The 227832-nt window shown below is 59.8% G+C and carries 205 protein-coding genes and 2 riboswitches (2 of these 207 only partly in view); of the genes, 122 read left to right on the top strand and 83 right to left on the bottom strand.

Translation table 11 applies throughout. The features are described from left to right. Positions 1-371, top strand: the 3' end of a protein-coding gene (locus FGF54_RS13195) for a precorrin-3B C(17)-methyltransferase (protein WP_142779901.1). It extends 391 nt beyond the left edge of the window; only the last 371 of its 762 coding nucleotides appear in the window; the start codon falls outside the window, past its left edge; its stop codon occupies positions 369-371. Here FGF54_RS13195 and FGF54_RS13190 read toward each other — a convergent pair. Then, entirely contained in the window at positions 338-1120 is a 783-nt protein-coding gene (locus FGF54_RS13190) for a cobalt-precorrin-6A reductase (RefSeq protein ID WP_142779900.1), read from the bottom strand. The genes FGF54_RS13195 and FGF54_RS13190 overlap by 34 nt on opposite strands. On the opposite strand from FGF54_RS13190, the gene cbiE reads away from it, so the two are divergent. From cbiE to cobM, 3 genes are read left to right on the top strand one after another with little or no spacing between them, the layout of a single operon-like run. Next, positions 1119-2378, top strand: a complete 1260-nt coding sequence (gene cbiE / locus FGF54_RS13185; protein WP_142779899.1) for a precorrin-6y C5,15-methyltransferase (decarboxylating) subunit CbiE — start codon at positions 1119-1121, stop codon at positions 2376-2378. The two genes, FGF54_RS13190 and cbiE, sit on opposite strands and share 2 nt — an antisense overlap. Then, on the top strand, positions 2372-2791 hold the full coding sequence (locus FGF54_RS13180) for a cobalamin biosynthesis protein (protein WP_168208095.1): 420 nt from the start codon (positions 2372-2374) through the stop codon (positions 2789-2791). Before cbiE ends, FGF54_RS13180 begins: the two co-directional genes overlap by 7 nt. After that, entirely contained in the window at positions 2788-3546 is a 759-nt protein-coding gene (gene cobM, locus FGF54_RS13175; protein ID WP_142779897.1) for a precorrin-4 C(11)-methyltransferase, read from the top strand. The genes FGF54_RS13180 and cobM overlap by 4 nt, the downstream gene beginning before the upstream one ends. Here cobM and FGF54_RS13170 read toward each other — a convergent pair. Then, entirely contained in the window at positions 3516-4646 is a 1131-nt protein-coding gene (locus tag FGF54_RS13170) for a cobalt-precorrin-5B (C(1))-methyltransferase (RefSeq protein ID WP_168208094.1), read from the bottom strand. The two genes, cobM and FGF54_RS13170, sit on opposite strands and share 31 nt — an antisense overlap. A gap of 58 nt (positions 4647-4704) precedes the next feature. On the opposite strand from FGF54_RS13170, the gene cobA reads away from it, so the two are divergent. The 3 genes from cobA to FGF54_RS13155 all read left to right on the top strand — a co-directional run bounded on the left by cobA (position 4705) and on the right by FGF54_RS13155 (position 8279). Continuing rightward, positions 4705-5493 (top strand): uroporphyrinogen-III C-methyltransferase, encoded by a 789-nt coding sequence (gene cobA / locus FGF54_RS13165; RefSeq protein ID WP_142779896.1) that lies wholly within the window; start codon positions 4705-4707, stop codon positions 5491-5493. Next, positions 5490-6806 carry a cobyrinate a,c-diamide synthase gene (locus FGF54_RS13160; protein WP_142779895.1) on the top strand — a complete coding sequence of 439 codons (1317 nt, stop codon included), beginning with the start codon at positions 5490-5492 and terminating at the stop codon, positions 6804-6806. Before cobA ends, FGF54_RS13160 begins: the two co-directional genes overlap by 4 nt. Before the next feature lie 222 nt (positions 6807-7028). After that, positions 7029-8279, top strand: a complete 1251-nt coding sequence (locus FGF54_RS13155; protein ID WP_142779894.1) for a cytochrome-c peroxidase — start codon at positions 7029-7031, stop codon at positions 8277-8279. On the opposite strand, the gene leuB is transcribed toward FGF54_RS13155, so the two are convergent. The 3 genes from leuB to FGF54_RS13140 form a co-directional block, all read right to left on the bottom strand. Then, positions 8260-9372, bottom strand: a complete 1113-nt coding sequence (gene leuB, locus FGF54_RS13150) for a 3-isopropylmalate dehydrogenase (protein ID WP_142779893.1) — start codon at positions 9370-9372, stop codon at positions 8260-8262. The genes FGF54_RS13155 and leuB overlap by 20 nt on opposite strands. A 222-nt stretch (positions 9373-9594) precedes the next feature. Next, the gene (gene leuD / locus FGF54_RS13145; protein ID WP_003520255.1) at positions 9595-10200 is read right to left on the bottom strand and encodes a 3-isopropylmalate dehydratase small subunit; all 606 of its coding nucleotides are present in this window, start codon (positions 10198-10200) and stop codon (positions 9595-9597) included. A 166-nt stretch (positions 10201-10366) separates the two neighbouring features. Continuing rightward, positions 10367-10597 carry a hypothetical protein gene (locus tag FGF54_RS13140; protein WP_020809819.1) on the bottom strand — a complete coding sequence of 77 codons (231 nt, stop codon included), beginning with the start codon at positions 10595-10597 and terminating at the stop codon, positions 10367-10369. Between the two features lie 110 nt (positions 10598-10707). On the opposite strand from FGF54_RS13140, the gene FGF54_RS13135 reads away from it, so the two are divergent. Both FGF54_RS13135 and FGF54_RS13130 read left to right on the top strand, forming a co-directional pair. Then, positions 10708-11619 carry a CoA ester lyase gene (locus tag FGF54_RS13135; RefSeq protein ID WP_168208093.1) on the top strand — a complete coding sequence of 304 codons (912 nt, stop codon included), beginning with the start codon at positions 10708-10710 and terminating at the stop codon, positions 11617-11619. Then, complete coding sequence (locus FGF54_RS13130) at positions 11616-11822, top strand: DUF1737 domain-containing protein (protein ID WP_003505258.1); 207 nt, start codon at positions 11616-11618, stop codon at positions 11820-11822. Before FGF54_RS13135 ends, FGF54_RS13130 begins: the two co-directional genes overlap by 4 nt. Positions 11823-11841: 19 nt before the next feature. Here FGF54_RS13130 and FGF54_RS13125 read toward each other — a convergent pair whose 3' ends face one another. Next, on the bottom strand, positions 11842-12282 hold the full coding sequence (locus FGF54_RS13125; protein ID WP_003520258.1) for a metallopeptidase family protein: 441 nt from the start codon (positions 12280-12282) through the stop codon (positions 11842-11844). Between the two features lie 330 nt (positions 12283-12612). On the opposite strand from FGF54_RS13125, the gene rplU reads away from it, so the two are divergent. The 14 genes from rplU to FGF54_RS13055 all read left to right on the top strand — a co-directional run bounded on the left by rplU (position 12613) and on the right by FGF54_RS13055 (position 24797). Further along, on the top strand, positions 12613-12927 hold the full coding sequence (gene rplU / locus FGF54_RS13120; RefSeq protein WP_003492690.1) for a 50S ribosomal protein L21: 315 nt from the start codon (positions 12613-12615) through the stop codon (positions 12925-12927). A 40-nt stretch (positions 12928-12967) separates the two neighbouring features. Beyond that, on the top strand, positions 12968-13237 hold the full coding sequence (gene rpmA / locus FGF54_RS13115) for a 50S ribosomal protein L27 (RefSeq protein WP_003492686.1): 270 nt from the start codon (positions 12968-12970) through the stop codon (positions 13235-13237). A gap of 131 nt (positions 13238-13368) precedes the next feature. Next, positions 13369-14001: a GNAT family N-acetyltransferase gene (locus FGF54_RS13110; protein ID WP_003505256.1), complete on the top strand. Its 633-nt coding sequence runs from the start codon at positions 13369-13371 to the stop codon at positions 13999-14001. Next, positions 13998-14591 (top strand): GNAT family N-acetyltransferase, encoded by a 594-nt coding sequence (locus tag FGF54_RS13105; protein ID WP_142779891.1) that lies wholly within the window; start codon positions 13998-14000, stop codon positions 14589-14591. The genes FGF54_RS13110 and FGF54_RS13105 overlap by 4 nt, the downstream gene beginning before the upstream one ends. A 168-nt stretch (positions 14592-14759) precedes the next feature. Next, a complete protein-coding gene (gene obgE, locus FGF54_RS13100) occupies positions 14760-15830 on the top strand; it encodes a GTPase ObgE (protein WP_035265258.1) in 1071 nt (356 codons plus the stop codon). Continuing rightward, the gene (proB, locus tag FGF54_RS13095) at positions 15827-16996 is read left to right on the top strand and encodes a glutamate 5-kinase (protein ID WP_142779890.1); all 1170 of its coding nucleotides are present in this window, start codon (positions 15827-15829) and stop codon (positions 16994-16996) included. The genes obgE and proB overlap by 4 nt, the downstream gene beginning before the upstream one ends. Next, positions 16989-18275 carry a glutamate-5-semialdehyde dehydrogenase gene (locus FGF54_RS13090; protein WP_168208092.1) on the top strand — a complete coding sequence of 429 codons (1287 nt, stop codon included), beginning with the start codon at positions 16989-16991 and terminating at the stop codon, positions 18273-18275. The genes proB and FGF54_RS13090 overlap by 8 nt, the downstream gene beginning before the upstream one ends. 42 nt (positions 18276-18317) lie before the next feature. Beyond that, positions 18318-18902: a nicotinate-nucleotide adenylyltransferase gene (locus FGF54_RS13085; protein WP_052025747.1), complete on the top strand. Its 585-nt coding sequence runs from the start codon at positions 18318-18320 to the stop codon at positions 18900-18902. A 113-nt stretch (positions 18903-19015) separates the two neighbouring features. Beyond that, positions 19016-19459 carry a ribosome silencing factor gene (gene rsfS / locus FGF54_RS13080; RefSeq protein WP_035236703.1) on the top strand — a complete coding sequence of 148 codons (444 nt, stop codon included), beginning with the start codon at positions 19016-19018 and terminating at the stop codon, positions 19457-19459. 159 nt (positions 19460-19618) lie between these two features. Further along, positions 19619-20101 carry a 23S rRNA (pseudouridine(1915)-N(3))-methyltransferase RlmH gene (gene rlmH, locus FGF54_RS13075; protein WP_035265250.1) on the top strand — a complete coding sequence of 161 codons (483 nt, stop codon included), beginning with the start codon at positions 19619-19621 and terminating at the stop codon, positions 20099-20101. Between the two features lie 159 nt (positions 20102-20260). Continuing rightward, positions 20261-21658 carry a murein hydrolase activator EnvC gene (locus FGF54_RS13070; protein WP_142779889.1) on the top strand — a complete coding sequence of 466 codons (1398 nt, stop codon included), beginning with the start codon at positions 20261-20263 and terminating at the stop codon, positions 21656-21658. Beyond that, positions 21648-22976 carry a S41 family peptidase gene (locus FGF54_RS13065; RefSeq protein ID WP_035265249.1) on the top strand — a complete coding sequence of 443 codons (1329 nt, stop codon included), beginning with the start codon at positions 21648-21650 and terminating at the stop codon, positions 22974-22976. Before FGF54_RS13070 ends, FGF54_RS13065 begins: the two co-directional genes overlap by 11 nt. 62 nt (positions 22977-23038) lie before the next feature. After that, positions 23039-24238 (top strand): divergent polysaccharide deacetylase family protein, encoded by a 1200-nt coding sequence (locus FGF54_RS13060; RefSeq protein WP_142779888.1) that lies wholly within the window; start codon positions 23039-23041, stop codon positions 24236-24238. A gap of 46 nt (positions 24239-24284) precedes the next feature. After that, complete coding sequence (locus FGF54_RS13055) at positions 24285-24797, top strand: RNA pyrophosphohydrolase (RefSeq protein ID WP_020811992.1); 513 nt, start codon at positions 24285-24287, stop codon at positions 24795-24797. A gap of 42 nt (positions 24798-24839) precedes the next feature. Here FGF54_RS13055 and bfr read toward each other — a convergent pair whose 3' ends face one another. The 4 genes from bfr to FGF54_RS13035 form a co-directional block, all read right to left on the bottom strand. Continuing rightward, positions 24840-25325, bottom strand: coding sequence for a bacterioferritin (bfr, locus tag FGF54_RS13050; RefSeq protein ID WP_003520274.1), 486 nt, complete (start codon positions 25323-25325; stop codon positions 24840-24842). Then, the gene (locus FGF54_RS13045; protein WP_003505234.1) at positions 25291-25602 is read right to left on the bottom strand and encodes a bacterioferritin-associated ferredoxin; all 312 of its coding nucleotides are present in this window, start codon (positions 25600-25602) and stop codon (positions 25291-25293) included. The genes bfr and FGF54_RS13045 overlap by 35 nt, the downstream gene beginning before the upstream one ends. Before the next feature lie 266 nt (positions 25603-25868). Next, complete coding sequence (gene phbB / locus FGF54_RS13040; protein WP_142779887.1) at positions 25869-26594, bottom strand: acetoacetyl-CoA reductase; 726 nt, start codon at positions 26592-26594, stop codon at positions 25869-25871. A gap of 171 nt (positions 26595-26765) precedes the next feature. After that, the gene (locus FGF54_RS13035; protein ID WP_142779886.1) at positions 26766-27947 is read right to left on the bottom strand and encodes an acetyl-CoA C-acetyltransferase; all 1182 of its coding nucleotides are present in this window, start codon (positions 27945-27947) and stop codon (positions 26766-26768) included. A gap of 243 nt (positions 27948-28190) precedes the next feature. Here FGF54_RS13035 and phaR point away from each other — a divergent pair, with 243 nt between their 5' ends. Then, positions 28191-28766: a polyhydroxyalkanoate synthesis repressor PhaR gene (gene phaR, locus FGF54_RS13030; protein ID WP_003520279.1), complete on the top strand. Its 576-nt coding sequence runs from the start codon at positions 28191-28193 to the stop codon at positions 28764-28766. A gap of 56 nt (positions 28767-28822) precedes the next feature. Here phaR and FGF54_RS13025 read toward each other — a convergent pair whose 3' ends face one another. Next, the gene (locus FGF54_RS13025) at positions 28823-30199 is read right to left on the bottom strand and encodes an MFS transporter (protein WP_142779885.1); all 1377 of its coding nucleotides are present in this window, start codon (positions 30197-30199) and stop codon (positions 28823-28825) included. A 105-nt stretch (positions 30200-30304) separates the two neighbouring features. After that, positions 30305-35065: an NAD-glutamate dehydrogenase gene (locus FGF54_RS13020; protein WP_142779884.1), complete on the bottom strand. Its 4761-nt coding sequence runs from the start codon at positions 35063-35065 to the stop codon at positions 30305-30307. 542 nt (positions 35066-35607) lie between these two features. Here FGF54_RS13020 and FGF54_RS13015 point away from each other — a divergent pair. After that, on the top strand, positions 35608-36177 hold the full coding sequence (locus FGF54_RS13015) for a CarD family transcriptional regulator (protein WP_003505223.1): 570 nt from the start codon (positions 35608-35610) through the stop codon (positions 36175-36177). Positions 36178-36249: 72 nt separating this feature from the next. Here the strand turns inward: FGF54_RS13015 and FGF54_RS13010 are convergent, their stop codons facing one another. Then, positions 36250-36753: a L,D-transpeptidase gene (locus tag FGF54_RS13010; RefSeq protein WP_142780243.1), complete on the bottom strand. Its 504-nt coding sequence runs from the start codon at positions 36751-36753 to the stop codon at positions 36250-36252. Positions 36754-37039: 286 nt separating this feature from the next. Here FGF54_RS13010 and FGF54_RS13005 point away from each other — a divergent pair, with 286 nt between their 5' ends. Both FGF54_RS13005 and FGF54_RS13000 read left to right on the top strand, forming a co-directional pair. Further along, positions 37040-37723, top strand: a complete 684-nt coding sequence (locus FGF54_RS13005; RefSeq protein ID WP_003505216.1) for a response regulator transcription factor — start codon at positions 37040-37042, stop codon at positions 37721-37723. 147 nt (positions 37724-37870) lie between these two features. Next, positions 37871-38326 carry a cyclic nucleotide-binding domain-containing protein gene (locus FGF54_RS13000; RefSeq protein WP_020810625.1) on the top strand — a complete coding sequence of 152 codons (456 nt, stop codon included), beginning with the start codon at positions 37871-37873 and terminating at the stop codon, positions 38324-38326. A gap of 18 nt (positions 38327-38344) precedes the next feature. Here the strand turns inward: FGF54_RS13000 and FGF54_RS12995 are convergent, their stop codons facing one another. The 6 genes from FGF54_RS12995 to tesB all read right to left on the bottom strand — a co-directional run bounded on the left by FGF54_RS12995 (position 38345) and on the right by tesB (position 45791). Then, positions 38345-39148 carry an exodeoxyribonuclease III gene (locus tag FGF54_RS12995; RefSeq protein ID WP_142779883.1) on the bottom strand — a complete coding sequence of 268 codons (804 nt, stop codon included), beginning with the start codon at positions 39146-39148 and terminating at the stop codon, positions 38345-38347. 162 nt (positions 39149-39310) lie between these two features. Continuing rightward, on the bottom strand, positions 39311-40036 hold the full coding sequence (locus FGF54_RS12990) for an outer membrane lipoprotein carrier protein LolA (protein WP_168208091.1): 726 nt from the start codon (positions 40034-40036) through the stop codon (positions 39311-39313). A gap of 50 nt (positions 40037-40086) precedes the next feature. Beyond that, positions 40087-42753: a DNA translocase FtsK gene (locus FGF54_RS12985; protein ID WP_168208090.1), complete on the bottom strand. Its 2667-nt coding sequence runs from the start codon at positions 42751-42753 to the stop codon at positions 40087-40089. Positions 42754-42967: 214 nt separating this feature from the next. Further along, positions 42968-44314 carry an ammonium transporter gene (locus FGF54_RS12980; RefSeq protein ID WP_142779880.1) on the bottom strand — a complete coding sequence of 449 codons (1347 nt, stop codon included), beginning with the start codon at positions 44312-44314 and terminating at the stop codon, positions 42968-42970. A gap of 29 nt (positions 44315-44343) precedes the next feature. Further along, positions 44344-44694 (bottom strand): P-II family nitrogen regulator, encoded by a 351-nt coding sequence (locus FGF54_RS12975; RefSeq protein WP_004444057.1) that lies wholly within the window; start codon positions 44692-44694, stop codon positions 44344-44346. Between the two features lie 212 nt (positions 44695-44906). Further along, on the bottom strand, positions 44907-45791 hold the full coding sequence (tesB, locus tag FGF54_RS12970) for an acyl-CoA thioesterase II (protein WP_080852969.1): 885 nt from the start codon (positions 45789-45791) through the stop codon (positions 44907-44909). An 86-nt stretch (positions 45792-45877) separates the two neighbouring features. Between tesB and FGF54_RS12965 the strand changes: the two genes are divergently transcribed. The 4 genes from FGF54_RS12965 to fdxA all read left to right on the top strand — a co-directional run bounded on the left by FGF54_RS12965 (position 45878) and on the right by fdxA (position 51540). Continuing rightward, positions 45878-47092 (top strand): ubiquinone biosynthesis hydroxylase, encoded by a 1215-nt coding sequence (locus tag FGF54_RS12965; RefSeq protein WP_246666947.1) that lies wholly within the window; start codon positions 45878-45880, stop codon positions 47090-47092. Between the two features lie 458 nt (positions 47093-47550). Further along, positions 47551-50622, top strand: coding sequence for a helicase-related protein (locus tag FGF54_RS12955; RefSeq protein ID WP_142779879.1), 3072 nt, complete (start codon positions 47551-47553; stop codon positions 50620-50622). Between the two features lie 4 nt (positions 50623-50626). Next, positions 50627-51043, top strand: coding sequence for an RNA-binding S4 domain-containing protein (locus FGF54_RS12950; RefSeq protein WP_142779878.1), 417 nt, complete (start codon positions 50627-50629; stop codon positions 51041-51043). A 158-nt stretch (positions 51044-51201) separates the two neighbouring features. Then, complete coding sequence (gene fdxA, locus FGF54_RS12945) at positions 51202-51540, top strand: ferredoxin FdxA (protein WP_003520294.1); 339 nt, start codon at positions 51202-51204, stop codon at positions 51538-51540. A 75-nt stretch (positions 51541-51615) separates the two neighbouring features. Here the strand turns inward: fdxA and holA are convergent, their stop codons facing one another. From holA to leuS, 3 genes are read right to left on the bottom strand one after another with little or no spacing between them, the layout of a single operon-like run. Next, the gene (gene holA / locus FGF54_RS12940) at positions 51616-52653 is read right to left on the bottom strand and encodes a DNA polymerase III subunit delta (RefSeq protein WP_003520295.1); all 1038 of its coding nucleotides are present in this window, start codon (positions 52651-52653) and stop codon (positions 51616-51618) included. 11 nt (positions 52654-52664) lie between these two features. Then, complete coding sequence (lptE, locus tag FGF54_RS12935; protein WP_161987770.1) at positions 52665-53210, bottom strand: LPS assembly lipoprotein LptE; 546 nt, start codon at positions 53208-53210, stop codon at positions 52665-52667. Next, on the bottom strand, positions 53203-55833 hold the full coding sequence (gene leuS / locus FGF54_RS12930; RefSeq protein ID WP_142779877.1) for a leucine--tRNA ligase: 2631 nt from the start codon (positions 55831-55833) through the stop codon (positions 53203-53205). Before leuS ends, lptE begins: the two co-directional genes overlap by 8 nt. A 193-nt stretch (positions 55834-56026) precedes the next feature. On the opposite strand from leuS, the gene FGF54_RS12925 reads away from it, so the two are divergent. Continuing rightward, complete coding sequence (locus FGF54_RS12925; RefSeq protein ID WP_168208089.1) at positions 56027-56686, top strand: YggS family pyridoxal phosphate-dependent enzyme; 660 nt, start codon at positions 56027-56029, stop codon at positions 56684-56686. Between the two features lie 59 nt (positions 56687-56745). Here FGF54_RS12925 and FGF54_RS12920 read toward each other — a convergent pair whose 3' ends face one another. Next, positions 56746-57447 carry a DUF1013 domain-containing protein gene (locus FGF54_RS12920; protein WP_168208088.1) on the bottom strand — a complete coding sequence of 234 codons (702 nt, stop codon included), beginning with the start codon at positions 57445-57447 and terminating at the stop codon, positions 56746-56748. Between the two features lie 231 nt (positions 57448-57678). Here FGF54_RS12920 and acs point away from each other — a divergent pair, with 231 nt between their 5' ends. After that, positions 57679-59631, top strand: coding sequence for an acetate--CoA ligase (gene acs, locus FGF54_RS12915; protein ID WP_080852976.1), 1953 nt, complete (start codon positions 57679-57681; stop codon positions 59629-59631). A gap of 107 nt (positions 59632-59738) precedes the next feature. Here the strand turns inward: acs and FGF54_RS12910 are convergent, their stop codons facing one another. The 6 genes from FGF54_RS12910 to FGF54_RS12885 all read right to left on the bottom strand — a co-directional run bounded on the left by FGF54_RS12910 (position 59739) and on the right by FGF54_RS12885 (position 66262). Further along, the gene (locus tag FGF54_RS12910) at positions 59739-60746 is read right to left on the bottom strand and encodes a TRAP transporter substrate-binding protein (RefSeq protein ID WP_080815532.1); all 1008 of its coding nucleotides are present in this window, start codon (positions 60744-60746) and stop codon (positions 59739-59741) included. A 39-nt stretch (positions 60747-60785) separates the two neighbouring features. After that, positions 60786-62063: a TRAP transporter large permease gene (locus FGF54_RS12905; RefSeq protein ID WP_035265222.1), complete on the bottom strand. Its 1278-nt coding sequence runs from the start codon at positions 62061-62063 to the stop codon at positions 60786-60788. Between the two features lie 4 nt (positions 62064-62067). Next, the gene (locus FGF54_RS12900; RefSeq protein WP_003520303.1) at positions 62068-62598 is read right to left on the bottom strand and encodes a TRAP transporter small permease; all 531 of its coding nucleotides are present in this window, start codon (positions 62596-62598) and stop codon (positions 62068-62070) included. Positions 62599-62619: 21 nt separating this feature from the next. Further along, the gene (locus FGF54_RS12895) at positions 62620-63780 is read right to left on the bottom strand and encodes a fumarylacetoacetate hydrolase family protein (protein ID WP_142779875.1); all 1161 of its coding nucleotides are present in this window, start codon (positions 63778-63780) and stop codon (positions 62620-62622) included. 201 nt (positions 63781-63981) lie between these two features. Beyond that, on the bottom strand, positions 63982-64698 hold the full coding sequence (locus FGF54_RS12890) for a FadR/GntR family transcriptional regulator (protein ID WP_003520305.1): 717 nt from the start codon (positions 64696-64698) through the stop codon (positions 63982-63984). Positions 64699-64816: 118 nt separating this feature from the next. Further along, entirely contained in the window at positions 64817-66262 is a 1446-nt protein-coding gene (locus FGF54_RS12885) for an FAD-binding oxidoreductase (protein WP_142779874.1), read from the bottom strand. Between the two features lie 199 nt (positions 66263-66461). On the opposite strand from FGF54_RS12885, the gene denD reads away from it, so the two are divergent. The 4 genes from denD (at position 66462) to FGF54_RS12865 (ending at position 71226) form a co-directional block, all read left to right on the top strand. After that, a complete protein-coding gene (gene denD, locus FGF54_RS12880) occupies positions 66462-67448 on the top strand; it encodes a D-erythronate dehydrogenase (RefSeq protein ID WP_142779873.1) in 987 nt (328 codons plus the stop codon). Beyond that, a complete protein-coding gene (locus FGF54_RS12875) occupies positions 67445-68347 on the top strand; it encodes an NAD(P)-dependent oxidoreductase (RefSeq protein ID WP_078052321.1) in 903 nt (300 codons plus the stop codon). The genes denD and FGF54_RS12875 overlap by 4 nt, the downstream gene beginning before the upstream one ends. Before the next feature lie 9 nt (positions 68348-68356). Continuing rightward, positions 68357-70141, top strand: coding sequence for an IlvD/Edd family dehydratase (locus FGF54_RS12870; protein ID WP_142779872.1), 1785 nt, complete (start codon positions 68357-68359; stop codon positions 70139-70141). Between the two features lie 110 nt (positions 70142-70251). After that, on the top strand, positions 70252-71226 hold the full coding sequence (locus tag FGF54_RS12865; protein ID WP_059759808.1) for a threonine/serine dehydratase: 975 nt from the start codon (positions 70252-70254) through the stop codon (positions 71224-71226). A 2-nt stretch (positions 71227-71228) separates the two neighbouring features. Here the strand turns inward: FGF54_RS12865 and FGF54_RS12860 are convergent, their stop codons facing one another. Beyond that, positions 71229-72332, bottom strand: a complete 1104-nt coding sequence (locus FGF54_RS12860; RefSeq protein WP_142780240.1) for an NAD(P)/FAD-dependent oxidoreductase — start codon at positions 72330-72332, stop codon at positions 71229-71231. Positions 72333-72561: 229 nt separating this feature from the next. On the opposite strand from FGF54_RS12860, the gene FGF54_RS12855 reads away from it, so the two are divergent. Continuing rightward, the gene (locus FGF54_RS12855) at positions 72562-72705 is read left to right on the top strand and encodes a hypothetical protein (protein WP_003505150.1); all 144 of its coding nucleotides are present in this window, start codon (positions 72562-72564) and stop codon (positions 72703-72705) included. Between the two features lie 76 nt (positions 72706-72781). On the opposite strand, the gene FGF54_RS12850 is transcribed toward FGF54_RS12855, so the two are convergent. After that, positions 72782-73960: a M20 aminoacylase family protein gene (locus FGF54_RS12850; protein ID WP_168208087.1), complete on the bottom strand. Its 1179-nt coding sequence runs from the start codon at positions 73958-73960 to the stop codon at positions 72782-72784. Between the two features lie 574 nt (positions 73961-74534). Between FGF54_RS12850 and FGF54_RS12845 the strand changes: the two genes are divergently transcribed. Beyond that, on the top strand, positions 74535-83030 hold the full coding sequence (locus FGF54_RS12845; RefSeq protein WP_142779871.1) for a GH36-type glycosyl hydrolase domain-containing protein: 8496 nt from the start codon (positions 74535-74537) through the stop codon (positions 83028-83030). Between the two features lie 169 nt (positions 83031-83199). On the opposite strand, the gene FGF54_RS27230 is transcribed toward FGF54_RS12845, so the two are convergent. Both FGF54_RS27230 and FGF54_RS12835 read right to left on the bottom strand, forming a co-directional pair. After that, on the bottom strand, positions 83200-83619 hold the full coding sequence (locus FGF54_RS27230) for a hypothetical protein (RefSeq protein WP_168208086.1): 420 nt from the start codon (positions 83617-83619) through the stop codon (positions 83200-83202). Positions 83620-83655: 36 nt separating this feature from the next. Continuing rightward, on the bottom strand, positions 83656-85422 hold the full coding sequence (locus tag FGF54_RS12835) for a glucan ABC transporter ATP-binding protein/ permease (RefSeq protein WP_003520317.1): 1767 nt from the start codon (positions 85420-85422) through the stop codon (positions 83656-83658). Between the two features lie 339 nt (positions 85423-85761). Here FGF54_RS12835 and FGF54_RS12830 point away from each other — a divergent pair, with 339 nt between their 5' ends. From FGF54_RS12830 to FGF54_RS12805, 6 genes are all read left to right on the top strand, one after another. Further along, a complete protein-coding gene (locus FGF54_RS12830) occupies positions 85762-86499 on the top strand; it encodes a LuxR family transcriptional regulator (protein WP_142779870.1) in 738 nt (245 codons plus the stop codon). Positions 86500-86605: 106 nt separating this feature from the next. Beyond that, positions 86606-90067: a pyruvate carboxylase gene (pyc, locus tag FGF54_RS12825; RefSeq protein ID WP_142779869.1), complete on the top strand. Its 3462-nt coding sequence runs from the start codon at positions 86606-86608 to the stop codon at positions 90065-90067. A 127-nt stretch (positions 90068-90194) separates the two neighbouring features. Further along, positions 90195-90995: a DeoR/GlpR family DNA-binding transcription regulator gene (locus FGF54_RS12820; RefSeq protein WP_080852988.1), complete on the top strand. Its 801-nt coding sequence runs from the start codon at positions 90195-90197 to the stop codon at positions 90993-90995. A 12-nt stretch (positions 90996-91007) separates the two neighbouring features. Continuing rightward, on the top strand, positions 91008-92198 hold the full coding sequence (locus FGF54_RS12815) for an MFS transporter (RefSeq protein ID WP_020810992.1): 1191 nt from the start codon (positions 91008-91010) through the stop codon (positions 92196-92198). Between the two features lie 120 nt (positions 92199-92318). Then, entirely contained in the window at positions 92319-93569 is a 1251-nt protein-coding gene (gene ispG, locus FGF54_RS12810; RefSeq protein ID WP_003520322.1) for a flavodoxin-dependent (E)-4-hydroxy-3-methylbut-2-enyl-diphosphate synthase, read from the top strand. Positions 93570-93635: 66 nt separating this feature from the next. Further along, positions 93636-94298 (top strand): OmpA family protein, encoded by a 663-nt coding sequence (locus FGF54_RS12805; RefSeq protein ID WP_003520323.1) that lies wholly within the window; start codon positions 93636-93638, stop codon positions 94296-94298. A gap of 30 nt (positions 94299-94328) precedes the next feature. On the opposite strand, the gene FGF54_RS12800 is transcribed toward FGF54_RS12805, so the two are convergent. Next, entirely contained in the window at positions 94329-95243 is a 915-nt protein-coding gene (locus FGF54_RS12800; RefSeq protein ID WP_142779868.1) for a polyprenyl synthetase family protein, read from the bottom strand. Between the two features lie 236 nt (positions 95244-95479). On the opposite strand from FGF54_RS12800, the gene mtgA reads away from it, so the two are divergent. After that, entirely contained in the window at positions 95480-96127 is a 648-nt protein-coding gene (gene mtgA, locus FGF54_RS12795; protein ID WP_246666978.1) for a monofunctional biosynthetic peptidoglycan transglycosylase, read from the top strand. Between the two features lie 15 nt (positions 96128-96142). On the opposite strand, the gene FGF54_RS12790 is transcribed toward mtgA, so the two are convergent. Continuing rightward, complete coding sequence (locus FGF54_RS12790) at positions 96143-97162, bottom strand: aldose epimerase family protein (protein ID WP_142779866.1); 1020 nt, start codon at positions 97160-97162, stop codon at positions 96143-96145. A 72-nt stretch (positions 97163-97234) separates the two neighbouring features. Beyond that, a complete protein-coding gene (gene metA, locus FGF54_RS12785; protein WP_078052334.1) occupies positions 97235-98161 on the bottom strand; it encodes a homoserine O-succinyltransferase in 927 nt (308 codons plus the stop codon). 83 nt (positions 98162-98244) lie between these two features. Continuing rightward, a riboswitch (SAM riboswitch) is annotated at positions 98245-98321 on the bottom strand. 89 nt (positions 98322-98410) lie between these two features. Here metA and FGF54_RS12780 point away from each other — a divergent pair. The 7 genes from FGF54_RS12780 to FGF54_RS12745 all read left to right on the top strand — a co-directional run bounded on the left by FGF54_RS12780 (position 98411) and on the right by FGF54_RS12745 (position 106714). After that, positions 98411-99064 (top strand): thiamine diphosphokinase, encoded by a 654-nt coding sequence (locus FGF54_RS12780; protein ID WP_142779865.1) that lies wholly within the window; start codon positions 98411-98413, stop codon positions 99062-99064. Positions 99065-99068: 4 nt separating this feature from the next. Then, entirely contained in the window at positions 99069-100895 is a 1827-nt protein-coding gene (locus FGF54_RS12775) for an ABC-F family ATP-binding cassette domain-containing protein (RefSeq protein WP_142779864.1), read from the top strand. Positions 100896-100993: 98 nt separating this feature from the next. Next, entirely contained in the window at positions 100994-101386 is a 393-nt protein-coding gene (locus tag FGF54_RS12770; protein ID WP_003520331.1) for a VOC family protein, read from the top strand. Positions 101387-101431: 45 nt separating this feature from the next. After that, positions 101432-101542, top strand: a riboswitch (TPP riboswitch). Between the two features lie 38 nt (positions 101543-101580). Continuing rightward, positions 101581-102594, top strand: a complete 1014-nt coding sequence (gene thiB, locus FGF54_RS12765; RefSeq protein ID WP_142779863.1) for a thiamine ABC transporter substrate binding subunit — start codon at positions 101581-101583, stop codon at positions 102592-102594. 19 nt (positions 102595-102613) lie between these two features. Further along, positions 102614-104239: a thiamine/thiamine pyrophosphate ABC transporter permease ThiP gene (gene thiP / locus FGF54_RS12760; protein ID WP_142779862.1), complete on the top strand. Its 1626-nt coding sequence runs from the start codon at positions 102614-102616 to the stop codon at positions 104237-104239. Next, the gene (locus FGF54_RS12755; protein ID WP_142779861.1) at positions 104236-104946 is read left to right on the top strand and encodes an ATP-binding cassette domain-containing protein; all 711 of its coding nucleotides are present in this window, start codon (positions 104236-104238) and stop codon (positions 104944-104946) included. The genes thiP and FGF54_RS12755 overlap by 4 nt, the downstream gene beginning before the upstream one ends. A 307-nt stretch (positions 104947-105253) precedes the next feature. Then, the gene (locus FGF54_RS12745; RefSeq protein WP_168208135.1) at positions 105254-106714 is read left to right on the top strand and encodes a M48 family metalloprotease; all 1461 of its coding nucleotides are present in this window, start codon (positions 105254-105256) and stop codon (positions 106712-106714) included. 12 nt (positions 106715-106726) lie between these two features. Here the strand turns inward: FGF54_RS12745 and FGF54_RS12740 are convergent, their stop codons facing one another. Next, positions 106727-107323: a TetR/AcrR family transcriptional regulator gene (locus tag FGF54_RS12740; RefSeq protein WP_142780238.1), complete on the bottom strand. Its 597-nt coding sequence runs from the start codon at positions 107321-107323 to the stop codon at positions 106727-106729. A 97-nt stretch (positions 107324-107420) separates the two neighbouring features. Between FGF54_RS12740 and FGF54_RS12735 the strand changes: the two genes are divergently transcribed. After that, positions 107421-107927 carry a DinB family protein gene (locus tag FGF54_RS12735; protein WP_142779859.1) on the top strand — a complete coding sequence of 169 codons (507 nt, stop codon included), beginning with the start codon at positions 107421-107423 and terminating at the stop codon, positions 107925-107927. A gap of 61 nt (positions 107928-107988) precedes the next feature. On the opposite strand, the gene leuC is transcribed toward FGF54_RS12735, so the two are convergent. Beyond that, positions 107989-109398: a 3-isopropylmalate dehydratase large subunit gene (gene leuC / locus FGF54_RS12730; protein WP_003520336.1), complete on the bottom strand. Its 1410-nt coding sequence runs from the start codon at positions 109396-109398 to the stop codon at positions 107989-107991. Positions 109399-109823: 425 nt separating this feature from the next. On the opposite strand from leuC, the gene FGF54_RS12720 reads away from it, so the two are divergent. Further along, the gene (locus FGF54_RS12720; RefSeq protein ID WP_142779858.1) at positions 109824-111101 is read left to right on the top strand and encodes an MFS transporter; all 1278 of its coding nucleotides are present in this window, start codon (positions 109824-109826) and stop codon (positions 111099-111101) included. A gap of 121 nt (positions 111102-111222) precedes the next feature. On the opposite strand, the gene FGF54_RS12715 is transcribed toward FGF54_RS12720, so the two are convergent. The 4 genes from FGF54_RS12715 to rplS all read right to left on the bottom strand — a co-directional run bounded on the left by FGF54_RS12715 (position 111223) and on the right by rplS (position 116236). Next, a complete protein-coding gene (locus FGF54_RS12715; protein WP_142779857.1) occupies positions 111223-112185 on the bottom strand; it encodes a rhizobiocin in 963 nt (320 codons plus the stop codon). Between the two features lie 181 nt (positions 112186-112366). Continuing rightward, a complete protein-coding gene (locus FGF54_RS12710) occupies positions 112367-113680 on the bottom strand; it encodes an HlyD family type I secretion periplasmic adaptor subunit (RefSeq protein WP_142779856.1) in 1314 nt (437 codons plus the stop codon). Continuing rightward, positions 113673-115406: a type I secretion system permease/ATPase gene (locus FGF54_RS12705; RefSeq protein WP_142779855.1), complete on the bottom strand. Its 1734-nt coding sequence runs from the start codon at positions 115404-115406 to the stop codon at positions 113673-113675. The genes FGF54_RS12710 and FGF54_RS12705 overlap by 8 nt, the downstream gene beginning before the upstream one ends. 290 nt (positions 115407-115696) lie before the next feature. Then, positions 115697-116236, bottom strand: a complete 540-nt coding sequence (gene rplS, locus FGF54_RS12700; protein ID WP_059759847.1) for a 50S ribosomal protein L19 — start codon at positions 116234-116236, stop codon at positions 115697-115699. Positions 116237-116501: 265 nt separating this feature from the next. On the opposite strand from rplS, the gene FGF54_RS12695 reads away from it, so the two are divergent. Beyond that, positions 116502-117248 carry a sulfite exporter TauE/SafE family protein gene (locus tag FGF54_RS12695; RefSeq protein WP_142779854.1) on the top strand — a complete coding sequence of 249 codons (747 nt, stop codon included), beginning with the start codon at positions 116502-116504 and terminating at the stop codon, positions 117246-117248. On the opposite strand, the gene trmD is transcribed toward FGF54_RS12695, so the two are convergent. The 5 genes from trmD to ffh all read right to left on the bottom strand — a co-directional run bounded on the left by trmD (position 117230) and on the right by ffh (position 120928). Then, a complete protein-coding gene (gene trmD / locus FGF54_RS12690; protein ID WP_059759851.1) occupies positions 117230-117928 on the bottom strand; it encodes a tRNA (guanosine(37)-N1)-methyltransferase TrmD in 699 nt (232 codons plus the stop codon). The genes FGF54_RS12695 and trmD overlap by 19 nt on opposite strands. 4 nt (positions 117929-117932) lie before the next feature. Further along, the gene (gene rimM, locus FGF54_RS12685; protein ID WP_020809492.1) at positions 117933-118499 is read right to left on the bottom strand and encodes a ribosome maturation factor RimM; all 567 of its coding nucleotides are present in this window, start codon (positions 118497-118499) and stop codon (positions 117933-117935) included. 120 nt (positions 118500-118619) lie between these two features. Beyond that, positions 118620-118997, bottom strand: coding sequence for a 30S ribosomal protein S16 (gene rpsP, locus FGF54_RS12680; protein WP_003520510.1), 378 nt, complete (start codon positions 118995-118997; stop codon positions 118620-118622). Positions 118998-119030: 33 nt separating this feature from the next. After that, positions 119031-119348: a chorismate mutase gene (locus FGF54_RS12675; protein ID WP_003492497.1), complete on the bottom strand. Its 318-nt coding sequence runs from the start codon at positions 119346-119348 to the stop codon at positions 119031-119033. A gap of 11 nt (positions 119349-119359) precedes the next feature. Continuing rightward, positions 119360-120928: a signal recognition particle protein gene (gene ffh, locus FGF54_RS12670; RefSeq protein ID WP_142779853.1), complete on the bottom strand. Its 1569-nt coding sequence runs from the start codon at positions 120926-120928 to the stop codon at positions 119360-119362. A gap of 326 nt (positions 120929-121254) precedes the next feature. On the opposite strand from ffh, the gene FGF54_RS12660 reads away from it, so the two are divergent. The 7 genes from FGF54_RS12660 (at position 121255) to FGF54_RS12630 (ending at position 128636) form a co-directional block, all read left to right on the top strand. Continuing rightward, positions 121255-122325 (top strand): MBL fold metallo-hydrolase, encoded by a 1071-nt coding sequence (locus FGF54_RS12660; protein WP_142779852.1) that lies wholly within the window; start codon positions 121255-121257, stop codon positions 122323-122325. A 121-nt stretch (positions 122326-122446) separates the two neighbouring features. After that, positions 122447-123352, top strand: a complete 906-nt coding sequence (gene dapF / locus FGF54_RS12655; protein ID WP_142779851.1) for a diaminopimelate epimerase — start codon at positions 122447-122449, stop codon at positions 123350-123352. Further along, a complete protein-coding gene (gene mtaB, locus FGF54_RS12650; protein ID WP_142779850.1) occupies positions 123349-124623 on the top strand; it encodes a tRNA (N(6)-L-threonylcarbamoyladenosine(37)-C(2))-methylthiotransferase MtaB in 1275 nt (424 codons plus the stop codon). Before dapF ends, mtaB begins: the two co-directional genes overlap by 4 nt. A 32-nt stretch (positions 124624-124655) precedes the next feature. Continuing rightward, complete coding sequence (gene ftsY / locus FGF54_RS12645; protein WP_142779849.1) at positions 124656-126092, top strand: signal recognition particle-docking protein FtsY; 1437 nt, start codon at positions 124656-124658, stop codon at positions 126090-126092. 2 nt (positions 126093-126094) lie between these two features. Further along, the gene (locus tag FGF54_RS12640) at positions 126095-126745 is read left to right on the top strand and encodes a septation protein A (protein ID WP_003520517.1); all 651 of its coding nucleotides are present in this window, start codon (positions 126095-126097) and stop codon (positions 126743-126745) included. After that, the gene (locus tag FGF54_RS12635; protein WP_142779848.1) at positions 126742-127338 is read left to right on the top strand and encodes a DUF2585 domain-containing protein; all 597 of its coding nucleotides are present in this window, start codon (positions 126742-126744) and stop codon (positions 127336-127338) included. The genes FGF54_RS12640 and FGF54_RS12635 overlap by 4 nt, the downstream gene beginning before the upstream one ends. Before the next feature lie 116 nt (positions 127339-127454). Beyond that, a complete protein-coding gene (locus FGF54_RS12630; RefSeq protein WP_168208085.1) occupies positions 127455-128636 on the top strand; it encodes a GGDEF domain-containing protein in 1182 nt (393 codons plus the stop codon). A gap of 16 nt (positions 128637-128652) precedes the next feature. Here FGF54_RS12630 and FGF54_RS12625 read toward each other — a convergent pair whose 3' ends face one another. From FGF54_RS12625 to ccmA, 5 genes are all read right to left on the bottom strand, one after another. Beyond that, entirely contained in the window at positions 128653-129252 is a 600-nt protein-coding gene (locus FGF54_RS12625) for a DsbE family thiol:disulfide interchange protein (protein ID WP_142779847.1), read from the bottom strand. Next, positions 129249-129422: a heme exporter protein CcmD gene (gene ccmD, locus FGF54_RS12620; protein WP_003505069.1), complete on the bottom strand. Its 174-nt coding sequence runs from the start codon at positions 129420-129422 to the stop codon at positions 129249-129251. The genes FGF54_RS12625 and ccmD overlap by 4 nt, the downstream gene beginning before the upstream one ends. A gap of 4 nt (positions 129423-129426) precedes the next feature. After that, complete coding sequence (locus FGF54_RS12615; RefSeq protein WP_080853006.1) at positions 129427-130188, bottom strand: heme ABC transporter permease; 762 nt, start codon at positions 130186-130188, stop codon at positions 129427-129429. Positions 130189-130261: 73 nt separating this feature from the next. Then, a complete protein-coding gene (gene ccmB, locus FGF54_RS12610; protein WP_059759870.1) occupies positions 130262-130921 on the bottom strand; it encodes a heme exporter protein CcmB in 660 nt (219 codons plus the stop codon). 202 nt (positions 130922-131123) lie between these two features. After that, a complete protein-coding gene (gene ccmA, locus FGF54_RS12600) occupies positions 131124-131765 on the bottom strand; it encodes a heme ABC exporter ATP-binding protein CcmA (RefSeq protein ID WP_142779846.1) in 642 nt (213 codons plus the stop codon). Between the two features lie 271 nt (positions 131766-132036). Here ccmA and acnA point away from each other — a divergent pair, with 271 nt between their 5' ends. The 3 genes from acnA to FGF54_RS12585 all read left to right on the top strand — a co-directional run bounded on the left by acnA (position 132037) and on the right by FGF54_RS12585 (position 136454). After that, positions 132037-134730, top strand: coding sequence for an aconitate hydratase AcnA (gene acnA / locus FGF54_RS12595; protein WP_142779845.1), 2694 nt, complete (start codon positions 132037-132039; stop codon positions 134728-134730). A 190-nt stretch (positions 134731-134920) separates the two neighbouring features. Then, positions 134921-135661 carry a thioredoxin family protein gene (locus FGF54_RS12590; RefSeq protein ID WP_142779844.1) on the top strand — a complete coding sequence of 247 codons (741 nt, stop codon included), beginning with the start codon at positions 134921-134923 and terminating at the stop codon, positions 135659-135661. 400 nt (positions 135662-136061) lie between these two features. After that, positions 136062-136454: a DUF2794 domain-containing protein gene (locus tag FGF54_RS12585; RefSeq protein WP_003523170.1), complete on the top strand. Its 393-nt coding sequence runs from the start codon at positions 136062-136064 to the stop codon at positions 136452-136454. 113 nt (positions 136455-136567) lie between these two features. Here the strand turns inward: FGF54_RS12585 and FGF54_RS12580 are convergent, their stop codons facing one another. The 3 genes from FGF54_RS12580 to FGF54_RS12570 form a co-directional block, all read right to left on the bottom strand. Next, positions 136568-137350, bottom strand: a complete 783-nt coding sequence (locus FGF54_RS12580) for a Bax inhibitor-1/YccA family protein (RefSeq protein ID WP_059759874.1) — start codon at positions 137348-137350, stop codon at positions 136568-136570. 218 nt (positions 137351-137568) lie between these two features. After that, complete coding sequence (locus FGF54_RS12575; protein ID WP_142779843.1) at positions 137569-140130, bottom strand: ABC transporter permease; 2562 nt, start codon at positions 140128-140130, stop codon at positions 137569-137571. After that, positions 140127-140837, bottom strand: coding sequence for an ABC transporter ATP-binding protein (locus tag FGF54_RS12570; RefSeq protein WP_003523174.1), 711 nt, complete (start codon positions 140835-140837; stop codon positions 140127-140129). Before FGF54_RS12570 ends, FGF54_RS12575 begins: the two co-directional genes overlap by 4 nt. Before the next feature lie 91 nt (positions 140838-140928). Between FGF54_RS12570 and FGF54_RS12565 the strand changes: the two genes are divergently transcribed. Continuing rightward, entirely contained in the window at positions 140929-141579 is a 651-nt protein-coding gene (locus tag FGF54_RS12565) for an arylesterase (RefSeq protein ID WP_142779842.1), read from the top strand. Positions 141580-141647: 68 nt separating this feature from the next. Then, complete coding sequence (gene thpR, locus FGF54_RS12560) at positions 141648-142241, top strand: RNA 2',3'-cyclic phosphodiesterase (RefSeq protein ID WP_003523177.1); 594 nt, start codon at positions 141648-141650, stop codon at positions 142239-142241. Here the strand turns inward: thpR and FGF54_RS12555 are convergent. Continuing rightward, entirely contained in the window at positions 142175-142654 is a 480-nt protein-coding gene (locus tag FGF54_RS12555) for a low molecular weight protein-tyrosine-phosphatase (protein ID WP_142779841.1), read from the bottom strand. The genes thpR and FGF54_RS12555 overlap by 67 nt on opposite strands. Positions 142655-142712: 58 nt before the next feature. On the opposite strand from FGF54_RS12555, the gene FGF54_RS12550 reads away from it, so the two are divergent. From FGF54_RS12550 to FGF54_RS12520, 7 genes are all read left to right on the top strand, one after another. Further along, positions 142713-143018, top strand: coding sequence for a 4a-hydroxytetrahydrobiopterin dehydratase (locus FGF54_RS12550; protein ID WP_003505045.1), 306 nt, complete (start codon positions 142713-142715; stop codon positions 143016-143018). A gap of 51 nt (positions 143019-143069) precedes the next feature. Then, complete coding sequence (locus tag FGF54_RS12545; RefSeq protein ID WP_003523181.1) at positions 143070-143450, top strand: YkvA family protein; 381 nt, start codon at positions 143070-143072, stop codon at positions 143448-143450. Positions 143451-143746: 296 nt separating this feature from the next. Beyond that, entirely contained in the window at positions 143747-144250 is a 504-nt protein-coding gene (locus tag FGF54_RS12540) for an invasion associated locus B family protein (protein ID WP_003523183.1), read from the top strand. A gap of 266 nt (positions 144251-144516) precedes the next feature. Beyond that, positions 144517-145689 carry a 23S rRNA (adenine(2503)-C(2))-methyltransferase RlmN gene (rlmN, locus tag FGF54_RS12535; RefSeq protein WP_142780236.1) on the top strand — a complete coding sequence of 391 codons (1173 nt, stop codon included), beginning with the start codon at positions 144517-144519 and terminating at the stop codon, positions 145687-145689. Between the two features lie 108 nt (positions 145690-145797). After that, positions 145798-146751 carry an ABC transporter substrate-binding protein gene (locus FGF54_RS12530; RefSeq protein WP_004443882.1) on the top strand — a complete coding sequence of 318 codons (954 nt, stop codon included), beginning with the start codon at positions 145798-145800 and terminating at the stop codon, positions 146749-146751. Positions 146752-146858: 107 nt separating this feature from the next. Further along, the gene (locus tag FGF54_RS12525; protein WP_142779840.1) at positions 146859-147740 is read left to right on the top strand and encodes an ABC transporter permease; all 882 of its coding nucleotides are present in this window, start codon (positions 146859-146861) and stop codon (positions 147738-147740) included. Further along, complete coding sequence (locus tag FGF54_RS12520) at positions 147737-148531, top strand: ABC transporter ATP-binding protein (protein ID WP_142779839.1); 795 nt, start codon at positions 147737-147739, stop codon at positions 148529-148531. Before FGF54_RS12525 ends, FGF54_RS12520 begins: the two co-directional genes overlap by 4 nt. A 39-nt stretch (positions 148532-148570) precedes the next feature. Here FGF54_RS12520 and FGF54_RS12515 read toward each other — a convergent pair whose 3' ends face one another. Both FGF54_RS12515 and FGF54_RS12510 read right to left on the bottom strand, forming a co-directional pair. Further along, the gene (locus FGF54_RS12515) at positions 148571-149218 is read right to left on the bottom strand and encodes a LysE family translocator (RefSeq protein WP_142779838.1); all 648 of its coding nucleotides are present in this window, start codon (positions 149216-149218) and stop codon (positions 148571-148573) included. Between the two features lie 128 nt (positions 149219-149346). Further along, positions 149347-150201, bottom strand: a complete 855-nt coding sequence (locus FGF54_RS12510; RefSeq protein ID WP_142779837.1) for an SDR family NAD(P)-dependent oxidoreductase — start codon at positions 150199-150201, stop codon at positions 149347-149349. A gap of 314 nt (positions 150202-150515) precedes the next feature. Here FGF54_RS12510 and FGF54_RS12505 point away from each other — a divergent pair, with 314 nt between their 5' ends. Further along, complete coding sequence (locus FGF54_RS12505) at positions 150516-151739, top strand: argininosuccinate synthase (RefSeq protein WP_003523477.1); 1224 nt, start codon at positions 150516-150518, stop codon at positions 151737-151739. A gap of 54 nt (positions 151740-151793) precedes the next feature. On the opposite strand, the gene FGF54_RS12500 is transcribed toward FGF54_RS12505, so the two are convergent. From FGF54_RS12500 to FGF54_RS12490, 3 genes are read right to left on the bottom strand one after another with little or no spacing between them, the layout of a single operon-like run. Then, on the bottom strand, positions 151794-152990 hold the full coding sequence (locus FGF54_RS12500) for a multidrug effflux MFS transporter (RefSeq protein WP_210247417.1): 1197 nt from the start codon (positions 152988-152990) through the stop codon (positions 151794-151796). A 5-nt stretch (positions 152991-152995) separates the two neighbouring features. Next, positions 152996-153454: a MarR family winged helix-turn-helix transcriptional regulator gene (locus tag FGF54_RS12495; protein ID WP_020813564.1), complete on the bottom strand. Its 459-nt coding sequence runs from the start codon at positions 153452-153454 to the stop codon at positions 152996-152998. Next, a complete protein-coding gene (locus tag FGF54_RS12490; RefSeq protein WP_142779835.1) occupies positions 153412-153639 on the bottom strand; it encodes a hypothetical protein in 228 nt (75 codons plus the stop codon). The genes FGF54_RS12495 and FGF54_RS12490 overlap by 43 nt, the downstream gene beginning before the upstream one ends. A gap of 191 nt (positions 153640-153830) precedes the next feature. Here FGF54_RS12490 and FGF54_RS12485 point away from each other — a divergent pair, with 191 nt between their 5' ends. The 4 genes from FGF54_RS12485 to ppa all read left to right on the top strand — a co-directional run bounded on the left by FGF54_RS12485 (position 153831) and on the right by ppa (position 159300). Then, positions 153831-155891: a M3 family metallopeptidase gene (locus FGF54_RS12485; protein WP_142779834.1), complete on the top strand. Its 2061-nt coding sequence runs from the start codon at positions 153831-153833 to the stop codon at positions 155889-155891. Between the two features lie 163 nt (positions 155892-156054). Beyond that, positions 156055-157875, top strand: a complete 1821-nt coding sequence (gene typA, locus FGF54_RS12480) for a translational GTPase TypA (protein ID WP_003523483.1) — start codon at positions 156055-156057, stop codon at positions 157873-157875. Between the two features lie 216 nt (positions 157876-158091). After that, positions 158092-158598, top strand: coding sequence for a GNAT family N-acetyltransferase (locus tag FGF54_RS12475; RefSeq protein ID WP_003523484.1), 507 nt, complete (start codon positions 158092-158094; stop codon positions 158596-158598). Between the two features lie 168 nt (positions 158599-158766). Then, on the top strand, positions 158767-159300 hold the full coding sequence (gene ppa, locus FGF54_RS12470; protein ID WP_003523485.1) for an inorganic diphosphatase: 534 nt from the start codon (positions 158767-158769) through the stop codon (positions 159298-159300). 105 nt (positions 159301-159405) lie between these two features. Here ppa and FGF54_RS27225 read toward each other — a convergent pair whose 3' ends face one another. Then, positions 159406-159717 carry a DUF167 domain-containing protein gene (locus tag FGF54_RS27225; RefSeq protein WP_168208084.1) on the bottom strand — a complete coding sequence of 104 codons (312 nt, stop codon included), beginning with the start codon at positions 159715-159717 and terminating at the stop codon, positions 159406-159408. Further along, complete coding sequence (locus FGF54_RS27220; RefSeq protein ID WP_168208083.1) at positions 159714-160004, bottom strand: YggT family protein; 291 nt, start codon at positions 160002-160004, stop codon at positions 159714-159716. Before FGF54_RS27220 ends, FGF54_RS27225 begins: the two co-directional genes overlap by 4 nt. A 246-nt stretch (positions 160005-160250) precedes the next feature. On the opposite strand from FGF54_RS27220, the gene FGF54_RS12460 reads away from it, so the two are divergent. After that, on the top strand, positions 160251-161483 hold the full coding sequence (locus FGF54_RS12460) for an MFS transporter (RefSeq protein ID WP_142779833.1): 1233 nt from the start codon (positions 160251-160253) through the stop codon (positions 161481-161483). A gap of 115 nt (positions 161484-161598) precedes the next feature. Here the strand turns inward: FGF54_RS12460 and FGF54_RS12455 are convergent, their stop codons facing one another. The 6 genes from FGF54_RS12455 to hemC all read right to left on the bottom strand — a co-directional run bounded on the left by FGF54_RS12455 (position 161599) and on the right by hemC (position 167652). Continuing rightward, positions 161599-162330 carry a glutamine amidotransferase gene (locus FGF54_RS12455; RefSeq protein ID WP_003523491.1) on the bottom strand — a complete coding sequence of 244 codons (732 nt, stop codon included), beginning with the start codon at positions 162328-162330 and terminating at the stop codon, positions 161599-161601. Then, positions 162320-162808, bottom strand: a complete 489-nt coding sequence (locus FGF54_RS12450) for a TerB family tellurite resistance protein (RefSeq protein WP_020813557.1) — start codon at positions 162806-162808, stop codon at positions 162320-162322. The genes FGF54_RS12455 and FGF54_RS12450 overlap by 11 nt, the downstream gene beginning before the upstream one ends. A 14-nt stretch (positions 162809-162822) precedes the next feature. Beyond that, a complete protein-coding gene (locus tag FGF54_RS12445) occupies positions 162823-164439 on the bottom strand; it encodes a heme biosynthesis protein HemY (protein ID WP_142779832.1) in 1617 nt (538 codons plus the stop codon). Between the two features lie 4 nt (positions 164440-164443). After that, positions 164444-165904 carry a COG4223 family protein gene (locus FGF54_RS12440; RefSeq protein ID WP_142779831.1) on the bottom strand — a complete coding sequence of 487 codons (1461 nt, stop codon included), beginning with the start codon at positions 165902-165904 and terminating at the stop codon, positions 164444-164446. Between the two features lie 73 nt (positions 165905-165977). Continuing rightward, complete coding sequence (locus tag FGF54_RS12435; protein WP_142779830.1) at positions 165978-166718, bottom strand: uroporphyrinogen-III synthase; 741 nt, start codon at positions 166716-166718, stop codon at positions 165978-165980. 4 nt (positions 166719-166722) lie between these two features. After that, on the bottom strand, positions 166723-167652 hold the full coding sequence (gene hemC, locus FGF54_RS12430) for a hydroxymethylbilane synthase (protein WP_142779829.1): 930 nt from the start codon (positions 167650-167652) through the stop codon (positions 166723-166725). 73 nt (positions 167653-167725) lie between these two features. On the opposite strand from hemC, the gene tsaD reads away from it, so the two are divergent. The 5 genes from tsaD to FGF54_RS12405 all read left to right on the top strand — a co-directional run bounded on the left by tsaD (position 167726) and on the right by FGF54_RS12405 (position 171265). Further along, positions 167726-168823, top strand: a complete 1098-nt coding sequence (tsaD, locus tag FGF54_RS12425; RefSeq protein WP_078052370.1) for a tRNA (adenosine(37)-N6)-threonylcarbamoyltransferase complex transferase subunit TsaD — start codon at positions 167726-167728, stop codon at positions 168821-168823. Further along, a complete protein-coding gene (locus FGF54_RS12420; RefSeq protein ID WP_078052371.1) occupies positions 168823-169806 on the top strand; it encodes an NAD(P)H-dependent glycerol-3-phosphate dehydrogenase in 984 nt (327 codons plus the stop codon). Before tsaD ends, FGF54_RS12420 begins: the two co-directional genes overlap by 1 nt. Before the next feature lie 63 nt (positions 169807-169869). Then, positions 169870-170163: a YciI-like protein gene (locus tag FGF54_RS12415; protein ID WP_142779828.1), complete on the top strand. Its 294-nt coding sequence runs from the start codon at positions 169870-169872 to the stop codon at positions 170161-170163. Between the two features lie 6 nt (positions 170164-170169). Continuing rightward, the gene (locus FGF54_RS12410; protein ID WP_003523502.1) at positions 170170-170613 is read left to right on the top strand and encodes an EVE domain-containing protein; all 444 of its coding nucleotides are present in this window, start codon (positions 170170-170172) and stop codon (positions 170611-170613) included. A gap of 7 nt (positions 170614-170620) precedes the next feature. Then, entirely contained in the window at positions 170621-171265 is a 645-nt protein-coding gene (locus tag FGF54_RS12405; protein ID WP_142779827.1) for a methyltransferase, read from the top strand. A 54-nt stretch (positions 171266-171319) separates the two neighbouring features. On the opposite strand, the gene FGF54_RS12400 is transcribed toward FGF54_RS12405, so the two are convergent. Continuing rightward, positions 171320-171700 carry a hypothetical protein gene (locus tag FGF54_RS12400; RefSeq protein ID WP_168208082.1) on the bottom strand — a complete coding sequence of 127 codons (381 nt, stop codon included), beginning with the start codon at positions 171698-171700 and terminating at the stop codon, positions 171320-171322. A gap of 306 nt (positions 171701-172006) precedes the next feature. On the opposite strand from FGF54_RS12400, the gene sdhC reads away from it, so the two are divergent. From sdhC to FGF54_RS12320, 16 genes are all read left to right on the top strand, one after another. Then, on the top strand, positions 172007-172399 hold the full coding sequence (gene sdhC / locus FGF54_RS12395; protein WP_003523506.1) for a succinate dehydrogenase, cytochrome b556 subunit: 393 nt from the start codon (positions 172007-172009) through the stop codon (positions 172397-172399). A gap of 11 nt (positions 172400-172410) precedes the next feature. Beyond that, on the top strand, positions 172411-172791 hold the full coding sequence (gene sdhD / locus FGF54_RS12390) for a succinate dehydrogenase, hydrophobic membrane anchor protein (protein WP_020811956.1): 381 nt from the start codon (positions 172411-172413) through the stop codon (positions 172789-172791). A gap of 7 nt (positions 172792-172798) precedes the next feature. Beyond that, positions 172799-174640: a succinate dehydrogenase flavoprotein subunit gene (sdhA, locus tag FGF54_RS12385; protein ID WP_003523508.1), complete on the top strand. Its 1842-nt coding sequence runs from the start codon at positions 172799-172801 to the stop codon at positions 174638-174640. A 15-nt stretch (positions 174641-174655) separates the two neighbouring features. Beyond that, positions 174656-175435 carry a succinate dehydrogenase iron-sulfur subunit gene (locus tag FGF54_RS12380; RefSeq protein WP_003523509.1) on the top strand — a complete coding sequence of 260 codons (780 nt, stop codon included), beginning with the start codon at positions 174656-174658 and terminating at the stop codon, positions 175433-175435. A 205-nt stretch (positions 175436-175640) separates the two neighbouring features. Further along, a complete protein-coding gene (locus FGF54_RS12375) occupies positions 175641-176183 on the top strand; it encodes a protease inhibitor Inh/omp19 family protein (protein WP_142779826.1) in 543 nt (180 codons plus the stop codon). A 92-nt stretch (positions 176184-176275) separates the two neighbouring features. Then, on the top strand, positions 176276-177439 hold the full coding sequence (gene zapE / locus FGF54_RS12370) for a cell division protein ZapE (RefSeq protein ID WP_142779825.1): 1164 nt from the start codon (positions 176276-176278) through the stop codon (positions 177437-177439). A 178-nt stretch (positions 177440-177617) separates the two neighbouring features. Then, positions 177618-178580 (top strand): malate dehydrogenase, encoded by a 963-nt coding sequence (gene mdh / locus FGF54_RS12365; RefSeq protein WP_003523512.1) that lies wholly within the window; start codon positions 177618-177620, stop codon positions 178578-178580. Between the two features lie 31 nt (positions 178581-178611). Continuing rightward, positions 178612-179805, top strand: a complete 1194-nt coding sequence (gene sucC, locus FGF54_RS12360) for an ADP-forming succinate--CoA ligase subunit beta (protein WP_035263523.1) — start codon at positions 178612-178614, stop codon at positions 179803-179805. A gap of 17 nt (positions 179806-179822) precedes the next feature. Further along, positions 179823-180725 carry a succinate--CoA ligase subunit alpha gene (gene sucD / locus FGF54_RS12355; RefSeq protein ID WP_003492390.1) on the top strand — a complete coding sequence of 301 codons (903 nt, stop codon included), beginning with the start codon at positions 179823-179825 and terminating at the stop codon, positions 180723-180725. A gap of 178 nt (positions 180726-180903) precedes the next feature. Beyond that, positions 180904-183900 (top strand): 2-oxoglutarate dehydrogenase E1 component, encoded by a 2997-nt coding sequence (locus tag FGF54_RS12350; protein WP_142779824.1) that lies wholly within the window; start codon positions 180904-180906, stop codon positions 183898-183900. A 53-nt stretch (positions 183901-183953) separates the two neighbouring features. After that, complete coding sequence (odhB, locus tag FGF54_RS12345; RefSeq protein ID WP_065656957.1) at positions 183954-185186, top strand: 2-oxoglutarate dehydrogenase complex dihydrolipoyllysine-residue succinyltransferase; 1233 nt, start codon at positions 183954-183956, stop codon at positions 185184-185186. 70 nt (positions 185187-185256) lie between these two features. Next, the gene (locus tag FGF54_RS12340; RefSeq protein ID WP_065656958.1) at positions 185257-185670 is read left to right on the top strand and encodes an MAPEG family protein; all 414 of its coding nucleotides are present in this window, start codon (positions 185257-185259) and stop codon (positions 185668-185670) included. A gap of 12 nt (positions 185671-185682) precedes the next feature. Next, positions 185683-186324 (top strand): LysE family translocator, encoded by a 642-nt coding sequence (locus tag FGF54_RS12335; protein WP_142779823.1) that lies wholly within the window; start codon positions 185683-185685, stop codon positions 186322-186324. A 66-nt stretch (positions 186325-186390) separates the two neighbouring features. Beyond that, positions 186391-187797: a dihydrolipoyl dehydrogenase gene (lpdA, locus tag FGF54_RS12330; RefSeq protein ID WP_142779822.1), complete on the top strand. Its 1407-nt coding sequence runs from the start codon at positions 186391-186393 to the stop codon at positions 187795-187797. Between the two features lie 127 nt (positions 187798-187924). Next, positions 187925-188425: a cytochrome b gene (locus FGF54_RS12325; protein ID WP_142779821.1), complete on the top strand. Its 501-nt coding sequence runs from the start codon at positions 187925-187927 to the stop codon at positions 188423-188425. A gap of 79 nt (positions 188426-188504) precedes the next feature. Next, the gene (locus FGF54_RS12320) at positions 188505-188993 is read left to right on the top strand and encodes a DUF2867 domain-containing protein (protein ID WP_142779820.1); all 489 of its coding nucleotides are present in this window, start codon (positions 188505-188507) and stop codon (positions 188991-188993) included. Here FGF54_RS12320 and FGF54_RS12315 read toward each other — a convergent pair. Continuing rightward, on the bottom strand, positions 188977-190074 hold the full coding sequence (locus tag FGF54_RS12315) for a TraB/GumN family protein (RefSeq protein WP_142779819.1): 1098 nt from the start codon (positions 190072-190074) through the stop codon (positions 188977-188979). The genes FGF54_RS12320 and FGF54_RS12315 overlap by 17 nt on opposite strands. 80 nt (positions 190075-190154) lie before the next feature. After that, entirely contained in the window at positions 190155-191102 is a 948-nt protein-coding gene (locus tag FGF54_RS12310) for a tyrosine recombinase XerC (protein WP_142779818.1), read from the bottom strand. Between the two features lie 121 nt (positions 191103-191223). On the opposite strand from FGF54_RS12310, the gene FGF54_RS12305 reads away from it, so the two are divergent. The 8 genes from FGF54_RS12305 (at position 191224) to fdhD (ending at position 200356) form a co-directional block, all read left to right on the top strand. After that, positions 191224-193440, top strand: a complete 2217-nt coding sequence (locus FGF54_RS12305) for a primosomal protein N' (protein ID WP_142779817.1) — start codon at positions 191224-191226, stop codon at positions 193438-193440. A 79-nt stretch (positions 193441-193519) separates the two neighbouring features. Further along, positions 193520-193906, top strand: a complete 387-nt coding sequence (locus FGF54_RS12300; RefSeq protein WP_059759919.1) for a phage infection protein — start codon at positions 193520-193522, stop codon at positions 193904-193906. A gap of 261 nt (positions 193907-194167) precedes the next feature. Continuing rightward, the gene (locus FGF54_RS12295) at positions 194168-194734 is read left to right on the top strand and encodes a F0F1 ATP synthase subunit delta (RefSeq protein WP_170988551.1); all 567 of its coding nucleotides are present in this window, start codon (positions 194168-194170) and stop codon (positions 194732-194734) included. Beyond that, positions 194734-196263, top strand: a complete 1530-nt coding sequence (atpA, locus tag FGF54_RS12290) for a F0F1 ATP synthase subunit alpha (RefSeq protein WP_142779816.1) — start codon at positions 194734-194736, stop codon at positions 196261-196263. Before FGF54_RS12295 ends, atpA begins: the two co-directional genes overlap by 1 nt. 30 nt (positions 196264-196293) lie before the next feature. Further along, positions 196294-197172 (top strand): F0F1 ATP synthase subunit gamma, encoded by an 879-nt coding sequence (locus FGF54_RS12285; RefSeq protein ID WP_142779815.1) that lies wholly within the window; start codon positions 196294-196296, stop codon positions 197170-197172. 23 nt (positions 197173-197195) lie between these two features. Then, positions 197196-198650 (top strand): F0F1 ATP synthase subunit beta, encoded by a 1455-nt coding sequence (gene atpD / locus FGF54_RS12280; RefSeq protein WP_003523533.1) that lies wholly within the window; start codon positions 197196-197198, stop codon positions 198648-198650. 131 nt (positions 198651-198781) lie between these two features. Continuing rightward, positions 198782-199192 carry a F0F1 ATP synthase subunit epsilon gene (locus FGF54_RS12275; protein WP_003492358.1) on the top strand — a complete coding sequence of 137 codons (411 nt, stop codon included), beginning with the start codon at positions 198782-198784 and terminating at the stop codon, positions 199190-199192. A gap of 348 nt (positions 199193-199540) precedes the next feature. Next, complete coding sequence (fdhD, locus tag FGF54_RS12270; protein ID WP_142780234.1) at positions 199541-200356, top strand: formate dehydrogenase accessory sulfurtransferase FdhD; 816 nt, start codon at positions 199541-199543, stop codon at positions 200354-200356. A gap of 45 nt (positions 200357-200401) precedes the next feature. Here the strand turns inward: fdhD and FGF54_RS12265 are convergent, their stop codons facing one another. From FGF54_RS12265 to FGF54_RS12245, 5 genes are all read right to left on the bottom strand, one after another. Beyond that, positions 200402-202177, bottom strand: a complete 1776-nt coding sequence (locus FGF54_RS12265) for a methyl-accepting chemotaxis protein (protein ID WP_142779814.1) — start codon at positions 202175-202177, stop codon at positions 200402-200404. Between the two features lie 331 nt (positions 202178-202508). Next, positions 202509-202985 carry a chemotaxis protein CheW gene (locus FGF54_RS12260; RefSeq protein ID WP_003504949.1) on the bottom strand — a complete coding sequence of 159 codons (477 nt, stop codon included), beginning with the start codon at positions 202983-202985 and terminating at the stop codon, positions 202509-202511. Between the two features lie 266 nt (positions 202986-203251). Continuing rightward, positions 203252-207412 (bottom strand): translocation/assembly module TamB domain-containing protein, encoded by a 4161-nt coding sequence (locus FGF54_RS12255; RefSeq protein ID WP_142779813.1) that lies wholly within the window; start codon positions 207410-207412, stop codon positions 203252-203254. Between the two features lie 45 nt (positions 207413-207457). Further along, entirely contained in the window at positions 207458-209383 is a 1926-nt protein-coding gene (locus tag FGF54_RS12250) for an autotransporter assembly complex family protein (RefSeq protein WP_142779812.1), read from the bottom strand. A 175-nt stretch (positions 209384-209558) separates the two neighbouring features. After that, entirely contained in the window at positions 209559-209810 is a 252-nt protein-coding gene (locus tag FGF54_RS12245) for a YMGG-like glycine zipper-containing protein (protein WP_003504940.1), read from the bottom strand. A gap of 370 nt (positions 209811-210180) precedes the next feature. On the opposite strand from FGF54_RS12245, the gene hemA reads away from it, so the two are divergent. Beyond that, positions 210181-211398, top strand: coding sequence for a 5-aminolevulinate synthase (gene hemA / locus FGF54_RS12240; RefSeq protein WP_003521261.1), 1218 nt, complete (start codon positions 210181-210183; stop codon positions 211396-211398). A gap of 35 nt (positions 211399-211433) precedes the next feature. Here the strand turns inward: hemA and dxr are convergent, their stop codons facing one another. Further along, positions 211434-212627, bottom strand: coding sequence for a 1-deoxy-D-xylulose-5-phosphate reductoisomerase (dxr, locus tag FGF54_RS12235; RefSeq protein WP_142779811.1), 1194 nt, complete (start codon positions 212625-212627; stop codon positions 211434-211436). A gap of 189 nt (positions 212628-212816) precedes the next feature. Between dxr and FGF54_RS12230 the strand changes: the two genes are divergently transcribed. Both FGF54_RS12230 and FGF54_RS12225 read left to right on the top strand, forming a co-directional pair. After that, positions 212817-213518, top strand: a complete 702-nt coding sequence (locus FGF54_RS12230) for a phosphatase PAP2 family protein (protein WP_020809495.1) — start codon at positions 212817-212819, stop codon at positions 213516-213518. Positions 213519-213548: 30 nt separating this feature from the next. Continuing rightward, positions 213549-214802 (top strand): FAD-dependent oxidoreductase, encoded by a 1254-nt coding sequence (locus tag FGF54_RS12225; RefSeq protein WP_142779810.1) that lies wholly within the window; start codon positions 213549-213551, stop codon positions 214800-214802. A 6-nt stretch (positions 214803-214808) separates the two neighbouring features. Here the strand turns inward: FGF54_RS12225 and FGF54_RS12220 are convergent, their stop codons facing one another. From FGF54_RS12220 to FGF54_RS12205, 4 genes are read right to left on the bottom strand one after another with little or no spacing between them, the layout of a single operon-like run. Next, positions 214809-215735: an ROK family protein gene (locus FGF54_RS12220; RefSeq protein ID WP_142779809.1), complete on the bottom strand. Its 927-nt coding sequence runs from the start codon at positions 215733-215735 to the stop codon at positions 214809-214811. Positions 215736-215738: 3 nt separating this feature from the next. Further along, on the bottom strand, positions 215739-216911 hold the full coding sequence (gene nagA, locus FGF54_RS12215; RefSeq protein ID WP_142779808.1) for an N-acetylglucosamine-6-phosphate deacetylase: 1173 nt from the start codon (positions 216909-216911) through the stop codon (positions 215739-215741). Continuing rightward, the gene (locus FGF54_RS12210; protein ID WP_142779807.1) at positions 216908-217930 is read right to left on the bottom strand and encodes an SIS domain-containing protein; all 1023 of its coding nucleotides are present in this window, start codon (positions 217928-217930) and stop codon (positions 216908-216910) included. Before FGF54_RS12210 ends, nagA begins: the two co-directional genes overlap by 4 nt. A 28-nt stretch (positions 217931-217958) precedes the next feature. Continuing rightward, entirely contained in the window at positions 217959-218711 is a 753-nt protein-coding gene (locus tag FGF54_RS12205) for a GntR family transcriptional regulator (RefSeq protein ID WP_142779806.1), read from the bottom strand. Between the two features lie 153 nt (positions 218712-218864). On the opposite strand from FGF54_RS12205, the gene FGF54_RS12200 reads away from it, so the two are divergent. From FGF54_RS12200 to FGF54_RS12175, 6 genes are all read left to right on the top strand, one after another. Continuing rightward, positions 218865-219041: a hypothetical protein gene (locus tag FGF54_RS12200; RefSeq protein WP_246666946.1), complete on the top strand. Its 177-nt coding sequence runs from the start codon at positions 218865-218867 to the stop codon at positions 219039-219041. 120 nt (positions 219042-219161) lie between these two features. After that, positions 219162-220343, top strand: a complete 1182-nt coding sequence (locus FGF54_RS12195) for a Gfo/Idh/MocA family protein (protein ID WP_142779805.1) — start codon at positions 219162-219164, stop codon at positions 220341-220343. Between the two features lie 12 nt (positions 220344-220355). Continuing rightward, complete coding sequence (locus tag FGF54_RS12190; RefSeq protein WP_078052398.1) at positions 220356-221240, top strand: carbohydrate ABC transporter permease; 885 nt, start codon at positions 220356-220358, stop codon at positions 221238-221240. Further along, positions 221237-222094: a carbohydrate ABC transporter permease gene (locus FGF54_RS12185; protein ID WP_078052399.1), complete on the top strand. Its 858-nt coding sequence runs from the start codon at positions 221237-221239 to the stop codon at positions 222092-222094. The genes FGF54_RS12190 and FGF54_RS12185 overlap by 4 nt, the downstream gene beginning before the upstream one ends. A gap of 38 nt (positions 222095-222132) precedes the next feature. Continuing rightward, positions 222133-223365, top strand: coding sequence for an ABC transporter substrate-binding protein (locus FGF54_RS12180; protein ID WP_078052400.1), 1233 nt, complete (start codon positions 222133-222135; stop codon positions 223363-223365). A gap of 187 nt (positions 223366-223552) precedes the next feature. Then, positions 223553-224665 (top strand): ABC transporter ATP-binding protein, encoded by a 1113-nt coding sequence (locus tag FGF54_RS12175; protein ID WP_142779804.1) that lies wholly within the window; start codon positions 223553-223555, stop codon positions 224663-224665. A 152-nt stretch (positions 224666-224817) separates the two neighbouring features. On the opposite strand, the gene FGF54_RS12170 is transcribed toward FGF54_RS12175, so the two are convergent. After that, complete coding sequence (locus tag FGF54_RS12170) at positions 224818-225303, bottom strand: hypothetical protein (RefSeq protein WP_142779803.1); 486 nt, start codon at positions 225301-225303, stop codon at positions 224818-224820. A gap of 243 nt (positions 225304-225546) precedes the next feature. On the opposite strand from FGF54_RS12170, the gene FGF54_RS12165 reads away from it, so the two are divergent. The 3 genes from FGF54_RS12165 to FGF54_RS12155 form a co-directional block, all read left to right on the top strand. After that, entirely contained in the window at positions 225547-226410 is an 864-nt protein-coding gene (locus FGF54_RS12165; RefSeq protein ID WP_065656977.1) for a MurR/RpiR family transcriptional regulator, read from the top strand. A gap of 82 nt (positions 226411-226492) precedes the next feature. After that, positions 226493-227275 carry an SDR family oxidoreductase gene (locus FGF54_RS12160; RefSeq protein ID WP_142779802.1) on the top strand — a complete coding sequence of 261 codons (783 nt, stop codon included), beginning with the start codon at positions 226493-226495 and terminating at the stop codon, positions 227273-227275. A 44-nt stretch (positions 227276-227319) separates the two neighbouring features. Next, a protein-coding gene (locus tag FGF54_RS12155) for a beta-N-acetylhexosaminidase (RefSeq protein WP_142779801.1) crosses the window boundary here: on the top strand, positions 227320-227832 show its 5' end (the start). Its footprint extends 1407 nt past the window's final position; 513 of the gene's 1920 nt are visible here — the first part of the coding sequence; the start codon lies at positions 227320-227322; its stop codon lies beyond the right edge, outside the window.

Genomic DNA, 227832 nt, shown 5'->3' with positions numbered 1-227832 from the left:
ACTTCTGCGCCATTTCGCTATCGGATAATCTGAAACCGTGGGGCATTATCGAAAAGCGGTTGATCGCGGCGGCCGAGGCCGGATTCGTAATGGCTTTCTACAATCCCGTCAGCAGGGCGCGGCCGCACCAGCTCGGTACCGCTTTTGATCTATTGCGGGCGCATTTGCCCGGTTCGGTGCAGGTGATTTTCGGACGGGCTGCCGGGCGGGCGGATGAGCGTATTCGGGTCGTGCCTCTTTCGGAAGCCTCGAGCGACATGGCGGATATGGCCACCTGCATCATCGTCGGTTCGGTTGAAACCCGTCTGATCGAGCGTTCCGGCAAAGACCCGCTGGTTTATTCGCCTCGTTTTTCGAGAAGAGAGAGCTGATGGCGAATGGCGGTGAGCGCAGCGGCAATATCCGGCACCGTCACGTCATTCAGGGGCGCGTCGTTCCGCTGTCGCGGCCGGTCGATCATGATGACTGGCAGGCTGAGCTGTCGCGCCGCTTCGATCTTGCCATAGCTCGCGCTGCCACCGGAGTTTTTCGAGACCACCGTGTCGATGCGGTTTTCTTCCAGCATGCGGATTTCGTCGTCCAACGCAAAGGGGCCGCGCGCGGTAATGTAGCGCGCATGCGGCAGTTTCAGTGGCGGCTCCACCGGGTCGACGCTGCGGATGAGATAGTTGTGCTGGGGTGCGGCTTCGAAAGGAAGAAGCTCCTGCCGTCCCAAAGCCAGAAACACGCGCCTGCCTTCGCTGCCGAGCGCGGTGACAGCCTGTTCGACAGTGTCGACACCATGCCACCTGTCACCCGGCTGGCGCTGCCAGGCAGGACGCGAAAGGACGACCAGCGGAACTTTGGCAAGCCTTGCGGCCTCAATGGCATTGGCGGAAATCTTTGCCGCATAGGGATGGGTGGCGTCCACCAGAATATCGAAATTCTCTGCGCGAATGAAATCCGCGAGACCGACAGCGCCGCCAAAGCCGCCGCTGCGCATCGGCACCGGCTGTTCGACCGGCGAGAGCGTGCGGCCAGCCATGGAGAGCAGAACTCGGTAGCCGGGTTCCTCCGCCAGCCTGCCGGCCAGAATGCGGGCATCCGCCGTGCCGCCAAGGATGAGTATGGAGCGTGTCATGACGTCTGAATATTCCGGAACGGGCGATGCTTCCACAGAAAAGAAAGAGAAGCCGTGGCTTTCCATTGTGGGCATTGGTGAGGATGGGCTCGGGGGGCTGGGCCGGAACGCGATCAAGGCGATAGAGGCAGCCGAGGTGGTTTTCGGCGGCAGACGCCATCTGGAACTGGCGGCTACGGCCATTCGTGGTGAAGCACGGCGCTGGCCGGTGCCGTTCGATACGGATATGGGCGATGTCGTGGCGCTGCGCGGCAAAAGGGTTTGCGTGCTGGCTTCCGGCGATCCGTTTTTTTATGGCGTCGGTGTTACGCTTCTGCGGCGTATCGATGCGGGTGAGACAGTTTGTTATCCCTCGCCCTCCGCTTTCTCGCTGGCCGCCGCACGGCTCGGTTGGGCGCTGCAAGCGGTCGACTGCGTTTCGCTGCACGGACGTTCCATCGATCTCCTGCGGCCGTATCTTCATGCCGGTGCGCGGATCATCGCGCTTACCTCGGACGCCTACGCCCCGGCATTGATCGCGGAATTGTTGTCCGATTTGGGTTTCGGCCGGTCGGAGTTCGTTTTGCTTGAAGCCCTGGGCGGAGAGCGGGAGAGGCGGCGGCAGGTCAGGGCAGCTGATTTCTCGTTTGAAGACATCGAGCCGCTGAATGTGGTGGGGATTGACGTCGTCGCGGCCGAGGGGGCCCGTGTTCTGCCTTTCACATGTGGGCTTGATGACGGCCTGTTCGAACATGACGGGCAGATCACCAAACGTGAAATCCGCGCCGTGACACTTTCCTCTCTTGCCCCACGGCGGGGCGAGTTGCTGTGGGATATCGGTGCCGGTTCGGGTTCGATCGGCATAGAATGGATGCTGTCGCATCCCTCGGTCCGAGCCATCGCCATAGAACAACACCCGGAAAGGGCGGAGCGTATAGCTCGTAATGCCGAAGCTTTCGGTGTGCCGGGGCTTGAGGTCATGATCGGCGCGGCCCCTGCGGCTTTTGAAGGCTTGCCTCAGCCGGATGCGATTTTCATCGGCGGCGGTGGCAGTGAAGCGGGCGTGCTCGAGGGGGCTATGGAGGCCCTGAAACCCGGCGGGCGGCTGGTCGCCAATGCGGTGACGCTGGAAATGGAGGCGGTGCTGCTTGCCGCCCATGCGCGGCTCGGCGGCTCGATGATCCGACTGGATGTGTCGCGAGTGACGGCCGTTGGCTCCATGTCGGGCTGGCGTCCGGCAATGCCGGTGACGCAGTGGAGCTGGACCAAGCCATGGTGACAGTGGCTGGCATAGGCTGCCGCAGAGGCACGGGTTCAGATGCTGTCATTGCCGCCGTGCGCACCGCAGAGCATGCTTTGGGCATGATGGCGGAATGCTTAGCGACTGCGCCGCTCAAAGCCGATGAAGCCGGTCTCGTGGAGGCGGCGAAAAGCCTGTCGCTGTCGCTTGAAATCGTATCGCAGGAACGGCTCGAGGCGGTTGCTTCGAAAACAATGACATTTTCACAGGCAAGCCTTGATCATGTCGGCTCGCCAAGTGTGAGCGAAGCGGCGGCGCTTGCCGCCGCCGGAGCGAATGCAAGGCTGGTCGCGCCGCGTCTTGTGGTTGGCGATGTGACTGTGGCCATCGCAACGACTGACGATGCCCCACATGATAGCGGCTGCGCCATCGAATATGGAGAACAACAATGACGGTTCATTTCATCGGCGCCGGTCCGGGCGCCGCCGATCTCATCACGGTGCGCGGGCGCGATCTTATCGCCGCCTGCCCGGTATGTCTTTATGCCGGCTCGCTGGTTCCGAAGGCGCTCATCGAATATTGCCCGCCGGGCGCCCGCATCGTCGATACGGCAGCACTTTCGCTTGACGAGATCGAGGCGGAATTCGTGGCCGCAGCAGAGGCCGGCAAGGATGTGGCGCGGCTGCATTCCGGCGACCTTTCCGTCTGGAGCGCCATGGGCGAGCAGATCCGCCGTCTGGAGCGACTGGGTCTCGATTATACCGTCACGCCCGGCGTGCCCTCCTTTGCCGCCGCGGCCGCCACTTTGCAGCGGGAACTGACGGTGCCGGAAGTGGCGCAGAGCCTTGTGCTGACCCGCATTTCCGGGCGCGCATCCAAGATGCCTGAAGGTGAGACGCTGAAGGCTTTCGGTGCGACAGGCGCAACGCTCGCCGTCCATCTCGCTATTCATGCCATCGGCAAAGTGGTGGAAGAGCTGACGCCGCTTTACGGCTCCGACTGCCCGGTCGCCATCGTCGTTCGCGCGTCCTGGCCGGATGAGCGGGTTATCAGCGGCACGCTGTTCGACATTGAGGACAAGCTCGCCGCCGAACCGGTGGAGCGGACGGCCCTGATATTCGTCGGGCGTGGACTTGCCTCGACGGATTTTCGCGAAAGCGCGCTTTATAGCACCGACTATGTCCGGCGGTTCCGGTCTCCGAAGTAAGATGCACAGGGCTGATGCGACGGCGTGGAGGCGGTGCGGCCCTTGAGCGCGCCCTGACGATCGAACACCAGAATATCGAGCGCAATGGCCGGCGTCTTCAGCGCCGCCGCTGCGGTTACCCAGGCTTTTTCCGCCACGATCGCGCCGAGGTCTATCCCCGCGTGTTCGGCCAGCTCAAAGGCGTGTGCGACCATGTTGGCCTGACGGATGGAAATGGCGAGATTTTCATCTCCTCCGGCTTCCGTCGCCAATGCCGCCAGCGCATCGAGATCGGCGAGACCCTTCTTGGAGTGCACGTCGAGCATGCCCTGGGCGAGCTTGGTCATCTTGGCGACGCCGCCGGCAATCGTCACCCGCTCGACGGGGTGGCTGCGCAGATATTTCAGCATGCCGCCGATGAAATCGCCCATGTCGATCAGGGCGGTCTCCGGCAAATCATAAAGGACCTGCCCGGCTTTTTCGGAGGTGTTGCCGGTGGCGCCAAGCACATGGGTGCAGCCGGTCGCACGCGCCACATCGATACCGCGCCAGATGGAGTGAATCCACGCCGAGCAGGAAAAGGGAATGACGACGCCCGTTGTGCCGAGGATGGAAATGCCGCCGACGATGCCGAGCCTGCCGTTCAGGGTTTTTTCCGCCAGTTTCTCGCCATCGCGGACGGAAATCTCGACCTCGAAATCGGCGCTTTCTCCGGCCACCTCGCGAATGGCGGTTTCGATCATCTTGCGTGGTACGGGATTGATGGCGGGTTCTCCCGGCGGCAGGGGCAGGCCCGGCCGGGTGATGGTGCCGACGCCCTTTCCGGCCTTGAAGATGATGCCGCTTCCCGGTTGACCTCGTCTGACCGTGCTTTCGATCAGCGCACCGTGGGTAACGTCCGGATCGTCTCCGGCATCCTTGACGACGCCGGCGCGGGCGAAGTTTTCGCCCTTTTCCTCGGTGGCGAGGGAAAATGCCGGCCTCGCGCCGCTTGGAAGTTCGACCTCGACAGGGTAAGGAAACTCGCCAGTCAGAAGGGCGGCGCAGGCCGCCTTCGTGGCGGCTGCCGCGCAGGTGCCCGTGGTCCAGCCGCGGCGAAGGGTCTTTCCATCCGTATCCATATGAATTTCTATAGCCGGGACGGCTTTTTCCGTCATCGTTAAAAAGCAGCCAAGAAGAATGTCGATAGCGCAGATTTTGAACAGCATTGCCGCAAACGGTCCGGTCTTCGAGGCCGGTCACGTCTGGCTCGCGGGCGCAGGGCCGGGCGATGTGCGTTATCTGACGCTGGAAGTGGCGCTCGCGCTGTCTCAGGCCGATATCATCGTGCGCGATGCGCTGGTGAGCGACGAAGTCATAGCGCTTGGTCCGCAGGCAGAGATTGTGTTTGCGGGCAAAAGGGGTGGCAAGCCCTCTGCGACACAGGACGATATTACCGCTTCACTGATCGATTTCGCCAGCCAAGGCAAAAAGGTGCTGCGGCTGAAGGGCGGCGATCCCTTTATTTTCGGGCGCGGCGGCGAAGAGGCGGAGGCGCTTGTCCATGCCGGCATTCCGTTTCGCATATTGCCGGGCATGACCTCGTCGTTCACCGCGCTCGCTTCCGCCCGCATCCCCGCCACCATGCGTGGCATCAGCCGCGCCGTGACGCTGGCCACGGGCCACGCGGCGGGCACGGAAGAGGATCTGGACTGGCTGGCGCTGGCGAAGACACGGGAACCCATCGTCGTTTACATGGGGCTGAAGAATATCGGCACGATTGCCAGCCTCTTGATGCAGGGTGGGCGTTCCGGCGAAACGCCGGTCGCCGTTATCATGTCGGCAACGACGGCGCAGGAGCGGATTTTCATCGGCTCGCTGGAAAGCATAGCTGACGATGCAAAGCGGGAAAATTTCGAAGCACCGGCTTTGATCGTCATCGGCGAGATTGTTTCGATGCGGGCGCGCCTTGGAGTTTCCGGCTCATGACGGCGCGGGCGATCATCATTGGCGCGCCACGTTCGGGTTCCGGCAAGACCAGTGTGACCATCGGCCTGCTCCGGGCCTTTGCCCGACGCGGTATCAAGGTGCGCGGCATCAAGACGGGGCCTGACTACATCGATCCCGGTTTCCATGCCTTCGCCACCGGCACAGCCGGTCTTAATCTGGATAGCTGGGCCATGCGGCCGGAATTGCTGCGGCACCTGTTTTTGCAGCAGACCGAGGATGCGGAACTCGTTCTGATCGAAAGCGCCATGGGCCTGTTCGACGGTATTCCGGTTGCGGAAAATCGCACGGGTTCGGCGGCGGATCTGGCGCGGCTGTTCGGCATTCCGGTGCTGCTGGTGCTGGATGTGTCCGGCCAGTCGCAGACGGCTGCTGCCGTCGCCCATGGTTTTGCTCACTACGATCCGGCCGTTACCATGGCGGCGGTGGTGCTAAATCGGGCGGGCAGCGAAAGACACCGGACGCTGTGCACGGAAGCCATCGAAAAAATCGGCCTTCCCGTTGCCGGCTGCGTGCTGCGTGATCCGTCGCTCATCCTGCCCGAACGGCATCTGGGGCTGGTGCAGGCCAGCGAACATCCGGAAATCGATGCGCATATCGAACGGCTGGCGGATGCGATGGAAAAATCCATCGATCTCGATGCCCTGCTTTCACTCGCCGCGCCGGTGAATGTGCCTTCCGGCTCGGTGGATGCGGCGATTGCACCGCCCGGCCAGCGCATCGCGCTGGCGGAGGATGCGGCGTTCACTTTCCTTTATCCGCATCTCAGGAAGCATTGGCAGGCGGCCGGAGCCGAGATCGTGCCGTTTTCCCCGCTCGCGGATGAGGCGCCCGACGGGAGCTGCGATATTTGCTGGCTGCCGGGAGGGTACCCCGAGCTTTTTGCCGGAAAGCTTGCGGATGCGGCTGGTTTCAAGGCCGGCCTTGCCCGCTTTGCCGCGACAAAGCCTGTTCATGGCGAGTGCGGCGGTTACATGGTGCTCGGAGAGGCGCTGGAAGATGCGGATGGGGTGACCCATGCCATGACCGGGCTTCTGTCCCATGCCACCAGCTTTGCGACCCGCAAGATGAATCTCGGCTATCGGCAGGCGACGATTGTGGCAAGCGGACCGCTCGGCGCGGCGGGGGATGTTCTGCGCGGCCATGAATTCCATTATGCGCGGGTTACCGATCCCGGCCGCGATGAGCCCTTCGCCCAGATTGCCGACGGGCAGGGTCGTCCGCTCGGGCCATCGGGTGGCAGAAGAGGTTTTGTCTCGGGCACCTTTTTCCACGCCATCGCCAGAGGCGGTTGATCGTTTCCGGGTGTTGCCCGTGGACCTGCGGCAAAGTGGACCAAGCTGCGAAAGTTTGTAGGCCTGGATCACGGGAAAGTGCTATAGATCTTTTTATAGGGCATGGAAGAGCGGAATTATCTCCCGTGATCCATGTTCGGTGAAGCGCGGTGGGACCGAAAGCCGCTTCATATGTCCCGGTCCGAACCTGCTCTCGCGCATTTATATCGAGCGTGCCTACCGATGATGAAACCCGGATTTTTTGTCTCCGCTGCTCTTGCCGCCTCCATTCTGCTGGCCCCCTTGGGCACCGGTGTCGATGGTATGGCTGCCCACGGGGGTGAAGACTATGCGACGCTGGAAAAGCTCGGTGCGGCGCTGTTCGACGATCCCAGTCTTTCGATGAACCGCACCATGGCCTGTTCCACCTGCCACATGCAGGCCGCCGGTTTTTCCGATGCGCGGGAGAGCGACAAGGTGGGGCGGGACGTATCGCTTGGCGATGACGGCATTTCACTGGGCGACCGCAACGCGCCGACTGCAGCTTATGCCCGCTTCACGCCGCCTTTCGGCAGGAATGCGGCGGGAGAATATGTCGGCGGGCAGTTCTGGGATGGCCGCGCCTCCCTGCTCGAAGATCAGGCGGGTGGTCCGCCGCTCAATCCCCTCGAAATGGGCATGCCGGACAAGGCCTCGGTCGTCAAACGGCTCAGGGAAAACCCGGATTATGTCGCGGCTTTCGGCACGCAGTTCGGCAAGGATGTTTTTGAAAGCGACGACACCGCCTATGCCGCGATGACGAAGGCGCTGGCGAGCTTTGAGCGGTCGGATGAGTTCTCCACCTTCGATTCCAAATATGACCGCTTCCTGCGCGGCGAGGAGAAGCTGACCGATCAGGAAGAGCTGGGTCGGGTTCTGATCTCCTCGACGCAATTCACCAATTGCAATACCTGCCATGAAATCCGTGGCGCCAGGGGCCTGGAAGACGGCCTCTTCACCAACCATAAATATTTCAACATCGGCGTTCCCGCCAATACATCGGTTCGGGCCGTGAACGGCTCCAAGCCGGGCGCGATCGATCTGGGACTGGCGCAAAATCCTGAAGTTGCCGGCGATGCCGCCCAGCGCGGCAAGTTCAAGGTGCCGACGTTGCGCAATGTCGCCGTCACCGGCCCTTACATGCACAATGGCGTGTTCAAGGATTTGCGCACGGTGGTGCTGTTTTACGTGAAATATAAAAGCAAGAAGCCGAGCCGCCAGATCAATCCGGAAACGGGCAAGACGTGGGATGCGCCGGAAGTGCCTGAAAATATCGCCATGGCGGAACTGACATCCGCGCCGGCGTTGGACGACAAGCGTGTGGACGCCATCGTCGCCTTTCTGAAGACGCTGACTGATAAAAGATATGAGCATCTTCTGCCGAAGGAGGATGGGCAGACGAACGCGCCGCCTGCCCAGCCGGTTTCGTCGAGCGTTACGCCGAAAGCGCCTTGAATTCGGCGAGAACCGCATTACCCATTTCGGAGGTGCCGACCTGGCGGCTGCCCTCGGCCATGATGTCGGCGGTGCGGATGCCCTTGTCGAGCACGTTTGCGATCGCCGTTTCGAGCTTCGTCGCCTCGTCCACCATGTTGAATGAATAACGCAGGCACATGGCGAAGGACGCGATCATTGCGATGGGGTTGGCGATGCCCTTGCCGGCAATATCCGGGGCCGAACCGTGGACCGGCTCATACATGGCCTTGCGCTTGCCGGTCTTGGCGTCAGGCGCGCCGAGCGAAGCGGACGGCAGCATACCGAGCGAGCCGGTGAGCATGGCGGCGACGTCGGAGAGCATGTCGCCGAAGAGGTTGTCGGTGACGATCACGTCGAACTGCTTGGGCTTGCGCACCAGTTGCATGCCGCCGGCATCGGCCAGCATATGTTCCAGTTGAACATCCTTGAACTTGGCGGCGTGGGTTTCGGTGACCACCTGGTTCCACAAAACGCCTGATTTCATGACGTTGCGCTTTTCCATCGAGCAGACGCGGTTGTCGCGGGTGCGGGCCAGTTCGAAAGCGACGCTGGCGATGCGCTCGATTTCGAAAGTGTCGTAGATCTGCGTGTCGATGCCGCGCTTCTGGCCGTTGCCGAGATCGATGATCTGTTTCGGCTCACCGAAATAAACGCCGCCCGTCAGCTCGCGGACGATGAGGATATCGAGGCCTTCGACCAGTTCCGGCTTCAGCGAAGAGGCGGCGGCAAGTGCCGGGTAGCAGATGGCCGGGCGCAAATTGGCGAAAAGCTCGAGATCCTTGCGCAGGCGAAGCAGGCCCGCTTCCGGGCGGTGCTCGTAGGGCACGCCATCCCATTTCGGGCCGCCGACGGCGCCGAACAGGATCGCATCGGCGGCAAGCGCCTTTTCCATATCCGCATCGGAAATCGCCACGCCATGCGCGTCATAGGCAGAGCCGCCGACCAGACCTTCCGAGACGGTGAAACCGGCATTGTGCGCGCTGTTCATATAATCGATCAGCTTGCGAACTTCGGCCATGGCTTCGGGGCCGATACCGTCACCGGGCAGCAGGAAAAGCGAACGAACTGTCATGAGAACCCTCCTTGGGCGGCGCGCCGGAAAACATCCTGAAGGGTTTTCGATTGCGGCGAACGCGGCGTCAAACTCGTTTCCGTCCTGCACATGAGAAGTCGTATCGCGGCCGGACGGGATCGGAGGTTTCTTATCTCCGCCTCAAGGGCTTTTCAAGCAAAGCAAAAGCCGATCCGGTACGGTTTGGTACGGGATCGGCTTTTTTGAAGAGCAGAAATATGGTTAGGCCCAGGGGCGGACCGAGGCATTTGCCTTTTCGAACGTGTCGATAGCGCCCGAATGTTCGAGCGTCAGGCCGATATCGTCCAGACCGTTCAGCATGCAGTGACGCTTGAATTCATCGATCTCGAAGGTGATCGTGCCGCCATCGGGGCCGCTGATTTCCTGACTTTCCAGATCGATGGAGAGAACGGCGTTCGATCCGCGCGACGCATCGTCCAGCAGCTTTTCGAGGTTTTCGGGGCTGACGACGATCGGCAGGATGCCGTTCTTGAAACAGTTATTGTAGAAGATGTCGGCGAAGCTGGTGGAGATCACGCAACGGATGCCGAAATCGAGAAGCGCCCATGGCGCATGTTCGCGCGAAGAGCCGCAACCGAAATTGTCACCGGCGACAAGAATCTGGGCGTTCTGGTAGGCGGGCTTGTTCAGTACGAAATCCGGATTGGGCGAACCATCCTCGAGATAACGCGACTCGGCGAAGAGGCCCTTGCCGAGGCCGGTGCGCTTGATGGTCTTCAGATAGTCTTTCGGAATGATCATATCGGTGTCGATATTGACCACCGGCATGGGCGCGGCAACGCCCGTCAGCTTGGTGAATTTTTCCATCTGTCGCTTCCCGTGTTTCCCTTCGACAAAATCCGGGGCTGGTTAAAGCTCACCGGACGTGTTCTGCCGGGAAATACTGCAAAACTCATCACTTTAGAAGCGCAAACCCGCGTTCTTCGGTACGCCGCGCGCGGCGCTCTGGCATTTTTACCGATTCGTGACGATCTCAGAGATCGATAATCGTGCCCTTGCCGTCGTTCCAGACGCGCATATCGCGCTGGTTACGGGGCTTGACCGGAATGGGGGCCGGCTTCAGACGCGCGGAAAGCAGGCGGGCAGCACTGAGAACCGCGAGCACGCCGATGAAAGCGACCGTAAGCGACGCGGTGAACAGGGCGACTATCGCCAGAATTGCAATGCCGGATGCGGCGATGAAAAACGAACGTATGCCTTGCATGATCCAAACCTTTCTATCCAGACGAATGTGGGCCTTCTTCTTCCGGCTTGCAAGAGGATTCAGTGGATTGTCAGCTTGCAGATGTCACAAAAGCTTGACACAAGTGCGGCATGGTCAACTTTTCCGAAAATATTCTTGTGAGACCACGTCGTTCGTTGCTCTCCGTGCCGGCCATCAATGTCCGGGCACTGGAAAAAATCCGCGATCTCGATTGTGACGGAGTGATCCTCGATCTGGAGGATTCGGTCGCAACCGGGATGAAGGACGAGGCGCGGGACAATCTGCAAAAGCTGTTTTCGGAAGCGCCTTTTGCCGGGGGCGAGATCATTATCCGCATCAACCCGCTTTCCACGCCGGATGGGAAGGCGGATTTGCAGCTTGTGCTTTCCTGCCGGCCGGATGCAATTCTTTTGCCGAAGGTGGAGCAGCCGGCCGATATTCATGAGGTGGCTGATCTTCTGGCCGAGGCGGATGTGCCGGAGCGCCTGAAAATCTGGGCGATGATCGAAACGCCGCTTGGTGTCCTGAATGCCGCCTCGATTGCTGACGCGGCCCATACGCCGGATGCGCGGCTTTCGGCTTTTGTCATCGGGCTCAACGATCTGCGCAAGGAAACGCGGGTTCCCGCCCTTCCCGGACGCACTTATCTCGTACCCTGGATGATGCAGGTGGTGCTTGCCGCCCGTGCCTATGGTCTGGATGTCATCGATAGCGTCTCGAACGATTTCCGCGATATCGCCGCTTTCGAAGCCGAATGTGAGCAGGGTCGCGCCATGGGGTTCGATGGCAAGATGCTGATCCACCCGGCACAGATCGAGCCGGCCAACCGGCGCTTCGCCCCGGACGATGCCGCGGTTGCGGAAGCCCGCGAGATCATTGCCGCTTTCGCAAAACCCGAATCTGTGGAATTGAACGTCATCAACATGAACGGGCGGATGATCGAACGGCTGCATGTGGGGCAGGCCGAAAGGCTGGTCGCCATGGCCGATATCATCGCACAAAGAGAGGCAAATAAGACGTGAAGGTCTATCGTTTCATAACCGGTCCCGACGACGCGAAATTCTGTCACCGGGTCACCGAGGCGCTGAACAAGGGATGGGAACTCGCGGGTTCGCCGAGCTATGCCTTTAACGCCGCAAGCGGCGTCATGCATTGCGGCCAGGCCGTGACCAAGGTGGTCGAGGGCAAGGAATACCATCCGGATATGAAGCTCGGCGAGCAGTGAGCGGCGGTAGCCGCCCCGATCAGCGATCGGCGGCGGCCTCGTCGGCGCTTTCTTCGATCCGCTCCATATCGTCGTCCGACAGGCCGAAATGGTGGCCGATTTCGTGGATGAGGACATGGGTGATGATATCGCCCAGCGTCTCCTCGTTCTCGGCCCAGTAGTCGAGAATGGGACGGCGATAAAGCGTGATGCGGTTCACCATCTCGCCCGTTTCCATGGTGAAACGTTCGGAGATGCCGCGGCCTTCGAACAGCCCGAGAAGATCGAAGGGTGTTTCGAGCGCCATGTCCTCGAACACGTCATCGGTCGGAAAATCGGCGATCTCGATGATGAGATCTTTCGTCAGTGCGCGAAATTCTTCCGGCAGGTGGCCATATGCCTCGATCGCAAGCGACTCGAAGGCGGAAAGTGTCGGCGCATGGCGGTCCCGCCAATCGTCGGTCTGGTCTATGCGGGCCATTTCTGCTCCTTGTTGGAAGGCCCATATAAACACTTGCTGGACAAATTTCGAGACCCGACTGCTTCACCCGCCGAAAAAGCATGAAATTCTTGGCGTTACAGTTACTTTTCAAGCCGTCGTCATCTTGACATAAACGGGCGTCTCGCGTAATCGGCACCCAAATTGATGGCGTAGTGCGCCTTCTGTTTATTCCGCCCTTCAAAAGGCGGCTTCACCGGCAGACATTCAAAGGGGCATTCAGTCCTGACGGATTTCCGCTACTCCGACTGATAAAAAGACGGCCAGCTTGCATTTGCGGGCAGAGCCGGAACGAACATGAAAGGATAAAAAATGTTCGCAGTCATCAAGACCGGCGGTAAGCAGTACCGCGTAGCGGCCGACGCCGTGCTGACCATCGAAAAGCTGGAAGCAGAGGCAGGCGCAACTGTAGAATTCACCGAAGTTCTCGTTGTTGGCGAAGGCGCCGATGCCAAGTTCGGTGCACCCTTTGTCAAGGGCGCCATCGTCAAGGCTGAAGTTGTCGAGCACAATCGCGGCAAGAAGGTCATCGCCTTCAAGAAGCGTCGTCGTCAGAACTCCAAGCGTTCGCGCGGCCATCGTCAGCATCACACTGTCGTCCGCATCACGGACATCGTTGCTGCCTGATCGGCGCGACACGGGAAACAAGGTTTAAAGGAGAACTCCAATGGCACACAAAAAAGCTGGCGGTTCCTCGCGTAACGGTCGCGATTCCGAATCCAAGCGCCTTGGCGTAAAGAAGTTCGGCGGCGAAGCTGTCATTCCAGGCAACATTATTCTGCGTCAGCGCGGCACGCAGTGGCATCCGGGCGCCAATGTTGGCATCGGCAAGGACCACACGATTTTCGCACTGACCGCAGGTAACGTGAACTTCCGTACGAAGGCCAACGGCCGCGTATTCGTATCCGTGGCCCCGAAAGCGGAAGCCGCAGAATAAGCCGGTAAGCGTCATATGCAGCCGGTGTCCCATCGACCCGGCTGAGACGTATCAGGTTCAGTCAAGAAAACAGGGGAGATGGGGCACCACCCAACTCCCCTTTTTCTTTAACCCCAAGGAGGGACTGAACCATGCAAGCTGAATTGTTGAGGGTTGACCAATCACGGTCACCCGAGGAACGGCCGAGGCCCGATCGGTCGAGGAGCGATTGCCCCGTTTTACTGTCGCAGAGGCTGGTTTTGCGCAAGCCTCACGAAGAAGACATCGACGCCCTTGCCCATCTTGCCAACAATGCCAATATTGCGACCATGGTGTCGCGTATGCCGCACCCTTACACGGCCAAAGACGCCGCGGATTTTGTGCGACGCTCCAAAGCTGGCGAGATTGGCAAGTGCGTCTATGCGATTACCCGCATGGACAATGGCGAGTTTCTGGGCTGCTGCGCGCTCGAACCCCAGGAAGACGAAAAGACGCTGGAAATCGGTTACTGGCTGGGGGAACCCTACTGGAACCGGGGTTACATGACGGAAGCCGCGCATGCGCTGATCGACATGGCCTTCCGCACGCGTGAAATCGACCAGATCGATGCCCGTTGCCGGGTCACCAACATCGCGTCGCGCCGCGTCATTCAGAAATGCGGTTTCCAGTTTCAGGGCTCCGGCATGGTCGGTTCGCTGGCGCTTGGCGGCATGGTGCCGGTCGAATGGTACAGGCTGGACCGCAAGACCTGGGTTTCGCTGAAGAGCTGGGGGGATATGGGATGAGCACGATAGAGCTTACCCGTCGCCGCGCCGCCACTGCCGTGGCGCCGCCCGGCCCCTGCCCTGTCATCGAGACAAAGCGCCTGGTGCTGCGGCCGCAGCAGCTTTCCGATGCCGGCAGCATTGCGGAATCGCTTGGCGATTTCGCTGTGACCAGAATGCTGGCCCGCGTTCCCGCGCCCTACCACAAGCAGGATGCGCTGGAATGGCTGGTCTTGCGCACCTCCGGCACCCTGCCCGACTGGGATTTCGCCATTACCAGCGGCGACGATACCCTGATCGGCGTCGTCTCGGTGGAATTGCGGCACGGCGAGTGGCATCTCGGCTACTGGCTGAACCGCTTCTACTGGGGCAAGGGTTACATGACCGAGGCGGTGGCCGCCGTGGTAGAGCGGTTCTTCCGCCGAATGCCGGGGGTGACCCTTCACTCCGGCGTATTTGCGGATAATCCCGCCTCGCTGCGCGTGCAGGAAAAACTCGGCTTCCGGGTGACCGGTTGCCACCAGGTCTACGCCACGGCGCGCGCCGCCATGGTGGCGCATATCTGTACGATGATTAAGGCTGAGGATTTCATTCATCCGCATCGTACTTGAGGAGCATTGCAAGGCCGGTTTGATCCAAACCGGCCTTGTCTCGCGCATGGGCTTCCCGCACGATAGTCTTTGACCTCGTGAAGAAGCGCTTGTATTCGAAACGACGATATTTTTGTTCGACGCAACGGCAAGATTGTTGCGTCCGCAAACCGACAGAACGGCAGTCCGATGAAATTTCTCGATGAAGCAAAAGTCTATATCAAGTCCGGCGACGGCGGCGCGGGCGCCGTTTCCTTCCGGCGCGAAAAATTCATCGAATTCGGCGGTCCTGACGGTGGCGATGGCGGACGCGGCGGCGATGTCTGGGTTGAGGTGGTCAACGGCCTCAACACGCTGATCGATTTCCGCTTCCAGCAGCATTTCAAGGCCTCCATCGGACAGCACGGCATGGGCAAGACCCGCACCGGCGCCAAGGGTTCGGATGTGGTGCTGAAGGTACCCGTCGGTACGCAGATCTTCGAGGAAGACAATGAGACGCTGATCGTCGATCTGACGAAGGAAGGTCAGCGCTTTCGTCTTGCCGCCGGCGGCAATGGCGGTTTCGGCAATGCCTATTTCAAGTCGTCCACCAATCAGGCGCCCACCCATGCCAATCCGGGCCTCGCGGGCGAGGAAAAGACAGTCTGGCTTCGCCTGAAACTGATCGCCGATGCCGGTCTCGTCGGTCTGCCCAATGCGGGTAAATCCACGTTCCTTGCGACGGTCACCCGTGCGCGACCGAAGATCGCCAACTATCCCTTCACCACCCTTCATCCGAACCTGGGCGTCGCGACCATCGATGGCCGTGAATTCGTGCTGGCCGATATTCCCGGCCTGATCGAAGGCGCGCATGAGGGTGTGGGCATCGGTGACCGTTTCCTCGGCCATGTGGAGCGTACCCGCGTGCTTCTGCATCTCGTTTCCGCGCAGGAGGAGAAGGTCGGCAAGGCCTATAAGACGGTCAAGGCCGAGTTGGACGCCTATGGCGGCGGGCTGACCGACAAGCCGGAAATCGTGGCGCTGTCGCAGATCGACGTGCTGGATGAAAAAGAGCTGAAAAAGAAGGCCAAGGAACTGGAGAAGGCCTGCGGCCGTCCCCCGCTACTTCTCTCCGCTGCCGCCCATATCGGCATGACGGAAGCGCTGCGCGCCCTTCGCGATGTCATCGTCTCGGCGAGCAATGGCGGCGAAACCGCCCTGCCCGACCGGTCGATGCCGCATGAGGACAGCGAGGCCGAGGAAGAGGACGACCGTCTATGAGCCTGACGCGCAAGCCGCTGGCGAGCCATCACCGGATCGTCATCAAGATCGGGTCGGCGCTTCTGGTGGACCGGAAGACCGGTCTCAAGAAAGACTGGCTCGACGCCATCTGCGAGGATATCGCCGCGCTGAAGAAAAATGGCGCGGATGTACAGGTTGTGTCTTCGGGCGCCATCGCGCTTGGCCGCACCGTGCTTGGCCTGCCTTCCGGTGCATTGAAGCTGGAAGAAAGCCAGGCGGCGGCGGCTGTCGGCCAGATCGCGCTGGCGCGGGCATGGTCGGAAAGCCTGTCGAGACATGAGATCGTCGCCGGCCAGATTCTTCTGACGCTCTCCGATACCGAAGAGCGTCGCCGTTATCTCAATGCGCGCGCCACCATCAACCAGTTGCTGAAGATCGGCGCCATCCCGATCATCAATGAAAACGACACGGTTGCGACCACCGAGATCCGTTATGGCGATAATGATCGTCTGGCGGCGCGTGTGGCGACCATGACGGGCGCCGATCTTCTGGTGCTGCTTTCGGATATTGACGGGCTTTACACGGCTCCGCCGCATCTCGATCCCGCCGCGAAATTCCTTGAGACGATCGCCGATATTACGCCCGAGATCGAGGCCATGGCAGGCGGTGCGGCATCCGAGCTTTCACGCGGCGGCATGCGCACCAAGATCGATGCGGGCAAGATCGCGACCGCTGCCGGCTGCGGCATGATCATCGCCTCCGGCAAGACGCTTAATCCTTTGAAGGCTATTGAAAACGGCGCGCGCTCCTCATGGTTCGCGCCTTCGGGAACACCGGTGACGGCGCGCAAGACCTGGATTGCCGGGCAATTGCAGCCGGCCGGCGAAATCCATGTGGATGCCGGTGCGGAAAAGGCTCTCTATGCCGGAAAAAGCCTGCTTCCGGCGGGCGTGCGACTGGTGAAGGGCAATTTCGGCCGTGGTGATGCAATCGCCATTATCGGTGCGGAAGGCCGTGAAGTCGCTCGTGGTCTTGCGGGCTACGATGCTGAAGAGGCGCGTCTTATCATCGGTCACAAGTCCAACGAGATCGAGGCGATCCTCGGTTATGTCGGGCGGGCGGCCATGATTCATCGTGACGATCTGGTAATGACGGGCGCTGCCGTCAAAGTTAAAAATGCAAAGAAGGATGAGGTCCATGCCTGAACAGGCCGTGAAGCAGAGCCATGATATTGACGCGCTGATGATCACCATCGGCGCTCAGGCGAAAGCTGCTTCGCGACCGTTGTCCATCGCCGGCACAGACCAGAAGAACCGCGCGCTGCTTGCCATGGCCTCCGCCATCGAGGCATCCAGGGATGCGATCCTTGCCGCCAACAGGAAAGATCTGGCTGCGGCGGAAAGCGCAGGCCTTGCCGCTTCCTTCGTGGACAGGCTGACCCTCAACGATGCAAGGATCGCCGGTATTGCCGAAGGCATCCGTTCGGTTGCGGCGCTGCCCGATCCGGTCGGCGAAGTCATCGCCGCCTGGGATCGTCCGAATGGGCTGAAGATCGAGCGCGTGCGCACGCCGCTCGGCGTCATAGGCGTGATCTACGAAAGCCGACCGAATGTGACGGCGGATGCCGGCGCTTTGTGCCTCAAGGCGGGCAATGCCGTCATCCTGCGCGGCGGCTCGGATTCGCAACATTCATCGCGTGCTATCCATGCCTGCCTTGTGGAAGGCCTGAAGATCGCCGGCCTTCCCGAGCATGCCATTCAGCTGGTGCCGGTGACCGACCGCGCCGCCGTCGGCGCACTTCTGGGTGGATTGAACGGTACGGTTGACGTTATCGTGCCGCGCGGCGGCAAAAGCCTCGTGGCCCGGGTGCAGTCGGAAGCCCGCGTGCCGGTCTTCGCGCATCTGGAAGGCATTTGTCATGTCTACATCGACAAATCCGCCGATCTCGACATGGCGAAACGCATCGTCGTCAATGCCAAGATGCGCCGCACCGGTATTTGTGGGGCGGCCGAAACGCTGCTGGTGGATACCGCTGCCGTTTCCACGCATCTTACGCCGCTCGTCAAAGCCTTGATCGAAGCCGGCTGCGAAGTACGCGGTTCGCAGGCCGTTCGCGATGTGGTGGCGGGTCTCACGCCGGCGACGGAAGAGGACTGGCGCACCGAATATCTCGATGCGATCATTTCGGTCGCCGTGGTGGAGGGTATTTCGGGCGCGATCGAGCATATCGGCACCTATTCGTCCAACCACACCGAGGCGGTGATCGCCGAAGATCCCGATGTGGTCGCGCGTTTCTTCAACGAGCTCGATTCGGCCATTCTGCTGCACAATGCTTCGACGCAGTTTGCGGACGGCGGCGAGTTTGGCATGGGTGCTGAAATCGGCATTGCCACGGGCAAGATGCATGCGCGCGGCCCGGTGGGCGTCGAGCAGCTCACCTCGTTTAAATACCGTGTGCATGGCACCGGCCAGACACGGACCTGATATTTGCCGGCTGACAAGCGCCTCGACAGACGTTATCTCACCATGCCGCATGTGGAGCGCGGCATGGTCGTCGGCCTGTTCGGTGGTTCTTTCAATCCGCCGCATGCCGGCCATGCGCTTGTGGCCGAGATTGCGCTGCGCAGGCTCGGTCTCGACCAGCTCTGGTGGATCGTCACCCCCGGCAACCCGCTGAAAAGCCGTTCGGAGCTGGCGTCTCTGGAAGATCGTATCGCCGCCTGCGAAAAGCTGGTTCACGATCCGCGCATCAAGGTGACGGCCTTCGAAAAATCGCTGGGAATGAGCTATACGGCCAATACGCTTGCCAAGGTAAAGGCGAAAAACCCGCATGTCCGTTTCATCTGGATCATGGGAGCGGACAATCTGAAAAGCTTCCATCGCTGGCAGAAATGGCGGCGGATCGCCGAGACATTCCCGATTGCCGTGATCGATCGGCCAGGTTCCACGCTCTCTTATCTCTCCTCCACCATGGCGCAGGCCTTCAGCCATGCACGGGTGGATGAGGACGATGCCGGCGTTTTGTGGAAAAAAGCGGCCCCTGCCTGGGTTTTCATTCACGGTCCGCGCTCCACGCTCAGCTCCACGGCGCTGCGCAACGGTCGTAAATGACGCCTTCGATCACAAATGATGTATGTGCCGGGTGTCGAAGGGTCCATATCTTGAAAAGTTAATGCTTTGATGCCACCTTCATTGTGTGACGCAGAGAATCGCGTCGCCAGTACCTGTTTTGTCATTCTTGGAAAGGAAAACCTCTGACAACAGTACACGCCAAGGGAAGAGCATTTGTTGCTATCCCGAAGGGCCAGGACAGTGGCGCCGATGCCGCCGGCCATGCCCTCGAAACCGTCCTCGCGAGCCTCGAGGACTCCAAGGCTGAAGATATCGTCTCTCTCAACATTGCCGGAAAATCGGCGCTTGCGGACTACATGGTCGTGGTCTCCGGGCGGTCGAACAGGCATGTTTCGGCGATTTGCGAGCATCTTCTCAAGGACATGAAGGATGAAGGGTTCGGAAACGCCCGCGTCGAAGGTCTCGAGACCGGAGACTGGGTGCTGATCGATACCGGCGACATCATCGTTCACGTGTTCCGCCCGGAAATCCGCGCCTTCTACAACATTGAAAAAATGTGGGCGACGCCGGACATGCCGGAAGAGACGCTGCATTGATGCGGTGAGCCTTTGAGCGAGTGCATCGCTTTTGCCGAAGATCATGTGTGACTTCGGAAACGGTGCCTCTGGCCGGAAATCAGACCGGCCGCATAGGAATCCGCAGGCTATGCTGTTAAGAGCGTGACCCTGTTGGGTCACGACGAATGCAGGTTTGCGATGCGGATTTCAATTTTTGCGGTGGGACGGCTGAAATCCGGCCCCGAAAAGGATCTTGCGGCCCGTTATATCGAGCGCCTGGCAAAGACCGGCCCGGCGATCGGGCTGGAGTTTTCACGGGTGATCGAGGTTGCCGAAAGCCGCGCTTCCAATGCGGAGACCCGCAAGCGCGAAGAAGCCGCGATGCTGGAAAAACATTTGGCCGATGGTGCTGCCCTCGTGCTGCTGGACGAGCGCGGAAAGGCGCTGGACAGTCCTGCCTTTGCTTCATTCTTTGGCGATTTGCGCGATAGCGGCAAGCGAGACCTCGTGATCGCCATAGGCGGAGCCGATGGGCTCGATCCCGCGCTTTACGACAAGGCGACGGCCGTTCTCAATCTCGGCAAGTTGACATGGCCGCATCAGATCGTTCGTATCCTGATCGCCGAGCAGCTTTACCGCGCCGTCACGATCCTCTCCGGTCATCCCTATCATCGCGTTTGATCGGGTTTCAATTCGGATAATTGTCTCAATTTCAACATGAAGCTCCGCGACACCGCTGACAGCGCACGGCTTTGGCGGCGGCCTTTCCAGGGCCTCTTGGAAGATCGCGGCAAAATCCCTAATATCGGCGCTTCTGCTTCGGCATCAAAGAAAGTTCACATGGACAACAGGCCTCAACGAAAACGGCACGCTGCCCTTGCGGGCGCGGTTATTGCTGCTTTCGTCATGAGCATCGGTCCGACCTATTCGCGGGACGATGCGGGCGCCGTTCCGGCCGCAGGCGATGATTCGTCGCCGGATGCGCTGCAAACGCTGGAGAAGCGCCGCGACCAGAACCGGCAGGATCTGGAGGAGCTGGTCGACAGCATCGGTCTTTCGGAAGACAAGACAAGGAAGCTTGAGGAAAGCATCGCCTCCCTCAATCAGGACAGCGCCCGCATCCGGGAAGAGCTGATCGCATCGGCTGCCCGGCGCAAGGCGCTGGAAACCAAGATCAGCGACGGTGAGGATCGCCTGGCCAAGCTTTCGGTGCGCGAGGATGGCGTCAAGGCGTCGCTGCGGGAAAGACGCGGTGTGCTGGCGGAGGTTCTGGCGGCGTTGCAGCGCATGGGCCGAAACCCGCCCCCCGCCCTTCTCGTCTCGCCCGAGGATGCGCTTGCGTCCGTGCGAAGCGCCATTCTTCTCGGCGCCGTCGTGCCCGGCATTCGCGGTGAAACCGACAAGCTGGTCGCCGCTCTCAAAGAATTGACCGATCTGAGGCAGGCAATCGCTCGCGAAAAGGACGATCTTACGGGTATGATGACGGCAAGTCTGGAAGAGGAAAAACGCCTCGACCTGCTGATTGCCGAAAACGATCGCAAGAATACCCAGACGGCGGCGGAGCTGGAGGCGGAACGCAAGCGATCTGAAGAGCTTGCGAGCAAGGCGACGAGCCTCGAGGGGCTGGTCAGTTCGCTTGAAGGCGAGATTACCTCGGTGCGGGAGGCTATGGAAAAGGCGCGGGCGGAAGAGCAGCGCCTGGCCCGTCTTTCGGAGGCGGAACGCGAAAAGGAGCGGGCCGCGGCCGAGGCTGGAATGCCCGATAAAAACCGTATTGCGCCCGCATATCCCTTCGCAAGTTTGAAGGGAAAGCTGGAGGTTCCGGTTGCGGGCGAGGTGCTGCGGCGCTTCGGCGATGCGGACGGAACGGGCCACTTTTCCAAGGGAATTGTCGTCGCGAGCGGACCGGAAGCCATCGTGACGGCGCCTGCAGACGGCTTCGTGGTGTTTGCCGGAGATTTTCGCAGTTATGGCCGGATGATCATCCTCAATACGGGCGATGGATATCATGTGGTGATGACGGGCATGGACAATGTGAGGACGCGGCAGGGAATGTTCGTGTTCTCCGGAGAGCCCATCGCCTCCATGGGTGCAAAAAGAGTAGCGAGTGCAGCAGCATTGGCGCTGGAAACCGACAGGCCAACGCTCTACATTGAGTTCAGGAAAGATGGTGTACCGGTTGATTCTCAACCGTGGTGGACCGCAAAAAATACCGGAAGGGCGCACAATGATTCGTAAGGTTTCGCTTCTCCTTATCGGTGGGCTTATGGGCGCCACGGCGATGAGCGTGATTTATTCGGCGAGCATGCCGGCACAGGCGGCCGGGCCTTCGACCTATAAGGAACTGTCGATCTTTGGCGATGTGTTCGAGCGCGTGCGCGCACAATATGTGACGCCGCCGGATGACGAGAAGCTGGTGGAAAACGCCATCAACGGCATGCTGAGCTCGCTCGATCCGCATTCGAGCTTCATGAATGCCAAGGATGCCAACGACATGCGCACCCAGACCAAGGGTGAATTCGGCGGTCTCGGCATCGAAGTGACCATGGAGAATGAGCTCGTCAAGGTCATTACGCCGATCGACGATACACCGGCTTCCCGCGCAGGCATTCTCGCCGGCGACTTCATTTCGGAAATCGACGGTACGCCGGTTCGTGGCCTGAAGCTGGAACAGGCGGTCGAAAAGATGCGCGGCGCGGTCAAGACGCCGATCAAGCTGACGATCATCCGTCAGGGCGCCGACAAGCCGCTCGAATTCACCGTCATGCGCGATGTCATTGCCGTGCGGGCCGTCAAGTCCCGTGTCGAAGGTGACAATGTCGGTTATCTGCGCGTCATCTCCTTTACCGAGAAGACCTATGACGATCTCGAAAAGGCGATCAAGAAGATCAAGGCGGATGTGCCAGCCGACAAGCTGAAGGGTTATGTGCTCGACCTTCGCCTCAATCCGGGCGGTCTGCTCGATCAGGCGATCAATGTCTCCGACGCCTTCCTCGAGCGTGGCGAGGTCGTTTCGACCCGTGGCCGTAACCCCGACGAGACCCGCCGCTTCAACGCGACGGCAGGCGATCTGACCGATGGCAAGCCGGTAATCGTGCTCGTCAACGGCGGTTCGGCTTCGGCTTCGGAAATCGTTGCCGGCGCCCTGCAGGATTTGCGCCGAGCCACCGTGGTCGGCACGCGCTCCTTCGGCAAGGGTTCGGTCCAGACGATCATTCCGCTCGGCGAGGCGGGCGCGCTGCGCCTGACCACGGCGCTCTATTACACGCCGTCGGGTAAATCGATCCAGGGTACGGGCATTGAGCCTGACATCAAGGTGGAGCAGCCATTGCCGCCCGAGTTGCAGGGCAAGGTGACCACCGAAGGTGAATCCGGTCTTTCCGGCCACATCAAGGGCCAGAGCGAAACCGACGAAGGTTCGGGTTCCTCCGCTTATGTTCCGCCGGAAGCCAAGGACGATATCCAGCTCAACTATGCTCTGGACCTGTTGCGCGGCACCAAGACGGATCCGTCTTTCCCGCCGAATCCGGAAAAGGCTGTGGTCAACAAGCAGTAAGATAGTGCGCCGGTCAGCCGGCGCATTCCATCTATTGCCCAACCGTTTGGACGGATCGTTCATTGCCTTCGGACCTGCGAAAACCGCTTCTGGGTCGTCAGAAAAAAAGCGCCGGTATCAACCGGCGCTTTTCCGTCATTATGGCTCTGTCGGTGCTTGCGGTTTTCTCAATCGGCGGCCTGTCCGTCTATACGGCGCTTTCGCCCGGCAATTTGCAGAAGACGGCGAGCGGGCCGGATGCACAGCCTCAGCTTGCCGAAAAGACACCTGAAACCCCAGCGGCCGAGGCAACGGCGCCCGCTGACGCTGCCGCTCTGCAGCCGCAAAGCGGTCGCTCTGGCGCCAACATCAATCGCGAGACGATGCCGGATGGCAATGTCGTATCGGTTTACTCTCCCCGCCCGCGCGAGGGAGACGGGCCTGTGTTGATGAGCGGCCAGACCTATGGTCAGGATCCGCGCATGGCGACGCGACCCAATGAGGAACTGCTGGAAGAAACCGCATTCGGCAGATTGCCGGTTGTCGGTGCGGATGGTTTGCGGCCCATGGAGCAATATGCGCGGCCCTGGTCTGGCGCGCGCGGCACGCGGGTGGCGATCGTGGTCGGCGGGCTGGGTCTCAGCCAGACGGGGTCGCAAAAAGCGATCCGGGAGCTGCCGCCGGAGGTGACGCTCGGTTTTGCCGCCAGCGGCAACAGCCTGCAGCGCTGGATGCAGGAAGCGCGCCGACAGGGACATGAAATCCTTCTGCAGATACCGCTTGAGCCTTTCGGTTACCCCGGCACCAATCCCGGCCCGGACACCCTGCTGGCGGGTGATCCTGCCAAGGTCAACATCGACCGGCTGCATCGTTCCATGGCGAAGATCACCAATTACACCGGTATCATGAATTATCTCGGTGGGCGTTTCCTTGCCGAGCAGGCGGCGCTGGAGCCGGTAATGCGCGACATCGGCAAGCGTGGCCTGCTGTTTCTGGATGACGGCTCTTCAGCGCAGTCGCTGAGCGGCGGTATTGCCAAGGCGATTTCCGCGCCACAGGGTTTTGCCGATATTCTGCTCGATGGCGAAGTCACCGAAGCTGCCATTCTGCGCAAGCTGGACGAACTGGAGCGAATTGCACGGCGTAACGGCCAGGCGATCGGCGTTGCTTCGGCTTTCGATGAAAGCGTTGCCGCGATCTCCAAGTGGTCGCGCGAGGCTGGCGGGCGCGGCATCGAGATTGTCGGTGTTTCTGCGCTTGTTTCCGGGCAGTCAGGGCAGTAAACCTTGCGTGCGGCCATTTCTGGCGCTCAGACAGTGCGGGTTTCCCATGACAATCAAAGCAGAAGATTTGCCTTACCGTCCCTGTGCGGGAATTATGGTGCTGAACGCCGAGGGCCTTGTCTGGGCCGGCCGGCGCATCAAGGAAGGCAATTCCGAATATGATGGCTCACCGCATCTGTGGCAGATGCCGCAGGGTGGCATCGATGACGGTGAGCGGCCTCTGACGGCCGCCATTCGCGAACTCTACGAAGAAACAGGCATGAAAACGGTGAGCCTGCTTGCGGAGGCGAGCGACTGGATTCACTATGACCTGCCACCTGAACTGATCGGTATCGGCCTCAGGGGCAAATATCGCGGGCAGGCACAGCGCTGGTTTGCGTTCCGTTTCGAAGGCGACGAAAGCGAGATCCAGATCGATCCGCCGCCGACCGGGCACACCGCCGAATTCGACGCGTGGGACTGGAAGCCGATGGAAAGCCTGCCGGAGCTCATCGTGCCGTTCAAGCGCGCGGTATACGAGCAGGTCGTGGCGGAGTTCCAGCACCTTTCCGGCAAATAAAAAAGGCGGCCAAGGCCGCCTTTTCTGTCCTGTCGCCAGTGCTTATTCCGCTTCGTTGGCGGAATCGGCGTTGAGCTGGCCGTATTTTTCCTCGCCGATCTTGCCGAGCAATTCGAGCTGGGTTTCGAGAAAGTCGATATGGCCTTCCTCGTCGATCAGCAGTTCTTCGAAAAGCTTCATGGAGACGTAGTCTCCGGCCTCATAACAGATATCACGCGATTTCTTGTAGGAGGTGCGGGCGTCATATTCGCCAGCAAGGTCGGATTCCAGAACTTCCTTGACGTTCTGGCCGATGCGCAGGGGCGCGACGGTCTGAAGGTTGGGATGGCCTTCAAGGAAGATGATGCGTGCGACCAGCTTGTCGGCGTGCTGCATTTCCTCGATGGATTCAGCACGTTCCTTTTTGGCGAGCTTCGTGTAGCCCCAGTCTTCCAGCAAACGATAGTGAAGCCAGTACTGGTTTACCGCACCGAGTTCGAGAAAAAGGGCCTCGTTAAGCCGCTCGATGACTTTTTTGTCGCCTTTCAATGTCCGCTCTCCTGTTCTCTTCATGGAATTGCTTCAGGCGGGACATAAAATCAAAAACATCGGCCTCAGTCGAGTGGCGACGGGCGTGATATTCTTCCGTGGTTTTGATGATCAGGTCGACAACGGTCGGGAAACAGCCGCAACAGCGACCGCGTTTTTCCATGGCGTGATACACTTTTGCAGGAACGATCAGCTGCCAACAGTCCTCATCCAGGAGCTCGTTGATGACGTCCCGGATATCGTGATCGGTGATGTAATTGCAGCTGCAAACCAGCATGATGGACTGCCTGTATGACGCAACACGTTGTTTTCGTTCTTAAACCAAAACAGGACAGCAAATGTCAAGAAAAACCTCTTAACGAGTCGCCAAGGATTTTCTAGACTCATTCTAAACTATACAAAAACTATCGTATTTTCATTAGTTTAGGCTGCATGTCATTCCAGTGTTTCATCTTCAAGTTTTTGTGCGCAGCAAAATTATCGAAGCTGAGATCACGGAAAGTTTACTGGGTTCAGGCGGCCGGGAAGGCAGGATCGACGGCCTCAGGCGAAATATTGTCCGCCATTGGCCGTCATGGTCGAACCGGTGATGAAACCCGCCTCGTCGGAAACCAGAAACAGAACGCAGCGTGCGATTTCTTCCGGCTCACCCAGCCGTCCAACGGGAATTTGCGGCACGATCCGTTCCGCCAGAACCTTCTCCGGTATCGCTCTCACCATCTCCGTGCCGATATAGCCGGGGCAGATGGCGTTGACGGTGATATTGCGGCTGGCGCCTTCCTGGGCAAGCGCCTTGGTGAAGCCGATATCGCCCGCTTTCGAGGCGGAATAATTGGCCTGCCCCGCCTGGCCTTTCTGGCCATTGATGGAGGAGATGTTGACGATGCGGCCGAAGCCGCGGTCGCGCATGCCCGGCCATACGGGGTGGGTCATGTTGAACACGCCGGTGAGGTTGGTGTCGATCACCTCGCGCCATTGCTGCGGCGACATTTTATGGAACATCGCATCGCGGGTGATGCCGGCATTGTTGACGAGGACCTCGACGGGACCGAAGGTCTCTTCCACCCTGGCTATGCCATTGACGCAGGCGTCATAGTCGCGCACGTCCCATTGAAAAGCGGGGATGCCGGTTTCTTTCTGGAATACTTCCGCCCTATCCGTCGTGAAGGCGTAATTGACGGCCACCCGGTAGCCGGCCGCCTGCAGGGCGCGGGCGATTGCGGCACCTATGCCGCTCGTCCCGCCGGAAATCAACGCAACCCGGCTCATATCGGCCTCCATGACCTGTCATTGAAGCGCCTGCATATGCGAGGATGCTTCCATATCTTGCAGAACTTGTTCGTCGTGCTCACCGGCCACAGAAATGCGGCCAATGGGAGGCCGCTTCTACCCTATTGCCCGCTGAACCGGAATTGCTTTTTGGCAAGTCGTGTGGCGGTTTCAGAGTGCTTCGATGCACATGGCGACACCCATGCCGCCGCCGATGCAGAGCGTTGCAAGACCCTTCGACACGTTACGGCGGCGCATTTCGAAAATCAGGGTGTTGAGGACGCGCGCGCCGGAGGCGCCGATCGGATGGCCGATGGCAATCGCCCCGCCATTGACGTTGACGATAGCAGGATCAAGGCCAAGTTCGCGAACCACCGCACAGGACTGGGCTGCAAAGGCTTCGTTGGCTTCCACAAGGCCAATATCGCTGATCGACCAGCCGGCCTTGGCCAGCGCCTTGCGGGAGGCGGGAATGGGGCCGGTGCCCATGATCTGCGGATCGACACCCGCCGTCGCCCAGGAGGCGATACGGGCGAGCGGCCTGATACCGCGCTTTCCTGCTTCCTGTTCCGTCATCAAAAGTGTGGCGGCGGCGCCATCGTTCAGACCGGAGGCGTTGCCGGCCGTGACCGTCCCTTCCTTGTCGAAGGCGGGGCGCAGCTTGGCCATGGTTTCCAGCGAAGCCCCGGCGCGGATATGCTCATCTGTATCAATGACGATATCGGCCTTACGGCCCTTCACCGTGAAAGCCACGATCTCATCTGCAAAACGGCCGGCGCTTTGCGCGGCTTCGGCCTTGTTTTGCGATGCGACGGCGAATTGGTCCTGCTCGTCGCGGGAAAGCTGCCATTGGCGGGCGATGTTTTCAGCGGTGATGCCCATGTGGTAGCCATAAAAGGCGTCGGTAAGGCCATCTTTCAGCATGGTGTCGATCATCTTGAAATCGCCCATCTTCACGCCGCCGCGCAAATGGGCGCAGTGAGGCGCCATGGACATGGATTCCTGGCCGCCGGCAATGACGATGTTCGCGTCGCCGGTCGCGATCTGCTGCATGCCGAGGGCCACGGCGCGCAGTCCGGAGCCGCAAAGCTGATTGAGGCCGAAGGCGGTCGCTTCCTGTGGAATGCCGGCCTTCATGGCAGCCTGCCGCGCCGGGTTCTGCCCCTCGCCCGCCGTCAGGACCTGACCGAGAATGACTTCATCGATTTCGTTCGCCGCGACACCGGCGCGCTCCAGCACGGCGCTGATGACGGTCGCCCCGAGCTCATGGGCTGGCGTATTGGCGAAGTGGCCATTGAAAGAGCCGACGGCTGTGCGCGCGGCGCTGGCAATCACGATTGAAGGCAGGGTCATCAGTTTTCTCCTCACTTGCGGGCGGAGACTGGCAAAGCTTTCAATACAAGTCAAATGGCGAAAGTTGCTTTAAAAGATGTTGCTAAATCACGCTGGAATCTTGCGGAAAATTGCTGCGCAAAAAACAAACTGTTGCGATGCACAAAACATTTGTCAGAGGGCTCGTTTTGCGCATACACTTTGCACCGGGAAGAGCAATAACACCAAAAAACAAGAAAATACCATCATCGCGAGGAGGCGGGCATGGCGAAACACGACGGCGAAACAATCATTAAAAAATATGCCAACCGGCGGCTCTACAATACCGGCACCAGCACCTATGTAACGCTCGATGATCTGGCGCAGATGGTCAAGCGCGGCGAGGACTTCAAGGTTCAGGATGCCAAGTCCTCCGAAGACATCACGCACGCGGTGCTGACGCAGATCATCGTCGAACAGGAGGCCAAAACCGGCAATACGTTGCTGCCGACGGCGTTTCTGCGGCAATTGATCTCCTATTACGGCGACCAGATGCAGATGGTCGTGCCGACATTTCTCGAACATTCGATGAAGACCTTCTCCGACCAGCAGAGCCAGATGCAGGAGCATATGGCCAAGGCTTTCGGCGATGGTTCGCTTGCCCGCAATTTTCAGGCGCCGCTGCAAATGATGGAAGAGCAGATCCGCCGCAATACGGAACTGTTCCGGCAGGCGATGCAGGGTTTCACACCTTTCGCAATGCCGCAGGCGCCCAAGGAAACCCGCAAGCCGAATGCATCCGAAATCGATGAGCTGAAGGCGCAGTTGCGCGCATTGCAGCAAAAGCTCGATCAGCTCTGATCCTGTCGGGCCGATGCCCGGTTTCAGCAAACCGCATCGGCTTTTGCTTCAGACTTTCAGCCTGTCGTTCTTTCCGGCACGCGCAGCAACAGCAGGAACCCGGATCCCAGAAATACGATGAGCGTCGCCATGCCGATATGGGCGGAGCCGCTTATCGTGGTTGCTATGGAAAACGACAGCGTCGCCATGAAGCTGGTGGCGCGTCCGGAGAGCGCATAAATACCGAAATAACGACCCGCCTCGGCGACAGTGATGTTGCGGGCAAGATAAGATCGTGACGAGGCCTGAACCGGGCCGAAGGCAAGGCCGATCAACACACCATAAAGCAGATAGGCCTTTTCCGCGCCGGTGGCGAAGATGCCGCCATTATCTGCGGTCGATAATTGTACCCAGCCGAACAGGGTGGAGCCTTTTTCCGTCGAGACGATTCCGAGCGTGGCCAGCAGCAGAAGTACCAGACTGATGAGGATGGTGATGCGCGAACCTAGTTTCTGGTCGACGCGCCCGGCGGCAAAGCAGCCGGCGATGGCAACGATATTGAGCAGGATGCCGAAGAGCCCGATTTCCATCGTCGCCCAGCCGAACATGCCGGCAGCGAAGGCCCCGCCCAGAATGAGCACGCCATTGACGCCGTCCTGATAAAGCATGCGCGCAATCAGAAACCGCAACAGCACGGGGCGGTAGCGCAGCTCGCGCAGCGTGATCTTCAGTTCCCCCAATCCAGAGCGAATCGCGGCTGCGAAGGGCAAGCCCTTTTCAGCATCGGGAGTGAGAAGAAACATCGGCAGAATGAAGATGAGATACCAGACCGCGGCGAGCGGGCCGGTTATTCTGGCATCCTCGCCGGTTGCGGGATCGAGGCCGAAAAGAGGCCTGATACCGGCGATGGTCACCCCGGTTTGTGGATTGGCGGCCAGAAGCGTCACCACGGCAATCAGTACCACCATGCCGCCGAGATAACCGAGCCCCCAGGCGAGATTGGAAATGCGCCCGACATTTTGCGGGCTGGTCAGGCGCGGCATCATGGAATCGTTGAAGACGATGGAAAATTCCGCCGCGATGGAGGCGAGGATCATGCAGACGATTGGAAGTATGAGCGGCGAACCGGGTGCGGCAAACCAGAGGAAAAAGAGACTGACGATCTTGATGACGGCAAAAAAGGCGATCCACGGTTTGCGCGCGCCGGACTGGTCGGCGATGGAGCCGAGAATGGGGGAGAAGAGGGCGATGATGATCGAAGACACCGTCGCCATGTTGCTCCATGTCGTCTGCGCCGAAATCGGATCATCGGTGAGCCGTGCGACGAAATAGGGCCCGAAAACGAAGGTCGTGACGACCGTGAAAAACGGCTGCGCCGCCCAGTCGAACATCACCCAGCCCCAGATGCCGCGTTTGGCAACCACTGTTTCCGCATTTGGGGAAGGGACAGTCATTCATCGTCCTATCGGAAAATCGGGAAATAAAATGCGCGATGCGGGTGCATCCGTCTTGTCTGGCGCCATCCGGGGGGACCCGGATGGCGTTTTTAAGGCTGCCGATCAGCGTGCCTGGACGATATCGCCAAGCAGCCCGGCCGCGACCGTCAAACGGGCAAGGTTGGTATCGCCGCTGTCGCTGAGCGCGCCGAGTTCGGAGACGATGCGGTTGACCCGCACGCGGTCCGCCGCATACCAGGCCTGAACCGGGTCCTTTTCTTTGGCGTATTCGGTCAGCGCGGAGATGACGATCCGTCGTCTCGACGAGGAGATCTGATCCTGGCTGCGCAGGAGAGCCAGGCTCTCGTAATGATCCGCCGGTGTGATGCGCTGGCTTGCATCCAGCAGACGCGCGACGCGGAAGGTCGATGAGACGGTGGCATAGCTTTCGGCGGCGCGGGCAAGCGTCGTACCGGCGCTTTCGGCGATGCGCATGATCTCCGGCACATAGACGAGCAGGGAAAGCGTATCGAGTTCCTCCAGAAGACCGGAAGGAACGCCGTCGATTTCCGTGACGCCGAGTTCGCGACGATACTTCGCCGCTGCCGGCGATAGCGTCTTGATGGCGGTTTTCAGGCGCTCGATTTCGGTCGCCATGTCACCTGCGGCCGCACCGGCGCTCCCGGTTTGCAGGTAAAGCCTGCTCGCATCCGAGAAGATGCGCGTGATCGTGGCATAAAGCCCGTTCTGGACTTCACCGCCGACCTTTCCGTCAAGCGCGTCGACTTCGCTCCACAGGCGTTTGAGACCGAAACCATCCTCGACGATCACCGCAGCCTTCACGACGTCGGCCGCCAGAAGGCCGCTCGCATCAGCAAGTTTTTGCACAAAGCCCGGGCCGCCGCGATTGACGACGGCATTGGCGAGCGCGGTGGCGACGATTTCGCGATGCAGACGATGCGACTTGATATCGTCTGCATAGTTCTTCTGCATCTTGGCCGGGAAATAATCGACCAGAAGATGCTGGAGATAGGGTTCGTCGGGAAGCGTGCTTGCCACCAGTGCATCGAACAAGGTGAGCTTGGCATAGGAAAGGAGCACGCCGATTTCCGGCCGGGTCAGTGGTTTGCCGGTGGCGTATCTTTCGCTGAATTCGGCATTGTTCGGCAGGGTCTCCACCTTGCGGTTCAGTTGTCCGGTCGCCTCCAGCGCGCTCATCAGGCGGCCGAGTTCTTCCCGGTTCGAAAGGCCCAGCCGCTCCGTCAGCGAGATCGCCAGCGATTGCAGGTAGTTGTTGCGCAATACCAGCTGCGCCACTTCCGGCGTCATGGAAGCAAGAAGCTGGTTGCGTTTCGGCATCGTCAGGCGACCGCTGTTAACGGCGGAGGCAAGCGCGATCTTGATGTTGACCTCGACGTCCGAGGAGTTCACGCCGGCCGAGTTGTCGATGGCGTCGGAATTGCATCGCCCGCCCGAAAGCGCATAGGCGATGCGCCCCTTCTGGGTGATGCCGAGATTGGCGCCTTCGCCGATGACCTTGGCGCGCAGCTCGGTTGCGTTGACGCGAATCGGATCGTTCGCCCTGTCACCCACCTCGGCATTGGTTTCCACCGCCGCCTTGATGTAGGTGCCGATGCCGCCGAACCACAGAAGATCGGTTGGCGCCTTCAGGATGGCCGTCATGATCTCGAAGGGCGTGGCGACGGATTTGTCGATGCCGATGGCGGCCACGGCTTCCGGTGTCAGCGTCACCGATTTTTCGGAGCGCGAGATGATCATGGCGCTGGCGGAGAGAGCCGAACGATCGTAATCCTGCCAGCTGGAACGCGGCAGTTCGAAAAGCCGCCTGCGTTCGGCAAAGGACCTGTCGGTGTCGGGATCCGGATCGATGAAGATGTCGCGGTGATCGAAGGCGGCAATCAGCCTGATCTTTTCCGACAGCAGCATGCCGTTGCCGAAAACGTCGCCGGACATATCGCCCACGCCCGCCACCGTGAAGGGGGTGGTCTGGATGTCGGTGTCCATTTCACGGAAATGGCGTTTCACCGTTTCCCAGGCGCCGCGGGCGGTAATACCCATCTTCTTGTGGTCGTAACCGGCCGAACCGCCCGATGCGAAAGCGTCGTCCAGCCAGAAACCGGCCTCATGGGCAAGACCGTTCGCCGTATCGGAGAAGGTTGCCGTTCCCTTGTCGGCGGCGACGACGAAATAGGGGTCGTCACCGTCGAGCCGCAGTGTGTCGGCTGGCGGCACGATCGCATCGTCGACGATATTGTCGGTGATGGACAGCAGGGTGCGGATATAGGTCTTGTAGGCCTCGCGGCCGGCATTGAAGACCTCGTCGCGGGAGCCGCCAACGGGCAGGTTCTTCGGAAAGAAGCCGCCCTTGGCGCCGACCGGAACGATCACCGCGTTCTTGACCTGTTGCGCCTTGACGAGGCCGAGCACTTCCGTGCGGTAATCCTGGCCGCGATCCGACCAGCGCAGACCGCCGCGCGCGACCTTGCCGAAGCGCAGATGCACGCCTTCGACCTCTGTTCCGTAGACGAAGATTTCGCGGAAGGGACGTGGGTCGGGCAGGCCGTCCAGATGCTTGGGATCGAACTTGAAGGCCAACAGGTCACGCGGCGTACCGTCGGCATTTTTCTGGAAGTAGTTGGTGCGAAGCGTCGCGTCGATGGCGTTGACGTAACGCCTGAGCGTGCGGTCCTCATCGAGATTGGGAACGCCGCTCAATGCCGCTTCGATTGCCTTGTGTATTTCGGCGAGTTTCTTCAGCCGCTTCTTTTCGTCGACGGACGGATCGAAGCCGGCCTTGAACAGCGCGAAAATATTGCGGGAAATCGCCGGATACTTATAGAGCGTTTCGGAAATATGCTCCTGCGAATAGACGATGCCGGTCTGGCGGAGATAACGCGCATAGGCGCGCAGTACGGAGACTTCGCGCACGGTTAGGCCGCAGGCGAGGATCAGGCGGTTGAAGTTGTCATTGTCGACCTTGCCGGAGAAGGCGGCGAGGAAAGCTTCTTCGAGTTTCTGTCCATAGTGCGGCAGATCGAGCGTCGTTCCCTTGGCGACGGACAGTTCCATGTCGTGCAGCACGATGTCGCGCTTTTCGCCGTCCGAAACGACGCCGATATCGAAGGTGCGTTCGCTGATGACGTTGAAACCGAGATTTTCGAGCAGCGGCACGCGGCGCGAAAGCGGCAGGTGGCCATCGCGATGGAAAATCTTCAGCGATAGCGTCTCCGCCGACTGACCTTCCTGCTGGTAAAATTCGATGCGGACCGGCTCGCCCTTCGCGGCGCCCAGAATATCCGGCATGTCGCCGATCGCTTCTTCCGGCGTGAAGGCTTCCTGATAGGCCTGATCGACCTCCAGCACCGGTGCACCCGGCTCGGAGAGGGCGACGAAATGGTCTATCCAGCGCGCCGCAATGTCGCTGACGGCGTCTTCGAGCTTGTCCTGGGCGATGCGCGGCGTCTTGCCTTCCGTTCGGCCGACAATGAAGTGGACGCGGGCGACGGCGCCTTCGGGGAAGGCGGGGTAATAGGCGGAAATATGCCCGTCATAGACCCTGCTCAGATAGTCGCCGATCTTCTCGCGTACATAGGAATTATACTCCTCGCGCGGAACGAAGATGATGGCCGAAACGAAACGGTCGAAACGGTCGATACGTGCAAGCACGCGCACGCGCGGCCGGTCGCTCAGTTCCATGATCTGCTCGACGAAGCGGATCAGAAGATCGGCTTCGATCTGGAAAAGATCGTCACGCGGATAGGCTTCCAGCGTGTTCTGCAGGATACGCCCCGAGTGGCTGTTCGGATCGAAGCCGAAATGCCGCTCGACTTCCGCCACCTTGGCGCGCAGCAGCGGTATCTGCTTGACCGAGCGTGTGTAGGCGGTGGCGGTGAAGAGGCCGACGATGCGCAGTTCGCCGATGACATTGCCGTCCTCGTCGAAGCGCTTGATGCCGATATAATCCATATAGGCGCGGCGGTGCACGATGGATTTCACATTGGCCTTGGTGACGATGAGGAAATCCGGGCCGTCGAGGAAGGCAAGGATTTCCGGCGTGGTCGTCACGGCATTCTTGCCGAGGCGCAGCACGCGCACATCCGGATCGCTGAGGCTGCCGAGACCGACGCCGTCACCGCGCTCGATCTTCGCGTTCTTTCCCTTGCCGGAATAGGTGTAGTCACGCATGCCGAGGAAGGTGAAATTGTCGTTGCGAAGCCAGTTGAGGAATTCGACGGCTTCCGCACGCTCGGTCTTGCGCCGTGACGAGCCGCGCTTGGACAATTCATCCAGCGCCTCGTCGAGTTTCGCCAGCATGGGCCGCCAGTCGCGATAGGCGAACTGAACCTGCGTCAGCACGAAGCGTAGTCTTTCTTCCAGCGCTGCGGCGGCTTGCGGCGTGAGCGGCGCGATATGCAGCTGGATGAGGCTGATATTTTCAGCGGGATCATCCTCGGGCTCCGCAAGACGATAGCCCGCCTGTGCGCTTTCGTCGCGCACCAGGATGGGGTGCACCGCGAGGTAAAGACCGCGATAGCTGCTGGTGACCTCGCCCATGACGGAATCGTAAAGGAAGGGCATATTGCGGCCGATAATGGTCAGCACCGTTACCGGAATATCCCGCGGCGAAACGCCCTCCACCTGGGAGATGCCGATGTACGGAGCGTCTCCGGTCCAGTGCGAAAGCGCCTCGAAACTGTGAGCGGCGCTCGCAGCCAGCATCTCGGCGGAATAATATTCTATATCGTCGGCGCTTGCCCTTCCATAAAGAATACCCGGATCAAGAAATTGGACATTTTCGGCAATTGCCTGCTGGCGCGCTTTTTCGATCTGTTTTTCGCGTTTTGGATTATTTCTGTAGCCCATTTGACGTGGATTCCTCCAAAAATCACACTTTAATATAAAAAAGCATCGCCAATTTGCGGATTTTGCCTTTTCAGTCGAATCGGATATTGGCGTGGAATTACGAAGAGTTTAAGAGGCTTTCGTGTTTCTTCAGTTTGGAAACGAAATTTTTTTGCTCCTTTTGCCATGAGGGCCTGTCACGAAGCATTTTGACAGTATTTCTGCGGCTAATTTTTAGGCGGTTCTTTGGCTGCCATGTGATGTCGCGGCCACGGTCGAAGCAAATTATTGATTTGCGCCTATTTTTGTGGTACACCAACGACACTGATCCACAGCGTGGCATTTGTGTGCCCAAAAACACCACGAAAGCAACACCTCTTTTGCACGCGGTTTCCGTGACATATCGAGCGTTTACGTTATCGAACCCCGCAAGACGGGAAGGTGTGTTTTTGCGTGCACGGCTGGACCAGTGCGGAGTCACCTGACGGTTCCCCCGTCTCATCAGGGCCTGACCGACCCAACCCCGGCATCCCCGGGTATGTAACAGGGAGTTTTTAGAACGAATGACGACCCAGCAGAAGAAATCTCCAGCACATCACGGTTTCAAGACCGGTGAAGCGATTGTGTATCCCGCTCATGGTGTCGGTACCATTTCTGCCATCGAGGAACAAGAAGTCGCCGGCATGAAGCTTGAGCTTTTTGTCATTGATTTCGAAAAAGACAAGATGCGTCTTAAGGTTCCCGTCGCCAAAGCCGTCAGCATCGGCATGCGCAAGCTTTCCGAAGGCGATTTTGTCGAGCGGGCGCTGAAAGTGGTACAGGGCAAGGCGCGTGTGAAGCGTACCATGTGGTCGCGCCGCGCGCAGGAATATGATGCGAAGATCAATTCCGGCGATCTCATCGCGATTGCGGAAGTCGTGCGCGATCTCTACCGTGCGGAAAATCAGCCGGAGCAGTCCTATTCCGAGCGTCAGCTTTATGAAGCTGCTCTCGACCGCATGGCGCGCGAAATCGCCGCCGTCAACAAGATGTCTGAAACCGAGGCTGTTCGCCTGGTGGAAGTGAACCTTGCCAAGGGCCCCAAGCGCGGCAAGACTGTCGAAGAGGACGATTCTCAGGACGAAGCCGCTTAATAACCGGCTTTTTCCCTCTAAAAAAACCCGCCTTGATGGCGGGTTTTTTGTTGCCCGATTGCAGGCTGAAATTTACAGGATGTGGATTTTCGTGCCTTTGCGCAGATGTGGCAGGATGCGCCGCATGTCACGGGGATGGAGGGCGACGCAGCCCGCGGTCGGCTCATATCCCGGTCTGATCAGATGCATGAAGATTGCCGAGCCGCGGTTGCGGCTTCTCGAGGTGATATTCCAGTCGAGCACCAGGCAGACGTCGTAGAGGCTGTCCTTCCGCATCATCTCTTCATGGCTCGGGGCGAAGGGCGCCTTGACCAGCCTGTTGTAATTGGGACTACGGGGCTCGTCGCACCACAGCATGGACTTGCGTGTTCGCTGCATCGGCAGTGCCGTGGCGATGCCCGGAAGGCGGTCGCCGCGATAAAACCCGTGCAGCAGGCCGATGGTCGAGATGGGAGATTTTCCGTCTCCTTCGCGTTTCAGCGCAGTGCGGCCATTGCGTCCGATCGCGGCTGGAAAGGTGAGATGTCCGAGCTGGACGATGGCGCGGCTGATTTTCGAGGGGGCCGGCCGAACCATGAGCGTCGATGCGCGTTTACGTTGTCTTACGGGCTGGGTGCTCATGTTTTTCACGAGATTTTGCTTTGCAGGTTATTTAACGTGAAGTCATAGCACTTCGTTATATCATGGCAATGGGTTGACCTTTTATCGGCAAACCGCTGAATTGGCTGATAATTAGAGCGCCGGGCGTCTTTGGGGATGCATAAGGGACGCTCTAACTCTTTTAAACTACGCATCGTGTCTCTCGAAAATCGAGCCTGATTTTTGGGCCGATGCGCTAAAGTAAGAAAGGCTGAGAATCCGAATGACGGCTCGCACTATCCTTCTGGTGGACGATGACGACGATCTTCGGGAGACGCTGACCGAGCAATTGTCTCCCTATGAGGAATTCTCGCTGCTCAGCGGCGCCAATGCCGCGCAGGCGATGCAGACCGCCAAGACCGCCCAGGTCGATCTTCTGATCATGGATGTCGGCCTTCCGGACATGGACGGCCGTGAGGCGGTAAAGCTGTTGCGCAAGGGTGGCTTCAAGGCGCCGATCATCATGCTGACCGGGCATGATACCGATTCCGATACTATTCTTGGGTTGGAAGCCGGGGCGAATGACTATGTGACTAAACCCTTCCGTTTCGCCGTGCTTCTGGCGCGTATCCGGGCACAGCTGCGTCAATACGAGCAGAGTGAGGATGCGGTTTTCACCGTCGGTCCCTATCAGTTCAAGCCCAGCCAGAAGCTGTTGACGACGGAGGACGGCAAGAAAATCCGCCTGACGGAAAAGGAAGCGGCGATCATCCGTTATCTCTACCGCGCCGGCAGCACCGTCGTTACCCGCGACGTCCTGCTGGAAGAGGTCTGGGGTTACAATTCCGGCGTGACAACGCACACGCTGGAAACGCATGTCTATCGTCTGCGCCAGAAGATCGAACGCGACCCGTCCAACGCTGAAATTCTGGTGACCGAGAACGGCGGATACAAGATCGTTCCCTGAGCAGGGGGCTCTTTGCACCTGTCACATGTCCAAAGCTCACGCTGCGCGTCCGAAAAGGCGCGCGGCGTTCTAACAGCTTGTATTTTGAGGGCCGATATTGGAAAACCGCTATAGTGATGCAGGCGTTTTTCCGGAGTAACGATCGACATGGCCTTGACGGACGATATCATGCTGCTGGGGCAAGTGCCGTTATTTGCTGGGTTCAGCGATGACCAGCTGCGGCTTATCGCCTTCGGTGCGGAGCGCCGCCGTGTATCGGCCGGGCAGACATTGTTCCGGGAACACTCACCGGCCGAATGCGCTTTTGCGGTGACGGCTGGCCATTTCGAGCTTTTCACGGCAGGGCGGGATGGCAAGCCCGTGCTGCAGGCGACGCCGGGCAAGGGGGCGCTGCTTTCGGAGCTGGCGCTTTTCACGCTCTGCGAACGGAAGTTTACCGCCGTCGCGGCGGAGGATTCCGAAGTCATCCGCATAACGCGCATCCTCTTCCACCGGCTGGTGGAGGAGTTTCCGGAGGTTGCCGATATCGTGTCGGCGCGTATTCGCGACAATATCGCGTCGCTGGCGGCGGGGGCGGCCCGTTTGCAGAACCGCTTCGTCTGACGCCAGAATTCCGCCTGTTCAGAACCGGAAATGGGCGGTGACGGGAACATGGTCGGATGGCCGGTTCCAGCCGCGGGCCTCGCGCAATATGTCGATTTTTTCGAGTGAGGAACCGAGATCCTGCGAAGACCAGATATGGTCAAGGCGGCGGCCGCGATCAGCCGCTTCCCAGTCCTTGGCGCGGTAGCTCCACCAGGTATAGATCTTTTCCGTCTCCGGCACGTTCAGGCGCATCAGATCGAGCCAGTTGCCCTTCTTCATGATGTCAAGCATGCCTTCGGTTTCGACAGGCGTATGGCTGACGATCTTCAGAAGCTGCTTGTGCGACCAGACGTCATTTTCGAGCGGTGCGATGTTGAGATCGCCGACGAGAATGGACGAGGTGCCAGGCACACCATCGGCGCGCAGCGCCTTCATTTCCTCGATGAAATCCAGCTTGTGGCCGAATTTCGGATTGATCGAGCGATCCGGCTCGTCACCGCCTGCCGGCACATAAAAATTATGCAGCCGCACGCGGCGCGATCCGACCTCAAAAATCGCGGAAATGTGGCGTGCGTCGCCGATACCGCAATAGTCCTGTCGATGATCTTCGGTCAGTGGAAGCTTCGAGGCGATGGCGACGCCGTGATAGCCCTTCTGGCCATGGATGATGACATGCTCATAACCGAGCGCCTTCAGCGGCTTCATCGGAAACTCGCCATTCGGGCATTTCGTTTCCTGCAGGCAGAGAATGTCGGGTTTGTAACGTACCAGAAACTGCTCAACGATCGGCATTCTGAGCCTGACCGAGTTGATGTTCCAGGTGGTTATCGAAAACGACATGCATGTGCTCCGCTTTTACTGCCGCGAACCGCTTGGCCCGTGACATGTTTCCGGGGCGCAGGCTTATAACATCGCGACGAAAACGGGAATGTATTTTAGCGGTAAAATGAAAAAGGCGACCGCAGGGTCGCCTTTTGAAGAGCTCTTTTGGGGCTTAAAGCCTCAGCCGCCTTTGCGAACTTCCTCGTAATTGATGTTGAAGACGCGCTCATCGAGGTTCACGCCGGTCTGGACGTTGAAGATCATGACGGTCGTGTCCTTGTTCTGGGCGTCGGTCGTGGTCCATTGCCGCAGATCGAAGGTCTTCGGATCGAACATCAGGGTAATGGTGGAATCGCCGAAGACGCTCTTGTCGCCCAGCACGATGGTGGTCAGGTCCGATTCTTCCTTGACGTTGCGAACCTTCTGGTTGCCGAGATCGATCTTGTCGGACAGAAGCAGGCTGAGCGGCGTCTTGGAGAGCGGATAAAGATCCCATGTCTTGAGCTTCATATTGCCGATGACGACGTTCTTGCCGTCGGCGATGACCCGCATGGGCGAGGGGTCTTCATAATTGAAGCGGAGTTTGCCGGGGCGTTCGATGTAGAATTTGCCGCCGGTCTGTTCCCCGCGCGGGCCGAACTGAACGAATTCCCCCATCATGGTTTTGACCGACGAGAAGTGATTGGCGATTTTCTGCGCGGTCGCCGTATTGCTGGCCGCCTGGGCAAAGGCGTCAAGCGGCGACAGGCCGGCCATGATTGCGGTCATGGAAAATGCCATCAGCACGCCACGACGCGTCACGCCGTTTTGCGGTGCGTTTGCGTTGGCCGTTTCGCCGGTGGTGAGGTCGTTCATTCTATTCTCCTTCATCGCAGCGATTGTCCGCATAAAAGGCGGCGGCTTCATGACGTTGAAAGCGTGGAATAACGCTTCTTCGCCCCGCTTGGTTGCGGACGTTACCGCTCGATGATGTCTGCTTCCGTCGGTACGAGTATTTCGCGTTTTCCGGCGTGGTTGGCGGGGCCGATAATGCCCTCCTGCTCCATGCGCTCGATCAGCGAGGCGGCACGGTTATAGCCGATGCCGAGACGCCGCTGCACATAGGAGGTGGAGGCTTTGCCATCGCGAAGCACGACGGCCACGGCCTGATCGTAAGGGTCCTCGGAATCGGAGAAACTGCCGGCGCCGGCCGGGCCGCCGCCATTGCCTTCCTCGTCGTCTTCCTCGGTAATCGCTTCCAGATATTCCGGTGCGCCCTGTGTCTTCAGATAGGCGACGATCTCTTCCACCTCGTTGTCGGAGACGAAAGGACCGTGCACGCGCTGGATGCGTCCGCCGCCTGCCATATAGAGCATGTCGCCCATGCCGAGCAGCTGCTCGGCGCCCTGCTCTCCAAGGATGGTGCGGCTGTCGATCTTCGACGTCACCTGGAAGGAGATGCGGGTCGGGAAGTTTGCCTTGATCGTGCCGGTGATGACGTCGACGGAGGGGCGCTGGGTCGCCATGATGACATGGATGCCGGCGGCGCGCGCCATCTGCGCCAGGCGCTGCACCGCGCCTTCGATGTCCTTGCCGGCGACCATCATCAGGTCGGCCATCTCGTCGATGATGACGACGATATAGGGCAGGGGCTTCAGATCGAATTCTTCCGTCTCGTAGATTGCCTCGCCGGTCTGGCGGTCGAAGCCGGTCTGCACCGTGCGGGTGAGTATCTCGCCCTTGTCCAGCGCCTGCTGCACGCGACTGTTGAAACCGTCGATATTGCGCACGCCGATCTTCGACATCTTCTTGTAGCGCTCTTCCATCTCGCGCACCGTCCATTTCAGCGCCACGACGGCCTTTTTCGGATCGGTAACGACGGGAGAGAGCAGATGCGGAATGCCGTCATAGATCGACAGTTCGAGCATTTTCGGGTCGATCATGATCAGGCGGCACTGTTCCGGCGACATGCGGTAAAGCAGCGACAGGATCATGGTGTTGATGGCAACCGACTTGCCCGAACCCGTGGTGCCGGCAACGAGAAGATGCGGCATCTTGGCAAGATCGGCGATGACAGGTTCGCCGCCGATGGTCTTGCCGAGCGCCATGGCGAGTTTGGCCTTGCTGTTTTCGAAATCGCGGCTGCCGATCAATTCCCGCAGGAACACGGTTTCGCGCGTTTGATTCGGCAGTTCGATGCCGATGGCATTGCGGCCGGGAACGACGGCGACGCGGGCGGCGATCGCGCTCATGGAGCGGGCGATGTCATCGGCAAGGCCGATGACGCGCGAGGATTTGATGCCGGGCGCGGGCTCCAGTTCGTAGAGCGTGACGACCGGGCCGGGGCGGACATGAATGATTTCGCCCTTGACGCCGAAATCCTCGAGAACGCCTTCCAGAAGGCGGGCGTTCTGTTCCAGCACTTCCTCGCTCAGCATATTGTCGCGAACGACATTCTTCGGCTCCGCCAGAAGATGGACCGTGGGCAGCTGGAAACCGTCTGCGGCGATGAAAGAGGCCTGCGCTTCCCTTGCCACGCGTTCGCTGGGCTTCGGGCGTGCGGAAGGGGCGGTTATTCTGGGCTGCCCGCGTCCCGGCGCCTGCCGGGCGGTGAATTTCTGGTCGGACTCGTCGTCGGAGAGAATGCCGTTCGGCAGCCGGCGTCCATCCGCGTCGAAGGGTTGTTCGTCATCCATGTCCTCGTCATGATCGAGCGCGATGGAGGGAGGTGACATCTGGCGACGCGATGCGGCGCGTTCTTCGAAAGACGGCTCTGCGCGCTGGTCGAGGCGGTTGATCGCGGTCTTGAGGCGCGACGGTTCGTTCAGCGTGCCGAATTCATATTCGTTGAAGTCGTAAGGGTGTTCGAATTCATCGTGCAGGGATTTCGACTTCAGGCCGAACAGGCGGCGCAGGCGCGCCTGGGTGATGTACCAGTAATGCGCCAGTGCGCCGAAGGCGAGCATATTGGCGAAGAAACCCTCGCCGTCGTCTTCGTCATCCTCTTCGGCCTCACGGGCGGCGCGGGCCTTGCTGGTGGCGACGGGAGCGGCTTCTTCGCGTTCCAGCTCATCATCCAGACCGCCAACGACACCGGCGGCAAACAGCATCAGCCACGCGGCAGGCGCCGCAAATATGACACCCAGTACCGTGGCAATCGTGCCGGTGGGGTAAGCGCCGATAAAAAGGGCGGGAAAACGCAGGATCATGTCACCGATGACGCCGCCAATGCCGTTCGGCAGCGGCCATGTCACGGGGGCCGGAAAACAGCCGAGCGAGGCGGCGCAGACGATGGCGCCTGCGACCCAGGCCACGAGGCGAACGGGTATGCGGTGGAATTTGCGGCCGGCGATCAGCGCGATCGCCCACGCGATGACGGGCAGGAGCGAGATGATTGCGGAAAGCCCGAGGAACTGCATCACGATATCTGCGAAAATCGCACCGCCGTAACCCAGAAGATTGGTGGGCTGGTTTCCTGTCGCGTAGGAAAGGCTCGGATCCGCGACATTCCATGTCGCGAGCGCGGCGATGCCCAGTGCAATCGTGGCCAGCAGAGCGAAACCGGCGAGAGCCATGATCTGACGCACGAAAAACGCCGTCAACACGAAGCGCGTGTGACGACCATCGAATGTCGGAGAATGCATTCTGCCCATGTCCCTGAACCCGTCGTTTTATGGTTTCGGCAAGATCCGGCAGGAGACCTGATCCCGGATTGACAGGGAAAACTAACCGCTTGCTGGTTAATGTCGTGTTAACCATGCGGTTTTTTGAAGCGCTTCGGATTTACGGCAAAGAAAAAGGCCCGCCGGAGCGGGCCTTCTTTTGGGAGAGGGGATGGAGAACCCCTTTTCCCGGATATCAGGAATGGTAGGCGGCTTCGCCGTGGGTTGCGAGGTCGAGACCTTCGCGTTCGGCTTCGACCGGAACCCGCAGACCGATGATCACGTCGACGATCTTGTAGAGGATCGCGGAGACGATGGCGCACCAGACGATGGTGATGGCGACGGCGACGAACTGCGTCCAGAGCTGCGAGGCAATGGAGAAGTCTTCCTTGCCCGTGCCGCCAAGCAGCGGCGAGGTGAAGATGCCGGTGCCGAGAGCGCCGATGATGCCGCCAATGCCGTGGACGCCGAAGACGTCGGCAGTGTCGTCATAACCGAACTTGTTCTTCACCACGGAGACGAAGAAGTAGCAGATCGGCGAGACGATGAGGCCGAGAACGATGGCGCCCATAGGGCCGACGGAGCCGGCGGCGGGGGTGACGGCGACGAGACCGGCGATCATGCCCGAAGCGGCGCCCAGCATGGAGGCCTTGCCGCGGGTGAAGCTTTCAACCAGCGACCAGGAAACGATGGCGGCTGCGGTTGCGAGGAAGGTGTTCATGGTTGCAAGAACCGCACCGCCCGATGCTTCGAGGTTGGAGCCGGCGTTGAAGCCGAACCAGCCGAACCACAGCATGGCTGCACCGACGAGGGTCAGCGTCATCGAGTGGGGGGCCATCATGTCCTTGCCGAAGCCTGTACGCTTGCCGACCATGATCGCGCCGATCAGGCCTGCGATACCGGCATTGATGTGAACAACGGTGCCGCCGGCGAAGTCGAGAGCGCCCATGCCGAAAATCAGGCCGTTTGCATCCCAGACCATGTGAGCGACCGGGAAATAGACGAAGGTCGCCCAAAGGATGGTGAAGAGGATGACGGCGGAGAATTTGACGCGTTCTGCGAAGGCGCCGATGATCAGCGCCGGCGTAATGGCCGCGAAGGTCATCTGGAAGGCGATGAAGGTGTATTCGTAGATCACGACGCCCTCAGAGAAGGTTGCCGAGGTGCTGTCAAGCGAAACGCCCGACAGAAACAGCTTGCCGAAACCGCCGAAATAAGGGCCGGTGCCGCCGCCAAAGGCGAAGGAGTAACCGTAGATTACCCAGACGAGCATCATGACTGCGCCGACGACCGTGCACTGCATGAGAACGGAGAGCATGTTCTTGGTGCGGACGAGACCGCCGTAAAACAGGGCCAGGCCCGGAATGATCATGAAAAGGACGAGGATCGTCGCGACATACATGAATGCGGTGTCGGCTTTTTCCGGAACGGGCGCTGCGGCTGCTGCCGGCGCGGCATCCTGGGCAAAGGCGATGGCCGGAGCCATCAGGGCCGCCGCTGCGGCGCCCAGCTTGCCGAGCGTTGAAAACTTGTTGAGTTGCATAGCTAGAAAACTCCCCTGTCAGCCGTGCTTCAAAGCGCTTCTGTGTTGGTTTCGCCGGTACGGATGCGCACGGCCTGTTCGATAGAGTAGACGAAGATCTTGCCGTCACCGATCTGCCCGGTCTTTGCCGCAGACGCGATCGCTTCGACAGCCTTGTCGACGACGTCGGATGGAACTGCGATCTCGATCTTCAGCTTGGGAAGGAAGCTCACCGCATATTCCGTGCCGCGATAAATCTCGGTATGCCCCTTCTGGCGTCCGTAACCCTTTACCTCGGTCACGGTCAGGCCCTGGATGCCGACGCCGGTGAGCGCTTCGCGCACTTCATCCAGCTTGAACGGCTTGATAATGGCCATCACAATTTTCATCTGGTTTCCCATCCTTTGTTTTGTCCTCGGCACGGAGCCGACTCTCCTGCCGCTGGCAGATCAGTAACAGCGACTGCGGACATACATTCAAAGGGCGTGCCAGTTTTGAGTGTGTATCTAACGTATTGAAATATAAAACTTATATGAAGGGCGTCTGAAAAAGGGGCATTTGTCGCCAAAATTTGCGTCTATTAAATGTGCGATTTTCAAAAAAAGCACATTATTTAATCATTTGCCCTTTTGCGGATCAAACCCTCCTGCGCCACGGAGGCGACCAGTTCACCCTGTCTGGTGAAAATATTGCCACGGGTCAAACCGCGTGCGCCGGAAGCGCTGGGGCTGTCCTGTGTGTAGAGCAGCCAGTCGTCCAGCCGGCAGGGGCGGTGGAACCACATGGCGTGGTCGAGACTCGCCACCTGAATGGACGGATCGAAGATGGTCGTGCCATGGGCGTAGAGCGAGGTGTCGAGCAGGGTCATATCCGACAGATAGGCGAGAATCGCCGATTGCAGGCGCGGATCATCGGGCACATCGCCGACAGCGCGGACCCAGATATCCTGCTGCGGTTCGAGTTTTTCCTTGGAGATATAGTGGGTCAGCGATACCGGCCGTATCTCTATCGGCCGCTTGTTGCTCCAGTATTTACGGATAGAGGCGGGCGCCTTGGCAAGAAAGGCTGCCTGCATCTGCTCCTCGCTCATCAGTTTTTCAGGCGGCGTCACGTCAGGCATTTTGATCTGATGGTCGAAACCATCCTCGAAAATCTGAAACGAGGCCGACATGGAAAAAATGGCCTTGCCATGCTGGATGGCGACCACGCGGCGTGTGCAGAAGCTCGCGCCGTCGCGGATGCGTTCCACCTGGTAGACGATAGGCACCAGCGGATCGCCGGGGCGCATGAAATAGGCATGCAGCGAATGCACGAAACGGTCGTTATCCACGGTCCTCTGCGCGGCGATCAGGGCCTGCGCGATGACCTGGCCGCCGAAAACCCGCTGCCAGCCGATCTGCGGGCTTTCGCCCCGGAACAGGTTCTCTTCCAGCTTCTCAAGATCGAGTGTGGCGATGAGATTGGCCATCGGGTCTGACGTTTGCGAGGGATGCGACATTTTTTCGGCCTGCTCCGGCTGTAGGAAGACGTCACATGGTCTATAGTGCGCCGATGATGTGTGCACAAGATTTGAGGAGAAGCGCGATGCTGGACGTAGTGGTGGCAGGCGGCGGATATGTCGGTCTTTCCGTTGCTGTCGCAATCAAGCAGGCGGCCCCGCATCTTGATGTGCAGGTGGTTGAGGCCTCTCCCGAGGATGTCTGGGCGAAGGACGTTCGCGCGTCCGCCATTATTGCGGCAGCCACCCGGATGCTCGATGTTTTCGGTATATGGAACGAGATCGAGCCGGAAGCTCAGCCGATACACAAGATGATCGTCACCGATTCGAAGACCGCCGATCCGGTGCGTCCCGTGTTCCTGACGTTCGACGGCGCCGTGGAAGAGGGCAGGCCGTTTGCCCATATGGTTCCGAACGTCGCTCTGGTGGGCGCATTGCGAGGCCTGTGCGAGCGTCTTGGCATAAAAATCCGTCACGGTCTCAGTGTTTCCGATTTTACCGCGGGTCCGCAGTCGACGGCCATTCGCCTTTCCGACGGGTCGACGCTCGAAGCGCGATTGCTGATTGCCTGTGACGGTGTTCGCTCCGCGCTCAGGGACATGGCCGGTATCAAGACCGTGCACTGGGCTTACGATCAGTCCGGTATCGTGACGACCGTTGAGCATGAGCGTCCGCATGAGGGCTGCGCCGAGGAGCATTTCCTGCCATCGGGGCCCTTCGCCATCCTGCCGCTGAAGGGAAATCGCTCTTCGCTCGTCTGGACCGAACGCACGGCCGATGCCGACAGGCTGGTAGCTTCCGACGATCTGGTGTTCGAGGAAGAACTGGAGCGCCGGTTCGGTCACAAGCTCGGTCCTCTTCGCCCGGTCGGTCCCCGCCGCGCCTTCCCATTGGGTCTGACGCTGGCGCGCTCTTTCGTTGCACCGCGTTTCGCGCTTGCGGGTGATGCGGCCCACGGCATTCACCCGATTTCCGGGCAGGGCCTTAATCTTGGCTTCAAGGACGTGGCGGCTCTCGCCGAAACCGTGGTCGAGGCCGACCGTCTCGGCCTCGATATCGGCTCACTCAACGTTCTGGAGCGTTACCAGTCCTGGCGGCGTTTCGACACGTTGCGGATGGGTGTGACGACGGATGTGCTGAACCGGCTTTTCTCCAACGATATTGGCCCCATCCGCATCATGCGTGATTTCGGTCTCGGCGTGGTGGATCGTTTGCCGGGTCTCAAATCCTATTTCATCGGTCAGGCCGCCGGCACGACGGATGCGAATGCGCCGCGTCTGCTTGCCGGCGAGGCGCTCTGACCCGACCCTTCGTGCATGTTTCGGATCGGCTTTTCCGGGATTGCCGCTTGACAGCCGATTCCGGGATTTTCTGCCCGGAGGCTTTGCCGTAAAGCCGAATCCGGCCAAGGACTTATCCGGATTCATAATCTGGTATGGTCTGCGCCCTGGCCAACCAGATATTGCGGAGAACAAAAGCTGAATCCCATCGAGTCAGCGATTCGTATTCGATTCGTTCGCAGACTGTTCCGCAGCCGAATCGATTTCATTTTCGCCGGATTCTTTTTGTTTGTTCAACTGGTTGAATCTGAACGGAAAATTCCGTCGACGGGTCGCCCTGCGCCACTTTGCGGGTGAGGCCTATTGCCTTTGTCTGCGGGCGTTGCCATGTGTGGTGCGTGCGGCCCGTATCGGTGATGCCGGGCGGCACAGCAAGCAGATGAAGTCGATTCGCGGATAGTACGTTGAATTTTCGCCCCATGATCCTGAGCGGCCGCGGTGTCACGGCCGTTCTCGGCCCCACCAATACCGGCAAGACCCATTACGCGATTGAGCGGATGGTCGCGCATGGCAACGGTGTCATTGGCCTGCCGCTGCGTCTTCTGGCGCGGGAGGTCTATACCCGTCTCGTTGAGAAGGTGGGTGCACCGAATGTGGCGCTGATTACCGGCGAAGAAAAAATCGCACCGCCCAAAGCCAAATATTCCGTCTGCACGGTGGAAGCCATGCCGCGCGAGACGACGGCCGCCTTCGTCGCGATCGACGAGGTGCAGCTGGCGGGCGATCTCGAACGCGGGCACATCTTCACCGACCGGGTGCTGCATCTGCGCGGGCGGGAGGAAACGCTGCTGCTTGGCGCCGGCACGATGCGCCCTATCCTCGAAAAGCTGCTGCCGGGAATTACCGTTGTGGAACGCCCGCGCCTGTCGCAGCTCTTTTATGCGGGTCAAAAGAAGATAACCCGCCTGCCGCAACGCACGGCGATCGTCGCCTTTTCCGCCGATGAGGTCTATGCCATCGCCGAGCTGGTGCGCCGTCAGCGCGGTGGTGCTGCCGTGGTGCTGGGCGCGCTTTCGCCGCGCACACGCAATGCGCAGGTGGGGCTCTACCAGTCCGGCGATGTCGAATATCTTGTCGCGACTGACGCCATCGGCATGGGTCTCAACCTCGATGTCGACCATGTTGCCTTCGCGCAGGACCGCAAATTCGACGGCTATCAGTTCCGCAATCTCAATCCCGGCGAGATCGGCCAGATCGCCGGCCGCGCCGGCCGCCATCTTCGCGATGGCACATTCGGCGTGACGGGGCGTGTCGATCCGTTCGATGACGAGCTGGTGGAGCGGATCGAAACCCATCAGTTCGATGCGGTGAAGGTTCTGCAGTGGCGGACGAAAAATTTCGATTTTTCCTCCATCGCCAATCTGCGCCTGAGCCTCGATGCCGCGCCGGCGATCCAGGGACTTTCGCGCGCCCTGCCGGCAATCGACCAGCAGGCGCTGGAATATCTGTCGCGTTATCCCGAGATCATCGATGTGACGACGACCGATTCGCGGGTGGAAAAACTATGGGAGGCGTGCGCGCTTCCAGACTATCGCCGTATTGCTCCTGCCCAGCATGCGGATCTGATCTCCACGCTCTATTTCGACCTCGTCAAACGCGGGGCGGTGAACGAGGATTTCATGGCCGAGCAGGTGCGTCGCGCCGATCGCACGGATGGAGAGATCGATACCTTGTCTGCGAGGATTGCGCAGATCAGAACATGGACTTATGTATCGAACCGCCCAGGATGGCTTGCCGATCCGACACACTGGCAAGAAAAGACTCGGGAAATCGAGGATCGATTGTCCGATGCGCTACATGAAAGGTTGACGAAACGCTTTGTTGATCGCAGGACATCTGTGCTCATGAGGCGCCTGAGAGAGAATGCGATGCTTGAAGCTGAAATCAGTGTAAATGGTGATGTCTTCGTAGAAGGTCATCACGTCGGCCAGTTGGCCGGGTTCCGGTTCACGCCGGTGCCGGGAATGGAAGGGCCGGATCAGAAGGCCGTGCAGGCTGCGGCGCAGAAGGCGCTTGCGCTCGAATTCGAGGCGCGTGCCGCGCGTCTGCATGCCAGTGGAAATGGCGATCTCGCTTTGAGCTCCGATGGTCTGGTTCGCTGGTTGGGCGAACCGGTTGCCCGCCTTTCGGCCGGCGACAACATCATGAAGCCGCGGGTGATCCTGCTTGCCGACGAGCAGCTGAACGGCAATGCCCGTGATCACGCGCTTGCGCGCGTCGAGCGTTTCGTCAATCATCAGATTGCGACCGTGCTGAAGCCGCTGGACGATATTTCCCGCGCCGAAGACCTTCAGGGTCTGGCGAAGGGTCTGGCGTTCCAGCTCGTGGAAAATCTTGGCGTGCTGTTCCGCCGCGACGTTGCCGAAGACGTGAAGTCTCTGGATCAGGATGCGCGCGCCTCCATGCGCCGTTACGGCGTGCGTTTCGGCGCCTATCACGTTTTCCTGCCTGCGCTTCTCAAGCCCGCCCCGGCGGAGCTTGTGACGCTGCTCTGGGCTTTGAAGAATGACGGTCTCGGCAAGCCGGGTTACGGCGATCTCATTCCGGTGCTGGCCGCAGGCCGTACCTCGGTCGTCACCGATGCCAGCTTCGAGCGTATGTTCTACAAGCTCGCCGGTTTCCGCTTCCTCGGAAAGCGCGCCGTGCGTATCGACATTCTCGAGCGTCTGGCCGATCTCATCCGCCCGCTGCTGCAGTGGAAACCCGGTCAGCAGCCGCGCCCGGAAGGCGCCTATGATGGTCGCCGTTTTACGACGACCACCGCCATGCTTTCCATTCTCGGCGCGACGCTTGACGACATGGAAGAAATTCTGAAGGGCCTCGGCTACCGCGCCGATCAGGTGACGGAGGAAGAGGCGCAGGCCTTCCTCGCCAGCCACGCCGGCGCCTCTGCTCCGGCTGCCGCGGAAGCGGCGACGGCTGAAGAGGAAAACGTCGAGACCGAGGAACACGAGCCGGCTTCCGAAGAACAGGTGTCCGAGACGGCAGCTGTTGCAGAAGGCGAAGCTGTCGAGGCGCCGGTTGCGGAAGCTGCCAGCGAAGAGGCTGTCGCAGCCGAGGCTGCGCCGGAAAGCGCTGAGGCCGCCGAGCCCAAGCCCGTTCTTCTGTGGCGTCCGGGTGGTCGCAACGAAAATCAGCGTGGCGAAAACCGTCGTCCCGGCAATCGCGGTCAGGGCCGTGGTGAAGGAGCACGAGAACAGGGCGAGCGTCGCGGTGAAGGCCGTCGCGACAATCGTGACGGTGCAAGTGCCAATCGCAGTGGCGACGGCGAGCGCAAGCGCGATGGCGGCCGTCCGGACCGTGGCAACAACCGCAACAATGATCGTCATGATCGCGGGGAGCGCAAGGACCGGCCGGAACGCAATGACCGTGGCGGAAAGCCGCAGGGTCAGCAGCGCTTCGAAGCCAAGCCGCCGCGCAAGGAAAAGCCGCTCGATCCGGATTCGCCCTTCGCAAAGCTCGCTGCTCTCAAGGAGCAGCTGAAGAAGTAAGCCTATGGGAAACAGCGAACAGTCACTGGAAAGCACGCGTCAGCGTCTGGACAAGTGGCTGTTCTTTGCCCGCATGGCCAAATCCCGTTCGCTTGCCCAGAGCTACATTCAGTCGGGCCACGTCAAGGTCAACGGCATTGCCATTCGCCAGTCCAGCCATGTGGTGAAGGCGGGCGACAGGCTGGAGATCGACTTCGAGCGGATGGACAAGGTGCTTGTCGTCAAGTCCGGCGGAACACGGCGTGGACCCTATGACGAAGCCAGACTTCTCTATGAAGACGAGACGCCGCCACGGGAACCTTCCGACAGGCTGACACCTCTCGAGCAGGCGTTGCGCCAGCCGGGCAGCGGGCGTCCCACCAAAAAAGAGCGCAGGGCGCTCGACAGATTTCTGTCTGACAGCGACGGAAGCAAAGATTAGAATAAACCTCCGGGTCGCACCCCTTTTTCAGAATTGTTTATCCTTGCTATCTGTAAGCAAAGGCATTACGTCACTTGCGAAATTGCCCTGTCTGAATTCCGGGCGACGGCTTGTGTTCCGAAGCCCACAGACCCGGCCTGCATATTCTGGAGTTCATCATGACATATGTCGTGACCGACAATTGCATCCGCTGCAAATATACCGATTGCGTTGAGGTCTGCCCCGTCGACTGCTTTTACGAGGGTGAAAATTTCCTCGCGATCAATCCCGATGAATGTATCGATTGCGGTGTTTGCGAACCGGAATGTCCCGCCGAAGCCATCAAGCCCGATACGGAGCCGGGTCTCGACAAATGGCTGAAGCTCAATGCCGAATATGCGGCAATCTGGCCTAATATCACGATCAAGCGCGACCCGATGCCGGAAGCCAAGGAAATGGACGGTGTCGAAGGCAAGCTCGAGCTTTATTTCTCCGCCGAGCCCGGACAGGGCGACTGAGTTTTTACGGCCTGACCGCGAAACCATGATTTAAAAAGCCCTCGCAGCAGCAGCGCGAGGGCTTTTTGCTGGGCCTCATCCGCCGCGGCCGGATTGCAGCGTGGTCGACAGCAATGTCAGAAGGGCCACGCTTTCCTCCAGGCTTTGCCGCTGACGGCTTTGCAGGATAGCGGCCTGCAGACGGTTCATCTCGCGGGCGATCGCCGCTGGCTGCCAGGTTCGCAGCGCTCTTTCGATGATGGGTTTTCTGCGGAAATGGATGTGGCGTCCAAGTGTCTGCATGACCTGACCGGCCTGCAGTTTTTTCTCATCCATTTCGGCCCGCATCTGGTCGAGCAACTGGAATTGCTTGAGGCACCCCTGGAGCACAAGGAAGATCGGGGTCTTCGAAGAGACGATCTTCTGCGTCGCGTGGAAAAAGGCGTTTCTGTCGCCTTTCAGAATGGCGTCGACGGCATCGTCTGCGGAAACCGTGCTGGCATCACCGATGATCGCCAGCACATCGTCTTCCTCGACCACGTCGGCTCCGCGGCAATAGAGCGCCAGCTTGCGGATTTCGTTGCGCGAGGCGATGCGGTCACCACCCAGGGATTCGATTAGCCTCTGTCTTGCGGCTGGCGCAATGCGCAGATTATCGGCGGAGAGTTCCTGATCGATCAATGCGTTCAATGAGCGCGCATCGTCGGCATAACAGGGAATCGCAGCGATGGAGCGCGCCGGTTCTGCGATCTTGCGCAGTCCCGTACCCTTCTTGATGTCGCCTGCTTCGATGATGAGGAAGCTCGCTTCCGGCGGGGTCTCGGCAAGAATCTGCAGCGCATCCACCAGCGCCTTTTCGGCCGCAGCACCTTTGACCCAGACGAGTTTTTCGCCGCCGAAAAGGCCGATGGCATTCACCTCGTCGAGCAGACGGCCGGGGTCGCCCTGCAGATCGGATGCGGTCAGTTTCAGCGATGCGAAAGCGTCATCGGGATCGATACCGGTCTTTTTGGCGATGACGCCTGCGCGTTCCGACACGAGACCGCGATCCGGGCCGTAAAGGACGAAAACGCGAAAGCGCTCCGCCGGATTTTCGGCGAAGCGCTCAAATTCATGGGATTTTATCTCCGTCACGGCCGCCGCTCTCAGCGGCCGAGCGTGGCGGCGATATCGGTGCGGATGATTTCAGCCAGTTCCCGGGCCGCACGGTTCTCGGCGTCGCGGGTTGCCCTGATCTTGGCAAATTCCTGCTGCGGCAGGTCCACCTGCGCCGTCACACTACGCCGTGCAGAGCGCAGGATTTGACCGTCGGAAACGCGTGTCAGCACGTATTGACCGCTCATCACGACACGACCGGGGTAGGGGCCATCGTAATTGTTGTTCGCGCGGGTCGTCAGGTCGTAATTCTGCACTTCCGTTGACGTGGCGCTCGAGCTTACGGAAACCTTGACGTTATATTGCGCCGTAGCGGGTTCGCCAGCGCCGCCGGACATCAGAAAGATCAACTGGTTGCGGACTTCCTGCCCGACTCTGCCGCCGGTCTCGGAGACGCTGACGGCCGCCAGCCTCTCCTTGGTTCCGGAAGCCTCGCCATAGAGCGGGCGCACCTGGCAGCCTGCCAGAAGACCAGCCATCGTCACGACGGAAATCGCTGCCGCGACGCGGCCCCATCTTGAAAAAACGTCAGACAACAATGTTCACAATCCTCTGCGGAACCACGATGACTTTCTTGGGCTCGCCACCGGCAAGAATGGATTTGACGGCATCCAGCGCAAGGGCGGCCGTTCGGACCGCATCTTGATCTGCATCGCGCGCGATTGTCAATTCGCCACGCTTCTTGCCGTTGACCTGCACGGGCATGACCACATCGTTTTCCTCGACCAGCGAAGCGACGAAGCTTGGCCATGGCGTCTGGGCCACAAGGCCCTCATTGCCCAGTGCGGACCAGCATTCTTCCGCCAGATGTGGCGTCATAGGGGCAATGATGCGGATGAGGATTTCGACGGCGTCGCGCGCGGCCGCCTTGACGTCCTCAGGCTTGCCGCCAGAAGCAACATCGGCAAGCGGACCGGCCAGCGCATTGACCAGTTCGTAGATGCGGGCGATGGCCTTGTTGAAGGCGAGCTTGTCCAGGTCTTCCTGAACAGCCTTCAGCGTCTTGTGGGCCGCCTTGGAGGCCGCCAGCCCTTCGCCTTCGGTCGCAGGCTTCGGCTGGACGGTTCTCAGTTCTTCCGCCGCTTCGCCGATGATGCGCCAGACGCGCTGGACGAATCGGTTTGCGCCTTCCACCCCGGCTTCGGACCAGATGACGTCACGATCGGGCGGAGAGTCCGACAGCACGAAGAAGCGTGCGGTATCGGCGCCGTAGGATGCGATGATGTCATCCGGGTCAACCACGTTCTTCTTCGACTTCGACATCTTCTCGATGGAGCCGATCTTCACCTCTTCGCCGGAAGAGAGCAGGAATGCGCGGCGCGTGCCGTCGTTTTCCTCGATCCTGAGTTCGGCCGGCGGCACCCATTCGCGTGCGGTGCCTTCGCCGCGGCTATAGGTCTCGTGCACCACCATGCCCTGCGTGAACAGGCCCTTGAAGGGTTCCTTGACGCCGACATGGCCGGTTTCGCGCATGGCGCGGGTGAAGAAGCGCGAATAGAGCAGATGCAGGATCGCGTGCTCGATGCCGCCGATATACTGATCGACCGGCAGCCAGTGGTTGGCGACCTTCGGATCGGTTGGTGCGTCTTCCCACGGCGCGGTGAAGCGCGTGTAGTACCAGCTGGAATCGACGAAGGTATCCATCGTGTCGGTTTCGCGACGCGCGTCATGGCCGCATTGCGGGCAGGAGACATGGCGCCAGGTGGGGTGCCGGTCCAGCGGGTTGCCGGGCACATCGAACGTCACGTCGTCGGGCAGCTTGACCGGCAGGTCCTTTTTCGGAACCGGTACGACGCCGCAGACTTCGCAATGGATGACCGGGATTGGGCAACCCCAATAACGCTGGCGGGAAATGCCCCAGTCGCGCAGGCGGAAATTGACCTTGCGCTCGGCCTGCGGCGTGTTGCCCAGCGTCTGCGCAGAAAGCTTCTGCGCCATCGCCTCAAAGGCGTCAGCCGTCTTCATACCGTTCAGGAAGCCGGAATTGATCATCACGCCGTCATCGGTGAAGGCGGTATCTTCGATGGTGAAGTTTGCGGCATCCGGGCCTTCGGGTGCGACGACGGCCACAACCGGCAGGCCGTATTTGCGGGCGAAATCCAGATCGCGCTGGTCACCCGACGGGCAGCCGAAGATCGCGCCGGTGCCATAGTCCATCAGCACGAAATTGGCGACATAGACCGGCAACTCCCAGCTGGGGTCCAGTGGGTGCACGACCTTGACGCCGGTATCGATACCCTTCTTTTCAGCCGTTTCGAGTGCTGCGAGCGAGGTGCCATGGCGGCGGCATTCGTCGCAGAACTCGGCAATCGCCGGGTTGTTCGCGGACAGTTCTCTCGCCAGCGGGTGGTCGGCGGCGATTGCCAGGAAGGAGGCGCCGAACAGGGTGTCCGGGCGTGTCGTATAGACGGTGATGTCGGAGAAACCTTCCGGCGCCGTGTCGGCGACGGTCTGCCAGCGCAGCGACAGGCCTTCGGAGCGACCGATCCAGTTCTTCTGCATCAGGCGCACTTTTTCCGGCCATTGGTCGAGCGTATCCAGCTCGTCCAGCAGGTCCTGGCTGAAATCGGTGATGCGGAAGAACCATTGCGTCAGCTCGCGCTGTTCGACCAGCGCGCCGGAGCGCCAGCCGCGGCCGTCGATCACCTGCTCATTGGCGAGAACCGTGTGGTCGACCGGGTCCCAGTTCACTTTGGACTGCTTGCGGTAGACCAGACCCTTTTCCATGAAATCGACGAACAGCGCCTGCTGGCGGTGGTAATATTCCACGTCGCAGGTCGCGAATTCGCGGGTCCAGTCCAGCGACAGGCCCATGGACTTCAGCTGGCCGCGCATGGTGGCGATGTTCTGGTAGGTCCAGTCCTTCGGGTGAACCTTGTTCTGCATGGCGGCGTTTTCGGCAGGCATGCCGAAGGCGTCCCAGCCCATCGGGTGCAGGACGTTGAAACCGCGGGCGCGCTTGTAGCGGGCGACCACGTCACCCATGGCATAGTTGCGGACATGGCCCATGTGGATGCGTCCCGACGGATAGGGAAACATCTCCAGAACGTAATATTTCTCGCGCGGATCGCTGTTGTCGGTGACGAAAACCTTGTCTTCGTTCCATTTCTGCTGCCAGCGCGGCTCGGCGTCGCGAGGATTGTAACGTTCGATGGCCATTGTTTAGAATTCCGGGTATCGAGGGGAAAAATTTGCGCTGACCTTCACCATGAAACGACCGGGGCGTCAAGTTTGGCGGGGCATTCGGGCGTTCAATCTTGGCCAGCGTGCCTCAAATGGTGCTAAACCCGCTTGGCATCAAGGCAATCGGCGTCTAGTTAGCGTTGCGAATGGTTCAAATGAAGGTCTTGTGATGGAAATCGAAGCACGTCTTGAGGATGTCAGGCAGCGCATTGCCGATGTTGCGGAAAAATCCGGACGCAAGGCGGCGGATGTTCCCCTCGTCGCGGTCTCGAAGACCTTCGAGGCGGAGGCGATCCAGCCGGTCATAGATGCGGGCCAGCGCGTGTTCGGCGAGAACCGCGTGCAGGAGGCGCAGGGCAAGTGGCCAGGCCTTAAAGAGAAGACGCCTGATATCGAGTTGCATCTGATTGGCCCGCTACAGTCCAACAAGGCGGCGGATGCTGTGGCACTGTTTGATGTGGTGCAGAGCGTCGACCGCGAAAAGATCGCCCGCGCGCTTGCCGAGGAATGCGGCAAACAGGGCCGCAGCCTTCGTTTTTATGTGCAGGTCAATACAGGGCTTGAGCCGCAAAAGGCGGGCATCGATCCGCGTGAGACAGTTGCATTCGTCGCTTTTTGCCGGGATGAGCTGAAATTGCAGGTCGAAGGACTGATGTGCATTCCGCCGGCGGATGAAAATCCGGGTCCGCATTTTGCGCTTCTGGCGAAGCTTGCCAAACAATGTGGGCTTGAGAAGCTTTCCATGGGCATGTCGGGCGATTTCGAAACTGCCGTGGAATTCGGTGCGACGAGTGTCCGTGTAGGCTCGGCGATCTTCGGTACGCGATAAGGCTGCAAATAAAAAACCCGGCGCTGAGGCCGGGTTTTCAAACTCTAAAAGACGTTCGATCAGTAGTGATCGTCCTCGTCTTCGTCCTTCTGCGTAGACTTCAGCGAGCTGAGCTTCCTGAAGACCGCATCGGCGTCGATCTGCTCGTCTTCCTCGCGCTGGAAGCTGTAGTCCAGACCTTCCGTCGCCGTTGCCGGCTGCAGCGTATTGTCGAGTTCTTCCGCGGTCGGAAGCGGACGGCCGCGCGAGGCGCGTTCGACTTCGAGGTCAAGATCGATCTGGCTGCAGAGGCCGAGCGTCACCGGGTCCATCGGCGTCAGGTTGGCCGAGTTCCAGTGGGTACGGTCGCGAATCTGCTCGATCGTCGACTTCGTGGTGCCGACGAGACGCGAGATCTGCGCATCCTTCAGTTCCGGGTGGTTGCGAACGAGCCAGAGAATGGCGTTCGGACGGTCCTGGCGCTTGGAAACCGGGGTGTAGCGGGGGCCGCGGCGCTTGGATTCCGGCACGCGGACCTTCGGTTCGGAAAGCTTGAGCTTGTGGTTGGGATTGGCTTCGGCGCGAGCGATCTCGTCGCGGGAGAGCTGTCCGGTTGCAATCGGATCGAGACCCTTGATGCCCTGTGCGGCTTCACCGTCGGCAATCGCCTTGACTTCGAGCGGATGCAGTTTGCAGAACGTGGCGATCTGATCGAACGACAGCGCGGTGTTGTCAACCAGCCATACAGCCGTAGCCTTTGGCATGAGCAATTGTTGAGCCATAGATACAGTCCTTCTGTCCGTCCGCGCCGGTGTCGCGGGCCGTGGGTATCAACCACTAATTTCCGGGATATGGGGGTTCTATAGCCGCATTGCATCAGAATTGCAATTCTTTGCGAAACAAATGACCTTTGTCTAATTGCCGTGCGGATTTGAACTGCTATGAATTCAACACATGCCTGAGGTGGGAGTCTCGGGCCACGTTAAAAGCCATATCGGTTCCAGGAGGAGTTCATGTCTGCCAAAATCTACCCGGTTCTCAAATCGGCGAAGGCCCGCACGCTCATCGATAATGAGCGTTACCAGAAATGGTATCAGGAGAGCGTCGAGGATCCGGAAAAGTTCTGGGACAAGCACGGCCGGCGGATCGACTGGTTCAAGCCCTATACCAAGGTCAAGAACACGTCCTTCAAGGGCAGGGTGCCGATCAAGTGGTTCGAGGACGGCCTGACGAACGTTTCCTATAACTGTATCGACCGGCACCTGAAGACTCATGGCGAGCGCACGGCGATCATCTGGGAAGGCGACAATCCCTATATCGACAAGAAGATCACCTATAACCAGCTCTATGACTATGTCTGCCGTCTGGCGAATGTGCTGAAGAAGCACGGTGTCAAGAAGGGCGACCGCGTCACCATCTATATGCCGATGATACCCGAGGCGGCTTACGCGATGCTCGCCTGCGCCCGCATCGGCGCCATCCATTCCGTCGTGTTTGGCGGGTTCTCGCCGGAAGCGCTGGCGGGCCGCATCGTCGATTGCCAGTCCACCTTCGTCATCACCTGCGATGAGGGCGTGCGCGGCGGCAAGCCGATCCCGCTCAAGGAAAATACCGACAAGGCGATCGATATCGCCGCCAAACAATATGTCATCGTCAACAAGGTTCTGGTGGTGCGCCGCACCGGCGGCAAGACTGGCTGGGCGCCCGGCCGCGATATCTGGTACCATCAGGAAATCGCCACCGTGAAGCCGGATTGCCCGCCGGTGAAGATGCGGGCGGAAGATCCGCTTTTCATTCTTTACACGTCAGGCTCCACCGGCAAGCCGAAGGGCGTGCTGCACACAACGGGCGGCTATCTCGTTTATACGTCGATGACGCATGAATATGTCTTCGACTACAAGGACGGTGAGGTTTTCTGGTGTACGGCCGATGTCGGCTGGGTCACCGGCCATTCCTATATCGTCTACGGGCCGCTTGCGAACTGCGCGACGACGCTGATGTTCGAAGGTGTTCCCAATTTCCCGGATCAGGGCCGCTTCTGGGAAGTCATCGACAAGCACAAGGTCAATATCTTCTACACCGCGCCGACGGCGCTCAGATCGCTGATGGGGGCGGGCGACCAGTTCGTCCAGCGCTCCTCGCGCGAGAGCCTGCGGCTTCTCGGGACGGTCGGTGAGCCGATCAATCCGGAAGCCTGGGAGTGGTATTACCATGTGGTCGGCGAGGACAAGAGCCCGATCGTCGACACCTGGTGGCAGACGGAAACCGGCGGCATTCTCATTTCGCCGCTGCCGGGCGCGACCGATCTGAAACCCGGTTCGGCCACAAGGCCGTTCTTCGGCGTGCAGCCGCAGCTCGTCGATGCGGAGGGCAATGTGCTGGAAGGACCAGCCGACGGCAATCTCTGCATCATCGATAGCTGGCCGGGCCAGTCGCGCTCCGTCTATGGCGATCATCAGCGCTTTGTCGATACGTATTTCTCGACCTACAAGGGCAAGTACTTCACCGGAGACGGTTGCCGGCGTGACGAGGACGGCTATTACTGGATCACCGGCCGCGTCGATGACGTGCTGAACGTTTCCGGTCACCGCCTTGGCACGGCCGAGGTGGAATCGGCGCTGGTGTCGCATCACCTCGTTTCGGAAGCGGCCGTGGTGGGTTACCCGCATGCCATCAAGGGACAGGGCATTTATTGTTATGTCACGCTGATGGCGGGCCAGAATGGCGACTATGCGCTGCGCGAGGAGCTGGTGAAGCACGTGCGCAACGAGATCGGACCGGTTGCGACACCTGACAAGATCCAGTTCGCGCCGGGCCTGCCCAAGACCCGCTCCGGCAAGATCATGCGGCGCATCCTGCGCAAGATCGCCGAGGACGACTTTGGTGCGCTGGGGGATACGTCGACGCTCGCCGATCCGGCGGTGGTCGAAGACCTCATCGCCAACCGGCAGAACCGCACGGCGTGATCTTTTGGAAAGGCTGCTTCGGCAGCCTTTTTTCTGTCGGCTATTTTCACAAACAAAAACACCCGGAGGCGGAACCTCCGGGTGTTTTTAATTGTATCCGGTAAGGATTACTGGCCGCGGATCTTCTTCAGGTCCGCCAGAACGGCGTCGACGACGTCGGCGCCGATTTCAGCCTTGTGCTTTTCGTAGACGACCATCGACTTTTCGCGGATACGGGTCTGCTCTTCGGCAGACAGCGTGTTCACTTCGAGGCCGGCAGCCTTGATCTTTTCCAGCGACTTCTGGTTCAGTTCGCGGATGACCTTGCGCTCTTCGTCGCGGCCGACGACTGCGCATTCACGCAGGGCGGCCTGTTCTTCGGGCGTGTAGCTGTCGAAGATCGGCTTGGAGAAGAGGAAGAGGAACGGCGTGTAGGCGTGGTTCGTCTCGGTGATGTACTTCTGCACCTCGTAGAACTTGGAGGTGTCGATCGTCACATAGGGGTTTTCCTGCGCGTCGATCGCGTTGGTTTCAAGCGCCGAGAAGACTTCGCCGAAAGCCATCGGTGTCGCGTTGGCGCCGAGGTTCTGGAAGGTGTCGAGGAAGATGTTGTTCTGCATCACGCGGACCTTGAGGCCCGAGAAATCTTCCCACTTGTTCACGGCATGCTTGGAGTTCGACAGGTTGCGGAAGCCGTTTTCCCAGTAGGCCAGGTTTACGAGGCCCTGTTCTTCCAGCTTCTTGTTCATCATGTCGCCGAAGGCGCCGTCCATGACGGCATCGGCTTCCTTGGCGTTGGCGAAGAGGAACGGCAGGTCGAAGACGCCGAGCGACGGGATGAGACCGACGAGCGGCGACGAGGACGTCACGACCGCTTCCTGAACGCCGGAGCGCAGGGCCTGCGTCGCCTGAAGGTCACCGCCGAGAGCGCCGCCCCAGAATGCCGTCAGCTTCAGCTTGCCGCCGGACTTGTCGTCAAGGCAGGCCTGCATGGCCTTGATGCCGTTGCCGACCGGATGATCCTGGTTGATGCCGTTCGAAACGCGGATATTGCGGCTGTTGAATTCGGCCATTGCCGGAGCGGCGGCGCCAACGGCGAAAGCGATGGCCGTGGTGGTCAGAAGAAGCTTTCTCATAATATCCTCCCTTGGATTGTTTGCGAGAAGCAGGTTGAATTAACGAAGATACTGCAGCGGTACGAGGACGATGTCCGGGAAAATCACCAGCAGCGCCAGTACGATGGTTTCAGCAACGAGGAACGGCCAGACGCCGACCGTGACCTTGCCGAGCGGGATGCGGCCGACGCCGCTGACGACGTTCAGCACCACGCCAACCGGAGGGGTAATCAGGCCGATGGCGTTGTTGATGATGAAGAGAACGCCGAAATAGACCGGGTCGATGCCCGCCTGTTTGACGATGGGCATCAGAACAGGCGTCAGGATCAGGATGGTCGGCGTCAGGTCGAGTGCGGTTCCGACAATGAAGACCAGCACCATCATCGCGGCCATCAGAAGCATCGGGCGGTCGATCAGCGGCTCGATATAGCCTGCGACTTCGTTCGGAATGTTCGCTGCCGTGATGAGCCATGCGGAGACAAGTGCCGCGCAAACCAGGAACATGATGATGGACGTGCTCTTGGCGGCGCGCAGAAGCACGTGGAACAGATCCGCCGGTTTCAGTTCGCGGTAGATCACCATACCGACGAAAAGCGCGTAGACGGCCGCAACGACGGCAGCTTCCGTCGGCGTCATGATGCCTGCCTTGATGCCGCCGAGAATGATGACAGGCATGCCGAGCGCCCAGCCGGCGCGAGCAGTGGCGGTCAGACGTTCCTTGGCGGAGGTCTTCGGCAGCGGCTTGACGTTATCCTTACGGACCACGATCAGCCAGGCGATGATGAGCGATGCACCCATCAGAATGCCGGGAACGATACCCGCAAGGAAAAGCTGGGTGATCGAGACGTTGGCGGCAACACCGAAAACGATGAAGGCCATGGATGGCGGGATGACCGGGGCGATGATGCCGCCTGCGGCGATGAGGCCGCCGGAGCGCGGAATATTGTAGCCGGCCTTCGCCATCATCGGGATGAGGATTGCGGCAAGGGCTGCGGTATCGGCTGCGGCCGAACCGGAAATGCTGGCCATGATGATGGCTGCAACGATGGCCACGATGCCGAGACCGCCACGGATATGACCGACGAGTGCGATTGCAAAGTCGATGATGCGGCGGGACAGACCGCCGGAATTCATCAGTTCGCCAGCCAGAATGAAGAAGGGGATGGCGAGCAGCGTGAAGGTGTCCGCGCCCGAAATCATGTTCTGGGCGATGATCGCGGTGTTGAACATGCCCATGTACCACATGAGCACGACGCCGCAGAACATCAGCGAGAACGCGACGGGAACGCCAATCGCCATGGCTCCCAGCAGAGAGCCGACAAAAACGAGAAGTGTCATGGTATCAGCGCTCCGAAAGCTGTTCGATCGTCAGATTCTCGCCCGCGAACTGGGCGATTTCGTCTTCTGTGACGCCGCCCGTCAAGTAACGGTACAGGCGCTCCAGTGCGATGATGAACATCAGGCCGCCGGTGAACATGCCGACGCCATAGACCCAGATCATCGAAAGCTTGGTGACAGGCGCATGCATGCTGGCATTGATACCGGACTGCTTCCAGGTGCCCCAGAAGAAGATGGCGGAACAGGCCAGAATGATGATGTTCGACACGATCATGCAGACGATGCGGGCGCGGCGGGACAGGAACATCACGAGCGTTTCGATGCCCATGTGGCTGTTCTCACGGAAGGTCAACACGGCGCCGATGAAGGTCAGCCACACGAAGAAATAACGCGACAGTTCTTCCGAGACGTTGATGCCGGAATTCATCGTATAACGCATGACGACGTTGACGAAGACCATGATCGACATGCCGGCGAGCAGCAGGACGAGAATGATTTCGAGAATCCGGTAAAAGAGATTGATGGTCTTTTGCATTTTCCCCTCCCGAAGAAATATCTAGAGCAGCCCTCGTTTCGCCAGGTTGCGCATCAGGGCCGCGGTGCCGAATGTCCATTCCGGGCATTCGTCGGTCGTGGTGACCCAGTTGATCAGCTTACCGAGCTTGGGCGTGGAGATTTCAACACGGTCACCCTTTGAATGGGTGAAACCGAGGCCTGGGCCATGGCGATCCTTCACCGGCGCGAACATCGTGCCAAGGAAAAAGACGGCGCCGTCAGGATATTGATGGTTACGGTTCAAGAGCTGCGAAGCGAGGTTTTCCGGCGTGCGGCTGATCGCTTCCATGGGGCTGACGCCCGTCATGGTGAAGCCGTCTTCGCCCTCGACCAGAAGCGATATCTGCGACTTCTTCACGTCTTCAATGGTGAAGTCGCCGTCGAACAGGCGGATGAAAGGGCCGATGGCGCAGGAAGCGTTATTGTCCTTCGCCTTGCTGAGCAGCAGGGCAGAGCGGCCTTCAAAGTCGCGCAGGTTGACGTCGTTGCCGAGCGTTGCGCCAACGATGCGGCCATCGGAAGCGATGGCCAGCACCACTTCCGGTTCCGGGTTGTTCCATTGCGATTTCGGGTGAACGCCGATCAGCGCGCCGCAGCCGACGGAAGCCATGGCCTGCGCCTTGGAGAAAATTTCCGCATCCGGTCCGATGCCCACTTCCAGATATTGCGACCAGAGGCCCATTTCCTGGAGCAGTTTCTTCACTTCGGCCGCTTTTTCGGAACCGGCCTCAAGTCCCTTGAGATTGTCGCCGAGAACCGGCGCCAGCCGTCCGCGAATTTCCTGCGCCCGCAGCGGATCGCCCTTGGCCTGCTCTTCGATCACGCGTTCGAGCATGCTGTCGGCGAAGGTGACGCCGGCGGCCTTGACGGCCTGAATGTCGTTGGGGGCAAGGAGTTCGCCGGCGGAACCGTCCAGAAAAGCTTCCAGTGCGCCGAGTGCGACGAAAGTGCCGGTGTCGGCGAGCCGCTCCAGCAGATCGGTCTTCTCCAGAAGTTCGGACATGGTAGGGGAAATCGAAGTGAGGTCATAAAGCACGCCGCCCTTCAGCAGGACGGGGCAGGGGCCACCTTCGCTTTTCGACCAGACACGGCCGACGAGCAGCGCGTTTTCGAAATCTTCAGGCAAAATTGCGGTAGCGTCGATGGACCTTGTACCGGTCATGTAGTCCTCCCCTTCAGCACCCGACAGGCCGCCTCCTGCGGTCTTATTGTCTGGATGTCTGACAACTTAATCCCATTCTTCTTAGTATGACTTTTGTTACGAGTCTAGCGGCCTTGCCGACAAAATTATCGTGTTTCGCGTCTCAATTCCCGGAAAGCCGTAAACCTGTCCTATAGCTTTGCCGGCGTGCTCATTTGCTGCTCAGAAGATATCCAGTTCGAGATTGACCCGGCTGGCTGCGCCGATCAGATGCTTGCGCATGGCGTTCTTGGCGGCAGTGGCATCGGCCTTCTCGACGGCCTCGTAGATTGCCACATGTTCGGCGATCGTCACCTCGAGAATTTCACCAAAGACCGCACGCGAAAAAGCAATATTGATGGCGGAGCTGATGCGTTCCGCGATGAAGCCGAGGAACATCAGGAAATATTCGTTCTCAGTCGCTTCCGCCAGAATGCGGTGGAAGTCGAGATCGGCGGCAACGCCTTCCGTCGACCAGTCATCGGCGGTTTTCATCTTTTCCAAGGCTGCCGCCAGCCGCGTCAGCTGCTGCGGGCTGCGGTGCAGTGCGGCCAGCCCCGCCGCTTCTATTTCCAGCGGCATGCGAAGCTGGAAAAGATCGCGGAAATTTTCCGGATCGTTCAGCCGCGACCGCTCGATGCGGATGGACAGTCTTTGCCGGGGATCGGTGACGAATGCGCCCACACCCTGCCGGGTTTCGACAAAGCCTTCGTTGCGCAATTGTGCGATCGCTTCGCGGATGACCGAGCGGCTGACCCCGAAGGTTTTCGCCAGAACATGTTCGGTCGGCAGCCTGTCACCCGGTCCGAGCTTCGAATCATTGATTTCGCGCGCAATCTCCGCGGCGATACGGCCGGGCAGATGGTCGTTGCGATGTATCTGATTGAACTCCAGCGTCATGGTTGCTCCCGTTCCACAGAAACGTTTGGTTCGTTTTCCCGCGACAGGCGACTTCCTCCTTCGCCGTCAGCGGGGTTTTTCACAGGCGGCGTTTTCAGCCGCCTTTGCCGTTCCTCGATTAGCTATCCGGTTGCAGGGTTATCTGGCAACCGGGATTCATCCGCAAATCAGGGTCGAAGGTGTTTTTCAGGCCGGTGATCATTCGGCGCTGTACGTCGGATAGCCGGCTTTCGAAATCGGCGCGTTTCAGGCGGCCGATGCCGTGCTCGGCGCTGATGCTGCCGACGTAACGGTCGAGGACCTCGTTAACGAGTGTCTTGGACTTGTAGATGAAGGCGTCGCGCTCTTCCGGCGCCGAACCGTTCGGTGGCAGCACGTTGAGGTGGACGTTGCCGTCCCCGACATGGCCATAGGAAACCGCCAGGCATTCCGGCAGTTTTTCCGCAAGTTCCGCCTCGGCTTCGGCCACGAAGGCCGCGAGTTTCGACAAAGGTACGGAAATGTCGGTACGCATATGCGCGCCGCGCAGCGCCTGGCCTTCGTTCATGCCTTCGCGGAACAGCCAGAGCGATTGTGCTTGTGCCCGTGAAGAAGCGATGACGCCGTCCAGCACCAGCCCGTCTTCCATCACGCCCTCAAGGAAGCGTCCCATCAGGTCAGCGGTATCGACCAACCCCGAGCCGGAAATTTCCATCAGCACATAAGCGGGGTAATCGCCGGCGATCGGCATCTTGAGGTCGGGGATCGCTTCGATCGCCAGTGTGAAGGCGACAGGCGGCATGAATTCGAAGGCGGACATCAGGTCGCAGCATTCGCGGCGCGCGCGTCGGTAAAGCTTGATGGCGTCATCAAGCGAATTGAGGCCGAGCAGCGCCGTCTCGACATGTTCGGGATTGGGATAAAGCTTGACGGCAACGGCCGTGATGATGCCGAGCGTTCCTTCCGCACCGATGAAGAGCTGCTTCAGATCGATGCCGCGATTATCCTTGCGCAGTGTCGACAGGCCATTCCAGATGGTGCCGTCAGGCAATACGACTTCGAGACCCAGCACCAGTTCACGGGTCATGCCGTAGCGCAGGACATTGATGCCGCCGGCATTGGTGGAGACGTTGCCGCCGATGCGGCAGCTGCCCTGTGCGCCGAGCGACAGCGGGAAAAACATGCCCTTGTCCTGAACCGCATCCTTGAATTCCGAGAGAATGCAGCCGGCTTCCACCACGGCGGAAAAATCGTCGCTATCTATGGTGCGGATGGCGTTCATGCGCTCGAGGCTCAATACGACCTGATGCTTGGGGGCATCTGGAATGCCACCGAGCACCAGTCCGGTGTTGCCGCCCTGGGGGATGATAGCGAGGCCGAGTTCTGCGCAGGCGCGAACGGTGTCGGAGACTTCCTTGGTCGAGCGGGGGCGGATAACGGCCACGGCCGAACTGGTGACATCGCCGTGCCAGTCGCGGCAATAGCGCACCATGTCTTCCTGCGATGTCAGCAGCAAAGCCTCGCCGAGCCTGTTCTTCAACGAGAACCGCAATTCCTCGATATCGGTTTCGCTCACGATCGTCATTCCACCCTCTCCGTCCAATCCGCCCTAAATTTCCGGACAGGGCTCTCTCGCCCTTGCTTTTGCCGGTTTGTGAAAAAATACTATTTTCAATCCGATCATATAAGGTTATCAGACAACCTTACAAGCTAATTTATCGGTCGACTGGCCGATGATGTTTTTTCGGTCCCGGGAGAATGGCCGGGACAAAGAGGAGGAAGACATGCATATCGCAATCATCGGCGCCGCAGGCATGGTTGGCCGCAAGCTGACGCAGCGTCTCGTCAAGGACGGATCGCTTGGCGGCAAGCCAATCGACAAGTTCACGCTTATCGACGTGTTCCAGCCCGAAGCGCCCGCCGGGTTTTCCGGTAAGGTCGATGCGCGTGCCGCCGATCTCTCCGCGCCGGGTGAGGCCGAAAAGCTGGTCGAAGCCCGTCCCGATGCCATTTTTCACCTCGCTGCCATCGTCTCCGGTGAAGCCGAGCTCGATTTTGACAAGGGCTACCGCATCAATCTCGACGGTACGCGTTATCTTTTCGATGCCATCCGCATTGCCAATGGCAAGGATGGTTACAAGCCGCGCGTGGTCTTCACCTCGTCTATCGCCGTTTTCGGTGCGCCGCTTCCCTATCCGATCCCGGATGAATTCCACACCACGCCGCTGACCAGCTATGGTACGCAAAAGGCGATCTGCGAATTGCTGCTATCCGATTACAGCCGTCGAGGTTTCTTTGACGGCATCGGTATTCGCCTGCCGACCATCTGCATTCGTCCCGGCAAGCCGAATGCGGCCGCCTCCGGCTTCTTCTCCAATATCCTGCGCGAGCCGCTGGTCGGACAGGAAGCGGTTCTGCCGGTGCCGGAAAGCATTCGCCACTGGCACACCTCGCCACGTTCCGCTGTCGGCTTCCTCATCCATGGCGCAACGATTGACGTCGAAAAGGTCGGCCCGCGCCGCAACCTGTCGATGCCAGGCCTCAGCGCCACCGTTGGCGAGCAGATCGAAGCGCTGCGCAAGGTCGCTGGTGAAAAGGCCGTTGCCCTTATCCGCCGCGAGGCGAACGAGATGATCATGCGCATGTGCGAAGGCTGGGCCCCCGGTTTCGAAGCCAAGCGCGCCCGCGAACTGGGCTTTACGGCTGAAAGCTCGTTCGAAGAGATCATTCAGGTTCATATCGAGGACGAACTGGGAGGTTCACTGAAATGAGTGTTGGCGGGGAGGAGAAGAAGCGGTCTGTCGCCTTTATCGGCACGGGCCTGATGGGCGGACCGATGGCCCGGCGTCTGCTGGGGGCTGGCTTTTCGGTGACCGTCTGGAACCGCAGCGTCGATAAGGCCGAGGCACTTGTTGCCGATGGCGCGGTCGTCGCGGCATCGCCGGCGGAGGCCGCCAAAGGCGCCGATATCGTCATCACCATGCTGAGCGACGGCAAGGCTGTGGGCGAGGTGCTGTTTGCGGCCGGAGTGGCCGAAGCACTGAAAAAGGGTGCGGTCGTGATCGATAGCAGCTCGATTGCCCCGCCGATTGCGCGGGAACATTCCTCCCGGCTTCAAGCGCTCGGCATTCATCATGTCGACGCGCCGGTTTCCGGCGGTGTGCCGGGCGCGACGGCCGGTACGCTTGCGATCATGGCGGGTGGCGATGAGGCGCTGATCGCGGGTCTTGCCGATGTTTTCGCACCGATGGGCCGGCTCACCTATGTCGGTCCCTCGGGTGCTGGCCAGCTCTGCAAGCTCGCCAACCAGCAGATCGTTGCCATCACCATCGGCGCGGTTGCCGAGGCGATGATGCTGGTGGAGGCGGGTGGTGCATCGCGTGAAGGGTTCCGCAACGCCATACGCGGCGGTTTTGCCGAAAGCCGGATCCTGGAACTGCATGGCGACCGCATGGTGAAGCGCAATTTCGTACCTGGCGGTCCCTCCAAGTTCCAGCTCAAGGATCTGAACGGCGTGCTGGCGACGGCGAAGGATCTGTCTCTCAATCTGCCGCTTACGCAGCAGGTGACGCGGGAATTTGACGACTTCGTCGGTGACGGTGGTGCCGATATCGACCATAGCGGCATCCTGCTTTACCTCGAAAAACTGAATAACCGGGAACAGGGCTGAGGCAGGTTCATGAGTGACGAGAAGACACCGATGCGCCGCCTGCGGTCGCAGGACTGGTTCGACAATCCCGACCATCTCGACATGACGGCGCTCTATCTGGAGCGCTTCATGAATTACGGCGTGACGCCGGAAGAACTGCGTTCCGGCAAGCCGGTCATCGGCATCGCCCAGAGCGGCAGCGACCTGACGCCCTGTAACCGTGTCCATGTGGAACTCGTCAAGCGGGTGCGGGACGGTATTCGCGATGCGGGCGGTATTCCCATCGAGTTTCCGACCCATCCGATGTTCGAAAACTGCAAGCGCCCGACGGCGGCGCTCGACCGTAATCTCGCCTATCTCAGCCTCGTGGAAGTGCTTTACGGTTATCCGCTCGACGGCGTCGTTTTGACCACGGGCTGCGACAAGACCACGCCTTCGGCGCTGATGGCGGCAAGCACGGTGGATATTCCGGCCATCGTGCTTTCCGGCGGGCCGATGCTCGACGGTTATCATGATGGTGATCTGGTCGGTTCCGGCACCGTCATCTGGCGTATGCGCCGTAAATACGGCGCCGGCGAAATCACCCGCGAGGAATTCTTGCAGGCGGCGCTGGAATCTGCGCCTTCCGTTGGGCATTGCAACACCATGGGCACAGCATCGACCATGAACGCCATGGCGGAGGCGCTTGGCATGTCGCTCACCGGCTGCGGTGCGATCCCTGCCGCTTACCGCGAACGTGGCCAGATGGCCTATCGCACCGGTCGCCGTGCCGTCGAGCTGGTTGTCGAGAACATCAAGCCTTCGGACATCATGACGCGCGAGGCGTTTTTGAACGCGATCCGCGTCAATTCGGCAATCGGCGGTTCCACCAACGCCCAGCCGCATCTGGCAGCCATGGCGAAACATGCGGGTGTCGAGCTTCGCGAGGAGGACTGGCAGGTCCACGGTTACGACATTCCGCTCATCGCCAATGTCCAGCCTGCCGGCAAATGGCTGGGTGAGAAATATCACCGCGCCGGCGGCACGCCCGCCATCATGTGGGAGCTTCTCAAGGCGGGCAAGCTCGACGGAAGCTGTCCGACCGTGACCGGCAGGACCATGGCGGAAAATCTGGAAGGCCGGGAATCGACCGACCGCGACGTGATCCTGCCTTATGACAAGCCGCTGAAGGAACGGGCCGGTTTCCTCGTCCTCAAGGGCAATCTGTTCGATTTCGCCATTATGAAGACGAGCGTGATTTCGGCGGAATTCCGCCAGCGTTATCTGAGCGAGCCGGGCCGCGAGGGCATTTTCGAGGGCAAATGCGTGGTGTTCGATGGTTCGGAAGACTATCACGCCCGTATCAACGATCCGTCCCTCGATATCGATGAGCGTACCATTCTCGTTATTCGCGGTGCGGGGCCGCTCGGCTGGCCGGGTTCAGCTGAGGTCGTCAACATGCAGCCGCCGGATGCGCTGTTGAAAAAGGGTATCACCAGCTTGCCGACGATCGGCGACGGCCGGCAGTCGGGAACGGCGGACAGCCCCTCCATCCTCAACGCCTCGCCGGAAAGTGCCGCAGGCGGCGGACTGGCATGGCTCCGCACGGGCGATGTGATCCGCATCGATTTCAATGAGGGTCAATGCAATGCGCTGGTGCCGGATGAGGAGCTTGCCGCCCGCAAAGCCGATGGGATTCCAGCTGTTCCCGCCGATGCGACGCCATGGCAGCGCATCTACCGCCAGTCGGTGACCCAGCTTTCGGATGGCGCGGTTCTGGAAGGGGCCGCGGATTTCCGCCGGATCGCCGAGAAGATGCCCCGGCATAATCACTGATCACTAGGAAAAATCCCCGGCCACGTCTGGGGATTTTTCTTTTCCGGGCGGTTTCGCAATTGATTGCGACCTCTTAATGTACCCGCAAATCCGCATCACAGGGGCAGGACATGACAGATATTTCGATGATAGAGGCCGCGCGTGGGCGCATCGGCAACCATGCGGTTCGCACACCGCTTCTCTCATCGCCTTTTCTGGATGAGATTGCCGGGCGGAAGCTGTTCGTAAAGGCCGAATGCCTGCAGAGAACGGGTTCCTTCAAGTTTCGCGGCGGCTGGTCGGCTGTCTCCGGTCTTCCGGCGGAGGTGCGCGCCAAGGGCGTGATCGCCTTTTCCTCCGGCAACCATGCGCAGGGCGTGGCGCTTGCCGCCCGGCTGCACAATGTTCCCGCCGTCATCATCATGCCGTCGGATGCGCCGAAGATCAAAATTGACAATACCCGGGCCTTTGGCGCGGAGGTGGTGCTCTATGACCGTGCTAACGAAGATCGCGACGCCATCGGAGATCGCATTTCTCGCGAGCGTGGGCTGACGCTGATCAGGCCCTATGACGAACCGTTGGTCATTGCCGGGCAGGGGACAGTGGGGCTGGAGATTGCCGAACAGGGCGCGGAGCTGGGCATCGGTGCGGCCGAGGTTCTGGTGCCCTGCGGTGGCGGCGGCCTCACCTCCGGCATCTCCCTGGCACTCGCAGCGAAAGCGCCGAACTACAAGGTCAGGACGTCGGAACCGGAGCGGTTCGACGATGTGGCGCGCTCCCTTGCTGCGGGCAAGATCGAACGTAACGCCACGACCTCGGGCTCGATCTGCGACGCGATCGTCACGCCGCAGCCCGGCAACATTACTTTCCCCATCATGGCCGGGCTCTGCGGAAAAGGCATTGCCGTGACCGAGGAGGAAGCGCTGCGGGCTATGGTTCTCGCCTTCAACCGGCTGAAGATCGTTGTCGAACCCGGTGGTGCGGTGGCGCTGGCGGCGGCCCTCTTCCACGGCGATGAACTGGAAAGCGAAACGGTGATCGCAGTCGCTTCCGGCGGCAATGTCGATCTGGAGATCATGGCCGGCGCCCTGTCCCGTTTCGGCTGAGGTCAGGCCTCGAGTCGTGCCGCGACCTCGCCGGCAATTGCCAGCGAGGCGGTAAGTCCGGGGCTTTCTATGCCGAAAAGATTGACGAGGCCGGCAAGGCCATGCGTTTCCGGCCCATCGATGCGGAAGTCCATGGCCGGTTCGTCCGGGCCGGAAATCTTCGGTCGGATTCCGGAATAGGCGGGGATCAGCGCGTTATCGGGAAGGCCCGGCCAATAACGACGGATCGCATCGCCAAAGCCCTCCATGCGGCGGGGATCGACGGCATAGTCGATGGTGTCCACCCACTCCACATCCGGCCCGAAGCGGGCCTGGCCGGCGAGATCGAGCGTGAGATGCACGCCGAGGCCATGGGTGTTCGGCGCGGGGTAGATCAGCCGTGAAAAGGGCGACTTGCCGACCAGCGAAAAATAGCTGCCCTTGGCGAAACGTGCCTGCGGAATCACGTCCTCCGGCACTCCTTCGATCTTTCTCGCCACCATGGGTGCAACAAGCCCGGCGGAATTGACGAGCAGCCGGCATGTCAGGCTGGTGGGCTCCGTTCCGCCGACATGAACGCGGAAACCATTGCCTACCGCCTCTGCCTTTTCGAAGGGTGCATTCAGGGCAAGGGCTGCGCCATGATCCTGAGCGTCTCCAAGCAGCGCCAGCATATAGGCGTGGCTGTCGATGATGCCCGTCGAGGGCGATATCAGGGCTGCGACGCAGGCGAGCGCGGGTTCGAGCAGGCTCGCCTGCCGCGCATCGATCAGCTCAAGGTCGTTGCAGCCGTTAGCTTTGCCTTTTTCGCGCAGGGTGGCGAGCATGGCGACCTCTTCATCGCTCGTGGCGACGATGAGCTTGCCGCAGCGGCGGTGTGAAACGCCGTGGCTTTGGCAGAAGGCATAGAGCCGTTCCTTGCCCTCCACGCAAAGTCGGGCCTTGAGGCTTCCGGACGGATAATAGAGCCCGGCGTGGATGACTTCGCTGTTACGGGAGGAGGTGGCAGAGCCGAATTCCTTTCCGCTTTCGAGGATGATGACGGAAAGGCCACGCATCGCCAGTGCACGCGCTGTCGCGAGCCCTATCACCCCGGCTCCGATGATGATGGCGTCGATATCCGTCATGGTCTTTTCCGTGCCCGCCACTGGTTTTTGAACGGAAATGCCCTCCACCGCGTTAATCCCGGCCATGGGTAGATTGATGCTTGCCGGTGGGCAAGTTGCAATCGGTATTTTTCCCGATGCGCCAATCTTATGGAATTTTATCTCTACTGAAACAGTGGGGAATAAAGCTATTCTATAAGTGAAATAAGCAATGCCCGCTTTGAAGGGCCGAGCAGGAAGGGAGTGTACAATGTCTTATTCCAAGGCAGGAAAAGTAAAAGACTTTGTCTCGCAGCCCCAGTCGCCGCGCAACTGGAAAGATTCGGTTCATGCGGCTCTTGTCGGCGTCTGCGTGGCTTTTGTCGCTGCCGTCATCTTCGGTCTCGTTCCCTGATCCTCCCGATTTTCTCATCAGGTAATTTGAGAATAAAAGGCCGGTCGCTCCTCCGACCGGCCTTTTTCATGACCGCTCACGCCTTCAGGTAATCTTCCGCCAGATCGACCCAGAAAGCGGTTCCGATCGGCAGGATATCGTCGTTGAAATCGAATTTCGGATGGTGCAGCGGCGGGTCGTTATCCGTGCGCGCGGTGCCGAGGAAGAAATAACAGCCGGGCCGTTTCTCCAGCATATAGGCGAAGTCTTCCGCGCCCATCGATGGGCGCTGCATCTCGGCTACCTTTTCAGGGCCGGCAAAACGCCGGGCGAGATCGGCGACATAATCCGTTTCCGCCTTGTGGTTGACGGTTGCATTATAACCGCGCTCGTAATCGATGGTGACGCTCATGCCGTAGCTGGCCGCCTGGCCTTCGGCTATCGCCCGGATGCGCTTTTCCAGCTCGTCGCGCACGCCCGCATCGAAGGAGCGGATGGTCAGCAGCATTTCCGCCGTTTCGGGAATGACATTGCTGGCAGCACCGGCATGGAACGCGCCAACGGTGACGACCGCCGACAATTGCGGATGGATGTTGCGGGAGACCACGGTTTGCAGCGCCATGATGATGCTTGCCCCGGCAACGATGGGGTCGGCCGCATCCTGCGGTTCGGCGCCGTGGCCGCCATATCCGTTGACCGTGATCTTGCACTCGTCGACGGCGGCAAGGATCGGCCCGTCGCGCAGCACGAATTGCCCGAAGGGCACGCCGGGATCGTTATGAAGGGCAAAAACCGCATCGCAGGGAAAACGGTCAAACAGCCCGTCCTCGATCATGATGCGGGCGCCGCCGAAATTCTCTTCCGCCGGCTGGAAGATCAGATGCAGGGTTCCGTCGAAATTCTTGCGCTCCGCAATGATCTTCGCCGCACCGAGCAGCATGGCGGTATGGCCGTCATGACCGCAGGCATGCATCACGCCTTGATTGGCGCTCGCATAATCCGCCCCGGTTTCTTCATGGATCGGCAGGGCGTCGATATCGGCGCGGATGCCGACCGTGCGGGTGCTGTCGCCATTGCTGAGCGTGGCGACGACACCGGTTCCGGCGAGCCCCCGCGTGGCTTCATAACCCATTGCCGCCAACTGTTCGGCAATAAAATCCGACGTCTTGAACTCCGAAAGGCCGATTTCGGGGTTGCGGTGCAGGTGGCGGCGAATGGCCACCACATCCGGCATATGGTTGGCAAAAGATGCGAGATTAGCGGTCTGTCTGGTCATTTTTAAAGTCCCGGGTTCGGCCGTTTTTTCCGGCGTCTTTTGTAAATGACATAGCAGCATATGCAGCCATGCGTAAGGGGCGTGCCTGCCCGGAAATGCCCCGAAATTCAGCGCTTGCATCGTGCCGCGACAGGTGGCATGGAACTATTGACGTCCTGGGGCATTAGCTTCTTTCGGATGTAGCGCGGGCCTCTCGGTTCGTGTTGCCCTTCAGGTTGTCAACGGGGGATTATCGGACGTTGTGCGAACAATTTTCGCCATCGGGGAGGGTGCGAAATCCGGTCGGAACGGCGTTGCCGGGCCGCAGGACGGCATTTTCTTCCCCCTATCGAAAATACGATGGCCGTACCGATCTCCAGCTTCGCGAACATTCCGGATTAATTATACCGCAACATGATGCGCCTGCGGATGTGCTGCTCATGACGATCCGTTCCGGACGGCGTCCGGTCCGGTTCACCGAAGGTTCAGGATAAGTCATAAATATAGCGTGGCCCGATTTTCGTGCGTGTTCCCGCCACGGACGAAATGCCGGTCAAGTCGAACAAGTCTCCATAAAGTTCAGAATACGAGCCCGATGTCATTTCATATTACCCCGACCGCCGCCGCCCGTGATTCCGAGACGAAGCAGATCGATCACAATGATTCGATCCGCGCGTCGTATATGACGGTTGAGGAACTGCATGATGCGGGCGCCGCGCTTTCGCGCGATGGCGCCGACAGTCTTCCCGGCTTCATGGAGTTCGATTTCTTCGAGCGTCATCGCGAGAACGAGAAGGAAATCCTCAGGGTCTATCGCACGACGGCCGTCGATGCGGAAAATGGCGCGACGATAACGCCGGCGGCGGAATGGCTGCTCGACAATCACTACGTCATCGAAGAGGCGATCCAGGAAGTCCGCCGCGATTTTCCGCGCAAGTTCTATCGCCAGCTGCCGACGATGACGGTGGGCGGCGTGACGATCCCGCGGGTCATGGCGCTCGGCTGGCTTTATGTCGCCCATACCCACAGCACGGTTTCGCGCGAGAACATGACGGCGCTGGTGGATGGCTACCAGACCTCGAAGACGTTGCAGATCGGCGAATTGTGGGCTTTGCCGTCGATCATCCGTTTCGTTCTCATCGAAAATCTTCGCCGCATCTCCATCCGTGTAGAGCGTTCGCGCCGCATGCGCCAGAAGGCGAATGAGGTCGTCGATGAAATCATCCGTCTGAACGATGCGGAAGCGTCGGCGGCGCTTCTCAAGCAGGTCGATTCGCTGGTGGACGACCCGACTTTCGCGACGCAGTTCCTTTATCGTCTGAGGAACGGTTCGCAGACCTCCGGTTTTGCCGTTGCCTGGCTCGAAGAGCGTCTTCACGCTGCCGGCACCGATGCCGAAAACGTCATGATGTCGGAACATAACCGCCTGGCATCCGGCAATGTGACGATGGGCAATATCGTCAAGAGCCTGCGCGAAATCGACGATACCGAATGGTCGGTGTGGTTCGAGGAAGTCAGCCATATCGACAAGGTTCTGCGCGAAGAGACCGACTACGAGGTTCTCGATTTCGGTTCGCGCAATACCTACCGCAATACGATCGAACTTCTGGCGCGACGTTCTCCCAAGACCGAAGTCGAGGTTGCGCGCGCCGCCGTCGAAATGGCGCGTTCGGAGACGCCGGCCGGGGCGGATGAAACTCATCGCGTCAATGTCGGCTCCGTGCTTGTCGGCCAGCGTCGCTTTGAGCTTGAAAAGGCTTTGGGTTACCGGCCGCTGGTGTCGCAGCGTATCGTGCGCTCGATGCGCAAGTTCAACTGGCTGGCAATCGCCGCGCCGGTGCTTCTCATCACCGCGCTCGCCATGCTCGCTGTCGGCTGGTTCCTGGCGCAGGCCGGCATGCCCTGGTATGTTGTGACCGCCTTCCTGCTGATGTTCGCATTGCCGGCATCCGAAGGCGCGACCGGCCTCTTCAACACCCTCGTCACCTTCTTTGTGAAACCGTTCCGGCTGGTCGGATACGAGTTCAAGAACGGCATTCCGCAGGATGCCCGCACATTGGTCGCCGTGCCCTGCATGCTGACCAGCCGCGACAGCGTCGATGAGATGATGCGCAATATCGAGGTGCATTATCTCGCAAATCCGCATGGCGAGATTTACTTCTCGCTGGTGAGCGACTGGCGCGATGCGCAGTATGAACAGTCCGACGATGACCTTGAAATTCTCGACTATGCCAAGCGCGAGCTTGCGGCGCTGAACAGCCGCTACGCCTTTGATGGCAAGACGCGCTTTTACCTGCTGCATCGCCGCCGCCTCTACAATCCGGCCGAAGGCTGCTGGATGGGCTGGGAGCGTAAGCGAGGCAAGCTGCATGAGCTGAACATGCTGCTGCGCGGCGACAAGGACACGACCTTCCTCGGCGGTGCGAACATCGTGCCGACCGATGTCAAATACGTCATGACCCTGGATGCCGATACGCGCCTGATGCGCGATGCGGTGACCAAACTCGTCGGCAAGATGCACCACCCGATCAACCGTCCGGTGATCGATCCGGTATCCGGACGGGTTGTTGAAGGCTACGGTCTGCTGCAGCCGCGCGTGACGCCCTCGCTCACCACCGGCAAGGACGCGTCCGTCTTCCAGCGCGTCTTCTCGATCAACCGCGGTATTGACCCTTATGTCTTCACCGTTTCCGACGTCTATCAGGATCTGACCTCCGAAGGCACCTTCACCGGCAAGGGTCTTTACGATGTGGATGCCTTCGAGGCGGCGCTGAAGGGCCGCATCGAGGAAAACTCCATCCTCAGCCACGATCTGCTCGAAGGCTCCTTTGCGCGCTGTGCGCTGGTGACCGATGTTGAGCTGGTGGAGGACTTCCCGACCCGCTATGAGGTGGAAGTGTCGCGCCAGCATCGCTGGGCGCGTGGCGACTGGCAGCTTCTGCCCTTTATCCTCGATCGTGCCCGTGGCGTTACCGCCATCGGCCGCTGGAAGATGGTTGACAATCTGCGTCGCTCGCTGACGCCGATCGCTTGGTTCTTCGCCTCGATCCTCGGCTGGTATTTCATGGATCCGCTCGGTGCGCTGATCTGGCAGATCCTGCTGATCTTCTCGCTGTTCGTCGCGCCCACGCTTTCCCTGCTGTCCGGTCTCGTGCCGCGCTCCACCGATATCGTGCCGCAGGCGCATTTCCATACCATCTGGTCGGAAATCCGCGCCACCAATGCACAGGTTGCGCTGCGCATCGTCTTCATCGCCGATGCCGCCTGCATGATGACGGATGCGATTGCCCGTTCGCTTTACCGCCTGCTCGTCAGCCACAAGCTGATGCTGGAATGGCGTACCGCCGCCAGCATGCAGTCGAGCGCGCAGGGCAGCATCATCGATTATTATCGCCAGATGTGGCATGCGCCCGTGGTGGCGATGCTTGGCCTGCTGTTTGCGGCGCTGCCGGGCGACAACGCCTTCCTGATTGGCATTCCTTTCACGCTGCTCTGGGTTCTGTCCCCCGCCGTTGCCTGGTATGTCAGCCAGTCGGCTGAAACCGAGGACCGGCTGTTCGTTTCGGAACACGTCTCTTTCGAGCTTCGCAAGATCGCACGCCGCACCTGGCGTTATTACGAGGCCTTCGTGACGCCGCAGGAAAACCACCTGCCGCCGGATAACTTCCAGGAAACGCCGGAGCCCATCGTCGCTTCACGTACTTCGCCCACCAATATCGGCGTCTATCTGCTTTCCATTATTTCGGCGCGCCAGTTCGGCTGGATCAGCTTTACCGATACGCTGGAGCGGATCGAGAACACGATCCAGACCGTCGAAAAGATGGAGAAACATCGTGGCCATCTCTACAACTGGTATCATACCGACACGTTGCAGACGCTTGGGCCGCGCTATGTTTCGGCGGTGGACAGCGGCAATCTCGCCGGTCACCTGATCGCGGTTTCGTCCGCCTGCCGTGATTGGGCAGAAGCGCCGTCCGCGCATCTTCAGGGCAATCTTGACGGTATCGGCGATGTCGCCGGCATTCTGCGTGAAACGCTGAAGGCGCTGCCCGACGACCGCAAGAACCTGCGTCCGCTGCATCGCCGCCTCGAGGAGCGCATCATCGGCTTCTCGAACGCTCTCGCCTCCGTCAAGCGCGAGCATGAATTCGCCTCGATCCGTGTCATCAATCTCGCGGTTCTCGCGCGCGATATCCAGAAACTCGCGACCAACGTCGATCACGAGGTGAAATCCGCGCAGAGTGCGGAAGTGACTCGCTGGGCGCAATTGCTCGTTGATTGCTGCGAGGCGCATATTTCCGACAGCGCCATCGACCTCACTAATATGGAGCCGCTGCGCCAGCGCCTCGCATCGCTGCGCGACCGCAGCCGTAACCTCGCCTTCTCGATGGATTTCACGTTCCTTTACCGCAAGGATCGCCGTCTTCTGTCGATTGGCTACCGCGTCGAAAGCAAGGAGCTGGACGAGGCCTGCTACGACCTTCTGGCTTCCGAATGCCGCCTGACCAGCCTCTTCGCCATCGCCAAGGGCGATCTGCCGACCGAGCACTGGTACCGCCTCGGCCGCCAGGTCGTGCCGATCGGTGCGCAGGGCGCGCTGGTCTCTTGGTCTGGCTCGATGTTCGAATATCTGATGCCGCCGCTCGTCATGCAGGAGCGTCAGGGTGGCATCCTCAACCAGACCAATAATCTGATCGTCAAGGAACAGATGAACCACGGCCGTCGTCTCGGCACGCCATGGGGCATTTCCGAAGCGGCATTTAATGCCCGCGATCACAACATGAACTACCAGTATACCAACTTCGGTGTGCCGACGCTTGGCCTCAAGCGTGGCCTTGGCCAGAATGCGGTGATCGCGCCTTACGCATCGATCCTCGCCAGCCAGTATGATCCTGATGGTGCGCTTGAGAACCTCGACAAGCTGCGCAAGCTTGGCGCGCTTGGCCAGTACGGCTTCCATGACGCGGTGGATTTCACGCCGACACGTGTGCCGGATGGCAAGGTCTGCGCGGTGGTCTACAACTATTATGCCCACCATCACGGCATGTCGATTGCGGCCGTCGCTAACGTCGCCTTTGACGGCGTGCTGCGCGAACTCTTCCATTCCGATCCGGTGATCGAGGCGGCCGAACTGCTGCTGCAGGAAAAGGCGCCGCGCGAAGTGCCGGTCATGAGCGCCAAATACGAGCCGGAAACCCCCGGCAAGGAACAGGCCGACCTCCTGCGTGCCGAAGTCCGGTCCATCGCCGACCCGGCCGTGCGCGACCGCGAAGTGGTGTTCCTGTCGAATGGCCACTACTCGACCATGCTCACCTCCACGGGTGCCGGTTATTCGAAGTGGAACGGGCAGGCCATTTCCCGCTGGAAGGCCGATCCGACCGAAGATCGCTGGGGCACCTTCATCTTCCTGCGCGACACCACCAATGGACAATGGTGGAGTGCGACGGCGGAGCCGCGCGTTATCGAAGGTGAAAAGACCAAGACGATCTTCACCGATGACAAGGCCGAGTTCCACAAGACCACCGGCGATCTGCAGAGCGTGGTCGAATGCATCGTCGCCACCGAGCACGATGCCGAGGGCCGCCGCGTCACCCTGCTCAACGTCGGTTCCGAGGATCGCTATATCGAAGTGACCTCCTATATGGAGCCGGTGATTGCGTCGGAGGATGACGACAACGCCCATCCGCTGTTCTCACGCATGTTCGTGCAGACAGAGATCGGCCGGCGCGGCGACGTTATCCGCGCATGGCGCAACCGTCGCAGCCCGAACGAGCCCGGCACCGTCATCGCGCATCTGGCCGCTGACAATGCCGGCCCGTCGCGCCCGACGGAATTCGAAACGGATCGCGCCAAGTTCATCGGTCGCGGCCGCTCGCTGCGCGAAGCGGCGGCTTTCGATGCCGGTGCAACGCTTTCCAGCACCGACGGCTTCACGCTTGATCCGATCCTGTCGCTGCGCCGCACCGTGCGCGTGCCGGCGGGCAAGAAGGTGAGCGTGATCTTCTGGACGATTGCTGCGCCAAGCCGTGAAGAAGTCGACAAGGCGATCGACCGTTACCGCCATCCGGATGCCTTCGCGCATGAACTCGTGCATGCCTGGACGCGTACGCAGGTACAGATGCGCCATGTGGGCGTCACCTCGCAGCAGGCGGCGGCCTTCCAGCATCTCGGCCGTTATCTGACCTATCCCGACATGCATCTGCGGGCGGATTCGGAAACCCTGAAAACGGGCCTCGCCTCGCAGCGCGCTTTGTGGCCGCTTGCGATTTCGGGCGACTTCCCGATCTTCAGCCTGCGTATCAACGACGATATGGACATGGATATCGCCCGTGAAGCGCTGAGCGCCCATGAATATCTGCGCTCGCGCGGCGTGATCTTCGATCTCGTCATCGTCAACGAACGGGCCGCGTCCTACGCACAGGACATGCAGCATGCGCTGGATCATATTTCCGAGGCGCAGCGCCGCATCAATCCCGCCGATGGCGGTCGTCCGCACGTCTTCTCCGTGCGCCGCGACCTGATGGATGAAGAGACGTGGAGCGCGCTTCTCGCCGCTTCCCGCGTCGTTCTCCACGTGCGCAACGGCAAGATCGTCGACCAGATCAACCGCGCAGTATCGCTGTTTGCGGCCCATCGCGGCCCCGACGGCACGAGCGATGCGGCACAGGCCCGTCTGCCTGTTCCGGTCTTCCCTGTGGCGGAGCCGGTGGAAGATGCGGGCGATCTCGATTTCTGGAACGGTTTCGGCGGTTTTACCAGAAGCGGTCAGGAATATGTCGTGCGCCTCAATGGCGGGCAGTCCACGCCGCATCCATGGATCAACGTCATCTCGAACGAGAATTTCGGCTTCCATATTTCGGCCGAAGGCGCCGGTTTCAGCTGGAGCCGCAATTCGCGCGACTATCAGCTGACACCCTGGAGCAACGATCCGGTCATCAACCGGCCGGGTGAGGCCTTCTATGTCGCCGATGTGGAGACAGGAAAGCTCTATACGCCCTGTGCCGCGCTGTCGCGCGATCCCGAAGCCATGTTCGAAACCCGCCACGGTCTCGGTTACTCCGTGTTGACGGGCGTGGCCGATACGCTGGAGGTGGAGCTGACGCAGACCGTGGACCGTGAAAAGCCGGTCAAACTCTCGCAGGTCATCGTTCGCAACAAGGGTTCGAAAAGCCGCCGCCTGAAGGTCTATGCCTATGTGGAATGGGTGCTCGGCAATAACGGCCAAAAATCCGCGCCGTTCATTCTGAGCAGGCACGATGCCGGCAACAATACGATCTTCGCGTCGAACCCCTACAGCATCGACTATAGCGCCCGCACGGCGTTCCTGACGCTCGACAGCGAGGCGAGCGGGTTTACCACCAGCCGCCGGGAATTCATCGGCCGCTTTGGGTCGGCGCAGGCGCCGCAGGGCATCGTGTCCGGGGCTGCACTCAGCGGCAGCACGGAGGTCGATGGCGATCCCTGTGCCGCGCTGATGCAGGAAATCCACTTGAAGCCCGGCGAAGAACGGCACATGACCTTCATTCTCGGCGATGCCGACAATGCGGAAGAGGCCGAAGCGCTGGTAAAGGACGTTCGTAAGGCGGACTTCCAGACGGTGCTGGATGAGAGCAAGGCGTTCTGGACGGGCTTTACCGGCCAGTTGCAGGTTTCCACGCCCGATTCCGGCTTCAACCACATGGTCAACAACTGGCTGCCCTATCAGGCGCTGGCGTGCCGCATTCTGGCGCGTACTGCCTTCTACCAGTCGAGCGGTGCTTTCGGCTTCCGCGACCAGTTGCAGGATACGCTGGCCTTCCTGCTTTACCAGCCGGATCTCGCCCGCAAGCAGATCCTGCGTGCGGCAGGCCGCCAGTTCCCGGAAGGCGATGTGCAGCACTGGTGGCTGCCGCTGACGGGCGCCGGTGTTCGTACCACCATTTCGGACGATGTGGTCTGGCTCGCTTATGCGATCAACCAATATGTCTCGGCCACGGGTGATGCCGCCATCCTCGATGAAAGCATCCCCTTCCTGAAGGGGGCGGCATTGATGCCCGGCCAGCATGACGCTTTCTTCCAGCCGGAAACTAGCGACAGATCCGCCACGCTTTACGAGCATGCGGCGCTGGCGCTCGATCTTGCCATTCATCGCACCGGCGAAAATGGCCTGCCGCTCATCCTCGGCGGCGACTGGAACGACGGCATGAACCGTGTCGGCGTGGGCGGCAAGGGCACCAGCGTCTGGCTCGGCTGGTTCCTGTCCGGAGCGTTGCGCGATTTCATCGAGATTGCGGAAAAGCGTGGCGATACCGACCGCGTCGGCAAATGGGCGGCGCACCGGGAAAAGCTGCGCAATGCGCTGGAAACAGCGGGTTGGGATGGCAGCTATTACCGGCGTGGTTATTTCGATGACGGCACGCCGCTCGGTTCCGCCGAAAGCGAGGAATGCCGGATCGATTCGCTCGGCCAGAGCTGGAGCGTTCTCTCCGGCGAAGGCGAAGAGGCTCGGTCGCGGCAGGCAATGGATGCCGTCATGGAGCATCTGGTCGATGAGCAGACTGGCATTATCCGGCTGTTCACGCCGCCCTTCTCGCGTGCGCCGCATGATCCGGGTTACATCAAGGGATATCCGCCGGGTGTGCGCGAAAACGGCGGACAATATACCCATGCGGCGACCTGGGTGGTTCTTGCCCTTGCGAAGCAGGGTCGGGCGCAGGAGGCATGGAACTGCTTCAAGTTGCTTAACCCCGTCAATCACGCGCTCGATACGGCAGCATCGGAAACCTATCGGGTCGAACCCTATGTGGTGACTGCGGATGTCTACGGTGAAGGCGCTTATGCAGGCCGTGGTGGCTGGAGCTGGTACACGGGTTCCGCCGGCTGGCTCTACCGCGCCGCTGTCGAGGGTATTCTCGGCATCACCCGCACCGACGGCAAGCTGCATATTTCGCCGTCGCTGCCGGAGGACTGGAGCGGTTTCTCGGTGAAGATCACGCTCGACGGCAAGGCCAGGGATATCGTCGTAAGCCGCAAGGCCGATACGGCGGAAGTCTCCGTTTCCGTCGATGGCAAGGCCCTGTCGGCAGGTGATCGGGTGATCCCCTTCGACTGAGACGATCAGGTCTTCGTTCGCCTTTAAACTCAGGCTCCCGTGATAACGCGGGGGCCTGAATTTTTATGGGGGCTACCCTGGCCTCCGACTCAGTCTATGGGTCGGATCATAGCACGACCGGGGCTCCTTCGCAGCGTCGGCTGGAAGCTTCCGCAGCACCGAGATAGGGTCATATTGGCGAGGGTTTTGATGGCGCGGTGCCGGATCGTCCGGTGCCGATGGTCTCGTCACTCTTTTCGAGAAAAGCAGCAGTCGCGAATAGTCGGTCGATCGGGAGGGAGTTATCTTGCAATTCAGCGCATCTTTCACAGAACTTGCACTGTTGGCGTTGCTCGCCATTCTTTCCCTGTCGTTGTCGTGTTGGCTGGCGCGTTACCCACGGAAAACGAGCGTCGGAGTAATGCTTGGCGTGGTGCTCGGAGTTTTCCTGACCAATCTCGCAGCAGGCATTGTCCTTTCTGGGAAATGTCCTCCCCTTCGGGCAGATCGATTTCTGGCTGGCAAGTTCCCTGACCGGAATTCTTCGATAGACGACCTGTGATCTGGCAGGGCCGTCGGGAAACGGGCAAAGAAAAAGGGCGGACAACATGCTGTCCGCCCTGCGTTCATTCCGTCAGCCAGACCCTCAGGAGGCAATGGCCTTCGGCCGGGGCTGCTGGTTTTCGTCTTCCGTCAGCAGGCCGCTGGTGCGCAGCAGCGAGGTAAAGCGTCCGCCGCGCTGGCTCAGCTCATCGAAGGTGCCCTTTTCGATGATCCGGCCCTGATCGAGGAAGAGGACGAGATCGGCATCGCGGACCGTGGAAAGGCGGTGGGCGATGATAAAGGTCGTGCGGTTCTTTCTCAGCGCGTCGACAGCGGCCTTCACCCGAGCTTCCGTTTCCACATCCAGCGCACTGGTCGCTTCATCCAGAACCAGAATGGGAGCGTTCTTCAGTATGGCGCGGGCAATGGCGATGCGCTGGCGTTCGCCGCCGGACAGGCGGTTGCCGCGTTCACCCACCTGGGTGAGATAGCCGTTGATGCGGCTGTCGATGAAATCCGTCGCCGCCGCTGCTGCCGCTGCTTCCACCACTTCCGCATCGGTGGCCGATTCACGGCCGAGGCGGATGTTTTCGCGAATGGAGCGGTTCAGCAGGCCGGCATCCTGAAACACCGTGGCGATGGAGTTGCGGAGCGAATTTTTCGTCACCGTCGAAATATCGGTCCCATCGATCAGAATCTGGCCGGAATCGGGATCGTAGACCCGCTGCAGGAGATTGATGAGCGTGGTCTTGCCGGCACCTGTCGGTCCGACGATCGCGACTGTCTCGCCGGCCTTGGCCGTGAACGAAACGTCGTGAACGCCCTGCTTGGTGTTGGCGAAACCGAAATTGATGTTGCGGAACTCCACGGTGCCGGAGACATTCGACAATTCGCGCGCATCGCCCGGCTCTTCCCGTTCCTTGACGGAATCTTCCAGCACGAAGAAATCCTCGAGCTTGGCGCGGGCTTCGAAAATCTGCGTCACGAATTGGCGCATCTGGTCCAGACGGCCGATCAGGAGATTAGCGAAACCGATGAAGGCGATGACATCGCCGACGCGCAACTCGCCGTTCTTCACCAGCACGGTGCCGATGACGAGGATGATCATCATCGAAACGGTGGAGGCCGTGCGGTTCAAAGCACTGGCAAAGGCCCACCAGTCGAGCACCGGATATTGCGCGCTCAGCAGCTTTTCGGTGAAAGATTTCAGCGCCTTCGTTTCGGCCTCGATGCGGTTGTAGCTGTGCAGCACCGAGACGTTGCTGATGGAATCGCTGACATGGGCAAAAACGCTATGATAGTGTTCTTCGACCGAAGCCTGGCCGTCCTTGGTGCGGCCCATTACCCACTTGCCGATGAACCAGTAGACGATACCGAGGCCGATCAGCACGAAGCTGAGGCGCAGGTCCATGGACATGGCGGTCGGGACGAGCAGCACCAGTGCGACGAAGGTGGCCAGATGCGTGCGCATGAATTCGAGCCAGAGGCCGAACAGCGTTTCGCTGGCGCGCAGCAGCGTGTGGAGGGCATTGGATGTGCCGCGCTGATGGTGCCAGGAAAGCGGCATGGAGATGATGCGCCCGAAGGCTTCCGTCAGCAGCGAAGCGCGCCGGCCATGGGCCAGCCGGTCGGCCTCGCGGGCGACAGCCACATAAGCGACGGTGTTGAAGACACCGAAACCCGCCCAAAGAATGAGAATGGGCGTGACGTTGGTGCCGGAAGAGATGGCGTCGATGATCCGGCCGAACAGCACCGGTTCGGCGATGGTGATCGCTGCAAGAATGACGTTGGCGATGACGACCACCGTCACCCGCCATTTATGTACGGTCAGATAGCGCAGAGCGCGTGTGTAAACCTGAAACAAGGTCAAATTTTCAATCCAGTCCGAGCGTCTTTTTCGAGCGGTTGTTTGTTCGGCCTCAAGGCAAGTTATTTTAGCAAGGTTGCATGAGACGGCGAAATTTGTGTAATTATCGCTCTTTCTGTCTGAATGGCGGCTTAACAGATTGACCGCGCGTGCGAACCGAAAAAAACCGAACCCGATGTTTCCCGGGGCCTGCCGTCACAAGATTTCGCATCTTCGTTTCAGGGATTGCTAACGACGATATGTTCAATCTCAACCGACCGGCGCCCGAGTAACATGACGTCATCGCGGGACCACGTCCTTCGTGTCATTCCCTTCAAGCCAAGCTCCGGACCCCGTGTCTTTATGCATGATATTCTTCACTTCATCTCTGCGTGTTACCAGGCGGGAAGCGCCGACCGCGTTCGTTCCGAATTTGCAACGCTCATTCGCGAATACGGTTTCGACTATTTTCTTGTCAGCAGGCGGATGACCGGGGAGCTCGCCTCCACCGGACACATTCTTGCGCAACATCTGCCCGAAGGCTGGCTGGAGGTCTACAGAGCCAAGAAATACAATCTCGTCGATCCCGTCCGCAAGGTGATCGGCATGGTGCACAAGCCGTTTCAGTGGAAGGAAGCGCTGGAGGGCCTGCCACGTGCGATGCATCGCAAAAGGGCGAGCGTCTTTTTCCACGATGCCGGCCGGTACGGTCTGCAGGGTGGTTACGCCTTTCCAGTGCACGGCCGTGCGGGCTTCATCGGTGCGGTCTTCATTGGCGGCCAGGATCGGCAATTGCCCTCTTTGCAGGTGGAACTGCTCGATGCGGCCACGCGTGCCGTGTTCTGGCGCCTGCTCGATCTTTCCGGGCAGGCGCATGGCTTCAGCAATGCCCCTGACGTTTCCGCTCTCGAACTTACAAGGCGCGAAATGGAGGTGCTGACGCTGATGGCGGACGGTATGACATCCACCGAAATTGGACGCCAACTATCGATCTCCAACCACACGGTCGACTGGTATATCAACGGAATCCAGCGCCGTTTCAGCGCCAAGAACCGGCAGCATACCGTGGCGCTTGCTTTTCGTCATGGTTTGCTGAGCTAACGCAAACAGGACAGTTCTCGCCGGAATTGCCCTTTCCAAGACCGGGTTTTGCTGCTTAATTCCGCAGTGCAGCAGAAATTTTGTTTTGGCGTGTGGGGAGACCGTCTTGAAAATATCGAAAATACTTGTTGCCAACCGATCCGAAATTGCGATCCGCGTTTTCCGGGCAGCGAACGAGCTTGGGATTAAAACCGTTGCGATTTGGGCGGAAGAGGACAAGCTGTCTTTGCACCGCTTCAAGGCGGACGAATCCTATCAGGTCGGCAGGGGTCCGCATCTCGCCAAGGATATGGGACCGATCGAGAGCTATCTTTCGATCGAGGAAGTTATTCGCGTAGCCAAACTCTCCGGAGCGGACGCGATCCATCCCGGTTACGGTCTTCTGTCTGAAAGCCCCGAATTCGTGGAGGCCTGCAACAAGGCCGGCATCACCTTCATCGGACCGACGGCGGATACGATGCGCCAGCTCGGCAACAAGGTGGCTGCGCGCAATCTGGCGATCTCGGTCAACGTCCCCGTTGTTCCTGCTACCGATCCGCTGCCCGACGATATGGCGGAAGTGGAGCGCATGGCCGAGGAAATCGGCTATCCGGTCATGCTGAAAGCCTCCTGGGGCGGCGGCGGACGCGGCATGCGCGCCATCCGCAGACGAGAGGATCTCGCCCGCGAGGTGACGGAAGCCAAGCGCGAGGCGAAAGCCGCTTTCGGCAAGGACGAGGTCTATCTGGAAAAGCTGGTCGAGCGTGCGCGTCACGTCGAAAGCCAGATTCTCGGCGACACACATGGCAATGTCGTGCATCTGTTCGAGCGTGATTGTTCGATCCAGCGCCGCAATCAAAAGGTGGTCGAGCGTGCGCCCGCGCCCTATCTCACCGAAGCGCAGCGTCAGGAACTTGCTGCCTACTCCCTGAAGATCGCCGCCGCGACCAGCTATATCGGCGCCGGCACGGTCGAATATCTGATGGATGCCGATACCGGCAAATTCTACTTCATCGAGGTCAATCCGCGCATCCAGGTGGAGCATACCGTCACCGAAGTCGTGACCGGTATCGATATCGTCAAGGCGCAGATCCATATTCTCGAAGGCGCCGCCATCGGCACCGCGGAATCCGGCGTGCCTCGCCAGGAGGATATCCGTCTCAACGGCCACGCGCTGCAGTGCCGTATCACGACGGAAGACCCCGAACATAACTTCATTCCGGATTACGGCCGTATCACCGCCTACCGTTCCGCCTCTGGCTTCGGTATCCGTCTGGATGGCGGTACTTCCTATACCGGCGCTGTCATCACCCGCTATTACGATCCGCTGCTCGTCAAGGTAACGGCCTGGGCGCCGCAACCGGATGAGGCGATCAACCGTATGGACCGCGCGCTGCGCGAATTCCGTATTCGCGGCGTGGCAACGAACCTCACCTTCCTCGAAGCCATCATCGGTCACGACAGTTTCCGCAACAATACCTATACGACTCGCTTCATCGATTCGACGCCGGAGCTGTTCGCGCAGGTGAAGCGTCAGGACCGCGCCACCAAGCTCCTGACCTATCTTGCCGACGTGACCGTCAACGGCCACCCGGAAACCAAGGGTCGCGCCAGGCCGTCCGAAAAGGCGGCAAAACCCGTCGTGCCTTATATCGACGCGCCGACGCCCGATGGTACCAAGCAGTTGCTGGACAAGCTTGGCCCGAAGGGCTTTGCGGACTGGATGCGCAATGAAAAACGCGTTCTGGTCACCGACACGACCATGCGCGACGGGCACCAGTCGCTGCTGGCCACCCGCGTTCGCACCCATGATATTGCCCGCGTCGCCAGCGTTTACGCCAAGGCGCTGCCGCAGCTTCTCTCGCTGGAATGCTGGGGTGGGGCGACGTTCGACGTTTCCATGCGCTTCCTGACGGAAGACCCATGGGAGCGTCTTGCGCTGATCCGCGAAGGCGCGCCGAACCTGCTGCTGCAGATGCTTCTGCGCGGCGCGAATGGCGTCGGATACAAGAACTATCCGGACAATGTCGTCAAATACTTCGTCCGTCAGGCTGCAAGAGGCGGGGTCGATCTTTTCCGCGTTTTCGACTGCCTGAACTGGGTGGAGAATATGCGCGTCTCGATGGATGCGATTGCCGAAGAGAACAAGCTCTGCGAGGCGACCATCTGCTATACCGGCGATCTGTTGAATTCGGCTCGTCCGAAATACGATCTCAAATATTATACCAACCTTGCCGCCGAGCTTGAAAAGGCCGGAGCTCATATCATCGCCGTCAAGGACATGGCGGGCCTGTTGAAACCGGCCGCCGCCAGGGTTCTGTTCAAGGCGCTGCGTGAGGCGACCGGTCTGCCGATCCACTTCCACACCCACGATACCTCGGGCATCTCCGCCGCGACCGTTCTTGCGGCCGTGGATGCCGGTGTCGACGCCGTGGATGCCGCAATGGATGCCTTCTCCGGCAATACGTCGCAGCCATGCCTCGGCTCGATCGTGGAGGCGCTGGCGGGGTCGGAACGCGATACGGGTCTCGATACCGAATGGATCCGCCGCATTTCCTTCTATTGGGAGGCTGTGCGCAACCAGTATGCCGCCTTCGAGAGCGATCTCAAGGGACCGGCCTCGGAAGTTTATCTGCACGAAATGCCGGGCGGCCAGTTCACCAACCTCAAGGAACAGGCGCGTTCGCTGGGTCTCGAAAGCCGCTGGCATGAGGTGGCGCAGGCCTATGCCGACGCCAACCGGATGTTCGGCGATATCGTCAAGGTGACGCCGTCCTCCAAGGTCGTCGGCGACATGGCGCTGATGATGGTCAGTCAGGATCTGACGGTGGCCGACGTTGAAAACCCTGATCGTGAAGTGTCTTTCCCGGAATCGGTGGTGTCGATGCTGAAGGGCGATCTTGGACAGTCGCCTGGCGGCTGGCCGGTAGCCCTGCAGAAAAAGGCGCTGAAGGGCGAAGCACCCTATACGGTTCGTCCGGGTTCGTTGCTGGAAGATGCCGATCTCGATGCGGAACGGAAGGTGATCGAGACCAAGCTGGAGCGCAAGGTCGACGATTTCGAGTTCGCGTCCTATCTGATGTATCCGAAGGTGTTCACGGATTTCGCGCTGACAGCCGAGACCTATGGCCCGGTTTCGGTGCTGCCCACCCATGCCTATTTCTACGGCATGGAGGATGGCGAGGAACTGTTTGCCGATATCGAACGCGGCAAGACGCTTGTCATCGTCAATCAGGCCTCGTCCGGCACGGATGACAAGGGCATGGTGACGGTGTTCTTCGAGATCAACGGCCAGCCGCGCCGCATCAAGGTGCCGGATCGTGCCCATGGTGCTTCCGGCTCCGCCGTGCGCCGCAAGGCGGAACCCGGCAATGCCGTCCATATCGGCGCGCCGATGCCGGGCGTGATCAGCCGCGTCTTCGTCAACCAGGGCCAGGAGGTCAAGGCCGGCGACGTGCTGCTCTCCATCGAGGCGATGAAGATGGAAACCGCGCTTCACGCCGAACGCGACGGCAAGATCGCCGAAGTTCTGGTGCGCCCCGGCGATCAGATCGATGCGAAGGATTTGTTGATCGCTTACGGGGAATAAAGCCGTATCTGATCATTGATGCAGTGTCAGACGCCCGCCTCTCCGGCGGGCGTTTTTTGTTGCGCAGCCGTAAAAACTCGAATATGCATGTTCGTGCACGTTTATTCCTGTTTATGCATGAGTTCCGATGAGCGATCATTTTGTCAGCGAGCGGCAGGCGCTCATCCTTGCGCAGTTACGGCAAAGCGGCCGGGTGCTGGCGCAGGATCTCGCGCAGAATTTCGGCGTTTCCGAAGACACCGTGCGCCGCGACCTGCGTGAGATGGCAGCCCGGGGAGAATGCCTGCGGGTTTATGGCGGGGCGTTGCTTTCCGACAGCAAAACGGTGCCGCTGAAGACGCGCATTGCCGAGGATGCCGACCGCAAGGCCCTGCTGGCGCGCGCCGTTGTTCCGCTTCTCGAGCCGGGCATGGTCGTCTTCATCGATGCCGGTTCCACCAATCTCGCCATTGCAAGGGCGCTTCCCGCCGGGCTCAACCTGACGGTGGTGACGAATACGCCCGCCATTGCCGCTGAACTGACGGGGCGGGCCGATATCGATCTGGTGCTGATCGGCGGCAAGGTCGATCCGGCCGTAGGTGCTGCGATCGACGCCATGGCGCTTCGGCAGCTCGAACTGATGCGGCCCGATCTCTGCATTCTCGGTGTTTGCGGCGTTGCGGCCGAGACGGGTCTGTCGGCGGATGTTTTCGAGGATGCGGTGTTCAAGCGGCTCGCCTGCAGCGCCAGCCAGCGGATTGTCGCCGCCATCACCACGGAAAAGCTCGGCCACAGGGCAGCTTTCCATGTGCATGATTTTTCTCCACCTCTTTCCCTCGTGCTGGAACAGGATGCCGACCGCGCATTCGTCGAGGCGCTGTCGGCAAAGGGCGTTCAGGTTTATTGCGGCGATGATGACGTCGCTCAGTTTTCTCATGGTCAAGTCTGAAGGATATTGCCGATGAATGGCCCCACGACATTTTCGCCGACAGGCATACGCTCGTCCTATCTGACGCGGCACAGGCTGGGTGTTTCCCTGCTGTTCTTGATGAACGGTTTCATGATGGGGTCATGGGCGCCCAAGATTCCGGAATTTGCGGCACGCCTGTCCCTCAGTGAGAGCGCGCTCGGCCTGATCATCCTGGTTTTCGGCATCGGTTCGCTGGTTTTCATGCCGATTGCCGGTTCGCAGATCGCCCGTTTCGGCTCGCGTACGGTCAGTCTCGTCACTGCGGCGATCTTTTTGCCGACCCTGCTTTTCATTTCCTGGGCGGGCACGGTGTGGGCCGGGGTGATTGCGGTGTTTCTGTTCGGCGGGCTGACGGGGGCGATGGATGTCGCCATGAACGCCAATGCGGTGGCGGTGGAACGGGATATGCGCCGCGCCATCATGTCGTCTTGCCACGCCTTCTGGAGCCTTGGCGGCCTGATCGGCGCCGGTCTTGGCGGTTATCTCATCACGGCCATCGGTGTGCAGGGACATGCCATTGCGCTAACCGTCATCGCGCTCGTGCTGCTGGTCATCGCGTGGCCGCGCGTTCTTGCGGATCGTCCGCATCCGGAGGAGGAACGCCCGAAAGGCGGCCTGCCGCTGACGCCGCTGCCGTGGATCATCGGCCTGATGGCGCTGTTCTCGATGATTCCTGAAGGCGCTATCCTCGACTGGGGCGCACTTTATCTGCGCAATGAACTCGGTGCTTCGGTATCGCAGTCCGGTTTCGCCTTCGCGGCCTTCTCCATGACCATGGCGGCGATGCGGTTTGCCGGCGATCTGGTGCGTGACCGCTTCGGCGCCGTGACGACCCTGCGCTTCTGCTCGGCCATGTCGATTATCGGTCTTATGATTGCCGGTCTTGCGGGAAATTCCACTATCGCGATCATCGGTTTCGCGATTGCCGGCATCGGCATTTCCAACATGGTGCCGATTGCCTTTTCCGCCGCCGGTAACATGCCGGGACTGGCGCCCGGCATTGGTCTCTCGGTCGTCACCACCATGGGTTATTCCGGTATTCTGGTGGCGCCATCGGCCATCGGCTTTATTGCCGAGCATACCGGCCTTGCCAGCGTCTTCATCGCCCTGCCGCTCTTGCATGTGGTGGTTCTGCTGCTTTCGCGGCTCGCCCGCCATGCGGATGGCGCGGGCAAGGAATAGGCGTCTCGAATTTTGCCATGATTGCGGTAAAGTAGAAGCTCTCATGCGTTGGGTGTTGACAAGCAGGCCCCCTTGTTTCACCTCAATTGCCAGACCTTGCCGCAAGCTCCAGAGACCGCCATGACGTCACATGCCGATTACGATCCCAAGCCCCGCCGCGCATCCGTCGCCGTAGACGTGGGCGGTGTCATCGTCGGTGGCGGCGCGCCCGTCGTCGTGCAGTCGATGACCAACACCGATACGGCGGATATCGACGCCACCGTCAGCCAAGTGGCGGCGCTCTTCCGGGCCGGTTCGGAAATCGTGCGCATCACCGTCGACCGCGACGAGAGTGCGGCCGCCGTGCCGAAAATCCGCGAGCGGCTGCTGCGTCTTGGGCTTGATGTGCCGCTTGTCGGCGATTTCCATTATATCGGCCACAAGCTTCTGGCCGATCATCCGGCCTGCGCCGAAGCGCTGGCGAAATACCGCATCAATCCGGGCAATGTCGGCTTCAAGGACAAGAAGGACAAGCAGTTCGGCGAGATCGTCGAAATGGCGATCCGCTACGACAAGCCGGTGCGAATCGGCGTTAACTGGGGGTCGCTTGATCAGGAGCTTCTGACGACGCTGATGGACAAGAACAAGGAGCAGGGTTTCCCTCTCTCCGCCCGTCAGGTCACGCGTGAGGCCATTGTTCAGTCGGCGCTGATTTCCGCCGAGCTTGCCGAAGAGATCGGCCTGCCGCGCAACCGCATCATCCTGTCGGCCAAGGTCAGCCAGGTGCAGGACCTGATCGCCGTTTATTCCATGCTGTCGGAACGCTCCGACCACGCCCTGCATCTCGGCCTCACCGAAGCGGGCATGGGCTCCAAAGGCATTGTCGCCTCGTCCGCCGCCATGGGTTACGTCTTGCAGCACGGCATCGGCGATACGATCCGCGTTTCGCTGACGCCTGAGCCGAATGGCGACCGCACCCGCGAGGTGCAGGTGGCGCAGGAACTGCTGCAGGTTATGGGTTTCCGTCAGTTCATTCCGGTCGTTGCGGCATGTCCCGGCTGCGGGCGCACCACGTCCACCGTCTTTCAGGAACTTGCCCAGAACATCCAGAACGATATTCGCAAGAACATGCCGATCTGGCGTGAGAAATATCCGGGTGTCGAGGCGCTCAACGTTGCCGTCATGGGCTGTATCGTCAACGGCCCCGGTGAAAGCAAACATGCCGATATCGGCATTTCCCTGCCAGGAACCGGCGAAAGCCCCGCAGCGCCCGTTTTTATCGATGGCGAAAAGGCGCTGACCCTGCGTGGTCCCAATATCGCCGCCGATTTTGAAGCGCTTGTGATCGATTACATCGAAAAGCGTTTTGGCCGGAAAGATGCGGCGGAGTAAAGAGTACCGTGAAAAGGCCGGAATTCCACTGTCATACCTCCTGAACCTCTCGGAGCATCAAAACACATGATCAAAAAAATCGCGATCGTCGCCCTTTGCGGGACCTATCTTTCCGCCTGCACCACCACCGATCCCTATACGGGTGAGCAGAAGATGTCGAACACGGCGGGCGGTGCCGGCATCGGCGCCGTGGTCGGTGCTCTGGGTGGTCTGGCTGTTGGCGGTTCGCCGACCGGTCGCCGTAATGCCGCGCTTATCGGTGCGGGCATCGGCGCGCTCGCCGGCGGCGCCATCGGCAATTACATGGATGGCCAGGAAGCCGAGCTTCGCGCCCAGCTTCAGGGAACCGGCGTTTCGGTTACCCGCCGTGGCGACAGCATCGTTCTCAACATGCCGTCGAACATCACCTTCGCGACGGACCAGGATCAGGTCATCCCGCCATTCTATCAGACGCTCGATTCCGTCGCCATCGTGCTGAACAAGTTCAACCGCACGCTCATCGACATCAACGGCCATACCGATTCGACCGGCAGCGCCGGTTACAATCAGGGTCTTTCGGAGCGTCGTGCCGCATCGGTCGCCAATTATCTCGGTGCGCGCGGCGTCGACCAGCGCCGTATTTCGACGCTCGGCTTCGGCCCGTCGCAGCCGATCGCTTCGAATGCAACGCCGGATGGCCGCGCCCAGAACCGTCGCGTCGAAGTGCTGATTTCGCCTCTCAAGGGCTGATCGGGTAATGAAAAGCTGAGTTGAAACCGCTCAGCTTTTTCGTTCAGCGATGAATCTTGCGGCCGCGATGAGAATCGCGGCCTTTTCGCCATAAGGGGCCAGCAGTTCGCTGGCTTCCGCCACTTGCTCCCGCAGCTGGCTACGAGCCCAGTCCTCGCCGCGCAGCGCCACAAGCGTTCCCTTGCCGCGCGCGGCGTCCTTGCCGGTTGCCTTGCCCATGGTGGCGGCATCGGCCGTCAAATCCAGAAGGTCGTCGGCAAGCTGGAAGGCGAGGCCGATTTTTTCGCCGAAGAGACGCAGCCTTTGCCTTTCGGAATTATCGCTGCCAGCGATGATTGCGCCCGCCTCGCAGGCAAAACGCAGCAGTGCACCGGTTTTCATAGCCTGCAATGTAATGACGCCGGCTTCATCGGGTGCTTTCTTTTCCGCAGCGAGATCGAGCGCCTGGCCGCCGGCCATGCCGCCGATGCCCGCTGCGCGGGCAAGCGATAGTACGAGCGCGGCCTTGCGCTCGGCCGCAAGCGGATTTTCATCCGATGCGATGATATCGAAGGCAAGTGTCAGCAGGCTGTCGCCGGCGAGAATTGCGGTCGCCTCATCGAATTTGCGATGCACGGTCGGCTGGCCGCGGCGCAGGTCGTCATCGTCCATGGCCGGCAGATCGTCATGAACAAGCGAATAACAATGGAGGCATTCCAATGCCGCGCCGACATACAGGGCGGCTTCGGCATTCCCGCCCGCAAGGGCGGCACTTTCGATGACGAGGAAGGGCCGCAGGCGTTTACCACCGTTCAGCACGCCATGGCGCATGGCGTCGAGCAGGTTTTGCGGGCGCGTGATCTCATCCGCGCTGGCTTCGCCGGAAAGCAGGCGGCCAAGCAGGGCTTCGGTTTTTGTCGCGTTTTCGCGTAGCTTCGTTTCGAAATTTGTCATCGCAGCGTCCATGCCGCGCTCTTTGGCATGCCGCGCGAATGCAGGCAAACCTTTTCGTGATTCCAGAGGTGTAACTATTTGAGTGGACTCGCCTTGAAGGCGGCAATGGACTATGAAAGGCTTCAATTGGTGCGGGGCTTTGACGAATATTGAGCAGTACGCCTGAAAGCGACGCAGATTACGCCGTGCTGGCGGAAGACCGGAGCAGTCCGAAGGTGGATTTTCGCACGTTGGCAAAGCGTATCGTCATGACCTTGCTGGCTTTGCTGATCCTGCCCTATCTGCTGATTCCGGTTTATGCGCTGCCGTTTATCCGGCCGGTCTCGACGCTGATGCTTGCCGATCTGGTGACCCTGCAGGGATATGACCGGCGCTGGGTGCCGCTTGAGGATATTTCGCCGCGCCTTGTGCAATCCGTGATGATGTCCGAGGACGGGCAATTCTGTTTCCATGGCGGCGTGGACTGGAACCAGATGCAGTCCGTGGTCAGCAATGCGCTTGACGGGGCCGCGACGCGTGGGGCGAGCACCATTCCGATGCAGACGGCCAAGAACCTGTTTTTATGGAACGGCCGCTCCTTCCTGCGCAAAGGGCTGGAGTTGCCGCTGGCGATTGCTGCCGATTTCGTGTGGTCCAAAAAACGGATGATGGAGATTTATCTCAACGTTGCCGAATGGGGACCGGGCATTTATGGAATCGAGGCTGCCGCCCAGCACCATTTCAAGGTGCCGGCCGCACAACTCAGCTCCCGTCAGGCGGCGCTGCTGGCTGTGTCATTACCCAATCCAATCGACCGCGTCGCCAGCAAGCCGGGACGCGGGCTGCAACGGCTTGCCGGCCTTATCGAACGGCGCGCCCGCGCTTCCGGCGGCTATGTCGGCTGCGTGCTGGATTGACCCCGGCGCGCCGCTTCAGCCTTTCTTGAAAATATAGTCGGTTTCCTGACGCAGCGTTTCACCCGGCCGCAGGATGGCGTGCGGAAAATCCGGGTGGTTGACGGCGTCCGGCCAAATCTGCGTTTCCAGGCAGAAACCGGCAAAGGGACCGTAGTGACGGCCATCGAGGCCCGGAACCGGCACATCCAGTTTGAAGGCCGAATAAAACTGCACACCGGGCTCGGTGGTGTGAACCTCAAGGGCGATATCGGAGGCCGGCGAATAGGCGCGGGCAACCTTGCGTTTTGCGCGGCGCTCGGGCGACAGGCAGAAATTATGGTCGTAGAGAACCTGCTCGCCATTCTCCTTGCGCCGCATCGGTGTCGGGTGGCGCAGGTCGAAGACGGTGCCTTCGACGGAGCGGATTTCGCCCGTCGGTATCTGCTTGTCATTGGTGGGCAGGTAAAAATCAGCCGCGATGCTGATCTCATGCCCAAGTGCGGTGTCTGCGCCATCGAGGTTGAAATAGGAATGCTGGCAGACATTGGCGATGGTCGGCTTATCGGTCACCGTTTCATAGACCACCGAAAGCACGCCGCCGTCGAGGATCGTATAGGTGGCCGTGACCGTGCAATTGCCGGGATAACCGGCGCGGCCATCGGGGTCGATGATCTGCAGAACCGCATGGCTTTCGCCATGTTCCATCAGCATCCAGTTGCGCTTGCCCATGCCGTCGCTGCCGCCATGCAGGTGGGTTACACCCTTTTCATTGAGCTCCAACTGGTAGTCGTGCCCATCGATCGAGAACCGGCCATCGCCGATACGGTTGGCGTTGCGGCCGGGGGTGGCGCCGAAATAGGAGGAATATTTGTAGTCCTCGAACCTGTCGAAGCCGAGAACGAGCGGCGGCTGGTGCCCCTCGAGGCGCAGATCCTGAATGACCGCGCCCCAGGTGATGACCTTGGCCGTCAAACCGCCTTTCGAGATGGTGACGCGTTCGACTTTTTCGCCGGTCGCCGTGAAACCGAAATTCTCCCGCGCCGCCGCGTCGCTCATCGTCATTCTCCCTGATGTTGCGAATTGCCGGGCGGACGTTGCGTCATTTCCCGGCAATTCGCAATCCGCAATTTACGCGGCGAGTTTGCCAATGGATTCGAGATCATAGGGTGTCGTCTGGTATATCTCGTTGATCCAGTTGCCGAAAAACAGATGGGCATGGCTGCGCCAGCGGTTGAGCGGGGCAAGCGCCGGGTCGTTGTGTGGAAAATAATCATGCGGAAGCTTGATGGGGACGCCGGCATTCGCGTCACGGAAATATTCGTCGGAAAGCGATGTCGAATCATATTCGACATGGTTGAACATATAGAGCCGGTTGCCCTCTTTCTCATGCACCAGACAAACGCCCATTTCCTCGGATTCCATCAGGATTTCGAGTTTCGGATGTTTTTCGATATCGGCACGGCGTACTTCCGTCCAGCGCGAGACCGGAACCTGGAAATCATCCGAAAAGCCGTTCAGATAGATCGATGAGGGGCAGAGATTGCGGTGACGATAGACCCCGAAAGCCTTTTCCTTCAACTCGTGCTTCGGCACGCCGTGGAAATGATAGATGGCGGCCATCGCGCCCCAGCAGACATTCAGCGTCGAATGAACGTTGGTCTGCGTCCATTCGAAAATTTGTCGCATTTCGTTCCAGTAGGTCACGTCTTCATAGGCCAGCGTTTCCACGGGCGCGCCGGTGATGATGAAACCGTCAAACTTGCGGTGGCGCACTTCCTCCCACGTCTCGTAAAAGGATAGAAGATGTTCTTCCGGCGTGTTCTTGGCGCGATGGCCGCCGATCCGCACCAGCGACAGCTCCACCTGCAGCGGTGAGGCGCCGACGAGGCGCGCCATCTGGATTTCCGTCTTGATCTTGTTCGGCATGAGGTTGAGAAGCCCGATCTGGAGCGGGCGGATATCCTGCCGGATGGCCGCCGTTTCTGTCATGACCCGCACGCCCTCATGAACGAGGGTCTCAAAAGCGGGAAGCGTATCGGGAATCTTGATCGGCATGTCGAACTCTCTTTTCCGGATCACGTAAAGAACGTTGCGAAAACAAAAAAACCGGCAGCGAAATCGCGACCGGTTCCAGGAAATTGCCTTTTTCCTCGACCCTTTAGCGACTTCTTTAAAGTGGCTGCAAGCCGGTCGGCAAATCACCACTGAGGCGTTTCATAATCCCGAAGCGGGCGAAAATCAATATAGGCCGATTTCATCGGGTTTCCGCTTTCCATTTTTGGCCGAGGTGCGATAAGGCAGGGCATGGATAAAGAGCGCTTCACCATTCTGCTTGGCGGCGATGTTACGGTAACCGATCGTCTGCAAAAGGCGGTCGCGGATAGCCGTGTGATTGCGGCCGATGGCGGCATGCGCCATGCCCGGCCGCTTGGCCTTGCGCCGGAGTTGTGGGTCGGGGATTTCGATTCCGCCAGCAAAGAGTTGCTGGAGGCCTGGCCCGATGTGGCGCGGCAGCCATACCCGACCGCAAAGGCGGTGACGGATGGCGAGATCGCGGTATCGGAAGCTCTCTCCCGTGGCGCGCATTCGCTTGTGCTTGTCGGTGCGCTTGGCGGCGCGAGAAGCGACCATGCGCTACAACACCTCCTTTACGCGGTGGCGCTCGCCGAACATGGTATCGACGTTACGCTGACCTCCGGTGAAGAAGAGGCGCGGCCGCTGCTTGCCGGTTCGCTCGATATCGATCTGCCGCCCGCCTCGCTGTTTTCCGTTGCCGGATTTACCGCCCTTGAGGGGCTCGATATCGGCAATGTGCGTTATCCGTTGAAGGATTTTGCGCTTGCTTTCGGTTCGTCCCGCACTATTTCCAATGTCGCGAATGGCGGCCCCGTGCATTTCTCGCTGAAAAGCGGAAAAGCCATCGTGCTCGCCCGCCCTTATGATCTGACCGGAGCCTGACGCCTTGGCACCTCCTATTTTGAAACTCGATGACATCAAGCTGACCTTCGGCGTGACCCCGCTGCTCGATGGCGCCAATCTCCAGGTGGAACCGGGCGACCGCATCTGCCTTGTTGGGCGCAACGGTTCCGGCAAGTCCACCCTGATGAAGATCGCCGCGGGTCTGGTCGAGGCGCAGTCGGGCGAGGTTTTCCGGCATCCGGCCGCCACCATCCGCTATCTGGAGCAGGCTCCGGATTTTGCCAGTTACGACACGGTTCAGGCCTATGCCGAAGCGGGGCTCGGCCCCGGTGACGATCCCTATCGCGTCACCTATCTTCTTGAGCATCTCGGTCTCACCGGGCAGGAACATCCGGCGAGCCTTTCCGGCGGTGAAGCGCGACGTGCGGCTCTTGCCCGCGTCATGGCGCCTGAGCCCGATATCCTGATGCTGGACGAACCGACCAACCATCTCGATTTGCCCACCATCGAATGGCTTGAAAGCGAGCTGCAGCAGACGCGCAGCGCGCTGGTGCTGATTTCGCATGACCGGCGTTTTCTCGAAAAGGTCTCGACCTCGACCGTCTGGCTGGATCGTGGCCAGTCCCGTCGTCTCAATCGCGGTTTTGCCCATTTCGAGGAATGGCGCGACAAGGTGCTGGAAGAGGAAGAACTGGAACAGCACAAGCTCGGCAAGGCCATCGAGCGCGAAGAACACTGGATGCGTTATGGCGTGACTGCAAGGCGCAAGCGCAACATGCGCCGCGTCGGCGAGCTTCAGGCCATGCGTGCGGAATATCGCGGCCACAAGGGGCCGCAGGGCACGGTGCAGGCGACCGTTACCGAAGGTCGGGAATCCGGCAAGCTGGTTATCGAGGCAGACAGCATCACCAAGGCTTACGGCGAGCGCGTGATCGTCGCGCCGTTTTCGCTGCGCGTCCATCGCGGCGATTGCATCGGTTTCGTCGGCCCGAACGGTGCCGGTAAAACCACGCTTCTGAAGATGCTCACCGGCCAGCTGGAGCCCGATAGCGGCACAGTGAAGCTCGGCACCAATCTGGAGATTGCGACGCTCGACCAGAAACGCGAGGATCTCAATCCCAACGATACGCTCGCGCATTATCTGACTGATGGCCGCGGTGAAAATCTGCTGGTCAACGGCGAATTGAAGCATGTGACGGGCTATATGAAAGACTTTCTGTTCCAGCCGGAACAGGCCCGCACGCCGATCCGCAACCTTTCCGGGGGCGAGCGCGCGCGCCTTATTCTGGCGCGCATTCTGGCGCGGCCGACCAATCTTCTGATCCTCGACGAGCCGACCAACGATCTGGATATCGAAACGCTCGATCTGCTGCAGGAAATCGTTGCGGGCTTTTCCGGCACGGTTATCCTTGTCAGCCACGACCGCGATTTCCTCGACCGCACCGTCACCTCCACCATCGCGCCCGTCAATCCGGATGAGCCGGACGGACGATGGATCGAATATGCCGGCGGCTATTCGGACATGATGGCGCAGCGCAAGGGCGCGGCGGAAGAAAAACGCAAGGCTGAGAAACAGGAAAAGGCGAAGGCCGCACCTTCCGCCTCCGCATCGCAGGATCCTTCAAAGGCCAAGGGCAAGCTTTCCTTCAAGCAGAAATTCGCGCTCGAAAATCTTCCGAAGGAGATGGAGAAGGCGCAAGGCGAAATCGCAAAACGCGAGCAGCGCATGGCCGATCCGGAGCTTTTCACAAAGGACCCGGCGGCCTTCAACACGCTGGCGCAGGAAATGTCGAAGCTGCGCGACAAGCTGGAGGCCATGGAAGAAGAATGGCTGGAACTGGAGATGTTGCGCGAGGAACTGGAGGGCTGAAGGCTATCAGTTCCCCGTTTGGCCGGCTCTCCTTCGGCCTTTGACAGAAAAGCAGAATTGCCGTTCTATGCCGGCGTTCGTTTGGAGGAGTTGTGAAAATGCGCATGATTTTCGTCAATCTGCCGGTCAAGAATATCGAGACATCAAGAAACTTCTTCACTGCTCTCGGTTTCAGCTTCAACCCGGAATATTCGGATGACCGCACGCTCTGCATGATCGTGGAAGAGAATATCTTCGTGATGCTTCTCCAGGAGGGACGTTTCCGCGATTTCATCAACGGCGACATTGCCGACGCGACGCGAACCACCGAGGTTCTGACCTGTCTTTCCGCCGGAAGCAGGGAGGAAATCGACCGGATGATCGCCACGGCGCTCGCCTCCGGCGGCAGCGGCTGGAAGCCCGTTCAGGACCATGGCTTCATGTATGCCGGCAGCTTTCAGGATCCCGACGGGCACGTCTGGGAACTGGTGCATATGACGGAGCAGGGCTGACCTCGGCCATCTTGCCAATCAGGGACGGCGGGACTACACCATCATCTTGATCTAACGGGGTGTCTTTTGCGCTTGGGTGCAAAAGGCTGAGAGGCTTGCCAACCCGAAGAACCTGATCCGGTTCATACCGGCGGAGGGATTAGACGGCTTTAACGCAGGCGGCTATTTCCCTATCGTTTTTTGAGGAGATACCCGTGCGCCGTCGTCTTTTCCTGAATTCCCTCGTTGCCGCCTCGCTGTTTCTGCCCGGTCTTGCCGTCGCACAGGATAGACAGGAGCTGACTGTCTACACTTATGAAAGCTTCGTTTCCGAATGGGGTCCCGGCCCCAAGGTAAAGGAGGCCTTCGAGAAGGTTTGCAATTGCACGGTCAATTTCGTCGGCGTGGCCGATGGCGTGGCGCTGCTCAATCGTCTGAAGCTTGAAGGGGCGGGGTCCAAGGCGGATGTCGTCGTCGGTCTCGACACCAATCTTGTCGCGGAAGCAAAACAGACCGGTCTGTTCGATGTCAGCGGCATCGATGCATCGGCGGCCAAGGTGCCGGGCGGCTACACGGACGATGTTTTCGTTCCCTATGATTACGGTCATTTCGCTGTCATCTATGATACGCAGACGGTGAAAAACCCGCCGGCGAGCCTGAAAGACCTCGTGGAAGGCGACCCCTCGCAGAAAATCGTCATTCAGGATCCGCGCACCTCCACGCCGGGGCTTGGCCTGCTGCTATGGGTGAAATCGGTTTACGGCGACAAGGCCCCGGAGGCCTGGGAAAAGCTCAGGAAGCGTATTCTCACCGTTACGCCGGGCTGGTCGGAATCCTATGGCCTCTTCACCAAGGGTGAGGTGCCGATGGTGCTCTCCTACACCACCTCACCCGCCTATCACATGGTCGCTGAAAAAACGGATCGTTATCAGGCCGCCGCCTTTTCCGAAGGGCATTACATCCAGATCGAGGTTTCCGGTCTCCTTAAAAACGCGCCGCACAAGGAGCTGGCAAAGCAATTCCTCGCTTTCACGCTGACATCCGGTTTTCAGGATGCCATTCCGGAAAACAACTGGATGATGCCGGTCGCGGCGACCTCCAAGCCCTTGCCGGAGGCGTTTTCAAAACTCGTGGTGCCGCAGAAGACTTTCCTGATGGATCCGGAAGAGGTGGCGAAGAACCGCAAGGCATGGATCGATGAATGGCTTGCCGCCATGAGCATGAATTAAGGAGGAGGCACACCCACGCATGATGCTGCGTCGCGATTACCGGCGGTCGATCATTTTCGGAACGGCGGCTTTTGCCGCCGTTTTCCTGTTCATGGCGCTCGCGGTTGCGGCTCTCCTGTCCTTTGATGCCGGCGTGTCCGCTGCTGGCATCATGGATGCCTATACGCTGCGCATCCTGCGTTTCACGCTTTATCAGGCAACGCTTTCCACTCTTCTTTCCATTGGTCTCGGCCTGCCGGTGGCGCTGGCGCTTTGCCGTCGGCGCGAGTTTCCGGGAAGGATCTGGATCGTCAGACTGATGGCGGTGCCGATGGGGCTGCCGGTGATCGTCGGCGCCTTCGGTATCATCACCATCTGGGGCAGGCAGGGCGTTTTGAATTCGGCACTCGTTTTTGCCGGGGCGGATGAACCTTTCAGCATTTACGGCCTGTCTGGCATTCTTATTGCCCATGTGTTTTTCAATCTGCCGCTGGCGGTGCGGCTGATGCTGGCCGGGCTGGAGCGTATTCCGGGCGAATATTGGCGGATGGCGGCGAGCCTCGGCATGGGGCCGGTTTCGGTGTTCCGCTTCATTGAATGGCCGGCGGTCTCGCGGCTTGTTCCCGGCATTGCAGGGCTCGTTTTCATGCTGTGCGCCACCAGCTTCACGCTCGTGCTTCTGCTGGGTGGCGGGCCGGCGGCAACGACGCTGGAAGTGGCGATCTATCAGGCGCTGCGGTTCGATTTCGATCCGCAGCGGGCGATCGCGCTTTCGGTTCTGCAGATCGTCCTCACAGCGATCCTGCTCGGCCTTCTGGCTTTTTTGCCGACACCCGAAGCGGAAATTGCCTCGCTTGGCCGCCCCCTTCGCCGTTTTGACGGCAAGAGTATTGTTGCCCGTCTTTGGGATGGAATGGCAATCGTTCTTGCTGTTCTGCTGATTGGTCTGCCGCTTGTCGCCATAACAGTCTCGGGTCTGAGTGCCGATCTGTTGCGCCTTCTGTCCGCGCCGATCTTTCTGCGCGCGGCCGCGACCAGCCTTGCGATCGCCATGCTTTCCGCAGCCCTTGTCGTGCTTTGCTGCTTCGCGATCATCAGCGCGCGCCAGGCCGTGGGTTCCGGACGACATGCGGCCCGACTTCTACGATTTCTGTCCACCACGCTTGGGGCAGGGTCTTCGCTTGTGCTGCTGGTGCCGCCCGTTGTTCTGGGAAGCGGGTGGTTCCTGCTGTTGCGGCCCTTTGGAGATGTCAGCCTTTATGCTCCCGTTCTGGTGGCGCTCATCAACATGCTGATGGCCCTGCCGCTGGCCATGCGGGTGCTGGAACCTGCCTTCAACAGTCACTTTTTGCGCACAGGCCGGCTCTCCGCCAGTCTCGGGCTTCAGGGTCTGGCGCGGCTGCGGTTTGCCGATCTGCCGGTTTTGTGGCGGCCACTGCTCATGGCGTTTTCCTTCGCCATGGCCCTGTCGCTTGGCGATCTCGGGGCGGTTGCCCTGTTCGGATCGGAAAACTTCGTCACCCTGCCATGGCTGGTTTACAGCAATATGGGCAGTTACCGCACCAATGATGCTGCCGGATATGCGTTTATCCTCGGTATCGTTTGCCTGCTGCTTGCCGCAGGTGGTGTTTCCCGGCAATCGCAATCGGCAAGGGCGAGCATATGACGGATTTTGCAGTGGAGCTGGACAAGGTGAGGCTGCGGCTCGGAACGCAGGATTTCGATCTCGATTGCGTATTTCCGCAAGGTCAGGTGATCGCTGTTGTCGGCGCATCCGGTTCGGGCAAGTCAACGCTGCTTAATCTCATCGCCGGTTTTGAGGATCCCGATTCCGGTCGCATCTTGATCGGCGGAGAGGATATGAAGGCGCGCGATCCTTCCGAAAGACCGGTCTCATCGATTTTCCAGGACAATAATCTTTTTGCCCATCTCGATATTTTCACCAATATTGCGCTCGGTGTCAGCCCCGGGCTGAAGCTGCGGACGGAGGACCGGCAGGGGATCGACGTGGCGCTTACACGCGTGGGTCTTGCGGGTTTTGACAAACGTCTGCCGGGCACGCTTTCCGGTGGGGAAAGGCAAAGAGCCGCTTTGGCGCGGGCACTGGTCAGGAAAAAACCTGTCATGCTGCTCGACGAACCTTTCGCGGCACTCGATCCCGGGTTGCGGGCGGGCATGGCATCCCTGCTTCTCGACTTGCACGGCGAAACAAAAAACACGGTGATTATTGTCACCCACCATCCCGAAGACATAAAGAAGCTGGCGCAGCAGGTGGTTTTTCTTGATCGCGGCCGGGTTGTCTATGTCGGCTCGACCGCAGATTTCTTCGCCACACAAAATGTGAAGGCGGTGGACAGTTTTCTGAACGGGTGATCGCCTTATTTTCGACGTGTGCCGCTGGCAATCGCTTTAGATGACTTCAATGGCGCTAATTTGCACTTGCCAGTTTCAAGTTGTTGCCCGAGAAAAGATGGGAATTATTGCGTTCTTCAGGAATAATCCGGACTTGATGGATCGTTTTTACCGTTTCGGCATTCATCGCCCGTTGGGGCGAATCTGTTATTCTGGTCTGCAATTAACGGATGATCAGGAACGTTAGGGGCAGGCATAGAGAATGAGAAATAGCATGACTGCACAGTGGAGGCTCTTCTCCCGTTCAGGCCTTCGCCGTTCGGGCAGGATGGCTGCCGCCTATTCCGTGCTGACCGCGTCTGCGGTGTTCCTGTCGTCGTGCCAGTCTCTCTTCAGCCCGGCCTACCAGTCCACCCTGCGCCCGTCGGATAATCCGCAGACCGTGGAAGAGGTGCAGAAGAATGATCCCCGTGCCCAGATGGGTGCGCGCGAGCATCCGCGCATCGTGGCGAGTTATGGCGGTGAATATCGTGACGCCAAGACGGAGCGGCTTGTCGCGCGTATCGCCGGCGCTCTGACGGCCGTTTCGGAAAACCCGCAGCAATCCTATCGCATCACTATCCTCAACTCGCCGGCCATCAACGCCTTTGCTCTGCCGGGCGGATATCTTTACGTAACGCGCGGGCTTCTGGCGCTTGCCAACGATGCTTCGGAAGTGGCCGCCGTGCTTTCGCATGAGATGGGCCATGTCACCGCCAATCACGGCATCGAACGCCAGCGCCGCGAAGAGGCGGAGGTGATTGCCAGCCGCGTGGTTGCCGAAGTGCTGTCGAGCGATCTTGCCGGCAAGCAGGCGCTTGCGCGCGGCAAGCTGCGGCTCGCGGCCTTTTCGCGCCAGCAGGAATTGCAGGCGGATGTGATCGGTGTGCGGATGCTGGGCGAGGCCGGTTACGATCCCTTTGCCTCACCGCGTTTTCTGGATTCCATGGCGGCCTATGCGCGGTTCTCTTCGGCTGATCCCGAAAACGACCAGAGCCTCGACTTCCTTTCCAGCCACCCCAACACGCCGCAGCGCATCGAGCTTGCGCGCCGTCATGCCCGCGCCTTCGGTCAGGACGGTCAGGTCGGGGATCGTGGTCGCGACTGGTTTCTGGATGGCATAGACGGCCTGCTTTATGGCGATAGCCCGCAGGAAGGTTATGTCCGCGGCCAGACGTTCCTGCACGGAACGCTCGGCATCCGTTTTGATGTGCCGGAAGGTTTCGTCATCGACAACAAGGTTGAGGCCGTTCTGGCGACGGGGCCGGGCGATATGGCCATCCGTTTCGACGGCGTTGCCGATCCGAAACAGACGAGCCTTGCCAATTACCTGACCAGCGGCTGGGTTGCCGGCCTGTTGCCGGAAACAGTCAAGGAAACCCAGATCAATGGTCTGGAGGCCGCGACAGCCCGGGCAAGTGCTGATAAATGGGACTTCGACGTGACCGTCATTCGTGTCGGCCAGCAGATATTCCGTTTCCTGACCGCCGTGCCGAAGGGCAATACGCAGCTCGATTCCATCGCCAATACATTGCGCACCAGCTTCCGCAAGATGACGCCGCAGGAAATCGCCTCGCTGAAGCCGCTCAGGGTGCGGGTGGTGACGGTGAAGCCCGGTGAAACCGTGGCGACGATGGCGGCGCGGATGATGGGAACCGACCGGAAGCTCGATATGTTCCGCATGATCAATGCCATGAGCGCTACGGCCACCATCCAGCCGGGCCAGCGGGTGAAGATCATTTCGGAATGAGCTGACGGCCTGTCATTCACCGGTTGCCTGAGACAGGTAGGCGTGAACGAGTGCAATCATTTCCCGTCTGATTTTGGGCGACTGCAATTCTCCGCGGCGGGCGGCATTGTGAATGATGCCGTCAATGGCATCGGACACGATCAGCGCCGCGGTTCTGCTTTCGCCCTTTGTGCCGGCCGTCATATGTGCCGCGATCGCTGCAGCGTAGAGACCGAGATATTCCTGTTCGAAAACGCTGTTGGGATCGTTCGTCCCTTCGTGGCTGGGCGCATCGTCCAGAAGGACCTTGTGAAGACCGGGATGGATGCTGTGGACCCCGATCATGCCGGTCACGAGCTCTTCCACGAATTTCGCAAGCGATTGCCGCTTTTGCGAGACGCTCTTCATGACGGAGAGACAGTCCTCGAGGTGACGATGGCGCACCGCCTCCACAATTGAAATCTTGTCCGGGAAATATTGATAGAGCGAGCCAATGCTGACGCCGGCCGTTTCGGCAACCCTGTTCGTGGTAAAACCCGCCCAGCCATGATCGCTCAAAATGCGAGCCGCCGCGTGAATGACGGCATCGACCGTGGCGCGGGAACGCTCCTGACGCGGCTCCTTGCGCATCTCGGTCTTCCGCTTTGCAATGCGAGTAGACAAGACACCCTCCATGGCGAAAATATAAACATAGTGCTCACATTTTTCAGATGTAAAGGATATTGTGATGAGGGATCTGCTCGGGAGCCTGCTCGGCTATCACCAATGGGCGAACAGGGACTTGTTCGAGAAGCTGAAACACCTCGATCCCGTCCAAAATGCATCCGAACGGCACACGGCAATCCGGCTGATCAATCACTATTACGTCGTCGCGAGGATTTTTTCGGGTCACCTCACCGGAACGGCACATGGCTTTCTCTCGGATAATACCGAGGCAACGCCGCAGCTGGATGATCTTGCGAAGGATGTCGCCGCTCTCGATGGCTGGTATCTCGATTATCTCGAGAAAACATCGCCGGCATCGCTTGGCGAATTCGTCGCCTTCACCTTCACGGATGGGGACAAGGGTTACATGTCCCGCGCTGAGATGATCTCACATATGGTCCTGCATGCGGGCATTCACAGAGGCGAGGTCGCGCGTATTCTGAGCCAGCTCTCCATCACGCCGCCCTGGGATACTTTTGCCGTGTTTCTGCACGGCACGCAGCCGCAGCGGCGTTTGCAGGGGCTATAATAAAAACCACCCGCCCCCTGCGGGGGACGGGTGGCTTTTCTGAAACGATGGCCTCAGGAGCTTATTGCCACTCACGTACGTCGACGAAATGACCGGCGATCGCCGCCGCCGCCGCCATGGCGGGGGAGACGAGGTGGGTGCGGCTCTTATAGCCCTGACGGCCCTCGAAATTGCGGTTCGAGGTGGAGGCGCAGCGTTCGCCGGGTTTCAGGCGGTCGTCATTCATGGCAAGGCACATGGAGCAGCCTGGCTCGCGCCATTCGAAACCGGCTTCGAGGAAAATCTTGTCCAGACCTTCCTTTTCCGCCTGTTCCTTCACGAGACCGGAGCCGGGCACGATCATGGCCGAAACGGTGGGAGCGACTTTACGGCCGTCAACGATCTTCGCCGCCGCGCGCAAATCCTCGATGCGGCCGTTGGTGCAGGAGCCGATGAAGACACGGTCGATGGCGATATCGGTGATGCGCGTGCCGGGCTTCAGGCCCATGTAGTCAAGCGCACGCCACTTGGAGGCGCGCTTGTTTTCTTCCTCGATATCATCGGGATTGGGAACGATACCTTCAACGGAGGTCACGTCTTCCGGAGACGAACCCCAGGAGACGATGGGCGGCAGGTTGGCCGCATCCAGCACCACGACCTTGTCGTAATGGGCGCCTTCGTCGGATTTCAGCGTTTTCCAATAGGCGATGGCCTGCTCCAGCGTTTCGCCCTTCGGCGAGCGAGGCTTGTCCTTGATGTAATCGAAGGTGGTTTCGTCAGGTGCGATAAGACCCGCACGGGCGCCGCCCTCAATGGTCATGTTGCAGACCGTCATGCGGCCTTCCATGGAGAGCGAACGGATCGCCTCGCCGGCAAATTCGATGACGTGGCCGGTGCCGCCAGCCGTGCCGATCTCGCCGATAATGGCGAGGATGATATCCTTGGCGGTAACGCCATCGGGAATTTTGCCGTCGACACGCACCAGCATGTTCTTGGCTTTCTTCTGGATCAGCGTCTGGGTCGCCAGAACGTGCTCCACTTCCGAGGTGCCGATGCCATGCGCCAGTGCGCCAAAGGCGCCGTGGGTCGAGGTGTGGCTGTCACCGCACACGATCGTCATGCCCGGCAGGGTGAAGCCCTGTTCGGGGCCGACGATGTGAACGATGCCCTGGCGCTTGTCGCGCTCGGAATAATATTCGACGCCGAAATCCTTGGCGTTCTGCGCAAGCGCTTCCACCTGAATGCGGCTTTCCTCGTTCTTGATGCCTTCCAGCCGGTCGGCCGTGGTCGGAACGTTATGGTCGACGACGGCCAGCGTGCGGGCAGGTGAGTGCACAGGGCGACCGGCCATGCGCAGGCCTTCGAAGGCCTGCGGGCTCGTCACCTCATGGACGAGGTGACGGTCGATGTAGAGAAGACAGGTTCCGTCCGGGTCACGATTGACGACGTGGTCGTCCCAGATCTTGTCATATAAGGTGCGGGGTGCGCTCATGGCTCTATGCCTTGTCATGGAAAAGGGTAATCAGGGTTCAGAAAGGCGTGGACAGCGGTGCTGTCAGGCGAGCCTAAGTCGGCTGGTGAGCGCCCCGGAAACGCGCGCAAAGAACCGTGCCGGCAGACGCTTGTGGTCCTGCAGCACATAAACATTCTGCGCGAGACATCCGAATTTAGATCCCATGGCAGCCTTCATAGCAGATCGCCGGTTTTACGGCAATATGAATGCGCATAGCCCGGAACGCGACGGCTTGGCATTTTCTATATGCACTGCATCACGGCTGAAGGCCCGTAACGGCCCTGTCCTGCTGGCGTTCTCCAATGGTTATGATGCAATGCAACTTGCGTATTTTGCGATGCACATATAGATGGGTTCCCTTATCATTTGCGTTTCGACGAGAAATCGAAGGGAGGGAAAAGCATATGATATCCGAAAAAGCCCTTATCTCGAAGATCACCTGGCGGCTGATGCCGTTTCTTGGCCTTCTCTATCTCATCGCCTATATCGACCGCCAGAATGTCAGCTATGCCAAGCTGCAGATGGTCGATGCGCTGAGCCTCAGTGAATATGCCTACGGTCTTGGCGCTTCGCTGTTCTTCATCGGTTACTTCATCTTCGAAGTGCCGAGCAACCTTTTCCTCAACCGTTTCGGCGCCAGCAAATGGTTCGCCCGCATTCTGGTTTCCTGGGGTGCCGTCACCATCGCGCTTGCCTATACGCAGAACGCCACGATGTTTTACATCCTGCGCTTCCTGCTCGGGCTTTGCGAAGCGGGTTTCTTCCCCGGCGTGCTCTTCCTGATGACGCTCTGGTTCCCGCGCGATTATCGCGGCCGCATGATCGGCCTGTTCATGATTTTCAGCGCGCTTGCCAATGCCATCGGCGCGCCGCTCGGCGGCATGCTGCTCGATCTGGATGGTTTCCTCGGTTATGCCGGATGGGAATGGGTATTCCTCGCCACGGGTATCCCGGCCGTCATCGCCGGCATCGTCACCTTCTTTTATCTCGACGACACCCCGGAAAAGGCGAAGTTTCTGACGCAGGATGAGAAAAACTGGTTGAAGAACCGGCTGGCCGAAGAAAACAAGGGCATGGAAGAGCATGCGGAGGACGGCTTCAAGGCGCTGGTCAATCCGCGCGTTCTGTTCATGGCGCTCTGCTATGTCGGCTTTCCGCTGGCGGCCTATGGTCTCAGCTACTGGCTTCCGACCATCGTGAAGAGCTTCGGCGTTTCCAACACCGCCAATGGCTTCATCAACATCATCCCCTGGGTGATCGTGGCCATCGCCCTGTTCGTTGTGCCCCTGGCCGCCGACAAGGCAAAGAACAAGACGCCCTATATTGTCGGTCCTGCCTTCATCGGCGCCTTTTGCCTGTTGATGTCGGCATTGCTGAGCGATCCGGTCTTGCAGTTCGCCTTCCTTTGCATCGCCGCCGCAGGCATCTTTGCCGGCCAGCCGGTGTTCTGGAGCCTGCCCGGCCGCTTCCTCAAGGGAGCAGGGGCGGCCGCCGGCATCGCCGCAATCAATTCCGTCGGTAATCTGGGTGGCTTCGTGGCGCAGAACGTGGTGCCCTGGATCAAGGATCAGACCGGCAGCACCATTGCGCCGATGTTCTTCCTTGCTTTCTGCCTGGCGCTTGCTGGCGTGCTGGTCATCGTCGCAACGCGTAGAATGGGCAATCAGGTCAAGCCTGCCTGACTTTGGAAGATTTCGACGGCTGCCATGAGTGCCAGTGGTCGCATATGTAAAAAATCGTGGCCCGGATGTTTCCGGGCCACGATCATTTTAAGCGGCAAATAATGAATTCTCTTCGAGAGAATTACGCGGTGAACCAGTCGCTACCGGTCAGGTGAACACCGGCGACAACGATCTTTTCGCCCTTGTGCTCGCCAGTGACGTTGTAGGTGAGGATGGTATCGCTATCGTCGATCCTCACCGCCCAGTTGTCGATGGTCGTACCAACCAGTTTCAGCTTGTCCATGGAGGCGTTGAAGCCTTGGATGCTGTCGGTGGCGGAGCTCTTGGCCATGTCGCCGAGATTGAAGACAAAGGTGTCGGCGCCACCGCTTGCGATGATGTGGTCGATGCCCTTGCCGCCGGTGACGAGCGATGAAGCGAGGTTCACACGGCTCAGGTCGATAGAGTCGTTACCTGCACCGGCGTCGATCTTGACAGAGGTGAAGCTGCCGTCGGTGATGCCAGCGCCGCCGTTCACAGCGCCGGTATTGGCGGCAAGGCCACCCGTGCCAGCCGCAGACGCATCATTGAATGCAGCGCCGGCCTTGACGATGATCGTGTCGTTGCCCGCGCCGGTGTCGATGTTGAAATTGTTTACCCAGGTCTTTTCATTCGAAACGACAGAGACAGTGACCGTGTCGTTGCCTGCACCGGTCGAGATGTTGCCACGCTTGGCATTGAGAACTTCCACGGTGGACGAACCGGTGCCGCCGAGATGAACGTCGACCTGAACGAAATCCTTGAAGATAAGGTTTTCAGAAGTGTCGGACTGGGCGAGAGCGTTCTTTACCGAATTCCATGCCGACGACACGTCAAATTTGAAGCCGTTCGAGCTGGGGTCATAGCCAACATCGACCGTGCCGCCCGCGCCGGTGCCGGGAACCGACACCGCGCCGACATTGACCACGCCGGAGTCGAGCGAAGAACCGTTTTTGACCTGTGCGGTGGATTCGGTGAGGAGCTTATAAGCTTCCTGATCGATCAGATTGGTGAGCGAAGAGACCGAAGCAGCGCCACCATTACCAAAAGTTACTTTTAACGCCATTTTACACTCCCATAAATTTTTGAGAAATCGATGAATTGAAATTAAATTTATAATAAATATTGCGGGTGATATTTAATACGTAAAAAATGATAATACAATATAAGAAATTGTTTTTTTGAATAAAGTGCGTCTTTAACGTGTTGCGGAAATTCCTTTCGCAAAATTATGCAATGGAAACTGTTTATTCCTGCACGAAGGTCTTTTTGAGCCTGTCCTGGAACGGCTTCACAAAATAAGAAAGAACACTCCTTTCGCTGGTTTGTATGAATACTTCGGCCGGCATGCCGGGATATAATTTCCCGCCGGGCAGATGACCCATTCCGGCCTTGTCGGGTTTGATGCGTAGCGCGTAATAAGGTGTGCCAGTTCGGGAATCCGTCTGCAGATCGGGGGCGACGACAGCAACTTGCGCGCTCAAATCCGGCGTCGTGCTTTGATTGAATGCCGTGAAACGAATGGTGACCGGCTGGCCGACGTAAATCTGATCGATGTCCCGTGGGGTTATATTGGCCTCGATGGCAAGCTCGTCCTGCTCCGGCACCACCAGCATCAGAACTTCACCCGGTTGAATGACGCCGTTTATATTGTGCACCGAGAGCTGGTAGATGCGACCGGCAATCGGCGAGCGGATGTCGAGGCGATCCAGCTGGTCGCGCGTTGCCGCCAGCCGCTCTTCATATTCCGCGACGGTTGCTTCGATCGATGTCAGATCTTTCGTGACTTCCGATTTGCGGTCTTCATCGAGCTGAAGCAATTGCAGGTCCAATTCGCTCAACTTGCCCACCGTCTGTGCCCGGGCGGCGATATATTGGCCCTGCTGACCTTCGAGATTGGAAAGCTGGCGCTTGAGGAGATTGAGACGCTGAAGCGTGACAAGCCCTTTTTTGAAGAGCTCGTCCGTCTTGGAAACATCTTCCTTTACAATGGCAAGCTCATTGTCCGTTGCCTCCACCTGCACCTCGAGGCCACGTGCCTCGTCGTCGAGCTGATCCTTGCGTGTTCCCAGCTGCTTTTTCATGCCGATCAAGGCGTTGCGACGGCTGTTGAAAAGGTTCTGTTCGCTGTCGATAAAGGTCTTGGCCGCCTTCGAACTCGTCAGGGCCGCCAGATCTTCCTGCACGGTGAAAGACGACGCCTCGGCAATTTCCGCACGCAGACGAGCCCGACGCGAATAAAGCTGCGCAAGCGTATTTTCGACGATGGAGAGGTTGGCCTGCACGACGGTAGCGCTCAGCCGCAACAGGACCTGACCGGCCTCGACCCTGTCGCCTTCGGCAACATTGATCTCGCTGACGATGCCACCGGAAAGATGCTGGATTTTCTTGGAGTTGCCTTCAACGACAACCCGGCCGGTGGCCACCACCGCGCCGGCAAGCTTTGCAAAAGCCGCCCAGCCGCCCAATCCGACCAGTAGGCCAAGGGCGAGAACGATCACTGCGGTCGAGTGCCTGAGAATGGAGGCATTCGTCATGCCGGGTTTTTCCGCCTCAACCATTTTCGCTCACCCGGTTTTCAATCTTGCGCGTTTCTTCCTCCTCAGGCACCTGGCGGATGTTCTGCCGCAGGATTTGCGCGAGCACCTCCTCCTTGGTGCCAAAGCGCAGCATTCGGCCGTTGCTCATCACCATCACCAGATTGACGCTTTCGATAGCGCTGGGGCGATGGGCAATAACGACGACAATGCCGCCACGCGCCCTGATGTCGCCAATGGCATTGCGCAGGGCCGCTTCGCCTTCGCTGTCCAGATTGGAGTTCGGCTCATCGAGAAGAACGAAGAAGGGTTCGCCAAACAGTGCGCGGGCAAGGCCGATGCGCTGTTTCTGCCCGCCCGACAAGGCCTCGCCACGGTCGCCAATATAGGTATCGTAACCGTTGGGCAGGTTGAGGATCAGCTCATGCACCTGCGCGGCCTTGGCTGCGGCGACAACCGCTTCCGCTGTCGCATCGCGGTCGAAGCGCGCGATATTCTGCGCCACGGTCCCCGGCATCAGCTCCACCTGCTGGGGCATGTAGCCGATGGATTTACCGAGAAACTCGAAATCCCACTGGTTGAGCGCGGCCCCATCGAAACGGACGGAACCGCGTTCATAGGGCCAGATGCCGGTCATCAAGCGTGCCAGCGTGGATTTGCCCGAGGCGCTTGGACCGATGATGCCGAGGCCATCGCCTGCGTTCAGCGTGAAGGAAATATCGGCGACCGTATCGCGCACGCCATTGGGTGGCCCACCGGTTACCCGGTCAACGGCGACGGTATATTGCGGGCGGGGCAGGGAGAGCGGCGGCGACGGTTCGGGCACCAGTTCCAGGAACTCGTTGACGCGTTTCCAGCCCTGTCTTGCGGTCATGAAGCTGCGCCAGTTTGCAATCGCATGCTCGACAGGGCCGAGCGCCTTTGCGGAGAGGATCGAGCCCGCGATGATGCTGCCCGCCGATGCATTGCCGTCGATGACAAGCACGGCGCCGATGGCCATGACGCCGGATTGCAGCAACAGGCGGAAGGTTCGCGACATGGCGCCGAGCATGCCGGCCGTATCGGAGGTCGACAGGGTGACGGCGCGATATCTGGAGTGCAATTCGTCCCACATGGATGTCACCGCCCCCATCATGCCCATTGTCTTGATGGATTCGATGTTGCGCTGGCTGCTGCCGACGAGGACGTTTCTCTGCCCTCGCGCAGTATAAGCCTGCTTTGTCGCCCTTTCGGTCAGCCAGTTCGTGAGGAGCGTCAGCACGATGAGAACTACGGCTCCGCCGAGCACAGCGAACCCGATCCACGGATGCAGGGCAAAACAGATCAACAGATAGATGGGCAGCCAGGGAATGTCGAAAAAGGCCGCCGGGCCCGGTCCTGAGAGGAACTGACGGATCTGATCGAGATCGCCGACGATCTGCAGCCCATCGACCTTTCCCGAGGCAAGGAGCGGCGCACTGATCGACGCCCTGAAAAGCTTCTGATTGAGCGCGTCGTCCATATTGTCCGAAATACGCGCCAATATACGGCCTCGCAGCGCGTCGAACCCCATAAGGAACGCGTAGAGAACGATCAGGAGAACGACCAGCGCCACAAGGGATGGAATGCTCTTGCTTGGTAGAATGCGGTCGTAAACTTCCAGCATGAAAAGCGAGCCGGAAAGATTAAGAATGTTCATCAACGCGCTGGCGAGACCAACGGCGAAAAAAGCGGACTTATTTTTTGTTAAAAAAGAATTAAATAAAAACATAATAACACCTGAAACGGCAAGAAAATCGCACAATAAATGCAATTAGGCAATGCTGTTCGAGGATGGGCTAAAACACTCGAGCAAGAAATCAGGCAGGCATTTGTTGCCGGTCGAAATCCGCCGCATCTTTCCGCAAAGGAAATGACTGAAAGAGTTTCGGTATTCTCTGGCCAGCCAATGCTCGCCAAACGCGGTTTTCAAGCCGCATGCGTGCCTTGCTACGTTATATCGGCGCAACAAAAAAGGCGGCCCGAAGACCGCCTTTTAATCAATCCATCGAAATGGAAATCTTATTCCGCTGTGGCTTCCGCAGCCTTTGCTGCTTCTTCCGCTGCCTTGGCTTCTGCGGCTTCGGCTGCTGCCTTCTCGGCGGCGAGAGCCTGTGCTGCTGCTACCTTTTCGGCTTCCAGACGTGCCTTTTCGTCGGCAAGCGCCTGACGCTCGGACTCGTTCAGCTTGCGGGCGCGCGTACCGGTGTTCTCAACGATACGGGCAGCCTTGCCGCGACGGTCGCGCAGGTAGTAGAGCTTCGCGCGGCGAACCTTACCGCGGCGAACGACTTCAACGCCTTCGACCAGCGGGGAGTAGATCGGGAATACGCGCTCGACGCCTTCGCCGTAGGAAATCTTGCGAACGGTGAAGCTTTCGGAAAGACCGCCGCCGGAACGGGCGATGCAAACGCCTTCGTAAGCCTGTACGCGGGTACGGTTACCTTCGGTAACGCGCACGTTGACGCGCAGGGTGTCGCCCGGAGAGAACTCGGGCAGGGTGCGCTTTGCTTCGATCTTGGCGGCCTGTTCGGCTTCCAGCTGCTGAATGATGTTGGTCATGTTAACCTCTGATTTCTTCTGAAACAGCCAGAGCGCTCAACGGTTCGTCTGTCGGTCAATGCCTTCAGACCATGCCTTGCGGCAGGAGCGGGTTCGCCATTCTTTGCTTTCGGTTGGGATATTTCCCATTTCCACGCGGGCACATACACGAGGATGCGCCGTTTGTCATCCCTTTCATGACAATATTTTATCAATTACGCGTCGCGTTCCGGCAGTTGCGAAGCGGCGCGCTGGCGGATATGGCATGGGAACCTTGGGAGGGGCCATGTCCATATTCATTATTATCATGCTGTTCGCCACCGGCTTTCTGTCGGGTGTCGTCAATGCGATTGCCGGTGGCGGCACCTTCCTGACCTTCGGGGCGATGACGTTGGCCGGTCTGCCGCCCATCGTCGCCAACGCCACGTCAGCCATCGTGCAGTTTCCGGGCTACATCACCTCCGTGATCGCCTATGGGCCGGAAATCCGCGCCCATTGGCGCGAGGCGATCCTTCTGTCGGGCGTTTCAGTCGTCGGCGGGCTGGCCGGAGCGCTTCTGCTTTTGTCGCTCGACAATCCCTCCTTCCGCCAGCTCGTACCATGGCTGCTTCTGGCTGCCACCGCCGTTTTCGCTGCCGGCCCGTGGCTGCGGCCGAAGGCGAGCGCCGAACGTTCGCCCGGCAATTTGCCGAGCCTCGTCTTTCAGGGGCTCGCTTCCGTCTATGGCGGGTTTTTCGGTGCCGGCATGGGCATCATGATGCTGGCCATTCTCGGAATAACCTCGGGCGGCAGCTACCATCATCTGAACGCGCTGAAGAACCTCTTGTCAGTCGTGATTGCCGTCATTGCAATCACGATCTTCGTCAGCGGTGGCGTCGTTTCCTGGTGGGCGGCGCTCATCATGTTCCCTGCGGCCGCACTTGGCGGCTATGCGGGCGTGCATACGGCACGGCGGGTGCCGCAGTGGATCATCCGCTGGCTGGTGATCGCCGTCGGGCTGGTGCTGACGGCCTATTATTTCGTTTCGGCCTGAGCCTTTACCAGAAGGTCCGGACGTCTTTCCTGCGTCAGCTTCAACGCCTGTTCATGACGCCACCTGTCGATGACGGCGTGGTTGCCGGAGGTGAGAACGGCTGGGATGTCGCGGCCTTCCCAGACCTGCGGGCGGGTATAGTGCGGATGTTCCAGCAGTCCGCCTTCGAAGCTCTCATGCACACCGGAAAGATCGTTGCCCATGACGCCCGGCAGGATACGGACGACGGCATCAAGAAGCGTCAGCGCCGCCGGCTCGCCGCCGGAGAGGATGTAATCGCCGATCGACACTTCCTCCAGCCCGCGCGCCTCGATCACACGCTGGTCGACGCCTTCGAAACGGCCGCAGACGATAATCGCGCCTTCTCCGGCCGCCAGTTCACGCACACGGTTTTGCGACAGCGGCTTGCCGCGCGGGCTCATCAGCAGCCGCGGCCGTGTGTCGCCATCCGAAACATGGTCGATGGCCGCCGCCAGAACGTCGGGTTTCAGCACCATACCGGCGCCACCACCTGCCGGTGTGTCATCGACGCTTCTGTGTTTGTCGGTGGCGAATTCGCGAATCTGTACGGCGTCCAGCGACCATTGCCCCCGCTCCAGCGCCTTGCCCGCCAGCGAATATCCGAGATGCCCCGGAAACATTTCCGGGTAGAGCGTCAGAACGGTAGCCTTGAAGGTCATGACTTTATTTCTTGCCGAACGGCGATACGCCGGTTTCGTCCTTGTCGTCGGGATTGTCGATCAGTCCGGCGGCCATCGGATCGATGAGAATGCGACCGGCTTCGAGGTCGATTTCCAGCACGGCCGCTTCCGAAAAGGGAATGAGGGCAGGGCGACGGCCTGCGCCTTTCAGTTCCAGCAGATCACCAGCGCCGAAATCATAGACGGCGCTGACGGCGCCATAACTTTTGCCATCGGCATCGACGGCTTCCAGCCCTTCGAGGTCGGCATAATAAAACTCGTCATCGTCAAGCTCGTCGTCAGGCAGATTGTCGCGCTCGATGAACAGTTCCAGCCCATTCAGGCTTTCCGCCGCATTGCGGTCGTTGATGCCTCTGAAACGAACCACGACGACGTTCTTGCCCTCGCGCACTTCCAGAATTTCGAAAACACGGCCATCGGCGGTAACAAGGTTGCCATAGTCGCCGAGCGCCATCGGATCGGCCGTATAGGTGCTGACACGGACTTCGCCGCGCAGGCCCTGCGCGCCGCCGATCTTTGCCATGAGTACCGGGTTTTCCAGCTTTGCCATCGGGCCGTCCGTCTTCTGGTGTTGGTTGCGTCAGCTTTAAGGTTTGTTGACGCCAAAATAAACAAAAAACGGGCAGCATGGAAAACCACGCCACCCGTTCTTCAAAAGTTTCCGTGCAGATTATTCTGCAGCAGAGGCTTCCGCAGCAGCAGCGGCTGCATCTTCAGCCTTCTGCTTCTTTTCAGCGATACGCTCGAGAGCGCGCTTGCCCGGCTTTGCCTTTTCCGGGTTGCTGCGAGCGGCGCGCTCGGCAAGGCCGGCTTCTGCGAGGAAGCGCAGAACGCGGTCGGTCGGCTGTGCGCCCTTGGCGATCCATTCCTTGATGAGGTCAGCCTTCAGCTCAACGCGCTGCGGGTTGTCCTTGCCGAGCATCGGGTTCCAGGAACCGACCTTCTCGAGGAAACGGCCGTCGCGGGGCGAACGGGCGTCAGCAACGACGATCTGGTAGTACGGGCGCTTCTTGGAACCACCGCGTGCGAGACGAATTTTCAGTGCCATGTTATTTACTCCTTAGGATGGCTTGTCCGCCGTTCAGGCGGTCTTTTCGGTGCCGCCATGTTCGGCGGCGATTGCTTCATGATGCCGGATGACTTCCTTGATGATGAAGTTCAAGAACTTCTCGGCGAAATCCGGGTCCAGATTGGCGTCCTTCGCCAGGCGGCGGAGGCGTTCGATCTGGTATTCCTCGCGCGCCGGGTCGGCCGGCGGCAAATTGTACTTTGCCTTCAGCACGCCCACCGCCTTGGTACAGCGGAAACGTTCGGCAAGAATGTGAACCAGTGCGGCATCGATATTGTCGATCGACTGGCGGTATTCGGAAAGCTGGGCTTTCACCTCTGCATTGTTCACTGGTGTCCCCCTCACTTCTTTTTCGGAAAGCCGGGCAGGCCCGGCATGCCGCCAAGACCGGGCAGCTTGGCGCCACCCAGACCCGGCAATCCGCCCGGCAGACCGCCAAGACCGGGCATGGTGCCCGGCTTGCCGAGACCGGCGGCTTCCGCCTGCTTCTGGAGCGCCTCGAGCTGCTTCGGATCGATGTTCGACAGATCAGGCATGCCGCCGCCAAGGCCACCGAGGCCCATCTTGCCGGCAAGGCCGCCCATCATCTGCTTCATGATGCCGCCTTTGCCCTTGCCGCCCATGGCCTTCATCATGTCGGCCATGCCGCGGTGCATCTTCAGAAGCTTGTTGATTTCAGCGGCATCCGTGCCGGAACCGGCGGCGATGCGCTTCTTGCGGCTGTGCTTCAGAATGTCCGGGTTGGCGCGCTCGGCCTTGGTCATGGAAGAGATAATGGCGATCTGGCGGTCGAACATCTTGTCGTTCAGACCGGCCGAAGCCATCTTGTCCTTCATGCCGGCCATGCCGGGCATCAGCCCCATGATGCCGCCCATGCCGCCCATCTTCTTCATCTGGGCAAGCTGGTCGGAGAGATCGTTGAGGTCGAACTTGCCCTTGGCCATCTTCTCGGCCATGGCGCGGGCTTTTTCCGCATCGATATTTTCTGCGGCCTTTTCGACCAGCGAGACGATGTCGCCCATGCCTAGAATACGGTCGGCGATACGGCGCGGATGGAACTCGTCGAGTTCGTTCATGCGCTCGCCGATACCGATCAGCTTGATCGGCTTGCCGGTGACGGCGCGCATGGAGAGGGCCGCACCACCGCGTCCGTCGCCGTCCATACGGGTCAGCACGAGGCCGGTGATGCCGACGCGCTCATCGAAGTTGCGCGCGAGATTAACGGCGTCCTGACCGGTCAGCGAATCCGCGACCAGCAGGATTTCATGCGGGTTGGACTTCTTCTTGATGTCGGCCATTTCCAGCATCAAGGGTTCGTCGATATGGGTACGGCCGGCGGTATCGAGAATGACGACGTCATGGCCGCCGAGTTTTGCTGCCTGTACGGCACGCGCGGCGATATCGGTCGGCGACTGGCCGGCGATGATCGGCAGCGTGTCGATGCTTGTCTGGACACCGAGCTGGCGAAGCTGTTCCTGCGCGGCGGGACGGCGCGTGTCGAGAGATGCCATCAGCACCTTCTTCTTATCGCGGTCGGTCAGGCGCTTGGCGATCTTGCCGGTGGTCGTCGTCTTGCCCGAACCCTGCAGACCCACCATCATGATGACGACGGGGGCAGGGGCGTTGAGATCGATGGAGACGCCTTCGGTGCCGAGCATCTCGACAAGCTCGTCATGTACGATCTTGACGACCATCTGGCCGGGCTTGATCGACTTCAGGACGGCTGCGCCGACAGCCTTTTCACGCACCCTGTCGGTGAAGGAACGCACGACTTCCAGTGCAACGTCCGCTTCCAAAAGCGCACGGCGAACCTCGCGCAGCGCGGCAGCAACATCGGCTTCCGTCAGCGCGCCACGGCCGGTCAGTCCATTCAGAATGGAACCAAGGCGGTCCTGGAGGTTTTCAAACATCGTTTCTTCCTTCTTCGTTCCGGGGTCTCCGAAACGTCGGTGCTTTCGCTGGCAAAAACAAGACGCAAAGCCAAAAAGCACCCGAGGGCGCATCGCGCTGTCGGGTGTTGACCTCCGGGATCTCTTTATACCTTTGCGGGTCCCGGTCGGCGGCTTGGAGTCGTGAAACTGCCAGCTGATGGGCGGGATAAACAGGAAAGTGCGGGAAAAGTCAAGGCGGCGCGGGTTTGTGGCCGAAAAGGCCCGTATTTCATCTTTGCGTGATTGGCCGCAGGCTGCCATTGGCGGCGCTTGAACGGGCCCCTTTCGCTCCCTATACCTTTGTCATGAAACGTCGAAACTTCTTTCGTTTTTCCGCTCTTGGTCTGCTCGCTCTGGCGGGTGGGGGCCTCTATGCCCGCCGTTCGAACGCGAGCGCCTATTATAGCGGCCCGATCTCCGATCATTTCGACGGGGTGCGCTTCTTCAATCCCGGCGGTTCGCCGCCCGGCAATTTCATGGGCCTTATGAAATGGCGCCTCAATGGCGAGCGCGCCACATGGCCGGAAAGCTATCCGAGCCCCTTTCCCTTCGCAAAACCGGAAGCCCGGATCGAAGGCAGGGACATGCGCGTCACTCTCGTCGGCCATGCCTCCTTCCTTATCCAGACGGCGGGGCTGAATATTCTCATCGATCCGGTGTGGTCGCAGCGCACCAGCCCGTTCAGCTTCGCCGGTCCCAAGCGGGTCAATCCGCCCGGCATCCGTTTCGAGGATCTGCCGCCCATCGATCTGGTACTCGTGACGCATAATCACTACGACCATCTGGATATGGAGACGCTGAAGCGCCTGCATGTGGCGCACAAGCCGCTTTTCATCACGCCGCTCGGCAATGACGCCATCATCCGTACCGGGGTCGAGGCAGCCCGCATCAAGGTGGGCGACTGGGGCGATGTGGTGGAGACGGGGCCGGTTAAAATCCACTTCGAGCCTTGCCACCATTGGTCAGCCCGCGGTCTGAACGACCGGCGCATGGCATTATGGGCAGCCTTCGTCATCGAAACGCCCGGCGGCAAAATCTACCATATCGGTGATACCGGCTTCCACGAAGGCCTCAACTACCACGCCGCGCGCAAGAAGCACGGCGATTTCCGCCTCGCCAACCTGCCTTTCGGCGCTTACGAGCCGCGCTGGTTCATGAAAGGTCAGCACCAGAATCCGGCGGAAGCCGTGGAGGGCATGAAGCTTTGTGGTGCGGCGCATGTCTGCGGCCACCACTGGGGCACCGTACAGCTAACCGATGAGGCGGTGGACGCCCCGCTCGTGGCGCTCAAGGCGGCACTCAAGGAGCAGGGGGTGGATGAGAGCCGTTTTCGGCCGATGCGCCCCGGTGAGGTTTTCGACGTACCTTCCGCCTGATCACTGCCGCGTTTGCGCCGCAACAGTCTGGTAATTTGCTGTCCTTTCCGCCATATAGGGCGAAAGTGCGGGGAAATTCCCTATGCAATCCGATTTTCAGACAGTTTTCAGGTTTAGGGCAATGGCGGATACGGTCGAATTTGCGAAGATGAACGGGCTTGGCAACAAGATCCTCGTTATCGACATGCGCGGCCGTAAAGATATGGTCACGCCGGAGGCGGCGATTGCGCTGAACGCCGATCCTGCGACACAGTTCGACCAGATCATGGCCATTCACGATCCGCGTGTCAGTGGCACGGATGCATTTATCGACATCCTCAATTGCGATGGCACCAAGGCGCAGGCCTGCGGCAACGGCACGCGCTGTGTGGTGCAGGCTCTGTCTTCCGAAACCGGCAAGACCAGCTTCACCTTCCAGACGGTGGCAGGCATCCTGAATGCCGTCGAGCATGAAGACGGCATGATATCGGTCGATATGGGTTTGCCGCATTTCCGCTGGAGCGACATTCCGCTTTCGGAAGAGTTCCACGATACGAGCCGCATCGAATTGCAGATCGGGCCGATCGACGCACCGATCCTGCATTCGCCGGCCGCCATGTCCATGGGCAATCCGCATGCGATTTTCTGGGTGGATCGCGATCCGATGGAGTTCGATCTCGAACGTTTTGGGCCGCTGCTCGAAAATCACCCCATGTTCCCGGAAAAGGCCAATATCACGCTGGCGCAGGTGATTTCCGACAGCGCGCTGCGCACCCGCACCTGGGAACGCGGCGCGGGGCTGACGCTCGCCTGCGGTTCGGCCGCCTGCGCTTCAGCGGTTTCTGCAGCGCGCACGGGCCGCACCGGCAGGAAGGTTGCCATCGATGTCGCCTCCAGCCCCATCCGTGTGCCGCTGACCATCGACTGGCGCGAGGACAACCACGTCATCATGACCGGCCCTGCCGAATGGGAATGGTCGGGTTCCGTCGATCCCGTCACCGGCGCATGGTCGCGGGATGTTGCGGCCGAGCAGCAGGGGGCCGTATGAGCGGCGTCGAGGTCATAACCTTCGGCTGCCGTCTCAACACCTATGAATCGGAAGTGATGCGGGCGGAGGCCGAGAAGGCCGGGCTCAACAATGCCGTGCTGGTCAATACCTGCGCGGTGACGGGCGAGGCCGTACGTCAGGCGCGCCAGGCCATCCGTCGGGCGCGGCGGGACAATCCGCATGCCCGTATCATCGTCACCGGCTGTGCCGCGCAGACGGAAAAACAGACCTTTGCCGAAATGCCGGAAGTGGATGCCGTGCTGGGCAATGAGGAGAAGCTGAAAAGCGCCTCCTATCGCGCGCTGCCGGATTTCGGCGTTTCGGCGGAAGAAAAGTTGCGCGTCAACGACATCATGAGCATCAAGGCGACCGCGCCGCAGATGGTGAAGCACATAGACGGGCATGTGCGCGCCTTCATTCAGGTGCAGAACGGCTGCGATCATCGCTGCACCTTCTGCATCATTCCCTATGGGCGCGGCAATTCCCGCTCCGTGCCGATGGGTGCCGTGGTGGATCAGGCGCGCAGGCTGACGGAAAGCGGCTATTGCGAGATCGTTCTGACGGGGGTGGACGCGACGAGCTATGGCGCGGACCTCCCGGGCGAGCCTTCCCTCGGTTACCTTGCGAAGACGTTGCTCAAGCAGGTGCCGGACATCCTGCGGCTGCGGCTTTCCTCCATCGACAGTATCGAGGCCGACCACCATCTGATGGATCTTATTGCCGATGAGCCGCGTTTCATGCCGCATCTGCACCTGTCCCTCCAGCATGGCGACGACATGATCCTGAAACGCATGAAACGCCGCCATTTGCGGGCAGATGCCATTCGCTTCTGTCACGAGGTGCGGTCGCTGCGGCCGGATATCGCTTTCGGTGCGGATATGATCGCCGGTTTTCCGACCGAGACGGAAGAGATGTTCGAAAACGCCGCGACGCTTGCGGAAGAATGCGGCATTTCCAGCCTGCATGTGTTTCCCTATAGCCCGCGCGCGGGCACACCGGCGGCGCGCATGCCGCAGCTTGACCGGGCTTTGGTGAAGGAGCGGGCGGCAAGGCTCCGTGAGCGCGGCGAGGCGCTGAAGCTTGCGCATCTGCAGAATATGGTCGGTTCGGTGCAGACGATCCTCGTTGAAAACAACGGTTTTGCGCATACCGACAATTTCACGCTGGTGGAGGCGCCGCATCTTGCCCCGCGCACTCTTGCGCAGGTTGCGATTACCGGCCACAACGGCAAACATCTGAACATGAAGCTTCTGGCGGCGGACGCGGCCTGAGGCGACCAAAGAGAAAAGACACGGGAACGACCATGGCCCTCGGCTTCATCAAAAAAGTCTTTTCGTTCGGCAAGGACAAGGCCGAAACGAATGACCGGCCGCAAGAGGACGCCGCGCCCGAGCGCGGCAATGAAAACGCTTCCTTCGAAGCGGCGCTGAGCGACGCCGAAGCCCATGGCCATGTCGACACGGACCCGGTTTCCGAACTGGAGATGGAGACGGCCGGCGGACCAGCCCCGGACGAGGCGACGGACGTGGTCCTTTCCGACGATGACGAGGAAGAGGACGCACCGCTTCTGCCCGGTGCCGAGCTTTCCGGCGATATGGGCGTGGTGCCGCTGTCGTTGCTACAGGCGGAAGCCGCCGCCGAAGAGCAGGTCGAATCTGCCCCCGAAGCAGCGGATGTCGTGCTGGATGCGGATGCGATGGATGCGCTGCTTGACGAGGCCGAAGCCGCGACTGCCGCTGAGCCCTCCGCTACACCGCCAGCTCTACCAAAGGGTTTTTCGTCCGCCAGTGAGCGGCAGGAGCCTGCCCCTGCCGCACCGCAGATAAAACTGACATGGTTTCAGCGCCTGCGGGCCGGGCTTGCCCGTACGTCGTCGCAGCTGACCACGCAGATTTCGGCGCTCTTCACCAAGCGCAAGCTGGATGAGGATACGCTCGATGAGCTGGAGGATCTTCTCATCCAGTCCGATCTCGGCGTCGAGACCGCCATGCGCATCACCGGCGCCCTGTCTTCCGAGCGTTACGGCAAGGATGTGAGCGGCGAGGATGTGGCGCGCATCATGGCGGGCGAGATCACCAAGGTCCTGAAGCCTGTGGCCAAGCCGCTGGAGCTTGATCTTTCACACAAGCCGCATGTCATTCTCGTTGTCGGCGTCAACGGTACGGGCAAGACGACGACCATCGGCAAGCTTGCCGCCAAGCTTTCCGGTTCGGGCCTCAAGGTGATGCTGGCGGCGGGCGATACGTTCCGCGCGGCGGCCATCGAGCAGCTCAATATCTGGGCGGATCGTACCGGTTCGCAATTCATCGGCACCAAGCTCGGCGCGGATGCGGCCGGGCTTGCCTATGACGCCTATGAGCAGGCGCGGGCGCAGAAAAGCGACGTTCTCATCATCGATACGGCTGGCCGTCTGCAGAACAAGACGGAGCTGATGGCGGAGCTGGAAAAGATCGTGCGCGTGCTTGGCAAGCTCGATCCGGACGCGCCGCACACCGTGCTGCAGACGCTGGATGCGACGACCGGCCAGAACGCTATGAACCAGGTGGAAATATTCCGCAATGTCGCGGGCGTTTCGGGCCTGATTATGACAAAATTGGATGGCACGGCGCGGGGCGGTATCCTCGTTGCCATTGCCGCTAAACACAAGCTGCCGGTCTATTTTATCGGTGTGGGTGAAGGTGTTGATGATCTGGAGCCCTTCGAGGCGGAAGATTTCGCCAAGGCCATTGCGGGAGTTTGAGTATGGATATTGAAAGCAATTCCAAGGAAAGCGAAAAGATGGTGGCGGAAATCAGCCCGCTCCTGAAATTCGTGCTCGAGCTTGGCCCGCTCATGGTGTTCTTCTTCGCCAATTCCCGCGGCGAATGGCTGGCCTCCACCTTCCCCGTGCTGACGGAATTCGGCGGACCGATCTTCATCGCCACCGGTCTGTTCATGATCGCAACGGCTCTGGCGCTTTCCGTCTCATGGGTACTGACGCGGAAACTGCCGATCATGCCGCTCATATCGGGCATCGTGGTGTTCGTGTTCGGTGCGCTGACGCTTTGGCTGCAGAACGACACCTTCATCAAGATGAAGCCCACCATCGTCAACACGCTGTTCGGTGTTATTCTGCTCGGCGGCCTGTTCTTCGGGCAATCGCTGCTCGGTTATGTCTTCAATTCGGCCTTCAGGCTGACGGATGAGGGCTGGCGTAAGCTGACGCTGCGCTGGGGCGTATTCTTCCTCTTTCTTGCGGTGCTGAACGAGGTGGTATGGCGCATGTTCACCACCGACACCTGGGTTGCCTTCAAGGTGTGGGGCACGATGCCGATCACCATCATCTTCACCATGGCGCAGATGCCGCTCGTCATGCGCCATTCGCTGGAACCGCTTAACAAGGACGAAAAATGACCGTTGCAGAGATGTCGGCTTCCCGTTCGCGCTCGCTCAAATGGTTCGGCGTGGCCGCCGGGCTGCTTCTCCTGCAGATCGTCATCCTTTATTTCATGGGCCGCATTCCGATCTGCGAATGCGGTTATGTGAAGCTGTTCGAGCCGGGCGTGAACACGCCGGGCAATTCCCAGCATCTGGCCGACTGGTATACGCCCTCGCATATCATTCATGGCTTCCTGTTCTACTGGTTCGCCTGGCTGCTGTTCCGCAACAGACCGCTTTCCATGCGGCTTTCGCTTGCTGTTCTGGTGGAAGCGGCATGGGAAATTCTTGAAAACTCGCCTCTTGTCATCGATCGTTATCGGACCGCGACGATGGCGCTGGGTTACACCGGCGACAGCATATTGAACTCGGCGATGGATACGGTTTTTATGGTGCTGGGTTTCCTCTTCGCCGCCCGTGTGCCGGTGTGGTTGACGGTGGTGATCGCCATCTTCTTCGAAATCTTCACCGGCTGGCTGATCCGTGACAACCTGACGCTGAACGTGGTGATGCTGCTCTGGCCCGTGGACGCGATCAAGGAATGGCAGAACGCGCTCCCGCAAATGTGAACGGGTTTTCCTGGGCCGCAGTCCGAAAGGCACGGAAGCCGAGCAATATGCAGGTTTTCTTAATGGCATTGCGGTAGTGTCAGGCAAAGGCTCGTCTCTCCCTCCGGCAGAACCCATTGCAAGACAACTTCGCCTATCTTCTCCCCTTCATCATGCTGACATTCGGCGTGGTGTTCCTGTTCCTGCAAAGGATCGGCCACGCTTCTGCCCGCTATTGGGGTATAGGATATCTTTCGGCGGCCTTCGGTTTTGCGACACCTCTGGTGCTCGGCGGCCTGCCCTTCGAAATCCAGGCGATTGTTTCGAACCTGTTGTTCTTCTCCGCCTTCTTCCTCTATGGCCACGCTCTGCTCGTCCATTTCGGGCGGCCGCTTTATATCACGGGCAGGCTGTCGATCGTGGTTGCTGCGGTTTTGCTGGTCTCTTTCCATGTTTTCGTCACGCCGGATCTGAAACGCGATCTCGTCATCGGCGATCTCGTCTGCGCCCTTTTGCTCGCGATCCCGGTCTGGATCGTGCGGAAGCGGCCGGTGGCGCTTGCCGACAGGCTGATGGTGGGAATTGCCTGTCTTGTGGTGCTGGAGACGCTGGTGCGCGTCGGCATGCTGCTGGTGATGACGCCGAGCGGCTCGATGATCGAACTCAGCGAATTCTTCGAATCCGACTATGCTTTCTACATGCAGCTTGCGGCGAGCATCTTCGGATTCCTGCTGGCGCTCTCCGTGCTCGCGAGCCAGATTTCCGTCACCGTCGACCGGCATCTGCATGCGGCAGAGCATGATCCGCTGACGGACGTACTGAACCGGCGCGGCTTCGACCGCCGAGTTCCCGATTTTCGCAACGATACCCCTGAGGGTGCGGTCATCGCCTGCGACATAGACCACTTCAAACGTATCAACGATGTTTACGGTCATGCGGCCGGAGATATTGTTCTTATCGGCCTTTCCGATCTGCTCAGGCGAAATGCGCCCGAGGATGCGCTGGTGGCGCGCTTTGGCGGTGAGGAATTCGTGGTCTTCCTGCCCGGCCAGACAGCCGCCGCAGCCGGCCAGCTTGCCAATGCCATGCGGACAGGTCTTTCGTCGCTCGATTGGCGCAACCGGGGTGTAACCAGCCAGATCACCGCGAGCTTCGGTGTTTCGGCCGTCGCGAGGGGAGATCATTCCATTCATGACGCCATCAAGCGGGCCGATGACAGTCTCTATGCCGCAAAACGCGGCGGTCGCGATCAGGTGGTGCTGGAAGGCATACGTCTGCCGGCTGAAGGCCCTTCGCTGAGGGTCGTTACCAAGGGGTGACGCCTTACCGAGCGGGTTATTTCCCGGCTGCGGCCGCAATGGCTGGCAGCAGATCGCGTTCCACGCTGCGGGCATCGAAAGGGCCGACCTTTTTATAAAGGATCGTGCCATCCGTGCCGACCAGATAACTTTCGGGAATACCGTAGACGCCCCAGTCTATCGCGGCCTTGCCGTTCGGATCGACGCCTATCGCAGCAAAGGGATTGCCGAGCTCGCCGAGAAAGCGCAGCGCATTATCCGGCTTGTCCTTGTAGTTGATGCCGACGACCGTGATGCGGCTGTCTTTCGCCAATTCCTGAAGCAGCGGATGCTCCTGCCGGCAGGGAATGCACCAGGAGGCGAAGACGTTCACCAAAGTCAGCTTGCCCTTGATGATAGCATCGGTCAGAGCCGGAAGATTTGAGCCTTCCAGCGGCGGCAGCGACAGGGTGGGCGCCCTGGTGCCGATCAGCGCCGAGGGAATGGCGCTGATATCCAGCCCGTTCACATCCTGATCGTAAAGCATCTTGCCGGCGACGAGGGCGAAACCGCCGAACAACAGAAGCGGCAGCAGCGCCAGCGCATAGCGTGCACGGCTTGTCGTTTTGGCCTTGGTGTCCCGGTCAGCCTGCGTCATTGCGCGTCACCTGTGGAACCGGCTCTCGCTCTGCGGCGTACGCCGGATGCCTCTAGTTCCTTCAATTCCCGTTTGCGTGCCTGACCGTCCATGACGACCCAGGCGATGAGACAGAGAACGACAAGGCCGGTCGCCGCATAGGACATGCCGATATAAAAGGCGTGTGTCATCACTTCAGCCCTCCCGGTTCGCCATGCGCGCGGCGAGACGCCGCTGCGCGGCCACGCGCCGACGCCAGATTTCGTTGCGCATCGCGGCGATGTGCAGGGTGAAGAACAGCAGCGTAAAACCGACGGCCATGGTCAGCAGCGGCCAGAGGAATTCCATATCGATGGCGGAACCGCCCATGCGGATGACGCTTGCCGGCTGGTGCAGCGTGTTCCACCACTCGACCGAAAATTTGATGATGGGGATATTCACGAAACCGACGAGGATCAGCACGGCGCTGACGCGGGCGGCTCGGGACGGATCGTCCATGGCGCGGTTGAGCGCGATCAGGCCCAGATACATCAGGAAAAGCACGAAAACGGAGGTCAGCCGTGCATCCCACACCCACCAGGTTCCCCACATGGGTTTACCCCAGAGCGAGCCGGTGACGAGCGCAATCAGCGTGAAGGCCGCGCCGATGGGGGCGGCGGCTTTATGGCTGACATCCGCCAGCGGGTGACGCCAGACGAGGGTGCCGATAGCGGAGACCGCCATGACCGAATAACACATCATGGCGAGCCAGGCTGAGGGCACATGCACATACATGATGCGCACCGTGTAACCCTGCTGATAATCGCCTTCGGTGGTGAAGGACAGATAAAGACCGGCGGCCAGCACCAGCGCCGTCAGCGCAGCGAGCCATGGCAGAATGCGCGCCGCTAGTGCCAGAAACCGGGTGGGATTGGCGAGATCACTGAATTTGGTGATGGTGAAGGTCTGCTCGTTCATGCCGTTTGTGTAACCCGAGAATGGCCGCCCCGCAATTGATCCCTGTCAATCGGGATCGTCTGGCGTAGTTTCATCAATCCATAACATTGCGCAGCGCCAAAGCGGCGAAGAAAGGTCCGGTCACGGCTGAAAATAACGTGATCGCACACAGAATGAGAAATGGCGGCATGAAGGGCGCCGGGTCCTGTACCGCCGCATAGGAGGCGCTGACGCCGAAGATCAGCACGGGAATGGCGAGCGGCAGGACGAGGATGGAAACCAGAAGCCCTCCGCGCGGCAAAGCCACGGCAACCGCCGCCCCCACCGCGCCGATGAAGGTGATGGCGGGCGAGCCGACGAGAAGGGTAAGCATCACGGCGCCGATCGCCACTTCGTCCATGTTCATGAAGAGGCCAAGCAGAGGGGAGGCAAGCACCAGCGGCAGACCGGTCGTGACCCAGTGTGCCAGGCATTTCACGAACACGGTCAGGACCAGCGGGGTTTCCTGCATCAGGATCAGATCGAGGGAGCCGTCATCCCGCTCGGCCTGAAACAGCCGGTCGAGGCCGAGAAGGGCGGAGAGCAGCGCGCCGATCCAGACGATGGCCGGGCCGATGCGGGCGAGCAGGTTGAGATCGGGGCCGACGCCGAAGGGAATGACGGCAACCACTGTCATGAAAAACAGCACGCCGATCAGCGCGCCGCCGCCGGCGCGGATGGAGAGTTTGATGTCGCGGAGGAGGAGGGCGGTCATTGGGACACCCTCGTGTTCGCGGCGTTACCCCCCTCTGCCCTGCCGGGCATCTCCCCCTCAGGGGGGGAGATCGGCAAGAGGCTCTTCCGCCGCTTTATTCTCAGGCGTAGAGATGGGCGAGACCTTGCCGCAGATCGATCTCCCTCCTTGTGGGGGAGATGCCCGGCAGGGCAGAGGGGGGTATGCCCCGCGCACATCGCCCTCATGCCCAAGCCTCCACACCCGCAAACCCCGTCATCCGCAATTCCCGCGCATTCTCCAGCCCCAAAGGCTGATGGGTCGCGGCCAGAACGATGCCGCCTTTCCCAAGGTGGTTTTTCACGAGATCGGTAAACATCCCGTCCGCAGCCTTATCAAGCGCCGCCGTCGGCTCATCGAGAATCCACACCGGCCGCCATGCAATCAAAAGTTTCGCCATGGCAAAACGCCGCTGCTGGCCGGCGGAGAGATAACCGAAGGGCAGGTGGGTAATGCCGGCGAGGCCGACGATCTCCGCCGCCTCATCGATCGCCACGCCCGCACCGCCGGAAAAATCTCCGAGGAAGTCCTTCCAGAACCGAAGATTCTCCGAAACGGTCAGTTCTGTTTTCATCGCATTGCGATGGCCGAGATAATGGCAGGCCTCCGAGGGACGCATATCAGCTTCGATTTCTTTGCCGGCTATCTTTATTCGTCCCTGTTCGGGCCGCAGCAGGCCGGCCACCGTGCGCAGCAGAGTGGATTTTCCTGAACCGTTGCGGCCGGTCAGCACAAGGGCCTCACCGTCGCTTAACTTGAAGGAAATATTCATGAATATGAAATCTTCGCCGCGTCGCACGCCAAGATTTTCCGCCGTCAAATCCATGCTGCGGTTCCGATTACGATTTCGTCGTCTCGATCATAAAAAAATCGATTAGGTTCGTTGAATGGTCTGGCACGTTTTAGAGAAATTATCTATATGGGTGTCAACACGCCAGCGGCCGGCGTGAACATCATCTTGCGCCGGACTTGACGATTGCGAGGAGCAATTTTCACGTGCGGACAGCGGAAATGGTCGTACCCGCATCCTGATGTGCATGAGTGCATAGGTGTCCGCACGCACGTGTTGGCTATCAGAGTAAGCGGGGTTTTTATCCATGCCCAAATCACTCGACAGTTTCCAATGTCGTTCCGTCCTTACCGTTGACGGTAAGGAATACGTCTATTTCAGCCTTCCCAAGGCTGAAGCCAATGGCCTGAAGGGCGTTTCCAAGCTGCCCTATTCCATGAAGGTTCTCTTGGAAAACCTGCTGCGTTTCGAGGACGGCCAGTCCGTCACCAAGGAACACATTCTGGCGGTTTCCGAATGGCTGAACAACAAGGGCCTGACCGAAACCGAAATCGCCTATCGCCCCGCCCGCGTTCTGATGCAGGACTTTACCGGCGTTCCCGCCGTTGTCGACCTTGCCGCCATGCGTGACGGCATCAAGGCCCTTGGCGGCGATCCGGAAAAGATCAACCCGCTGGTTCCCGTCGATCTCGTCATCGACCACTCGGTCATCGTCGACGAATTCGGCACGCCGAGCGCCTTTGCCCGCAACGTCGAGCTGGAATATGAGCGCAACGGCGAACGTTACCGCTTCCTGAAGTGGGGCCAGCAGGCGTTCGAGAATTTCCGCGTGGTTCCGCCCGGCACCGGCATCTGTCACCAGGTCAACCTAGAATATCTCGGCCAGACCGTCTGGACCAAGGAAGAGGATGGCGAGACGATTGCTTATCCGGATACCTGCGTCGGCACCGATTCGCACACGACCATGATCAATGGTCTCGGCGTTCTCGGCTGGGGCGTTGGCGGTATCGAGGCTGAAGCGGCCATGCTTGGCCAGCCGGTCTCCATGCTTCTGCCCGAGGTTATCGGCTTCAAGCTGACCGGCAAGGTGAAGGAAGGTGTGACCGCGACCGACCTCGTGCTGACCGTGGTGCAAATGCTGCGCAAGAAGGGCGTTGTCTCCAAATTCGTTGAATTCTTCGGCCCCGGCCTCGATTCGATGTCTCTGGCCGACCGCGCCACCATCGGCAATATGGGTCCGGAATATGGCGCGACCTGCGGCTTCTTCCCGGTCGATAGCGAGACCATCAATTACCTGACCATGTCCGGCCGTGCCAAGGACCGCATCGCGCTCGTCGAAGCCTATTCGAAGGCGCAGGACATGTGGCGCACCGGTGACGGTTCCGACCTCGTCTTCACCGACACGCTGGAACTCGATCTCGGCGACGTCGTGCCCTCCATGGCGGGCCCCAAGCGTCCTGAAGGCCGCCTGCCGCTCGAAACCATCGCGCCGAATTTCGCGACGGCTCTTGAAAACGACTATAAGAAGCCCGGCCAGCTTTCGAGCCGTTATGCGGTCGAAGGTGAGGCTTTCGATCTCGGTCATGGCGATGTGGCGATTGCCGCCATCACCTCCTGCACCAATACTTCCAACCCTTCGGTTCTCATCGCTGCCGGCCTTCTCGCCCGCAACGCCGTCGCCAAGGGTCTGAAGTCCAAGCCGTGGGTAAAGACCTCGCTGGCACCGGGATCGCAGGTGGTTGCCGAATATCTCGACAAGTCCGGTCTGCAGAAGGATCTCGACGCGATCGGCTTCAACCTCGTCGGCTTCGGCTGCACGACCTGCATCGGTAACTCCGGCCCGCTGCCGCCGGCGATCTCCAAGACGATCAACGACAAGGGCCTGATCACCGCCGGCGTTCTCTCGGGCAACCGCAACTTCGAGGGTCGTATTTCGCCGGATGTCCAGGCGAACTATCTGGCCTCGCCGCCGCTCGTCGTGGCCTATGCCCTTGCCGGCACGGTCCAGAAGGATCTGACGAAAGAGCCGATCGGCGACGACCAGAACGGCAATCCGGTCTACCTCAAGGATATCTGGCCGACCTCCAAGGAAATCCAGGAATTCATCCTGAAATACGTCACCCGTGAGCTTTACGAAACAAAGTATGCCGACGTGTTCAAGGGCGATGCGAACTGGCAGGCCGTTCAGGTTCCGCCGGGCCAGACCTATGCCTGGGACGACCAGTCGACCTATGTTCAGAACCCGCCCTATTTCGTCGGCATGGGCAAAAAGGGCTCGGGCCTCAAGAACATCAAGGGCGCGCGTGTCCTCGGTCTCTTCGGCGACAAGATCACCACCGACCATATTTCTCCGGCCGGTTCGATCAAGGCTGCTTCGCCTGCCGGTGCCTATCTGACGGAGCATGGCGTCGCCGTTGCCGACTTCAACCAGTACGGCACGCGTCGCGGCAACCATGAAGTGATGATGCGCGGCACCTTCGCCAATATCCGCATCCGCAACCACATGCTCGGCCCGAACGGCAAGGAAGGTGGCTACACCATCCATTATCCGTCCAAGGAAGAGATGTCGATCTATGACGCGGCCATGAAATACAAGGCGGAAGGCGTCCCGCTCGTCATCTTCGCCGGTGTCGAATATGGTAACGGTTCGTCCCGCGACTGGGCGGCGAAGGGCACCAACCTGCTCGGCGTCAAGGCTGTCATCGCGCAGTCTTTCGAACGTATCCACCGTTCGAACCTCGTCGGCATGGGCGTCGTTCCCTTTGTCTTCGAGGAAGGCACGACCTGGGCGAGCCTCGATCTCAAAGGTGATGAAATCGTCGAGATCGACGGTCTCGAAGGCGAAATCAAGCCGCGTGAAAAGAAGATCGCCAAGATCACCTATAGCGACGGTTCAGTGAAGGAAGTTCCACTTCTTTGCCGCATCGATACGCTGGATGAAGTGATCTACATGAACAACGGCGGCATTTTGCAGACCGTTCTTCGCGATCTGGCCGCATAAAGCTTCAACAATCGAAGACGCTGGGAGAAATCCCGGCGTCTTTCCATTTCATCGTCTCTTTTTTTGTGATTGTCGCTCACCCCTTCGTGACTTTCTATTGAAGGGCAATAGACGTTATTTTCCGGTTTGCATCCCGGCAGGATTGATCGCATCAATTCGTCTGGATATCTTCCGGACAAAGGTTTTTGTAATGCCGCTGAAATTCCCCCTGTCGATATGTCTTCTCGGCACGTTCCTCGTCACCTCCGCGCAGGCGCAGGAGGCCGTGAAGGGCGTCGTCGAATTGTTCACATCGCAGGGATGCTCATCCTGCCCGCCGGCCGATGAAGCCCTGCGCAAGATGATCCAGAAGGGCGATGTCGTCGGTCTTTCCTACCATGTCGATTACTGGAACTATCTCGGCTGGACGGATTCGCTCGCCTCGAAGGAAAATACCGACCGGCAATATGGTTATATGCGCGCGCTCGGCCGCAACGGGGTCTATACGCCGCAGGCCATTCTGAACGGCCGCGACCACGTCAAGGGTGCCGATGTTCGCGGCATCTATGACAGGCTTGATGCGTTCAAGCGCGAGGGCAAGGGACTGAACGTGCCGGTCTCATCGAAATTTGCCGGTGACGAGGTGGAGATCGATATTGGCGCCGGCAGCGGCAAGGCCGATGTCATCGTTGCCTATTTCACGCGCGAACAGACCGTGGATGTGCAGAAGGGCGAAAACCAGGGGAAAAAAATGTCCTACTGGCACAGCGTCTATGATGTGCAGACAGTCGGCATGTGGGATGGTTCGCCGATGACGGTGAAGCTTCCGGCGAGCGTGGTGGCCAAGGTGAAAAAGGGCGGCTGCGCCGTGCTGTTGCAGACGGCCAATGCCGGCGGCGATCCCGCGGCAATCGTCGGCGCAAGTATCCTGCTTGGAAACGAAAACCCCTGATCGCCTGTCGGGCGATGGAAGATCCGGTCCGGGCATTGGGGGCTGGGGGTAAAGGGTCAATGCACCGGACCGGGTCATCTTGGTGCCTAGGCATCAATTGACAATAGGACTATTCCACCCAATTCGGGCCATGGTTTGACCGAAATACGGCAGCCCATGTGAAAATGGCTGCCTAAATGGTTACCATTTTTAACCCCTGCTTTTGCCGTTGGCAGCGCTCGTCAGAGAATCGGCGGGCGTAATTCCGCGCTGCCGTCTTCCGGTTCCGCTGCGCATCGAAGGCTTGTCAAACCTTTCCCGGAATTCCCTGTCCCGTGCGCCATGCCGGTGCAAAGACTTGCAATTTCGCCCTCTCAGGCTCACACTGTATGGATGATTTGGGTGGAATCGGAGGTATTGGATGACCGATCAACCGGATGTGCAGCAGGTGCAGACCGCTTCACGTGACAATTCCACCGTTATCGATCTCCGCGAATATAAAAAGAACAAGGACCCTTTGCCGGTCACCTTTCACCGCCGCGAGCTGGATGCGATCCTGCGCATCTATGGCCGCATGGTGGGAGAGGGCGAATGGCGTGACTACGCCATCGATCATCTGAAGGAAAAGGCGGTGTTTTCCGTCTTCAAGCGTTCAGGTGAAATGCCGCTTTTCAGGATTGAAAAAAACCCCAAGCTGGCTGCGAAACAGGGCGCCTACTGCGTGGTGAATACGGATGGCCGCATTCTCAAACGTGGGCATGAGTTGCCGCAGGTTCTGAAGGTCTTCGACAAGGTTTTGAAGCTCATCGAGTGAGCTTTCGCAAAAGCGGACTGCCTGCCTCTGGCGGATAAGGGTGAAGAATCTTCCCAAATAAAAAGGCGGCCGAAGGGCCGCCTTTCGTATGTCTGGCAATCGAACTCTTAACCTTAGTCGTCGCGGTTTCCGAGGAACTGCAGGAGGAAGGTGAAGAGGTTGATGAAGTCGAGATACAGCGTAAGTGCGCCCATGATGGCCTTGCGGCCAGCGACGGCAACATCGTCAGCATCGAAATACATTTCCTTGATCTTCTGGGTGTCGTAGGCGGTCAGGCCTGCGAAGATCAGCACGCCGATCGCGGAAATCGCGAACTGCAGGGCGCCGGAGCCAAGGAAGATATTGACGATGGAGGCAATGATCAGGCCGAACAGACCCATGATCAGGAACGAACCGAAACCGGAAAGATCCTTCTTCGTCGTATAACCGTAAAGCGAGAGCGCGCCGAACGAGGCAGCGGTCACGAAGAACGTCTGCACGATGCTTCCTTCAGTATATCGCAGGAAGATCGACGACAGCGAAACGCCCATCAGAGCAGCGTAAACCCAGAAGGTGGTTTGAGCGGCGGAAACGCTCATGTTCTGGATACGGAAGCTAAGGAAGAAAACCAGTCCGAGCGGAGCCAGCATAACGACCCAGCGCAGCGGTGACGCATAAACCAGGGCGCCGAGGGAGGTCAGCATCTTGCCGTTCGGCAGCGTGGCAACCGCCGCTGCGGGATCACTTGTCGTCGCGAGCATGGCAAAGCCAAACGCTGCAACGCCGGTGATGACCAGAGCCAGCGCCATCAGGTTATAAACCTTGAGCATATAGGCGCGAAGACCTTCATCGATCATCGCACCAGTCTGAGCACGGTTCTGCGCCATGCGGTTCTGGTAGTTATTGAAGTCAGCCATTGTTTCCTCTTTTGAGCTCCGTGATTGCTACGGTGTCGGGATACCTCCCGGGCGCCGCTGCGGAGCTTCAGCAAGCCTGCTGAAGAATATGATGGCAGAACGTGTTCTATACAAGGCCTTTTCCCATCGAAAAGACACCATATGCGCGAAAAGCGCTCACGTTTTGGCGATCATTACAAAGAATTAATCGTTAAAGTTAAGCGGCGCACAACCGACGATCATTCACCTGCCTGCCGGAGAACCGGGGCCGCTTTCTGCCCGAGAATCCGCCATGTGCCGATGAGACCGATGCCCACCGTCATGACGAGGGCGACGACGAGCGTTCCGATCGCCACATCCGGCAGGAAGCTGGAGGGCAGCTTCATGATGCGGGCGATCACGAACCATGCGGAGACGCCGCCGGCGAAAAGTGCGAAGACGGCGGTGGCGAGGCCGAGCATCATATATTCGTAGGAGAAGGCGCGGATGAGCAGGTTTCGTGTGCCGCCCAGCGTTTTCAGGATAACCGCGTCGTGGGTACGGGCGCGGTTTCCGGCGGCAAGAGCGCCGGCGAGAACCAGGACGGAGGCTATCAGGGCGACGGCTGCGGCGGCGCGAATGGCGGTGGCGAGCTGGCCGACGAGCCGGTTGACGACGTCGAGCGCATCCTTCACGCGCACGCTGGTGATCGTCGGGTAGGCGTTGGTGACGGCGCGCAGGATACGGCCTTCGTCGGCGGCGGTTGCGGAAGGGTCGGCGAGTGTCGCCAGCCATGCATGCGGCGCGCCGCGGAAGGTATTCGGCGAAAACACCATGACGAAATTGATCGACAGGGATTCCCATTCGACATTGCGCAGATTGGCGATCCTTGCCGTTATGCTGCGGCCGAGCACGTTGACGGTGACCGTGTCGCCAATCTTGAGACCAAGTTCCCCGGCTTCCTCGGCCGCGAAGGAGACCAGCGGCTCGCCGCTATAGTCCGGTCCCCACCAGCTTCCTTCTGTGAGAGTCGCGTTTTCGGGAATATCTTGCGAATAGGTGATACCCCGGTCGCCGCGCAGCACCCAGCGCCCGGCCGGAGGCACCTCCATTTTCGTGACATCCTCGCCGTTGAGTGCCAGGATGCGGCCGCGCAGCATCGGCACTTCGGTCAGCGCGCCTTCAGGCGCTTCCCGTTTTAGAAGGTCGCGGAAGCCCTGAAGTTCGCTGCCCTGAATATCCACGAAGAAGAAATTCGGTGCGCGGTCCGGCAGGCTGTCCGTCAGTTCGCGGCGCAGATTGCCGTCGATCAGCGTGAGCGTCACGAGCAGGGTCAGGCCAAGGCCGAGGGAGAGGACGACCGAGGGGGTGAGCGCACCCGGCCGGTGAATATTGCCGATCGCCAGCCTGAGCGCAGCCGAATGAACGCGCGGACTGCGCTTGGCGATGGCTTTCACGCCGGAGGCAACGAGCCGCAGCACCACAAAGGCAAAAGCGATGGCCGCGAGGAAGACCGAGGCGATGAAGCGGTCTTCCGCCGAGAGGATGGCAAGGGCGGCGAGCGCCGCCAGAAGCAGGCCGGTTGCGGCCAGATAGGGCCAGGACGGCCAGCTGCCCTCCTCGAAACCCTGTTCGCGGAAAAGCGCCGTTGCCGGCACTTCGCGCGCCTGGCCGAGCGGCACGATGGCGAAGGCGAGCGTCGTCAGGAGGCCGAACAGGGCGGCGAGGCCGAGAGCGCCGGGATAGAAGGCAAGCTCTTCCGGCACGGGCAACACGCCCTCCAGAAACCGCATGGCGATGAGGGGCGCGACGGCGCCGACCACGAGGCCGATGACAATGCCGACGGCGGCAATGAAGGCGATCTGGAAGAGATAGGTCATGGTGACCACCGAGGCCGGCGCCCCCAGGCATTTCAGCGAGGCGATGGTGGTGCGCTTGGAATCCAGAAACGCGCGAACGGCATTGGCAACGCCGACACCGCCGACGATGAGGGCGGTGAGGCCTACCAGCGTCAGGAATTGCGAGAAGCGATTGACGTTTTCGGTGAGTGATGGGGCCGCCCGGTCACTGGTGCGGATGGACCAGCCGGCATCGGGAAAGGCCTTGTTGGCCACATCGGTCATCGTTGACCGTGCCGAAGGATCGTTCAGCCTGATCTTGTAGGCATGCTCGACCAGACTGCCGTTCTGAACGAGGCCCGAGGCGAAAAGGGCGTCGCGGCTGACCATCAGTCGTGGAGCAAAACCGAAACCGTCGGAGAGAGCATCCGGCTCGTCGACCACGGTGCCGGTCAGTTTCAGCTTCACATTGCCGAGCAGGATTTCATCGCCGACCTTGACGCCGAGCCGTTCCAGCAGAAGCGGCGCGGCAATGGCGCCATAGGTGTCGCCGTTTCCGGCCAGAAGCTCGCTCAGCGGTCGGTTCGGCTCGGCAACGAAGGTGCCATAGAGCGGGTAAGCGCCATCGATAGCCTTCACTTCCGTCAGGGTCTGTTCGGACCCGTCGGCGAGGCGCGCCATGGAGCGCAGCCCGGTGGAAACCGCGACGGTGCCGAGGCTGTCTAGATAGGCCCTCTCTTCCTGTGTCGCTTCCCTGTTGCGCAGTTCGAAACGCACATCGCCTGCCAATATGGACTGACCTTCCGTGGCGATGGCGCTGGTGACCGCGCGCGAGACGGAGTTGACGGCGGCGATGGCGCCGGTTCCAAGCGCGATGCAGGCGAGGAAAATGTAAAAGCCGCGTAACCCGCCGCGAATTTCGCGCCGCGCGAGCCTTGCGGCGTTTCTGATATTGGCAAGAGACGGGATAATGGATCCGGTCATGCCGACACCGCCCGCGCCATATGGGAGGTGGCGCTGTCGCCCTCTATCTCGCCGGAGCGCACCTTGATCTGGCGTGAGCACCGGGCGGCAAGCGACGGATCGTGGGTGACGAGGATCATCGTCATGCCGCGTTCGGCCTGTTTGGCAAAGAGAAGATCGGCGATCTGCCTGCCGGTATCGGTATCGAGATTGCCGGTCGGTTCGTCAGCAATCAGCACGGCCGGTGAGGGGGCAAGCGCGCGGGCGATGGCGACACGCTGCTGTTCGCCGCCGGAGAGCTGGCCGGGATAGTGGTTGAGGCGTTCGCCGAGACCGACGGCGACGAGCTCGCGTCTGGCGATCTCGAAGGGGTTCGGGGCGTTTGCCAGTTCGAGCGGAACCGCAACGTTTTCCAGCGCCGTCATATTGGCGATGAGATGGAAGGACTGAAAAACAATGCCGATATTCCGGCCGCGGAAATCCGCCAGTGCGTCCTCGCCGAGCTTGTGCAGTTCCGTGTCGGCAATGATGATTTCGCCGCTATCGAGCCTCTCGAGACCGGCAAGCACCATCAGAAGCGTCGATTTTCCCGATCCGGAGGGGCCGACGATACCAACCGCCTCGCTCTCTCCGATTGAAAGATCGATGTTCTTGAGAACGTGAACGGAGGCGGCGGCATTGCCGAGCGTGAGGTCGGCTTTCTTCAGCTCTATGATGCTTTTCGTCACAATTCTCGTTCCTATATAGGGTGATGAAAACGGTCTGGCGGTCGATGCGGTCGGTATTTCAGACAATGGGAACCAAGTTAGGAAAGCCGTGATGAGATTTAAAGCTGCCCTGTTTCACTTCATCGTCATTTTTGCCGCCGCCTTTTCCGCAACTGTTGTCATGGCTCAGGAGCGGACATTGCAGTTGGTCGGACTCGGCGACAGCCTGATGGCCGGCTATCAGCTTCCCCCCAACGACAGCTACACCGCACAGCTTGAGGCTGCATTAAAGGGCAAGGGCGTCAATGTCGCCATCGCCAATGCCGGTGTGTCCGGCGATACCTCTTCCGGCGGTCTGGCGCGGGCGGAATGGTCGGTTCCCGATGGCACGGACGGGGTCATCCTGGAACTCGGCGCCAATGACGCTCTGCGCGGAATTCCCCCCGAACAGACCGAAAAGAACCTCGATACCATCATTTCCGGTTTTCAGAAACGCAACATATCCGTGTTGCTGGTCGGCATTATGGCGCCGCCGAATATGGGCGATGATTATGCCAGCCGCTTCAATCCGATCTTTCCGAAGCTCGCCGAAAAATACAACCTGCCGCTTTATCCCTTCTTTCTGGATGGCGTGGTGACGGATGATGCGCTGAAGCTGGACGACAAGATGCATCCCAATACCAAGGGTGTGGCGATGATGGTCGAAAAATCTTTGCCGGCTGTTGAAAGCTTCATCACGACAATCGGTGCGCAAAAAAAATAAGCACTTGCGCCCGCCTGCATTGCGTGATTCGCTATGCTTGTTCTGCCAAGAGATTCGGGGAGCTCGCCATGCCGAGACTGTTTACCGCCCTCGAAATTCCGCGCAATGCGGCTATGAGCCTCTCATTGTTGCGCGGTGGTCTGCCGGGAGCCCGGTGGATCGATGTGGAGAATTATCACATAACCCTGCGTTTTATCGGTGACATCGACGGGCGGACCGCCGATGAGGTCGTGGACAGGCTGGACCGGATCGAAAGGCCGGAATTCCAGCTCAGTCTCACCGGTATGGGGTCCTTCGGTTCCAAGAAACCGCATTCCATCTGGGCCGGGGTTTCTCCCTCTCCGGAAATGCATGCGCTTCAGGCGGAAATCGAGCGGATCTGCCAGAGGATCGGTCTCCCACCCGATCCGCGCAAGTTCATGCCGCATGTCACGCTGGCGCGGTTGCGCTCCTCCCGCGTGGACGATGTGGTGCAGTATCTTTCCGGACGCGGCAACTTCCGCACCTCGCCCTTCACGGTCGGCCGTTTCGTGCTGATGTCGTCGAAGGAATCGGTGGGCGGCGGACCCTATATCGTTGAAGAGGCGTTTCCGCTTCACGAGGCGCGGTCCAGCTCCATCTTTTCGAGCAACGATCTGCATCCTGCCAAGAGCATGTTGTAGACATTGAGGAACCCGTCTTCGGCCCCGTAATAGGGATCGGGGACGTTCTCGCGGCGGCCAGTGACATAGTCCATGAAGAGATGGATCTTGTGCCGCTGCCTTTCCCGGCTCGATTGCAGCAGGTTCGCCAGATTGTTTTCGTCCATGGCGAGTATCAGGTCGAAGGTCTCGAAATCCGCAGGGGTGACCTGTCTCGCCCGCTGCCGGGAAATATCGACGCCATGCCGTTGCGCCATGGCGATGGATCGCGGATCGGGTGCGTCACCCGCGTGCCAGCCGCCAGTGCCGGCGGAATCGATGGTAAGCCGATCAGACATGGCCGCGCCGTCGGCAAGGTGTCTCAAAACCCCTTCGGCCAGCGGTGAACGGCAGATATTGCCCATGCAGACAAAAAGAATAGCTGTATGTTTCATGGAATATGCGTCGATCCGGTCGTTGAAGCGTTAATGGGTCTCAAGCGGAGGCAAGTTCATGAAATATCCCAGACTCGAGCCGGACGCCATCCGGCAGGCCCTGTCGAAACTCGAGGGCTGGTCCCTGCGTGAGGACGGAGCGGCTATCGTCCGTTCCTTCAAGTTTTCAAGTTTTGCGGAAGCCTTCGGTTTCATGGCCGAATCCGCACTTGTCGCGGAAAGGCTCAATCACCATCCCGAATGGTCCAATGTCTATTCGCGGGTCAAGGTCTGCCTTACCACCCATGATTCGCAGGGTGTGACGGAGCGGGATTTTCTTCTGGCCGAGGCCATGCAGAAGGCGGCTGCGGGCCGAAGCAATTGAACGGCGGACCTTAAATCCCATATAATAGCCGTGACCGGAGGACCGTCGATCATGGATGATGTGAAAATCGGTGAAATTCTTCTGCCGGGTGAAACCGACAGGCAGCAGGAGCGCGAGACTGTGGTGAGGGCGAAATTCTGGCCCAAGCTGAAGCGTGTGATGTCGAAGGTGCCTTTCGCACGCGATGCGGCTGCTGCCTATTATTGCGCGATCGACCGCGATACGCCGCTGCGCGCCAAGGGTATCATTCTGGCGGCGCTCGCCTATTTCATCATGCCGATGGATGCCGTGCCGGATGTGCTGGCCGTTATCGGATTCACCGACGATATTGCCGTCATCACGGCGGCGCTCGCCATGATCCGCGCCCATATCAAGATGGAGCACTACGAGGCGGCTGACGCCATGCTGAAACGGCAGCAGGAAGCCGGGTAACGCCTCTGTGATCTGCCTGTTCGGGTGAGCCAGACGGGCGACAAATTCTTGCCTGAATTTATGTGTCATACACACGGAGGAAGGGTGTTCCGCGCCCTTCTCCTCAGGGCGTCGGGAGTCGCCAATCTGTAACACCGCAAGACGCTTCCGGCATTTTATGCGTGTTGTTGACGGTTTGGTAACCGCTTCCCGACCACAATGAGAAAAGACGATCCGCACCTGAACGTGGCCGATCCAGAAACTGGGCTCGCCGATGCTTCGGGCCAATGGAAGACAATAACCCGGCAGGAAATTCTATGTTTGTAAGAAGTGTAGCAACCGCAGCGGCCATTTTGCTGACCAGCGTCGGCGTAGCATCTGCACAGTCGCCCACGCGCATCCAGCAGTTCAATGCATGGGGTGCCTATTCGTACAAATCGGGCAACAGCACCGTCTGCTACGTTCTTTCCATTCCGACCGCCAAGGAACCGGCAAGCGTCGATCACGGTGATATCTTCTTCATCGTCTCGCAGCGTCCGGGCCAGAACATTTCCTATGAGCCGCAGGCCATGGTGGGTTATCCGCTGAAGCAGGGCTCCAAGGTCAATGTGACGATCGACAACAAGAACTTCGTCATGTTCACCAAGGACAAGGCCGCCTGGGTTGAAAACGCCGCTGAAGAACCGGCACTCGTCGCCGCCATGAAGGGCGGCAAGTCGATGACCGTCAAGGCAGTTTCCGGCCGTGGCACCGCGACCTCCTATTCCTATTCGCTGTCGGGTATTTCGGCGGCTCTCAAGCAGATCGAGAGCTGCAAGTAACCCTGACGCTTTTTCGCATTCAACGATGGCCGGTCATTGACCGGCCATTTGCGTTTTTGCTTGTTTGATGCTAAAGGCGCGGCAACATTGACAGGCGGATGCGCGAAAAGTGCTCCGCCTTTGATTTTCTCGACATGCAGACGATTTTCCGCCTATCCGACAGGCTGGTCGTGCGATGCATGGAATGGTGGGATAGCGTGATGTCCGTAATGCAAGCCCCTGCCGGCCTGGCAGTCAAAACCCCGCTGATCGCCAATAGCGATCTGATGTCCGGCAAGCCGTCGCTGATCGGCCTGACCCGTGAGGACATGGGTGAGGCGCTGGCCGAAATCGGCGTGCCGCAGAAGCAGGTGAAGATGCGCGTCAGCCAGTTGTGGAACTGGCTTTATGTGCGCGGCGTCTCCGATTTCGACAATATGACCAACGTCGCCAAGGAGCTTCGCGAGAAGCTGAAGGCGGCCTTCACCATCGCCCGCCCGGAAATCGTCGAGGAGCAGATATCCAATGACGGTACCCGCAAATGGCTGATGCGGTTCCCGCCGCGCGGTGCGGGACGTCCGGTCGAAATCGAGACGGTTTATATTCCCGAAGAGGGTCGCGGCACGCTGTGCATTTCGAGCCAGGTGGGCTGTTCGCTGACCTGTTCCTTCTGTCACACCGGCACCCAGCGCCTTGTGCGTAACCTGACGGCTGAGGAAATTCTCTCTCAGCTTCTGCTGGCCCGTGATCGGCTCGGTGATTTTCCCGATGGTTCGACGCCGGTTGGCGCTTATGTGCCGAGTGAAGGCCGCAAGGTCTCCAACATCGTGATGATGGGCATGGGCGAGCCGCTCTATAATTTCGAGCATGTGAAGACCGCGCTTCTGATTGCCACCGATGGCGATGGCCTGTCGCTCTCCAAGCGACGCGTCACGCTCTCCACCTCGGGTGTGGTGCCGGAAATCTTCCGCACCGGCGATGAGATCGGCGTCATGCTGGCGATTTCGCTGCATGCGGTGCGTGACGAGTTGCGCGACATGCTGGTGCCCATCAACAAGAAATATCCGTTGAAGGAACTGATCGAAGCCTGCCGCAGATATCCGGGCCTCTCCAACGCCCGGCGCATCACCTTCGAATATGTGATGCTCAAGGACGTCAATGACAGTCTGGAAGACGCCAAGATGCTGGTGCAGCTTCTGAAGGGGGTTCCGGCCAAGATCAACCTCATTCCGTTCAACCCGTGGCCGGGCACGAATTACCAGTGCTCGGACTGGGCGCAGATCGAGAAGTTCGCCGATTTCATCAATCAGGCAGGTTATGCCTCGCCGATCCGCACGCCGCGCGGCCGCGATATCCTGGCGGCCTGTGGCCAGCTGAAGTCGGAATCCGAGCGCATGCGCAAGACCGAAAGGCTGGCTTTCGAGGCGATGATGATCGCCAACCACGGCGCAGACGACTGAATAAGCCGGTTTTGCCTCATAAAGCTGGGTTTCCGGCGGTTCTCCGATTGATTTCGGCCTGTCTTGTTCCTAAGAAGACGAAAACAGGGAACCAACAGGAGGATATCCATGCGCGCATTCATTCTGGCTCTCGCCGCTGCGAGCGCCATTGTTCTGCCGGCGAAGGCTGAAACCGTCACCGTTGCCGTGACCGCCATCGTCGAACATCCGGCACTCGATGCCGCCCGCGATGGCGTGAAGGCTGCCCTTGCCGAAGCGGGGTACAAGGAAGGTGAGAACCTCAAGTTCCTTTACGAATCCGCGCAGGGCAATCCCGGCACCGCAGCACAGATCGCGCGCCAGTTCGTTGGCGAGGCACCTGCTGTCATCGTGCCGATCTCCACGCCGTCCGCCCAGGCCGTCGTTGCCGCCACGCGCGACATTCCGGTTGTCTTCACGGCGGTTTCCGATCCGGTCGGCGCACAGCTCGTCAAGGATATGCAGAAGCCGGGCCGTAACGTCACCGGCCTTTCCGACATGTTGCCGGTCGGCGAACATCTGGCGCTCATCAAGGAAATCTCGCCGAACGCCAAGTCCATCGGCTTCATCTACAATTCGGCCGAGGCAAACTCCGTTTCGACACTCGCTCTCTTGAAGACCGAGGCCGAGAAGGCGGGTCTCAAGGTCGTTGAATCCGTCGCCACCAAGTCGGCTGAGGTGCAGGGTGCGACCCGTGCGCTGGTCGGCAAGGCCGACGTGATCTACGTTCCGACTGACAACACCATCGTTTCGGCGTTCGAGGCGGCTGCCGGCGTTGCGTCTGAAGCCAAGATCCCGCTTTATGCCGCCGATACGGATTCCGTTGCTCGCGGTGCGGTTGCTGCCCTCGGCTTCAACTATTTCGACGTTGGCAAGCAGACCGGTGCCGTCGTTGTCCGCATCCTCAAGGGTGAAAAGCCGGGCGATATTCCGGCAACCGTTGCTGTTGGCACCGATCTCGTGATCAACAAGAAGGCCGCTGAAAAAGCAGGCGTCACCTTCCCCGAAAGCGTTACGAAGCGCGCCACCAAGGTCATCGACTGAACCGAAACCTGACTGAATAACGGGCGGCGGCAAACTCGCCGCCCGTTTTACGTGGCACGAGACGGTGCCCGTATCCGCCCGATGGCGGCAATAACAAGGACATTACCGTGAGCCAAATCGCCTTCTGGGGTGCCGTGGAGCTGGGACTGGTCTTCGCTTTCGTGGCGATCGGCGTTTACCTCGCTTTCCGGGTGCTTGATTTTCCTGACCTGACCGTGGACGGTTCGTTTCCGCTTGGCGCTGCCGTGGCTGCCGTGCTGATCATCGCCGGTCTGAATGCCTGGGTCGCGACGGCGATTGCGATGGTGGCCGGTGCGGCTGCCGGCATCGTGACCGCCACACTCAATGTGCGTTTCAAGATTCTGAACCTGCTTGCCTCGATCCTGACGATGATCGCACTGTTTTCGGTCAACCTGCGCGTGATGGGAAAGCCGAATGTCGCGCTGCTCAATCAGGACACGATGATATCGCCGTTTTACGGCCTCGGTCTTTCTGAATATCTGGTGCGGCCGCTCTTCGTCGGCGTTTTGGTGCTGATTGCGGTCATTCTCGTCTGGCGTTTCCTTGAAAGCGATGCGGGTCTTGCCATGCGCGCGACGGGTGCCAATGCGCGGATGGCGCGGGCGCAGGGCGTCAAGACCGGTAGCCAGATCTATCTTGGCATGGCGCTTTCAAATGCGCTTGTGGCTCTTGGTGGTGCGCTGTTTGCCCAGACCAATGGTTTTGCGGATGTGACTTCCGGTGTCGGCACCATCGTTGTCGGGCTTGCGGCCGTCATCATCGGTGAAACCCTGTTTGGCGCGCGCGGCATCCTGATCGCGCTGATCGGCTGTGTCTTCGGCTCCATCGCCTATCGTCTCGCCATCCAGCTTGCTCTGTCGAGTGATGTGTTGGGTCTCAAGGCGTCCGATCTCAATTTTGTAACGGCGGTACTGGTGGCCATCGCATTGATCCTGCCCCGACTGCGCCGCGGGGGAGCAACATCGTGATTTCCCTTTCCGATATCCAGGTCATCTTCGGGCGCGGCACGCCGCTGCAGAAGCAGGCGCTCTCCAAGATCGATCTCACCATCGACGATGGCTCCTTCGTCACCGTCATCGGCTCCAATGGCGCCGGCAAATCGACGCTGCTCGGCGTTCTGGCGGGCGATGTCCTGCCGACGGCGGGCAAGGTGATGATCGGCGGCGCCGATGTTACCCGCAAACCGACCGCCAGCCGGGCGGGACGGGTGGCGCGCGTGTTTCAGGACCCGCTGGCGGGTAGCTGCGGCGCGCTCACCATCGAGGAAAATCTGGCGCTGGCGGCGTCGCGCGGCGAGCGTCGCGGCCTTCTGCCGGCGCTTGGGCGCGGCCGTCGGGATTTTTTCAAGGAGCGTATCGCTTCGCTCAATCTCGGGCTGGAAAATCGTCTGAAGGACCGTATGGATCTTCTGTCCGGTGGGCAGAGGCAGGCGGTCTCGCTTGTCATGGCGACGCTGTCCGGCTCGGATGTGCTGCTGCTCGATGAACATACGGCAGCACTCGATCCCGGCATGGCCGAATTCGTGATGGAGCTGACCCGCAAGGTCGTGTCGGAGCGCAAGCTGACGACGCTGATGGTCACCCATTCCATGCGTCAGGCATTGGATTATGGCACCCGCACGATCATGCTGCATGCCGGTGAGATCGTGCTCGACGTCTCCGGCGATAGCCGCAAGGATCTCGAGGTCGAGGACCTGATCGACATGTTCCGCAAGATACGCGGCCAGAAGCTCGACGATGATGAGTTGCTGATCGGTTGATTGTAAAAAGGCGCCGTAAGGCGCCTTTTTTGTTTGCCGTCAGCGCGCCTGCGTGAAGAAAATCTTGACGGCAAAAAGCGAAAAGACGCCGGCGATCGTATAATCCAGTCCGCGTAGAATTTTCCGGTTGCGTTGCAGCCAGGCTGAGAGAACATCTGCGGCGACCACGATGCCGATGCCGATCGGCAGCGCGACGATGATCGACCAGATGCCGAGAAAGATCAGCTTGCCGGTCACGTGCGGGTCGGATGCGCTGACGAATTGCGGCAGGAAGGTCATGAAAAAGATGATGATCTTCGGGTTCAGCAGGTTCACCCAGATGCCGTTCAACAGCGCCGATTTCAGGGAGGATTGCGCTTTTTCGCCGGTGCTTTTCACCATCACGAAATCCGAGCCCTTGCGGATCGCCTGAATGGCGAGCCAGACCAGATAGGCGGCTCCGCCGGTCTTCAGGATCATGAAGGCGGTCGGCGAGGCGACGATAAGGGCGGCGACGCCGAAGGCGACGAGCATCGTGTGCACGGTAATGCCGATATTGGTTCCCAGAAGCGTCATGAAACCCGCCGTCCGGCCCTCGCGCAGCGAGCGGCTGATCCACAGCGTCATGTCAGGCCCCGGCGTCACCGCCAGAAGCAGAATGGCGATGGTGAAGGCGATCAATGTTGGCAGGCCTGGAACGAAATCCATCGCGGCACCCGTAAAATCTGGAGGTTGCCGTGCTTAACGCGATTTCGCGCTTCTGCCAATGTTTTTGAGCGCCAATGCATCGGCGCGAAAAGCCGCCGCAACGGTTACATCGCGGCGGCCCGGAACATTCAGTTTTTCAGGAAGCTGGTGAAGGCGGCGGAATATTCCGTGTGCCAGCGCGACAGCGGAGGGCGGTTCTGGACGATGTCATAGGCCGCCCAGAGAATGCGCTTTTCATCCGTCGGGCGGTCCACCTCGCCATCCGGGCAGAGAATGTAGAAATCGCCCCGGCCGATGCTTTCGACCATGAAGTCGACGGTCTGTTCGCCGGTCCATGCGCCTTCTGGCTTTTCCGTTCTGCCATGGGCTGTAAGGCCTGTGAAGACGAAGCCGGGGATGAGGAGATGGGCGGAAACTCTACCATTTGGAACATTGCGCAACTCGTGTTGAAGCGCTTCCGTGAAGGTTTTGACGCCCGATTTCGAGACATTGTAGGCGGGATCGCCGGGAGGCGTGGTGATGCCCTGTTTCGAGCCGGTATTGATGATGAGCGCCGGCTCGCCATGGGCGATCATGCTCTGGCCGAAAACACGGCTGCCGTTCACGACGCCCATCAGATTGACGTTGATGATTTTTTCCCAATTGGCCTGCGGGCCGAAAATGGCGCTGCCGGGCTGGATGCCGGCATTGTTCATCAGAACGTGAACGCGTCCGAAACGCTGGATCACGGCGCGCTCCAGCGCCTCCAGTTCATCGAGTTTGGATATGTCGGTCGGGATGGCGACGATCTGCGCTTCGCCGTCCTTGGCGACGGCCAGAATATCCGCATGGGCTGCGGCAAGCCTGTCGCCGTCGAGATCGACGAGCACGACACTCATGCCGAAACCGGCGAATTTGCGGGCGGCGGCAAGTCCGATGCCGGATGCCGCACCGGTGATGACAGCGACATTATCTTCCTTGAATGCAGGGTGGATGGTCGTCATAGGTTTCTCCTTCGCGTCGTTTCGGCTGTTTCCAGCGGTTTGCAACGTTGCCTGAACCTGAGTGGCTTCATTCACGGTCTTCAAGTCGATCGCGCCGCTTATGATAAAGCGCGAATTTTCATAATGCATGTGACAATTGCTTCGTTCCCATCGATGCGACCGGTCATCGCCCGCTGTCGTACCCGCCCATCAATTGTTTTGTCGCTTATCTCACGGAAAAGCGCTTCACACATTTCGGGTTGCACTGTAAAAGTGCCGAAATCCCAAGGAAATGGCGGTGTCCCAATGCCGTCATCATGCAGATGGACATCACTATGGCACTTCCGAAAGACGTTAAGAAAGTCGTTCTCGCCTATTCCGGCGGCCTCGACACCTCGATCATCCTGAAATGGCTTCAGACGGAACTCGGCGCGGAGGTCGTGACCTTCACCGCCGATCTCGGCCAGGGCGAAGAACTTGAGCCGGCGCGCAAGAAGGCCGAGATGCTGGGCATCAAGGAAATCTTCATCGAGGACGTCCGCGAAGAGTTCGTGCGTGATTTCGTGTTCCCGATGTTCCGTGCCAACGCCGTTTATGAAGGCGTCTATCTGCTCGGTACCTCCATTGCCCGTCCGCTGATTTCCAAGCACCTGATCGAAATCGCCAAGAAGACCGGCGCCGACGCCATCGCCCATGGCGCCACCGGCAAGGGCAACGACCAGGTCCGTTTCGAGCTTTCGGCCTATGCGCTGAACCCGGATATCAAGATCATCGCTCCCTGGCGCGACTGGACGTTCAAGAGCCGTACCGACCTCTTGAACTTCGCCGAACAGCACCAGATTCCGGTTGCCAAGGACAAGAAGGGCGAGGCGCCTTTCTCGGTCGACGCCAACCTGCTGCATTCCTCGTCCGAGGGCAAGGTTCTGGAAGACCCGGCACAGGAAGCACCGGAATATGTGCATATGCGCACCATTTCCCCGGAAGCCGCGCCCGATAAGGCAACCGTTATCAAGGTCGGTTTCCGCAAGGGCGATGCCTGCTCCATCAACGGCGTTGAAATGTCGCCTGCGACGCTTCTTGCGACGCTGAACAACTATGGCCGCGAAAACGGCATCGGCCGTCTCGATCTGGTCGAGAACCGCTTCGTCGGCATGAAGTCGCGCGGCGTTTACGAGACGCCCGGCGGCACCATCCTGCTTGCCGCGCACCGCGCCATCGAATCCATCACGCTTGACCGGGGTGCAGCCCACCTCAAGGACGAGCTGATGCCGCGCTACGCCGAGCTTATCTATTACGGCTTCTGGTTCTCGCCAGAGCGCGAAATGCTGCAGGCCCTGATCGACAAGAGCCAGGAACATGTGGAAGGCGAAGTGACGCTGAAGCTCTACAAGGGCAATGTCATGGTAACCGGCCGCGAGAGCGCCAAGTCGCTCTATTCCGACGCGCTGGTGACCTTCGAGGACGACCACGGCGCTTATGACCAGAAGGATGCGGCAGGCTTCATCAAGCTCAACGCGCTGCGTCTTCGCACGCTCGCAAAGCGCAATATCAGCAAGTAATTCTGCTGGAATGGAAATGATGGAACCCGCTGGCGGCGACGCCGGCGGGTTTTTTCATGTCTCTCGTCTGGAGACGATGCGGAAGCCGATATAGCTGGCGATTGCGGTGAATTCCATCACGGGGATGATGATGCCGAAGCCGGTCAACGGCGAACCGATAAGCGAGGCTGCGGCGCCGCCCGCAAAACCAGACCCCATCTGAATGAACCCCATCATCGCCGATGCCGAGCCGGCAATATGTGGGAATGGGGCGAGGGCCGCCGTCACCATGGATGGCGTCAATAAGGCGATGCCGACTGTTGCGACCGCCACGGGTCCCATGATCGAAAGAAAGGATGGCGGTATCAGGAACACCGACAGCAGGATAAGGAGACCGCCTGTTCCCGAAAAACAGAGGCCGAGGACGACCGAACGGCGGTCACCCAGCCGCGGCGCGATATAACGCAGGGCGATGGAGCCGAAGAAATAAGCGCCCGTCTGCATCAGCATGCCGATGCCGAAGGCGGTGGGTGTCATGCCGACCTTATTGATGAGGATGAAGGTCAGCATGGTCGCCTGAGCATAAAGCGCGCCGATGGAACCGCCGAGCACCAGTGCGGCCAGAAGAAAACGCGGCTCGGTGAGCAATGTCCCATAGGCCGACAGGAGGCGGTGCGGGCGGATCAGGTTCTTGTCCGGGCTCGTCGTCTCGCGCAGGAAGACCACGACGGAGAAGATGGCGATGGCCCCGAGGCCGGCCATGAGGAAAAATACCGATTGCCACCCGAAAGCCGCAAGCGAAAGCCCGCCGATGGTCGGGCCCATGGCGGGGCCAACGGCCAGTATGATGCCAATGAGGTTCATGATGCTGGAGGCTTCGGCGCCCGTGAATTGATCGCGCACGATGGCGCGCGCCACCGTCATGCCGACGGAGGCGCCAATGCCCTGAACAAGCCGGGCGAAGAGCAGCACTTCAATTGTTGGGGCAAAGATCGCCAGCAGTCCACCGCCCAGAAAGATGGAGAGGAAAACGAGGCTCGCCTTTCGCCGACCGAAGGCGTCGGATGCCGGGCCGGCGAGCAGTTGGGCGATGGCGAAACCGGCGAAATAAAGCGAGAGGCTGAGTTTGACGGCGGATTCCGTGGTGGAGAAAACCCGCGTCAGTTCCGGCATGGCCGGTGTGTAGATCGCCATGGAAATCGGCGCCAGCGCCGTCAGCAACGCACCGAGTATGGCCGTGCGCTTTCTGGACATGATCGTTTCTGGCGACATTGCGATCAGCAGCTCTGCCCCGGCTGTTCCGGCTGGAGATTGTTGCGAAGGGTCTGCAGGAAGCTGCGGAAAAGCGCGACTTCTTCTTCGTTCAGGCCCTGCGTGGCGTGACGGACGAGTTCATCGATTTCCTGGCGCACGGCTTCCAGCATGTCGGTGGAGTTTTTTGTCAGCACGATGCGCTTGGAGCGCCTGTCCTGCGGGTCCTGCTGGCGTTCGATGAGATCGAGAGATTGCAGCTTGTCGAGATAGGCGCAGATCGTCATCGGCTCGATGCCGAGCCGGGCGGCGATATCCGACTGTTTGCTGCCATCAACGACGGCAACCGTCAGCAATGCGCGCGCTTCGCCGGGCGTCAGGCCCAGTCCGGCTTCAGAAATTCGGCGCTCAAACGCACTGTTCAGCAGGCGTGCGCCGCTGTTCAGTAAAAATGCCAATGAGTCTTTTTCGCGTTTAGTGCCCATGCTTCGCCTTTTCGTAAGTCAGCCTTACTAAAATCCCGGCGATAATCAATGGCGCATAAATCATATTGTTGAAAATCGAGTAAAGTATGTGTCAGTTCGATTGCGTTACGGTCGGCAACATAATCGAAGATTGTTACGCCAAAGCAAAGAAGATCGGACATCCCGCGTTTTATTTCATCTGCCATGCCGGTCCATATCGTCGGTCAAGTCCCTTACACAGGTCACCTGCCATCGGTATCCGGCGTCTGCGCCGGCAGTCGGGGCAAAAGCAAAAATCAGGTCGCAACCAATCTTCCTTACACCAAAGTCCGGCATTGAATTGCCGGTGGAGGCGTGCCCATATGGGCTTAAACCGGAATTGTACAAGGAAGATGAAATGCCATCCAAGACCGCGCTTTATCCCGCACTCGTTGACTGGAACGGCCACAATGGTCTGCCGAAATTCGATGCGGTCAGGGATGAGGATTTCGCTCCGGCCTTCGATGCCGCCCTTCTGTCTCACGAACAGGAAATCGATGCGATTGCCGGCAATGCTGAGGCCCCGAGCTTCGAAAACACCGTGACCGCGCTCGAAATCGCCGGAGACGATCTTTCGCGCATTTCGGCGCTGTTCTGGAACAGGGCAGGCGCTAATACCAATAGTGTAATCCAGGCGCTGGAGCGGGAGATCGCGCCGAAACTGTCGCGGCACTATTCGAAGATCGGCATGAACGAAGCGCTGTTCAAGCGCATCGATACATTGTGGGAAAAGCGCGGAACGCTTGGGCTGACGGGTGAGGAGAGCCGCGTTCTCGAGCGGCACTGGAAGGGTTTCGTGCGCTCCGGCGCCAAGCTGCCGAAGGACCGGCAGGAACGGCTGGCGGCGATCAATGAGGAGCTTGCCGGTCTCGGCGCGAGATTCGGGCAGAATGTGCTGGCGGATGAAAAGAACTGGAAGCTTCTGCTTTCCACGGAAGAGGAACTTGCCGGCGTTCCCGGTTTTCTTCGCGACGCGATGGCGGGTGCGGCCCGTGAGCATGGCGAGGACGGCAAATTTGCCGTCACCCTTTCCCGTTCAATCATCGAGCCTTTTCTGACCTTTTCCGAACGCCGCGATCTGCGCGAGCAGGCCTTCAGGGCCTGGGTGGCGCGCGGCGAGAATGGCGGCGAGACAGACAATCGCGAGATCGTCCACCGCACGCTCGAACTGCGCGAGGAAAAGTCAAAGCTTCTCGGTTACACGAATTTCGCCGCCTACAAGCTTGATGACACGATGGCGAAGACGCCCGATGCCGTGAACGGACTTCTGGGGCAGGTCTGGGAAAAGGCCGTGCGCCGTGCGGGCGAGGAAGAGGCCGAGCTGGTCGCCATCATCGCCGAGGAGGGCAGGAATCACGAAGTGCTGCCCTGGGACTGGCGGCATTATGCCGAAAAGCTGCGGGCACGGAAATTCAGCTTCTCCGAGGCCGAATTGAAGCCCTATCTGCAGCTCGAAAAGATCATTGAGGCCTGCTTCGATGTGGCCGGGCGGCTGTTTGGGATTCGGGCGGTCGAAGTCAAAGGCGTCGCCGCCTATCACCCGGATGTGCGGGTTTTCGAAATCCGCGACGAAAAGGGCGGTCTGAAGGCCATGTTCCTCGGCGATTATTTCGCCCGCCCCTCCAAGCGCTCCGGCGCGTGGATGAGCTCCTTCCAGTCGCAGCACAAGCTGCCCTTGAAGAACGGCACGGTCGGAGAAATTCCGATCATCTACAATGTCTGCAATTTCGCCAAACCGGCCGAAGGCAAACCGGCGCTGCTTTCGCTCGACGATGCGCGCACGCTGTTTCACGAATTCGGCCACGCGCTGCATGGCATGTTGTCAAATGTCACTTACCCCTCCGTTTCCGGAACGGGCGTCTCGCGCGATTTCGTCGAATTGCCGTCGCAGCTTTACGAACATTGGCTGACGGTGCCGGAAATCCTGGAAAAATACGCCCTGCATTATGACACAGGTGCGCCGATGCCGAAGGCGCTGCTGGATAAGGTTCTGGCCGCGCAGACCTTCAATGCCGGTTTCAGCACGGTGGAATTCACCTCGTCGGCGATTGTCGACATGGCGTTCCACACGCGGGAAAACGTGAGCGATCCGATGGTTGTGCAGGGTGAGGTGCTCTCCACCCTGAACATGCCGAAGTCTATCGTCATGCGGCATGCGACCCCGCATTTCCAGCACGTTTTCTCCGGCGATGGATATTCGGCCGGCTATTATTCCTACATGTGGTCGGAAGTGCTGGACGCCGATGCCTTTTCGGCCTTCGAGGAAACGGGCAACCCCTTCGATGGCGAGATGGCGCGCAAGTTGAAAGACAATATCTATTCCGTCGGCGGTTCCATCGATCCGGAAGAGGCCTATCTTGCTTTTCGCGGCAAGATGCCAAGCCCGGACGCCATGCTTTTGAAGCGTGGTCTGGTATAAGGCTCCGGTATAAAAGACTGTCATATTTCTGAGCTAGAACCTGAGTGCAGGGGGCTTATGACAAGGCCCCCCCTTTCGCATTTGCAAAAAAAAGGTTATGAGCGCGCCAAACTAAATTGGCGTTTCTCATCAATATAGCGCCCAACCTCAGAGATTTTGAACAATGGCACTTCGCAACATCGCGATCATCGCGCACGTTGACCATGGAAAAACGACGCTCGTGGACGAGCTTCTGAAGCAGTCCGGCTCGTTCCGCGACAACCAGCGTGTCGCCGAGCGCGTGATGGATAGCAACGATCTCGAAAAGGAACGTGGCATCACCATTCTCGCCAAGGCGACCTCGGTGGAGTGGAAGGGTGTCCGCATCAACATCGTCGACACCCCCGGCCACGCCGACTTCGGCGGTGAAGTCGAGCGTATCCTGTCGATGGTGGACGGTGCTATCGTTCTGGTCGATAGCTCGGAAGGCCCGATGCCGCAGACCAAGTTCGTGGTCAGCAAGGCGCTGAAGGTCGGTCTTCGCCCGATCGTCGCGATCAACAAGATCGACCGTCCGGATGGCCGCCACGAAGAAGTCATCAACGAAGTCTTCGACCTTTTCGCAAACCTCGACGCCACCGATGAGCAGCTCGACTTCCCGATCCTCTACGGTTCCGGCCGTGACGGCTGGATGAACGTCAACCCGGAAGGCCCGAAGGATCAGGGTCTTGCGCCGCTGCTCGATCTGGTTCTCGAACATGTTCCGGAGCCCAAGGTTGAAGAAGGTCCGTTCCGCCTGATCGGCACCATCCTTGAAGCCAACAACTTCCTCGGCCGCATCATCACCGGCCGCATCGCTTCTGGCTCCATCAAGCCGAACCAGGCGGTGAAGGTTCTCGGCCAGGACGGCAAGGTTATTGAAAACGGCCGTATCTCCAAGATCCTCGCATTCCGCGGCATCGAGCGCACGTCGATCGAAGAAGCCCATGCGGGCGACATCGTCGCCATTGCAGGCCTCTCCAAGGGAACTGTTGCGGACACCTTCTGTGACCCCTCTGTCACCGAGGCGATGACCGCCCAGCCGATCGACCCGCCGACCGTTACCATGTCGTTCATCGTCAACGACAGCCCGCTGGCTGGCACCGAAGGCGACAAGGTCACGAGCCGCGTTATCCGTGACCGTCTGTTCAAGGAAGCCGAAGGCAACGTTGCGCTGAAGATCGAAGAAGCCGAAGGCAAGGATTCGTTCTTCGTTTCCGGCCGTGGCGAATTGCAGCTGGCGGTTCTGATCGAAACCATGCGTCGCGAAGGCTTCGAGCTTGCCGTTTCGCGTCCGCGCGTCGTCATGCATAAGGATGAGAACGGCACCCTGCTGGAGCCGATCGAAGAAGTCGTGATCGACGTTGATGAAGAACATTCCGGCGTCGTCGTCCAGAAGATGTCCGAGCGCAAGGCTGAAATGGCCGAGCTTCGTCCTTCCGGCGGCAATCGCGTTCGTCTGAAGTTCTATGCGCCGACCCGTGGCCTGATCGGTTACCAGTCGGAGCTTTTGACCGACACCCGCGGTACGGCGATCATGAACCGTCTGTTCCACGACTATCAGCCCTTCAAGGGGCAGATTGCCGGTCGCGTGAACGGCGTTCTCTTGTCGAACGGTTCGGGCGAAGCTGTTGCTTATGCCATGTTCAACCTGGAAGATCGCGGCCCGATGATCATCGAGCCGGGTGAGAAGGTCTATGCCGGCATGATCATCGGTATTCACTCTCGCGATAACGATCTCGAAGTGAACGTGCTGAAGGGCAAGCAGCTGACCAACATCCGCGCTGCCGGCAAGGATGAAGCCGTGAAGCTGACGCCGCCGATCCGCATGACGCTCGATCGCGCGCTTTCCTGGATTCAGGACGATGAGCTGATGGAAGTGACGCCGAAGTCCATCCGTCTGCGCAAGATGTTCCTGGACGCCAACGATCGCAAGCGTTTTGAAAAGGCCAAGCTCGCTGTCTGAATGCGGCTTGTCGTTATGAATTTGAAAGAACCCGGCCTTGAGCCGGGTTTTTTTATGCGTTCGTTTTTATGTGTGCATGAGTCGAAAGGTGCTTGTGCCAAAGGTTAAGGATGCGTTAATTTTTATGGGTCGTCCACATGAATAGGCTGTGGGTAAGCTTGCCGGCGTTAACCTTTATGACTGGTAAGTTTCCGTGGCCGGGGCCAGAATCGCGTTATGAAAACGTTATCCATCGATGTTCGCCGTGCTGAACCGCATGATGCGCGCGCCATTTCCGAGGCGCACCGTCTGTCGTGGCAACAGGCCTATGCCGGGCTTATCCCGCATCGGCCGTTGACGCAGATGCTCGAGCGTCGTGGAGAAGTCTGGTGGAAAAAGGCAACCAAAGGCTCCGCAACCATGCTGGTGGTGGAGGTGGCCGGTGTGGTCGCCGGATATGCGACACTGGGCCTCAGCCGGGCACGCGGGCTGCCGCAGGACGGCGAGATATACGAACTTTATCTCCGGCCGGAATATCAGGGCATCGGGCTAGGCTCGCTGCTGTTTACGGAAGCGCGCAGACTGCTGACCTCGCTTGGCTGCAACGGCATCGTTGTCTGGTGCCTTGAAGACAGCGATGTGGCCAACCGCTTTTTCCGCTCTCATGGTGGTCGCGATATCGCCGAAGGCATGGAAGATTTCGACGGCAAGTCGCTTCGCAAGGTCGGTTTCGTCTGGAACTGACAAACAATGCCGGGTGATTTGGCCCCGGGTTCATTCTCGCGGCCGGCCATGCGCAATTGCGATAGCCTCAAATCCCGCATTCTGCCTTATCCGCCCAAAGCCATGTTGCAATGCGGCGACTTTCCCAGTATCGAAAACCAAATCCAACCCGTCGAATGAGGGAAGCGAATGCGTATCGATGCAATTTCCGTAGGCAAGAATCCGCCGGATGACGTGAATGTCATCGTTGAAGTGCCGGTCGGTGGACACCCGATCAAGTACGAGATGGACAAGGATGCCGGTGCGCTGATCGTCGATCGCTTCCTCTACACGCCGATGACCTATCCGGGTAACTATGGTTTCGTACCGCACACCCTGTCTGACGATGGCGACCCGATCGACGTTCTCATCTGCAACACCCGTCCGCTGGTTCCGGGCTGCGTCATCAATGTCCGCCCCATCGGCGTGATGATCATGGAAGATGACGGCGGCAAGGACGAGAAGATCCTCGCCGTGCCGGTTCCGAAGCTGACGCGCCGTTACGACAAGGTCCACAATTACACCGACCTGCCGGAAATCACGCTGAAGCAGATCGAGCACTTCTTCGAGCACTACAAGGATCTGGAGCCCGGCAAGTGGGTGAAGATGGGCGGCTGGCAGGATGTCGACGTCGCCAAGAAGCTGATCGTCGAAGCCATCGAGCGCTACAAGGCGCAGGGCTGATCTAAAGCATGTCTCCCAAAAGTGTGCAGCGGTTTTCGGACCAAGACATGCTTAAAAACAAAGATTTAAAGCGCGTCGCGGGAATCAGATTAGACGCGATGCGCTTTAGTTTTCGAGCTTTTTGAATAGCTCTTCGAAATCCTCCGGGTCGGTGTCGATCCGGAGGATTTTTTTACGCGCCGTTTCGCCTGAAACGAAGCTGATGGAGGATTTCGGCAGGCCGAGTTTTTTCGCCAGCAAAACAATCAGGGCTCTGTTGGCCTTGCCGCCTTCCGGCACGGCGCTGACGCGGGCCTTCAGATGCGCGTTTCCCTCCGCATCCTTTTCCACGCCCTCGATGGCGTCCCGCCCGCCATTCGGTGTGAGGCGGACGGTCAGGCGGACATGGTCGCTATGCTTCTGCCAGCAGGCGCTCAAGCGACCATCGGGTAAAGCGTGTTCCACATGAAGGAGCGGATGAAGAAGATGAGCAGGAGCACGATGATCGGCGAAATGTCGATGCCGCCGAGATTGGGCAGAATGCGGCGGATGGGGCGCAGAACCGGTTCCGTGACATTGAACAGAAAGCTGCCGATGGCGTTCACGAACTGGTTGCGGGAATTGATGACGTTGAAGGCGTAAAGCCAGGAAAAAATAGCGCTGGCGATCAGCACCCACGTATAGAGGTTCAAGGCCAGATCGATGGTCTGAAACAGGGCAAGCATCAATATCTCCGTATCTTGGTTGCAAGACATTTAGACATTGAACCGTGAACCGGCAAGTGTTGCGCCAGATCGTAGTGATCTTTGATCTGATCGACCGGCGATCATCACAATCTGGCTCGTGGCTTTGCAGTGGGATTTCAGACGAAAACCGCTCACACTTTTCGTCATCCCGTCAGTGAGGGCTGGCGATTCCTGTGATATCGCTCTATTGCAAAGCTCTCATATTGTCTCGCGAGCACCCAGCCGATGTCCCTCCCTTCCGCCGAAAACCGTTTCGGTGCATTCCGGCATAGTTCCTATCGCCGCTTTTTCAGCGCCCGTTTTTTTTCGGCCTTCGCCATCCAGATCGTCAGCGTCTCGGTCGGCTGGCAGATGTATGAGGTGACCGGCAACGCCTTTTATCTCGGCCTGATCGGTCTTTTCCAGTTTCTGCCGTCTCTGCTTCTGATCCTCGTCACCGGAACGGTCGCCGACCGGCACAATCGTCGGCGCATCATGGCCATATGCCTGCTGATTGCGGCGCTGTGCGCTGCCGCTCTTCTGGGTCTTACGCTGACGCACAGCTTTTCCCCCTGGCCGGTCTTCGCCATTCTTGTCGTCTTCGGCATAGAGCGCGCCTTCATGGGACCGGCGGTCCAGTCGCTGGCGCCCAATCTCGTGCCGGTAGAGGATTTGCCGAACGCCATCGCCTGGAATTCCTCTTCCTGGCAGATGGCGTCCATTCTCGGTCCCGTCGCCGGCGGCCTGCTTTATGGCCTCGGTGCTTCCGTCGCCTATAGTGTGGCATTCGTGCTCTTCATCGTATCGGCCACGCTTGCGGTGACGATCCGCAAGCCGGAACAACGCGGCCCGGCAAAAGCCATCAGCCTCGAAACCATGCTCGCCGGGTTCAAATTCATCGCGCAGGAAAAAATCGTTCTCGGTGCGATCTCGCTCGATCTTTTCGCGGTGTTGCTGGGCGGCGCCGTTGCGCTGATGCCGATTTTTGCCAAGGAAGTGCTGACGCTCGGGCCATGGGGTCTCGGGCTTCTGCGGGCAGCACCCGGCATCGGGGCCATCACCGTTGCGGTCATTCTGGCGTTCAAGCCCATTCGTCACCACGCCGGCCTGCTGATGTTTACCGGCGTCGGCCTCTTCAGCATCTCCACCGTGGTCTTCGGGCTTTCGCAAACCGCATGGGTGTCCATCGCCGCGCTGGTGGTCATGGGCGCATCCGACATGGTGTCGGTTTATGTGCGCGAGACCTTGATTGCGCTATGGACGCCGGATGAGGTGCGCGGGCGCGTGAATGCCGTGAACATGGTGTTCGTCGGCGCATCGAACGAGCTGGGGGAATTCCGCGCCGGCACCATGGCGCATGTCGTCGGGGCCGTACCGGCCGTTGTCATCGGCGGGGCGGGCACGCTTGCTGTGGCGGTTATCTGGGCGCTCGGTTTCTCCAAGCTGCGCAGAATCGACAATCTGGATGCGCCGCACTGATGGCGATGGGTCTTAGATCGTTTTGGCTTTTCTTCGAATCGCAAAAACGATCTAACCTTTTGTTTTTAAGCACTTTCCGGACGTAAAACCGCTGCGCACTTTTACTGGAAATGCTCTAGCGCTGCGCCTTGCCCTCAAAAACTAGATCGAGGAAATTGCCGAGCCATGCCCTGAGCGGCGTGTCGAACAGCATGCGGCCTTCCAGATGCTGGCTGCCCACCTGCGCATTGGGCATGCCGAAGCGCTGCGCGCCGCGCACCACCCAGCTATGCATCATGGCGCGGGTCAGTTCGGCGTGAAACTGCAGGCCCCAGGCGTTTTTTCCATAGCGGTAGGCCTGATTGGGATAGGTCTCGCCCGAGGCCAGAAGTTCGGCTCCGCGGGGCAGCTCGAACCCTTCCTTGTGGAAATGATAGACCATCTTCGGCCAATGCGGCATCAGAAGCCGCCCATGTTCGGTGGCATGAAGCGGATACCAGCCGATCTCCACCTTGCCCTCCCTGTCGGCCTCCACCTTGCCGCCGAGATGTTTGGACAGCATCTGCGCGCCGAGACAGATGCCGAGAAAGGGTTTGTTTTCCTTCAGCGGCACCTTCAGCCAGTCGATTTCGGCTTTGACGTAGTCATGAGAATCGTTGGCGCTCATCGGCCCGCCGAAAATGATTGCGCCCGCGTGTTTCTCCAGCGTTTGCGGCAGGTCATCGCCGAGTGCAGGGCGCCTTATATCCAGACGATACCCTTTTTCCACCAGCATCTGGCCGACGCGGCCGGGCGTGGAACGTTCCTGATGCAGGACGATGAGCAGCGATGGTTGTTTTCTCTGTTGCCTGGAAGGGTCAAACAGCATCGTCTTCGTTTTCGCTTTCTTCAGCGGGCCCGGACCTCGTGGCGGCCTGCTGACGTTGCAGAACCCTGTCGCGCACGGATACACCAAGCAGGTCGGCGACTCGCCAGATTACATGGTCTTCCATTTCGCTTCGTTCGCCGTCAGCGTAAACAATATCCCATAATATGCCAATAAGCTCCACGCGCTGATCTTCATCGAGATGGCGGCGTATATCGGTGGTGAAGCGGTAATAATCGACGGCTTCCTTACCGGCCTCCTGGCCGGCGGCGAGAAGCGCGTCCAGCTTTCCGGCATCGAGATGGTAATAGTCCTGCAGTATTTCGCGCAGGCGGTCGCGCTCGCTTTTCGAGACGGTGCCATCCGCTTCCATGACCTGGAAACAGAGGGCGGCCACCGCCACCCTCAGATCGTCCGGACTGAAATCATCCCCATGCGGGCCGACGAGGTTCTGAATAAACGACTGTATTTGCTGGAACATCGATATCCTGTTCGTCAGAAGAGTTTGAGCCGGGTCTTGGGTTCGGCTTCCACGCCGGGTTTCTTGACGCCCGGATCATCCGGCGCGCCGCCGAAAAACGGCACGGCTTCCGCCTTTTCATCCGTGGCATCGGTTTCCACTGGCGCTTCGATTGTGACCGGCTTTTTCTCCTGCGGGACCGATACGGCCGGCTTGACCTCGATCGGTGCGGCCGGGGCGGGTTTCGGTTCGGCGCGTGTCTCCGGTGCGGCTTCGACAATGATCGTTTTCGCGGCCGGTTCGGCCCGTGCGGGCGCTGCGGCAATCGCGTTTTCGATTGTCAGATCTTCGACGGGCGCTTCGAGCTGGCCGAAAGGCGCTTTCCATTCGAAAGCATCGAGACGGCCGGTGACCGGCGAAACCGGCAGCCATTTTTCCGAAACGACGCCGTCGGCCACCCAGGCGGGGTCGCGCGGTGCGCGCAGCGCCTGCGCCATCCAGTAGCGCACACGGCCCTGATCGCCGGTTTCGGCCTCCTCGATATCGGCCATCAGCAGGAAGATGCTCTCGCGCGGTTCGATCCGGGCGGCGGCTTCGGCCTTGGCCCGCGCCTTGGCGAATTCCTTGGCGTCGAGCGCTGCCTGCGCCACGGCGAACAGGGATTCGATGTTGTTGGGCTTCAGGCTCTCAAGCCGCTCAGCCCGTTTCAGCCGGTCGATGGCGGTATCGCCGCTGCGTGCGCGGACATAAAGTTCGGCGATCTGCGGGTGCGGATCGTTCTTCCAGACGGGCTCCAAAACCGTGGCTGCCTTGCGCAGATTGTCTTCCCGGAGATAGGATTTGGCCGCGATCAGCGCTGCCGGAACCAGGCTCTTGGCAAGCTTGAGAGCGTGCTTGGCATCCTCGCGCGCGCCAACCGGATCGCTTTCCAGCTTTTCGCCGGCCTTGGCAGTAAGAAGCACGGCTTTCAGACGTTCCGCCTCACCGCGTTCGATAACGCCGGCGGCCTTCTGCTGGTCGAGCAGGCGGATGGCATCGTCCCACTGTCCGTTGCGGCAGCGGTTTTCCAGCGTCGCCTGCGCGGCCCAGGGCAGATAGGGGGCTTTTTCCGCTGCATCCTCGGCATATTGCTGGGCGGCTTCATAGGCGCCCTGACGGCGGGCCTCGATATAAAGGCCGCGAAGGCCAAGCTCGCGGGTTTCGGGATCGCGGGCCATGGCTTCGAATTTGCGCCGCGCCTCGTCATATTTGCCTTCAATCAGGTCAGCCTGCGCATCGAGCAGATGAATCAGCGGCTCCTGATCGGCGCTGAGCAACCCTTGAGTGCGGGCCGTCATCTTGCGGGCGAGGATCGCATTGCCGGCCCCGGCAGCGATGAGGCCGGTGGAGAGCGCCTGATAACCCCGGTCGCGCTTGCGGGCGCGGAAATAACGACGGGCGGCATTGGGCGAGGTCCAGATGGCATTGACGATCCACCAGACCAGCATGACGGCGGCGACCAGCGCCGCGATGATGGAGGCGGCGACCATCAAGCTCATTTCGATCAGCTGGCCCTGCCAGACGATGGAGAGCACACCCGGCCTGTCGGCCAGCCAGGAGAAACCGAAGCCGAGAGCCAGAACGATAACGGCGAAAGTCAGAATTCTGGTCATGCCCTTACCCCTGCCTGCCGGTGCTGGTGATGGCGCGGTTCAACGTGCCGCCAACCAGATTCTCGACCTCGATGCGCGCATCCAGCGATTTCTTGTAATCGGCGGATGCCGTCTTGGCGGCATCGGGAAGCCCGTTCCATTCAAGCGCCGCGCCCTGCAGATCGCCGTTGCGCAGCTTGTTTTCCATGCGCGCGATCTGGGCTTCTGGGGTCTCGCCCTCGATATTTCCGACAGGGCGCACCTTCACCAGTGAAAAGGCGCTTTCGGTCAGGCGTTCCATAATGCCCTGATTGGGGTCAGGCTGGTTGATGGCGGAAAGCATCGCATTGGCGACGTCAGGGAATTTCTGCATCAGCTCTGAGCGTGACGGCACACCGGTTGCGGCGAAGGATTGCAGCGATGCGATGGCCGGATCGTCGGGCGTTACCTTGGACAGCGTGTCGAGTTCCGTCAGGAACGGCCCACCGCGATCAATCGCGGCCTTCAGCGCGGCGGAAGCGATGGCGCGGGCGACTTCGATATCGTCGCGCGGCTCGTTGATCTTGGCTTCCGCATCCGCAAGACGGCGTGTCAGTTCCGCCGTCGCCGATGCCTGCGCGGATCGCTCCGACTGGAGGGTGGATTCCAGCGCGGCGATTTTTTCCGACAGCCCATCCACCTGCGGGGTCTCACCCTTTGCGCCTTCGAGGGTTGCGATGCGCTGTTCCAGCGCTGAGGTGTCGGCGGCTGGCGCATTGGCAAGCTGCTGCCGCAAGCTGCCCAGATCGGTTTTCAGTGCGGCGATTTCCTCGCTTCCCGCCCTGCCTGCATTGAAGGAGGGCAGGATCCCGGCATATTGCATGCTGCCTGCGGCGGCGAGCGCCACAAGGCCGCCGACGATACCTGCCGCGATCAGGCCGGAGGTTGCCGCCTGCTTGCGTTCCGCCTGCTGTGGTGTGGAGGGCTTTGCCGGTCCTGAGGAGGAGGTTGCCGTCGCTGGTTTTGCAGCGGTGGCGCCGCTGGATGCGCTGGAGGACGCTGTGGAGCCGAAGGCCGGCTTCGTAGCAGCTGCTGCAGCCGCGCTCGTGTCAGTGGTGCCCGTCGACGGTTTTGTCTCGGTTCTGGGCGGAACAGGGGTCGGCGAGACGGGATCTTTCTGCCTGTCTGCGGGCTGTTTGTCTGCGGCGCTCTCAGCCTTCGGTGCCGTGGCTACGGATTCCGCTTTGCCGACATTGGGTTCGGGCTCGATAGGGGTTTTCTTGGGCTGGTCCCAGATGGGCGCGGGGTTGCCCGTTGCGGCTGCTTCGGGCTTTGTGTCCGAAACTCCGGGCTCTGCGGTGGCCTCAGGTGTTTTGTCACCGGGCTTTTCGTCCGTCTTGGCAGCGTCCACGTCGGCGGAAATTGCTTTCACGTCTTTGGCGTCCAGGTCGATGGTGACCGGTTCGGCTTTGGACTTGGAGTGGCGTGGCGGCTTTCCCGATACCATGACAACCTCATTTCTGCCTGCAGTAATCTAAACCTAGTCAGTGACGGCGGCAAAGGAAAGAGGCGAGCTCGAATTAGGTTCCAGAGTTATGGCGTAGAAGTTCAAACATCGCCGCCTCGCTCGGTTCTTCGGCGGCCTTGGCGTTTGCGCGGAAGATTTCCGGAACGAGAGAAAATACGTTGCGGCTGATGCAGATGAATTGTGTCGTTGCCAGCGCTGCCACGTATTTTTCCGTCGATACATGATGGAAAAAGGCCCGCGCCGCTTCCGATGAATAGAGCAGGACCACATCGGCAACGCTTTCGACAAGCGCCGTCTCTAGCATCGTCTCAGAAATGTCGGAGGGCAGCATCTCGTAACAATCCACCGTTCTGAAGGGAATGCCGGCGGCGGCAAGGCCTTCCTCGAAGACGGCGCCACGGGGCCTGCCGGCGAGATAGAGCAGGGGTTCTTCTTCGGAAAATAGAGTCTGGTGCTCAGCCACCAGCGCGGTCAGACTCACGGCGTCGCCGGAGGCGGTGAAAATCTGTTCGAAGCCGGTTTTTTCCGCCGCTTCCGCCGTTGCTCCGCCGACGGCGAAAAGCGGTTTTGACAGATAGGGAGCCAGCCCGTCCGGTGATGTTTCCAGTGCTCGTAGCGCCTCGGCGCTGGTCACCGCGATGGCCGCCAGCGGGGCGGATAGCGCCGAGACGGCGCGTTCCCCATGATGGGCGGGATAAAACAGCGGAAGAAGCACCGGCGCATGGCCAAGCGCTTCAAGCTTTGCGGCCGTCCTTTCGCCCGAACGTTGCGGCCGGGTGACGACGATCCGCATCGGCTCAGCTCCAGCCTTCGAAGAAATTGCTGCCCGCCTTGGTGCGCACGTCTTCGCCGGCCTGCCGGCCGAGCTTTGCCGCATCGCGGCGGTTGCCGGAGGCTTCGATGCCGTGGCTCGTCTGGCCATCGGGGGTGAGGATCAGGCCGGAAAAATGCAATTCCTCGCCATCGCAGGTGGCGTAGCCGGCAATCGGCGTGCGACAGGAACCATCGAGTGCTGCCAGAAAGGCGCGCTCGCAGGTCACGGCATCATGAGTGGGCCCGTCGTTTATGGGAGCGAGCAGTTCGTCCATGCGCGTATCGCCGATGCGGCTTTCCACGCCGATTGCGCCCTGGGCCGGAGCAGGAGGGAATTCCTTCGGGTCGAGAATTTCCGTCGGCACATTGTCCTTACCAAGTCTCTTCAGGCCGGCAAAGGCGAGAAGCGTCGCATCCGCCTGACCTTCTTCCAGCTTGCGCAGGCGAGTCTCGACCTGACCGCGAAAAATGATGACGCTCAGATCCGGCCGCAGGCGGCGGATCAGCGCCTGGCGGCGCAGGGATGCGGAACCGACCACGGCGCCTTGCGGCAGCTCCAGCAGCTTCGGTGCGGTGCGGCCGATGAAGGCGTCGCGTATATCCTCACGCGGCAGGAAAGCGGACAGATAAAGGCCTTCGGGCAGAACCGTCGGCATGTCCTTGGAGGAGTGCACGGCCATATCGAGTTCGCCGGACAGAAGCTGGCTTTCCAGCTCCTCTGTGAAGAGGCCCTTGCCGCCGATTTCCGACAAAGCGCGGTCGGTTATCCGGTCGCCCTTGGTGGACAGCACGACGATTTCGAACATTTCTTCCGGCAGGCCATGCGCCGCCATCAGCCGGTTGCGCGTCTCGTAAGCCTGCGCGAGCGCCAGCGGGCTGCCGCGCGTGCCGATTCGGAAAGGTTTTGTTTGCATCCGCGTCTATCCATTGTTACCGGAGTTGTCTTAGACCAACTCAGCGCATGATCGCAATGAACGAACAGATTTGATGACCCCCTTTCTTCGTATCCTCGGCATAGAGACAAGCTGTGACGAAACCGCCGCATCCATTGTGGTTCGGCATGCGGACGGCCATGGCGAGATCGTCTCCGACGTCGTTTTGTCGCAGCTTGAGGAACACAGCGCCTATGGCGGCGTAGTACCGGAAATTGCCGCGCGCGCCCATGTCGAGGCGCTGGACACGCTGGTGGAAGAAGCACTGGAGCAGGCGGGCGTAACCCTTGCCGATGTCGACGCCATCGCCGCCACCTCCGGCCCCGGCCTCATCGGCGGCCTGCTGGTGGGTTTGATGACGGGCAAGGCCATCGCCAAGGCGGCCGGCAAGCCGCTTTACGCCATCAACCATCTGGAAGGCCACGCGCTGACGGCGCGCCTTACCGACGGCCTGTCTTTTCCCTATCTGATGCTGCTCGTCTCCGGCGGCCATACCCAGCTGGTGCTGGTGCGTGGCGTGGGCGATTATGAGCGTTGGGGCACCACCATCGATGACGCGCTGGGGGAGGCCTTCGACAAGACCGCGAAACTTCTGGGCCTGCCCTATCCCGGCGGGCCTGCGGTCGAGAAGGCGGCGGCGAAGGGTGATCCGAACCGCTTTCCGCTTCCGCGTCCCATGGTCGGCGAAGCACGGCTCGATTTTTCCTTTTCCGGCCTGAAGACGGCGGTGCGGCAGGCGGCTACCGCCATCGCGCCGCTTTCCGAGCAGGATATTGCCGATATCTGCGCCTCGTTCCAGAAAGCGGTGTCGCGCACGCTCAAGGATCGGATCGGCCGCGGCCTTGCCCGTTTCAGCCAGGAATTTCCGCATACAGAAAACCAGCCTGCTCTGGTCGTCGCCGGCGGCGTTGCCGCCAATCAGGAAATCCGCCAGACGCTGCAATCGCTTTGCGATACCCATGGCTTCCGCTTCGTCGCGCCGCCGCACCGGCTCTGCACCGATAATGCCGCGATGATCGCCTGGGCGGGGCTGGAGCGCATGGCGGACGGCCGGGACCCCGATCCGCTCGAAATCCCGCCGCGCTCGCGCTGGCCGCTGGATGGCAGCGCGGAGACATTGATAGGTTTCGGTAAAAGGGGAGCCAAGGCCTGATGCAGCGGGAGAAAATCGTCGTCATCGGCGCCGGCGCCTTCGGAACAGCGCTTGCTGTGGTCATCGCGCTGGAAAACCGGCATGACGTGACCCTGCTCGGCCGCGACCCATCGCTGATGGCCGACCTCAGGAGCGACCGCGTGCACGAGGCGGCCCTGCCGGGCGTCGATCTGCCAGATGCGCTTGAATTTTCCGCCGAGCCAGATGTGCTGGCGGGCGCCGGCATCGTCCTCTTCGCCATGCCCTCGCAGGCTCATGCCGATGCGGCCCGTCAGTACGGTCCTTATCTGGCTAATGACTCAATCATTGTTACCTGCGCCAAGGGTATCGACCGCAGCTCCGGCCGGCTGCTGACGGAACTTCTGGAAGCGGAACTGCCGCATCATCCGATTGCGGTTCTGTCCGGTCCGGGCTTTGCGGCCGACATAGCACGGGGCCTGCCAACGGCCATGGCGATTGCGGCGGAAGATGCGGTGATAGCCGAGCGGCTTGCGACCACGATTTCCGGCAAGACCTTCCGGCTTTATGCCTCGACCGACCGCATCGGTGTGCAGCTTGGCGGGGCGCTGAAGAATGTTCTCGCCATTGCCGCCGGCATCGTCGAAGGCGCGGGCCTTGGCGATTCCGCCCGGGCGGCGTTGATTTCGCGCGGGCTTGCCGAAATGTCGCGTCTCATCGTTGCGATGGGCGGGAAGGCGGACACGGTGCGCGGCCTCTCGGGCCTTGGCGATCTGGTGCTGACCGCCACCAGCCACCAGTCGCGAAACCTGCGTTTCGGTATCGCGCTCGGTCGGGGTGAGGGCAAGGACATGTCCGGCGGGCTGGTGGAGGGCGCTTTCGCGGCAGCCGTCGCCGCCCGGCTCGGGGAAAGTCACGCTGTCGACATGCCGGTTACCGAAGCGGTGGCCGCTATCATTGACGGCAATCTGGATGTGGCGAGCGCCATGCAACAATTGATGACACGGCCCATCACCACCGAATGAGGGCGGGTCTTCGCGCCAAACCGCTGACGCGTTTGGAAGACATGTTTTAACGAGGAGACGAAAATGCTGTTTGCCTTTATCTGCAAGGACAAGCCCGGTCATCTGAATGTGCGTATGGAAACACGCCCGGCGCATCTGGAGCACCTGAACAAGCTGAATGCCGAGGGCACGCTGAAGATCGCCGGTCCGTTTCTGGATGCCGAAGGCAAGCCGAATGGCAGCCTCGTGATCGTTGACGCCGCCGATATCGATGCCGCGAAGGCGCTTGCCGATGCCGATCCCTACGCCAAGGCCGGCCTGTTCGAAAGCGTTGACGTGAGGCCCTATAATTGGGTCTTCAACAATCCGGGAGCATGACCGGATATGGCGAATTACTGGCTTTACAAGTCCGAGCCGTTCAAATGGTCCTGGGAAATGCAGAAGGCCAAGGGCGAGGCGGGCGAAGAATGGACCGGCGTGCGCAATTATCAGGCGCGCAACAACATGCGGGCCATGAAGATCGGCGACAAGGGTTTCTTCTACCACTCCAATGAGGGGCTGGATGTCGTCGGCATCGTCGAAGTCTGCGCATTGTCGCATCCGGACTCGACCGCCGAAGGCGATCTGAAATGGGATTGCGTGGATATCCGCGCCGTCTGCGACATGCCGCAGCCCGTTTCGCTGAAGGATGTGAAAGCCAATCCGAAGCTGGCGAAGATGTCGCTTGTCACTTCCATGCGGCTTTCCGTGCAGCCGGTGACGGAAGAGGAATATCTTGAGGTCTGCCGCATGGGCGGTCTCGCCAACCCACCGAAGTCACCGGACTGATGCTTCGGTGAGGACCGATCCCGAACGCTTCATTCTCGACAATACCGCCATCATGCATCCGCCGCATGTGCCGGAGTTGCGTCTTCATCTCGCCACCGAAGCCCATGAGCTGTGGTTGAAGACGGAGGAGGAGCTGGAAGCGATCGGCCTGCCGCCGCCCTTCTGGGCCTTCGCCTGGGCCGGCGGGCAGGGGCTTGCCCGCTACGTTCTCGATCATCCCGACAGCGTGTCCGGCAGGCGCGTGCTGGATTTCGCCAGCGGCTCCGGTCTGGTCGCCATCGCTGCGGCAAAGGCGGGCGCCGGTGCGGTTCTGGCGGCCGATATCGATCCGTGGACAGAGGCGGCCATTCGGCTGAATGCGGCTCTCAATGGCGTGGACATTGCTTTCACCGGGCTTGATCTGGTTGGGAAACCGGTCGAAGCGGATATTCTGCTGGCCGGCGATGTGTTTTACGACCGTGCCTTTGCCGAGCTTCTCGTACCGTGGTTTCTGGAACTGACGGAAAAAGGCGTGACCATCCTCGTCGGCGATCCCGGACGCGCTTATTTGCCCAAAGAGCGGCTCCGCGCGGAGGCGACCTATCAGGTGCCGGTGACGCGGGCGCTGGAAGACAGTGAAGTGAAGAAGACCACGGTGTGGCGTTTTATCTGATCAGCGCATCACGCATTTGCAGTAAAACCGTTTTATGCTTTTGCCGAAAATGCTTCAGGGCCGGATAATGCAGACGCCATGTTCATAGGCGCAGGCGTCGCCAGCGGTTTCAGCACGGACATCGATGATTTTCGCCTTTGGCGCAAGCTGCGTGCCCGCCGCAACCGCTGCGCCTTTCCGTGAAAGCCCGCCGCCAATTGCGAAATAATTGCCGTTGCCGCGAACGCGCAGCGCCGATATCGCACCGACGTAAGTACCGCCGGAGAGGGTGGATGGCAGCCCGTCCGTCGAGAAACTCACCTGCGATTGACGATGTTGATAGTTGTGCTGATAATCACGGCGGCCATAAGAATTCTCTGCCGCCGCTGAAGGCACCACGGTGAAAATGACGCCTGCGACCATCATGGTCAAAGTGGCGATTCGGCGCTGTAACATGAGCCTCATTCTCCAGATTTTTTTGGTTAACCAAAGGTAAATTACACGATTCATGAATTACGTAAAGGTAAATATTTTAGGGGCGTAAATCTTGGAAACGCTCGATTTTTTATTTTGACGCAAAAAAATTCCAAAAAAAATTCGTGAACCAATCGATTAAATTGGAATCGGCCATGAAATGTGCTTGTCGTGATGCTCCCATGTGATTAAACGTCGCGGTTGGTGCAATGCACATTCTTTCGTCATGTGCTGTTGCTTGGGGGCGTCCTGTCTGATGGGCGCACGGGAAAACGCCGCGAGGTTCTGATGGCGAATGCGACTAATAACCGGCCTCTGTCGCCGCATCTTCAAGTTTACAAGCTGATTCCGACGATGGTTGCATCCATCGTGCACCGCATCACGGGCGGCGCGCTTTATTTCGGAACGCTTCTGGTTGCCTGGTGGCTGATCGCAATCGCCTCGGGTCCTGCCTATTACGACTGGGTCAACTGGGCGATGGGTACGATCATCGGCAGGCTCATCCTGATCGGATACACCTGGGCTCTGGTCCATCACATGCTTGGCGGCCTTCGCCATTTCATGTGGGATCTGGGCTACGGCTTCGAAAAGCACTTTACCACCAAGCTGGCGAAGGCCTCGTGGGTGGTGTCGATCTGTCTGACCGCGCTGATCTGGGTCATTGCCCTGATCGTGCGCTGAGGAGATTTTTCATGGATATGCGTACACCTCTCGGAAAGGTTCGCGGCCTCGGCTCCGCCAAGGAAGGCACCGACCATTTCTGGCGTCAGCGCGTGACTGCGGTCGCCAACGTTCCGTTGCTCATCTTCTTTGTCGTCTTCCTCATCAGATATGCCGGCGCGCCCTATCCTGAAGTCGTTGCGGCGTTGTCGAACCCGCTCGTTGCGGTCATCATGGCTCTGGTTTTGGTTTCCGGCCTCATCCACATGAAGCTCGGCATGCAGGTCATCATTGAAGACTATATTCACGCCGAGGTTTCGAAGCTCGTTCTTCTGATGCTCAATATGTTTTTCGCGGTTCTCATTGGCGGTCTTTGCATCTTCGCCATTCTGAAAATCGCATTCGCAGGATAATCCCGCCATGGCATCGATCAGTTCACCTTCCCAGAATGGCAAGGCTTACACCTATGTCGATCACTCCTATGACGTGATCGTGGTGGGCGCCGGTGGCGCGGGTCTGCGCGCAACGCTCGGCATGGCGGAACAGGGTTTCCGCACGGCCTGCATCACCAAGGTTTTCCCGACGCGCTCCCACACGGTTGCGGCGCAGGGCGGCATCGCCGCATCGCTCACCAACATGACGCCCGACTGTTGGCAGTGGCACCTTTACGACACCGTAAAGGGCTCCGACTGGTTGGGCGATGTTGACGCCATGCAATATCTCGCCATGGAAGCGCCGAAGGCGGTCTATGAGCTGGAACATTACGGTGTGCCTTTCTCGCGCAACGAAGAAGGCAAGATTTATCAGCGCCCGTTTGGCGGTCACATGCAGAATTACGGCGAAGGCCCGCCTGTGCAGCGCACCTGCGCCGCCGCCGACCGTACCGGCCACGCCATTCTGCACACGCTTTATGGCCAGTCGCTGCGCAACAATGCGGAATTCTTCATCGAATATTTCGCGCTCGACCTCATCATGTCTCCGGATGGCCGCTGCACCGGCGTCGTCGCCTGGAACCTTGATGACGGCACGATCCATCGCTTTGCCGCCAAGATGGTGGTTCTGGCGACCGGCGGTTACGGCCGCGCCTATTTCTCGGCGACCTCGGCCCATACCTGCACCGGCGACGGCGGCGGCATGATCGCCCGCGCAGGCCTGCCGCTTCAGGACATGGAATTCGTTCAGTTCCACCCGACCGGTATTTATGGCGCAGGCTGCCTGATCACCGAAGGTGCACGCGGCGAAGGCGGTTATCTCGTCAACTCCGAAGGCGAGCGCTTCATGGAGCGTTATGCGCCTTCCGCCAAGGACCTTGCCTCGCGCGACGTTGTCTCGCGCTGCATGACGATGGAAATCCGTGAAGGCCGCGGCGTCGGCAAGAACAAGGACCACATCTTCCTGCATCTCGATCACCTCGATCCGGCGATCCTGCATGAGCGTCTTCCAGGCATTTCCGAAAGCGCGAAGATTTTCGCCGGTGTCGACGTGACCCGCGAGCCGATCCCGGTCCTGCCGACGGTTCACTACAATATGGGCGGTATTCCGACCAACTATTGGGGTGAAGTGCTGAATGCCGATGCCAACAACCCGGAACGTATCGCGCCCGGCCTGATGGCTGTTGGCGAAGCCGGCTGCGCCTCGGTTCACGGCGCCAACCGTCTCGGTTCCAACTCGCTGATCGACCTCGTGGTCTTCGGCCGTGCTGCGGCAATCCGCGCCGCTCAGGTCATCAATCGTGACGAGGCTGTTCCCGCTCTCGATACGGCTGCCTGCGACAAGATCATGGAGCGCTTCAACGGCCTGCGTTACGCCAACGGCTCGACGCCGACGGCGGTGCTGCGCGACAAGATGCAGCGCGCCATGCAGGACGATGCGGCCGTGTTCCGCACGCAGGAATCGCTGGAAAGCGGTTGCCAGCGTCTTTCCGCCATCTGGAAGGAACTGCCTGACGTCAAGGTCACCGACCGTTCGATGGTCTGGAACTCCGATCTGGTCGAGACGCTCGAGTTGCACAACCTCATGGCCAATGCGATCACCACGGTCTATGGCGCGGAAGCGCGCAAGGAAAGCCGCGGTTCGCACGCTCGCGAGGATTTCGTCGACGGTCCGTTCGCCGGTCGCGACGACGTGAACTGGCGCAAGCACACGCTTGCCTGGGTCAGTCCGGAAGGCGACGTGAAACTCGATTACCGCCCGGTCCACACCGACCTCATCGCCGACGGCATCGATCCGAAAAAGATCGAGCCGAAGGCGCGCGTCTACTGATTTGAGGAACTGGATATGGTTGAACTCGCTCTCCCCAAGAATTCCCAGATCAGCGAAGGCAAGGTCTGGCCGAAGCCGGACGGCGCCAAGAATGTGCGCGAATACCGCATCTATCGCTGGAACCCGGATGACGGCCAGAACCCGCGCATCGACACCTATTATATCGATGTCGACGATTGCGGGCCGATGGTTCTCGATGCGCTTCTCTACATCAAGAACAATATCGACCCGACGCTGACGCTGCGCCGCTCCTGCCGCGAAGGCATCTGCGGCTCCTGCGCCATGAACATCGACGGCACCAACACGCTCGCCTGCACCAAGGGCATGGAAGAGATCAACGGCACGGTGAAGGTTTATCCGCTGCCGCATATGCCCGTCGTGAAGGACCTCGTTCCCGATCTGTCGAACTTCTACGCCCAGCATCGCTCCATCGAGCCCTGGCTGAAGACGGTTTCGCCGACGCCCGCCAAGGAATGGAAACAGAGCCACGAGGACCGCCTGAAGCTGGACGGTCTCTACGAGTGCATTCTCTGCGCCTGCTGCTCCACCTCCTGTCCCAGCTACTGGTGGAATGGCGACCGTTATCTCGGTCCGGCCGTTCTGCTGCAGGCCTATCGCTGGCTGATCGACAGCCGCGATGAGGCAACCGGCGAGCGTCTCGACAATCTTGAGGACCCGTTCCGCCTTTACCGCTGCCACACCATCATGAACTGCGCGCAGGCCTGCCCGAAGGGATTGAACCCGGCCAAGGCCATCGCGGAAATCAAGAAGATGATGGTCGAGCGCCGCGTTTAAAGGCGATTCGCTGACGACAGAAAATCTAGCGGGCCGCGGTCTCGACCGTGGCCCTTTTTACAACCCGGCGTGGGAAAATTCGGTAAAAATCGACCGAAATGGTAATTATCCCGGCCATCGCTTGCGCAAGATAAGGCTTTGGTAATAATTCAGCCTTCTTGTTTGATCATGATCTTTCCGGAAGCGAGAGAATCGGGAGCTTGATATGCAATTCAGATATGTGGTGACGGGCCTTGCGGTTGTGATGACTCTCGCCGGTTGCCAACGTACCTCCTACGATTACAACAACAACGCCAGCAACAATCCCGGTTATACGCCGCCTTTACAGGCGCAGCCGGTGCCCTCGGTCCAGTCCGGCGCCCTGCCGCCGCCCGGTGGCGCCACGGGCAGCCAGTTCCCGTCGGCACCTGCCTCGGCCGCCCCTGGCGGAACCAATGTCGCTTCTGCCGCTCCGCCGGCCGCCGCACTTGACGTTACCAAGGAATCCATGGTCGGCAACTGGCGCGTTTCCAATGGCGGCGCCAATTGCGACATGTTCCTGACGCTCACCAATCTCGGCAGCGGTTCTCGTGGCGGCACGCGTGGATGCTCCGGCGAGCTGACGGCGATGGGGTCCTGGGAAGTGTCCGGCAAGATGGTTCTCTTCAAGAACCGTTCGGGCGATACGATTGGCCGCGTCTACAAGAGTGCCGATGCGCGCTTTGATGGCACCACCAATAGCGGCCAGCCGCTCAGCCTCAGCCGATGAGTCTATCCGGTGCAGCCGGAACGCTCTTTTCGCTCTAGGCCTGTCCATTCGTCGCGGGTGCCTTTGTGCGCCCGCGTCCGAGGCGTTTATCCATGAAGCCCTTGCCTGACTACAATCATAGTGTCGTTGAACAGCTCAACGCATTGACGGCAGCTGGCACCTTGCAGGCCGATGCCGCCCAGCTTGGTGTGGCGGCGCATCTGGACCGTATCCTTGCCGATCTGAAGGCACGCAAGCCCGCCAAGAAGAAGAGTGCGCTCGGCTGGATGTTTGCGCGCAAGTCCGGGCCTGCGGCAGCCGTCAAGGGACTGTATGTCTATGGCAGCGTCGGCCGCGGCAAGACGATGCTGATGGACATGTTCTACGAGATGGCGCCCGTTTCTTCCAAACGGCGCTGCCATTTTCACGAGTTCATGGCGGATGTGCATAATCGTGTGCATGCGCATCGGCAGAAGCTGAAGAATGGCGAAACCAAACAGGCCGATCCGATTCCGCCCGTTGCGGCCCAGCTCCTGGCGGAAGCGGAGCTTTTGTGCTTCGACGAATTTACGGTCACGGATATTGCCGATGCGATGATCCTTGCGCGGCTGTTCAGCGAGCTGTTCGCCAATGGCTGTACATTGGTGACGACCTCCAACGTCGTGCCGGACAATCTCTACAAGGACGGTCTCAATCGCGGCCTGTTCCTGCCGTTCGTCGATCTCTTGAAAAAGCATGTGGAGGTGGTGACGCTGGACAGCCCCACCGATTACCGGATGGAGAAGCTGGAAAGCCTGCCCGTCTATGTCACGCCGCTCGACGGTTCGGCGGATCAGGCGATGGACATGGCCTGGCGGCACATGATTGCCGGTCACCTCGTTGCGCCGACCGAGATACCGATGAAGGGCCGTTCCATTCTGGTGCCGCGCGCCAGCGGCCGGGTTGCCCGTTTTTCCTTTTCCGATCTTTGCGAAAAGCCGCTTGGGGCTTCTGACTTCCTTGCCATTGCCAATCGTTTCGATACGGTCTTCATTGATCACATTCCGTTCTTGAATGCGGACAAGCGCAACGAGACCAAGCGTTTTATCATCCTCATCGATGCGCTTTACGATCACAGCGTCCGGCTTTTTGCCTCCGCTGCCGCCATGCCGGAAGACCTGCTCGGTAGGCGCAAGGGGACCGAAGGTTTCGAGTTCGATCGCACCGCCTCGCGCCTGTTTGAAATGCGCAGTGCGGATTATCTGGCGCTGCACCACGAAAAACGCCAGAAAGTTTGACACTTTCGTGACGTATTTTCTTACGTTTACGTAAGAAAATAATGATCTAAACGATTGAAAATATTCATCACAAAAGAATCTGTTGCCAATTTTGGCCAATGGGGCTAATCGAAGTCCGACAATTTGGCTGCCGGTTTGGCGCGGTGAAATTGAATTGAAGCTCAAGAGGAAGCATTCGATGGCTCGCAAAAAAATTGCACTTATTGGTTCTGGCATGATCGGCGGCACGCTGGCGCATCTCGCCAGCCTGAAGGAACTGGGCGATATCGTCCTCTTCGATATTGCCGACGGCATCCCGCAGGGCAAGGGTCTGGATATTGCCCAGTCCGGTCCGGTTGAAGGCTTCAATGCAAAGCTCACCGGCGCTTCCGATTACGCCGCCATCGAAGGTGCTGACGTCTGCATCGTCACCGCTGGCGTTGCCCGCAAGCCGGGCATGAGCCGCGACGATCTTCTCGGCATCAACCTCAAGGTCATGGAGCAGGTCGGCGCCGGCATCAAGAAATATGCCCCGAACGCTTTCGTCATCTGCATCACCAACCCGCTCGACGCCATGGTCTGGGCGCTGCAGAAGTTCTCCGGCCTGCCGAAGAACAAGGTCGTCGGCATGGCCGGCGTTCTCGACAGCGCGCGTTTCCGCCTGTTCCTCGCCGAAGAGTTCAACGTTTCGGTTGAAGACGTCACTGCCTTCGTTCTCGGCGGCCACGGCGACACCATGGTGCCGCTCGCCCGCTACTCCACGGTTGCCGGCGTTCCGCTGACCGATCTCGTCAAGATGGGCTGGCTGACCGCCGAGCGCCTCGAGCAGATCATCCAGCGCACCCGTGACGGCGGCGCGGAAATCGTCGGCCTGCTGAAGACCGGTTCGGCCTATTATGCGCCGGCTGCTTCGGCAATCGAAATGGCTGAATCCTACCTCAAGGACAAGAAGCGCGTTCTGCCCGCCGCTGCCCACCTCTCGGGCCAGTATGGCGTCGACGACATGTATGTCGGCGTGCCGACCATCATCGGTGCCGGCGGTATCGAGCGCATCATTGAGATCGAACTCAACAAGGAAGAAGAAGCCGCCTTCCAGAAATCCGTCGGCGCTGTCGCTGGTCTTTGCGAAGCCTGCGTCAACATCGCTCCGTCGCTGAAGTAATAGCCTAGCGGCTCCAAACAGGGATTATTCCATGAATATTCACGAATATCAGGCCAAGGCTCTTCTGAAGGGCTACGGCGCGCCGGTTGCTGAAGGCGTCGCCATTCTCAAGGTCGAAGAAGCCGAAGCTGCCGCCAAGCAGCTTCCCGGCCCGCTCTACGTCGTCAAGAGCCAGATCCACGCTGGCGGCCGCGGCAAGGGCAAGTTCAAGGAACTCGGCCCGGACGCCAAGGGCGGCGTTCGTCTGGCGAAGTCCATCGACGAAGTCGTTTCCCACGCCAAGGACATGCTCGGCAACACGCTGGTAACGGCGCAGACCGGTGAAGCCGGCAAGCAGGTCAACCGCCTCTACATCGAAGACGGTGCCGACATTGCCCGCGAACTCTACTGCTCGCTGCTGGTTGACCGTTCCGTTGGTCAGGTTGCTTTCGTGGTTTCCACGGAAGGCGGCATGGACATCGAGGCTGTTGCCCACGACACGCCGGAAAAGATCCACACCATCGCCATCAACCCGGAAAAGGGTGTAAGCGACGCTGACGTTGCTGCGATCTCCAAGGCTCTCGCGCTTGACGGTGTTGCAGCCGAAGACGCCAAGGCGCTCTTCCCGATCCTCTACAAGGCCTTCAACGAGAAGGACATGGCTCTCCTCGAGGTCAACCCGCTGATCGTCATGGAAAATGGCCATCTGCGCGTTCTCGACGCCAAGATGTCCTTCGACGGCAACGCGCTGTTCCGCCACGACGACGTCAAGGCGCTGCGCGACGAGACCGAAGAAGACGCCAAGGAAATCGAAGCCTCCAAGTGGGACCTCGCTTACGTGGCGCTCGACGGCAACATCGGCTGCATGGTCAATGGTGCCGGTCTCGCCATGGCGACGATGGACATCATCAAGCTTTACGGCAAAGAGCCGGCTAACTTCTGCGACGTCGGCGGCGGCGCCGGCAAGGAGAAGGTTGCGGCAGCCTTCAAGATCATCACGGCCGACCCGAAGGTCGAGGGCATCCTCGTCAACATCTTCGGCGGCATCATGAAGTGCGACGTCATCGCCGAGGGCGTAATCGCCGCGGTGAAGGAAGTCGGTTTGCAGGTTCCGCTCGTCGTTCGCCTTGAAGGCACCAACGTCGAACTTGGCAAGAAGCTCCTGAACGAATCTGGCCTTGCGATTACGGCTGCTGACGATCTGGACGACGCAGCCAAGAAGATCGTCGCGGCGATCAACGGCTAATTGAGGGACCGGAAATAATGTCTATTCTTGTTAATAAAGACACGAAGATCCTCGTTCAGGGTCTGACCGGCAAGACCGGCACCTTCCACACCGAACAGGCGCTTGCCTATTACGGCACGCAGATGGTTGGCGGTATTCACCCGAAGAAGGGTGGCGAAACCTGGACCGGTTCCAAGGGCGAAAGCCTGCCGATCTTTGCAACGGTTGCCGAAGCCAAGGAGAAGACCGGTGCTGACGCATCCGTGATCTACGTTCCGCCGGCAGGTGCAGCAGACGCCATCATCGAAGCCATCGATGCGGAAATTCCGTTCATCACCTGCATCACCGAAGGTATCCCGGTCATGGACATGGTTCGCGTCAAGGCTCGCCTCGACCGCTCCAAGTCTCGCCTGCTCGGCCCGAACTGCCCGGGTATCCTGACGCCGGAAGAATGCAAGATCGGCATCATGCCGGGCTCCATCTTCCGCAAGGGTTCGGTCGGTATCGTTTCGCGTTCGGGCACGCTCACCTATGAAGCCGTGTTCCAGACCTCCAACGAAGGCCTCGGCCAGACCACGGCTGTCGGCATCGGCGGCGACCCGGTCAAGGGCACCGAGTTCATCGACGTGCTGGAAATGTTCCTCGCTGACGACGCCACGCAGTCGATCATCATGATCGGCGAAATCGGCGGCTCGGCTGAAGAAGATGCGGCGCAGTTCCTGATCGACGAAGCCAAGAAGGGCCGCAAGAAGCCGATGGCCGGCTTCATCGCGGGCCGCACCGCTCCGAAGGGCCGCACCATGGGCCACGCCGGCGCTGTCGTTTCCGGCGGCAAGGGTGACGCAGAGTCCAAGATTGCGGCAATGGAAGCAGCCGGTATCAAGGTATCGCCCTCTCCGGCGCGCCTCGGCAAGACGCTGGTTGAAGTCCTCAAGGGCTGAGACCACATGACATCGGTAACGGGCGGCGCGGCTTCAATGCCACGCTGCCCGATGCCGCAAGGAACGACAGACAGAACGGCATACCGCCCCGGCGGCAGACAGCAATAATCAAAGCGGCAGGCCGGCGAACGGCCCTAACGGCATCGAGGAGGCGGACGGATAAGTCCGCAAGAACACAATGGCAAGGCAAGAAGCGAACGAGCAGTTTCAGATCACGTCGTTTCTGGACGGCGCGAATGCAGCCTATATCGAGCAGCTCTATGCCCGGTACGAAGAGGACCCCTCTTCCGTGTCGCCGGAGTGGCAGAGCTTCTTCAAGGCGTTGTCCGATAATCCGGAAGACGTGAAGAAGGCGGCCAAGGGCGCCTCCTGGAAGCGCGCCAACTGGCCGATCCCGGCAAATGGCGAACTGGTATCCGCACTCGACGGCAACTGGGCCACGGTCGAAAAGGCCATCGAGAAGAAGGTTCAGGCGAAAGCTGAGGCCAAGAGCGCCGACACCGGCAAGCCGGTCAGCCAGGCGGAAGTTCTGCAGGCGACGCGTGACAGCGTTCGCGCCATCATGATGATCCGCGCCTACCGCATGCGCGGCCACCTGCATGCCAAGCTCGATCCGCTCGGCATCGCGGTCGCGGTTGAGGATTACAACGAGCTGTCGCCGAAGTCCTACGGCTTCGAGGAAAGCGACTACGACCGCAAGATTTTCATCGATAACGTGCTCGGCCTCGAATACGCGACGGTGCGCGAGATGATCGATATTCTGGAGCGCACCTACTGCTCCACCATCGGCGTCGAATTCATGCACATGTCCAGCCCGGAAGAAAAAGGCTGGATTCAGGAACGCATCGAAGGTCCGGACAAGGGCGTTGCCTTCACGGCTGAAGGCAAGAAGGCCATTCTGTCCAAGCTGGTCGAGGCCGAAGGCTACGAGCAGTTCCTCGACGTGCGCTTCAAGGGCACCAAGCGTTTCGGCCTCGATGGCGGTGAATCGCTGATCCCGGCGCTGGAGCAGATCATCAAGCGTGGCGGCCAGGAAGGTCTGGAAGAAGTCGTTCTCGGCATGGCTCACCGCGGTCGTCTGAACGTTCTGACCAACGTGATGGGCAAACCGCACCGCGCCGTGTTCCACGAGTTCAAGGGCGGTTCGTTCAAGCCTGACGATGTCGAGGGTTCGGGCGACGTGAAGTACCACCTCGGTGCCTCCTCCGACCGCGAATTCGACGGCAACAAGGTTCACCTGTCGCTGACGGCCAACCCGTCGCACCTTGAAATCGTCAACCCTGTCGTCATGGGCAAGGCCCGCGCCAAGCAGGACCAGCTGGCCAAGCAGTGGGACGGCGATATCATTCCGCTTTCCGAGCGCGCCAAGGTTCTGCCGCTGCTTCTGCATGGCGATGCCGCTTTTGCCGGTCAGGGCGTGGTTGCTGAAATTCTCGGTCTTTCCGGTCTGCGCGGTCACCGCGTTGCGGGCACCATGCACTTCATCATCAACAACCAGATCGGCTTCACGACGAACCCGGCCTTCTCGCGTTCGTCGCCCTATCCGTCCGACGTTGCCAAGATGATCGAAGCGCCGATCTTCCACGTCAACGGTGACGATCCGGAAGCTGTGACCTATGCGGCGAAGGTTGCGACCGAATACCGTATGAAGTTCCACAAGCCCGTCGTCGTGGACATGTTCTGCTACCGTCGCTTCGGCCACAACGAAGGCGATGAGCCGGCGTTCACGCAGCCGAAGATGTACAAGGTCATCCGCGGCCACAAGACCGTGGCGCGCATCTACGCTGACCGTTTGATCGCCGAAGGCCTGATCAACGAAGGCGAATTTGAGAAGATGAAGGCCGACTGGCGCGCTCATCTCGAGCAGGAGTTCGAGGCAGGCCAGTCCTACAAGCCGAACAAGGCCGACTGGCTGGACGGCCAGTGGTCGGGTCTGCGCGCTGCCGACAATGCCGATGAGCAGCGTCGCGGCAAGACCGGCGTGCCGATGAAGCAGCTGAAGGAGATCGGCAAGAAGCTGTCGACCATTCCTGAAGGCTTCAGCGCGCACCGCACGATCCAGCGCTTCATGGAAAATCGCTCGCAGATGGTCGAGACGGGCGAAGGCATCGACTGGGCAATGGCGGAAGCGCTTGCGTTCGGTTCGCTCGTTGCCGACGGCCATAAGATTCGTCTTTCCGGTCAGGATTGCGAACGCGGCACCTTCTCGCAGCGTCACTCGGTTCTCTACGATCAGGAAACCGAAGAACGTTACATCCCGCTCGCCAACCTTTCGCCGACGCAGGCCCGTTACGAAGTCATCAACTCGATGCTTTCGGAAGAAGCTGTTCTCGGCTTCGAATACGGTTACTCGCTGGCCCGTCCGAATGCGCTGACCCTTTGGGAAGCCCAGTTCGGCGACTTCGCCAACGGCGCGCAGGTGGTGTTCGACCAGTTCATCTCTTCGGGTGAACGCAAGTGGCTGCGCATGTCCGGTCTCGTCTGCCTTCTGCCGCATGGTTACGAAGGTCAGGGCCCGGAACACTCGTCCGCCCGTCTGGAGCGCTGGCTGCAGATGTGCGCCGAAGACAACATGCAGGTTGCCAACTGCACGACGCCGGCCAACTACTTCCACATCCTGCGCCGCCAGGTGAAGCGCGACTTCCGCAAGCCGCTGATCCTGATGACGCCGAAGTCGCTGCTGCGTCACAAGCGCGCCACCTCTTCGCTGGCCGAGCTTGCAGGCGAGTCTTCCTTCCACCGTCTCCTGTGGGACGACGCCGAAGTCATCAAGGACGGTCCGATCAAGCTGCAGAAGGATTCGAAGATCCGCCGCGTCGTCATGTGCACGGGCAAGGTCTATTACGATCTGCTCGAAGAGCGTGAAAAGCGCGGTATCGACGATATCTACCTGCTGCGTATCGAACAGCTTTACCCGTTCCCGGCCAAGGCGCTCATCAACGAGCTGTCGCGCTTCCGCAATGCGGAAATGGTCTGGTGCCAGGAAGAGCCGAAGAACATGGGTGCGTGGTCGTTCATCGATCCTTACCTGGAATGGGTTCTGGCGCATATCGACGCCAAGTACCAGAAGGTCCGTTACACGGGCCGTCCGGCTGCCGCCTCTCCGGCGACCGGCCTGATGTCCAAGCACCTGGCGCAGCTTGCTGCGTTCCTGGAAGACGCGCTGGGAGAGTGAAAACTCTCCCGCACCGCCCCGCAAAAAAGACACCTGAATAACGGAACTAGATCATGGCCACTGAAATCCGCGTACCAACCCTCGGCGAATCCGTCAGCGAAGCGACCGTCGGCACCTGGTTCAAGAAGGTCGGCGACACCGTCAAGGCCGACGAACCTCTCGTTGAACTGGAAACCGACAAGGTTACCGTCGAAGTCCCGGCGCCTGCGTCCGGCGTTCTCACCGAAATCGTTGCGCAGAACGGCGAAACCGTCGGTCTCGACGCGCTTCTCGGCCAGATCGCCGAAGGTGCTGCCGGCGCTGCGACCTCCGCACCTGCCGCAGAACCGGCAAAGCCTGCTGCGGCTGCCGCACCGGCACCTGCCGCCGTTGCCGCACCGGCAACCGGCTCCATGCCGCCTGCACCTGCCGCCGGCAAGCTGCTTGCTGAAAACAACCTGTCCGCCGATCAGGTCGACGGTTCGGGCAAGCGCGGTCAGGTTCTGAAGGGTGATGTTCTTGCCGCTGTCGCCAAGGGCGTTTCGGCACAGGTTGCCGCTCCCGCTCCGGCCGCTGCACCCCGTCCGGTTTCCGCCGAGCAGGATGCCGTTCGCGAAGAGCGCGTGAAGATGACCCGCCTTCGTCAGACGATCGCCCGTCGTCTGAAGGACGCGCAAAACACCGCCGCCATGCTGACCACCTATAACGAGGTGGACATGAGCGCGGTCATGGACCTGCGCAACCGTTACAAGGATGTGTTCGAGAAGAAGCATGGCGTCAAGCTCGGCTTCATGGGCTTCTTCACCAAGGCTGTTACCCACGCGCTGAAGGAACTGCCCGCCGTCAACGCGGAAATCGACGGAACGGACATCATCTACAAGAACTATTGTCACGTCGGCATGGCTGTCGGCACCGACAAGGGCCTCGTCGTTCCGGTTATCCGCGATGCCGACCAGCTCTCCATCGCCGGTGTCGAAAAGGAACTCGGCCGCCTCGCCAAGGCGGCGCGTGACGGTTCGCTCGGCATGGCCGACATGCAGGGCGGCACCTTCACCATCACCAATGGCGGCGTCTACGGTTCGCTGATGTCCTCGCCGATCCTCAATGCACCGCAGTCGGGCATTCTCGGCATGCACAAGATCCAGGAGCGTCCGGTCGCCATCGGCGGTCAGGTCGTCATCCGTCCGATGATGTATCTTGCGCTCTCCTACGATCACCGTATCGTTGACGGCAAGGAAGCCGTGACTTTCCTCGTTCGCGTCAAGGAAAGCCTGGAAGATCCGGAACGTCTGGTTCTCGATCTTTAATCGGTTTTGCTTTTCGTTTCAGCGGGGTTTCAAGTGAAGCCCCGCTGAAAGACCACCCGGGAGAGCAGACGTGCAGCCGACATTTCTTGCCGCTTCACCTTTTTTACCGCTTATCGGTCTAAGCGTTCTTCTTCTCGTCGTGCATGTCCTGTTACAGGGGATGATGGCGACCAGAGAGTTGGGTCGTGAATGGAATGCGGGTCCTAGGGACGGTGAGCAGAAGCCACAGGGCAAGCTCTCCGGTCGCGCTTCGCGCGCATCGGCGAATTTCCGGGAGACCTATCCGGCTTTTGTGGCACTCGCCTTCGGCGTTATCATGGCGGGTGACCCATCCGGGCTAGCGCTTATTGGTGCCTGGCTCTGGCTGATCTGCCGTGTTGTCTATATCCCGCTTTATCTTACGGGCGTTCCTTATATCCGCTCGTTCGTCTGGCTGGGCTCAATGCTTGGTCTGGCACTCATGTTTATCGTGCTGATGTTTTGAAGGCGGCTCGTGATGCATCAATATCTCATCGAACTTGCATCCCTGATGGCGATCTTTTCCTTTGCGATCGTCTCGCCCGGCGCTGATCTCGCTATGGTGATGCGCCAGGCAATGGTGCATGGTCGCAAGCAGGCCATCATCACCAGCTTCGGGGTTGGGACGTCTCTGATGTTCCACGTCACCTATACGATCCTCGGACTTGGCCTCATCATTTCTCAGTCGATCTATATCTTCAACATCGTCAAATGGCTGGGTGTCGCCTATCTGATCTATATCGGCATCAAGGCGCTGCGCGCCGGCAAGACCGAATTGCCCGCCGCTGAAGGTGAAGGCGTTCAGGCGAAAAGCAGCCAGACCGCGCTTAAGGCCTTTACGCTCGGTTTTGCCGCCAATGCACTCAATCCCAAGCCGGTGTTTTTCTTCCTGTCGATCTTTTCGACGGTGGTTCACGCTCACACGCCAGTCGCCATCAAGTTCGGATACGGGCTCGTCATGGCGAGCTGCCTTATCCTGTGGTTCTTCGGTGTCAGCCTGTTCATGACGACGCCGCGCATGCGCGCCGCATTTCAGCGCGCCAGCCAATGGATCGACCGCACCAGCGGTGTGGTCTTCATCGCTCTCGGTATAAAACTCGCAACGGAAAAAGCGGCCTGAGTTTCAGGTCAAACGGAAGCTGGGCATTGATCCGATATCTTGCCCCTATAAAGCAGGAACCAGAATATGGCATATGATGTAGTTGTAATCGGCACCGGCCCCGGCGGTTATGTTTGCGCGGTCAAGGCGGCACAGCTCGGCCTGAAGGTCGCTGTCATCGAAAAGCGCGCGACCTATGGCGGCACCTGCCTCAATGTCGGCTGCATCCCGTCCAAGGCGCTGCTGCACGCGTCCGAAACCTTCGCCCATGTCGCCCATGGTGTCGATTCGCTCGGTATCGAAGTCGCCGCGCCCAAGCTTAATCTTGAAAAGATGATGGGCCATAAGGACGGCGTGGTGAAGGCCAATGTCGACGGCGTCTCCTTCCTGTTCAAGAAGAACAAGATCGATGCCTTCCAGGGCACCGGCAAGGTGGTTTCCGCCGGCAAGGTTTCCGTCACCAACGACAAGGGTGAGAGCCAAGAAATCGAAGCGAAGAACATCGTCATCGCCACCGGTTCGGATGTTGCCGGCATTCCGGGCGTTCAGGTCGATATCGATGAAAGCGTCATCGTGTCCTCCACCGGTGCGATCGCTCTTTCCAAGGTTCCGGAAAAGCTCATCGTTGTCGGCGGCGGCGTCATCGGCCTCGAGCTAGGTTCGGTCTGGTCGCGTCTCGGCGCCAAGGTTACTGTCGTTGAATATCTCGACAATATTCTCGGCGGCATGGATGGTGAAGTTTCCAAGCAGGCCCAGCGTCTGCTCGCCAAGCAGGGTCTCGATTTCAAGCTCGGCGCGAAGGTGACGGCTGTTGAAAAGACCGCTGCCGGTGCAAAGGTCGTGTTCGAGCCGGTTAAGGGCGGCGCTGCCGAAACGCTGGAAGCGAATGTCGTGCTGATCTCCACCGGTCGCAAGCCCTACACCGAAGGTCTCGGCCTTGCGGAAGCCGGCGTTGCGTTGGACAGCCGCGGCCGCGTCGAAATCGACGGCCACTACAAGACCAATGTCGACGGTGTCTATGCGATCGGCGACGTGGTGAAGGGTCCGATGCTGGCGCACAAGGCGGAAGATGAGGGTGTTGCTCTTGCGGAAATCCTCGCCGGCCAGCGCGGCCACGTAAACTACGACGTCATTCCGGCTGTGGTCTATACGCAGCCTGAAATCGCTTCCGTCGGCAAGACCGAAGAAGAACTGAAGGCCGCTGGCGTCGCCTACAAGGTCGGCAAGTTCCCCTTCACCGCCAATGGCCGCGCCCGCGCCATGCAGGTGACGGATGGTTTCGTCAAAATCCTCGCCGACAAGGAAACCGACCGGGTTCTTGGCGGCCACATCGTCGGCTTCGGCGCTGGCGAAATGATCCACGAAATCACCGTGCTGATGGAATTCGGCGGTTCTTCGGAAGATCTGGGCCGCACCTGCCATGCGCACCCGACCATGTCGGAAGCCGTGAAGGAAGCGGCGCTGGCGACCTTCTTCAAGCCGATCCACATGTGATCGGTGTTGGAGCCAGACGCTCCAACATTAAATTTCAGTCATCTGCCAAACCCCGGCTTGCCATGCAGGCCGGGGTTTTCCATACTCGCGCCACAGCCTGTCTAACCTTTTGATAAAAGGCAATAAAATGGCGTTTCCAAATCAAGTTTCCTTCACCGTTCCGCAGCGCATCATTCATTGGGCGATGGCGCTTCTGATCTTCTTCAACCTGTTGTTTCCCGATGGGATGGAACATGCCTACCGGCTGATGCGGCGGGGCGAAACACTGACGCAGGAACAGGTATCTTCGGCCAATATTCACGCCTATGTCGGCTTCACCATTCTGTTGCTTGCGGCGCTGCGCCTCTGTCTACGCTTCTTCCAGGGCGTGCCGCCGCATCCGGCCGAAGAACCGAGACCGTTTCAGATTGCGGCGAAGGTGGCGCATTTCACCTTTTATGCCCTGTTCCTCCTCCTGCCCCTGTCCGGTATTGCCGCTTATTACTTCGGCGCTCAGCCGGCCGGGCAGTTGCATTCCGGACCCTTCAAGGCGCTGATGTGGGTGTTGATCGCCGGTCACGTCGTCGCCGTTCTGGTTCACCAGTTCTACTGGCGCACCAATGTCCTGAAGCGCATGACGCACGGCTAAGCGGCGGTTTGTCGCGTTTCCGGTTCCTCGGAAAAAGAGGAAGGTGGCCCCTGCCGCATGGCGCGGCCGGGGTTCAGGAATGCAGGATATCGAAGACATATTACCGGGCGCAGACTGGCAGGATCGCTATCAGGGAGAGATGGTGACGCCGGAGCCGTCCTCACTCGATGTGAGCAGGCTCCTTCTCCATCATCCTCCTGCATGGATCCGCAGCCTTATGGCGCTCCGAAACCGCGTGGTGGCGCTTTTCGGTTTAAGAACGGTCGAAATGGTGGCTGGGACGTCGGCGGGTGGTTTTCCAGTCCTGTCCTCCATGCCACAGCGGACTGTGCTCGGCTTCGACGACCGCCATCTTGATTTCCGGATCGTTGTCGATCTCGAAGAGAGGGAAAACAGCCAGCTGGTGAGTGTCACCACCATTGTCAGGCGCAAGAACCTGTTTGGGCGGCTTTATCTTCTTGTCGTCGGACCGTTTCACCGCCGCATCGTGCCGGCGACGATGCGGCCGTTCTGCGCCAATGTCCGGCCTGTCAGCATCGGGAGTGAGCCGGTCAATCGACCCGCGTGAGGGTGAAGCCTTCCGCGCGCAGCAATTCGACAAGGCCTTCCTCGCCCGGCAAATGCAGTGCACCGACGGCCATGAAGACATTGCCCCTGGCAAGCTCGGGGGCCGCCCGTTCCGCCATGACGTGGTTGCGGTCGGTGATGATACGCTGCTCGAAGGCGGCGTAGCCCTGTTCGCTTTCCGCTGCGGCTTTCTTGGGGTCCATGCTTTTCAGCATGGGCATGGTCATGCCGATATCGCCAGCGACGTAGAGATCGGTCATGGTTGTCATGATGTCATCCATGCGGTCGCCCAGTTCGAGCGTTTCGATCAGCGCCTGAAGATGAAATTCCATCGGCAGCTCCGACATGGCCGTCAGCTGTTCCACCATAGTCTCCAGCCCGACAAGGTGTTTTCCGTCAGCAATGGCATCTTCGGCCAGCTTCTTGTCCAGAAAGGAGAGGCCTGTTGCCTTGCGGGCGAACTCACAGGCGGGAAGGGCGACGAAGCTCGAAAGCATCCATGGCTTCATGCGCGATACGGCGTTCAGCGGAATGCCGCGCTCCTTGAGGCCCTTTTCCAGACGCGCGACATTTTCCGGCGACAGGATGTCGGTGATCGATTTGCCATCCAGAAACATGGTGAGTTCGGGCTTGCTCAGCAGCGACGCCGCGACCTTCTTGTCATCGACGATTTCGTCCGATTCAACGATCACCGTCGCGGCTTTTTCAAAGGCGGGGCTGGCGGCGGCAGGCATTTCCAGAACACGCGGATCGGTGACATGCATGGTGCCGAGAAGATAGGACGTGGGCGTTCCCGCCTTTTCGATGCGCCAGAAATTGCCCTTGCCGTTCGGGATCGCGGCCGCTTCCTGCTCGATCTTTGCGAAGGCTTGCGGATCGGTCTTGCGCATCTCCACGAGAATGTCGCTGCCAGTGCAGGTGATCTGCTGTTGCGCGGCTTCCGCTTGCCCCAGCGAAAGCAAGGTCATGAGCAGGATTGCGACGGCGGTGACATGCAGGGCGGCAAGCAGCCACAGCAGGGCGTCGCCGGTCTTGCCCATCAGGGTGGCGGTGAGGTTTTGCGGTTTTATCAGGCTGTGCATCGGTCCAATCCGGTTGTCGTTCGCTTATAGAACGGCGGCTTGGATGTCTGGTTAATGATTATGGTTAACCATCTCCTGCTTCATGCGCGCGGATGGGCGTTGTCGTAGATTTCCAGCAGTCTCGCGGTGTCGACGCCGGTATAGACCTGTGTGGTGGAGAGGCTCGCATGGCCGAGCAGTTCCTGAATCGTGCGCAGGTCGCCGCCGCCGGCAAGAAGATGCGTGGCGAAGGAGTGGCGCAGCGCATGCGGTGTGGCGTTTTCCGGCAGGCCGAAAGCGCCGCGCAGTTTCTGCATTTCCCTCTGGATGATGGCGGGCTGCAGCTTGCCGCCGCGTGCGCCGAGGAACATGGGCTCATCCGCCGACAGGGCATAGGGGCAAAGCTTCCTGTAGGTATCGACGGCTTCCGTCACCACCGCCAGCAGGGGCACAATCCGCGTCTTGTTGCCTTTGCCGGTAATGCGCAGGCTGCGGGCGCCGGGCGGGAAGTCGGCCGGGATCAGGCCGAGCGCCTCGGAAATGCGAAGGCCACAGCCATAAAGCAGTGAAAGGACTGCGGCATTGCGGGCGGCGATCCATGGTTCGTCGTTCAATTGCGCTTCAGTCGTGGTGATTTTCAGCGCCTGCCGGTCGGTCAACGGTTTCGGTAGCGATTTCGGCTGTTTTGGCGCGCGCATGGCGGTGGCGCCTGCGGCATTCACCAGACCTTTTTTCTGCAGGTGATGGAGCAGGGAGCGCAGGCCTGCCAGATGCCTGCCCAGCGAACGTGCGCCGGCACCTTCCTTGCGCCGGTTGGCCAGAAACGCGCGAAGATCCACCGGGCGCAGATCGGCAATATCGGTGATGGAGGCCGGTTTGCCGATATAGCCGGTCAGGAATGTCAGAAATTGCCTGGTATCGCGCTCATAAGCCTCGACGGTATTGTCCGAAAGCCGGCGTTCGCCTGCGAGGGCGGCGAGCCAGGACTGGCGCTCGTCAAGAAGATCGGCTTGGGCAAATGTCAGGATTTCGGTCACGGGGCGCTCCATTCCATGCGTTGAAGCTATGCGCTTATGGTCAGCATTTGGTTAAGAGGTGGACTTTGCAAGGCGCGCCCACTACATCCGGGCGGTTTCCTTTTTCCTGTCGTCGGGGCATGGTCGCCACATCATGGCAAAAGATTCGTCCGATCTGTTTGGGGCTCTGTTCGACCCGCCGTCGCCCACGCGCACGGTGCCCGTTCTCGTGCCCATGCCGGCGCCCGGGCCCTACAGCTACTCGGTGCCCGAGGATATGGTGGTGGAGACCGGTTCGGTTGTGCAGGTGCCGCTCGGCCCCCGGCAGGTCTTCGGCGTGGTGTGGGACGATGCGGGCGAGAAGGGCGTCGATCCGAAGAAGCTGCGGCCCATTACCAAAAGTTTCGAGTGCCCGCCGCTGAAGGCGGAAATGCGCCGCTTCGTCGACTGGGTCGCCGCCTATACGCTTTCTCCGCCCGGCCTCGTGGCCCGCATGGCCCTCAGAGCACCTGCCGCCTTCGATCCCGAGCCGATGATCGAGGGGCTGCGGCTGACCGAAGGCCGGCCGGAGCGCCTTACCCCCGCCCGCGAGCGGGTGATGGAACTGGCGGCTGAAGGGCATGGCTGGACGAAGAGCGGACTTGCCCATGCCGCCGGCGTTTCGACCAGCGTGATCGATGGTCTCGTCAAGCAGGGCGTGTTCGAGACAGTGTTTCTACCGGCGCCGCCTGTCGTGGCCGAACCCGATCCTGATTATGTCGAGCCGCGTCTGGAAGGCCCGCAGAAACAGGCCGCTTCGGAGATACTCGAGGATGTGCGCAAGGGCGGGTTTCATGTTTCGCTGATCGACGGCGTTACAGGTTCTGGCAAAACCGAGGTCTATTTCGAGGCGGTGGCGGAGACGCTCCGTCAGGGCAAGCAGGTTCTCATCCTGCTGCCCGAAATTGCACTGACCGCGGCCTTCCTTGAACGTTTTCAGGATCGTTTCGGTGCGAAACCGGGGGAATGGCATTCGGACCTGTCGCCGCGCATGCGAGAAAAGGTCTGGCGGCAGGCGGTGACGGGCGAAGTGAAGGTGGTGGCCGGTGCGCGCTCCGCACTTTTCCTGCCCTTCGACAATCTCGGTCTGATCATCGTCGATGAGGAGCACGACCCGGCCTATAAGCAGGAGGACCGCGTCTATTATAACGCCCGCGACATGGCGGTCGTGAGAGCGCGGATCGCGGAATTCCCTGTCGTTCTGGTGTCGGCCACGCCATCGGTGGAAAGCCAGGTCAATGGCAGTTCGGGGCGTTACAACACCATCCACCTACATACGCGGTTCGGCGATGCGGCGATGCCCGATCTGCACCTTGTCGATATGCGCCGTCATCCGCCAGAGAGGGGAGGGTTTCTGTCGCCCGTCCTGCTGCGAGGCATCGGCAAGACCATCGAGAAGGGCGAGCAGGCGCTGCTCTTCCTCAATCGTCGCGGTTATGCGCCGCTGACGCTCTGCCGGGTCTGCGGCCACCGTTTCCAATGCCCGCAATGTTCCAGCTGGCTGGTGGAGCACCGGTTCCGCAATCAATTGCAGTGCCACCAGTGCGGCCACAACGAGCCGACGCCCGATCATTGCCCGGAATGCGGCACCTTCGATCATCTGGTGGCGTGCGGGCCGGGTGTGGAGCGCATCGCCGAGGAGGTGGAGAAACATTTCCCGGAAGCCCGCACCATCGTGCTCTCCTCCGATCTCATGGGCGTCAAACGCCTGCGTCTGGAGCTTGAGGCGATCGTCAAGGGCGAGGCCGATATCGTTATCGGTACGCAGCTCGTCGCCAAGGGACATAATTTTCCGCTGATGACACTTGTGGGCATCGTCGATGCCGATCTCGGCCTTGCCAATGGCGATCCGCGTGCGGCGGAGCGAACGTTTCAGTTGCTGTCGCAGGTGACGGGACGTGCCGGGCGCACGGGGTTGAAGAGCCATGGCCTGTTGCAGACCTATCAGCCGCAGCATCCCGTCATGCAGGCCATCGTTTCGGGCGATGCATCGGCCTTCTACGAAAGGGAAATTGTGGAGCGGGAAAAAGCCGTTCTGCCGCCTTTCGGCCGCCTTGCCTCGATCATCGTTTCCGCCGATACGCGCGGGGAAGCGGAAACCCATGCACGGGGCTTGAGGGCCGCAGCCCCGCAGGCTGCCGGCATCATGCTGCTCGGCCCGGCGGAAGCGCCGCTCGCGCTCATCCGTGGCCGCCACCGTTTCCGCCTCCTGGTTCACGGGCGGCGCAATTCCGACATGCAGTCTTTTCTCCGCACGCTTCTGGCCAATGGGCCGAAAGAGCGCGGCAGCGTGCATGTGCAGCTCGATATCGACCCGCAAAGTTTCCTTTGAACTTTGCCGCCGGGGCGTTTTCCCGCTGTCATGACCGTGTCATAACGCAGCAGACAGTCAAAATGATTTGGGGAACGAGATGGAGTTTTATTTTCCCGCCGAGTTCGGCGAGCAGCTGGCCTTCGGAGCGGCGGTGGTTTCGGCCGTGATGGGTCTCTTTTTTATGTTTGCGCCAGGTGTGACGCTGCGTGCCTTTGGTCTGCAGCCGGCGGGTGAGCGCAGGGATGGTTATGCGCTTGTGCGCTCGTCCCTTGCCGGGTTTTATCTCGGTCTCGGCGCTGCCGCCCTGCTTCTCGCGCAGCCCATGGTCTATCTCGCTTTTGGTGCGGCTTTCGGACTCAGTGTCTTTGGCGGCATTCTCTCCATACTCTCCGATGGTGGCGCAACCATGCGGAATTTCTTACTTCTGGTTGTACACTTTCTGCTCGCTGCACTGTCGTTGAGCTACGTGTTCGGGTTGGTCTGAAGCGGGCTTTTTGCCTTTTGTGACGCACAGATGCCGCATCCTGGGCGAAATCGGAAAATTTAAACGCATTCCCCCTTGCCCAAACGGCGCTTTCCGCTATTACGCGTGTTGCGAGTCCCGGCGTCCTATGCTAGACGGACCGCGAAATTGGGAAAAGGCAGGGGGGAATTCCGGTCTTTTTCGGGGAAATTGAAACGATTTCAAGAATTTGATGCGGTGGAGCCCCATCGCTGATGGTCTTGGACGATTAGCAGGGAAAAAGTGCCCGTGGCAGACACCTCCCATGGAACATCCGGTGTAGCGGAAAGGTATGCGTCGTCGCTTTTCGAGCTTGCTTTGGAAGCGGGTGCGGTCGAAGCGGTTCAGGCCGATCTGGATAAGTTCGGCGCACTTCTCGACGAAAGCGACGATTTGAAGCGTCTGGTTGCGAGCCCGGTGTTTTCCGCCGAGGATCAGTTCAAGGCAATCACCGCGATCTGCGAAAAGGCCGGCATTGCCGGTCTCGCTCTCAATTTCCTCAAGGTCGTTGCGAATAATCGCCGTCTCTTTGCCGTTCCCGGCATGATCCGCGCCTACCGCACCATTGCCGCCGCCCACCGCGGCGAAATCACCGCCGAGGTCACCTCGGCACATGCGCTCGACGAGGCGCAGGAAACTGAACTGAAGGCGGCGCTGAAGAGCGTTACCGGCAAGGATGTGGCGGTTTCCGTTACCGTCGATCCGTCGATCCTCGGCGGCCTGATCGTCAAGGTCGGCTCTCGCCAGATCGATACGTCTCTTCGCACCAAACTTTCCACCCTTAAGCTTGCACTGAAAGAGGTTGGCTGATGGATATCCGCGCCGCGGAAATTTCCGCAATTCTGAAAGATCAAATCAAAAATTTCGGCAACGAGGCGGAAGTCTCGGAAGTCGGTCAGGTGCTTTCCGTCGGTGACGGTATCGCCCGCGTCTATGGCCTCGACAATGTTCAGGCCGGCGAAATGGTCGAGTTTCCCGGCGGCATTCGCGGCATGGCGCTCAACCTCGAAGCCGACAACGTCGGTGTGGTTATCTTCGGTTCGGACCGTGACATTAAGGAAGGCGACACCGTAAAGCGGACTGGCGCTATCGTTGACGTTCCGGTCGGTCCGGAACTGCTCGGCCGCGTCGTTGACGCGCTCGGCAACCCGATCGACGGCAAGGGCCCGATCAATGCCGCCAAGCGTTCGCGCGTCGACGTCAAGGCTCCCGGCATCATTCCGCGCAAGTCGGTTCATGAGCCCATGTCGACCGGCCTCAAGGCCATCGACGCGCTCATCCCGGTTGGCCGCGGCCAGCGCGAGCTCGTCATCGGCGACCGCCAGACCGGCAAGACCGCCATCATCCTCGATACGATCCTGAACCAAAAGGCCATTCACGACAATGGCCCGGATGGCGACAAGCTTTATTGCGTTTACGTTGCTATCGGTCAGAAGCGTTCGACCGTCGCCCAGTTCGTGAAGGTTCTGGAAGAGCGCGGCGCGCTGCAGTATTCGATCATCGTTGCTGCTACCGCTTCCGACCCGGCTCCGATGCAGTACCTCGCTCCGTTTGCCGGTTGCGCCATGGGTGAGTACTTCCGTGACAACGGCAAGCACGCTCTCATCGGTTACGACGACCTTTCCAAGCAGGCCGTTGCCTATCGTCAGATGTCGCTTTTGCTGCGCCGCCCGCCGGGCCGCGAAGCTTATCCGGGCGACGTTTTCTACCTCCACTCCCGTCTTCTCGAGCGCGCTGCAAAGCTCTCCGACGAAATGGGCGCTGGTTCGCTGACGGCTCTGCCGGTTATCGAAACCCAGGGTAACGACGTTTCGGCCTTCATTCCGACCAACGTGATCTCGATCACCGACGGCCAGATCTTCCTTGAAACCGATCTGTTCTACCAGGGCATTCGTCCGGCCGTTAACGTCGGTCTGTCGGTTTCGCGCGTTGGCTCCGCCGCCCAGATCAAGGCGATGAAGCAGGTTGCCGGCTCGATCAAGGGTGAACTCGCCCAGTATCGCGAAATGGCTGCCTTCGCCCAGTTCGGTTCGGACCTCGACGCTTCCACGCAGCGCCTGCTCAACCGCGGCGCCCGCCTGACCGAGCTTCTGAAGCAGCCGCAGTTCTCTCCGCTCAAGACGGAAGAGCAGGTCGCGGTGATCTTCGCCGGTGTCAACGGTTACCTCGACAAGGTTCCGGTCGCACAGGTCGGCAAGTTCGAGCAGGGTCTGCTTTCCTACCTCCGCTCGGAAGGCAAGGCGATCCTCGACACCATCCGCACGGAAAAGGCTATCAGCGACGATACCAAGGGCAAGCTCAAGGGCGCTCTTGATAACTTCGCCAAGTCTTTCTCGTAATCAGGGCTCTTTTACTCGGACGGATAACGGATGCCTTCACTAAAGGATCTGAAAAACCGCATTGCCTCCGTAAAGGCGACGCAGAAGATTACCAAGGCGATGAAAATGGTCGCCGCGGCGAAGCTTCGGCGCGCCCAGGAAGCTGCGGAGGCCGCCCGGCCTTATTCTCAGCGCATGAGCGCCGTTCTTGCCAACATCGCCAAGGCGGTCGAGGCGGACGTTGCTCCGGCGCTGATGACCGGCACCGGCAAGGACGACGTGCACCTGCTCGTCGTCTGCACGGCTGAACGTGGTCTTTGCGGCGGTTTCAACTCGCAAATCGCCCGTTTTGCCCGCGATCACGCCCGCAAGCTGATTTCGGAAGGCAAGACGGTCAAGATCATCACGGTCGGCAAGAAGGGTTATGACAGCCTTCGCCGCGAATTTGCAGCCAACATCATCGAACGCATCGAACTGCGTGAAGTGAAAAAGGTCGGTTTTGAAAACGCCGACCAGATCGCCAAGAAGGTGATCTCGCTCTTCAACGCGGGTGAGTTTGATGTCTGCACGCTGATCTATTCGGAATTCAAGTCCGTCATCAGCCAGATCCCGACCGGCCTGCAGCTCATTCCGGCCGCAACGCCTGTTGTGGAAGAGGATGCCGCGACGCAGAACGCCGTCTACGAATATGAGCCGGATGCGGCTTCTATTCTGGAAGACCTTATTCCGCGCAACATTTCGGTTCAGGTTTTCCGGGCTCTGCTCGAAAACGTTGCCGGTGAAATGGGCGCCAAGATGAGCGCGATGGACAATGCAACGCGCAATGCCGGTGAGATGATCAACAAGCTGACGCTATCCTACAACCGTCAGCGTCAGGCTCAGATCACCAAGGAACTCATTGAAATCATTTCGGGCGCGGAAGCGCTCTGAGGTAAGGAAAGAGGGTAAGGATAATGGCTAAGGCAGCTACCCCCAAGAAAACCGCAGCGGTGAACGGCGCGGGCAAGGTTACCCAGGTTATCGGCGCTGTTGTCGACGTGGCGTTCGAAGGCGAACTGCCTCCGATCCTGAACGCGCTCGAAACCGAGAACAATGGCAACCGCCTCGTTCTGGAAGTCGCGCAGCATCTCGGCGAAAACGTCGTTCGCACGATCGCCATGGACTCGACCGAAGGTCTGGTTCGCGGTCAGGGCGTCGTCAACACGGGTGCGCCGATCGAAGTTCCGGTCGGTCCCGAAACGCTCGGCCGCATCATGAACGTCATCGGTGAGCCGGTTGACGAAGCCGGTCCGATCACCACGGCCAAGAAGCGCGCCATCCACCAGGACGCGCCCTCTTACGTCGAGCAGTCTACGGAAGCACAGATTCTCGTCACCGGCATCAAGGTCGTCGACCTTCTGGCTCCTTACGCCAAGGGCGGTAAGATCGGCCTGTTCGGCGGCGCCGGCGTTGGCAAGACGGTTCTCATCATGGAACTCATCAACAACGTCGCCAAGGCGCATGGCGGTTACTCGGTATTCGCAGGTGTTGGTGAGCGTACCCGCGAAGGTAACGACCTCTATCACGAAATGATCGAGTCGAACGTCAACAAGCTTGGCGGCGGCGAAGGCTCCAAGGCAGCACTCGTTTACGGCCAGATGAACGAACCGCCGGGCGCCCGCGCTCGCGTCGCTCTGACCGGTCTGACGATCGCTGAAAACTTCCGTGACGAAGGCCAGGACGTTCTGTTCTTCGTGGACAACATCTTCCGCTTCACGCAGGCTGGTTCGGAAGTGTCGGCTCTGCTCGGCCGTATTCCTTCGGCCGTGGGCTACCAGCCGACGCTCGCAACGGACATGGGCCAGATGCAGGAACGCATCACCACCACGACCAAGGGTTCGATCACCTCGGTTCAGGCCATTTACGTTCCCGCCGACGACTTGACCGACCCGGCACCTGCCACCTCGTTCGCGCATCTTGACGCAACGACGGTTCTGTCGCGTTCGATCGCTGAAAAGGGTATCTACCCGGCTGTTGACCCGCTCGACTCCACCTCGCGTATGCTTGACCCGATGATCGTCGGCGAAGAGCACTATGAAGTGGCCCGTAAGGTTCAGTCGACCCTGCAGCGCTACAAGGCTCTCCAGGACATCATCGCCATCCTCGGCATGGACGAACTGTCGGAAGAAGACAAGCTGACGGTTGCCCGCGCCCGCAAGATCGAGCGTTTCCTGTCGCAGCCGTTCTTCGTTGCTGAAGTCTTCACCGGTTCGCCGGGCAAGCTCGTCGCTCTCGAAGACACGATCAAGGGCTTCAAGGGCCTGGTCAACGGCGAGTATGACAACCTGCCGGAAGCTGCTTTCTACATGGTCGGTTCGATGGAAGAAGCGATCGAAAAGGCAAAGAAGCTGGCTGCCGAGGCTGCCTGATCATGAATTGGCGGGCGCGTGGCTATAGCCGCGCGCCCTGCCGACAATGGTGGCGAGACCGGAGCGGCTTTCGCCTGCGTTGTAAAAGACAAGTCCGTGACGCCCGCGTAATTGAAAAGAAGTGAATAGCCATGGCTGACAGTTTCAAATTCGATCTCGTTTCCCCGGAGCGTCTGCTCGTTTCCGAAACGGTTACGGAAGTCGTCATCCCGGCTACGCTGGGTGAGATGACCGTTCTGGCCAATCATGCGCCGACGATGACCACGATCAAGCCGGGTCTGGTAACGGTGAAGTTCGCTTCCGGCGAGACGCATAAATATGTCGTCTTCGGTGGTTTCGCCGATATTCTGCCGACCGGCTGCACGCTTCTTGCCGAATCCGCCGTTTCGGCCGATGACATGTCCCCCGACACGCTGCAGAAGCGTATCGATGCGGCCAAGGCCGAAATCGAAGAGGGCAATCATCACCACGAACATCTGACCAAGCTTGAAAAGCACCTTTACGAACTGACGAACCTGCATGAGGTTCTCGTCGCTGCTTGAAAGCACCGGGCGGGTTCGAAAGAATGACTGCCCACAAAAAACCTAAAGCAGAAAGCGGCCGCTTCGGTCGCTTTTTTGTTTTTGGGCTGTTACCTCCCCATATCAGGCGAAGCATGGCTGCTTTCGCACAGAAACCCGTCACCTGGCCTGATCTGAGCTTCCCAATGGCGTTGGCGGGATTACATCAGTGATGGACGTGCGGAAAATGGGTGAGGCAAGCAGCGCCTTCAACGGGCGCACCCGGGAAACCGATTCCGATTTTCAGGGCTTTCGGTTAGATGTGATAACCGGGAAGAAATGCTGCTTTCAGATCGTGAGAGAGACGAAGCGGATTTTCGTCATGGAGGAGTGATCGGCGTGTCGGCAGAGGCAAGTTACCGAAGGGTCGCAAGAACCGCTTTGCGCGAAGGGGCCATAGTGAAGGGCGAGAGGGCGGTGCCCGAGGAGGTGCCGGTTGCCTTTTCCTATGGCGGCAGCACCCATGCCGTAATGATGGCCAGCCCCGCTGATCTTGTCGATTTCGCGGTCGGTTTCAGTCTTACGGAAGGCATCATATCCACAAGGGCGGAAATCCGTTCCATCGAAGTGATCGAGGCCGGGCAGGGCTTCGATGTTCAGGTGGATTTGCAGGATGCCAACGCGGATGCGCTGAGGGCAAGACGGCGGCATATGGCAGGCCCCGTCGGCTGCGGTCTTTGTGGCATCGAATCCATAGAACAGGCCGTTCGTGTGGTACCGGAGTTGAGCGGCGTGGAAGTCTCCGTTGACGGAGATGACATCGTTGCTGCGGTGAAAGCGCTGAATGAAGCGCAAAGCCTCAATCGCGAAACGCGGGCAGTTCACGGCGCGGGTTTCTACAATCCTCAAAAAGGGCTGCTTGCTGTCCGCGAAGATGTCGGCCGCCACAATGCGCTCGACAAGCTCGCAGGTGCGGTCGTCAATGCGGACCTATCGCCCGATACGGGTATTGTGGTGGTCACCAGCCGACTGTCGGTGGAAATGGTCCAGAAGACGGCCATTCTTGGCAGTCCCATTCTGGCGGCGATCTCCGCGCCCACTGCGCTCGCCATCGAAACGGCCGAGAGTTCGGGTGTCACACTTGTGGCGCTGGTGCGGGGTGAAGATTTTGAAATCTTCACCCGGGCGGATCGTATCCTTCTATAACATTGAGGCCGCCGTTTCCCGGCGGCCCTTGGCTTCAGAGCGGGCCTAGAATTCGGCCCATTCGGCGGCTGCGTTTCCGTGAGATCTTGGCGCGGCGGCATATCGCGGTTGCGGTGTCGGGAGCCTGGTGACGACGGCTGGCTTTTTGTCGGCCGGGCGGGTGGGCGATGCCGATGCCTCATGCGATATTCTGAACTGCCGCAGCAATTCGTGCAGATTTTCCGCCTCCGTGGCGAGGCCGTGGCTGGCGGCGGTGGTTTCCTCCACCATGGCGGCGTTTTTCTGGGTGGCCTGATCCATGACGTTGACGGCCTGATTGATTTCGCTGAGGCCATTCGCCTGTTCGCGCGAGGCTTCGACGATCGCCGAGACATTGGTGTCGATCTCGCTCATCTGCGACTGGATATCCCGGAGCGCGCCGCCGGTTCTGCCCACCAGATCAACACCGTTGGCGACCTGCTCGCGGGAGGTGTTGATGAGGGATTTGATTTCCTTGGCCGCAACGGCGGACCGTTGTGCGAGTTCGCGGACCTCCTGCGCCACAACGGCGAAACCCTTGCCCGCTTCGCCGGCCCGGGCGGCTTCGACACCCGCATTCAGGGCCAGAAGATTGGTCTGGAAGGCGATGTCGTCAATGACGCCGATGATGTTGGTGATTTCACCCGAGGACCGGGAAATCGCATCCATGGCGGAAATTGCCTGCTGGACGATATCGCCGGAATGTTCGGCATGTTCTCTCGTTCGCAACACCAGCTTTCCGGCCTCGCCGGCGCGCTGGCTGGCATCGGTAACGGTGGTGGTGATTTCCTCCAGCGCGGCTGCGGTCTCTTCCAGCGAGGCGGCCTGCTGTTCGGTGCGCTGCGAAAGCTGATCGGCGGCGATGCGGATTTCGCCGGAGCCCGAGGCGATTGTCGAGGCATTGTGGGCGATGGTCTGCATGGTGGCCTGTAGCTTGGCGACGACTTCGTTGAAATCCGCGCGCAGCTTTTCCATGCTGGGCACGAAGCTGTTGTCGAGGCGCTGCACAAGATCACCTTCGGCGAGCGCCCGCAGGGCATCGGCAAGCACACTGATGGCGCTCATGCGCGGCGTGACATCGGTGGCGAATTTCACCACTTTGACCACCTTGCCCGCCTCGTCCAGCACCGGATTATAGGCGGCCTGGATCCATATTTCCTTGCCGTTCTTTCCGTATCGGACAAATTCATCCGAGATGAATTCCCCTGCCGCCAGTCGCGGCCAGAAATTGCCATAGGCGGGCGAGGCGGCATAGGCCGGATCGCAGAACATGCGGTGATGCCTGCCCTCGATTTCCTTGAGGTCGTAATTCACCGTGGCGCAAAAATTCGGGTTGGCGGTGATGATGGTGCCATCCGGGAAAAATTCGATTGTGGCCTGCGATCGGGAGAGCGCCTCCAGCTTGCCCGCATCGTCCACGGCCCTGATTTTCTTGGCGGTGATGTCGGTGGCGATCTTCACGACCTTATAGGGTTTGCCGGAACGGAAAACCGGGTTGTAAGAGGCCTCGATCCAGATGACTGAGCCGTCCTTGCGGATACGGCGATATTCCCTGGCCTGGAACTCGCCACGGGCGAGAGACTCCCAGAATTCCTGATAGGCCCGCGACCCGGCAAGCTCGCTGTCGCAGAAGATGCGATGGTGCTTGCCGACGATCTCGGTGAGATCATAACCCAGCGCCGTGCAGAAATTTTTATTCGCGATGAGGATATTACCCTTGAGATCGAATTCTATGACCGCCTGCGATCTCGATATCGCATCGAGCATATTTCTGTTATCTGCGCTTTTCCCTAACCCCAGCATTATACGTCCCCCAAAAACGGCCCACGGCGCGGCGAGCCGCACAGGATATGCGGTCCGCGTCGTATCATGTTGAACAACGAACAGGTTTGCCGCCGAAGGCAGCAATGCAGGCACTTCTGTCTCTCCGCCTCGGTCAGGTATCGGGCCAGTCTGATATTCGTGCCGGCGCGATACTGTTCCACGGCCTTTAATATTAGATATCCATAATATTAAAATGTTCTTATTTAACAAGACGAGGTAAAGAGGAAAAACAAAACCGCCGGGCAAGGTGCGCCGGCGGTCTGGATTGATCGATACTCTTCTTGTGGCGTGGCCAGCCGAAAAGGCCTGATTAGGCCGCGAGATCTTCCGCTTCGGTTCCCTTGAACATTTTCGCAAGGTTCAGGAAGCAGATCATGCCGTGTTCGTTGGCGATGATGCCTTCCGAATAGGACTTGTCGAAAGATGCCGAGATTTCCGGAACCGGCTGAACCTGATTTGCCGGGATCGTCAGAATGTCGGAAACGCGGTCGACGAGCATGCCGATGACCATGTTGTGCACTTCCGCTACCACAATCGCGCTTCTCTCATTGGCGACGGTGCTCTTCATGCCGAGCTTGTGAGCCAGATCGATGATCGGAATGACGGAGCCGCGCAGGTTCATGACGCCGATGACGTCTTTCGGCGCGTGGGGAATGGGCGTAGAAGGCGCCCAGCCGCGAATTTCGCGGATGGTCGTCGTCTTCACGCAGAATTCCTGATCATGCAGGCGGAACGCGATGATTTCGAGCGTCTCACCGCCAAAATTGGTAGAGTTAATCATTGCCATCAGAATTCTTCCCAATGCTCGCTGTGGAGGCCGGCGCAAGTGCACCGACACTTGCATATGCGGATTTGGCGTTCTGCCTGGTGCCTGAACAGCCGGAAACAATATTTCCGTCTTCAATGGATGATTTGTATCATCAGATGGTTTCGCAAACCTAAATGCGAAACGGCGCTGGAGTATTTTCGCTTTTCTTCGAAACGCGAAAATACTCTCTTTGATTTTACGCATTGTCCGGACGTAAAAACCGCCACGCACTTTTACTGGAAATGCTAATATTCTTTCTCGTAAAATATGCCGGCTGCGCCTTCGCCATCGCCGCCCGCTTCCCCGCGTAGCTTCACACCCCGTCCGACATCGAGGTTGATGATGGCTTTTGCGCCGGATTCGCCGCTTTGCTGCAGCTCGAGATAGGTTCTTTCGTTCAGATATTTACCGGCGGAAACACGGGCCTGCCCTTCGGAATCGGTCGAAATATCGAGATCGTCGACGCCGAGATTGCTTCTGAGCTTGTCGAACAGCGAGGTGGAACGCCCGCCGGCCAACTGGGCGGCGGCATCGGCCAGCCTCGCGATTTGCAGAGCCGAGAGTTTCGACATGGACTGACCGAAGATCAGCTGCGCCATAACTTCATCCTGCGGCAGGGCGGGTGCCGAGGAGAAGGCAAAGGTCGGATCGTTGGCGTTGCCGGAAACGGCCACGGTGATGGTCGTCGAACCGACCGTCGAGTCGGCCTTCATATCGAGGACCGGAACGAGGCCGCCGCCGAAACTGATATTGCCGGTGGTGAAATCGAGGCGGCGAGTGAGGATTTCGAGCCGGCCACGGCGCATTTCGAAGCCGCCGGAAATGACGGGAACGGCTGCCGTGCCACGGATCGTCAGATTGCCCGTGAGTTCCGCATCGATGCCGCGCCCGCGCACGAAGATGCCGCTCGGAGCATTCACCTGCAGATCGAGATTGATGGTGGACGAGCTGCCGCTTCCGCCCTGATCAGACCCGAGCGCCTTGGCCTGCGCGCGCACCTTCGGCGGGGCGTTCTTGTGCTTGACATCGATCTCCGTCAGCGAGGCCGGAAGCTTTTCCGGAATGGTGATGGCGCTTCTGTCCAGCGTCAGGTTGCCGCCCAGCACGGGGGAATTCAGCAGCGGGCCCTTCAACGTCAGCGTGCCGCTTACCACCGTCGTCACCAGCGTGCCGTCATTATAACCGGCGCGATTAAGGGTGATCGATATATCGGCGGGGAAACCAGAACCACCGGCTATGCCGACGCTGCCGGTTCCCGAGATCGTTCCGCCGCCCGCCAGCTTGCCCGTCAGTCGCGAAATGACGGCACGGTCACGGTCGAAGGTGATGGTGGCGCCCAGATCGTTGATGGTCAGGTTTCGGCGTACGTCGGTCAGGCGCGTACCATCGGTGGTGATGCTGCCGGTAACGACAGGCGCGGAAGCGCTGCCGGAAATCTTCACATCGATGGCGGCGGTGCCGTCCACATCGAGGCCCTGCGCTGCGGTTTGCGCCGCGACGGCGGAGAAGGGCAGCCTGCCGGAAAACGCCATCGAAAGCGGACGATTGCCGGCGATGCCGAGCGAGCCGCCGCCGGAAAGCGACATGCCGCCCTGTCCGGATACATTGGTGTCGATTTGCAAGGTGCCGCCGGCAAAGCGGCCGTTCGCCTTGATGCCGAGCGCGGCGAGGCCCGCCGCACGTGTCTGCGCGACCTCGGCATTGGTCCAGTTCAGATTGTAATCGACCGCGGGGTTCGATGCAGCACCCTTGGCGCTCACCGTGCCGGAGATGCTGCCTGCCGCATCCAGTCCGGTGGCGAAGGCATTTGCGAGACTGGCGGGCAGCGAACGGATATCGGCATTGATATCGAGCGTCGACCCGGCGCTGCCGTTGACCTCGACGCGTCCTTCACCCGTGATGATGGTCAGATCGGAGATGCGGGCCGTGCCGTTCTGGATGGCGATAGTGCTCGGTTTTTCAAGGCGAACCGCAATGCCCTTGGGGGCGGCGGAGAAAGCGTCGACGCGCACCGTCATCGGCGATCCGCCGGTCTCAGCGCTGCCCTTTACCACCAGCGGTGCATTGTCGTAACGGCCATTGACGTCGAACTGCGTCGTCGTGCCGGAATGGCCGATGGTGGCATTCAGGCCCGATATCGCGGCGGCGCCGGCATTGACGCTATCGGCGCTGACCTTGCCATTGATGGCGAGAGCCTGAAGATCGTCGATGGAAATGTCGGCGGCGAGTTTGGAGATCGTTGTCGTGCCCTGGCGGATGCTGCCGCCATTGGCCTTGATCGTCGCGGCAATCCGGCCATTGGTGTTGCTCAGGGCGATGTCGCCGGCAATATCGCCATCCGCCTGCTGCGCGGCGAGGGCGGCGAGCAGTGCAAGGTCGGGGAAATTGAAGGAGAGATTGCCCGATGGCAGGAATTGCTGCGAGAATTGAAGCTGCCCGTTCAAGATATTCCGGCCTACGGCCACGTGTAGCTCGGGGATGGCCGTGCCGTTTTCGGTCTGCACCACATCGGCATTGGCGTCGATCTTCTGTCGGTCGAGGCTGCCGCTGGCGGTGAGCTTTGCCTGAGGCGCGGCGGGATCGGCCTTGCCCGTTGCATTGACCTTCAGCGATTCGAGTGTTCGTCCGGCAAGTATCGCGCTTTCGGAACTCAGGGTGACGTTGAAATCCGGCGCTGCCAGCGCGCCGCTGGCCTCGATTGCAAAATCGGCGACGCCCTTCGCCTGTGGCGTCAGTTTTTCAAGAGCGGGAAATTTACCCGTCAGGCTGGCGCTCAATGCAGCGTTTTCGAGGCCGACATTGCCGGTCGCTTCTATGGTTCCCGATTTGACGACGAGGTTTTCAAGGCTGGTGCGTCCGCCGATGGTCACGTCGATATCGCCCTGGAGGGCAATGGTGGTGTCGAACTTTTCCGCGAGGGCCGGTGGAAGGGTGGCGGGCAGCGCGAAGAGCTGCACGCTGGAGGTCAGGCGATTGCCGCTGAGATCGAAACTGCCGTTCAATGTCCCACCGACACTGGCGCTTTCCAGCGTCGCGCCGTCGAAGCCGATGGCGGACGAAGTGAGGCTGAGCGGCGCCTTGATGGTGAGGGGCGCCCGCACCAGCCGGTCGATATCGGGGCTGACGAAGGAGGATTGCGCCACGGACAGGACCGTCGCGATCGTGCCGCTGCGGTTGGCGATGTTGAGATCGGCGCTCTCGGCCGTCAGCTTGACGTCATCGAGCCTGCTTTGCGGCAGGGAAAGGCTGCGCAACGATACCGTCGTGTTGAGATGCGCGGCGTCTGCACCGCCCTTGAGGGAAAGATCGAGGCCGTTGATGAGGGCCTGAACCTCGCCATTCTCCAGCGGCCAGCGGAAATCCACGGGGCCGGCGGTGCCGATGAGATTGGCGGCGAGATCGTTCTGACCGTTCGGATCGACCGTGCCTGACGCCGTCAACAGCAGGGTGCCGGTCTCCAGCGTGCTGCTGCCGATTTCGATGCGGCCCTGCGGCGAAAGGGTTGCATTTGCGTCGAGCCTTGTCTCGCCAGCAAAAAGCTGACGGAAGGCCGGAGGCAGAAGCAGATCGGGCTGGCCACCGCCTGCAATTTCGATACGGCGGGTGCCATCATCTGCAAGAAGGTGGCGGCCGGTGACATTGACGACAGGGTTGCCGGCGACATTGCCACGCAGCGTGCCCGTCCAGTTGGAAAGCGGGCCTTCGCCGTTGAGGTCTATCGCCACCGCAGGTGTTCCCGGAAGAGAAAGCAGCGTGGCGAGAAGACCGCCTTCGGGCTCCTTCATCTCCGCTTTCAGCTTCAGGACATTCTCATTCGGAAGGAAGGCGATGTCGGCATTAACCTCCGCATCCGGCGCATTGAGCCGATGGGCGGTGAGCGATAGCCGCATATCGTCCTGAGCAGCCGTCAGGTTGCCTTCCGCGTTCAGATCGAAGGGACGGCCGAGAAGCGATTGGCCAAGGCTGATATCGGGAAAGCTGAACTTGTCGACGGCGATTTCGATCGGCAGCGAGGAATTGCCGGAGCTCTTGGTCGATGTCTGCTCCGGGGCAAGCGGCTTGCGCTCGACATCGATCGATCCGGCCGAGACCCGGTCGGCATGGAAGGTGCCGGCAAGCAGCGAGAGCGGCGACCAGTCGACGGCGATCTGGTTCACGCGGGCATAGGGTCCCTGCCGGTCTGAAAGCGTGACATTGTCGAGCCGCAGGCGGCCGGTCAAAAGGCCGCTCGGGGGCGAAATCTCGATTACCTGATCGGGCGTGGAAACGAGCGATGAAATCTGCTTTGCGGCAATTCTTGCGCCCATCGGGGTAAAACCGACGAACAGAACCGCAAGCAACACCAGCACCACGCCGCACAAAGCAGCGTAGCCCAGCCATTTCAGCAATCGAATCAACGTTTTCATAAAGGGTAATCTACACTCTGTTGCAAGGGTGTTCGACTGCGGCGTTTAAAAAGACTGACCGATGCCAGCATAAATGCCGAAACTGTTGCCGCCATCGTATTTGTCGAGCGGCATGGCGACATCGAGACGCAGAGGCCCGAAGGGCGTTGCGTAACGCAGGCCGATACCGGCGCCAGCCCGGATATCGGAAAAATCGGGTGTCACGTCTTCCGAAACCACACCCGCATCGATGAAGGGGACGATGCCGATCGTATCGGTGACCTTGATGCGGGCCTCAATGGAGCCGACGACATAGGAGCGGCCGCCCGTCGCGTCGCCGGCGGCATTATAGGGCGATATTTCCTGATAGCTGTAGCCGCGTACCGATCCGCCGCCGCCGGCATAAAAGCGTCTGGTGGTGGGTATGTCCTGCAGATCGCTGCCGCCGACCAGCACGCCACCGGAAAGCTTTCCGGCCATGATCAGCCGGTCCTCGGCGCCAAGTCCCTTGTAGCCCGAAATGGAGCCTTCGAAAGAGGAGAAGAAGGTGCCGTTCAGTGCTTCATAGCTTGGCTTGGCGGCCACAGAGGCGCGAAAGCCTTCTGTCGGGTTCAGTTTGTCGTCGCGTGTATCACGAACGAATTCCAGCGGGATGGAGGTGGTAAGATATTCGTTCTTGCCGAATGCGTCTTCCGTATCGGCCCATTGCACCTCGAGGCCGGCTGCGGCTGTATCGGTATCGTTCAGCTCGTAGGCGAAACCGGCGGTGCCAGTCACGGTCTTGGCGTCGTATGTATCGGGGTGTTCGGTCTTGGCAATCAGGCTGGTCTTGAAGGTGGTGCGCGGATTGAACATGCCGGGCTTGGTGAAAGTGATGCCCGCCGAATAATCCATGCCTTCGACGCTCGATGCCTCTGCGATGCGCGAAACCGAACCTTCGATACGCAGCGATTCGGCCTGTCCGAACACGTTCCGGTGGCCCCAATAACCCTGGAGGCCGATACCTTCGGTGGTGGAATATTGCGCACCGACGCCGAAATAGCGGTGCTTGCCTTCCGAAACCTCGATGGTAAGCGGAATTGTGCCGTCGCGCGCCAGCGTTCCCGCTTCCTTGATGGTCAGGCTGGAAAAGACGCCGAGCTGCCGCAGCCGGTCGGCGGCCTTGCGCAGTTTTTCCGGCGAATAGGGCTCGCCGCCATTGAGGCGCGAATAACGGCGGATGAAATCGCCGTCGACGGTTTTTTCACCCGTGACGGTGACCGTGCCGAGGGGCGCCACGGGACCGCCTTCGGCCGCCATGGTGATATCGACCGTATTCGTCGCGTGATTGGCGACGGCCTCGCGTTTCGTCAGCTTCGCAAGTGGACGGCCTTCGGCCTTCAGATCATCGATCAGCTTGTTGCCGGCGCGGATGATGGCGAGAGAACCCGCGTCGCCGCCGGTCGTCAGGCCATATTCCTCAAGATTGCGGCCGGTGACATCGCCTTCAAGCCTGACATTTCCGAGTTTGAAGACCGGGCCGGGCGTAACCGTGATGACCACGGGCACCGGAGCGGAATGATCGAACACCGGATTGGGCGGGAGGCTATCCACATCCTTGCCGGCAACGGTGACCTTGACGATGCCGCCATAACGGGCGTTTTCATAAAGCGCCGCGATCAGCCTGTCCCGGTCGTCTCTTGCCTTTATCAGAAGGCCAAGATCGCCGGAGGCGGGCTTGTCCTTGTCGGCAAGAAGAAGCGAACTGTTTTCCAGGCTGTCTTTCAGGGACTTATCGGCGTCCGCGGCATCGAGCGTGACGGCGTATTTAACGGGGTTGATAACCTCGACCTCCGGTTCTTCCGAACCCCAGAGGCGCATGCCGAACAATTTGAAGGCAAAGGCATCACGGGTAAACGCCGGATACAGGGCGAACGTCACAGCAACCGCAAGTGCGGTGCCAGCTTTCCGATACGCAATACCTGTCTTCGGGTTAGTTCGTGTTCTTCGCATAAGCTGCTTTATGGTTGAGCCTTTATTGTCGCCCTAACCCGTTTCCTGTCCGTTAACATTGCAATTTAATCATAAATAAACGGCTTTGAGGACCCTTCGACTGGTGTTTTGCCGCCCAAAACGCAAAAAGCCCCGGGTGACCGGGGCTTCTGTGCAACGGTATTTCGCGAAGCGATTAGCGGCAACGCGCCGTGTAACGCTGACCGTACTGGTCGCGATAATAGCAATAGCCCGGCTCGGAAGCATTGCCGATGAGGGCACCGCCGACGCCGCCGATTGCCGCACCCACTGCCGCGCCACGAACGTTGCCCGTGATAGCTCCACCAATAACAGCACCGGAAACGGCGCCGATGGAAGCTCCCTTTTCAGTCTGCGTGCAGCTTGCAAGCGACAGGCCGACGAGCGCAAATATGATTGCCTTTTTCATGAAACTCTCTCCAACGTTACAATGAGCTCTTCGGCTCGGTAGGCGTCCCATATTTATCTGCGGCGACTGCTACCTCCGACCGCCACAGATAACTAACAATTCGATGTCGTTTAGGGAAGCCTCCTCTTTCGGCATTCCTCCGAGCGTAAATCGATTGCGTCCCAAACAACGGCGCGGCGTAAAAAAGGTTCCAAAAATCCGGGTTTTTTGATGTGAATCAATTTTGTACTTTCCATCAGCTTCTATAAACGGTTTATTGGAATGGTTCAAAACAACGGCGAATTGACGCAGACGCGGTTAATGTGGCCCGCAAGGGTTGACGGTCCCGGTGTCGAGGCAGAAAACGATCTGGTCAATTCTGGAGCATGGCATGGACTTCGAGGCATTTTTCACGACGGAACTGCAAAGCCTGCATTCTGAGGGACGTTATCGCGTTTTTGCGGATATCGAGCGCCAGCAGGGTAATTTCCCCCGTGCGACACGGTATAACGCCAATGGCGAGCGCAAGGATGTGACCGTCTGGTGCTCCAACGACTATCTCGGCATGGGCCAGAACCCGAAAGTCATCGAAGCCATGAAGGCCGCGATCGATCACTGTGGCGCGGGTGCGGGAGGCACCCGGAATATTTCTGGCACCAACCACTATCACGTCCTGCTCGAGCGCGAACTTGCCGATCTCCACGGCAAGGAATCGGCACTCATTTTCACCTCGGGTTATGTCTCCAACTGGGCCACCCTCGGCACGCTCGGTCAGAAAATTCCGGGCCTGATCATTTTCTCGGATGCGCTCAACCATGCTTCGATGATCGAAGGCATCCGTTACGGCCGCTGCGAGCGGGTGATCTGGAAGCACAACGATCTCGAAGACCTCGAAGCCAAGCTCAAGGCGGCGGATCCGAATGCGCCGAAGCTGATCGCCTTCGAATCCGTTTATTCGATGGATGGCGATATCGCGCCGATCAAGGAAATCTGCGATCTGGCCGATCGTTATGGCGCCATGACCTATCTCGACGAAGTTCATGCCGTTGGCATGTACGGACCGCGCGGCGGCGGCATTGCCGAGCGGGAAGGCCTGATGGATCGCCTGACGATTATCGAGGGAACGCTTGGCAAGGCCTTCGGCGTCATGGGCGGCTATATTACCGGCTCCACGGCGGTCTGCGACTTCATCCGTTCTTTCGCTTCCGGCTTCATCTTCACGACGGCCCTGCCGCCGTCGCTTGCCGCCGGCGCGATTGCGTCGATCCAGCATCTGAAGGCAAGCCCCTTCGAGCGCGCCCGCCATCAGGACCGGGTGCGCAAGCTGCGCGGCCTTCTCGATGCGCGCGGTATTCCGCACATGGACAACCCAAGCCACATCGTGCCTGTCATGGTGGGCGATGCCGCCAAGTGCAAATGGATTTCGGATATCCTGCTCGACAATCACGGCGTCTATGTGCAGCCGATCAACTATCCGACCGTGCCGCGCAAGACCGAGCGCCTGCGTATTACGCCGACACCGCTGCACAGCGATGCCGATATCGAGCATCTGGTCGGCGCGCTGCACCAGCTCTGGTCGCATTGTGCGCTGGCGCGGGCGGTGGCGTGAGGCCGCAATTTAGATAAGAGAAGACCGGGCCGCGTTTACGCGGCCTTTTCTTTCGTGGCGATCAATTCGCGGGCGTGACGACGGGCCTCCTCATCCGCTGCGAACACATCTTCAATCGTGGCGGCGGAGCGGCCGTCATGCATGCGGTCCATGACCGTTTCGACGATCTCGGCCATATCGAGAAAACCGATATTGCCCGCAACGAAAGCGTGAAAGGCGCTCTCTTCGGCGGCGTTCAGGGCAGCGCCCTGCAAACCGCCGCGCTCCAGCGCGGTGCGGGCCAGACGGATCGCCGGGAAACGGGCTTCATCCGGCGCTTCGAAATCGAGCCGCGCCAGTTTTGCGAAATCCAGCCGCTCGACACTCAGATTGCCGCGTTGCGGATAGGTGAGGGCATAAGAAATAGCGGTGCGCATGTCGGGAGAGCCGAGCTGGGCGATATAGGAGCCGTCGGTGTAACCCACCATCGAATGGATGATCGACTGCGGGTGGACGATCACCTCCACCTGATCGGGCCTGAGATCGAAGAGATATTTCGCCTCGATCATTTCAAGCCCCTTGTTGAACATGGAGGCGCTGCCGATGGAGACCTTCAGCCCCATCGACCAGTTGGGATGGGCGCGGGCGATATCCGCCGTGACATTGGCCATCTCCTCGCGCGACCAGGTGCGGAATGGGCCGCCGGATGCGGTCAGCACGATGCGTTCCACGGCCTGCTTATGTTCGCCCGTCAGGCATTGGAAGATTGCGCTGTGTTCGCTGTCGACCGGGATCAGCCTGCCGCCGCCCTGTTTGACCGTGCGCAGAAAAACATCGCCAGCCGAAACCAGGCATTCCTTGTTGGCGAGCGCTATGTCTGCGCCACGTCGCGCGGCTGTAAGAGTAGGTGCAAGACCGGGGGTTCCGGCAATCGCCGCCATCACCCAGCCGGCATCCGTCAACGCGGCCTCTTCGAGGCCGGATTTGCCTGCCGCAACCTCGATGCCGGTGCCGGCAAGGGCCGATTTCAGCGCTTCGTATTTGTCGTCCTCGGCGGTAACCGCCAGCCGCGCGCCGAATTCCCGCGCCTGTTCCGCCAGAAGAGCGATGTTGCCCGCGCCGGTCAAAGCCTTGATCTCGAATGCGTCGCGGCCACCCAGTTGGCGGACGACATCCAGCGTATTGGTGCCGATCGAACCGGTCGAACCCAATATTGTCAACTTGCGTGGCATTTCACTGGCATTCGTCATTTTCAGTCCGTCGGTCGTTTCCGGTTCGCACCTCTCGGTGCACGTCGTTTTTCCCGAAACCGCCATGCACTTTCGGGCAACATTCCTTAGCCTCTACCCGCGAAAACCAGCCATAACAAGGACAAAGCCGGGGCTATTGTTTTTGCGGAAGGCAAAGCCATATGCAAGAAAAACAATGAGAGGATATCGATGCGACGTTTTCTGGTTTCCAGCGGGTGGATTTTTGCGGCAAGCCTTGTGCTGGTCCTTGTCTTCATTCCTTTTGATCCGCGTCTTTCCGAAAGCGCGCAGGCGCTGCCAGGGGGCGTGGTCTCCTTCAATCGCGCCATTACCGATTTCGGAACCTTCCGCTGGATGCTCTATTCTACCGGCCTTCTGGCGATATTGGCCTATGTCGCCGCACGGGTTTTAAAGGCGCAGACCTATAATGGACGGCTGAGGACGGCATGGCGGCTTCTTACCTATTTCTTCCTGACGATCGGAACGGCGAGCATTCTCGTCCATACGCTGAAATTCCTGATAGGACGGGCACGGCCGGAGCTTCTGCTGGAAATGGGCGCCTATAGCCTCACCCCATTTACCGGCGACAATCTCTATGAAAGTTTCCCCTCAGGCCATTCGACCGCCGCCGGGGCGTTTTTCGGCGCTTTCGCCATGTTGATGCCGCGCTTCCGCTGGGCGTTTCTCCTGCTTGCCCTTGTCATCGGCGTTTCGCGTGTCATCGTCGGCGCGCATTATCCAAGCGATGTCGCCGCCGGGCTGTTGCTCGGCATGTGGACGGCCATGGCCTTCGCCTTTATCTTTGCCCGGTCCGAGATGCTGTTCCGGTTCGATGCACAGGGCTGGCCGCAGCCGAAGAATGCAAACCTCCCGGCGGCGGATACACGATAAGGACCTAAAGCGGGATGTAGGGGGAAGGTGATGGAAGAAGCGACAATCGCTCCGGAAAATGACGGCAGGGCCGTTCAGCACATCCGCACGTCCGTCGCCGTGGCCGGCGGCGGGCCGGCTGGCATGATGCTTGGCCTGTTGCTCGCGCGCAGCGGTATCGATGTCGTCGTCGTCGAGAAACACGGGGATTTTCTCCGCGATTTTCGCGGCGACACCATCCACCCTTCGACGCTTGAATTGATGGAGCAACTCGGTTTCATCGATGAGTTCCTGAGCCTACCGCATACGCGTGCGCCAAGGCTGAATGCGGTTATCGGCGGCGAGCGTATCACGATAGCGGATTTTTCCCGCCTGCCGGTCCGCCACCGCTTCATCGCCTTTATGCCGCAATGGGATTTTCTCAATTTCATCGTCGGCAAGGCGGGGCAATACGAAAATTTCCGATTGCTGATGAATGCGCCGGTGGCCGGACTGATCGAGCGCGGCGGGCATGTCGGCGGTCTCACGGTCAGCACGCCGGAAGGCATCATCGAGATTGAGGCCGATCTGGTGGTGGGGGCGGATGGGCGCAACTCCACCGTCCGCGAGGCGGCGGGGCTGGAAGTGCAACGTTTCGGCATTCCGACGGAGGTGCTGTGGATGCGCCTTTCGAGACAGCCCGACGATCCGACGGAAACCATGGGGCATGCCGGCTCGCGGCAGGGTTTCGTCATGATCAACCGGGGCGATTACTGGCAATGCGGTTATGTGGTGCGAAAGGGATTTTTCGCCGACATAAAGCTGCAAGGAATTGAAGCCTTCAGGGACAGGGTTGCGGAAATCTGCCCTTTCCCACGCGAAAGGCTCGATGAGCTCAAGAGCTGGGACGATGTGCATCTCCTCACCGTCCGTATCGACCGGCTGAAGCGCTGGTGGAAACCCGGCCTGATCTGCATCGGTGATGCGGCCCACGCCATGTCCCCCGTCGGCGGTGTTGGCATTAATCTGGCGATTCAGGATGCGGTTGCGGCTGCCAATATATTGGTGCCGGTGCTCGTGTCCGGCCGGGCCATTGCCGATGACGATCTCGCCGCGATTGAAAAGCGGCGATCCTTCCCGACCAAGGCCACGCAATTTTTGCAGCGGATGATGCGTATCGGCGGCAAGAAGGGCCGGGCCGATGCGGAAAAACCGAAAGGACCGCCAGCCTTTGTGCTGGCCATCATGCGGTTTCCGCTTCTTTCCCATTTGACCGGCCGGCTGGTGGGGCTGGGTTTCCGCCGGGAAAAGATCGAGACGATGTGATGCCGCTCAGGCAGTGCCGGCGGCTTCTTTCTCATATTTGAGCCCGATAACGGCGGATCCGATCAGCCCCGGCTCGATGCGGCAGATGGCGGGCACGACCAGGGGGCGGTCGAAGCGCCTGAGAATGCGGCTCCTTACCACCTCGTCCAAAGCGGCGAGAAGCGCCTTCGAATTCGAAAGTCCGCCACCGACCGGCACGATGGTTGCGCCGGTCACGTTGATCACCATTGCCAGAGGCGAGGCGAGAATATCGATAAGGACATCGATGGTTCTTGCGGCCTTCGGATCGCCCGCCTGCCAGGCTGCAATAATATCCTCGCTGGTCATCGCCTGCTGGTGAAGATGCGAATGCAGTTTTTCCATGCCACGGGCGCTGCCGATTGCATCGACACAGCCGGTAAGCCCGCAACCGCATTCGAAACGCGGCAGCGAAACCGGCGGATTTCCGGCCAATGTCGCGGCCACCGGCCCATGTCCCCATTCGCCGGCGAAACCGCCGTCGCTGTTGATGAGCTTGCCGTCGATCACCAGCCCGCCGCCGACACCCGTACCAAGGATGACGCCGAAGACCACGCGATGACCCCGTCCGGAACCGATTTCCGATTCGGCGATCACGAAGCAATCCGCGTCGTTCGATACGATGACGGGAAGGTTCAGCGCCTTTTCCAGCTCGTCCTTCAAGACCCTGCCATGGATGCTCTGAATATTGGCGACAGTGGCTTTGCCGGTGTCGGGATCAATGACGCCGGCAATCGACAGCGACACGCAGGCGGGTATGCCGCCGCTATTGTCGATGACGGATTTCAGGCCGGCGGCGAAGTCTTCGAAACTGGTCTTGGGCGTCGGGATACGCGGCACGGGTCGAATATCGTCGGGAGCGTAGGCAATCGCGCCCTTGATGGTCGTTCCGCCTATATCGAAACAAACGATCATGATTCAGGCTCCGGAACGGGTGGCATCGTGGATTTTTTCTGCGCCGATCCATGTCGAATGCATCTGAAGGTCGGATGTCAGCATGACGAAATCCGCATCGAAGCCGGGCAGGAGCTTCCCCTTGCCGGAAGCGCCGACCGCCTCGGCGGGATAGGCGGATGCCATTCTCAAGGCCTCTTCAAGCGGTGTGTCCAGCTTTTCATGCATGAAGCGGATGCAGGAGAGCATATCGATATCCGCCCCCGCCAGCGTGCCGTCGGCCAGCGTCAGCCTGCCGCCGTTGCGATAGACGCGCCTGCCGTTCAGTTCGAAACCGTCATCATCCGTGCCGATGGTGGACATGGCGTCGGTGATGAGGAAAATGCGGCCGGGATTATTCTTGGCGCGAAGCGCAATGCCGATCGCTGCAGGATCGACATGGAAGCCGTCGGCGATCAGCCCGCAATCCAGCTTGCCGTTCGAAAGTGCCGCGCCCACCAGTCCCGGTTCGCGATGGCCGAGCGGGCTCATGGCGTTGAAGAGATGTGTCACCATGGATGCGCCGGCCTCGGCATAGGCCGTCGCGATGCTGAGGCCCACATCGGTATGGCCAAGGCTGACGACGATGCCGGCTTTGTGCAGCGCTGTGACCTGCGCTTCGGTTACGTTTTCCGGGGCGATGGTTGTCAGCACGAAGGGAAGCTTCGCCTTGCAGCCCGTCAGAACCGCAAGATCTGCCGTTTCCATCTGTCGGATCAGCGCCGGATCATGGGTGCCCTTGCGTGCGACGGAAAGATGCGGCCCTTCGAAATGCAGGCCGAGAAAGCCGGGCACCCCTGCCTTGTGCGCGGCGATGCCGGCTTCGGCGGCTTTGGCGGTGATATCCGGTCTGTCTGTGATGAGTGTGACCATCAGCGCCGTGGTGCCGAATTGCGCATGGGCCGAGCAGATGCGGGCAATGCCTTCCACGTCCGGCTCGTTGTTGAACATCACGCCGCCGCCGCCATTGACCTGAAGGTCGATGAAGCCTGGCACAATGAACAGTCCTTCCGCATCGATGATTTCGGCGTCTGCGGGCACGGATACGCGGTCGACGATGTCGGCAACGTGGCCATCACCGGTCACGAGCGCTTTGCCATCGTGCCACGCGGCGCCATCGAAAATGCGGGCGCCGACAAATGCCTTGCTGCTGCTCATTGGGTTTCCGTCACCTTCTTCAATGCCACGGGCGCATCCGGGTTGAAGCCGCGGGCGCGCGACAATTGCTCGATGAAGCCGTAAAACGGCGCGATCAGCAACAGGGCGTCGGTCAGCGGGTGATTGGTTTCCACAAACGGCAGGGGCTTGGCCGGGCTGCCTTTTGCGGAGGTAACGAAAACACTTGCGCCCTTGCCGGCGAGACCGGCCGCGATATCCGTCACGGAGGTTTCGGCGCGATCACGCGCGGCAAAAGCGATGACGGGAAATTTCGGTGCGACCAGCGAAACGGGGCCGTGCATGACTTCCGCCGACGAATAGGCCTCCGCGTGGAGTTCGCAGGTTTCCTTGCATTTCAGCGCGGCTTCCGCGGCAATGGCCAGCGCCGGACCGCGGCCCAGCATATAGAGCGATTCCTCACCCTTGACCGCTTCGCCGATCTGGCTCCAGTCGAGTGCGATGGCCTTGGCGAAATTCTGCGGCAGGGCGCTGACGGCTTTGGCGAGCAGGCTGTCTTCCGTCCATTCGGCAAGGATTGCGAGGCCGGCGACGATGGAGTTGACGAAAGATTTGGTTGCGGCCACCGCTTTTTCAGGGCCCGCCTGGATATTGATGGCGTGATTGGCCGCCTCACCGAGCGGGGAGGGCAGGGTGTTGACCAGCGAGAAGGTAAGCGCGCCGCCCTTGCGGGCGCTTTCCGCCAGAGCGACGATGTCAGGGCTTTTGCCGGATTGCGAGACGGCGAAGGCCGCCGCCCGGTCCAGCCGCAGTTTCGTCTGGTAGATCGAGGCGAGCGAGGGGCCGAGCGAAGCGACGGGAAGCCCGGTCTGCAATTCGATCGCATATTTCAGAAAATGCGCGGCGTGGTCGGAGGAGCCGCGTGCAATGGTGACGATAACGGCCGGGTCACGGGCCTTCAGGTGAGCGCCGGCTTCCCGGAAGTCGGCATTGGCATTGTCCAGCAGGCGGGCGACTGCATCGGGAATCTCATCGATTTCCTGGCGCATCAGGGTTGTCATCGTTTCGTGTCCTTGATCAAGAGATTTGTCACTCGGGCCCCATCGTCAGTTCGGCGACGAGGTCATAGGCGTCGCTGCGGTACAGCGCGCGGGATATTTCCATGAGGCGCCCGCTTTCCAGATAGGCCATTCGCTGAACGGAAAGCGCTGCCGAACCCGGCGGAACCCCAAGCAGCAATGTTTCCTCATCGGTGAGGTTACGGGCGGAGATGCGCTGAATGGCGCGCACCGGGCGAATGCCGTTTTTCTCAAGCTCCAGATAAAGCGAGTTTTCCACCAGTTGCGGGTCAGGCAGGATATCGCCCGGCAGGCTGGTGACTTCGAGTGCGATTGGCTGGTCATTGGCAAGACGCAGACGCGTGAGCCGCGCCACCATGGCGGATTGGGAAAGGCCGAGCGCCATCATCTCGTCGCCGGTCGGGTGGAACAGGCCTCTGTCCAGCCAGCGGGTGCTCGCCGTCATCCCGCGCCGGCGCATGTCCTCGGTAAACGAGGTGAGTTTGGTCAGGGGCTGCTGCATGCGGGTGATGGGCTTGACGACGAAAGTACCCGAACCGTGCCGGCGAACGAGAAGGCCGTCGCGGACGAGATCGTCCACCGCCTTGCGTACCGTGACGCGGCTGACGCAGGCGCTTTCGGCGATATCCCGCTCCGGCGGCAGGGCGTCGCCGTGTTTCAGGCGGCCGCCATTGATGGCGTCTTCAATCGTCTGGCGCAGTTTCAGGTAAAGCGGGCCGCCGCCTGATTGCAGGTCGTCCAGATTAAGCGTTGCCCCGTTCATCCATAACCTCTGTCACGATCCATGTGGTCGGCGATATGGCCGGCTCTGGCTATATCATATGCCACGCAATCGGCAATACCAAAATAGAACCATTGCTAGATTTGTACGATTAATCGGTGGTTTTTTCGATATTTTGCCGAATAATAAGGCTGTATGCTTGATATTTTCGCATTAACCAAAAAAATTTTCTCGATAACGGAATTGCTCTGGACGATTGGCATTTTTTTGGTATTGTTTTTTGCATCGGTGGTCGGCGGCGATCCGTTTCGCATCCGTCGCGCCGGAAAATCGGTTTCCGACTCGCGGCAGCGTTTGCGAAATCGAATTTAGCTTGACCGTTGTGAAAATTAATTTCATCGTGGCAGGAAATTATCGCAGATAACCGGACGACTAGCACAGAAATGGTCGCTTCTGCGAAAATGAATTACGAATGAACAGGGAACAAAGTTCATGAAGGTGGGAATTATCGGACTCGGATTCCGTCTCGGTTATCTGGGCTACGTTTTTCATGAGATCGACAAGGATTTCGAGATCGTCGGTTACGTCGATCCCGCGCCGGCGGGCCTGCCGGGCCTGCTGGAAAAGGGCATTTCGGCCGGTAAGGCTTACGATAGTCCCGAGGCGCTGATCGCAAACGAAAAATTCGATCTCTTGATGATCGGCTCGCCGAACCACATGCATCTGGAACATATCCGTATCGGGCTTGAGGCCGGCTGCACCATCTTCTCGGAAAAACCCATCGTCGTCAGCATCGAGGAAAGCCTCGAACTCGCCCGGCTGCTCAACAAGCACGGTCACGAGCGGCTGCTCGTCGGTCTGGTTTTGCGTTATTCCCCGCTCTACCGCGATCTGCGCGCCGCACAGGCGGAAGGCAAGCTGGGCGATGTCGTTTCCATCGAGGCCTCGGAGCATATCCCGCCCTATCACGGCGCATTCTTCATGCGCGACTGGCGGCGTTACGAGAATTATTCCGGCTCCTTCATGCTGGAAAAATGCTGCCACGACCTCGATCTCTACAATGGCGTGGTCGGTGCGCGGCCGCGTTTCGTCTCGAGCTTCGGCGGGCGCAAGAGCTTCACGCCGGCAAACGCGCCGCAGCATGACGGCATCAACGACATGGAGGTGTACCATCGCAAGCCGAGCGGCTGGATGGGTTCCGACAAGGTCTTCGACAGCGACGGCGACATCATCGATTACCAGACGGCGATCGTCGAATATGAGAACGGCGCATCGCTCGCCTTCCATACCAATCTCAATGTTCCCGACGATTTCCGCCGTTTCTGCGTCATCGGCGCCAAGGGCATGGCTGAGGGCGATTTCGTGCGCGGCTTTCTGAACGTGCATAATGCCCGGACAAATGAAAAGACCGTGGCCAAGACCTATTCGGCGGCGACCGCGCTCTCGCAGCATTACGGTGCGGACGAGCAGATGGCCGAGGACGTGATCGCCCATATCGTCAAGGGTGCGGCCCTTCCGGTTTCCGCGCTCGATGCGATCGAGGCCGGTATTCTGGCGCTTGCCATGGATGAAGCGCGCCATGGCCGTAAAGTGATCGATCTCAAGCCGGTGTGGGAGGAATACGATCTGGCGCTGCACGGGCAGCCGAAATCCCCCGCTGTGAAATCGGCTTGAGGGGGGTGGGCAATGGATGCAAAACGTAGCGCAGTCGTCTTCGCCTGGTTTCTTCTTCTGCCGGCGCTTTTATATATCACGCTAATCGTTGCCTACCCGCTCGTGGATACGTTTATCCTGTCGTTCACCGATGCATCGCTTAAAAAAGTGACGAATTGGGTCGGCTTCATCAACTACGAGAAGATTTTCAACGCGACGTTTGCCGATGTCATCACGCGGACCTTTATCTGGACGTTCTTTTCCGTCTCGATAAAGATGATCATCGGCACATTCGGTGCGGTCTTGCTGAATTCGGCCGTGCCCGGCCGGGCGCTGTTCCGCATCCTGACCATGCCGCCATGGATCGTGCCGATGGCTATCGGCATCTTCATGTGGGGCTGGATGTATAACGGCCAGTTCGGCATGATTTCCGGGGTGCTCCAGAACCTCGGCCTGGTGGATGGCCCGGTTGCGTTCCTTGCCTATGGCAACACGGCCTTCTGGGCGACGGTCGTCACCGATGTCTGGATTGGTGTGCCGATGGTGACGCTCTATTTGCTGGCCGCCATCCAGTCCATTCCGCAGGACCTCTACGAGGCGGCGTGGACCGATGGCGCCAGCCGCGCCTACCGCTTTCGCCGTATCACCCTGCCTCTGATGCTGCCCGCCATGATCACCATGTCGGTCCTGTCACTGATTTCGACCTTCAATTCTTTCGATATCATCTGGATTCTTACGCGTGGTGGTCCAAACGGCGAAACCACGACAATGATCATCGATACCTACAAGACGGCGATAGGAGCTTACAAATATGGTGAAGGTGCCGCGCGCGCCGTGCTGATCTGCATCTTCCTGTCGATCTTCACCTTCTTTTATTTCCGCATCACCAGCCGTATCTCGCAGGAGGCCAGCCGATGACCGACAAAAATGCGATGATCAACCGCTACAGGTGGTATGAGGTTGTCGGGATTTATTGCGGCGTCGCCGTGTTCCTAACCTTCGTGCTGGCGCCCTTCGTGGAAGGCTTTCTGGTTTCGCTGAAACCGCTCAGCCTGCTGTTTTCGTCCCCTTATAAGTTTTGGCCCGAGAACGGCTCCTTCGAGGCCTACCGGACGATGTGGGTCAGCGTGCCTGGCTTTGCGCTTTATATTTTCAACTCCTTTTTCATCGCGGGGAGCATTACGCTCATCGTTCTTGCACTCGTGATACCCGCTTCATACGCGTTTGCCCGCTTTAACTTCAAAGGCGCGGGTTTGCTATTGGGAATATTTCTTGCTGTTAAGATGTTCTCGGGAGCCGTGCTGCTTATTCCATTGTTTCGCCTCATGCGATCCATTGGCGTATTGAATACCTATTTCGCGATGATCATTCCCGGAGTCGCTTTTATAATTCCAACTGGCATCCTGCTCCTCGTGACCTATATGCGCCGCATACCCCGAGAGCTGGAGGAGGCGGCTTATGTCGATGGTGCAAGCAGGCTTTACACCCTGCGTCGGGTTGTCCTGCCCATAGCAACGCCCGGCATAGCGGTCGTCGCAATCTCATCGTTTATCGAGGCCTATGCGCAGCAATTCATCTACGCGCTGACGTTCAATTCCAAGACCGAATATATGCCGCTGCCCGTGGGCCTGTTTGCCTATTTCGGCCGGCAAGAAGTCGTCTGGAACGAACTTATGGCAGCGAGCTTCGTCGGTATCGCGCCAGCGATGATCGCGATTTTCCTGATGCAACGATATCTCGTCGGCGGGCTAACCGCAGGCGCGGTGAAATAATCAATAACCGGAACGACCACCAAAACGGGAGACTACCTATGGCACTGAAACATTACGGATTGGCGCTATGCGCTTTCGCATTTGCCGGTTCCACCGCCCTTACGACGGTGACGGCGCATGCCGCCGACAAGGAGATCAGCTGGATCTATTGCGGCGACAAGATGGATCCCATCCATGAAAAATACATCAAGGAATGGGAAGGCAAGAACGCAGGCTTCAAGGTCGTGCCTGAGGTCGTCGGCTGGGAGCAGTGCCAGGACAAGGCTACAACGCTCGCTGCCGCCGGCACCCCGGTCGCCATGGCCTATGTCGGTTCGCGCACGCTGAAGCAGTTCGCGCAGAACGATCTCATCGTTCCGGTGCCGATGACTGAAGACGAAAAGAAGAGCTACTACCCCAACATCGTTGACACCGTGACCTTCGAGGACACGCAGTGGGGCGTGCCGGTCGCCTTCTCGACCAAGGCGCTTTACTGGAACAAGGACCTTTTCAAGCAGGCGGGTCTCGATCCGGAAACGCCGCCGAAGACCTGGGCCGAAGAGATCGCGTTTGCCAAGCAGATCAAGGAAAAGACGGGCATCGCCGGTTACGGCCTGCCGGCCAAGACCTTCGACAATACCATGCACCAGTTCATGCACTGGGTTTACACCAACAACGGCAAGGTGATCGACGGCGACAAGATCACCGTCGACAGCCCGCAGGTTGTTGCAGCGTTGAAGGCCTATAAGGACATCACGCCCTATTCCGTCGAAGGCCCGACGGCTTATGAGCAGAACGAAATCCGCGCCATCTTCCTCGATGGCAAGGTCGGCATGATCCAGGCCGGTTCGGGCGCCGCCACGCGCCTGCAGGAAACCAAGATCAACTGGGGCATCGCCACGCTGCCGCTCGGCCCTGAAGCAAAGGGTCCCGGCACGCTGCTCATCACCGACAGCCTTGCGATCTTTAAGGGAACCGGCGTGGAAGAAAAGGCGACCGAATTCGCCAAATTCATCACCTCCCCCGGCCCGCAGGGCGAATACGAACTGCAGGGCGGCGCGGGCCTCACCCCGCTGCGTCCGTCGCCGAAGGTCGATGAATTCATCGCCAAGGATCCCTTCTGGAAGCCGCTGATCGACGGTATCGCCTATGGTGGTCCCGAGCCGCTCTTCACGGACTACAAGGGCTTCCAGGACACGATGATCGAAATGGTGCAGTCTGTCGTCACTGGCAAGGCAACACCGGAAGATGCCGCGAAGAAAGCGGCTTCGGCTCTCGAGCAGTATAAATAATCTTTCATGAGCACGGATGCGGGCGCTGGCCGTCCGCATCCGGCAAGTTTCGCCGTGGGAATGCCTTGCGTCTTCCGGGATGCTCTTTCCCCTGTTTTCAACGGTTCCGATACGGTGTGGCTTTGCCCCTGTTTCGGAACATCTCTGAACGTGGCCAGATGTCGGCCGCTGACGGGAGAGGCAAGTCTTGGGTCAGCTTTATCTCAACAACGTCCGCAAGAACTATGGACATTTCGAAGTCATCAAGGGCGTTCAGCTCGACATCAGGGATGGCGAGTTCGTCGTTTTTGTCGGCCCCTCGGGATGCGGCAAATCCACATTGCTGCGCATGATCGCCGGCCTTGAGGATATTTCCGGTGGCGATGTCGTCATCAATGGCGTGAAGGTCAACGACTTGCCGCCGGTCAAACGCGGCATCGCCATGGTTTTCCAGTCCTATGCGCTCTACCCGCACATGACGGTTTTTGAAAACATCGCTTTTCCGCTGCGCGTCGAGAAGATGGAGGAGGACAAGATCAAGCAGAAGGTCGAGGGCGTCGCCAAGATTCTCCAGCTCGATCAGCGTCTGCAGCAGCGCCCCGGCATGTTGTCCGGCGGCCAGCGCCAGCGCGTGGCGATCGGCCGCGCCATCGTTCGCGAGCCGAAGATATTCCTGTTCGACGAGCCGCTTTCCAACCTCGATGCAGCACTTCGCGCCGATATGCGCATCGAACTCACCAATCTTCACCGGACGCTGAAGGCGACGATGATCTATGTCACCCACGATCAGGTGGAAGCCATGACCATGGCCGACCGCATCGTGGTGCTGAATGCCGGCGAAATCGCCCAGGTCGGCGCGCCGCTTGAGCTTTATCACAAGCCGGCTAATCTCTTCGTGGCAGGATTCATCGGCAACCCGAAAATGAATTTCCTGAAGGTCACCTGTAAATCCGTCAGCGCCGAGGGTGTGACGGTGGAATATGAGGGCCAGACGATCACCGTGCCGGTGGAGCCCCGCGCCGGTCTTGAAGGCACGCAGCTGACGCTCGGCATCCGCCCGGAACATACCGGCCTCGAAACGGCCGACCTCAATGTCACGGTCGCGCCCAGCGTGATCGAGCGGCTCGGGGTCAATACCATCGCCTATGGCGTCGCGCCGACGGGTGAGAATTATTGCGCGCTGCTTTCCGGCTCCGCACCTGTGGTTGTGGATGAGCCCATCGTCACCGGTATCAAGGCATCGGATTGCCATCTGTTTGACGAAAGCGGCATTGCGCTGGAGCGGCGCGTCGATCTTTCAGTCCTCAAGCTGATCCAATAAGGCGCAGGAGCCGGGCCATGTTATCTGTTTTTCCATGCCCGGCTGTTCCTGACGCGATCCGTCTCCGGCAGCATTTTTCCGCCCCTTCCAGACGAAAAAACAACGCCGGGCTTTCGGCCCGGCGTGCAAAGCTTTTCCAGATGTCCGCCGGATCACGGCATGGGGTTGGGCATGTAGCCGGTGAAACCGCTGATCTTCCAGCGTCCCTGATGCAGTCGGCAATAATAGAGCGTCTGCCATTTCATGACGTCAAAGCTGCCATCGGCCTTGCGAAGCCCACCGTCGAACTTCTTGCGCACCAGCGCGGTCTCACCTTCCACTTCGATTTCTTCCAGCGTGGTGGTCGCAAAGATCGCATCGCGCGGATCCTCTGCGAATTGCTGGGTTTGAAAATCCTGCGCCTGCCGCAGCCACTCGTCGCGATAGGCGCTGAGCGAAGGAAACGACAGGCGCCAATTGTCCGGGTTCGCATCCCGGTTGGCGTTGATGCCGAGAAAGCCGTCCTCAACGAAATCATCCGCGACCTTCGACCAGTCGGCGGCAAGGAACGCGTCGATGTCCCGCGTTACCAGCATCTCCCAGATGGAATGGCGGGCGATGTCTGTTTTGGGAAAGGGGTTTTTGAAGGGATCACGCATGGTTTGGGTCCATTATTGAAATTATTTTCAAGATTTGGAGATTTCTCTGGTGTTGATTGTTGGCATATGCTCATCTCCCAATCAACAGAGAAAATAATTTTCAAATCAAAGGTGTGCGCGGTGTCGTCAGCTAGACGAAACATCCTCGATTCATGGATCTATGCGGTTGACGGGCGCGCTTTCTTAGGGTGCATCGGAAACGGGGCCAAGCCTTAAGTTTTGGCGGAACGGAGACCGGTGAACATGGATATTTTCGCAAAAATACAGGAAGACAGGGGGCAATTCTCGCAGTCGGAGCGGCGGATTGCCGATATTCTGGTTTCGGACTTCGAATTCGCCGTCAATGCCTCGATCATCGAGCTGGCGGCCCGCGCCGAAGTGTCGCCGCCGACCGTGACGCGGTTCTGCCGTCGGCTGGGGTGCCAGAGCTTTTCGGATTTCAAGGTCAGCCTCGCCAAGACGGCCTATGTGGGTATTCGATACCTCACCTCCGAACCCTCCAGCACGGGTCCCTCGGATGTGGCGGAAGAGGTGCTCGCCAAGGCGCAGGAAGCGCTTTTCCTGTTGCACAGGACGCTCGATCCCGCCCTTGCCGATGAAGCGGCGATCAGGATCGCCAATAGCGGCATGATCTATGCCTTCGGCGCAGGCGGCAATTCCTCGATGATCGCTTCGGAAATTCAGAACCGGCTGTTCCGCCTGGGCCTGCGTGTTTCGACCAGTGCCGATCACAGCATGCAGCTGATGATGACGGCTGCGGCGCGCAAGGAAGATGTCATCATCGGTTCGTCCTTTTCCGGCCGCAACATGGAACTGGTGAAATGTTTCAGGCTGGCGCGGGAAATGGGGGTCACCACCATTGCGCTTACCCAGAGCGACACGCCTGTTGCCGCGGCCGCCGACATGGTGGTGGCGGTCAATGTGCCCGAAGGAAACAATATCTTCCGCCCCACTTCATCGCGCTACGCCTATCTGGCCGCCGTCGATGTTCTGGCGACGCTTGCTGCCTATCATCAACGGCAACGATCGATGGTGACGTTGCGTCACATCAAGCAGCAACTCGTGGAACATCGTGACCCGGATGACAAGCAATTGCTCGGTGACTGAGGCGGGCTGACGAAAAACACAGGCTGCTTTGCCTGAGACCCGCTTTGTGGCGGGTCGGAAAGCTTCAAGGGAGTTGTAGGAGATGAAGGACAGGAAAGACCAGCTCGCCGTCGTTACCGGCGCGGCAGGTGATATTGGCCGGGCAATTGCCACGGCGCTCGCTGAAAGCCATGCAAAGGTCGTGTTGGTCGATATCGATCCCGACGCCCTTTCGAGCGCGCTATCCCTGCTTTCCAGTCCCCGCTTCGTTGCGAAAACCTGCGATGTCACCGATCCGCAGGACCTTGCAAGGCTGGCCGCCGAGGTCGCGGAGCTGGGCGATGTTGTTACCCTCGTCAACAATGCGGGTGCGGCAAGAGCGGTCAGCCTGCACGACACGACCGCCGATATATGGCGCAGGGACAATGCCCTCAATCTGGAAGCGCCGTTTCTCTGCTTCAGGGCTTTCGAAGAGGCGTTGAAGCGGACCCAGGGGTCGGTGGTCAATATCACGTCCGTGAACGGCATGGCGGTGTTCGGCCATCCGGCCTATAGCGCGGCGAAGGCCGGGTTGATCCATCTGACCAAGCTGATCGCCGTGGAATACGGCAAATTCGGCATCCGTTCCAATGCCGTTGCGCCGGGCACCGTGCGCACCCAGGCATGGGAGGCGCGGGCCGCCGCCAATCCTCAGGTCTTCGAAGAGGCGAAGCACTGGTATCCGCTGCAACGCATCGTGAGGCCCGAAGATGTGGCCAACGCCGTCGCCTTTCTGGCCGGCCCACAGGCGGAGGCGATCAGCGGCGTGTGCCTGCCGGTCGATTGCGGACTGACGGCGGGGCAGGCGCCGCTGGCCCGGACCTTCTCGCAATCCGAACATTACTGACCGAAGCCCTTCTGAGGGCTCAATGCGCAATAAAGGGGAGCATCATGGCGCTCGCACATTATCGTCTCGAAAATTCCTGGCATCCGCTCAAAGATTCCGCCGCGGGCGGTTTTACCTTTACTCTGGTCAATCTTTCCCGCGAGCCGCTGAAGGATTTTCGCATCGTCTACACGTCGTTGACGCGGACGGTAGACAAGCCCGCTTGCGACAATGCCGTTTACCTGCGCCGCAACGCCAATTTCCATGAGTTTGCACCGCCGGCGGGCTTCGTGCTCGAGCCGGGGAAATCCTGGTGCTTCACCGTCGATGGCCTGCTGCGGCCGGCTCGACATCGCACGGATGGCGCGAAATCCGCCTATGTCAGCCTTGCCGACGGAACGCATCGCGCTGTCGATGTCGGTGACCTGATGCTGGATGGGCGTCACAGCGAGCCGGCACCGGTGCTGCTTCCCGAAGGCAAGCTCGATCTGCCCTTTTCCATTCAGCCCTGGCCCGCTGAAATCGATGCCGAACCGGGCGAGGGTTTTCCCGTCGCGCTCTTCCCGGCGGAAGATGCG

It is taken from the genome of Agrobacterium sp. T29 (assembly GCF_006970545.1).
GTDB lineage: Bacteria > Pseudomonadota > Alphaproteobacteria > Rhizobiales > Rhizobiaceae > Agrobacterium > Agrobacterium leguminum.
Note: the sequence above shows the minus strand (reverse complement) of the source record. Positions and strands in the feature narration are given on the sequence as shown.

Excerpts from the sequence above, each read along its gene's own strand:
- FGF54_RS13085 (WP_052025747.1), top strand. The coding sequence starts at position 18,318 with ATGCCGCATGTGGAGCGCGGCATGGTCGTCGGCCTGTTCGGTGGTTCT.
- phbB (WP_142779887.1), bottom strand. The coding sequence starts at position 26,594 with ATGAGCCGGGTTGCGTTGATTTCCGGCGGGACGAGCGGCATAGGTGCC.
- FGF54_RS12980 (WP_142779880.1), bottom strand. The coding sequence starts at position 44,314 with ATGCAACTCAACAAGTTTTCAACGCTCGGCAAGCTGGGCGCCGCAGCG.
- FGF54_RS12920 (WP_168208088.1), bottom strand. The coding sequence starts at position 57,447 with ATGGCTCAACAATTGCTCATGCCAAAGGCTACGGCTGTATGGCTGGTT.
- FGF54_RS13010 (WP_142780243.1), bottom strand. The coding sequence starts at position 36,753 with ATGGTTCGGCCGGCCCCCTCGAAAATCAGCCGCGCCATCGTCCAGCTC.
- FGF54_RS12320 (WP_142779820.1), top strand. The coding sequence starts at position 188,505 with ATGCAGGATATCGAAGACATATTACCGGGCGCAGACTGGCAGGATCGC.
- rplU (WP_003492690.1), top strand. The coding sequence starts at position 12,613 with ATGTTCGCAGTCATCAAGACCGGCGGTAAGCAGTACCGCGTAGCGGCC.
- FGF54_RS12410 (WP_003523502.1), top strand. The coding sequence starts at position 170,170 with ATGGCGAATTACTGGCTTTACAAGTCCGAGCCGTTCAAATGGTCCTGG.
- FGF54_RS12445 (WP_142779832.1), bottom strand. The coding sequence starts at position 164,439 with ATGACCAGAATTCTGACTTTCGCCGTTATCGTTCTGGCTCTCGGCTTC.
- FGF54_RS12160 (WP_142779802.1), top strand. The coding sequence starts at position 226,493 with ATGAAGGACAGGAAAGACCAGCTCGCCGTCGTTACCGGCGCGGCAGGT.
- FGF54_RS12315 (WP_142779819.1), bottom strand. The coding sequence starts at position 190,074 with ATGCACAGCCTGATAAAACCGCAAAACCTCACCGCCACCCTGATGGGC.
- FGF54_RS13070 (WP_142779889.1), top strand. The coding sequence starts at position 20,261 with ATGGACAACAGGCCTCAACGAAAACGGCACGCTGCCCTTGCGGGCGCG.
- sdhC (WP_003523506.1), top strand. The coding sequence starts at position 172,007 with ATGGCGAATGCGACTAATAACCGGCCTCTGTCGCCGCATCTTCAAGTT.
- FGF54_RS12895 (WP_142779875.1), bottom strand. The coding sequence starts at position 63,780 with ATGACCGGTACAAGGTCCATCGACGCTACCGCAATTTTGCCTGAAGAT.
- dxr (WP_142779811.1), bottom strand. The coding sequence starts at position 212,627 with ATGACGAATGCCAGTGAAATGCCACGCAAGTTGACAATATTGGGTTCG.
- FGF54_RS12790 (WP_142779866.1), bottom strand. The coding sequence starts at position 97,162 with ATGAGCGACGCGGCGGCGCGGGAGAATTTCGGTTTCACGGCGACCGGC.
- proB (WP_142779890.1), top strand. The coding sequence starts at position 15,827 with ATGAGCCTGACGCGCAAGCCGCTGGCGAGCCATCACCGGATCGTCATC.
- FGF54_RS12310 (WP_142779818.1), bottom strand. The coding sequence starts at position 191,102 with ATGGAGCGCCCCGTGACCGAAATCCTGACATTTGCCCAAGCCGATCTT.
- FGF54_RS12205 (WP_142779806.1), bottom strand. The coding sequence starts at position 218,711 with ATGAACGGGGCAACGCTTAATCTGGACGACCTGCAATCAGGCGGCGGC.
- FGF54_RS12230 (WP_020809495.1), top strand. The coding sequence starts at position 212,817 with ATGCGACGTTTTCTGGTTTCCAGCGGGTGGATTTTTGCGGCAAGCCTT.
- FGF54_RS12505 (WP_003523477.1), top strand. The coding sequence starts at position 150,516 with ATGGCACTTCCGAAAGACGTTAAGAAAGTCGTTCTCGCCTATTCCGGC.
- FGF54_RS12490 (WP_142779835.1), bottom strand. The coding sequence starts at position 153,639 with ATGGCAGATGAAATAAAACGCGGGATGTCCGATCTTCTTTGCTTTGGC.
- FGF54_RS12745 (WP_168208135.1), top strand. The coding sequence starts at position 105,254 with ATGGCTGCCGCCTATTCCGTGCTGACCGCGTCTGCGGTGTTCCTGTCG.
- FGF54_RS12500 (WP_210247417.1), bottom strand. The coding sequence starts at position 152,990 with ATGTCGCCAGAAACGATCATGTCCAGAAAGCGCACGGCCATACTCGGT.
- FGF54_RS12400 (WP_168208082.1), bottom strand. The coding sequence starts at position 171,700 with ATGTTACAGCGCCGAATCGCCACTTTGACCATGATGGTCGCAGGCGTC.
- FGF54_RS12905 (WP_035265222.1), bottom strand. The coding sequence starts at position 62,063 with ATGACACTTCTCGTTTTTGTCGGCTCTCTGCTGGGAGCCATGGCGATT.
- FGF54_RS12275 (WP_003492358.1), top strand. The coding sequence starts at position 198,782 with ATGGCTGACAGTTTCAAATTCGATCTCGTTTCCCCGGAGCGTCTGCTC.
- nagA (WP_142779808.1), bottom strand. The coding sequence starts at position 216,911 with ATGAGCAGCAGCAAGGCATTTGTCGGCGCCCGCATTTTCGATGGCGCC.
- FGF54_RS12850 (WP_168208087.1), bottom strand. The coding sequence starts at position 73,960 with ATGACCAGACAGACCGCTAATCTCGCATCTTTTGCCAACCATATGCCG.
- FGF54_RS12660 (WP_142779852.1), top strand. The coding sequence starts at position 121,255 with ATGAAACGTCGAAACTTCTTTCGTTTTTCCGCTCTTGGTCTGCTCGCT.
- trmD (WP_059759851.1), bottom strand. The coding sequence starts at position 117,928 with ATGACCTTCAAGGCTACCGTTCTGACGCTCTACCCGGAAATGTTTCCG.
- FGF54_RS12420 (WP_078052371.1), top strand. The coding sequence starts at position 168,823 with ATGCAGCGGGAGAAAATCGTCGTCATCGGCGCCGGCGCCTTCGGAACA.
- thpR (WP_003523177.1), top strand. The coding sequence starts at position 141,648 with ATGCCGAGACTGTTTACCGCCCTCGAAATTCCGCGCAATGCGGCTATG.
- FGF54_RS12845 (WP_142779871.1), top strand. The coding sequence starts at position 74,535 with ATGTCATTTCATATTACCCCGACCGCCGCCGCCCGTGATTCCGAGACG.
- FGF54_RS12820 (WP_080852988.1), top strand. The coding sequence starts at position 90,195 with ATGAGCGATCATTTTGTCAGCGAGCGGCAGGCGCTCATCCTTGCGCAG.
- FGF54_RS12695 (WP_142779854.1), top strand. The coding sequence starts at position 116,502 with ATGTCCATATTCATTATTATCATGCTGTTCGCCACCGGCTTTCTGTCG.
- ppa (WP_003523485.1), top strand. The coding sequence starts at position 158,767 with ATGCGTATCGATGCAATTTCCGTAGGCAAGAATCCGCCGGATGACGTG.
- FGF54_RS13045 (WP_003505234.1), bottom strand. The coding sequence starts at position 25,602 with ATGCTGGTTTGCAGCTGCAATTACATCACCGATCACGATATCCGGGAC.
- FGF54_RS12305 (WP_142779817.1), top strand. The coding sequence starts at position 191,224 with ATGGCAAAAGATTCGTCCGATCTGTTTGGGGCTCTGTTCGACCCGCCG.
- FGF54_RS12450 (WP_020813557.1), bottom strand. The coding sequence starts at position 162,808 with ATGTTCCAGCAAATACAGTCGTTTATTCAGAACCTCGTCGGCCCGCAT.
- FGF54_RS13140 (WP_020809819.1), bottom strand. The coding sequence starts at position 10,597 with ATGCAAGGCATACGTTCGTTTTTCATCGCCGCATCCGGCATTGCAATT.
- FGF54_RS12455 (WP_003523491.1), bottom strand. The coding sequence starts at position 162,330 with ATGCTGTTTGACCCTTCCAGGCAACAGAGAAAACAACCATCGCTGCTC.
- FGF54_RS13025 (WP_142779885.1), bottom strand. The coding sequence starts at position 30,199 with ATGACTGTCCCTTCCCCAAATGCGGAAACAGTGGTTGCCAAACGCGGC.
- obgE (WP_035265258.1), top strand. The coding sequence starts at position 14,760 with ATGAAATTTCTCGATGAAGCAAAAGTCTATATCAAGTCCGGCGACGGC.
- metA (WP_078052334.1), bottom strand. The coding sequence starts at position 98,161 with ATGCCGATCAAGATTCCCGATACGCTTCCCGCTTTTGAGACCCTCGTT.
- FGF54_RS12485 (WP_142779834.1), top strand. The coding sequence starts at position 153,831 with ATGCCATCCAAGACCGCGCTTTATCCCGCACTCGTTGACTGGAACGGC.
- FGF54_RS13065 (WP_035265249.1), top strand. The coding sequence starts at position 21,648 with ATGATTCGTAAGGTTTCGCTTCTCCTTATCGGTGGGCTTATGGGCGCC.
- FGF54_RS12885 (WP_142779874.1), bottom strand. The coding sequence starts at position 66,262 with ATGACGATCGTGAGCGAAACCGATATCGAGGAATTGCGGTTCTCGTTG.
- mdh (WP_003523512.1), top strand. The coding sequence starts at position 177,618 with ATGGCTCGCAAAAAAATTGCACTTATTGGTTCTGGCATGATCGGCGGC.
- ccmD (WP_003505069.1), bottom strand. The coding sequence starts at position 129,422 with ATGACACACGCCTTTTATATCGGCATGTCCTATGCGGCGACCGGCCTT.
- FGF54_RS12300 (WP_059759919.1), top strand. The coding sequence starts at position 193,520 with ATGGAGTTTTATTTTCCCGCCGAGTTCGGCGAGCAGCTGGCCTTCGGA.
- FGF54_RS12815 (WP_020810992.1), top strand. The coding sequence starts at position 91,008 with ATGAATGGCCCCACGACATTTTCGCCGACAGGCATACGCTCGTCCTAT.
- ccmB (WP_059759870.1), bottom strand. The coding sequence starts at position 130,921 with ATGACCGCCCTCCTCCTCCGCGACATCAAACTCTCCATCCGCGCCGGC.
- FGF54_RS13090 (WP_168208092.1), top strand. The coding sequence starts at position 16,989 with ATGCCTGAACAGGCCGTGAAGCAGAGCCATGATATTGACGCGCTGATG.
- FGF54_RS12950 (WP_142779878.1), top strand. The coding sequence starts at position 50,627 with ATGGGAAACAGCGAACAGTCACTGGAAAGCACGCGTCAGCGTCTGGAC.
- FGF54_RS12555 (WP_142779841.1), bottom strand. The coding sequence starts at position 142,654 with ATGAAACATACAGCTATTCTTTTTGTCTGCATGGGCAATATCTGCCGT.
- FGF54_RS12800 (WP_142779868.1), bottom strand. The coding sequence starts at position 95,243 with ATGGACGCTGCGATGACAAATTTCGAAACGAAGCTACGCGAAAACGCG.
- FGF54_RS12910 (WP_080815532.1), bottom strand. The coding sequence starts at position 60,746 with ATGAGAAAGCTTCTTCTGACCACCACGGCCATCGCTTTCGCCGTTGGC.
- FGF54_RS12975 (WP_004444057.1), bottom strand. The coding sequence starts at position 44,694 with ATGGGAAACCAGATGAAAATTGTGATGGCCATTATCAAGCCGTTCAAG.
- FGF54_RS12575 (WP_142779843.1), bottom strand. The coding sequence starts at position 140,130 with ATGACCGGATCCATTATCCCGTCTCTTGCCAATATCAGAAACGCCGCA.
- FGF54_RS12585 (WP_003523170.1), top strand. The coding sequence starts at position 136,062 with ATGACCGATCAACCGGATGTGCAGCAGGTGCAGACCGCTTCACGTGAC.
- FGF54_RS13055 (WP_020811992.1), top strand. The coding sequence starts at position 24,285 with ATGACAATCAAAGCAGAAGATTTGCCTTACCGTCCCTGTGCGGGAATT.
- FGF54_RS12985 (WP_168208090.1), bottom strand. The coding sequence starts at position 42,753 with ATGCATTCTCCGACATTCGATGGTCGTCACACGCGCTTCGTGTTGACG.
- zapE (WP_142779825.1), top strand. The coding sequence starts at position 176,276 with ATGAAGCCCTTGCCTGACTACAATCATAGTGTCGTTGAACAGCTCAAC.
- FGF54_RS12735 (WP_142779859.1), top strand. The coding sequence starts at position 107,421 with ATGAGGGATCTGCTCGGGAGCCTGCTCGGCTATCACCAATGGGCGAAC.
- FGF54_RS12530 (WP_004443882.1), top strand. The coding sequence starts at position 145,798 with ATGCGCGCATTCATTCTGGCTCTCGCCGCTGCGAGCGCCATTGTTCTG.
- leuC (WP_003520336.1), bottom strand. The coding sequence starts at position 109,398 with ATGAGCGCACCCCGCACCTTATATGACAAGATCTGGGACGACCACGTC.
- tesB (WP_080852969.1), bottom strand. The coding sequence starts at position 45,791 with ATGTCGCATCCCTCGCAAACGTCAGACCCGATGGCCAATCTCATCGCC.
- FGF54_RS12565 (WP_142779842.1), top strand. The coding sequence starts at position 140,929 with ATGAGATTTAAAGCTGCCCTGTTTCACTTCATCGTCATTTTTGCCGCC.
- FGF54_RS12195 (WP_142779805.1), top strand. The coding sequence starts at position 219,162 with ATGAAGGTGGGAATTATCGGACTCGGATTCCGTCTCGGTTATCTGGGC.
- FGF54_RS12715 (WP_142779857.1), bottom strand. The coding sequence starts at position 112,185 with ATGGCGTTAAAAGTAACTTTTGGTAATGGTGGCGCTGCTTCGGTCTCT.
- FGF54_RS12415 (WP_142779828.1), top strand. The coding sequence starts at position 169,870 with ATGCTGTTTGCCTTTATCTGCAAGGACAAGCCCGGTCATCTGAATGTG.
- cbiE (WP_142779899.1), top strand. The coding sequence starts at position 1,119 with ATGACGTCTGAATATTCCGGAACGGGCGATGCTTCCACAGAAAAGAAA.
- phaR (WP_003520279.1), top strand. The coding sequence starts at position 28,191 with ATGGCGAAACACGACGGCGAAACAATCATTAAAAAATATGCCAACCGG.
- FGF54_RS12200 (WP_246666946.1), top strand. The coding sequence starts at position 218,865 with ATGCTTGATATTTTCGCATTAACCAAAAAAATTTTCTCGATAACGGAA.
- odhB (WP_065656957.1), top strand. The coding sequence starts at position 183,954 with ATGGCCACTGAAATCCGCGTACCAACCCTCGGCGAATCCGTCAGCGAA.
- FGF54_RS13005 (WP_003505216.1), top strand. The coding sequence starts at position 37,040 with ATGACGGCTCGCACTATCCTTCTGGTGGACGATGACGACGATCTTCGG.
- FGF54_RS12855 (WP_003505150.1), top strand. The coding sequence starts at position 72,562 with ATGTCTTATTCCAAGGCAGGAAAAGTAAAAGACTTTGTCTCGCAGCCC.
- atpA (WP_142779816.1), top strand. The coding sequence starts at position 194,734 with ATGGATATCCGCGCCGCGGAAATTTCCGCAATTCTGAAAGATCAAATC.
- FGF54_RS12900 (WP_003520303.1), bottom strand. The coding sequence starts at position 62,598 with ATGCAAAAGACCATCAATCTCTTTTACCGGATTCTCGAAATCATTCTC.
- FGF54_RS12995 (WP_142779883.1), bottom strand. The coding sequence starts at position 39,148 with ATGTCGTTTTCGATAACCACCTGGAACATCAACTCGGTCAGGCTCAGA.
- FGF54_RS12285 (WP_142779815.1), top strand. The coding sequence starts at position 196,294 with ATGCCTTCACTAAAGGATCTGAAAAACCGCATTGCCTCCGTAAAGGCG.
- FGF54_RS13155 (WP_142779894.1), top strand. The coding sequence starts at position 7,029 with ATGATGAAACCCGGATTTTTTGTCTCCGCTGCTCTTGCCGCCTCCATT.
- typA (WP_003523483.1), top strand. The coding sequence starts at position 156,055 with ATGGCACTTCGCAACATCGCGATCATCGCGCACGTTGACCATGGAAAA.
- FGF54_RS13035 (WP_142779886.1), bottom strand. The coding sequence starts at position 27,947 with ATGACCCTGCCTTCAATCGTGATTGCCAGCGCCGCGCGCACAGCCGTC.
- FGF54_RS12720 (WP_142779858.1), top strand. The coding sequence starts at position 109,824 with ATGATATCCGAAAAAGCCCTTATCTCGAAGATCACCTGGCGGCTGATG.
- FGF54_RS12180 (WP_078052400.1), top strand. The coding sequence starts at position 222,133 with ATGGCACTGAAACATTACGGATTGGCGCTATGCGCTTTCGCATTTGCC.
- rlmH (WP_035265250.1), top strand. The coding sequence starts at position 19,619 with ATGCGGATTTCAATTTTTGCGGTGGGACGGCTGAAATCCGGCCCCGAA.
- ispG (WP_003520322.1), top strand. The coding sequence starts at position 92,319 with ATGACGTCACATGCCGATTACGATCCCAAGCCCCGCCGCGCATCCGTC.
- FGF54_RS12740 (WP_142780238.1), bottom strand. The coding sequence starts at position 107,323 with ATGCGCAAGGAGCCGCGTCAGGAGCGTTCCCGCGCCACGGTCGATGCC.
- FGF54_RS12625 (WP_142779847.1), bottom strand. The coding sequence starts at position 129,252 with ATGACGCAGGCTGACCGGGACACCAAGGCCAAAACGACAAGCCGTGCA.
- FGF54_RS12225 (WP_142779810.1), top strand. The coding sequence starts at position 213,549 with ATGGAAGAAGCGACAATCGCTCCGGAAAATGACGGCAGGGCCGTTCAG.
- FGF54_RS13125 (WP_003520258.1), bottom strand. The coding sequence starts at position 12,282 with ATGGCCCGCATAGACCAGACCGACGATTGGCGGGACCGCCATGCGCCG.
- ffh (WP_142779853.1), bottom strand. The coding sequence starts at position 120,928 with ATGTTTGAAAACCTCCAGGACCGCCTTGGTTCCATTCTGAATGGACTG.
- acs (WP_080852976.1), top strand. The coding sequence starts at position 57,679 with ATGTCTGCCAAAATCTACCCGGTTCTCAAATCGGCGAAGGCCCGCACG.
- FGF54_RS12515 (WP_142779838.1), bottom strand. The coding sequence starts at position 149,218 with ATGGATTTCGTTCCAGGCCTGCCAACATTGATCGCCTTCACCATCGCC.
- FGF54_RS12210 (WP_142779807.1), bottom strand. The coding sequence starts at position 217,930 with ATGACAACCCTGATGCGCCAGGAAATCGATGAGATTCCCGATGCAGTC.
- FGF54_RS12705 (WP_142779855.1), bottom strand. The coding sequence starts at position 115,406 with ATGTTTTTATTTAATTCTTTTTTAACAAAAAATAAGTCCGCTTTTTTC.
- lpdA (WP_142779822.1), top strand. The coding sequence starts at position 186,391 with ATGGCATATGATGTAGTTGTAATCGGCACCGGCCCCGGCGGTTATGTT.
- FGF54_RS12890 (WP_003520305.1), bottom strand. The coding sequence starts at position 64,698 with ATGACGCTGGAGTTCAATCAGATACATCGCAACGACCATCTGCCCGGC.
- FGF54_RS12375 (WP_142779826.1), top strand. The coding sequence starts at position 175,641 with ATGCAATTCAGATATGTGGTGACGGGCCTTGCGGTTGTGATGACTCTC.
- rpsP (WP_003520510.1), bottom strand. The coding sequence starts at position 118,997 with ATGGCACTGAAAATTCGTCTCGCACGCGGTGGTTCCAAGAAGCGCCCG.
- FGF54_RS12440 (WP_142779831.1), bottom strand. The coding sequence starts at position 165,904 with ATGGTATCGGGAAAGCCGCCACGCCACTCCAAGTCCAAAGCCGAACCG.
- FGF54_RS12335 (WP_142779823.1), top strand. The coding sequence starts at position 185,683 with ATGCATCAATATCTCATCGAACTTGCATCCCTGATGGCGATCTTTTCC.
- FGF54_RS13180 (WP_168208095.1), top strand. The coding sequence starts at position 2,372 with ATGGTGACAGTGGCTGGCATAGGCTGCCGCAGAGGCACGGGTTCAGAT.
- denD (WP_142779873.1), top strand. The coding sequence starts at position 66,462 with ATGCATATCGCAATCATCGGCGCCGCAGGCATGGTTGGCCGCAAGCTG.
- FGF54_RS12495 (WP_020813564.1), bottom strand. The coding sequence starts at position 153,454 with ATGGGCACTAAACGCGAAAAAGACTCATTGGCATTTTTACTGAACAGC.
- FGF54_RS12710 (WP_142779856.1), bottom strand. The coding sequence starts at position 113,680 with ATGGTTGAGGCGGAAAAACCCGGCATGACGAATGCCTCCATTCTCAGG.
- FGF54_RS13170 (WP_168208094.1), bottom strand. The coding sequence starts at position 4,646 with ATGGATACGGATGGAAAGACCCTTCGCCGCGGCTGGACCACGGGCACC.
- sucD (WP_003492390.1), top strand. The coding sequence starts at position 179,823 with ATGTCTATTCTTGTTAATAAAGACACGAAGATCCTCGTTCAGGGTCTG.
- FGF54_RS12220 (WP_142779809.1), bottom strand. The coding sequence starts at position 215,735 with ATGATCGTTTGTTTCGATATAGGCGGAACGACCATCAAGGGCGCGATT.
- leuB (WP_142779893.1), bottom strand. The coding sequence starts at position 9,372 with ATGACAGTTCGTTCGCTTTTCCTGCTGCCCGGTGACGGTATCGGCCCC.
- FGF54_RS12875 (WP_078052321.1), top strand. The coding sequence starts at position 67,445 with ATGAGTGTTGGCGGGGAGGAGAAGAAGCGGTCTGTCGCCTTTATCGGC.
- FGF54_RS12615 (WP_080853006.1), bottom strand. The coding sequence starts at position 130,188 with ATGAACGAGCAGACCTTCACCATCACCAAATTCAGTGATCTCGCCAAT.
- FGF54_RS12870 (WP_142779872.1), top strand. The coding sequence starts at position 68,357 with ATGAGTGACGAGAAGACACCGATGCGCCGCCTGCGGTCGCAGGACTGG.
- FGF54_RS12265 (WP_142779814.1), bottom strand. The coding sequence starts at position 202,177 with ATGCTGGGGTTAGGGAAAAGCGCAGATAACAGAAATATGCTCGATGCG.
- atpD (WP_003523533.1), top strand. The coding sequence starts at position 197,196 with ATGGCTAAGGCAGCTACCCCCAAGAAAACCGCAGCGGTGAACGGCGCG.
- FGF54_RS12635 (WP_142779848.1), top strand. The coding sequence starts at position 126,742 with ATGACCGTTGCAGAGATGTCGGCTTCCCGTTCGCGCTCGCTCAAATGG.
- FGF54_RS12925 (WP_168208089.1), top strand. The coding sequence starts at position 56,027 with ATGGAAATCGAAGCACGTCTTGAGGATGTCAGGCAGCGCATTGCCGAT.
- FGF54_RS12245 (WP_003504940.1), bottom strand. The coding sequence starts at position 209,810 with ATGAAAAAGGCAATCATATTTGCGCTCGTCGGCCTGTCGCTTGCAAGC.
- mtaB (WP_142779850.1), top strand. The coding sequence starts at position 123,349 with ATGAGCGGCGTCGAGGTCATAACCTTCGGCTGCCGTCTCAACACCTAT.
- FGF54_RS12545 (WP_003523181.1), top strand. The coding sequence starts at position 143,070 with ATGGATGATGTGAAAATCGGTGAAATTCTTCTGCCGGGTGAAACCGAC.
- rimM (WP_020809492.1), bottom strand. The coding sequence starts at position 118,499 with ATGGCAAAGCTGGAAAACCCGGTACTCATGGCAAAGATCGGCGGCGCG.
- hemA (WP_003521261.1), top strand. The coding sequence starts at position 210,181 with ATGGACTTCGAGGCATTTTTCACGACGGAACTGCAAAGCCTGCATTCT.
- FGF54_RS12435 (WP_142779830.1), bottom strand. The coding sequence starts at position 166,718 with ATGCGGATCGTCGTCACCCGGCCGCAACGTTCGGGCGAAAGGACGGCC.
- FGF54_RS12460 (WP_142779833.1), top strand. The coding sequence starts at position 160,251 with ATGTCCCTCCCTTCCGCCGAAAACCGTTTCGGTGCATTCCGGCATAGT.
- FGF54_RS12965 (WP_246666947.1), top strand. The coding sequence starts at position 45,878 with ATGCTGGACGTAGTGGTGGCAGGCGGCGGATATGTCGGTCTTTCCGTT.
- FGF54_RS12860 (WP_142780240.1), bottom strand. The coding sequence starts at position 72,332 with ATGACGGATATCGACGCCATCATCATCGGAGCCGGGGTGATAGGGCTC.
- fdxA (WP_003520294.1), top strand. The coding sequence starts at position 51,202 with ATGACATATGTCGTGACCGACAATTGCATCCGCTGCAAATATACCGAT.
- FGF54_RS12165 (WP_065656977.1), top strand. The coding sequence starts at position 225,547 with ATGGATATTTTCGCAAAAATACAGGAAGACAGGGGGCAATTCTCGCAG.
- leuS (WP_142779877.1), bottom strand. The coding sequence starts at position 55,833 with ATGGCCATCGAACGTTACAATCCTCGCGACGCCGAGCCGCGCTGGCAG.
- FGF54_RS12830 (WP_142779870.1), top strand. The coding sequence starts at position 85,762 with ATGCATGATATTCTTCACTTCATCTCTGCGTGTTACCAGGCGGGAAGC.
- FGF54_RS12380 (WP_003523509.1), top strand. The coding sequence starts at position 174,656 with ATGGTTGAACTCGCTCTCCCCAAGAATTCCCAGATCAGCGAAGGCAAG.
- rlmN (WP_142780236.1), top strand. The coding sequence starts at position 144,517 with ATGTCCGGCAAGCCGTCGCTGATCGGCCTGACCCGTGAGGACATGGGT.
- FGF54_RS13135 (WP_168208093.1), top strand. The coding sequence starts at position 10,708 with ATGGTCAACTTTTCCGAAAATATTCTTGTGAGACCACGTCGTTCGTTG.
- FGF54_RS13160 (WP_142779895.1), top strand. The coding sequence starts at position 5,490 with ATGACGGCGCGGGCGATCATCATTGGCGCGCCACGTTCGGGTTCCGGC.
- FGF54_RS12540 (WP_003523183.1), top strand. The coding sequence starts at position 143,747 with ATGTTTGTAAGAAGTGTAGCAACCGCAGCGGCCATTTTGCTGACCAGC.
- FGF54_RS12755 (WP_142779861.1), top strand. The coding sequence starts at position 104,236 with ATGACGGATTTTGCAGTGGAGCTGGACAAGGTGAGGCTGCGGCTCGGA.
- FGF54_RS12865 (WP_059759808.1), top strand. The coding sequence starts at position 70,252 with ATGACAGATATTTCGATGATAGAGGCCGCGCGTGGGCGCATCGGCAAC.
- FGF54_RS13015 (WP_003505223.1), top strand. The coding sequence starts at position 35,608 with ATGACGACCCAGCAGAAGAAATCTCCAGCACATCACGGTTTCAAGACC.
- FGF54_RS12510 (WP_142779837.1), bottom strand. The coding sequence starts at position 150,201 with ATGACGACCATCCACCCTGCATTCAAGGAAGATAATGTCGCTGTCATC.
- FGF54_RS12770 (WP_003520331.1), top strand. The coding sequence starts at position 100,994 with ATGCGCATGATTTTCGTCAATCTGCCGGTCAAGAATATCGAGACATCA.
- FGF54_RS12640 (WP_003520517.1), top strand. The coding sequence starts at position 126,095 with ATGGATATTGAAAGCAATTCCAAGGAAAGCGAAAAGATGGTGGCGGAA.
- rpmA (WP_003492686.1), top strand. The coding sequence starts at position 12,968 with ATGGCACACAAAAAAGCTGGCGGTTCCTCGCGTAACGGTCGCGATTCC.
- FGF54_RS27230 (WP_168208086.1), bottom strand. The coding sequence starts at position 83,619 with ATGTTGTCCGCCCTTTTTCTTTGCCCGTTTCCCGACGGCCCTGCCAGA.
- FGF54_RS12550 (WP_003505045.1), top strand. The coding sequence starts at position 142,713 with ATGAAATATCCCAGACTCGAGCCGGACGCCATCCGGCAGGCCCTGTCG.
- FGF54_RS13020 (WP_142779884.1), bottom strand. The coding sequence starts at position 35,065 with ATGGGCTACAGAAATAATCCAAAACGCGAAAAACAGATCGAAAAAGCG.
- FGF54_RS12780 (WP_142779865.1), top strand. The coding sequence starts at position 98,411 with ATGGATAAAGAGCGCTTCACCATTCTGCTTGGCGGCGATGTTACGGTA.
- ccmA (WP_142779846.1), bottom strand. The coding sequence starts at position 131,765 with ATGGATTTGACGGCGGAAAATCTTGGCGTGCGACGCGGCGAAGATTTC.
- FGF54_RS12260 (WP_003504949.1), bottom strand. The coding sequence starts at position 202,985 with ATGGCAATGATTAACTCTACCAATTTTGGCGGTGAGACGCTCGAAATC.
- FGF54_RS12170 (WP_142779803.1), bottom strand. The coding sequence starts at position 225,303 with ATGCGTGATCCCTTCAAAAACCCCTTTCCCAAAACAGACATCGCCCGC.
- FGF54_RS12475 (WP_003523484.1), top strand. The coding sequence starts at position 158,092 with ATGAAAACGTTATCCATCGATGTTCGCCGTGCTGAACCGCATGATGCG.
- FGF54_RS12990 (WP_168208091.1), bottom strand. The coding sequence starts at position 40,036 with ATGAAGCCGCCGCCTTTTATGCGGACAATCGCTGCGATGAAGGAGAAT.
- FGF54_RS12350 (WP_142779824.1), top strand. The coding sequence starts at position 180,904 with ATGGCAAGGCAAGAAGCGAACGAGCAGTTTCAGATCACGTCGTTTCTG.
- FGF54_RS12190 (WP_078052398.1), top strand. The coding sequence starts at position 220,356 with ATGGATGCAAAACGTAGCGCAGTCGTCTTCGCCTGGTTTCTTCTTCTG.
- FGF54_RS12590 (WP_142779844.1), top strand. The coding sequence starts at position 134,921 with ATGCCGCTGAAATTCCCCCTGTCGATATGTCTTCTCGGCACGTTCCTC.
- FGF54_RS12185 (WP_078052399.1), top strand. The coding sequence starts at position 221,237 with ATGACCGACAAAAATGCGATGATCAACCGCTACAGGTGGTATGAGGTT.
- FGF54_RS12255 (WP_142779813.1), bottom strand. The coding sequence starts at position 207,412 with ATGAAAACGTTGATTCGATTGCTGAAATGGCTGGGCTACGCTGCTTTG.
- hemC (WP_142779829.1), bottom strand. The coding sequence starts at position 167,652 with ATGCAAACAAAACCTTTCCGAATCGGCACGCGCGGCAGCCCGCTGGCG.
- mtgA (WP_246666978.1), top strand. The coding sequence starts at position 95,480 with ATGACCTTGCTGGCTTTGCTGATCCTGCCCTATCTGCTGATTCCGGTT.
- dapF (WP_142779851.1), top strand. The coding sequence starts at position 122,447 with ATGGCGGATACGGTCGAATTTGCGAAGATGAACGGGCTTGGCAACAAG.
- FGF54_RS27220 (WP_168208083.1), bottom strand. The coding sequence starts at position 160,004 with ATGCTTGCCCTGTTTCAGACCATCGATCTGGCCTTGAACCTCTATACG.
- FGF54_RS12955 (WP_142779879.1), top strand. The coding sequence starts at position 47,551 with ATGATCCTGAGCGGCCGCGGTGTCACGGCCGTTCTCGGCCCCACCAAT.
- thiP (WP_142779862.1), top strand. The coding sequence starts at position 102,614 with ATGATGCTGCGTCGCGATTACCGGCGGTCGATCATTTTCGGAACGGCG.
- acnA (WP_142779845.1), top strand. The coding sequence starts at position 132,037 with ATGCCCAAATCACTCGACAGTTTCCAATGTCGTTCCGTCCTTACCGTT.
- cobA (WP_142779896.1), top strand. The coding sequence starts at position 4,705 with ATGTCGATAGCGCAGATTTTGAACAGCATTGCCGCAAACGGTCCGGTC.
- tsaD (WP_078052370.1), top strand. The coding sequence starts at position 167,726 with ATGACCCCCTTTCTTCGTATCCTCGGCATAGAGACAAGCTGTGACGAA.
- FGF54_RS13000 (WP_020810625.1), top strand. The coding sequence starts at position 37,871 with ATGGCCTTGACGGACGATATCATGCTGCTGGGGCAAGTGCCGTTATTT.
- FGF54_RS12325 (WP_142779821.1), top strand. The coding sequence starts at position 187,925 with ATGGCGTTTCCAAATCAAGTTTCCTTCACCGTTCCGCAGCGCATCATT.
- sucC (WP_035263523.1), top strand. The coding sequence starts at position 178,612 with ATGAATATTCACGAATATCAGGCCAAGGCTCTTCTGAAGGGCTACGGC.
- FGF54_RS13110 (WP_003505256.1), top strand. The coding sequence starts at position 13,369 with ATGCAAGCTGAATTGTTGAGGGTTGACCAATCACGGTCACCCGAGGAA.
- ftsY (WP_142779849.1), top strand. The coding sequence starts at position 124,656 with ATGGCCCTCGGCTTCATCAAAAAAGTCTTTTCGTTCGGCAAGGACAAG.
- cobM (WP_142779897.1), top strand. The coding sequence starts at position 2,788 with ATGACGGTTCATTTCATCGGCGCCGGTCCGGGCGCCGCCGATCTCATC.
- leuD (WP_003520255.1), bottom strand. The coding sequence starts at position 10,200 with ATGGAAAAATTCACCAAGCTGACGGGCGTTGCCGCGCCCATGCCGGTG.
- FGF54_RS13105 (WP_142779891.1), top strand. The coding sequence starts at position 13,998 with ATGAGCACGATAGAGCTTACCCGTCGCCGCGCCGCCACTGCCGTGGCG.
- FGF54_RS12250 (WP_142779812.1), bottom strand. The coding sequence starts at position 209,383 with ATGCGAAGAACACGAACTAACCCGAAGACAGGTATTGCGTATCGGAAA.
- FGF54_RS13190 (WP_142779900.1), bottom strand. The coding sequence starts at position 1,120 with ATGACACGCTCCATACTCATCCTTGGCGGCACGGCGGATGCCCGCATT.
- FGF54_RS12805 (WP_003520323.1), top strand. The coding sequence starts at position 93,636 with ATGATCAAAAAAATCGCGATCGTCGCCCTTTGCGGGACCTATCTTTCC.
- sdhA (WP_003523508.1), top strand. The coding sequence starts at position 172,799 with ATGGCATCGATCAGTTCACCTTCCCAGAATGGCAAGGCTTACACCTAT.
- FGF54_RS12580 (WP_059759874.1), bottom strand. The coding sequence starts at position 137,350 with ATGGCTGACTTCAATAACTACCAGAACCGCATGGCGCAGAACCGTGCT.
- rplS (WP_059759847.1), bottom strand. The coding sequence starts at position 116,236 with ATGACCAACATCATTCAGCAGCTGGAAGCCGAACAGGCCGCCAAGATC.
- sdhD (WP_020811956.1), top strand. The coding sequence starts at position 172,411 with ATGGATATGCGTACACCTCTCGGAAAGGTTCGCGGCCTCGGCTCCGCC.